The organism is Roseivirga sp. AWQ4_251, assembly GCF_056158225.1.
Window position 1 is genome coordinate 467,604 of sequence record NZ_JBSWSW010000002.1, and the last position, 226,633, is coordinate 694,236.

Annotated in this window: 232 protein-coding genes, 1 tRNA gene, 1 pseudogene and 1 riboswitch (1 of these 235 running past the window's edge); of the genes and pseudogenes, 101 read left to right on the forward strand and 133 right to left on the reverse strand. The window is 40.9% G+C overall.

Going from position 1 to position 226,633, the window contains the following annotated elements:
* Positions 1–35: 35 nt before the first annotated feature.
* A complete protein-coding gene (locus ACXACJ_RS16065) occupies positions 36–1,307 on the reverse strand; it encodes an MFS transporter (RefSeq protein ID WP_475135426.1) in 1,272 nt (423 codons plus the stop codon).
* Positions 1,308–1,846: 539 nt separating this feature from the next.
* On the opposite strand from ACXACJ_RS16065, the gene ACXACJ_RS16070 reads away from it, so the two are divergent.
* From ACXACJ_RS16070 to ACXACJ_RS16080, 3 genes are read left to right on the forward strand one after another with little or no spacing between them, the layout of a single operon-like run.
* Positions 1,847–2,491, forward strand: a complete 645-nt coding sequence (locus ACXACJ_RS16070; RefSeq protein ID WP_475135427.1) for an ABC-three component system protein — start codon at positions 1,847–1,849, stop codon at positions 2,489–2,491.
* A gap of 1 nt (position 2,492) precedes the next feature.
* The gene (locus ACXACJ_RS16075) at positions 2,493–2,999 is read left to right on the forward strand and encodes an ABC-three component system middle component 5 (RefSeq protein WP_475135428.1); all 507 of its coding nucleotides are present in this window, start codon (positions 2,493–2,495) and stop codon (positions 2,997–2,999) included.
* Complete coding sequence (locus ACXACJ_RS16080) at positions 2,980–4,905, forward strand: hypothetical protein (RefSeq protein ID WP_475135429.1); 1,926 nt, start codon at positions 2,980–2,982, stop codon at positions 4,903–4,905. The genes ACXACJ_RS16075 and ACXACJ_RS16080 overlap by 20 nt, the downstream gene beginning before the upstream one ends.
* Positions 4,906–4,958: 53 nt before the next feature.
* On the opposite strand, the gene ACXACJ_RS16085 is transcribed toward ACXACJ_RS16080, so the two are convergent.
* Positions 4,959–6,974: a M13 family metallopeptidase gene (locus ACXACJ_RS16085; RefSeq protein ID WP_475135430.1), complete on the reverse strand. Its 2,016-nt coding sequence runs from the start codon at positions 6,972–6,974 to the stop codon at positions 4,959–4,961.
* 174 nt (positions 6,975–7,148) lie between these two features.
* On the opposite strand from ACXACJ_RS16085, the gene ACXACJ_RS16090 reads away from it, so the two are divergent.
* Positions 7,149–8,363, forward strand: a complete 1,215-nt coding sequence (locus tag ACXACJ_RS16090; RefSeq protein WP_475135431.1) for an alpha/beta hydrolase-fold protein — start codon at positions 7,149–7,151, stop codon at positions 8,361–8,363.
* Positions 8,364–8,377: 14 nt separating this feature from the next.
* On the opposite strand, the gene ACXACJ_RS16095 is transcribed toward ACXACJ_RS16090, so the two are convergent.
* The 13 genes from ACXACJ_RS16095 to ACXACJ_RS16155 all read right to left on the reverse strand — a co-directional run bounded on the left by ACXACJ_RS16095 (position 8,378) and on the right by ACXACJ_RS16155 (position 18,402).
* Positions 8,378–8,974 carry an MCP four helix bundle domain-containing protein gene (locus ACXACJ_RS16095; RefSeq protein WP_475135432.1) on the reverse strand — a complete coding sequence of 199 codons (597 nt, stop codon included), beginning with the start codon at positions 8,972–8,974 and terminating at the stop codon, positions 8,378–8,380.
* Between the two features lie 154 nt (positions 8,975–9,128).
* Positions 9,129–9,911, reverse strand: a complete 783-nt coding sequence (locus ACXACJ_RS16100; RefSeq protein ID WP_475135433.1) for a helix-turn-helix domain-containing protein — start codon at positions 9,909–9,911, stop codon at positions 9,129–9,131.
* Positions 9,912–9,919: 8 nt separating this feature from the next.
* Positions 9,920–10,276, reverse strand: a complete 357-nt coding sequence (locus ACXACJ_RS16105) for a hypothetical protein (protein ID WP_475135434.1) — start codon at positions 10,274–10,276, stop codon at positions 9,920–9,922.
* A 4-nt stretch (positions 10,277–10,280) separates the two neighbouring features.
* A complete protein-coding gene (locus tag ACXACJ_RS16110) occupies positions 10,281–11,321 on the reverse strand; it encodes an SDR family oxidoreductase (RefSeq protein ID WP_475135435.1) in 1,041 nt (346 codons plus the stop codon).
* A 102-nt stretch (positions 11,322–11,423) separates the two neighbouring features.
* Positions 11,424–12,338, reverse strand: coding sequence for a helix-turn-helix domain-containing protein (locus tag ACXACJ_RS16115; RefSeq protein ID WP_475135436.1), 915 nt, complete (start codon positions 12,336–12,338; stop codon positions 11,424–11,426).
* Positions 12,339–12,458: 120 nt separating this feature from the next.
* Positions 12,459–13,178, reverse strand: coding sequence for an SDR family NAD(P)-dependent oxidoreductase (locus tag ACXACJ_RS16120; protein ID WP_475135437.1), 720 nt, complete (start codon positions 13,176–13,178; stop codon positions 12,459–12,461).
* A gap of 9 nt (positions 13,179–13,187) precedes the next feature.
* Positions 13,188–14,090, reverse strand: a complete 903-nt coding sequence (locus ACXACJ_RS16125; RefSeq protein ID WP_475135438.1) for an NmrA family NAD(P)-binding protein — start codon at positions 14,088–14,090, stop codon at positions 13,188–13,190.
* 93 nt (positions 14,091–14,183) lie between these two features.
* Positions 14,184–14,393, reverse strand: a complete 210-nt coding sequence (locus tag ACXACJ_RS16130; RefSeq protein ID WP_475135439.1) for a hypothetical protein — start codon at positions 14,391–14,393, stop codon at positions 14,184–14,186.
* On the reverse strand, positions 14,390–15,784 hold the full coding sequence (locus tag ACXACJ_RS16135) for a radical SAM protein (protein WP_475135440.1): 1,395 nt from the start codon (positions 15,782–15,784) through the stop codon (positions 14,390–14,392). Before ACXACJ_RS16135 ends, ACXACJ_RS16130 begins: the two co-directional genes overlap by 4 nt.
* A complete protein-coding gene (locus ACXACJ_RS16140) occupies positions 15,756–16,520 on the reverse strand; it encodes a prolipoprotein diacylglyceryl transferase (RefSeq protein ID WP_475135441.1) in 765 nt (254 codons plus the stop codon). The genes ACXACJ_RS16135 and ACXACJ_RS16140 overlap by 29 nt, the downstream gene beginning before the upstream one ends.
* A gap of 163 nt (positions 16,521–16,683) precedes the next feature.
* Positions 16,684–17,172, reverse strand: coding sequence for a hypothetical protein (locus ACXACJ_RS16145; RefSeq protein ID WP_475135442.1), 489 nt, complete (start codon positions 17,170–17,172; stop codon positions 16,684–16,686).
* 124 nt (positions 17,173–17,296) lie between these two features.
* Positions 17,297–17,881, reverse strand: coding sequence for a Crp/Fnr family transcriptional regulator (locus tag ACXACJ_RS16150; RefSeq protein ID WP_475135443.1), 585 nt, complete (start codon positions 17,879–17,881; stop codon positions 17,297–17,299).
* A 95-nt stretch (positions 17,882–17,976) separates the two neighbouring features.
* The gene (locus ACXACJ_RS16155) at positions 17,977–18,402 is read right to left on the reverse strand and encodes an OsmC family protein (RefSeq protein ID WP_475135444.1); all 426 of its coding nucleotides are present in this window, start codon (positions 18,400–18,402) and stop codon (positions 17,977–17,979) included.
* A 234-nt stretch (positions 18,403–18,636) separates the two neighbouring features.
* Between ACXACJ_RS16155 and ACXACJ_RS16160 the strand changes: the two genes are divergently transcribed.
* On the forward strand, positions 18,637–20,082 hold the full coding sequence (locus tag ACXACJ_RS16160; RefSeq protein ID WP_475135445.1) for a competence protein CoiA family protein: 1,446 nt from the start codon (positions 18,637–18,639) through the stop codon (positions 20,080–20,082).
* Positions 20,083–20,326: 244 nt separating this feature from the next.
* On the opposite strand, the gene ACXACJ_RS16165 is transcribed toward ACXACJ_RS16160, so the two are convergent.
* Complete coding sequence (locus ACXACJ_RS16165; protein ID WP_475135446.1) at positions 20,327–21,058, reverse strand: SDR family NAD(P)-dependent oxidoreductase; 732 nt, start codon at positions 21,056–21,058, stop codon at positions 20,327–20,329.
* A gap of 89 nt (positions 21,059–21,147) precedes the next feature.
* Complete coding sequence (locus ACXACJ_RS16170; RefSeq protein ID WP_475135447.1) at positions 21,148–21,717, reverse strand: Crp/Fnr family transcriptional regulator; 570 nt, start codon at positions 21,715–21,717, stop codon at positions 21,148–21,150.
* Between the two features lie 165 nt (positions 21,718–21,882).
* On the opposite strand from ACXACJ_RS16170, the gene ACXACJ_RS16175 reads away from it, so the two are divergent.
* Positions 21,883–22,533 carry a TMEM175 family protein gene (locus ACXACJ_RS16175; RefSeq protein WP_475135448.1) on the forward strand — a complete coding sequence of 217 codons (651 nt, stop codon included), beginning with the start codon at positions 21,883–21,885 and terminating at the stop codon, positions 22,531–22,533.
* 3 nt (positions 22,534–22,536) lie between these two features.
* On the opposite strand, the gene ACXACJ_RS16180 is transcribed toward ACXACJ_RS16175, so the two are convergent.
* The 20 genes from ACXACJ_RS16180 to ACXACJ_RS16275 form a co-directional block, all read right to left on the reverse strand.
* Positions 22,537–23,451 carry a helix-turn-helix domain-containing protein gene (locus ACXACJ_RS16180; protein WP_475135449.1) on the reverse strand — a complete coding sequence of 305 codons (915 nt, stop codon included), beginning with the start codon at positions 23,449–23,451 and terminating at the stop codon, positions 22,537–22,539.
* A gap of 11 nt (positions 23,452–23,462) precedes the next feature.
* A complete protein-coding gene (locus ACXACJ_RS16185) occupies positions 23,463–24,344 on the reverse strand; it encodes an NmrA family NAD(P)-binding protein (protein WP_475135450.1) in 882 nt (293 codons plus the stop codon).
* Between the two features lie 94 nt (positions 24,345–24,438).
* Positions 24,439–25,335, reverse strand: coding sequence for a helix-turn-helix domain-containing protein (locus tag ACXACJ_RS16190; protein ID WP_475135451.1), 897 nt, complete (start codon positions 25,333–25,335; stop codon positions 24,439–24,441).
* A gap of 19 nt (positions 25,336–25,354) precedes the next feature.
* Positions 25,355–26,158: an SDR family oxidoreductase gene (locus ACXACJ_RS16195; RefSeq protein ID WP_475135452.1), complete on the reverse strand. Its 804-nt coding sequence runs from the start codon at positions 26,156–26,158 to the stop codon at positions 25,355–25,357.
* 93 nt (positions 26,159–26,251) lie between these two features.
* Complete coding sequence (locus ACXACJ_RS16200) at positions 26,252–27,055, reverse strand: helix-turn-helix domain-containing protein (RefSeq protein ID WP_475135453.1); 804 nt, start codon at positions 27,053–27,055, stop codon at positions 26,252–26,254.
* Between the two features lie 6 nt (positions 27,056–27,061).
* Positions 27,062–27,886, reverse strand: coding sequence for an oxidoreductase (locus ACXACJ_RS16205; protein ID WP_475135454.1), 825 nt, complete (start codon positions 27,884–27,886; stop codon positions 27,062–27,064).
* Between the two features lie 104 nt (positions 27,887–27,990).
* Positions 27,991–28,911 (reverse strand): helix-turn-helix domain-containing protein, encoded by a 921-nt coding sequence (locus ACXACJ_RS16210; protein ID WP_475135455.1) that lies wholly within the window; start codon positions 28,909–28,911, stop codon positions 27,991–27,993.
* 63 nt (positions 28,912–28,974) lie between these two features.
* Positions 28,975–30,015, reverse strand: a complete 1,041-nt coding sequence (locus ACXACJ_RS16215) for an NAD(P)-dependent alcohol dehydrogenase (protein WP_475135456.1) — start codon at positions 30,013–30,015, stop codon at positions 28,975–28,977.
* A 96-nt stretch (positions 30,016–30,111) separates the two neighbouring features.
* The gene (locus ACXACJ_RS16220; RefSeq protein ID WP_475135457.1) at positions 30,112–31,008 is read right to left on the reverse strand and encodes an oxidoreductase; all 897 of its coding nucleotides are present in this window, start codon (positions 31,006–31,008) and stop codon (positions 30,112–30,114) included.
* An 83-nt stretch (positions 31,009–31,091) separates the two neighbouring features.
* Positions 31,092–31,994 (reverse strand): helix-turn-helix domain-containing protein, encoded by a 903-nt coding sequence (locus tag ACXACJ_RS16225; RefSeq protein WP_475135458.1) that lies wholly within the window; start codon positions 31,992–31,994, stop codon positions 31,092–31,094.
* Between the two features lie 35 nt (positions 31,995–32,029).
* Positions 32,030–32,476, reverse strand: coding sequence for a VOC family protein (locus ACXACJ_RS16230; protein ID WP_475135459.1), 447 nt, complete (start codon positions 32,474–32,476; stop codon positions 32,030–32,032).
* A gap of 17 nt (positions 32,477–32,493) precedes the next feature.
* Positions 32,494–32,967, reverse strand: a complete 474-nt coding sequence (locus ACXACJ_RS16235) for a VOC family protein (protein ID WP_475135460.1) — start codon at positions 32,965–32,967, stop codon at positions 32,494–32,496.
* Between the two features lie 139 nt (positions 32,968–33,106).
* Entirely contained in the window at positions 33,107–33,553 is a 447-nt protein-coding gene (locus ACXACJ_RS16240; RefSeq protein ID WP_475135461.1) for a VOC family protein, read from the reverse strand.
* Between the two features lie 88 nt (positions 33,554–33,641).
* Positions 33,642–34,334, reverse strand: coding sequence for a carbohydrate-binding protein (locus tag ACXACJ_RS16245; RefSeq protein ID WP_475135462.1), 693 nt, complete (start codon positions 34,332–34,334; stop codon positions 33,642–33,644).
* 26 nt (positions 34,335–34,360) lie between these two features.
* Positions 34,361–35,302: an aldo/keto reductase gene (locus tag ACXACJ_RS16250; protein WP_475135463.1), complete on the reverse strand. Its 942-nt coding sequence runs from the start codon at positions 35,300–35,302 to the stop codon at positions 34,361–34,363.
* 80 nt (positions 35,303–35,382) lie between these two features.
* The gene (locus tag ACXACJ_RS16255; RefSeq protein ID WP_475135464.1) at positions 35,383–35,964 is read right to left on the reverse strand and encodes a dihydrofolate reductase family protein; all 582 of its coding nucleotides are present in this window, start codon (positions 35,962–35,964) and stop codon (positions 35,383–35,385) included.
* Positions 35,965–36,120: 156 nt separating this feature from the next.
* Positions 36,121–36,483 (reverse strand): VOC family protein, encoded by a 363-nt coding sequence (locus ACXACJ_RS16260; RefSeq protein WP_475135465.1) that lies wholly within the window; start codon positions 36,481–36,483, stop codon positions 36,121–36,123.
* A gap of 104 nt (positions 36,484–36,587) precedes the next feature.
* On the reverse strand, positions 36,588–37,181 hold the full coding sequence (locus tag ACXACJ_RS16265) for a dihydrofolate reductase family protein (RefSeq protein WP_475135466.1): 594 nt from the start codon (positions 37,179–37,181) through the stop codon (positions 36,588–36,590).
* Between the two features lie 188 nt (positions 37,182–37,369).
* The gene (locus tag ACXACJ_RS16270) at positions 37,370–37,801 is read right to left on the reverse strand and encodes a DUF1801 domain-containing protein (RefSeq protein WP_475135467.1); all 432 of its coding nucleotides are present in this window, start codon (positions 37,799–37,801) and stop codon (positions 37,370–37,372) included.
* 52 nt (positions 37,802–37,853) lie between these two features.
* Complete coding sequence (locus ACXACJ_RS16275) at positions 37,854–38,231, reverse strand: TerB family tellurite resistance protein (protein WP_475135468.1); 378 nt, start codon at positions 38,229–38,231, stop codon at positions 37,854–37,856.
* Positions 38,232–38,257: 26 nt separating this feature from the next.
* Here ACXACJ_RS16275 and ACXACJ_RS16280 point away from each other — a divergent pair, with 26 nt between their 5' ends.
* A complete protein-coding gene (locus ACXACJ_RS16280) occupies positions 38,258–38,620 on the forward strand; it encodes a hypothetical protein (RefSeq protein ID WP_475135469.1) in 363 nt (120 codons plus the stop codon).
* A 5-nt stretch (positions 38,621–38,625) separates the two neighbouring features.
* On the opposite strand, the gene ACXACJ_RS16285 is transcribed toward ACXACJ_RS16280, so the two are convergent.
* The 9 genes from ACXACJ_RS16285 to ACXACJ_RS16325 form a co-directional block, all read right to left on the reverse strand.
* Positions 38,626–39,192 carry a dihydrofolate reductase family protein gene (locus ACXACJ_RS16285; RefSeq protein WP_475135470.1) on the reverse strand — a complete coding sequence of 189 codons (567 nt, stop codon included), beginning with the start codon at positions 39,190–39,192 and terminating at the stop codon, positions 38,626–38,628.
* Between the two features lie 85 nt (positions 39,193–39,277).
* On the reverse strand, positions 39,278–39,691 hold the full coding sequence (locus ACXACJ_RS16290; RefSeq protein ID WP_475135471.1) for a VOC family protein: 414 nt from the start codon (positions 39,689–39,691) through the stop codon (positions 39,278–39,280).
* Positions 39,692–39,780: 89 nt separating this feature from the next.
* Positions 39,781–40,941: an FAD-dependent oxidoreductase gene (locus ACXACJ_RS16295; RefSeq protein WP_475135472.1), complete on the reverse strand. Its 1,161-nt coding sequence runs from the start codon at positions 40,939–40,941 to the stop codon at positions 39,781–39,783.
* A gap of 31 nt (positions 40,942–40,972) precedes the next feature.
* A complete protein-coding gene (locus ACXACJ_RS16300) occupies positions 40,973–41,728 on the reverse strand; it encodes a helix-turn-helix domain-containing protein (RefSeq protein ID WP_475135473.1) in 756 nt (251 codons plus the stop codon).
* Positions 41,729–41,830: 102 nt separating this feature from the next.
* Positions 41,831–43,252 (reverse strand): S41 family peptidase, encoded by a 1,422-nt coding sequence (locus tag ACXACJ_RS16305; protein WP_475135474.1) that lies wholly within the window; start codon positions 43,250–43,252, stop codon positions 41,831–41,833.
* Positions 43,253–43,437: 185 nt separating this feature from the next.
* Positions 43,438–44,430 (reverse strand): acyl-CoA dehydrogenase family protein, encoded by a 993-nt coding sequence (locus tag ACXACJ_RS16310; RefSeq protein WP_475135475.1) that lies wholly within the window; start codon positions 44,428–44,430, stop codon positions 43,438–43,440.
* Positions 44,417–45,022, reverse strand: a complete 606-nt coding sequence (gene pnuC, locus ACXACJ_RS16315) for a nicotinamide riboside transporter PnuC (RefSeq protein ID WP_475135476.1) — start codon at positions 45,020–45,022, stop codon at positions 44,417–44,419. Before pnuC (ACXACJ_RS16315) ends, ACXACJ_RS16310 begins: the two co-directional genes overlap by 14 nt.
* Positions 45,023–45,236: 214 nt before the next feature.
* A complete protein-coding gene (locus ACXACJ_RS16320) occupies positions 45,237–45,551 on the reverse strand; it encodes a nuclear transport factor 2 family protein (protein WP_475135477.1) in 315 nt (104 codons plus the stop codon).
* Between the two features lie 12 nt (positions 45,552–45,563).
* The gene (locus ACXACJ_RS16325) at positions 45,564–46,355 is read right to left on the reverse strand and encodes an SDR family oxidoreductase (RefSeq protein WP_475135478.1); all 792 of its coding nucleotides are present in this window, start codon (positions 46,353–46,355) and stop codon (positions 45,564–45,566) included.
* Positions 46,356–46,483: 128 nt separating this feature from the next.
* Between ACXACJ_RS16325 and ACXACJ_RS16330 the strand changes: the two genes are divergently transcribed.
* On the forward strand, positions 46,484–46,852 hold the full coding sequence (locus ACXACJ_RS16330; protein ID WP_475135479.1) for a winged helix-turn-helix transcriptional regulator: 369 nt from the start codon (positions 46,484–46,486) through the stop codon (positions 46,850–46,852).
* A gap of 58 nt (positions 46,853–46,910) precedes the next feature.
* Positions 46,911–47,459, forward strand: coding sequence for a DNA-3-methyladenine glycosylase I (locus ACXACJ_RS16335; protein WP_475135480.1), 549 nt, complete (start codon positions 46,911–46,913; stop codon positions 47,457–47,459).
* Positions 47,460–47,468: 9 nt separating this feature from the next.
* Here the strand turns inward: ACXACJ_RS16335 and ACXACJ_RS16340 are convergent, their stop codons facing one another.
* Positions 47,469–48,338: a LysR family transcriptional regulator gene (locus tag ACXACJ_RS16340; RefSeq protein WP_475135481.1), complete on the reverse strand. Its 870-nt coding sequence runs from the start codon at positions 48,336–48,338 to the stop codon at positions 47,469–47,471.
* A gap of 134 nt (positions 48,339–48,472) precedes the next feature.
* On the opposite strand from ACXACJ_RS16340, the gene ACXACJ_RS16345 reads away from it, so the two are divergent.
* From ACXACJ_RS16345 to ACXACJ_RS16430, 18 genes are all read left to right on the forward strand, one after another.
* The gene (locus ACXACJ_RS16345) at positions 48,473–48,889 is read left to right on the forward strand and encodes an EthD family reductase (protein WP_475135482.1); all 417 of its coding nucleotides are present in this window, start codon (positions 48,473–48,475) and stop codon (positions 48,887–48,889) included.
* Between the two features lie 61 nt (positions 48,890–48,950).
* Entirely contained in the window at positions 48,951–49,298 is a 348-nt protein-coding gene (locus ACXACJ_RS16350; RefSeq protein ID WP_475135483.1) for a hypothetical protein, read from the forward strand.
* A 61-nt stretch (positions 49,299–49,359) separates the two neighbouring features.
* Positions 49,360–49,905: a hypothetical protein gene (locus ACXACJ_RS16355; protein ID WP_475135484.1), complete on the forward strand. Its 546-nt coding sequence runs from the start codon at positions 49,360–49,362 to the stop codon at positions 49,903–49,905.
* A gap of 19 nt (positions 49,906–49,924) precedes the next feature.
* Positions 49,925–50,623 carry an SH3 domain-containing protein gene (locus ACXACJ_RS16360; RefSeq protein WP_475135485.1) on the forward strand — a complete coding sequence of 233 codons (699 nt, stop codon included), beginning with the start codon at positions 49,925–49,927 and terminating at the stop codon, positions 50,621–50,623.
* An 85-nt stretch (positions 50,624–50,708) separates the two neighbouring features.
* Positions 50,709–51,107: a VOC family protein gene (locus ACXACJ_RS16365; RefSeq protein WP_475135486.1), complete on the forward strand. Its 399-nt coding sequence runs from the start codon at positions 50,709–50,711 to the stop codon at positions 51,105–51,107.
* A gap of 112 nt (positions 51,108–51,219) precedes the next feature.
* On the forward strand, positions 51,220–51,984 hold the full coding sequence (gene map / locus ACXACJ_RS16370) for a type I methionyl aminopeptidase (protein WP_475135487.1): 765 nt from the start codon (positions 51,220–51,222) through the stop codon (positions 51,982–51,984).
* A gap of 10 nt (positions 51,985–51,994) precedes the next feature.
* Positions 51,995–52,660, forward strand: coding sequence for a hypothetical protein (locus ACXACJ_RS16375; protein ID WP_475135488.1), 666 nt, complete (start codon positions 51,995–51,997; stop codon positions 52,658–52,660).
* Positions 52,661–52,682: 22 nt separating this feature from the next.
* The gene (arr, locus tag ACXACJ_RS16380) at positions 52,683–53,132 is read left to right on the forward strand and encodes an NAD(+)--rifampin ADP-ribosyltransferase (protein WP_475135489.1); all 450 of its coding nucleotides are present in this window, start codon (positions 52,683–52,685) and stop codon (positions 53,130–53,132) included.
* Between the two features lie 86 nt (positions 53,133–53,218).
* Complete coding sequence (locus ACXACJ_RS16385) at positions 53,219–54,307, forward strand: serine hydrolase domain-containing protein (protein ID WP_475135490.1); 1,089 nt, start codon at positions 53,219–53,221, stop codon at positions 54,305–54,307.
* A gap of 252 nt (positions 54,308–54,559) precedes the next feature.
* Positions 54,560–54,973, forward strand: coding sequence for a VOC family protein (locus ACXACJ_RS16390; RefSeq protein WP_475136790.1), 414 nt, complete (start codon positions 54,560–54,562; stop codon positions 54,971–54,973).
* A 63-nt stretch (positions 54,974–55,036) separates the two neighbouring features.
* Positions 55,037–55,561: a hypothetical protein gene (locus ACXACJ_RS16395; RefSeq protein ID WP_475135491.1), complete on the forward strand. Its 525-nt coding sequence runs from the start codon at positions 55,037–55,039 to the stop codon at positions 55,559–55,561.
* A gap of 92 nt (positions 55,562–55,653) precedes the next feature.
* On the forward strand, positions 55,654–55,923 hold the full coding sequence (locus ACXACJ_RS16400) for a hypothetical protein (RefSeq protein WP_475135492.1): 270 nt from the start codon (positions 55,654–55,656) through the stop codon (positions 55,921–55,923).
* Between the two features lie 194 nt (positions 55,924–56,117).
* Entirely contained in the window at positions 56,118–57,164 is a 1,047-nt protein-coding gene (locus ACXACJ_RS16405) for a serine hydrolase domain-containing protein (RefSeq protein ID WP_475135493.1), read from the forward strand.
* Positions 57,165–57,245: 81 nt separating this feature from the next.
* A complete protein-coding gene (locus tag ACXACJ_RS16410) occupies positions 57,246–58,274 on the forward strand; it encodes a serine hydrolase domain-containing protein (protein ID WP_475135494.1) in 1,029 nt (342 codons plus the stop codon).
* Between the two features lie 90 nt (positions 58,275–58,364).
* Positions 58,365–59,096, forward strand: a complete 732-nt coding sequence (locus tag ACXACJ_RS16415) for a hypothetical protein (protein WP_475135495.1) — start codon at positions 58,365–58,367, stop codon at positions 59,094–59,096.
* Between the two features lie 138 nt (positions 59,097–59,234).
* A complete protein-coding gene (locus ACXACJ_RS16420) occupies positions 59,235–59,570 on the forward strand; it encodes a potassium transporter KefB (RefSeq protein WP_475135496.1) in 336 nt (111 codons plus the stop codon).
* A 71-nt stretch (positions 59,571–59,641) separates the two neighbouring features.
* Positions 59,642–61,279 carry a serine hydrolase domain-containing protein gene (locus ACXACJ_RS16425; RefSeq protein ID WP_475135497.1) on the forward strand — a complete coding sequence of 546 codons (1,638 nt, stop codon included), beginning with the start codon at positions 59,642–59,644 and terminating at the stop codon, positions 61,277–61,279.
* A 44-nt stretch (positions 61,280–61,323) separates the two neighbouring features.
* Positions 61,324–62,127, forward strand: a complete 804-nt coding sequence (locus tag ACXACJ_RS16430) for an oxygenase MpaB family protein (RefSeq protein ID WP_475135498.1) — start codon at positions 61,324–61,326, stop codon at positions 62,125–62,127.
* A gap of 442 nt (positions 62,128–62,569) precedes the next feature.
* Here the strand turns inward: ACXACJ_RS16430 and ACXACJ_RS16435 are convergent, their stop codons facing one another.
* The 4 genes from ACXACJ_RS16435 to ACXACJ_RS16450 form a co-directional block, all read right to left on the reverse strand.
* Positions 62,570–63,223, reverse strand: coding sequence for a response regulator (locus ACXACJ_RS16435; protein WP_475135499.1), 654 nt, complete (start codon positions 63,221–63,223; stop codon positions 62,570–62,572).
* Positions 63,224–63,491: 268 nt separating this feature from the next.
* Positions 63,492–65,384: a tetratricopeptide repeat-containing sensor histidine kinase gene (locus tag ACXACJ_RS16440; protein WP_475135500.1), complete on the reverse strand. Its 1,893-nt coding sequence runs from the start codon at positions 65,382–65,384 to the stop codon at positions 63,492–63,494.
* Positions 65,385–65,484: 100 nt separating this feature from the next.
* Positions 65,485–66,132, reverse strand: coding sequence for a hypothetical protein (locus ACXACJ_RS16445; RefSeq protein ID WP_475135501.1), 648 nt, complete (start codon positions 66,130–66,132; stop codon positions 65,485–65,487).
* Between the two features lie 7 nt (positions 66,133–66,139).
* Positions 66,140–67,141: a hypothetical protein gene (locus tag ACXACJ_RS16450; RefSeq protein ID WP_475135502.1), complete on the reverse strand. Its 1,002-nt coding sequence runs from the start codon at positions 67,139–67,141 to the stop codon at positions 66,140–66,142.
* Between the two features lie 922 nt (positions 67,142–68,063).
* Between ACXACJ_RS16450 and ACXACJ_RS16455 the strand changes: the two genes are divergently transcribed.
* The 7 genes from ACXACJ_RS16455 (at position 68,064) to ACXACJ_RS16485 (ending at position 73,165) form a co-directional block, all read left to right on the forward strand.
* The gene (locus tag ACXACJ_RS16455; RefSeq protein ID WP_475135503.1) at positions 68,064–68,825 is read left to right on the forward strand and encodes a tetratricopeptide repeat protein; all 762 of its coding nucleotides are present in this window, start codon (positions 68,064–68,066) and stop codon (positions 68,823–68,825) included.
* Between the two features lie 155 nt (positions 68,826–68,980).
* Positions 68,981–69,190: a type II toxin-antitoxin system Y4mF family antitoxin gene (locus ACXACJ_RS16460; protein WP_475135504.1), complete on the forward strand. Its 210-nt coding sequence runs from the start codon at positions 68,981–68,983 to the stop codon at positions 69,188–69,190.
* The gene (locus ACXACJ_RS16465) at positions 69,187–69,522 is read left to right on the forward strand and encodes a HipA N-terminal domain-containing protein (RefSeq protein WP_475135505.1); all 336 of its coding nucleotides are present in this window, start codon (positions 69,187–69,189) and stop codon (positions 69,520–69,522) included. Before ACXACJ_RS16460 ends, ACXACJ_RS16465 begins: the two co-directional genes overlap by 4 nt.
* A complete protein-coding gene (locus ACXACJ_RS16470; protein ID WP_475135506.1) occupies positions 69,512–70,459 on the forward strand; it encodes a HipA domain-containing protein in 948 nt (315 codons plus the stop codon). The genes ACXACJ_RS16465 and ACXACJ_RS16470 overlap by 11 nt, the downstream gene beginning before the upstream one ends.
* A 958-nt stretch (positions 70,460–71,417) precedes the next feature.
* Positions 71,418–71,951, forward strand: a complete 534-nt coding sequence (locus ACXACJ_RS16475; RefSeq protein ID WP_475135507.1) for a hypothetical protein — start codon at positions 71,418–71,420, stop codon at positions 71,949–71,951.
* Between the two features lie 426 nt (positions 71,952–72,377).
* The gene (locus ACXACJ_RS16480; protein WP_475135508.1) at positions 72,378–72,989 is read left to right on the forward strand and encodes a hypothetical protein; all 612 of its coding nucleotides are present in this window, start codon (positions 72,378–72,380) and stop codon (positions 72,987–72,989) included.
* A gap of 5 nt (positions 72,990–72,994) precedes the next feature.
* Positions 72,995–73,165, forward strand: coding sequence for a hypothetical protein (locus tag ACXACJ_RS16485; protein ID WP_475135509.1), 171 nt, complete (start codon positions 72,995–72,997; stop codon positions 73,163–73,165).
* 633 nt (positions 73,166–73,798) lie between these two features.
* Here the strand turns inward: ACXACJ_RS16485 and ACXACJ_RS16490 are convergent.
* Positions 73,799–75,400 (reverse strand): TlpA family protein disulfide reductase, encoded by a 1,602-nt coding sequence (locus tag ACXACJ_RS16490; RefSeq protein ID WP_475135510.1) that lies wholly within the window; start codon positions 75,398–75,400, stop codon positions 73,799–73,801.
* Positions 75,401–75,683: 283 nt separating this feature from the next.
* On the opposite strand from ACXACJ_RS16490, the gene ACXACJ_RS16495 reads away from it, so the two are divergent.
* Together ACXACJ_RS16495 and ACXACJ_RS16500 are read left to right on the forward strand one after the other, a co-directional pair.
* Positions 75,684–75,929 carry a hypothetical protein gene (locus ACXACJ_RS16495; protein WP_475135511.1) on the forward strand — a complete coding sequence of 82 codons (246 nt, stop codon included), beginning with the start codon at positions 75,684–75,686 and terminating at the stop codon, positions 75,927–75,929.
* Between the two features lie 109 nt (positions 75,930–76,038).
* Positions 76,039–76,212, forward strand: a pseudogene (locus ACXACJ_RS16500) (type II toxin-antitoxin system RelE/ParE family toxin); the annotation flags it as partial.
* 121 nt (positions 76,213–76,333) lie between these two features.
* Here the strand turns inward: ACXACJ_RS16500 and ACXACJ_RS16505 are convergent.
* Both ACXACJ_RS16505 and ACXACJ_RS16510 read right to left on the reverse strand, forming a co-directional pair.
* Positions 76,334–76,672 carry a hypothetical protein gene (locus ACXACJ_RS16505; RefSeq protein ID WP_475135512.1) on the reverse strand — a complete coding sequence of 113 codons (339 nt, stop codon included), beginning with the start codon at positions 76,670–76,672 and terminating at the stop codon, positions 76,334–76,336.
* Between the two features lie 12 nt (positions 76,673–76,684).
* Positions 76,685–77,455, reverse strand: coding sequence for a tetratricopeptide repeat protein (locus tag ACXACJ_RS16510; RefSeq protein ID WP_475135513.1), 771 nt, complete (start codon positions 77,453–77,455; stop codon positions 76,685–76,687).
* Between the two features lie 488 nt (positions 77,456–77,943).
* Between ACXACJ_RS16510 and ACXACJ_RS16515 the strand changes: the two genes are divergently transcribed.
* The 3 genes from ACXACJ_RS16515 to ACXACJ_RS16525 are packed head-to-tail and all read left to right on the forward strand — an operon-like array spanning position 77,944 to position 79,241.
* The gene (locus ACXACJ_RS16515) at positions 77,944–78,711 is read left to right on the forward strand and encodes a DUF2971 domain-containing protein (protein ID WP_475135514.1); all 768 of its coding nucleotides are present in this window, start codon (positions 77,944–77,946) and stop codon (positions 78,709–78,711) included.
* 21 nt (positions 78,712–78,732) lie between these two features.
* Positions 78,733–79,005: a hypothetical protein gene (locus ACXACJ_RS16520; RefSeq protein WP_475135515.1), complete on the forward strand. Its 273-nt coding sequence runs from the start codon at positions 78,733–78,735 to the stop codon at positions 79,003–79,005.
* Positions 79,002–79,241 carry a hypothetical protein gene (locus tag ACXACJ_RS16525; RefSeq protein ID WP_475135516.1) on the forward strand — a complete coding sequence of 80 codons (240 nt, stop codon included), beginning with the start codon at positions 79,002–79,004 and terminating at the stop codon, positions 79,239–79,241. Before ACXACJ_RS16520 ends, ACXACJ_RS16525 begins: the two co-directional genes overlap by 4 nt.
* 542 nt (positions 79,242–79,783) lie before the next feature.
* Here the strand turns inward: ACXACJ_RS16525 and ACXACJ_RS16530 are convergent.
* The 3 genes from ACXACJ_RS16530 to ACXACJ_RS16540 form a co-directional block, all read right to left on the reverse strand.
* Positions 79,784–80,122: a hypothetical protein gene (locus ACXACJ_RS16530; RefSeq protein WP_475135517.1), complete on the reverse strand. Its 339-nt coding sequence runs from the start codon at positions 80,120–80,122 to the stop codon at positions 79,784–79,786.
* 114 nt (positions 80,123–80,236) lie between these two features.
* Positions 80,237–83,104: a CHAT domain-containing protein gene (locus ACXACJ_RS16535; RefSeq protein ID WP_475135518.1), complete on the reverse strand. Its 2,868-nt coding sequence runs from the start codon at positions 83,102–83,104 to the stop codon at positions 80,237–80,239.
* Between the two features lie 9 nt (positions 83,105–83,113).
* On the reverse strand, positions 83,114–83,845 hold the full coding sequence (locus ACXACJ_RS16540) for a hypothetical protein (protein WP_475135519.1): 732 nt from the start codon (positions 83,843–83,845) through the stop codon (positions 83,114–83,116).
* A 701-nt stretch (positions 83,846–84,546) separates the two neighbouring features.
* Between ACXACJ_RS16540 and ACXACJ_RS16545 the strand changes: the two genes are divergently transcribed.
* Positions 84,547–85,479 (forward strand): hypothetical protein, encoded by a 933-nt coding sequence (locus ACXACJ_RS16545; RefSeq protein WP_475135520.1) that lies wholly within the window; start codon positions 84,547–84,549, stop codon positions 85,477–85,479.
* Positions 85,480–85,715: 236 nt separating this feature from the next.
* On the opposite strand, the gene ACXACJ_RS16550 is transcribed toward ACXACJ_RS16545, so the two are convergent.
* Together ACXACJ_RS16550 and ACXACJ_RS16555 are read right to left on the reverse strand one after the other, a co-directional pair.
* A complete protein-coding gene (locus ACXACJ_RS16550) occupies positions 85,716–86,741 on the reverse strand; it encodes a hypothetical protein (protein ID WP_475135521.1) in 1,026 nt (341 codons plus the stop codon).
* A gap of 13 nt (positions 86,742–86,754) precedes the next feature.
* The gene (locus tag ACXACJ_RS16555; protein ID WP_475135522.1) at positions 86,755–88,692 is read right to left on the reverse strand and encodes a hypothetical protein; all 1,938 of its coding nucleotides are present in this window, start codon (positions 88,690–88,692) and stop codon (positions 86,755–86,757) included.
* 582 nt (positions 88,693–89,274) lie between these two features.
* Between ACXACJ_RS16555 and ACXACJ_RS16560 the strand changes: the two genes are divergently transcribed.
* Entirely contained in the window at positions 89,275–90,861 is a 1,587-nt protein-coding gene (locus ACXACJ_RS16560; RefSeq protein ID WP_475135523.1) for an ABC-F family ATP-binding cassette domain-containing protein, read from the forward strand.
* A gap of 741 nt (positions 90,862–91,602) precedes the next feature.
* On the opposite strand, the gene ACXACJ_RS16565 is transcribed toward ACXACJ_RS16560, so the two are convergent.
* Positions 91,603–92,637, reverse strand: a complete 1,035-nt coding sequence (locus tag ACXACJ_RS16565) for a hypothetical protein (RefSeq protein ID WP_475135524.1) — start codon at positions 92,635–92,637, stop codon at positions 91,603–91,605.
* 2 nt (positions 92,638–92,639) lie between these two features.
* Positions 92,640–94,472, reverse strand: coding sequence for a hypothetical protein (locus ACXACJ_RS16570; RefSeq protein WP_475135525.1), 1,833 nt, complete (start codon positions 94,470–94,472; stop codon positions 92,640–92,642).
* A 502-nt stretch (positions 94,473–94,974) separates the two neighbouring features.
* On the opposite strand from ACXACJ_RS16570, the gene ACXACJ_RS16575 reads away from it, so the two are divergent.
* Positions 94,975–95,787: a DUF4339 domain-containing protein gene (locus ACXACJ_RS16575; RefSeq protein ID WP_475135526.1), complete on the forward strand. Its 813-nt coding sequence runs from the start codon at positions 94,975–94,977 to the stop codon at positions 95,785–95,787.
* Positions 95,788–96,111: 324 nt separating this feature from the next.
* Here ACXACJ_RS16575 and ACXACJ_RS16580 read toward each other — a convergent pair whose 3' ends face one another.
* Positions 96,112–99,402, reverse strand: coding sequence for a VPS10 domain-containing protein (locus tag ACXACJ_RS16580; protein WP_475135527.1), 3,291 nt, complete (start codon positions 99,400–99,402; stop codon positions 96,112–96,114).
* 308 nt (positions 99,403–99,710) lie between these two features.
* Here ACXACJ_RS16580 and ACXACJ_RS16585 point away from each other — a divergent pair, with 308 nt between their 5' ends.
* Positions 99,711–100,301, forward strand: coding sequence for a Crp/Fnr family transcriptional regulator (locus tag ACXACJ_RS16585; protein WP_475135528.1), 591 nt, complete (start codon positions 99,711–99,713; stop codon positions 100,299–100,301).
* A 146-nt stretch (positions 100,302–100,447) separates the two neighbouring features.
* On the forward strand, positions 100,448–101,680 hold the full coding sequence (locus tag ACXACJ_RS16590; RefSeq protein WP_475135529.1) for a M20 metallopeptidase family protein: 1,233 nt from the start codon (positions 100,448–100,450) through the stop codon (positions 101,678–101,680).
* 86 nt (positions 101,681–101,766) lie between these two features.
* On the opposite strand, the gene ACXACJ_RS16595 is transcribed toward ACXACJ_RS16590, so the two are convergent.
* The 4 genes from ACXACJ_RS16595 to ACXACJ_RS16610 form a co-directional block, all read right to left on the reverse strand.
* Positions 101,767–102,807, reverse strand: a complete 1,041-nt coding sequence (locus tag ACXACJ_RS16595) for a sugar porter family MFS transporter (protein WP_475135530.1) — start codon at positions 102,805–102,807, stop codon at positions 101,767–101,769.
* Complete coding sequence (locus ACXACJ_RS16600; RefSeq protein ID WP_475135531.1) at positions 102,716–103,189, reverse strand: MFS transporter; 474 nt, start codon at positions 103,187–103,189, stop codon at positions 102,716–102,718. Before ACXACJ_RS16600 ends, ACXACJ_RS16595 begins: the two co-directional genes overlap by 92 nt.
* Before the next feature lie 86 nt (positions 103,190–103,275).
* Positions 103,276–104,604: a xylose isomerase gene (xylA, locus tag ACXACJ_RS16605; RefSeq protein WP_475135532.1), complete on the reverse strand. Its 1,329-nt coding sequence runs from the start codon at positions 104,602–104,604 to the stop codon at positions 103,276–103,278.
* Positions 104,605–104,620: 16 nt separating this feature from the next.
* Positions 104,621–106,102 (reverse strand): xylulokinase, encoded by a 1,482-nt coding sequence (locus tag ACXACJ_RS16610; protein WP_475135533.1) that lies wholly within the window; start codon positions 106,100–106,102, stop codon positions 104,621–104,623.
* Between the two features lie 219 nt (positions 106,103–106,321).
* Between ACXACJ_RS16610 and ACXACJ_RS16615 the strand changes: the two genes are divergently transcribed.
* Positions 106,322–107,353, forward strand: coding sequence for a LacI family DNA-binding transcriptional regulator (locus tag ACXACJ_RS16615; RefSeq protein WP_475135534.1), 1,032 nt, complete (start codon positions 106,322–106,324; stop codon positions 107,351–107,353).
* A gap of 17 nt (positions 107,354–107,370) precedes the next feature.
* Here ACXACJ_RS16615 and ACXACJ_RS16620 read toward each other — a convergent pair whose 3' ends face one another.
* From ACXACJ_RS16620 to uxaC, 6 genes are read right to left on the reverse strand one after another with little or no spacing between them, the layout of a single operon-like run.
* On the reverse strand, positions 107,371–108,663 hold the full coding sequence (locus ACXACJ_RS16620) for a TRAP transporter large permease (protein WP_475135535.1): 1,293 nt from the start codon (positions 108,661–108,663) through the stop codon (positions 107,371–107,373).
* Entirely contained in the window at positions 108,663–109,136 is a 474-nt protein-coding gene (locus ACXACJ_RS16625) for a TRAP transporter small permease (protein WP_475135536.1), read from the reverse strand. The genes ACXACJ_RS16620 and ACXACJ_RS16625 overlap by 1 nt, the downstream gene beginning before the upstream one ends.
* Positions 109,136–110,113, reverse strand: coding sequence for a TRAP transporter substrate-binding protein (locus ACXACJ_RS16630; protein ID WP_475135537.1), 978 nt, complete (start codon positions 110,111–110,113; stop codon positions 109,136–109,138). The genes ACXACJ_RS16625 and ACXACJ_RS16630 overlap by 1 nt, the downstream gene beginning before the upstream one ends.
* Positions 110,110–110,781, reverse strand: coding sequence for a bifunctional 4-hydroxy-2-oxoglutarate aldolase/2-dehydro-3-deoxy-phosphogluconate aldolase (locus tag ACXACJ_RS16635; RefSeq protein WP_475135538.1), 672 nt, complete (start codon positions 110,779–110,781; stop codon positions 110,110–110,112). The genes ACXACJ_RS16630 and ACXACJ_RS16635 overlap by 4 nt, the downstream gene beginning before the upstream one ends.
* Before the next feature lie 24 nt (positions 110,782–110,805).
* Positions 110,806–111,816, reverse strand: coding sequence for a PfkB family carbohydrate kinase (locus ACXACJ_RS16640; protein ID WP_475135539.1), 1,011 nt, complete (start codon positions 111,814–111,816; stop codon positions 110,806–110,808).
* Positions 111,817–111,822: 6 nt separating this feature from the next.
* Complete coding sequence (gene uxaC, locus ACXACJ_RS16645) at positions 111,823–113,256, reverse strand: glucuronate isomerase (RefSeq protein WP_475135540.1); 1,434 nt, start codon at positions 113,254–113,256, stop codon at positions 111,823–111,825.
* Positions 113,257–113,578: 322 nt separating this feature from the next.
* Here uxaC and ACXACJ_RS16650 point away from each other — a divergent pair, with 322 nt between their 5' ends.
* Positions 113,579–114,319 carry an SDR family NAD(P)-dependent oxidoreductase gene (locus ACXACJ_RS16650; RefSeq protein ID WP_475135541.1) on the forward strand — a complete coding sequence of 247 codons (741 nt, stop codon included), beginning with the start codon at positions 113,579–113,581 and terminating at the stop codon, positions 114,317–114,319.
* A 12-nt stretch (positions 114,320–114,331) separates the two neighbouring features.
* Positions 114,332–115,507, forward strand: a complete 1,176-nt coding sequence (gene uxuA, locus ACXACJ_RS16655; RefSeq protein ID WP_475135542.1) for a mannonate dehydratase — start codon at positions 114,332–114,334, stop codon at positions 115,505–115,507.
* A 109-nt stretch (positions 115,508–115,616) separates the two neighbouring features.
* Here uxuA and ACXACJ_RS16660 read toward each other — a convergent pair whose 3' ends face one another.
* Positions 115,617–115,994: a response regulator gene (locus tag ACXACJ_RS16660; RefSeq protein ID WP_475135543.1), complete on the reverse strand. Its 378-nt coding sequence runs from the start codon at positions 115,992–115,994 to the stop codon at positions 115,617–115,619.
* An 8-nt stretch (positions 115,995–116,002) separates the two neighbouring features.
* A complete protein-coding gene (locus ACXACJ_RS16665; protein WP_475135544.1) occupies positions 116,003–119,536 on the reverse strand; it encodes a PAS domain-containing protein in 3,534 nt (1,177 codons plus the stop codon).
* Positions 119,537–119,807: 271 nt separating this feature from the next.
* Here ACXACJ_RS16665 and ACXACJ_RS16670 point away from each other — a divergent pair, with 271 nt between their 5' ends.
* On the forward strand, positions 119,808–120,608 hold the full coding sequence (locus ACXACJ_RS16670; protein ID WP_475135545.1) for an NIPSNAP family protein: 801 nt from the start codon (positions 119,808–119,810) through the stop codon (positions 120,606–120,608).
* A gap of 177 nt (positions 120,609–120,785) precedes the next feature.
* On the opposite strand, the gene ACXACJ_RS16675 is transcribed toward ACXACJ_RS16670, so the two are convergent.
* The 3 genes from ACXACJ_RS16675 to ACXACJ_RS16685 form a co-directional block, all read right to left on the reverse strand.
* Positions 120,786–121,952, reverse strand: a complete 1,167-nt coding sequence (locus ACXACJ_RS16675; RefSeq protein WP_475135546.1) for an MFS transporter — start codon at positions 121,950–121,952, stop codon at positions 120,786–120,788.
* Between the two features lie 155 nt (positions 121,953–122,107).
* Complete coding sequence (locus ACXACJ_RS16680; protein WP_475135547.1) at positions 122,108–122,764, reverse strand: FKBP-type peptidyl-prolyl cis-trans isomerase; 657 nt, start codon at positions 122,762–122,764, stop codon at positions 122,108–122,110.
* Positions 122,765–122,911: 147 nt separating this feature from the next.
* Positions 122,912–123,103, reverse strand: a complete 192-nt coding sequence (locus tag ACXACJ_RS16685; RefSeq protein WP_475135548.1) for a cold-shock protein — start codon at positions 123,101–123,103, stop codon at positions 122,912–122,914.
* A 60-nt stretch (positions 123,104–123,163) separates the two neighbouring features.
* Here ACXACJ_RS16685 and ACXACJ_RS16690 point away from each other — a divergent pair, with 60 nt between their 5' ends.
* Positions 123,164–123,679, forward strand: a complete 516-nt coding sequence (locus tag ACXACJ_RS16690; protein ID WP_475135549.1) for a SixA phosphatase family protein — start codon at positions 123,164–123,166, stop codon at positions 123,677–123,679.
* A gap of 15 nt (positions 123,680–123,694) precedes the next feature.
* Here ACXACJ_RS16690 and ACXACJ_RS16695 read toward each other — a convergent pair whose 3' ends face one another.
* The 7 genes from ACXACJ_RS16695 to ACXACJ_RS16725 all read right to left on the reverse strand — a co-directional run bounded on the left by ACXACJ_RS16695 (position 123,695) and on the right by ACXACJ_RS16725 (position 130,621).
* Positions 123,695–124,747: a M20 family metallo-hydrolase gene (locus ACXACJ_RS16695; protein ID WP_475135550.1), complete on the reverse strand. Its 1,053-nt coding sequence runs from the start codon at positions 124,745–124,747 to the stop codon at positions 123,695–123,697.
* A 1-nt stretch (position 124,748) separates the two neighbouring features.
* Positions 124,749–125,540 (reverse strand): acetylglutamate kinase, encoded by a 792-nt coding sequence (argB, locus tag ACXACJ_RS16700; RefSeq protein WP_475135551.1) that lies wholly within the window; start codon positions 125,538–125,540, stop codon positions 124,749–124,751.
* A gap of 15 nt (positions 125,541–125,555) precedes the next feature.
* Positions 125,556–126,500 carry an N-acetylornithine carbamoyltransferase gene (locus ACXACJ_RS16705; RefSeq protein ID WP_475136791.1) on the reverse strand — a complete coding sequence of 315 codons (945 nt, stop codon included), beginning with the start codon at positions 126,498–126,500 and terminating at the stop codon, positions 125,556–125,558.
* A gap of 169 nt (positions 126,501–126,669) precedes the next feature.
* A complete protein-coding gene (locus ACXACJ_RS16710; RefSeq protein WP_475135552.1) occupies positions 126,670–127,797 on the reverse strand; it encodes an aspartate aminotransferase family protein in 1,128 nt (375 codons plus the stop codon).
* Between the two features lie 8 nt (positions 127,798–127,805).
* Positions 127,806–128,759, reverse strand: coding sequence for an N-acetyl-gamma-glutamyl-phosphate reductase (gene argC / locus ACXACJ_RS16715; protein WP_475135553.1), 954 nt, complete (start codon positions 128,757–128,759; stop codon positions 127,806–127,808).
* Positions 128,752–129,954 (reverse strand): argininosuccinate synthase, encoded by a 1,203-nt coding sequence (locus ACXACJ_RS16720; RefSeq protein ID WP_475135554.1) that lies wholly within the window; start codon positions 129,952–129,954, stop codon positions 128,752–128,754. Before ACXACJ_RS16720 ends, argC begins: the two co-directional genes overlap by 8 nt.
* Positions 129,944–130,621, reverse strand: coding sequence for a GNAT family N-acetyltransferase (locus ACXACJ_RS16725; protein ID WP_475135555.1), 678 nt, complete (start codon positions 130,619–130,621; stop codon positions 129,944–129,946). Before ACXACJ_RS16725 ends, ACXACJ_RS16720 begins: the two co-directional genes overlap by 11 nt.
* Positions 130,622–131,152: 531 nt before the next feature.
* On the opposite strand from ACXACJ_RS16725, the gene ACXACJ_RS16730 reads away from it, so the two are divergent.
* The 3 genes from ACXACJ_RS16730 (at position 131,153) to ACXACJ_RS16740 (ending at position 133,314) form a co-directional block, all read left to right on the forward strand.
* Positions 131,153–131,668 carry an RNA polymerase sigma factor gene (locus ACXACJ_RS16730; protein WP_475135556.1) on the forward strand — a complete coding sequence of 172 codons (516 nt, stop codon included), beginning with the start codon at positions 131,153–131,155 and terminating at the stop codon, positions 131,666–131,668.
* Between the two features lie 2 nt (positions 131,669–131,670).
* Entirely contained in the window at positions 131,671–132,324 is a 654-nt protein-coding gene (locus ACXACJ_RS16735) for a hypothetical protein (protein ID WP_475135557.1), read from the forward strand.
* Positions 132,325–132,534: 210 nt separating this feature from the next.
* A complete protein-coding gene (locus ACXACJ_RS16740) occupies positions 132,535–133,314 on the forward strand; it encodes a formylglycine-generating enzyme family protein (RefSeq protein ID WP_475135558.1) in 780 nt (259 codons plus the stop codon).
* A gap of 53 nt (positions 133,315–133,367) precedes the next feature.
* Here the strand turns inward: ACXACJ_RS16740 and ACXACJ_RS16745 are convergent, their stop codons facing one another.
* Positions 133,368–134,477 carry a TolB family protein gene (locus tag ACXACJ_RS16745; RefSeq protein WP_475135559.1) on the reverse strand — a complete coding sequence of 370 codons (1,110 nt, stop codon included), beginning with the start codon at positions 134,475–134,477 and terminating at the stop codon, positions 133,368–133,370.
* A 63-nt stretch (positions 134,478–134,540) separates the two neighbouring features.
* Between ACXACJ_RS16745 and ACXACJ_RS16750 the strand changes: the two genes are divergently transcribed.
* From ACXACJ_RS16750 to ACXACJ_RS16770, 5 genes are all read left to right on the forward strand, one after another.
* Positions 134,541–135,779 carry a M20/M25/M40 family metallo-hydrolase gene (locus tag ACXACJ_RS16750; protein ID WP_475135560.1) on the forward strand — a complete coding sequence of 413 codons (1,239 nt, stop codon included), beginning with the start codon at positions 134,541–134,543 and terminating at the stop codon, positions 135,777–135,779.
* Positions 135,780–136,115: a potassium channel family protein gene (locus ACXACJ_RS16755; RefSeq protein ID WP_475135561.1), complete on the forward strand. Its 336-nt coding sequence runs from the start codon at positions 135,780–135,782 to the stop codon at positions 136,113–136,115.
* 84 nt (positions 136,116–136,199) lie between these two features.
* Complete coding sequence (locus tag ACXACJ_RS16760; RefSeq protein WP_475135562.1) at positions 136,200–136,952, forward strand: glucose 1-dehydrogenase; 753 nt, start codon at positions 136,200–136,202, stop codon at positions 136,950–136,952.
* Positions 136,953–137,006: 54 nt separating this feature from the next.
* Positions 137,007–137,588, forward strand: a complete 582-nt coding sequence (locus ACXACJ_RS16765) for a TetR/AcrR family transcriptional regulator (RefSeq protein WP_475135563.1) — start codon at positions 137,007–137,009, stop codon at positions 137,586–137,588.
* A 31-nt stretch (positions 137,589–137,619) separates the two neighbouring features.
* Complete coding sequence (locus ACXACJ_RS16770; protein WP_475135564.1) at positions 137,620–138,600, forward strand: YpdA family putative bacillithiol disulfide reductase; 981 nt, start codon at positions 137,620–137,622, stop codon at positions 138,598–138,600.
* 8 nt (positions 138,601–138,608) lie between these two features.
* Here the strand turns inward: ACXACJ_RS16770 and ACXACJ_RS16775 are convergent, their stop codons facing one another.
* From ACXACJ_RS16775 to ACXACJ_RS16795, 5 genes are all read right to left on the reverse strand, one after another.
* The gene (locus ACXACJ_RS16775; RefSeq protein WP_475135565.1) at positions 138,609–139,322 is read right to left on the reverse strand and encodes a hypothetical protein; all 714 of its coding nucleotides are present in this window, start codon (positions 139,320–139,322) and stop codon (positions 138,609–138,611) included.
* Between the two features lie 27 nt (positions 139,323–139,349).
* Complete coding sequence (locus ACXACJ_RS16780; protein WP_475135566.1) at positions 139,350–139,754, reverse strand: hypothetical protein; 405 nt, start codon at positions 139,752–139,754, stop codon at positions 139,350–139,352.
* 65 nt (positions 139,755–139,819) lie between these two features.
* Positions 139,820–140,281 (reverse strand): hypothetical protein, encoded by a 462-nt coding sequence (locus tag ACXACJ_RS16785; protein ID WP_475135567.1) that lies wholly within the window; start codon positions 140,279–140,281, stop codon positions 139,820–139,822.
* Between the two features lies 1 nt (position 140,282).
* Positions 140,283–141,530 carry an ABC transporter permease gene (locus tag ACXACJ_RS16790; RefSeq protein WP_475135568.1) on the reverse strand — a complete coding sequence of 416 codons (1,248 nt, stop codon included), beginning with the start codon at positions 141,528–141,530 and terminating at the stop codon, positions 140,283–140,285.
* On the reverse strand, positions 141,527–142,162 hold the full coding sequence (locus tag ACXACJ_RS16795; RefSeq protein ID WP_475135569.1) for an ABC transporter ATP-binding protein: 636 nt from the start codon (positions 142,160–142,162) through the stop codon (positions 141,527–141,529). Before ACXACJ_RS16795 ends, ACXACJ_RS16790 begins: the two co-directional genes overlap by 4 nt.
* Positions 142,163–142,346: 184 nt before the next feature.
* On the opposite strand from ACXACJ_RS16795, the gene lepB reads away from it, so the two are divergent.
* The 4 genes from lepB to ACXACJ_RS16815 all read left to right on the forward strand — a co-directional run bounded on the left by lepB (position 142,347) and on the right by ACXACJ_RS16815 (position 146,609).
* Positions 142,347–143,540: a signal peptidase I gene (lepB, locus tag ACXACJ_RS16800; protein ID WP_475135570.1), complete on the forward strand. Its 1,194-nt coding sequence runs from the start codon at positions 142,347–142,349 to the stop codon at positions 143,538–143,540.
* The gene (locus ACXACJ_RS16805; RefSeq protein WP_475135571.1) at positions 143,540–143,977 is read left to right on the forward strand and encodes a hypothetical protein; all 438 of its coding nucleotides are present in this window, start codon (positions 143,540–143,542) and stop codon (positions 143,975–143,977) included. The genes lepB and ACXACJ_RS16805 overlap by 1 nt, the downstream gene beginning before the upstream one ends.
* Before the next feature lie 38 nt (positions 143,978–144,015).
* Positions 144,016–145,377 (forward strand): M20/M25/M40 family metallo-hydrolase, encoded by a 1,362-nt coding sequence (locus ACXACJ_RS16810; protein ID WP_475135572.1) that lies wholly within the window; start codon positions 144,016–144,018, stop codon positions 145,375–145,377.
* 218 nt (positions 145,378–145,595) lie between these two features.
* A complete protein-coding gene (locus ACXACJ_RS16815; protein ID WP_475135573.1) occupies positions 145,596–146,609 on the forward strand; it encodes a DUF4407 domain-containing protein in 1,014 nt (337 codons plus the stop codon).
* A 109-nt stretch (positions 146,610–146,718) separates the two neighbouring features.
* Here the strand turns inward: ACXACJ_RS16815 and ACXACJ_RS16820 are convergent, their stop codons facing one another.
* The 5 genes from ACXACJ_RS16820 to ACXACJ_RS16840 form a co-directional block, all read right to left on the reverse strand.
* A complete protein-coding gene (locus tag ACXACJ_RS16820; RefSeq protein ID WP_475135574.1) occupies positions 146,719–147,207 on the reverse strand; it encodes a hypothetical protein in 489 nt (162 codons plus the stop codon).
* 102 nt (positions 147,208–147,309) lie between these two features.
* On the reverse strand, positions 147,310–147,732 hold the full coding sequence (locus ACXACJ_RS16825) for a PaaI family thioesterase (protein WP_475135575.1): 423 nt from the start codon (positions 147,730–147,732) through the stop codon (positions 147,310–147,312).
* Between the two features lie 102 nt (positions 147,733–147,834).
* On the reverse strand, positions 147,835–149,463 hold the full coding sequence (gene pruA / locus ACXACJ_RS16830) for an L-glutamate gamma-semialdehyde dehydrogenase (protein WP_475135576.1): 1,629 nt from the start codon (positions 149,461–149,463) through the stop codon (positions 147,835–147,837).
* A 105-nt stretch (positions 149,464–149,568) separates the two neighbouring features.
* Positions 149,569–150,294 carry a YjjG family noncanonical pyrimidine nucleotidase gene (locus tag ACXACJ_RS16835; RefSeq protein WP_475135577.1) on the reverse strand — a complete coding sequence of 242 codons (726 nt, stop codon included), beginning with the start codon at positions 150,292–150,294 and terminating at the stop codon, positions 149,569–149,571.
* Complete coding sequence (locus tag ACXACJ_RS16840; protein ID WP_475135578.1) at positions 150,282–150,665, reverse strand: ArsR/SmtB family transcription factor; 384 nt, start codon at positions 150,663–150,665, stop codon at positions 150,282–150,284. The genes ACXACJ_RS16835 and ACXACJ_RS16840 overlap by 13 nt, the downstream gene beginning before the upstream one ends.
* A 219-nt stretch (positions 150,666–150,884) precedes the next feature.
* Between ACXACJ_RS16840 and ACXACJ_RS16845 the strand changes: the two genes are divergently transcribed.
* The gene (locus ACXACJ_RS16845; RefSeq protein WP_475135579.1) at positions 150,885–151,529 is read left to right on the forward strand and encodes a peptidase associated/transthyretin-like domain-containing protein; all 645 of its coding nucleotides are present in this window, start codon (positions 150,885–150,887) and stop codon (positions 151,527–151,529) included.
* Between the two features lie 2 nt (positions 151,530–151,531).
* Here the strand turns inward: ACXACJ_RS16845 and ACXACJ_RS16850 are convergent, their stop codons facing one another.
* A complete protein-coding gene (locus tag ACXACJ_RS16850) occupies positions 151,532–152,284 on the reverse strand; it encodes a DUF6503 family protein (protein WP_475135580.1) in 753 nt (250 codons plus the stop codon).
* Positions 152,285–152,369: 85 nt separating this feature from the next.
* On the opposite strand from ACXACJ_RS16850, the gene ACXACJ_RS16855 reads away from it, so the two are divergent.
* From ACXACJ_RS16855 to ACXACJ_RS16865, 3 genes are read left to right on the forward strand one after another with little or no spacing between them, the layout of a single operon-like run.
* Complete coding sequence (locus tag ACXACJ_RS16855; protein WP_475135581.1) at positions 152,370–153,086, forward strand: lysostaphin resistance A-like protein; 717 nt, start codon at positions 152,370–152,372, stop codon at positions 153,084–153,086.
* Entirely contained in the window at positions 153,086–154,069 is a 984-nt protein-coding gene (locus ACXACJ_RS16860) for an SDR family oxidoreductase (RefSeq protein ID WP_475135582.1), read from the forward strand. Before ACXACJ_RS16855 ends, ACXACJ_RS16860 begins: the two co-directional genes overlap by 1 nt.
* Positions 154,069–154,866, forward strand: a complete 798-nt coding sequence (locus tag ACXACJ_RS16865; protein ID WP_475135583.1) for an SDR family NAD(P)-dependent oxidoreductase — start codon at positions 154,069–154,071, stop codon at positions 154,864–154,866. Before ACXACJ_RS16860 ends, ACXACJ_RS16865 begins: the two co-directional genes overlap by 1 nt.
* 73 nt (positions 154,867–154,939) lie before the next feature.
* Here ACXACJ_RS16865 and ACXACJ_RS16870 read toward each other — a convergent pair whose 3' ends face one another.
* From ACXACJ_RS16870 to ACXACJ_RS16885, 4 genes are all read right to left on the reverse strand, one after another.
* On the reverse strand, positions 154,940–155,668 hold the full coding sequence (locus ACXACJ_RS16870) for a pentapeptide repeat-containing protein (protein WP_475135584.1): 729 nt from the start codon (positions 155,666–155,668) through the stop codon (positions 154,940–154,942).
* 170 nt (positions 155,669–155,838) lie between these two features.
* Positions 155,839–156,342 (reverse strand): DUF4920 domain-containing protein, encoded by a 504-nt coding sequence (locus ACXACJ_RS16875; protein WP_475135585.1) that lies wholly within the window; start codon positions 156,340–156,342, stop codon positions 155,839–155,841.
* Positions 156,343–156,394: 52 nt separating this feature from the next.
* Positions 156,395–156,589 carry a helix-turn-helix domain-containing protein gene (locus tag ACXACJ_RS16880; protein ID WP_475135586.1) on the reverse strand — a complete coding sequence of 65 codons (195 nt, stop codon included), beginning with the start codon at positions 156,587–156,589 and terminating at the stop codon, positions 156,395–156,397.
* Positions 156,586–156,936, reverse strand: coding sequence for a hypothetical protein (locus ACXACJ_RS16885; RefSeq protein WP_475135587.1), 351 nt, complete (start codon positions 156,934–156,936; stop codon positions 156,586–156,588). Before ACXACJ_RS16885 ends, ACXACJ_RS16880 begins: the two co-directional genes overlap by 4 nt.
* 174 nt (positions 156,937–157,110) lie before the next feature.
* Between ACXACJ_RS16885 and ACXACJ_RS16890 the strand changes: the two genes are divergently transcribed.
* The 3 genes from ACXACJ_RS16890 to ACXACJ_RS16900 all read left to right on the forward strand — a co-directional run bounded on the left by ACXACJ_RS16890 (position 157,111) and on the right by ACXACJ_RS16900 (position 162,376).
* On the forward strand, positions 157,111–159,753 hold the full coding sequence (locus tag ACXACJ_RS16890; protein ID WP_475135588.1) for a WG repeat-containing protein: 2,643 nt from the start codon (positions 157,111–157,113) through the stop codon (positions 159,751–159,753).
* Positions 159,754–159,766: 13 nt separating this feature from the next.
* Complete coding sequence (gene pafA, locus ACXACJ_RS16895) at positions 159,767–161,395, forward strand: alkaline phosphatase PafA (RefSeq protein WP_475135589.1); 1,629 nt, start codon at positions 159,767–159,769, stop codon at positions 161,393–161,395.
* Positions 161,396–161,533: 138 nt separating this feature from the next.
* Positions 161,534–162,376 (forward strand): endonuclease/exonuclease/phosphatase family protein, encoded by an 843-nt coding sequence (locus tag ACXACJ_RS16900; protein WP_475135590.1) that lies wholly within the window; start codon positions 161,534–161,536, stop codon positions 162,374–162,376.
* On the opposite strand, the gene ACXACJ_RS16905 is transcribed toward ACXACJ_RS16900, so the two are convergent.
* Positions 162,357–163,253 carry a DMT family transporter gene (locus tag ACXACJ_RS16905; RefSeq protein ID WP_475135591.1) on the reverse strand — a complete coding sequence of 299 codons (897 nt, stop codon included), beginning with the start codon at positions 163,251–163,253 and terminating at the stop codon, positions 162,357–162,359. The two genes, ACXACJ_RS16900 and ACXACJ_RS16905, sit on opposite strands and share 20 nt — an antisense overlap.
* Positions 163,253–164,248, reverse strand: coding sequence for a tRNA dihydrouridine synthase DusB (gene dusB, locus ACXACJ_RS16910; RefSeq protein ID WP_475135592.1), 996 nt, complete (start codon positions 164,246–164,248; stop codon positions 163,253–163,255). The genes ACXACJ_RS16905 and dusB overlap by 1 nt, the downstream gene beginning before the upstream one ends.
* Positions 164,249–164,283: 35 nt before the next feature.
* On the opposite strand from dusB, the gene ACXACJ_RS16915 reads away from it, so the two are divergent.
* From ACXACJ_RS16915 to ACXACJ_RS16935, 5 genes are all read left to right on the forward strand, one after another.
* On the forward strand, positions 164,284–165,297 hold the full coding sequence (locus tag ACXACJ_RS16915) for a lysostaphin resistance A-like protein (protein ID WP_475135593.1): 1,014 nt from the start codon (positions 164,284–164,286) through the stop codon (positions 165,295–165,297).
* Positions 165,294–165,497 carry a putative signal transducing protein gene (locus tag ACXACJ_RS16920; RefSeq protein ID WP_475135594.1) on the forward strand — a complete coding sequence of 68 codons (204 nt, stop codon included), beginning with the start codon at positions 165,294–165,296 and terminating at the stop codon, positions 165,495–165,497. The genes ACXACJ_RS16915 and ACXACJ_RS16920 overlap by 4 nt, the downstream gene beginning before the upstream one ends.
* A gap of 1 nt (position 165,498) precedes the next feature.
* The gene (locus tag ACXACJ_RS16925; RefSeq protein WP_475135595.1) at positions 165,499–166,311 is read left to right on the forward strand and encodes a phosphatidate cytidylyltransferase; all 813 of its coding nucleotides are present in this window, start codon (positions 165,499–165,501) and stop codon (positions 166,309–166,311) included.
* A gap of 88 nt (positions 166,312–166,399) precedes the next feature.
* Positions 166,400–167,677, forward strand: a complete 1,278-nt coding sequence (locus tag ACXACJ_RS16930; protein WP_475135596.1) for a Glu/Leu/Phe/Val family dehydrogenase — start codon at positions 166,400–166,402, stop codon at positions 167,675–167,677.
* Between the two features lie 18 nt (positions 167,678–167,695).
* Positions 167,696–168,358: a phosphatidylserine decarboxylase family protein gene (locus ACXACJ_RS16935; protein ID WP_475135597.1), complete on the forward strand. Its 663-nt coding sequence runs from the start codon at positions 167,696–167,698 to the stop codon at positions 168,356–168,358.
* Here the strand turns inward: ACXACJ_RS16935 and ACXACJ_RS16940 are convergent.
* Positions 168,355–168,837, reverse strand: a complete 483-nt coding sequence (locus tag ACXACJ_RS16940) for a GAF domain-containing protein (protein WP_475135598.1) — start codon at positions 168,835–168,837, stop codon at positions 168,355–168,357. The genes ACXACJ_RS16935 and ACXACJ_RS16940 overlap by 4 nt on opposite strands.
* 48 nt (positions 168,838–168,885) lie before the next feature.
* Entirely contained in the window at positions 168,886–169,908 is a 1,023-nt protein-coding gene (ribD, locus tag ACXACJ_RS16945) for a bifunctional diaminohydroxyphosphoribosylaminopyrimidine deaminase/5-amino-6-(5-phosphoribosylamino)uracil reductase RibD (protein ID WP_475135599.1), read from the reverse strand.
* Between the two features lie 109 nt (positions 169,909–170,017).
* Here ribD and prmC point away from each other — a divergent pair, with 109 nt between their 5' ends.
* The 5 genes from prmC (at position 170,018) to ACXACJ_RS16970 (ending at position 175,113) form a co-directional block, all read left to right on the forward strand.
* Positions 170,018–170,872: a peptide chain release factor N(5)-glutamine methyltransferase gene (gene prmC / locus ACXACJ_RS16950; RefSeq protein WP_475135600.1), complete on the forward strand. Its 855-nt coding sequence runs from the start codon at positions 170,018–170,020 to the stop codon at positions 170,870–170,872.
* Complete coding sequence (locus tag ACXACJ_RS16955) at positions 170,869–171,543, forward strand: alpha/beta fold hydrolase (RefSeq protein ID WP_475135601.1); 675 nt, start codon at positions 170,869–170,871, stop codon at positions 171,541–171,543. Before prmC ends, ACXACJ_RS16955 begins: the two co-directional genes overlap by 4 nt.
* 53 nt (positions 171,544–171,596) lie before the next feature.
* A complete protein-coding gene (locus ACXACJ_RS16960) occupies positions 171,597–172,838 on the forward strand; it encodes a 6-bladed beta-propeller (protein WP_475135602.1) in 1,242 nt (413 codons plus the stop codon).
* A 104-nt stretch (positions 172,839–172,942) separates the two neighbouring features.
* Positions 172,943–173,311: a BlaI/MecI/CopY family transcriptional regulator gene (locus ACXACJ_RS16965; RefSeq protein WP_475135603.1), complete on the forward strand. Its 369-nt coding sequence runs from the start codon at positions 172,943–172,945 to the stop codon at positions 173,309–173,311.
* Positions 173,311–175,113: a M56 family metallopeptidase gene (locus ACXACJ_RS16970; protein WP_475135604.1), complete on the forward strand. Its 1,803-nt coding sequence runs from the start codon at positions 173,311–173,313 to the stop codon at positions 175,111–175,113. The genes ACXACJ_RS16965 and ACXACJ_RS16970 overlap by 1 nt, the downstream gene beginning before the upstream one ends.
* A gap of 162 nt (positions 175,114–175,275) precedes the next feature.
* On the opposite strand, the gene ACXACJ_RS16975 is transcribed toward ACXACJ_RS16970, so the two are convergent.
* Positions 175,276–175,470: a hypothetical protein gene (locus tag ACXACJ_RS16975; protein ID WP_475135605.1), complete on the reverse strand. Its 195-nt coding sequence runs from the start codon at positions 175,468–175,470 to the stop codon at positions 175,276–175,278.
* A gap of 206 nt (positions 175,471–175,676) precedes the next feature.
* Between ACXACJ_RS16975 and ACXACJ_RS16980 the strand changes: the two genes are divergently transcribed.
* On the forward strand, positions 175,677–176,798 hold the full coding sequence (locus ACXACJ_RS16980) for a 6-bladed beta-propeller (RefSeq protein WP_475135606.1): 1,122 nt from the start codon (positions 175,677–175,679) through the stop codon (positions 176,796–176,798).
* Position 176,799: 1 nt separating this feature from the next.
* Here ACXACJ_RS16980 and ACXACJ_RS16985 read toward each other — a convergent pair whose 3' ends face one another.
* The 5 genes from ACXACJ_RS16985 to pnuC (ACXACJ_RS17005) all read right to left on the reverse strand — a co-directional run bounded on the left by ACXACJ_RS16985 (position 176,800) and on the right by pnuC (ACXACJ_RS17005) (position 182,713).
* Positions 176,800–177,447, reverse strand: coding sequence for a hypothetical protein (locus ACXACJ_RS16985; RefSeq protein ID WP_475135607.1), 648 nt, complete (start codon positions 177,445–177,447; stop codon positions 176,800–176,802).
* 117 nt (positions 177,448–177,564) lie between these two features.
* Entirely contained in the window at positions 177,565–178,563 is a 999-nt protein-coding gene (locus ACXACJ_RS16990) for an ROK family protein (RefSeq protein ID WP_475135608.1), read from the reverse strand.
* Positions 178,564–178,930: 367 nt separating this feature from the next.
* On the reverse strand, positions 178,931–181,387 hold the full coding sequence (locus ACXACJ_RS16995; protein WP_475135609.1) for a TonB-dependent receptor: 2,457 nt from the start codon (positions 181,385–181,387) through the stop codon (positions 178,931–178,933).
* A gap of 52 nt (positions 181,388–181,439) precedes the next feature.
* Positions 181,440–181,538: riboswitch (TPP riboswitch) on the reverse strand.
* A 21-nt stretch (positions 181,539–181,559) separates the two neighbouring features.
* Positions 181,560–182,069, reverse strand: coding sequence for an AAA family ATPase (locus tag ACXACJ_RS17000; protein WP_475135610.1), 510 nt, complete (start codon positions 182,067–182,069; stop codon positions 181,560–181,562).
* Positions 182,066–182,713, reverse strand: a complete 648-nt coding sequence (pnuC, locus tag ACXACJ_RS17005) for a nicotinamide riboside transporter PnuC (RefSeq protein WP_475135611.1) — start codon at positions 182,711–182,713, stop codon at positions 182,066–182,068. The genes ACXACJ_RS17000 and pnuC (ACXACJ_RS17005) overlap by 4 nt, the downstream gene beginning before the upstream one ends.
* Before the next feature lie 75 nt (positions 182,714–182,788).
* Between pnuC (ACXACJ_RS17005) and ACXACJ_RS17010 the strand changes: the two genes are divergently transcribed.
* From ACXACJ_RS17010 to ACXACJ_RS17060, 11 genes are all read left to right on the forward strand, one after another.
* Positions 182,789–183,292, forward strand: coding sequence for a thioredoxin family protein (locus ACXACJ_RS17010; protein ID WP_475135612.1), 504 nt, complete (start codon positions 182,789–182,791; stop codon positions 183,290–183,292).
* Positions 183,293–183,377: 85 nt separating this feature from the next.
* The gene (locus tag ACXACJ_RS17015; RefSeq protein ID WP_475135613.1) at positions 183,378–184,526 is read left to right on the forward strand and encodes an aminotransferase class V-fold PLP-dependent enzyme; all 1,149 of its coding nucleotides are present in this window, start codon (positions 183,378–183,380) and stop codon (positions 184,524–184,526) included.
* 147 nt (positions 184,527–184,673) lie between these two features.
* Complete coding sequence (gene guaB, locus ACXACJ_RS17020) at positions 184,674–186,146, forward strand: IMP dehydrogenase (RefSeq protein WP_475135614.1); 1,473 nt, start codon at positions 184,674–184,676, stop codon at positions 186,144–186,146.
* Between the two features lie 162 nt (positions 186,147–186,308).
* Entirely contained in the window at positions 186,309–187,187 is an 879-nt protein-coding gene (locus tag ACXACJ_RS17025) for an alpha/beta fold hydrolase (RefSeq protein ID WP_475135615.1), read from the forward strand.
* Positions 187,188–187,284: 97 nt separating this feature from the next.
* Positions 187,285–188,325 (forward strand): sensor histidine kinase, encoded by a 1,041-nt coding sequence (locus ACXACJ_RS17030; protein ID WP_475135616.1) that lies wholly within the window; start codon positions 187,285–187,287, stop codon positions 188,323–188,325.
* Positions 188,322–189,041: a LytR/AlgR family response regulator transcription factor gene (locus ACXACJ_RS17035; RefSeq protein ID WP_475135617.1), complete on the forward strand. Its 720-nt coding sequence runs from the start codon at positions 188,322–188,324 to the stop codon at positions 189,039–189,041. Before ACXACJ_RS17030 ends, ACXACJ_RS17035 begins: the two co-directional genes overlap by 4 nt.
* Positions 189,042–189,485: 444 nt before the next feature.
* On the forward strand, positions 189,486–190,139 hold the full coding sequence (locus ACXACJ_RS17040; protein ID WP_475135618.1) for a DUF4331 family protein: 654 nt from the start codon (positions 189,486–189,488) through the stop codon (positions 190,137–190,139).
* Positions 190,140–190,165: 26 nt separating this feature from the next.
* Positions 190,166–190,714 (forward strand): DUF4331 family protein, encoded by a 549-nt coding sequence (locus ACXACJ_RS17045; RefSeq protein ID WP_475135619.1) that lies wholly within the window; start codon positions 190,166–190,168, stop codon positions 190,712–190,714.
* 72 nt (positions 190,715–190,786) lie between these two features.
* Positions 190,787–192,076, forward strand: a complete 1,290-nt coding sequence (locus ACXACJ_RS17050) for a tetratricopeptide repeat protein (RefSeq protein WP_475135620.1) — start codon at positions 190,787–190,789, stop codon at positions 192,074–192,076.
* Positions 192,077–192,085: 9 nt separating this feature from the next.
* The gene (locus ACXACJ_RS17055) at positions 192,086–192,619 is read left to right on the forward strand and encodes a hypothetical protein (protein WP_475135621.1); all 534 of its coding nucleotides are present in this window, start codon (positions 192,086–192,088) and stop codon (positions 192,617–192,619) included.
* A 199-nt stretch (positions 192,620–192,818) separates the two neighbouring features.
* Positions 192,819–195,077, forward strand: a complete 2,259-nt coding sequence (locus ACXACJ_RS17060) for a TonB-dependent receptor (RefSeq protein WP_475135622.1) — start codon at positions 192,819–192,821, stop codon at positions 195,075–195,077.
* 67 nt (positions 195,078–195,144) lie between these two features.
* On the opposite strand, the gene ACXACJ_RS17065 is transcribed toward ACXACJ_RS17060, so the two are convergent.
* The 5 genes from ACXACJ_RS17065 to lpdA form a co-directional block, all read right to left on the reverse strand.
* Entirely contained in the window at positions 195,145–195,678 is a 534-nt protein-coding gene (locus ACXACJ_RS17065; protein ID WP_475135623.1) for a DUF4142 domain-containing protein, read from the reverse strand.
* A gap of 11 nt (positions 195,679–195,689) precedes the next feature.
* Positions 195,690–195,902, reverse strand: a complete 213-nt coding sequence (locus ACXACJ_RS17070; protein ID WP_475135624.1) for a hypothetical protein — start codon at positions 195,900–195,902, stop codon at positions 195,690–195,692.
* Between the two features lie 169 nt (positions 195,903–196,071).
* Entirely contained in the window at positions 196,072–196,878 is an 807-nt protein-coding gene (locus tag ACXACJ_RS17075; RefSeq protein ID WP_475136792.1) for an anti-sigma factor, read from the reverse strand.
* Positions 196,879–196,894: 16 nt separating this feature from the next.
* Positions 196,895–197,446 carry an RNA polymerase sigma factor gene (locus ACXACJ_RS17080; RefSeq protein WP_475136793.1) on the reverse strand — a complete coding sequence of 184 codons (552 nt, stop codon included), beginning with the start codon at positions 197,444–197,446 and terminating at the stop codon, positions 196,895–196,897.
* 78 nt (positions 197,447–197,524) lie between these two features.
* Positions 197,525–198,919, reverse strand: coding sequence for a dihydrolipoyl dehydrogenase (lpdA, locus tag ACXACJ_RS17085; RefSeq protein WP_475135625.1), 1,395 nt, complete (start codon positions 198,917–198,919; stop codon positions 197,525–197,527).
* A 167-nt stretch (positions 198,920–199,086) separates the two neighbouring features.
* On the opposite strand from lpdA, the gene fabG reads away from it, so the two are divergent.
* From fabG to ACXACJ_RS17105, 4 genes are all read left to right on the forward strand, one after another.
* Positions 199,087–199,833, forward strand: coding sequence for a 3-oxoacyl-[acyl-carrier-protein] reductase (fabG, locus tag ACXACJ_RS17090; protein WP_475135626.1), 747 nt, complete (start codon positions 199,087–199,089; stop codon positions 199,831–199,833).
* Positions 199,834–200,006: 173 nt separating this feature from the next.
* Positions 200,007–202,079, forward strand: a complete 2,073-nt coding sequence (locus tag ACXACJ_RS17095) for a hypothetical protein (protein ID WP_475135627.1) — start codon at positions 200,007–200,009, stop codon at positions 202,077–202,079.
* Between the two features lie 141 nt (positions 202,080–202,220).
* The gene (locus ACXACJ_RS17100; protein ID WP_475135628.1) at positions 202,221–203,033 is read left to right on the forward strand and encodes a tetratricopeptide repeat protein; all 813 of its coding nucleotides are present in this window, start codon (positions 202,221–202,223) and stop codon (positions 203,031–203,033) included.
* A gap of 40 nt (positions 203,034–203,073) precedes the next feature.
* Positions 203,074–203,484, forward strand: a complete 411-nt coding sequence (locus ACXACJ_RS17105; protein ID WP_475135629.1) for a DoxX family protein — start codon at positions 203,074–203,076, stop codon at positions 203,482–203,484.
* 120 nt (positions 203,485–203,604) lie between these two features.
* Here ACXACJ_RS17105 and ACXACJ_RS17110 read toward each other — a convergent pair whose 3' ends face one another.
* Positions 203,605–204,078 (reverse strand): Lrp/AsnC family transcriptional regulator, encoded by a 474-nt coding sequence (locus ACXACJ_RS17110; RefSeq protein ID WP_475135630.1) that lies wholly within the window; start codon positions 204,076–204,078, stop codon positions 203,605–203,607.
* A 149-nt stretch (positions 204,079–204,227) separates the two neighbouring features.
* On the opposite strand from ACXACJ_RS17110, the gene ACXACJ_RS17115 reads away from it, so the two are divergent.
* On the forward strand, positions 204,228–205,484 hold the full coding sequence (locus ACXACJ_RS17115; RefSeq protein WP_475135631.1) for a cystathionine gamma-synthase family protein: 1,257 nt from the start codon (positions 204,228–204,230) through the stop codon (positions 205,482–205,484).
* A gap of 44 nt (positions 205,485–205,528) precedes the next feature.
* On the opposite strand, the gene ACXACJ_RS17120 is transcribed toward ACXACJ_RS17115, so the two are convergent.
* Positions 205,529–206,458 (reverse strand): alpha/beta hydrolase, encoded by a 930-nt coding sequence (locus ACXACJ_RS17120; protein WP_475135632.1) that lies wholly within the window; start codon positions 206,456–206,458, stop codon positions 205,529–205,531.
* Between the two features lie 214 nt (positions 206,459–206,672).
* Here ACXACJ_RS17120 and ACXACJ_RS17125 point away from each other — a divergent pair, with 214 nt between their 5' ends.
* Complete coding sequence (locus ACXACJ_RS17125) at positions 206,673–207,038, forward strand: hypothetical protein (RefSeq protein ID WP_475135633.1); 366 nt, start codon at positions 206,673–206,675, stop codon at positions 207,036–207,038.
* A gap of 62 nt (positions 207,039–207,100) precedes the next feature.
* Positions 207,101–207,394: a hypothetical protein gene (locus ACXACJ_RS17130; RefSeq protein ID WP_475135634.1), complete on the forward strand. Its 294-nt coding sequence runs from the start codon at positions 207,101–207,103 to the stop codon at positions 207,392–207,394.
* Here the strand turns inward: ACXACJ_RS17130 and ACXACJ_RS17135 are convergent.
* Positions 207,391–208,311 carry an aminotransferase class IV gene (locus ACXACJ_RS17135; RefSeq protein WP_475135635.1) on the reverse strand — a complete coding sequence of 307 codons (921 nt, stop codon included), beginning with the start codon at positions 208,309–208,311 and terminating at the stop codon, positions 207,391–207,393. The genes ACXACJ_RS17130 and ACXACJ_RS17135 overlap by 4 nt on opposite strands.
* Positions 208,312–208,367: 56 nt before the next feature.
* Between ACXACJ_RS17135 and ACXACJ_RS17140 the strand changes: the two genes are divergently transcribed.
* A complete protein-coding gene (locus tag ACXACJ_RS17140) occupies positions 208,368–209,135 on the forward strand; it encodes a J domain-containing protein (protein ID WP_475135636.1) in 768 nt (255 codons plus the stop codon).
* On the opposite strand, the gene thiL is transcribed toward ACXACJ_RS17140, so the two are convergent.
* From thiL to mce, 3 genes are all read right to left on the reverse strand, one after another.
* Positions 209,132–210,166 carry a thiamine-phosphate kinase gene (gene thiL / locus ACXACJ_RS17145; protein ID WP_475135637.1) on the reverse strand — a complete coding sequence of 345 codons (1,035 nt, stop codon included), beginning with the start codon at positions 210,164–210,166 and terminating at the stop codon, positions 209,132–209,134. The two genes, ACXACJ_RS17140 and thiL, sit on opposite strands and share 4 nt — an antisense overlap.
* Before the next feature lie 80 nt (positions 210,167–210,246).
* On the reverse strand, positions 210,247–210,687 hold the full coding sequence (locus ACXACJ_RS17150) for a putative signal transducing protein (RefSeq protein ID WP_475135638.1): 441 nt from the start codon (positions 210,685–210,687) through the stop codon (positions 210,247–210,249).
* A gap of 48 nt (positions 210,688–210,735) precedes the next feature.
* Positions 210,736–211,137: a methylmalonyl-CoA epimerase gene (mce, locus tag ACXACJ_RS17155; protein ID WP_475135639.1), complete on the reverse strand. Its 402-nt coding sequence runs from the start codon at positions 211,135–211,137 to the stop codon at positions 210,736–210,738.
* A gap of 116 nt (positions 211,138–211,253) precedes the next feature.
* Between mce and ACXACJ_RS17160 the strand changes: the two genes are divergently transcribed.
* Together ACXACJ_RS17160 and ACXACJ_RS17165 are read left to right on the forward strand one after the other, a co-directional pair.
* Positions 211,254–211,664, forward strand: coding sequence for a hypothetical protein (locus tag ACXACJ_RS17160; protein WP_475135640.1), 411 nt, complete (start codon positions 211,254–211,256; stop codon positions 211,662–211,664).
* Positions 211,664–211,990, forward strand: a complete 327-nt coding sequence (locus ACXACJ_RS17165) for a HesB/IscA family protein (protein ID WP_475135641.1) — start codon at positions 211,664–211,666, stop codon at positions 211,988–211,990. The genes ACXACJ_RS17160 and ACXACJ_RS17165 overlap by 1 nt, the downstream gene beginning before the upstream one ends.
* A 105-nt stretch (positions 211,991–212,095) precedes the next feature.
* Here ACXACJ_RS17165 and ACXACJ_RS17170 read toward each other — a convergent pair whose 3' ends face one another.
* The 11 genes from ACXACJ_RS17170 to ACXACJ_RS17220 all read right to left on the reverse strand — a co-directional run bounded on the left by ACXACJ_RS17170 (position 212,096) and on the right by ACXACJ_RS17220 (position 224,806).
* Entirely contained in the window at positions 212,096–212,989 is an 894-nt protein-coding gene (locus ACXACJ_RS17170; protein ID WP_475135642.1) for a phytanoyl-CoA dioxygenase family protein, read from the reverse strand.
* Positions 212,990–213,170: 181 nt separating this feature from the next.
* Positions 213,171–215,063 carry an amidophosphoribosyltransferase gene (locus ACXACJ_RS17175; protein ID WP_475135643.1) on the reverse strand — a complete coding sequence of 631 codons (1,893 nt, stop codon included), beginning with the start codon at positions 215,061–215,063 and terminating at the stop codon, positions 213,171–213,173.
* A 9-nt stretch (positions 215,064–215,072) separates the two neighbouring features.
* Positions 215,073–216,575 carry an NADH-quinone oxidoreductase subunit N gene (locus ACXACJ_RS17180; RefSeq protein WP_475135644.1) on the reverse strand — a complete coding sequence of 501 codons (1,503 nt, stop codon included), beginning with the start codon at positions 216,573–216,575 and terminating at the stop codon, positions 215,073–215,075.
* Positions 216,576–216,583: 8 nt separating this feature from the next.
* The gene (locus tag ACXACJ_RS17185; RefSeq protein ID WP_475135645.1) at positions 216,584–218,299 is read right to left on the reverse strand and encodes a complex I subunit 4 family protein; all 1,716 of its coding nucleotides are present in this window, start codon (positions 218,297–218,299) and stop codon (positions 216,584–216,586) included.
* A gap of 4 nt (positions 218,300–218,303) precedes the next feature.
* Positions 218,304–220,442: an NADH-quinone oxidoreductase subunit L gene (gene nuoL / locus ACXACJ_RS17190; protein WP_475135646.1), complete on the reverse strand. Its 2,139-nt coding sequence runs from the start codon at positions 220,440–220,442 to the stop codon at positions 218,304–218,306.
* Positions 220,439–220,741: an NADH-quinone oxidoreductase subunit NuoK gene (nuoK, locus tag ACXACJ_RS17195; protein WP_475135647.1), complete on the reverse strand. Its 303-nt coding sequence runs from the start codon at positions 220,739–220,741 to the stop codon at positions 220,439–220,441. The genes nuoL and nuoK overlap by 4 nt, the downstream gene beginning before the upstream one ends.
* The gene (locus ACXACJ_RS17200) at positions 220,731–221,261 is read right to left on the reverse strand and encodes an NADH-quinone oxidoreductase subunit J family protein (protein WP_475135648.1); all 531 of its coding nucleotides are present in this window, start codon (positions 221,259–221,261) and stop codon (positions 220,731–220,733) included. The genes nuoK and ACXACJ_RS17200 overlap by 11 nt, the downstream gene beginning before the upstream one ends.
* 2 nt (positions 221,262–221,263) lie before the next feature.
* Complete coding sequence (locus ACXACJ_RS17205; protein WP_475135649.1) at positions 221,264–222,457, reverse strand: 4Fe-4S dicluster domain-containing protein; 1,194 nt, start codon at positions 222,455–222,457, stop codon at positions 221,264–221,266.
* Positions 222,454–223,551, reverse strand: a complete 1,098-nt coding sequence (locus ACXACJ_RS17210; protein ID WP_475135650.1) for a complex I subunit 1/NuoH family protein — start codon at positions 223,549–223,551, stop codon at positions 222,454–222,456. The genes ACXACJ_RS17205 and ACXACJ_RS17210 overlap by 4 nt, the downstream gene beginning before the upstream one ends.
* Positions 223,552–223,672: 121 nt before the next feature.
* Entirely contained in the window at positions 223,673–224,479 is an 807-nt protein-coding gene (gene murI / locus ACXACJ_RS17215) for a glutamate racemase (protein WP_475135651.1), read from the reverse strand.
* Positions 224,480–224,733: 254 nt separating this feature from the next.
* Positions 224,734–224,806 (reverse strand) — tRNA-Lys (locus tag ACXACJ_RS17220).
* A gap of 234 nt (positions 224,807–225,040) precedes the next feature.
* On the opposite strand from ACXACJ_RS17220, the gene ACXACJ_RS17225 reads away from it, so the two are divergent.
* Positions 225,041–225,616: a hypothetical protein gene (locus tag ACXACJ_RS17225; RefSeq protein ID WP_475135652.1), complete on the forward strand. Its 576-nt coding sequence runs from the start codon at positions 225,041–225,043 to the stop codon at positions 225,614–225,616.
* A 57-nt stretch (positions 225,617–225,673) separates the two neighbouring features.
* On the opposite strand, the gene ACXACJ_RS17230 is transcribed toward ACXACJ_RS17225, so the two are convergent.
* A protein-coding gene (locus ACXACJ_RS17230) for an NADH-quinone oxidoreductase subunit D (protein ID WP_475135653.1) crosses the window boundary here: on the reverse strand, positions 225,674–226,633 show its 3' portion. 258 nt of this gene lie beyond the right edge of the window; 960 of the gene's 1,218 nt are visible here — the last part of the coding sequence; its start codon lies beyond the right edge, outside the window; its stop codon occupies positions 225,674–225,676.

Here is a 226,633-nt window from a genome sequence, read left to right on the forward strand (position 1 = left end):
TCCTTTATGCAATGAGATTGATACGATTATAAATTCTATTCTTCAGACGCCTCATGCTCTTCCATATCTTTCTGAAGGTCGAGTTTTCTGAATGAAGGCAGTACCAATCCGGTGGTAATTACGGTAATCAAAGTCATACTGCCACCAAAAACCACTGCGGTTACCGTGCCCATCAATCGGGCGGTAAAGCCACTTTCAAAGGCACCCAACTCATTGGAAGAACCGATAAAGATGGAGTTTACAGAAGCTACCCGTCCGCGCATATTATCTGGGGTTTTGAGCTGCATAATGGTTTGGCGGATGATCATTGAAATGCCATCCGTAACTCCGCTAAAGAACAGGGCTACCACAGAAATCCAGAAGATTTTCGACAGGCCGAAAACAATGATACAAACTCCGAAACCAAAGACTACAGCGAGCAGTTTCATCCCGGCCTTCTTATGCAATGGAAAATAAGCCGCCACGAACATAATGATGGCGGAACCGACTGCCGGTGCAGCCCGAAGAATGCCAAAACCTTCTGAGCCCACCTGCAAAATATCCTGAGCGAAAACTGGCAAAAGGGCCACAGCACCTCCGAAAAGCACGGCTATCATATCGAGTGTAATGGCTCCGAAAATGGCCTTTTCCTTAAAAACAAAGGAAAGTCCTTCACCCAGGCTACTCCAGATTTTTTGCTCGGTGTTCTTGTTCATGATTGGTTTCTTTCCAATCTGAAACAGGCTTACAAAGGCTAGTAAAGAGAATCCGAAGATGATACACATAGACCAGTGCACTCCAATGAGCGAAATGGTAACACCGCCCAAAGCAGGCCCAAGCATCCTACCCAATTGACCTGTGGTACTGCTCCAGGTAGCAGCATTGGGATAAAGCCTTTTCGGTACAATAAGGGCCAGTAAAGAAAAGATGGTCGGGAAGATAAAGGCGCGGACAAATCCGCCAAGGAAAACCAAGGTATAAATGCCGGTCAGAATCAGGCCGGTTGACCAATTGCCCACCACTTTAGGCCAGGTGAGCAGAAACAAACCAAAGCTGATAACCGAAAAGCCAATCACACACTTGATCAGCAAACTTCTCTTCTCGCTTCTATCGGTGATATGACCTGCAAAAAGGGCCATCAACACCGCAGGAATAACCTCAGCCAGACCAATATAGCCCAGCGAAAGCGGATCTTTAGTGAGACTATAAACCTCCCACTCTATCACCACAAATTGCATGGACCAAGCGAAGACCATGGCAAATCGAACCAAAAGGAAAACATTGAATTCCCGATAACGCAGAGCTGCGTACGGATCTTTTTTAGACATAATCAAACAGGCTTAGCTTGTGCTAACAACAGCGCAATTTGCATTTAAATTCAGAAAAAAAGGAGTGAATAACTCCACTCCCCTATAGTTTCTACCGAACCGTGATTCTCTCTTCTTTTGGTAAATACATTTTGTCGCCTGATTGAATATCGAAAGCGGAATAAAATGCCCCTTACTCTAGGCTTAGAATCTCGCTGAAACCTATACTCACCGAGCTGTCTTTATTCAAGTTTATATATTTATATAATTAAAGTACGGCATCCATACCTGCTAATTTGCTCGTTTGATTGTCTTTTTTTGTCAAAATCAATCCTTTATCATACTTTGTAAACTATTACATACACAAAAATGGATCACATCTACGGAATTGCTTCGATTTTATCCCTTCTAATTAGCTTGTATACCCTAAAGGAAGTCGTTTCAATCAAGGTTCAAATCAATTCAAAAACCAAGATAAGCGATAACTCAAACAAGCCTAAGATCAAAAAAAACAAGGTCAAAGGCGATCTAGTAGGTAGAGATAAATTAGGTTAGATAAAATGGCCGAGGAAAAAAGAAATCTTCCCGACAGAAAGGAACAGAACTCTCCTAATATTTCTAAGAATAAGGTTAAAGGAGATATTGTTGGGAGCGACAAATTAGTAGCCGAAAAAATTTATCGAGCTGAAAACATCAATATTGAAGAACACCATCATCTTCCAATAAAGGCTTCAACTGGACTCCAAGCTCTCTACGAGAAATATAGAGAGGAACAGAAAAATGGTACAACAGAATTCAAAGGCTTCATTGAAAAGATTCAGCATTATGATACCGACATTGAACAAAGCGAGGTAAGAGGGTTAGTTCCAAAATTGGAGGATGCAGGATTCGATGAAGATTGTGACTGGGCATTAATGGAAAAAGAGAGGTACTGGAAAAGTTTAATGGGAAAAGAACTCTCTAACATTACTCAGGAAATACATGCTTTCCTGTTAGCAAAAGTTGCTAGTCTATTTAGACATCACATTCTTCCAACCATCCGAAAAGGAGGGAAAACAAATCAAGAAATTCATGACCTCATTAAAGAGAAAGTACTTGATGAAATAGAGGTTTCTCTCGGAGAAAACATACTACGATTGTATGATGATGATATAAATGGTATGCTCTACTTTCTGACTGGTAATTGTCATCTAATTTGGAAATAGTATGTTAATATATAACCCTGCTTTTGATGTTTACCATGGCATATTTCGAATGCTCCTTCTATTGCACAGGTTAAAACCATATTCATTCGACATAGATAGGCTAAGAATATTTGATTTTTATCTGCTATTTCCTTATGAAATGACCAAAATCAAACTACCTAAGGAACTTATAGGAATGAGAAAAGAATTTGAATACACGGGATACAACGATGTACCTAATTCCAAAAGAGTTTTTGCACAGTTGGAACCGTTTCATCAAAAGTCAATTCAATATTTGGCCTCTACTGGACTCATCGAATTAAAAGAATTAAAGAGAGGCAAAGTAAAGAGAACAGGAAAGCCAATCCCTAAAGAGCTACAGGGCCTTATTGAGAATGAGAACACTTCGAACCACCCACATTGGGTTCTAATACTAGAAAATTTTCAAGAATTTGAATTGTTTGGGGAAAATGGATTAAAACACCGTACAGGTTTAATGGAATATCGTTATGACAGCTATAGCGCATGAACCGTTTCTAAAACTCAATAGGTTTGTCATAACAAAAGCTGGCAAACATATCTATGATCAAAACTTTCACGAGGGAGTCAATATCATTAGAGGAGACAACGGCACAGGCAAGTCAACAATTGCGAATGCAATATTTTATGTTTTGGGTGGTGAGTTCACTCAATGGCTGCCTGAAGTATTAAAGTGCGATTATGCAATTGCAGAAATCAGTATTAATGACCATTTAATAACATTTAAAAGAGAGATTTCCAACTCTCCACAAAGGCCATTAGATATTTACTATGGCCCCATAGACAAGGCATTAAAGTCGAATATTGAAGGCTGGACAAGCTACGCTTATCGAAAATCTAGTAAAAAATCATTTTCACAAATCGTATTTGAGTATTTAGGCTTGCCAAATATTACTTCCGATGAAGATGATACAATTACGCTTAATCAACTTCTAAGGCTTATCTATGTTGACCAAATGAGTTCCTTTGACTTGATATATAAGCATGAAGAATTCGATAAATCAATTGTCAGAGAAACAATAGCTAACCTTCTATTAGGCACATATGACGATAACATATATAAACTTGAGATCAAGCTAAAAGAGGAGCGAAAAAAACTATCGGAAGCTAAATCTGAAATTGCTGCCATAAAAACCGTGTTTTCCTACTCAAATGAAAAATTAGACAGGAAACGAATTGACAAAGAAATCAATGATATTGAGTTACAACTGGATAAAATAGAAGCTACTCTTTCTTCAGAAAAAGAAGATCAAATAAAGCCTAGTGAAGTCACAAAGAAACAGATCCAATTAAGACGTGCATTGGTCGAGGCTAAGGAATCTTACGATTCAATGCTCGCTAAATCAATTAGGCTTGAGGAGGAAATCACGGATTCTCTATACTTCATTGCTACTTTAGAAAGCAGGAAGAAATCGTTGAAGGAATCAATACAAACTAGAGATGTGTTAGGTCAAATTGCATTAACGCATTGCCCAAAATGTCTTCAACCATTAGAAAACAAAGCCGATGACAGCAAGTGTAACCTTTGTAAGCAAGATATCAGTGAAGAGAAGAAGAATTCGCAAATACTGAGAATGCGACAAGAGTTAGACAACCAAATCAATGAATCAATTTACCTAAAGGAATTAAGGGAGAAGGAAAAAAATCAACTCGATAATCGACTACCTCTTTTTAGAAGTGAACTGAATAAACGACAAAGAAATCTTAATCAATTCCTAACTGAATCAGGAAGTTCTTCGAATCAAATACTCAATCAACTTCGTGAAAAAAGGGGGATTCTACTTGGCAGGCTTGACAAAACAAAATCTCAGCTACAATCGGTAATGATGTATGAGAAACTTATTGATAAAAGGATTGAGATTGAAAAAAACATTCTTGGACTTGACGAATCTTTAAGGCTAAAAAAAGAAGAGCAACGTGAAAAAGGAGAAAAAGCCTACGAGTTAATTGAAGAAATTGGATTGTACTTCTTACACAGAGATGCCGTAGAAGATGATGGAGTGCCTTACGAGCAATCTTTTAAAAATGCTAAAGAACTGGATATCAACTTTTCCAGAGACACTTTCTCTATTGATCGGAGATATCATTTTTCTGCCAGTTCAATGGTATTATTCAAGAATGCAGTTAGGTTTGCTATATTCTTTTCCTCTCTTAAACTATCATTTATGAGATATCCGAGGTTTATACTTTGTGATAATATGGAAGATAAAGGAATGAAGCCTAAAAGATCACATAAGTTTCAGACGCTCGTAACTCGTTTCTCCGATCAAAAATTAGGTGAGTCAAGACATCAAATTATTTTTACAACTTCAATGATAGCCCCGGAGCTGGATAAGGAAAATTACTGCGTTGGCCCGGACTATAGTCCTTCTTTCAAAACTCTAAATTTAAAGTAGCCATCCTACACCCTTTAAAAAAGGGAGTGAATAACTCCACTCCCCTATAGTTTCTACCAAACGGTAATTCTCTCCTCTTTTGGCAAATACATTTTCTCGCCAGGCTGAATATCGAAAGCGGAATAAAATGCATCTGTATTCATTAGAGGCCCATTTACACGCCAAACTGGTGGTGCGTGAGAGTTACTGTTGATCCACAAGCGCAGGTATTCGTCCTTCATTTTCACTCTCCAGATTCTGGCTACTGAAAGGAAAAAACGCTGATCAGGTGTAAAGCCATCGATTTTTGTAGTGTCTTGGCCTTGCTTAGTCAGTTTGAAGGCATCGTAAGCAACTGCTACTCCACTGATATCCGCTGTGTTTTCACCCACGGTCATCGCTCCTTTTACATGTACGCTATCCAGAACGGTAAAAGTGCTATACAGATCGATCACCTGCTGAGTTCTGGCTCTGAACTTCTCGTAATCTGAGTTTGTCCACCAGTTTTTCACGTTGCCATCCTTATCGAATTGAGCACCTTGATCATCAAAGGTATGCGTGATTTCGTGACCAATTACCATCCCAATTCCACCATAATTCAAGGCATCATCAGCTTCATTGTCGAAGTAAGGAGCTTGCAGAATACCGGCAGGAAACACAATTTGATTACCCGATGGATTGTTGTAAGCCGTAACGGTTGAAGGAGTTGTAAACCACTCCGATTTATCGACCGGATTGCCCAGTTTGCTCACCTGATACTGATATTGTGCCTTGGTGGCAGACACCACATTTTCGAAAAACTTACCTTTTTCAATTTTTACATTGCTGTAATCTTTCCAAGAATCAGGGTAACCAATTTTTTTATTCATGGCCGCCAGCTTCTCCTTGGCCTTTTCCTTCGTGCTGTCGCTCATCCACTCCAGTTTATCAATTCTCACATCATATGCCTTTTGGAAGTTGTTCACCAATTCCTGCATTCGCTTCTTGGCCGATTCAGGGAAATATTTCTTCACATACAACTGTCCCAAAGCTTCACCCAAAAGATTATCTACCATACTGGCCATCACTTCTCCTCGCTCCCTTTGAACGGCCTGACCAGAAAGCACTTTTGAAAGTTCGAATTGCGCATCGATAAAGGGCTTGCTCAAGATGTCAGCGTAATTGCCGATGGAATTCGCCTTTAGGTAAACTTTCCAATCGTCAATAGAAATCACTTTTAGCAGTTGATTCAGCTTTTCGTAATAAGCAGGCTGACCAATATCGATTGAATCGGTTTTCGCTCCTAGGTTTGTCAGCAAAGTAGACCAAGCAATATTCGGCTGTTTCTTGTCCAAATCGGCCACAGCCATTTTATTGTAATTGGCCTTTACATCGCGAAGCTCAATTCTAGTTCTGTGTGAACCCGCCAGCTGCTTTTCCATATTGTAAACCAAAGCCGCATTTTCCTGAGCTTCGGAAGCAGAAGAACCGGTCAATTCGAATAATTTGGCCAAATAGGTTTTATACGCCTTTTGAATCTCTGTAGTGGAAGGATCGGTATCAAAGTAATAGTCTCTGGTAGGCAAGCCAATACCCGTCTGCCGCGCATGAGCGATATTCATGCTACTATTTTTATCATCTGGGCCAATATTTACACCAATGATGGAGCTGTTATAAGCTTTCGACTGCTCGGCCACGAACTTCATCAGAGAAGGAACATCCTGAATGCTTTCAATGCTCGAAAGTATCGGCTTAATAGGGTCGTAACCGCGCTGATTGATGGTTTCCATATCCATTCCCGAAGCATAAAAATCGCCTACTTTCTGACCAATGCTGCCCTCTGGGTTATCGGCCTGAGCTACACTGTCGAGAATGCCTTGCAAGCGAATTCGCTGGGGATAATTCATAAACATATAAGCGCCAACCCCTGCCTGGCTAGGCGGAATTTGAGCAGTGTCGTACCAAATGCTATTGGCGTAACGGAAGAAATCATCGCCAGGATCGAGAGAAAGGTTCACCCCTTCTATGGCGACATGTCTTTCCTCAGGTTGTTGGGTTGAACAGGCCTGCATGGCAAGCACAGCAACCAAAAGGATTATGTATTTTTTCATAAAGGAACTCTATTTGGTAATGGGTTGATAAGTCTATCAAGGTAAGGATTTTGGAAGGATAAATAAGATCGAAAAATCTACTCAGGCACTTAGTTAATTAACTACTTAATTAGTTTAATGGTTGATTTTCACTAAACTTGCGATTCAAAAACAGTCAAAGCACAACACCATTCTATGCGAAAGCTTATACTCATCTTTTCAGCATTAGCTTTAATTTGTTTTCATCCTTTTGCTCAGTCAGTGGGCGTTCAAAATGGCCAAGTTACTATTGGTGCTATTGATAGTCTCTACTCAGAAATTCTTGGGGAACAGAGACAAATTTGGGTTTCGGTGCCCGAAAGTGCTAATAACACCCAACAGAACTATCCCGTTTTGTATGTCCTTGATGGCAATGCGCATTTCTATTCCGTGGTAGGCATGTTGCGGCAACTAAGTGCATCGAATGGCAATATGATTCTGCCAGAAATGATTGTGGTCGGCATTCCCAACACCGATAGAACACGAGACCTTACTCCTAGCCATTTTCGTTTTTTGGCTACATCTGGTGGTGCTGAAAACTTCACTTCCTTTATAGAAAAGGAGCTCATTCCCTATATCGATTCAAAATACCCAACCACTTCTTACCGAACACTGGTTGGCCATTCTTGGGGAGGTTTATTTGTTCTGAACACGCTAACGAAACACTCAGAACTGTTCGAAAATTACCTTGCTATCGACCCGACCATCCGATGGAATAACCTCAGCTTTTTTAAAGAGGCTAGTGAGGTTTTGAAAGCCAAAAACTTTGAAGGGAAGTCGCTCTTTTTGGGTGTCGCGAATAGACTGCCGAAAGGCTTGGATTTAACCACGGTTAAAGCAGATTCTACCCCAGCTTCGGAACATATTCGAACCATACTGAAACTCACAGAATTAGCCAAAAACGCTCAAGGAATAAATTTCACATGGAAGTTTTACCCTGAAGACAACCACAATGGAGTTCCTTTAATTGCGACTTATGATGGGTTTCGGTTTCTATTTGAATGGTTCAATTTCAACGAAGAATTCATTTTTGAAGAAGGTGCAACTCTCAGTGCTCCAGAGCTGATCGAATTTATCGAGAATCACTTCGGAAATATCTCAAAGCATTTCGGCTACACGTTTCTTCCTCCTCAAAATCTGATTAATCGATTTGCGAATATTGCGGCTTCTGAAGGACAAACCAAGAAGGTAGAAGCATTGTATGAGCTCAACATTCGGAACTACCCTAAAAGCTCTTTGACCCATGAAGCCTTGGGAGATTTCTATCGAACCAACGGCAATAATAAAAAGGCCATTGAACTTTATGAGCAGTCACTGCAGATTGAAGCCAATGATCGTGTTCGACAGAAATTGGAGCGTTTGAAAGGTTAAAGAAATTTGTGTTTCTAATCCTTTTTAGGCTTGTACAACACAATGATTTGAACCAAAACAGCCATCACAATCAAAAATATAATTTCCACTTGAGTGAAAAGATCGATGGATTTCATGGTTCTATTGCTTAACTCCATTTGGCGTTTGCCTTCTTCTAGTTGCACTTTAGACAAATCGTGCAGATTTCTTACGATATCGTTGATGCTTCTCAATACACTATCGTTACTGACAAAATCAGAAGCCACATAATCCCTTTCTCTACCTTCTAAGGTTTTTAGTTCTTGCTTCAAATCGTTGAAAATATCCTGCTCTTTCGGGGTAAGCTTGGTTTGTTCATAACGCTCGATCAGCGTTTGTAGTCGCTGATTCGTGCTATCGTTTTGGGCCTTAAAAAATGTAGAATCGGCCTTGGCAATGGCCATTTCCTTCTCTTGAATCAAAAGCGACATCTCAAAAATCAAGTCGTTGGCGATAATTCTGTCTTCATAAATGGTTGAAATTGAACTCTTCAACCGATTGAAGTTGTCCTTATCGATCAGATTGGTGGTGAGAACAATTACAAAAACCAACAACACACCCGAAACCCACTTGATTTTGTTGATCATATTCATAAGCTAGCTATTAACGTTGGTTGAAAGCGACAAAGCAGGCTTTAAATAACCCGTTTCCCTAATACCGCCTGATTCAACTACCGATACGATTAAGCCTATGTGGGGTTACATATGGAATAGAGACATGACACATAACCACTCCGGGAATGAACTTTTAGCCAGCGTTCACTACTTCACTTGGAGTAATTCCATATTGCTTTTTGAATGCCACAGAGAAATGGGACAAACTCTCAAAGCCCAGGTTTAGATAGAAATCGGACGGTTTTTTGTTCTCCTTCTCTATGAGAAACCTAGCTTCCTGCAAACGTCTTTGGGTCAGCCAGTGACTAGGTGTATCATTAAAGATCTCTTTGAAGTCCCGCTTAAAGGCCGATATACTTCTTCCTGTTAAGAAGGCAAATCGCTCGGTACTGACATTGAACTTGTAGTTACGGGTCATAAACTCTTCCAGGTCGATTTTACCCGGCTTTCGGAAGTCAAAAAACACAGAAGCTAGTTCCGGTTGCTGCTGCAATAGTATAATCAGGAGTTCCTGGTACTTCAACTCTTGAAATGCTTCATCTAGTTGCATTACTCCCGTGTAATAAGGCTGAATGGACTGAATGAAGTTCTTCATCAATTCAGAAGGCTGAACCTGGATCAAAGTATCCTTCACAACAGCAGATGATTCTTTAGGCGCATGCTTCTGATGAAACGTTCTGAGAAATGGCTCATCAAAGCAAATGAGTATGGGTTCGAATGCCTCTTTTCCTTCCAGCAATTCATACTTAGCCAGACGATTTTTTCTAGCAATACAGGCATCACCTGCTTTGAAAGTCTGGCTTTTATTTCCATCAAAAACACGGATCGCACCCTTCGCCACATAGATGAATACATTGTCAGGTATAAATTGCTCCTGCAAGATGTTGGTCCGTGTTTCTTCTGCTATGTTTTTCATCTCAACCCTTAATTTAAGAATCCATTTTTAAATGGATGACCCAAATAGATCAATATCAATGGCAACATCAAAAATGGTATTTCAATCAAAGCGAATTTGTAATTGCCCACCTTGAGCACCAAAGCAATCATCACCACCAACTGAACTGCTCTGAGCAGATTGCCAATAAAGAAGGTCTTTGGAAACAAAATCAACACGCCTGTGATCATAGACCAGGCACCAAAAGCCATCCCGAAGGTATTTGACAGCCCTAACTCCGCCATCATCTTAGAAGCTGATTCGGACAAGGGTCTGAAGGCACGAAAGCCATTTGAAACCCCGATATAAGTAGATAGAAGGATGAGTATTCCGCTAACTATTCTCATGACATTATTGATTTATAAGGTTGTAGTTGATCAAAGAGTTGACCCCTGACTGGATGATTTCTTCTTGAGTAGCCATAGGCTTCCATCCCAGGATATTACGAGCCTTATCATTGCTCACCTTTCGGTTGACTTTCAACAAAAGTGCTCCCTCTTTCACCTGATGATTAAAATTGGCAGCCAACTTCAGCACCCAATCAGGCACTTTCTTAGTCGAAACCTTCTGTGATACATTCGGAAATTTGTCTTTCAGCAGATTAGCTATTTCCATCAAAGTGATCTGACCATCAGCAGTAGCGATAAACCTCTGACCATTGGCCTCTGGAGTGATCATCGCTCGAATGTGCAGGTCAGCTACATCTCTTACATCCACCACATTCAAAGGGATATTGGGCACCGCTTTCATGGAGCCATTCAGTAAATTTTGCAACAGATGAAAACTACCGGAAACGTGCCCGTCAAGTGATGGTCCATAAATCGCCACTGGGTTGACAGTTGCAAACTCTAGCCCCTCTCCTTCCTTATTGATAAACTCCCAAGCAGCTTTCTCTGCAAGGGTCTTTGATTTTTCATAGATAGAAAGCCCCTTTTCATTAGGATTAGTCCAATCTGCCTCTGTGGTGTTTCTAGAAGCATCAAACTGACTGAAGCCAACAGCTCCAAAATTGGAAGTCATCACTACGCGTTTCACACCTGCTTGTTTAGCGAACTTGAGCACTCGCTTGATTCCTTCTACTGCCGGACGAATGGCTTCATTCTCATCCTTGGGTATGTCAAAAAATACCGGAGAAGCCACACTCAATACATATTGACAATCCTGCATCGCTTCCGCCCAATTCTCATCTTTGGTTAACTCTGCTACTACGAATGATAACTTTTCAAAGGAAGAAATACCATTTGCTGCAAGAGTATCCAGGAGTTGATCCTTCTTATCCAAACTGCGCATGGTCGTGCGCACTTCATAGCCTTTTTGTAAAAGTTGTAAGATGATGTGCTTGCCCACGAAACCTGTTCCGCCAGTGACCAGCACCTTTTCTGATTTGTTCATTGCTTCAATTTTTAATGTTAATGATGAAGCAAAATTCGCTAGAAACTGACCTTGACAGGTTTACTCAGAAGTCCACACTTACTTTATTCAGAAGTCCAATTTTCAATTAAAACTGGCTCTGAATTCTACTGGAGAAAAGTTCGTTTTGGACTTGAAAAGCTTGCTGAAGGATTGCGGATAATCAAACCCAAGTGCATAGGCGATCTCACTCACACTCAGGTTGGTCGTGGAGAGTTTTTCTTTCGCCACTTCAATGAGTTTTTCATGAATATGCTGCTGCGTACTCTGCCCGGTGTGAACCTTGAGCACGCTGCTGAGGTAGCTGGCCGATAGATTCAGCTCATCGGAGACAAACTGAACCGTGGGCAAGCCTTTCTCTATCAGTCCATCCTGTCGGTAATAGTCATTCAACAGTTTTTCCAGACGCGTGACAATCTCATGATTGCTGACCTTTCTGGTAATGAACTGGCGGTTATAAAATCGCTGCGAGTAGTTGAGTAAAGTCTCAATCTGCGAGATGATGATCTCCTGACTGAAAGCATCGATGTTCACCATCAGCTCCTGCTCGATGTTCTGGATCAGGCCATTGATAGTAGCTTCCTCTTTCTCCGACACAAAAAGCGCTTCATTGGTGGAATAGTCGAAAAACTCATAATTCTTCATGCGGGAAGCCAGAGCAGTGTGCTGCAAAAAGTCAGGATGGATCAGCAGCATCCAACCCGAGCGATCTTCACTCATGGAAGCGCTTCCAGCTACTTTAAACACCTGATTTGGCGCGATATAAAACATCACTCCATTGTCGAAATCATACTCCTGCTGGCCGTATTTCATCTTGCCATTGATGCCGCGTTTGATCGCGATATTGTAGAAATCATAGACATAATTGACCGGCTCGGACTCTTGTATACACGTCATTTTTCCGTAATCAATCACGCTAATCAACGGATGATGCGGAGCGGCAACACCCTTCAACTGGTGAAATTCACTGATGGACTTTACTTTTAACACCTTTGCCATAATCAATCATTTAAACGCTTTAGAACTACTGATGACGTGTTTTGTAAAGTGTTGTTTTTTAAAGCATTTACACAAGACCGTCATCCTGATACTGTCGCCCTATTTACAAGAGCTTGGCCCTCACCAGGGCACTTCGCCATCTGCACTGAAAAACTTACCATTTGGCCCATCCGCACCGATTGTTGCCAGTTTCACAATCGGTTCAGCTCCCTGAGCTGCAGTTTTGAATCCCGCGAAGTTATTCAGATCGGTAGCTGTGTAGCCGGGCGTCACGCTGTTTACTTTGAATTTGCCGCCAAGCTCTTCGGCCAGTTGGATGGTGAACGTATTTAAAGCCGTTTTGGTGGCGGCATAGACGTGATAAATGCTCCAGTTGGCTCGCTTTCCCTCTGCAGTTTGCATGGCCAGCGAACCCAACTCACTCGATACATTCACGATCACGGGCACTTCTGCTTGTTTGAGCAAAGGCAAAAAGGCCTGAGTCGTTTGAATGGCTCCAAAATAGTTGGTGTCGAACAGTGACTTCATCGCGGATAGATCGCATTGCGATATGTTCTGCGGTTGTGCTCCCGCTATTCCCGCATTGTTGATCAACACATCCAACACATCAGTTTTAGCAGCCAGATTTGCTTTCGCTTGTGCTACAGAAGTGGCATCACTGACATCTATTTGAATCAATTCCACATGTGTATATCCGGCATTCTTCAGCGAAACAACCGCCTCTTCTCCTCTTTTCTGATCTCTGCTGCCGAGATAAACGAAATATCCCAAAGCGGCCAACTGCTTAGCCGCTTCGAAACCAATGCCCTTATTTGCTCCGGTAATCAGTACTTTCTTCATGCTTTCTGTTTATGCGTTTTGATAGACTTTGGCAAATTCCAGAGCGAAATCCTTCAATTTCACCTTGCCCAGTTCTGGCTCATGCGCATAGTAATGTTCGTAAAGCGAGCCATCGCGCTGAGCAGCCTGCATCTCTACAAAACCTTTTGCGGCTTGTTGGTTCATTCCGAAAGCCAACATTCCCTTTAATTGCTCTTCATCAGAGATTTGCAGCCATTTCAACTCAGGATTACCGATCGCTTCTCCAAAAGCCTGAGCGATTTCATTGGGCGAAACTTTATCACTGGCGATGTACTGAAAAGATCGATTTTCGAATGGATTTTCCAGATCATGAGCCACGGCCAGCGCAATATCTAAAGGCGCCACCCACGGTTCCTTTTTGTCACCTCCCATGTTGGAAATGATCATTCCCTGCGCCTTGATCGTATGCATGGATCGGTACAAATTACTGAAAAAGCCAACCGGACGCAGGAACTTCACCGCTACATTTTCTGGTAATTCATTCAGCACCTTTTCTGTCCAATAGTGCATGGAAAGCACTCCATTTCCCTCGGTGGTATGTGCGCCAAGGCTACTTAAATGCACAGCCTTTGTTACACCTGCATTGATCACCGCCTGTTTGTATCCTTCAGCGATTCCCTTGTACGCCTCGATAATGTCAAAATCAGGAATCATCATTTTGCTGCGATCTACCGCTTCCATCAAATACACGGCATCCGCTCCTTTGAAAGTTTCGGAAAGAAAATCCACGTCCAGCATGCTGCCAATGGCGGCCTTGGCTCCCAGAGATTCTATCGCTGCTCTCCTGTCTTCCGTGCTGCTGATCACAGTCACATCATGACCTCTCTGCACCAACTCAGTGACCAAAGGCCTGCTCACATTACCCAAAGAACCTGTTACTACTATCTTCATTTTGCTTCGATTATTGTTCGATACAAAATTGAAAAGTCACTGCCCCGGCCACTTAACCAAATCTGTGGTTGTTGTATTCAAATCTTGGGTAAGTCATGAACTACCCAATAGAATCCCACAAGTCCCTGCAGCAATAATGAAGTATACGATACCCAGAATGATCAGCACTTTTCCTGTTTTAGGTTTATTTTTCTTGATACCTGCCCCAACAAGCATTAATATCAACGGCAAACCAACGATAATAAAACCGAAGAAAGCAAAAAAATAATCCAAGCCTTCGCCATTATATTCTAACAGTATCATACTTCCTGATTTTGTAGTTTAGTTAGATATTCCTTTTTATCATCTCTATAAAACAAGTTCATTGTCTCGAATGGAATGATCTTATTGTCTTTATTGACAATGTGCACGCAAGATTTCTTGATCGATCGTACATCAAAGTTATAAGCATCTACAAACTGCATGATGATCACACGAAACAGGTTATCATAACCTAATGCCGGCGCTTCAATCTGTGGCAAACAGCAGAGCAAAGACTGAAGTTTATTAGTAGCGGCATCTACAGAATTGCCAGTACTGAATAGTTCTATCATCTTACCGTGTAAGTGCTCGTCCTGCTCATAGACAATGGTATTCTTGCTATTATCCAACAAATCGACAGGGTTGATGAATCTGGTTAGCGGAAACACCTCTCCTCCCAACTTCAAGGCATATCCCATGACCAGCGCATCTGGATTACAGGGAACTGGAATAAGATCATCTTCATTGAAAACTGGTGATTGTTCCAATATCTTCCTCCTTACTTCTGTTAATGTCATTCGGTCTTTGGCAGGATCAAAATTCTCTAACCGCCCAGCGATCTGAGTTGGCTGAAAGGTGACTCCACGCACACATCGCTGCTTCAACGCATACTCAATGGTTTGGCCAATTTCATCATCATTCAAACCATTCTGAAGGGTGACCACCAGTGTCGTTGACAGGTTCAACTCATTGAGATGATCCAAAGCCTGCTGTCTTATTTTTAATAGTTCGGCTCCTCGCATTGATCGCAACACCTCTTCACGGAACGAATCAAACTGCAAATACACTTCAAAATCAGGTGCATAAGCGGCTAGCTTTCTGGCAAACTCCTTATCCTTGGCTATGGCAATGCCATTGGTATTTAGCATCAAATGTTTGATGGGTAGCGATTTGGCATAATCCAGAATCTCAAAAATCTGAGGATGAATCGTTGGTTCGCCACCACTGATCTGCACTACATCTGGCTCCTTCTCATTAGCCACGATGGTGTCCAGCATTTGCTTGACCTCCTCTAGCGACCTATGTCTCCCATATGTTGGAGAAGAACCTGCGTAGCATGTTGGACACGTCAGATTGCACCGATCGGTCACTTCTACTACAGTTAAGCAAGAGTGCTGCTCATGATCCGGACAAAGCCCACAGTCATATGGACAGCCATAATGGGTCTCTGTATTAAACTTATAAGGTGTTTCCGAAGGCTTGTTGTAGTTACGAATGTTTTTGTAATACGCCACATCATCGGCAATGAGCACTTTGGATGCACCATGTTCTGGACACCTTTTCAGCATATATACTTTATCATCCTGAAACACAATCTTTGCATCTATTCTTTTGAGACACTGAGGACAGAGACTCAATGTGAAATCATAATAGGTATATTTTCTGGTAGGCATGTGTGAGCAATTTAGAAATCGTTTTGTAATAGTACAGCCAGCACAAAACGCACAACCATTGAATACTGCTGAAACCGAGAATGAAGAAAATGTTTGGCTTTAGAAATTCCATACAAAATCTAAAACCAAAATAGCTAATCATAAAGTACTGGAAGGTCAGACCTGGCCTCAGGCTTGCTTTTGCCGACTGCCTCCTGAAAATCAAAAACAGACCCATCAGAAAAACCATTTCGTAGAGCGCCAATGGGTGGCGAATGACTCCATCTCCCAAATCCATCCCTGTAAAAAAAGTGGTGGCTTTGCCATAGGTAAATTCGTTAGTACCTGACAGGAAACACCCTATACGTCCGATGAAAATGCCGAGAATAATGGGCAGGGTGAAAAGGTCACCTGAAGAGGAAGATTCACCTATGAGCTTTTTCATCAACTCCACGCCTATAAGACCACCAAAGAGGCCTCCCATAATCGTTTTGACATTAAGCAATACCGGCAGGCTTTCGAAAGAGATGGCCACAGGATTTTCGAAATACCCAAATATTCTCGAACCAATCAGTGCACCCAGAGCCGCTCCCAAAATAATCGATAACCTATTGGATGAGGAGATCGGATCAGAAGTGTTTTTCCTGAGATACGCATAATACCGATACCCAACAAAAAACGCCATATACTCCAGAATTAAATGGATATTGATGGGAATACCCCAAAGTCTTGGCTCAAAAGGCAGGCTCAACATCATTGGATGATTATTCAGCTCATAGCATGCAATCACAGAAGCTACGATACTACTTTATTCTATGATTTGTGAAAATACAATGAAGATAACTGATATATTAATGCACGTAGACTTTATTTCATGTAACCTCATCTAACATGCCAAAAGTATCAACCTCTTCCCCTACTCACCCTACCCTATTTGCCTTCCGCTGTTGGATGAACTGGTAGACAGAACCAGCAATAAACAGCAGGAGAAACACCAATAGCGTGTTCGCAATCACGGGATCCGAAATATCCTTCGCTAGCGGGTGTCCAACGGGGATTCTGGTAAAAGTTTCGTTGATGGTTGGCACCCACGAAAAGAAGAAAGTGAAAGAGATCAGAAAGTTCTCCACGTACCTCAGTCTTTTACTTTCCTTCCTTTTGTAATGAAGAAAAGCAGCTATTAGTAAAAAGATCACGATGATCAGAGAAGCGGCATGTCCTGGATTGAATCCACCCAGTTTTGAGATGCCCAGGGAAGACAGTGAGGTGATAATGGTGCCGTAAAAATAGATTTTGCCCGGCAGGTTGGAGAGGATGATTTTGCCAAATCGAACATAAGAAATGATGGCGGCCACAAGTGCCCCAATGCCTACGATGGTATGAAATATACCGAGTGCTGAAAGTCCCATAAGTTTGTTTTTGAAGCAAACTTCCCTCGAAAAATCAGCATCCATTTTCACTTAAGTGAATAATGAAACCGTATTTTTTGCGCTTCGAATAAAAAAGCAAAAATTTCGGTGGGGATTGTAAAAGCTAAAACCCCAATCGCTTTCTGATTCTGCTTAGCGAAGGGTTTTTGATGCCAAGATAAGACGAAATGTGATACAGGGGAATGCGGTTGGCAATGTCGGGGTGTTCATTGATGAGGCTGATGTATCGCTGCTCGTGGCTGAGAAAAAGCAGCGATTCCATGCGCAGCTGAGACACTTCAAAGCTCTTCTCTGCCAACTTTCGCCCGAGCGTATTCCAACCCGCAGACTGCTGGTAAAGCTCCTGCAAATGATCATAGCGAATGGCAAGGTAATGCGCATCTTCCAACGCTTCGAAATAGTACGCACACGGATACTGACGGATAAAGCTGTGAAACGACACCAAAAACTGGTTTTCTGAAAAGAAGTAAACGTTCTTTTGCTCTTCCGTTTCGGTATCGTATCTGTAAACACGAAACATCCCTTTGGTAATGAACCCCAGCTCCTTGCAAACGACTCCCTGGGTATTAAAGAAGTCCCCTTTGCTGGTTTTTCGAGGATACCAATACGATTCTGCCAAGCGAAAATCCTCTTCGGAAAGCCCTGAAAACTCGTGCAGAAAATGTTGCAACCCGGTCTTGTCTACCATACGCTTAGAAATATAAAGTCCCGATCAAATGTCGGGACTCTTGGTTAAAATTCCACTGTGTTGCGCCACAAGCTCAACCTTGCGCCAGCCTTTATTTAATCGCCATAACTCACCGCGAGGGTAATCTCTACGTCACCCAGTACTTTAGAGATCAGGCAATTCTTCTTCGCCTCTTCGGCCACTTGCACAAACTCACTTTCAGAAAGTCCGGAGATCGTTTCTGCTTTCAGTGCTAGCTCGATCAGTGTGATGCTGCCGACAGACATATCCAGGTGCACGGAAGCTTTGGTGGCCAAGCCGGCCAGCACATAACCCTGCCCAGAAAGCGCATGCGAGATGGCCATGGTAAAACAGCCCGCATGGGCCGCTCCCAGCAGCTCTTCAGGGTTGGTGCCTCTCACATCCCCGAAACGTGTGTTGAAAGAATAGGGCGTTTCGCTTAAAATGCCACTTTGTGTGCTTAATGTTCCTTTGCCCGATTTGAGGTCGCCATTCCACTGGGCGTTTGCTGTTCTTTTCATTGCTTTTGAATTTTGTTGCTACAAAGCTCCGCAGAGAAATCACGCCATTTTTTCACTTAAGTGAAAATGGGAGGAAGATTTATGAACTTCTTAAAAATTGACCAGTACAAACGTTCTGACAGAATCGATGATTGATATAAAAAAACTTTAAATTGTTACGTTGTTAGTGAATATGTGGCGTGGTGTTATATATTCGGGCATGGCCTCCTTCAATTATCTTCAAACCGTAAAATTTTGTTAATCGCAGTTGATCAGAATAGAAATCGAATTTCTCCAAGCAAAGGACTAACCGCATATTGCCAACTCTGCGGAAACCCTGTAAGAGCTCATTGTGGTGATATCTACATTCACCATTGGAAACACATAGTCGAACAGAACTGCGACCCATGGAAAGAACACGAAACAGAATGGCACAAGTCATGGAAAAACGAATTTCCTAAAGATTGGCAAGAAATTGCCATAATAAGAGATAATGAAAAACATGTTGCCGACATCCAAACTCCCAACGGACTAGTATTGGAACTTCAGAATTCATCCATATCCAGTTCAACTATTGAGGAAAGAGAAGCATTTTATCAGAGCATCATTTGGCTAGTCAACGCTGAAACATTCAAGACAAATTTTAGAATTTCCAGTGCCGTTAACAGAAGATTACGCGAAGTAGAAAATCAGTATCATGGCTATTCTTCATACAGAGAAGAGGACAGCCCAGAAATTCGAGACTTCAAGAAACAAATTGAAGAGCACGAATCAGAAATAACCAATCTGAATTATGAAATTTCAAAGCTAGAAGGTAGGCAGTCTAAAATTATTGAACACAGAGCTAATCTAGATAATGCCCTTTCACAGTGCTTCCGAACATCCTACATTTTTAGCAACATTCTGGATAAATTCAATTGCGAAGAAAAGGAGGTAATATCTTCCGTCAGATCCAAAAAAGAAGTGGTGAATGAAGATTTGGAAGGCTTAAAAGGAACTCTAAAGACAATTGATAATCTTCCCAACTCACAGGTGTTCAACTATGAACATTACAAACTTGTTACTCCTACAGAGATATCATCGTCTTCTTATCCCAAGTGTATATTAATTGAAAAGGCCTCTAAAGATTCTCTATTTCCTACAATCCTGAAATTCCGATCGGAGCAAGAGTTTGAACAGATTGCAAAAAATCAGAAATACATACTCATTGTTGACCCTACGGATGCAATTGCAAATCTGACTACGAAAATAAACCTGCTTGAATCCGAAATTTCTGAGTTGGATAAAACAGAAACAAATTGTCTAGAATCCATGAAAACTCAACTCTCAGATTTTTTGGCAGAACAACGTGATTTGTGTGTCTCAGAACTCGGAATCGCTAACAAGAAAGTTAAGAAGGCTCATGAACGAATCGAAATTTTGGAAACCAAAATCGGAAAACGTGAACAATATGAGTTTGAACAAAGAGAAATTGAATTAAGGGAAATGGAGGAATTACGTGAAGCTGAGCGATCCAATATCATGAAGAGATTTAAGGGACAATATTACTACAGTTGGAGTCATAGACGTCCTAGTTGGGACTATGCATATGAACGAATTTTCTTAGATTTTGGAACACACATCTTCGAACTCATTAGCGACACTAAATTGAGAAAAATCAGTAAGCCCCAATTTGTTGAACTGATAAAAAACTGGAGGTAACAAGCAATTATCTACCTGGTGTCATAACAATTGCTAGCTATCTCGGAAGCCAACCATATCTCCATTACCCCCCTCAATTAAAACTCGCTCGAAACTCCAAAGGAGTCAGGCTCACCTTCTTCTTAAATAGCTTATTGAAGACTTTGAGTGTTGGAAAATAACCCAACCAGATGACGCGTTTAGTTCACCCAAGTGACAAGGTCGGTCTGGCAGCCCGCCTCTCACCTGCTCCAACTCGCCAAACTCACCACGGGCTTTCTTCGCTTTCGTTTTCTATGTCCTTGCTAAAGAACTTTCCGGTAGGGCCATTTTCATCGATCAGCGTGTGTTTCACCACAAAGGCAGCGGCATCTTCTACTGTGCCTGTGCCTCGGTGATGGTTAAAATCTGTGGCCGTAAATCCCGGATCAATGGCGTTCACCCTGAAGTCTTTCAGTTCGTGAGCCAGCGTCACGGTAAAGGCGTTCAAAGCCGCTTTGGAAGGCACATAGCAGACACCTTTGATATCGTAATACTTCCAGCTGGGATCGCTGTGCATAGTGAGTGAACCAAGCCCCGAAGTGATGTTGCTGATCACCGGATGGTCGGACTTTCTCAGGAGATCTACAAAAGCCTGTGTCACACGAATAGGTCCGTAAAAGTTGACATCAAAAGTGGATTGAATCACCCCTTCTGGAGTGGTGCTGGGCGCCTGTTCGTATCCACCCATGATTCCGGCATTGTTGATCAGAATGTCGAGCTTACCCTTTTCCCTTTCGATGATTTCACGAGCCGTTTGGATCGTTTCCGGCTGAGTGACATCTATGGCTATCGCCTGCATGTTGGCATATCCTTCGCTAGCCAATTGTGCCACTATGGCATTTCCCTTTTCGATATCCCGGCTTCCCACATACACGAAAAGTCCCTTTTGGGAAAGTTGTTTTGCGGTTTCTAACCCGATACTTCTATTGGCTCCCGTGATTAATGCTGATTTCATTTTTAGTGCTTTTTCTGTTTGAAATTCAATTACCCTACAAAGCTGGCCGGACGAAAAATGAAATCATTTGCCATATGGCAAAAAGCAAACTATCGGATGTTTTTTCTGATTCGGCTCAGTGACGACTGGGTGATGCCGAGGTAAGAAGCCAGCTGAGAAAGCGGCACGCGATTGACCAAATTGGGGAATTTTTCGATAAAGCTGAGGTAGCGTGTGGTAGCATCCTGCTCCACCAGCGGACTTCTTCTGTCTAGCTTTTGCATCAAGGCCTTTTGGACTATTTTATGGACGATGGCATCCCACCCCACTATGGTGCCGGAGAGTTCCTCCCAGGCGTCTCGCGAAAAAACCAGTAACTCACAATCCGTCACGGCTTGCACATACTCCGATGCAGCAATCCGTGCTTCGAAATGCTGATAGTCCGATACCAGATGATTTTCATCGATGAAGTACTTGGTGATCTCCTCCCCTTTATTGTTATAATAGCACACGCGCAGAATGCCGTCCAGAAGATATCCAGCCTGCTTTGGCACTTTTCCCGCTTCAGAGAAGTAATCACCTTTGTTCAGATGAACAGGTTTCACCTTAGCAGAAATGAAGTCAATCTGTTGCTGGTTTAGCTGCCCAAACTGAAGCAAATAATCAATCAGTTTATCCATGTCAGCAAGTTAACAATTGAAAGCTGGGAGCCTTTTACCAAATGGCAAAAAGGAGGTCGATGCTACCCGGACAAGCATAAAACATATTGAAGATTTCGTTTCCACAGCATGGATAAAACCGCAGGTTTCAGAAACTTTCACATATTTGCTCAACTGTATTTTACTATGACGATCACAAAAAACAGACTGGAGGCTTTTATCGATGCGGTTATTGCCATTGTCATCACCATCATGGTTTTGGAAATCCCGCTACCAGAGTTGTTCGAAACCAAAGATTTGTTCAAATTTGGTACGTCATTATTGATTTACTTGCTCAGTTTTCTCGTTGTTGGCGCATTTTGGAACCAGCATCACCAGCTTTTTCAGTACCTCGAAAGAGTGAATCAAAGGATCATCATTTCCAACATTTTCTTTCTGTTTTTCCTGTCGCTCATTCCCCTATTTACCAAATGGGTGATTGAAAATCAGGGTGTGCTCACTCCGGTAATCGGCTTTGACATTATCTACTTCCTGGCCAGTCTGTTTTACATGGTGACGTTCCGCGCTGTGGTTCAGAATAGTGATCATGACGAGCTCAAGCAACTTTCGGAACACGTAAAAAGAAAGCCTCGGCTAAAACCGAAATCCTCCTGGCTGCCGCTGCTGATGTTACTGGGCATTATCGGAGTGGTGATTTTCGTTTCCATTTACTTCCCCAAAGTGGCTACTTATGTTTTGATGGGTATTCCCATTACATCTTCCATTGTGAACCTCTTCATTCCCCAACTCGAAAGAGGCCATCGCAAGAATCAGGCACGATCAAACCAACCCCACTAACTCTCAATTAAAACTCGCCCTAAACTCCAGCGGACTTTGGCTGGTTTTGGATTTGAAGAGTTTACTGAACGACTGTGAATGTTCGAATCCTAACGCGTAAGCAATCTCGCTGACGGATAAATTGGTGGTAGACAGCTTTTCCTTGGCTTTCGAAATCAGTTTTTCATGAATGTGCTGCTGGGTATTCAATCCCGTCAGTGATTTGAGGAGACTGCTCAAATAAGTTGGAGAAATATTCAATGAGTCAGCCACATGCTGCACACTGGGAATGCCTTGATCGATCAACTCATTTCCCTCAAAATATTGGTTAAGCAATGATTCGAGTTGATCAAGTATTTGGTGATTGCTCTTCTTACGTGTGATAAACTGTCGCTTGTAAAATCGCTCTGAGTAACTAAGCAATAGTTCTATCTGCGAAACAATGATGTTCTGACTAAAGTCATCAAGATTGGATGAAATCTCATCTTTTATGTTTTGAACGATCGAGTTGCTTACAGCTTTTTCCTTTTCGGATAGAAATAAAGCTTCGTTCACCGAATAATCCCAAAAATCATACTGATTGATCTTGCTCGCCAATCCAGTATTCCACAAAAAATCAGGATGAATGAGAAGTACCCAACCTTGCTGCTGGCAAGGCCGGTCCTTGTTTCTCTCGATCTTAAAGATCTGATTAGGCGCAATAAAAAACATAACACCGGCATTAAAATCATATTCCTGCTGGCCGTATTTAAACCTTCCGACCAATCCGGTTTTTATCGAAATGGAATAATAATTCAGAATCAGGCTGAGATCTTCTCCATGCTTAGCTTCATCCTCCATATTCACCACACTAATCAGCGGATGCTCCGGTTCTGGCAAACCTCTCAGCTCATGGAATTGGCGAATAGATGCTATTCTCAGTAGTTTTTCAGCGCTCATATCAACACAGTTTATGAATTATACGCTTTCGCGAAATCTTTGGCAAATTCCTCGATTTTCACCTTGCCAAAGGTCGGTTTATTTAGCGCAAACTCCTCTCTTAATGCACCTGTGTGAGTTGCTTCTGCCAGCTCGACCAAATTCAACGCAAAATTTTCGGGAACACCGTTTTCGATAAACGATTGCAACACTTGTTTTCCCGGCAAAGCTCGCCATTCTAATTCAGGCACGCCAATGGCTTTGCCTAAGACAGCAGCTATTTCATTGCAAGTAAGCTCATCGCTACATACATAGCGAACAGGATTCGGTTTGGTTGTAGTCTGCAACTCTTCCGCTACGGCTGAAGCAATATCCAAAGGAGAAACCATCGCTAAAATGTCGTCATCTCCGTAAACAGCACCCATAAACCCGGCTTGCTTTATCATCGGAATAAAAGCAAGCAAATTGTAATAGAAATAAGTAGGTCTTACATGCGTCAACTGAAGAGCAGGAATCGAATTCAGCTCCTGCTCTATTCTGTAAGAACCGGAGATAAAACCTGTTCCTGATGGCAAATGCGCTCCATAGCTGCTCAGATGAACCACTCTTTTCACTCCTGAATTGACGATAGCTTGCTTGTAGGTTTTACCGATATTGTGGTAATACGCTATTTGATCAGGATGCGTAAAATTGGGTGGCGCCATGCAGTAAGCAGCGTCTGCACCGGTAAATGTTTGTGTGAGAAACGCTACATCTTCTACCGAGCCAATAGCAGCTTTTGCACCCAAAGCTTCAATCTCTGCCTTTTTCTCAGGATTGGTGCTGATTACAGTAACCGAATGTCCTTGTTGCACCAACTCCTGCGTAAGAGGTTTCCCGATGTTCCCTAAAGAACCTGTGATGATTATATCCATTTTCATTGATTTTATATGGATACAAAGCACTCGAATAAGGGAAACTTCGGTGTAGCCAAATTCACTTTTGATGTAGTGGAAATAACTTTCTTACTCAATTAAAACTCGCCCGAAACTCCAAAGGCGTCAGGTTCACTTTCTTTTTAAATAGCTTGTTGAAGGACTGAGGTCGTTCGAAACCAAGCTGGTAGGCAATCTGAGCTACGGAGAGATTGCTGATGGAAAGGTATTCTTTGGCTTTCTCGATCAGCTTGTCGTGGATGTGCTGCTGGGCACTTTGTCCTGTGAGTGAACGCAGCATATCGCTTAAATAGCGCGGAGACACATGGACCTGATCAGCTAGAAACTCAACAGTTGGCAAGCCTTCAATCAATGATTCGGACTGATCGAAGTAGTCGCTTAGCAACTGCTCTATTTGTGTTAAAAGATCAGAGTGAACCACCTTTCTAGTGATGAACTGTCGCTTGTAAAATCGTTGGCTGTAGTTGAGCAATACTTCCAGATAAGACACCAACAGATCCTGACTGGATTCATCGATGGCCGTATTGAGCTCAGTTTCGATACTCTGAAATAATCCGAGAATTACCTCCTTTTCACTTTCCGACAAGTGAAGCGCTTCATTGGTATCATAGGTAAAGAAACTGTATTTACGGATGCTTTTTGCCAGAGGGTAATTGCGGATAAAATCCGGGTGGACAATCAACATATAACCTGAATACTCCTGATCCTCATGTCGGCCAATGACTTGATTGGGGGCAGTAAACATGATACCGCCCTCATCAAAATCATAATGTCCCTGACCATAGCCCATGCGACCATTTTTAGCGGTCTTATAGGAAATGCTATAAAACTCCATCGCGATAGTTTTCTGCCCAAACGACTCATCTACAACCAACTGATTGTTATCTACCAAACTGATCAAGGGATGCTTGGGCTTTGGCAAATGCAGCAATTGATGGAGCTGAGAAATGGACACTATTTTAAAAGGCATTTGGTCTTTCATTTCGGAATCAATCTATAAAATTCTGCTTCATAAACTGCATAAATGCCTGATCACCTATCTCCTGTCTTTGCTTATACAGACCTTGTGCATCTACACCTGCCACGTATCTCAGCTGATCTTTTCCGTCTGTAGCCGCCTCATAAACAATCTCGGCAATTTGCTCAGGAGTAGATGCGTTTTCCATCATTTGCATGGAACCATCCATCATCGTTTTTAGCATGCTGTCGTAAGCAGGTGTTGAGGAAAAATCCAACGATCTGCCCATAAAATCGGTTTTGATGCCGCCAGGAGAAACCGTCTTGATCTGTACACCCAATTTACCAAGCTCAAACCAAAGCGATTCGCTCCAACCTTCCAGTGCCCATTTGGTAGCATGGTAAGTTGACCCAAACGGGAAAGTCACCAAACCACCGATTGAAGTAGTGGAAATAAATACACCATTGCCCTTTTCTCTGAAATAAGGGATAAAAGCTTTCGTCACCCGAATCACACCCAGAAGGTTGGTATCGAGCTGACGTGTAATCTGTTCGTCATTTAGCGCTTCCAATGGGCCTATTAGTCCATAACCTGCATTGTTGAACACCACATCTACTTCATGTGATTCCAAAACGGTGTTTACGGTTTTCGTCACTTGCTCGGCATTGGTTACGTCCAATGGAAGCACGGTAACATTTTCCAAGTTGGTAAGTTCGGTTTCGTTTTCAGGAGTTCGCATGGTCGCGATCACCTTCCAGCCTTTGGATTGAAACAGTATGGCCGTGGCTTTTCCCAAACCTGTAGAGGCTCCTGTAATGAATATTGTCTTTTGCATTTCTAACGTTTTTTAATTCATCACAAAGCTCTGACTAACACACCTCAATGCTGTTTCCAGATTGAGTTTGGTTGTATCCAAATTGTCAAAACGCTAAATAGCCGAGGCATTGATGCCGTATCGCTTTTTGAAGGAATCGGAGAAATGAGAGAAGTTGACAAAGCCCACGGAGTAATAGACGTCCACTGGTTTTTGATGCTTTTCCTTGATCAAATAATTGGCTTCTTCCAGACGCTTGTTGAGCAGCCACCTTTCCGGAGTGTCTGCAAATACCTTTTTGAAATCGCGCTTGAACGTAGACAAGCTCCTCCCCGACAGTCTCGCAAATTCTGAAATAGGAATATTGAAGGAATAGTTAGTTTGCATGAACTTCTCCAGGTCTATTTTGTGCGGCTCGCTGAGGTCAAAAAGCACTTTTTCGAAACCCTGATTACTTGATAACAGCAGCTCCAGAGCCTCAAGCGTTTTGAGTTGGGCCATTTTGGAAGTGAACTTCTCCGGCTCATCAAAGTATGGAGCCAGAGAATCCCAATAGGTTTTGATGAAACGATTTTTACTCAGGTCAATAACCGGAGGGCCAACATACTTCTGCTGCTGTGAAACCTGATTTTGGAGCGCGTATTCTCGTAAAATATCCTGCGTAAGGAAAATATTGATGGCTTTGAAAGGCAATCCATTCTCATCAGGGATTTTCAAGGTTTTCACCAATTCATTTCTCCGAATCAAAGCAATACTTCCTGCCTTTGCCTCCACATGATGATTGGCAAAAGTCATCTCAAGACTTCCGGAAACAATCAGTCCTAAAGCGTGATCCCTTACTACCTGCTCGTCAGAAAACTTCTTTTTGGTATCGCAACTAAAGAGGATGTTGTCTACGGATAAATGCGCTGCAATCATGTTGATTTACTTAAAGAATGTTCTCAAAATAACCCAATCGAATAAGGAATCACTAAGGTAGCGTTTCATAAACAACATCGGCTTGGCCATCGCCCCTTTCACATATCTCGCTTTAGGTTTATTGGTTTCGATGGCCTGCTTCACCAGCCTGGCAATCACAATCGGACCCGGAGCTTTGTTGTTCTCCTCCATTCCCTTGATAAAATTAAACATCTTTTGAGCGTAAGGTTCATAGGGAGAATTGGCGGAAGCTTCCAGCATTTTACCAAAAGCAATAGCACCCCATTCGCTCTCTACGCCACCCGGCTCTATCACAACTACCTTGATGCCAAACTGCTTCACCTCCAGCCGCAAACTATCACTCAGCGCCTCCAGGGCAAACTTACTGGCGTGATACCATCCTCCTAGCGGATTAGCAATTTTACCTCCAACAGAGGACACGTTGATGATATGTCCACTCTTTTGCTTTCGCATGTACGGTAAAACCTTTTGGGTCACACGCACCACTCCAAACACATTCACATCCATTTGATATTGTGCTTTTTCAAGCGACACATCTTCCAAAGCACCATATTCGCCATAGCCCGCATTGTTTAACAATACGTCTATACGCCCTTCCTTATTGATGATCTCGCTGATGGCATGCTCCACAGAATACTCATCCGTAACGTCCATGGGCAAAGTAGCCACTCCGTATTGATGAAGTTCGTTGAGCTTCTCAATTCGCCTGGCCACTCCGTAAACCTTGTAGCCATGTTTTGCGAGAAAAATAGCCGTCTCCCGACCAATACCGGAAGATGCACCTGTGATCAAAATAACTTTCTTGTTCATTTTTTAACCGTGTTAATTAATGATGCAAAGCTATTTTGAGGATCAGGCTTTTATTTTGGCCACAAGCTCAACTTACTTTGGCCAGAGGGTCATTCGTTGGATACTTATTGAAAGGACTTTCTAAAAGCTAATGGCGTAGCATTCACCTTTTTCTTAAATAGCTTATTGAAAGATTGTGGGTATTCGAACCCCAGGCTGTAGGCTATTTCTCCAACTGACATATTGGTTGTGGTTAGCAATACTTTTGCTTTTTCCATCACGGCATTCTGAATATGCTGCAGCGTGGTTTGTCCGGTAGTGCTTCGGAGCATATCACTTAGGTAATTGGCAGAAACGCCTAACTCCTTCGATACATGCTGCACCGTAGGAATGCCCTTTTCCAATACATCATTGCTATTGTAATACGAGGTGAGCACTCGCTCCAGACGCATAAGCAGATCATCATTTGCCGGCTTTCTGGTAAGAAACTGCCGATTATAAAAGCGATTACTATACTGAAGCAGAACTTCCAGCAATGAGATCATCACGTTCTGACTAAACTGATCAATACCCGATTGATATTCTCGTTCGATGTTTCTCAGAACACCTTGCATCACCAATTCTTCTTCCTCAGATAAATGTAGGGCTTCATTGAGTTCATAGGAAAAGAAGCCATACTCATGCAAGCGTTGGGACAATGGATGCCCCTTCAAAAAGTCTGAATGGAAAAGTAAACTGATCCCCTGTGTCGGGGAATCATCAGCCTGTATATGTGCAAGAAGCTGCCGCGGAGAAACGAAAGACATCACCCCTTCATCATAGTCATAATATTGCTGACCATACTGCAGCTTCCCTTTGAAGTTTTTCTTGATGCTGACACAATAGAAATCAAGAAAGAAATGCTGAAGATCCATCAATTCGTCATTGCAGATTTCTTCAAATTCAAACACACTAATCATCGGGTGCTTGGGCTTAGGAAGCCTGAGAACCTGATGAAGTTCAGAAATCGACTTGATGATATGCGGTCCCTTTTTCACACTATTCATTTTGTAATTGCTTTAAACGTACTCCTGACCTGATTTGTAAACCAGATCAGGAGCACTTCATATCTATAAAGTAGACATATCTATGACAAACCGATATTTCACATCTCCGCGTTCCATTCGCTCATACGCATTGTTTATATCTTTGATATCGATGAGCTCAATATCCGCAACAATGTTGTGCTCAGCACAAAAATCAAGCATTTCCTGAGTTTCCAAAACACCACCAGCGCCAGAACCTGCGACTACCTTATTACCCACAGCAAGGGAAAATGATGGAATTTCCCAGGGTTTAGCCGGCATTCCCACATTGATGTAAATCCCATTGGTTCGCAAAGTATCGAGGTATGGGTTCACATCGTGATCCTGAGCTACAGCATCTAGTATAAAGTCGAACTTGTGAGCCATTGCCTTCATTTGTTCCTCATCTTTTGAAACTACAAAGTGGTGAGCGCCCAAAGCTTTGGCAGCTTCTTCTTTATGAGGAGAAGTACTCAACACCGTAACTTCGGCACCAAAAGCTAGTCCAAACTTAACGGCCATATGACCTAGTCCACCCAGACCTACAACGGCCAGTTTATGTCCCTGACCAACTCCCCATCTGCGCAACGGAGAATACGTGGTAATCCCAGCACACAAAAGAGGTGCTACAGCTGCCAAATCTAGTTGATCACTTACGTGGTAAACGAAATGCTGATCTACCACAATTTCTCCTGAGTAGCCACCATAAACTGGATTACCCTCCTTGTCAAGGTTGTTGTAAGTCACCACAGGGCTAACCCTGCAAAACTGTTCCTGATGGTTTTTACATTCATCGCATTCCTTACAGGAGTCCACCATCACGCCTACACCCGTGCGCTCTCCTACTTTAAAATTTGTGACTTCACTGCCTATGGCTTCTACCACTCCCACGATCTCATGACCGGGAACCATGGGGAAAATACCCGGATACCACTCATCCCTTGTTAGGTGGATGTCTGTGTGACACACACCACAATACATGATTTTGATATGAATATCCTGAGGCCCCAGTGTTCTACGTTCTAACGTCCATGGAGCTAGCGCCTCGCTTGCGCTCTGCGCAGCATATGCCTTTGTTTGTATCATTTCTCAATTCTTTTGATGATACAAAGCTCACTGGACAACTGCTCAAAAAAGTATTCGAATCTCTGAAAGTAGTATCCATTTTACAGGAGGAACAGATCAGGGAAACTTCACTCCCGTTACCTCCGCTCCCAGTTCCCAAAGCTTCTTAGAGACAGCCTCATCCAATGCATGTGCTGCAATCTCCGCTTTGATAGGATAACCAGAATATCCACGATCATGCGGGCCATAGAAATCGCCTCCCTTTACACCTGCTTCAGTCGCGGCATAAAGAGAAGGCAAAGCACCCTGCCAGGAATCCATCATCACCCCGATACGCTCAACAGCCGCATTGTACTCCTTCTGATCCATATGGCGAGCAAGCTCAGTCTTATTGGCTCCTGGCTGAGCGGCTATGGAAATTACCAGATCACCTTTCTCTTCAATCCTTCGTTGTAGCTCCAAGGCCAGAAACATATCAGCCAGTTTACTCTGCGCATATTCACGCATAGGCTCATAGTCTTTCTCTGTTTTCAGATTATCAAAATCGATACTACCACGCAGATAAGCCATGCTACTCAAGGTAACGATTCGTGAATTCTTCGTCTCATTCAATAAAGGATAAAGCAAACCAGTCAAAGCGAAATGTCCCAGATAGTTCACGCCAAACTGCAATTCATATCCATTAGCATCCTTAGATGCTGGAGGCATCATCACACCGGCATTATTGATCAGAACGTCCAACTGAGTGTATTTCTCTAGAAAAGCTTTCGCGAATGATCTTACCGAATCTAAGTTCTCCAGATCAAGCAACATCACATCCAATGAGCCATGTCCTCCATTCGCTTTGATGCGCGCTGTGGCTTCTTCCCCCTTCCCTAGATTGCGGCAAGCCATCACGACTTGAGCACCTTTTTCATACAAGGCCAGTGCTGTTTCGTAACCGATTCCCGTGTTGGCTCCAGTCACCAAAAACACCTTTCCTGATTGATCTTTGATTTCATCTTTTGTCCACATATCTCTTTTGTTTTTTGTGGTTACAAAATTGAAATGCGAACGGCAGCTAGTGCATACAAGATCTTGAGAATAAACTACAAAATTCAATCAATCGAAACCTGACGATATTCCTTTGGAGTGTTGCCTACGGATTTCTTGAAGTAAGCCGTAAAGTGGTGCAACTCCTCAAAGCCCAAACTCCACCCGATCCGATTGATTGGCCAGTCGGTAGCCTTGAGTAGAATCTTCGCTTCTTCGATCAGTCGCTCTTTGATGAGTTGAGAAGTGGTCTTTCCGGTAATTTCCTTAAGCGCTTTGTTGAGGTGATTGACATGAACATTGAGCTGATCTGCAAAAGCCGCAGGTGTGCCGAGCTGAATGGATTGCGCATCTAATTCGATCGGAAACTGACGCTCCAAAAGCTCCATAAATAGAGCTGCAATCTTCTCGCTTGCAGAAGATCCAGTGTAAACCGCTGTAGTAGGCTGCATCTTCTGAGCGCTGTGAATCACCTCCATTAATAATGTTCGCAACAAGTCATATTTAAAGGTGTAATCGCCTTTCAACTCTTCACTCATCCGATCAAAAATGGCTTTCTGAGCTTTAAAACCCTCAGCATCCAAAGGAATAATGGCTTTGTCTGTAGACTGAAAAATGGGATATTCTTTGATATTTCCGAAGCGGCTAAAGAAGTCCTCAGTGAAGATGCAGACATAACCAGCGTGCTGCTCACTGAGTCGCTCCCAGAGGTAGGGAATCATGGGATTGGTAAAAACCAGAACGCCTTCATCCACCGCTACACTCTGATCCGCATAGTGGATAATGCTCTTACCAAGTACCAGACTTACCTTATAGAAATTGCGTCTGCTATAAGTAGGTTCGTTACTCGAAGGGAGTGTCAGGTCTTCAACTTTGAAAATATTGAAATGACCAAACTCACTAATATCCTGCTCCAGTGCTTGATTGAGCGTACGGTAAAATTGCTTTACTTCTACAAACTTGGTCATGTCACAAAACTACAAAAATCAAGTGACACCTGTAGTCAACCTATTTCCTCAGCCAAGCCGACCAATAATCCCTCTACTCCACGTATGTAGCAGAGACGATATACATTTTCGTAATTGACAATCTCACCTACTAACTCCGCTCCTTTACTGGTTAACCTGGAAACCAATTCATCTATGTTGCTGACGGTGAACATTACCCGCAAGTAGCCATATGAATTGACGGGAGCTGCTCGATGATCAGCAACTGGTGCTGGCTTTATAAATCTAGAGAGCTCAATGCGGCTATGACCATCTGGAGTTGCCATCATGGCTATTTCTACTTCCTGCGAATCCACACCTGTAACCCTTCCAGACCAATCACCTTCGATCACGGCCCGCCCTTGCAACTCCAATCCTATCTCGGAGAAAAATGAGATGGCATCATCAAGCGACTCCACTACGATACCCACATTGTCCATTCTGAGTAATTGACTCTTGTTCATTTTCTACAATTGACAATTTATTTGAGCTCTGACAAAATGAGTTTCTTTTGGGTAAAAGTATTCTTAAGTGCCTTTTCCCTTACCACAGGATCTGTACTTTTGATAAGCTCAAAGTATTCGACAGGCACCACTTGCCACGATAAACCATACTTGTCTTTACACCAACCACAAACTCCTTCTGCTCCTCCGTTTGAAGTGAGTGCTTCCCAATAATAGTCAACTTCGACCTGATCTTTACAGTTGATAACAAGCGAAATGGCTTCGTTGAACTTGAACATTGGACCCGCAGCAAGAATGGAAAACTCTACACCTGCAAGCTCCATAACGGCAGTGTCAAAGCTACCAGGATCATCGGTATATTCATTTGGCGGGTTTTCATACCTTCTGTAATCTTTAAGTTTTCCATCTTTAAAAATGGACAGATAATATTCGGCAACAGCCTTGGCATCCTTTTCAACCCAAAGGCAGGGAGTGATTTTTTGATTGTTCATCTTATGTTCCTTTTATTTTTTTATTCATTTTCTCTTTTAATCCGTCAAAAGAAAAGTCATTCTTAAACGGAAAAATCAAAATAACTCACTGATTTAAAATCGATTACAACTCTTTACCATTAAGAAGAAATAACTGGACTTAGCCAATTTCTTCTGCCAAACCAATCAAAAGCCCTTCAACTCCGCGGATGTAGCAAAGGCGATAAGTATTTTCGTAGTTAACAATCTCTCCAACCAACTCAGCTCCCTTTTCAGTCAACCTTGCTACCAGTTCATCAATGTTGCTCACCGCGAACATTACACGCAAATAGCCGAGTGAATTCACAGGCGCAGTTCTATGATCAGCGACTGGAGTTGGTGTCAAAAATCTAGAAAGTTCGATTCGGTTATGACCATCGGGAGTCGCCATCATCGCGATTTCGACTTGCTGTGACTGCAATCCTGTGACCCGGCCAGACCATTCTCCTTCAATCAGTCCGCGGCCTTGAAGCTCCAGTCCGATTTCGGAGAAAAAGTCGATAGCATCGTCAAGAGATTCAACAACGATACCAACATTGTCCATTCGTAATAATTGACTCTTCTCCATAGCAATTTCTCAGTTAGTTTCTCAATACATTCAGTTAATCGAAAGGGCTGGTTATCTATGCTGAAATAGTTAGCCAGCCCTTAACTCATTATTTAATCAATTGAAAATCAATGTAATTATAATTCATGTTACCAATTTCCACTGTATGAATCGTGAAAGTTTGAAGTCCTTTTTCCAAGGTTACCGTAGCCATATTTTCGAGGTAATTCCAATGATGCCATTGACGCCAATCCACCGTATCTGCTTCAACATAAGTGGAAGGAATTAAAATAGAATCCGCAACAATTTGATCGTTTACAGCGAGCGCGATCTTACCATTTTGGTTTGCAGTGTACATAAAGCCCAAAGCATATTCTCCACTTTGTTGAACATCGATTGTGTATTTTATCCATTCACCAGGCTCCGTCCAACCTACATACAAATCCTCCTTTTCAGGATCGACAAGATTATAAGGACTGTTATCTACAGGCGGATCGAGAAATTTGGTATAGGAAATATCCACTGATTCGCTTTTTCTAAATTCATGCAAGTAAGAGCCGTCCGCAGGATTCAATCCTCCACTTCCCGAATTAACGGCATCACTATCATGATAGGCAACACCCTCACCTCCAAAATCGTAGTATTCGCATTGCAGCCTTCCCGGAATTTTCTGTGCTCCTCCTTTATAGATTTCATCTTGAAAAACAGTTCCTTGATAATCCGACAAAGGTTTCTTTTGATCACAAGCCACTAAAAACCCAAGAATAGCCATGAATGCTAAAGGGTGAAAAAGTCTGTTCATTGAATGATGATTCTGAGATTTCATACTTATCCCCATTCAGGAAATTGAGTTCTATCTAAGTCCAAAGAAGCAATTTTGTTCATATCTGCTTCACTCAATTCAAAATCGAAAATATTCAGATTTTCAACCATATGAGCTTTTTGCGAAGACCTTGGAATGGCTACAACACCTCGTTGAAAATGCCATCTTAAAGCAACCTGAGCAGCACTTTTCTTATATCTCTTTCCTATTTCGACCAAAGTATCATTGGTGAAAATGTTATTTCTGCCACCAGCAAAAGGAGACCACGCTTCGATCTGTGTTTTGCTGCCTTTTAAATAAGGATAAAGCTCTTTTTCTTGGAAGAAAACGTGTGTTTCAACCTGATTAATAACAGGCTCTACTTTGGCATAACTTTTCAATTCCTTTAGCTGTTCTGGCAGAAAGTTACTCACCCCGATTGCCTTGATTTTACCAGCTTTGTAAAGTTCTTCCATGGCCTTCCAAGAACCTTTCACATCTCCTCTTGGGCGGTGGATTAAGTACAAATCCAGATAGTCGGTGCCTAACTTATCGAGTGTAGTTTGAAATGCTTTTTTCGTCTGCTCATACCCAGAATCATCAACCCACAGCTTGGAGGTAACGAAGAGCTTTTTTCGATCGATACCGCTCTTTTTGATACCCTTACCAACCGCTTCTTCATTGCCATAAATGGTGGCTGTATCGATAAGACGATAGCCCACAGAAATGGCATCTGAAACAGATCTAACACCCAAGTCACCATCCAAAGTGAGTGTGCCAAAGCCCAATCTCGGCATTTGAACACCATTGTTTAATGTCACTGTTGGAATAGCAACCTCCGCAGCGGAACCGTCCATAGCTGCCCATAATTTCGATCCGCCAGCGCCTAAAAAGAACATGGCAGCGCTTGCCTTTACTGTTCCTTTCAAAAATGCTCTGCGTTTTAATGCATCATTTTGATCTCTCATGATTTAATTCTGAAATCCTTTATTTTTTTAAGTTGAAATTCATGATTTGGCTAGTAGAAATAAAGCCTTGAAAGGCGTTATTAGTCTCTTTTGACTATATAATTCAGTTCCGTTACACCAGAAGCAAATTGCCAGGTAATAGGCACTAGCTCCAGTTTTATTTTGTCCTTAACATCCGCAAATAGCGAAATGCCTTCACCAAGCACGATGGGGTTCACAAACAACCAATAACCATCAATCAGCCCTTGTTCCATAAGAGCGTGAGTGGCTGTAGGGCTACCAAAAAGCAAGATTTCCTCACTATCACCTTCGCGGGATTTAACTTCCTTTATACTATCTGAAAGATTGTCGCTAATGATGGTAGTATTCGGTAAATCCGAGCCTTTCATGGTTTTGGATAGCACAACTTTGTGAACATTTTTATACCATTCTGAATGTTCAATATCATGTTTCGATGCACCGGGCTTATCACCTGCTGTTGGCCAATAACTCTCCATCATTTCGTAAGTAGTTCGACCATACATTGCAGTATCCCCTTTACTTATTCGCTGGCCCACATGGTCGAAAATTTCTTGATCAACTTTAATCCAGTTCATCTCTCCTTTCGGGCCTGCTACAAAACCGTCAAGCGACATATGCATAAATGATATGATCTTTTTCATTGCGCTAATTTGAGTTTAAACACCACTTTCCCTTTCAATATATTTAAAAAATTTACTGCTAAAGTGACATCTCCCAACGAAGGGAAGAGATTTTACTTTTACGGTAAAAGAAGAACCTAACCTCCATTTCATAGAAGTATCAATGATTCAAGTCAGTTACCACTGCTGAATAACTATTCCCAATTGATTGTCCTTCATAGCGAACTCCTTGGCGCCCCAAGGCCGAAGAGTAACCTCTTTCAAATTAGGATGTAAGAATTCAGGGAAATTGCTCGAGACATGCTCGAAAACCTCATCTATATTTTGAGTTACAAGGCGAAATTCTGGACTGTGTTCTTTTGCCAAAGCCTCATTTTCAAATAGATTGATTCGCAAACCATTTTTCTCCAAAACACAAAACGGCTGATGGGAATTGCGCTCATCATGGCCAATGGTAAAGCCTAAACAATCAACAAACATTCTTAAACCCTCATTTATATCGAGGTAGAAAATATTGGGTACTAATTTTTCGAAAATCATTTTTTAGAATGCTTTTAAGTGTAAAAAACCAAGAAACAACAGTTCGCTTACTTTTAAAAACGTATTGTTCCGAATGAAAATCCACGGCTAAATAACCCTTAAAATCACTCTCCAGCTTGGCCAGTTATTACTTCGCCATCTCTTTTGTAGCGCACAATGATTACTCCTGTTGATGTGATCGTGCTTTCTATGAGTTTGAATGCAGCGGGTAAAATTCCATCTTCGAACAGTTTTTTGCCTCCGCCTAAAATGACCGGGTGAATTTTCAGCCGAAGTTCGTCCACAAGATCATTTTGTAATAGCAGATGAATCAGCTCGCTACTTCCCCAAACTTGAAGGTCGGAACCATCCAACTCCTTCAGCTTTTTGATATCGGCCAAACTTTTGAGAAAAGCTGTGTTTTGCCAATGGGTTTCGGTTCGGGTTGTGGAAAGTACATATTTGGTACCTTCGTTAATTCCGGGCCAAAAATCATTGTGGTGTGGCCAGTATTCCTCCCATATTTCGAAAGTTTTTCGCCCTAACAGATATTCGGAGGGCCGTAATTCAGACTGAACAGCTTTGTTATAAACTTCATCGCCAAAAGGTGCTGTCCAACCGCCAAATTGGAAACCACCCGAAGTATCTTCTTCTGGCCCTCCTGGGGCTTGCATTACCCCGTCCAAGCTTATCATCGATAACACTGTGATTTTTCTCATTTGCCAATACTTTGTGCCTTACCTCTTATTTCGAAGGAAAGCAGGTTTTAGACTGATTTAACTGAAAGCAATCTCGAAAGTAAAAATGGCATTAGTGAGGTGCAAATCCGACAAACAAGGTTGCCGGAACTGCCAACTGAGATTTCGTAAGGTAGATGCAGATTGTTTAGTAGAAGACAAACAAAAAGCTATTTCTGCTCCTGCGCATTGAAGCCATATCCAATGGCTGATGCTAGTATATCAGTATGGATATCCGCTAATGTTTTAAACTTGATGCAATAGCCTGTTACTTTTGCCCTACCCAAGGTTTTGCCATAAGTTTCGGCCAAGTAGGTTTTGTCATCAAGGCCCATAATATAGACTGAAATTCCCGTTGAATTGGCGCTTAAGCCTATTTGGTAAAACGCTTTGGTTTTGCCATCTGCATATTGAATGGTGTAGTTTCCGTAACCAATACTCGGGTTGGATACTACTTTATTTTCGCTATTTCTTCCATCCAGAAACCACAATTCACAATCTGGTTTGATGCCCAAAACCAGATTGTGCAACGTTTGTAGGTCGTTACGTTTTTGCTGTGGCTGACTGGCAATATATTCGGTGATTTGCTCTTCTTTTGACATGAAATTTTTCAATAGTGAAGTCGCATATTCATAGAGTAAAACGATTCAAAAGTCACCCATTTGATTTATCCAAATCGCGCTGAAACCTTTCTATTAGATCTTTAGAAAACGAATCAATAATTCTAGATTCCTTTTTATCAATTCCATCGGAAGCATTGGCAATAATTTTCATAGCATCGATAAACTCAGCATATTCAGGTGCAGGGCCATACGCATGACAAAAATTGATCACTTTATTATATGTCTCTTCTAATGAAGATTCTTTGGACTCCTCATAGTTAAACGACCATTTGACTTCTGAAGCCCAAGAATGGTTTTTCAATAGATCATTCAGTGAATCTCTTTCTTCAGCTTGAATCACTCCATCCGCTTTTGCTACAACAAACAGAAGCTCTCCTAACGTCTCGTACAGTTTTTCTTTATCAGTCATTTTTTTAGTTTTAATCAAGTCATAATGTGCTTCACAAACATTCTAAAACACTTACTCTCCTTTACAAATTGGTTTTCAGAAAAATCATAAAGAAGACACTTCTGCCTTCTTATCCTGAGCCCAGCGAAGGAACTATCCACAACAACGTTTTAGACCCTTCGCATACTCAGGGAAAGAATCATAACTTAAGCCATAACACGCTTCACAAACATTCTAAAACACTTACTCTCCTTTACAAATTGGTTTTCAGAAAAACCATAAAGAAAACACTTCTACCTTCTTATCCTGAGCCCAGCGAAGGAACTATCCACAACAACGTTTTAGACCCTTCGCATACTCAGGGAAAGAATCATAACTTAAGCCGTAACTCGGCTCCACAAACATTCTAAAACACTTACTCTCCTTTACTGATTGGTTTGTAATAAAGCGTTATTGCTCCGCCACTCAAGGTCTTGGTTTTATTAAGTTGAAAAATTATTCTTTCGTTTAAATCTTCAAAAAAAGGTAAGCCTCCGCCAGCTACCATTGGATAAACACAAAGCTGAAGTTCATCTACCAAATTCATCTTTAAAAGTTGAATGATAATGCTTCTGCTTCCCACTAGAATATCTTTGCTATTCGCATCACCCGATTGCTTGAGAGTCAGAACCATTTCCTTAATACTTCGATCCGAAACCTTAGCACTTTCCCAACCTGTATCTTTCATCGTATTAGAAAAGACGATTTTCGGAACCTTGTCGATAGAAAGCGCGAAATCATCCATAGACTTTTCACCAGAAGGTTTTTCCACCAAAGGTTGCCAGTACTTCATCAGTTCGAAGGTAATTCTTCCATACAGGAGAAAGTCAGAATTATTGATAAGCGTTGCGTAATGCCAGTGAATTTCTTCATCGGGTAGCCCAACGGTATGGTCGCAAACACCATCCAGGGTCATATTAAGTGCCGCAATTACTTTTCTCATATGGTTTCAGAAGGAGATTTTGATCTCTAACTCGTTCAATATATTCAAAAAAATTGAAGCAAAAGTAATATCCAAAAACAGTGCTTTATCCAGCCAAGCCTTTATTACTTGAGCTTGGTTCTAGCAAATCCCATAAGTTGCCATACAGGTCTTCAAAAACGGCTACTTGCCCGTAATCATATTGAGCGGGAGGCCTCACAAAATTCACTCCCTTCGATATCATTTTATTATAATCTCTATTGAAATCGTCCGTAAACAAGAAGAGAAACACCCTGCCACCCGACTGATTTCCAATGCTTTTAGCTTGCTCTTCGTCCGATGCTTTGGCAAGCAATAGACTACATTCCGTTGCTCCGGGAGGCGACACAACCACCCATCTTTTGTGCTCATCAAGTTGAGTATCTTCAAGCAGAGTAAAATCGAGTTTGTTGGTGTAAAAGTCGATGGCTTCGTCATAATCTCTAACCACCAAGGCAATATGGGCTATTCGTTGTTTCATTTAGAGCTTCTTTTCACAATGAGCGGGCATAATACAAAAAAGCCATAGATAAAGATTACCCATGGCTTACCAAAACAGAGACGGTTGTTTTAATGCTGACTGAAAAACTCTAACATTGTTGAAAGGGCATTTTTGCTGTGCATTATTTCACCATTATCAAGCGATTCTTTGGCCGCTGCTGATGCACGCTCTCGCATGTTCTGCTCATAAGCCGCGATGGCACTGTGCAACGAATCGTATGTATCGGAAGTAAGACAGTCGCTCAGTTCCAAAGCATCGCGCATGGCCATGTTCACGCCCTCACCAGCAAAAGGAGGCATTACGTGAGCAGCATCGCCCAACATGGTAAGGTTTGGCAAAGCTTCCCAAGTTTGATCCAAAGGCATGCAGTAAATCGGCCGCGGAATAAACGGTGTAGCAGTGTGCTCAAACAGTTCATGCCAAACAGAGCTCCATTCAGCATAGGCAGTTTTGAACCAATCGAGCAGTTGTTCTCTATTGTTGAAATCCAATCCGCTTGTTTTCGCCCAATTCTCTTCGGTTTTGAAACTGGCATAAAAGCCAATTTCTCCATTTCCTTTTTGCCCCATAAGCAAATCCTTTTTATTCCCGAAAGCCATGATTTTGCCTCCGTTCAACAAAGTTGCCACATTAGGAGCCGTATTTTTAGCATCATAAATGTTGCCTTCGAGCATCGTAATACCCGAATAAAAAGGTTTGATATCGGTGATGTATGGACGGATTTTTGAATTGGCACCATCGGCCGCAATTACAAGGTCTGCTTCAACAGAAACTCCATTTTTGAAGTACAAAATCCATCCCTGATTCTGCTTTTCCATGGTCAGAAAATGACTGTCCCAAACCACCGTTTCAGGCTCCAAAGACTCCAACAAAATCTTCCTTAATGCTCCTCTATCTATTTCAGGACGGAAATGTGGATTCCCAAAATTCTCTTCCACTTTGGTGTCATGGTCGCTGAAAAAAACTTCAGCGTTTTCATTCATAATTTTCTTTCTATCAGCTTTGGGAAGAAAATTATTTTTGAATTCATCGAGTAAATCGGCCTTAATTATGGCGGCCAAACCCGAGTCATCGTGCAAATCAAGCGGTGAACCTTGCACTCTGGCATTCTTATTTACATCGCGCTCATATACTTTCACTTCTGCCCCGTTAAGCTGTAAAAGTCTGGCCAAAGTAAGTCCACCTGGGCCACCACCTACAATGGCGATTTTTTTGTTTTGTAATTTCATGCTGAACATCATTCTATGTTACAGCACAAAATTATTTAGGGGGCAAGGTGGAAAATTGTATAAATCGGTCGTCTTGATTTTGCTTCAATTCTTTTGGCGAAACTCCAGCAAGTTTCTTCACTTCTTTAATAAAATGCGACTGATCGGCAAAGTTCTGTTGAGGAAATAATTTACCTTCTTTAATATGATTGAAAGAAGCCCGAAAACGAAGAATGCTACAATAAGCCTTGAGTGAAATGCCGAACTGTTGGTTGAAATAGCGGTTGATTTGACGGCTGCTCCAAAATACTTTTTCTGAAAGTTCCTTTACTGTTAAAGCTCCATTTGATGCATAAACTAAATCGAACAAGTTCTGTTTTCTGGAATCAACTTCGCTTGGCAAAAGTGATTGAATTTTTTGAGTGGCCTTCTCGCAAAAAAGATCGAAATCTTCTAAGTCGCTTTCGTTAAATCCCCAAAAGTCAATGGGTAAATGCTTAGCGAAATCCAAAACATCGGAAACTGTATTTTGAAGAATATATTCAGCAGCCAGCAATTTGAAACTTACCACAAACATCACCGTTTTAGCGGCTAATATGGCCTTATCGGGATGCGTTTCGAGCCCAGAAAGTGTAACATGAAAAGACTCCTTTGCTGAGATCGAAAAGAATAAATCGATTCGCCCATCTGGTAAAATGACTACCTCCTTGTCATCGTCTGTGTCATTTTTTAACAGCCAAAAACTCTCTACAAAACCGTCAATCGATTTATCAGGCTTGATCAGTTTATATTGAAAGTCGTTATCCATTTCGGGTATTTATGGCCTAAAGCTAAACTGACCAAAGGCCTAATCAAGATATTCCTGACCCATTTTAACATTAGCCATTCTTTCCACATTGTTAAAGACAATCTACTGCATTATCATTTTAATTGCGAATTGCTTTTTGGTATTCACGCCTCTTAGGTAATCTTCCCAAGTTTGGGGAACATGATAATCAGGAATAACACCTCGGCCTTTGATTTCGGGAGCAACATCGATCTGGAAATGTACTGTTGGGATTTTCACTTCTATTTTTGAGTTGGGCAACTCAACATATTCCGAATATCCGCTTACGTTGCCTTCGTAAGTTCCGCCAGTTTCTTCTCCAACAAACATTCCTCTATTCGTCATTTTTACCAAGCTGGAAAATTCGGCTCCCCCAGAAAATGTTTTTCCGCTGGTTAAAACATATACTTCCCCACTATAAACCAGCTCCTTCTGAGGTTTCTTATAGCCCAAATCTGAATAGTAATCGCTGTATAGGGTAAAATCTCCGCGTGTGGCAATGCCATCGTGGAATGACCATTTATCTTCTATATAGCCCTGTTTATGCTTGTTTTTTTGATAAGGTTTGGGCAGCATGGTGACACGCTTGTACTTTTTCACCACATCATTTGAAAGGTAACTGAAAAGCAGGTTTTCATTTCCTTCAGAACCACCACCGTTCGCTTGAACATCGATAATCAAATGTTGAATATGAAGCGAATCGATCTTCTTAAAGCTGGATTGGTAGAATTTTTCATAATCGAGATCGTCATCACCAAAGCTTGGAACACTCAAATAAGCAATCGAATCATTGATCTGCTCAAATGTAAATTCGCTGAAATCAAAATCAATAGACTTCATTTTGGCATTCTTCCCTTTGAATTTGGTAAACCGAACCGCCTTTACATTGAGGGTTTTGAGGTCGCTATCCTCAAAGTTTTGCACCTGAAGTTTTATCCTTTTCTCTTTGCCATACACCAGTCGGTACAGTAATGAGAAGTTCAGCCCACCGATCCATTCATGCCGAGAAGTTTCATTAAAACCATCCGTAGGGATCAGCGGATATAGCTTTTCAAGTATGCTTTCGATCTTTTCTTCATTTACAGCAATGATTTTGGCGCCCTTTTCAAGCCCTTCAATCTGCTTTCCATAGTTCTGAGTAACAATCATGTCTTCTCCACAGAGTTTAATTGTCAGCGGTAAAAAGGACTTAGAAAGCCCAAGCTTTATCATGGTCCATTTCGGAAGCTCAATGGAAGTGTGCCCTTCATTGGTTAACCCGATGAGATATCTTAATTTCTCATAGAATTCCAGCTTGGTTTGAGACTTATTTAAGGTATTTCTTACACTATCGATTTTTGCGTCCGTTTGCTCCTCGCTTAAGTATTCATAAAGACCTTGGTGCTGAGATTTCAACTCTGAAATCAGATAGTCGTAATCTTCATTCAATTTTTTGGGACTTATTTTATTTTGTGCATTTGCGAAGGATAGAAAAAGTAAAAAAAGCAGCAATAAAGAAATTCTCATCGGTTATTTAGGTTTGATTTGAGGCCAATGGTGTAACTCAAAAGACCAGTTGGAAAGTTCTAGTTTAGTTGAAAGAAATACGCGGAAAATTCAAAAAATCACAAGCATTTTATGGCTCAATCAAGAAGAACTTTCCAGCGCTAAACCACAACCATATATACATTTTAAACCAGGTCAAACCACAGCTATTTTCTTGTAAAAATATGATGCTGCGTGCCTGTAAAATAGTCCCTGAAAATCTGATTGAGCACATGATCTTCTCGAGCGGCTTTCACGCCCAAGTGTGGATGAAGTCCAATGATCGAAGCTGTCAATTGCCTCACCAACTCAGAAGCTGATTGATGCACTTGTCTGATCAAATCTTCCGTAATATCACCTTCACTTTCGGTGAGTTTTTCTATTTGCGATGCAAAGTCTGCAATAGCAGTATTCGCTGAATTGATAACGGATTTTAACTCAACTAGAAATGATTCTTCAACAATCAAAGCGGCTTCATTCAAAAAATGCTTCGCCATTCCCAGGTAGTTCACCCAAAGGGTTAGATCTGCAAAAACTGAGAAGTGAATTTTGAAAATGGACTGAGGCTGATAGAACCGATTGTAAACAAAGCTGTATCGTTCATCCACTACCACATCCTTTACTTCAAATGAATGCGTGGCTGAAGCTTTCAGCCCCATGGTATTCCAGTCTTCGATAATAGTCACCTCATCCGCAGGAATTACAAAAGACAAAAACTTCGGGGTGCCATCTTCATTCTTCTGTTCTTCTCCATCCTCCACAATTTTGGCATTCATAGTGAAATGTGTGAGGTATGGAGCTCCTGTGGCATAACGCCATATTCCGTTGAGTTGATAAGTATTTCCTTCTTTAGTAGCAGTACCGAACATACCTCCGCTTCCTCCAAAGATGGCTGGTTGGGCAAAGATTTCCTGAGCTATCTCCGGCTGCAGATTGCCAATAAAGTAATTCGCACCAGAGCAAAGAGTCACTGTCCAACCAAGGCTTCCATCCATTCGTGCTAGCGACTGAAGTTGTTTCAGGCCATCGGAAAAAGACATTTCTAAACCACCAAAAGCCTTCGGCACCCAAATATTCCAGAGGTTTTCTTTTGCAATCCAATCAAGCACTTCTTGACTGAAAACTGGTGCATCTTTCAATTGATTTTTAAGCTGTTGCATAAACGCCTCCTTTCTCACTTTTCATAATATTTCTCCATTTCAGGTAACCCGAAGTGCCCATAATGAACAAGAAAACGCTCATTCCGGCATAAATATAGAGTTCCTTGTAAACCAGCAGTGGAATGGAAATAATATTGCTGATATTCAAATAAACCCAGTTTTCGATTTTGCGCTTGGCCATGAGCCACATGCCTGCCCACGCAAAGGCACTCACCACAGCATCCCAAATAGGCACATCCGAATCGGTGTGAGCACTGAGCCAATAGCTCATCAATGCAAAGCAACCCAAGACGATTCCGAGGGCTTTCAAATGCTCAATTCCGCTCGATTTGGTTATGGGAGCTTCGGCTTTCTGCTTGCCATATTTCCAGTAAAACCAGCCATAAATGCTCATAACCAAATAATACAAGTGCAGCAGAATATCGGCATACAATGCGCTTTGATAGAGCACCCACATACTCGTGAGGATGGCTACAATTCCGAAAAGATAGTTGTGAATGTTGTTTTGTCGGGCCAGTACCACCTGAACGATCCCGAAAAGTGTTCCCAGCCCTTGAAGCCAGGTGAGTTGTGTTAAGAATTCCTCGATCATTGTTTTTAGTTTTCAATGAAATGAGGAGATGAACCAGACTTCCATAGAAGAATAGAAGCCTTCAAAATCCCTACGCCAGCATTATCTGGATCAGGTGCGGAGCTGTACTCCTGGGTATCATCTCAGCCTGCCAACACAGCAAGCACCCCATTTGATTGCAAATGTAAAGTTCAGGTTTTGGGTTGAAAAGCCATTCGCATTAAATATTTGATTTTTAACCAATCTTCAGCTCCTGAATCAGCCCATCTTTCAGTCTAAAATGGTATCCCAATGGTAATGGACTACCTGGGAATGTACCCGACACTTCAAGCGTGACATGAATTATATCATCCCTTTCTTCGTAGTTAATTAACTTGTATTTAGGTTGATACTTTTGGGTTGTTGCTGCTTTCCATTGCTCAATTTCAGCTCGACCGCGGTAAGTTGAACCCTCATCGTGTACAATCGCATTTTCTGCAAAACATTCAACATAAGCTTTATCGTCTGCATTGGACAATGCATCAAGCCATTTTTCTATTGTAACTATCATAATCACTATTATTTAAATGGTAGGAATTACTCCACCATCAATGACATATTCGGTACCTGTGATATAACTAGCTCTGTCTGAGACCAGAAAACCAACCAATTCTGCTACTTCTTCCGGTTGTGCTGGCCTGCCAATTGGAATACCTCCAAGCTCATCCATTACGTTCTGCTTGGCTTGCTCAGGAGTAATCCCCGAGGTTTCGGCTATCAGGTCAATCCATTTAGTAGCCGCATCAGTGAGCATCCATCCCGGAGAAACCGTCACCACACGAACTCCCTTGGATGAGACTTCTTTTGATAATCCCTTACTGTAATTCACCAATCCCGCCTTTGCAGCAGCATATGGAAGTGAAGAATCATGTAGTGGTTGACGTGCCTGCACTGAAGCAATGTGAATGATAACTCCTTTCCCATTTTGAATCATCAAAGGCAACAATCCCTTATCCAGGCGCACTGGGGCCAAGAGGTTTGTCTGAATGGTTCGCTCCCAATCCTCGTTGGTCAGCACTTCAAAACCACCGCTTGGCGTATCTGATCCACCCACATTATTCACCAAAATATCTATGGAACTATGACTTTTCACTACTTCACTTACCAGATGCACTACATCTTTCGGTTCGCTTATATCGGCTGGGATGAAGTAAAAACCTCCTAAATCTTCAGGTCTGTTTCTAGCGGTAATAATTACTTTAGCTCCAGCTGCAGCCAATCGCCTGGCAATGGCATTTCCGAGACCTTTAGTACCACCAGTCACTAAAACTGTCCTACCCGTTAGTTCTTGATTAAAATCGAAATTCTGCTCCATTCTTCTTTGTTTTGTTCGGTACAAAAAGAGGGAGTATAAGCAGTATAATCAAGTACGGTAAATCGAATGGCATAGGGATAAATTTGTCCCATATTGCGCTCCGAAAACCATAGTCTTAAATTTGTATCATGTACGAACGAAAGATACCTCTAAACCTGAACTGCGGACTGGACCTTATTGGAGAAGTGCTGTATGGCAAATGGAAAATCCGTATTCTCTGGTTCATCAATGAAGGCTTTCATCGGCCCAGCGAAATACAAAGGCAAATCCCAGACGCATCCAGACGTGTGCTCAATGTACAGCTGAATGAACTGATGGATCATGAATTGATCACCAAAACGATCTATGCGGAAGTTCCTCCCAGAGTGGAATACCAACTGACTGAATTTGGGAAGACACTTATCCCGCTGATTACTGCCCTAGGCGAATGGGGAGATCAAAACGAAGAGCGTCTGAGAAAAGTGATTCTAAAACGAATAGCAAATCCTGAAACATAAGCATCCTTATTACTTCACCTCCGTAAACTCATTTCTTTAATCAACAAAACCAACCTTCATGTCATACTGCAAAGCCATCCCTAACATTCCTGAGCCTCGTCAAGCTCTTCACAAAAAGTATCACGACCATTTCTATGGCTTCCCCATTCATGACGACAATGAGCTTTTTGGAAGGTTAATTATGGAAATCAATCAGGCGGGACTCAGCTGGGAAACGATTCTGAAAAAAGAAGAAGGTTTCCGCATGGCTTACGACAATTTCAACATTGATAAAGTGGCCGCTTACCAAGAAAGCGATCGTGAGCGACTACTCTCTGATCCACAAATCATTCGTAACAGACTAAAGGTCAATGCTGCCATTGTGAACGCTCAGAAGATTCAAGAGCTTCAAAAGGAATTTGGTTCGTTTGAAAATTGGCTCGATCATCATCATCCCTTGACGCTACAGGAATGGATGAAGCTCTTCAAAAAGAACTTTAAATTTACGGGTGGAGAAATTGTGAATGAGTTTCTAATGAGCACGGGATACTTGTCTGGAGCGCATGACCCAAGCTGCCCAGTTTATAAAGAGGTAGAGGAATCGAAACCAAAGTGGATGGAAGTGTAAATAGCTTCCTTACACCATTCCTTTTAACAGCTCATAAAATTTTATCACTGCCTTTTTTTCATAGGCTTCTTGGAGGGAAATGATCATGATTTTTCGCTTCATGTTTTGTCCTTCAATAGGAATGCCAACAACATTAGAATCGTTTACGCTGGTATCACTCAAAATGGTGTACCAATGGCCCGTTTTCACGATTTCGAACAAAGTGGGAATGTCGTTGATTTCCATGCAAATATTGGGCTGCAGCTTCTTCTCGTTAAAAGCATCAATGAAAAACTGAATCGTGCTGTAGCCGCTAAAAGGAAGTGCCAAGGGAAGCTCTGAAACCTCTTTTAGCGATATACTAGTTTTGGTTGCCAGCTCTGAAGTTTTTGCTGCAACCAGAACCATATTTGAGTTCAAAAGAGTTTGGTATTTCAAGTGAGGTTCTTGAGTACCCTCATGAAAATTCAGTATAAAGTCAAAATGATGTGTATTGAGTTTCTCCAACAAATCGCGGGTAGTACCAAATACCGCCTGTACTTTGATATTTGGATACTGATTGGCGAACTGGATCAAAGCTTTCGCAAAAATAATCCGCATGGAATAGATAACACCAATGGTGATTTTACCAGCATGAAGGTTATTCAAATCCTTTAGCAACAGTAAGCCTTCATCTGCCTTATTTATGCTTTGCAAAGCATATTCACTGAACATTTCGCCTGCTTCTGTCAGAATAATCCGCTTACCAATGCGATTGAACAAGGGTACATTCAGTTCATTTTCAAGCTGCTTAATTTGCTGAGACAGGGTACTCTGGCTGATATGTAAAATCTTAGCGGCTTCAGTAAAATTGAGCAGTTCCTTCGCTTTCAAAAAATATTTAAGCTGTCTTAATTCCATATTCCTAAATCGGTTCTATCGATTGATTTGATCGAAAAATAGCGTTTTGCAAATATAGAATTTGTAATGACCTTTAGTGTAAACATTGAAAATCAAAGATTTACCATCTAAAAAGCAATCAAAAACAACCAGCCATGAAATTTAAAATCCTTCTTTCGTTCATATTTTTAGCCTTTTATTTTGCCTCCTTTGGACAAGGAAAACAGTCCAAAGACATTAAACCAACCGATGAAAAAGGGCTGATAAAAGTATCCATTATGTATCCATTTGCTGAAGGAAAGACTTTCGATATGGAGTATTATGAAAGTAAACACATGCCAATGGTGGCAAAATTATTAGGTTCTAACCTTGTGAAATACACCATAGAAAAAGGCATCGCTAGTGGGATTCCGAACACTCCATTACCATATGCTGCAATCGGAATTTTTTATGTAAAAAGCCTGAGCGAATATCAGGCTGCCATAACACCAAACAGAGAAGCCATCAGAGCCGATTTCCCTAATTACACCAATATTACACCCGTTATTTTGGTCAGCGAAGTTGTTAAATAAGGTTACCAATAGAGGGGAGTCATATTTTTTAAGTTATTTTTATCCTATATAATTCTGAAATATGAAAACTGACAAAGTATTAAAGCCACTCTTAATATGGCTCCCTTCCGTTGTTCTCATGCTATTTTTTATTCCTAACGCGCTGGATAAAATTCTTCACTCGGACCAAACCGGAAAAATTGTAGCCAATAGTGCTGCACTTATCGGCACAGGTATTTTTCTACTGATTTCCTCTGCACTTTTTCTCTATAACAAAACTCTGTTGATTGGGGCTACACTACTCGCTTTGTACATGACTTTCATTGTGTTTGTACACATGTATAGAGGAAAACCTTATGAAGTAACCCTTATGATTGTAATTGCTACGGTGTTTGCCGCCTACCTTCGTAAGCCAAAGTTATTTGAGTAGTTTTTTAAACTGATTAATCCGAAATTTCTATCCTGACAAACCTTATTGCTTAAAGATTAGCATGAAATCCATTTTGATTTTTTTGGTCTCAACGCTTTCTCTGTTGCAAACCGACCGAATAGTATATATTCAACAACGTTTTCAGGAAATCAATAATAATATTGAGAAATACCAGAAGGTTGAATCTTCAGACATTAATGTCCTTAAAGACATCAACCCAAATAACTACTCTTATGAGTCAACCCAAATTCATAATATAGCCACCGCAAAACTTGTGAGATATTACAAAGGAAGTGCATTAGTGAAGGCTGAAGTATTTTTTGACGGAGATAGACAAAATCTTAAAAGTGAATACTACTTCGATTCAACGGGGCTTCTGTTTGTCTTTCGACAACGAACTGATTTTGATGAACCGAAATGGTCTGAATTATTTGATGAGAATGACCGAAATGTTACAGAAAACAGATTCTATTTCGATTCAGGCAAGTTAATTCGATGGATTAACGAACAAGGAAACATCAAAGAAGAACTTACCCCTGAACTTTCTAAGCGATCGAAAGAAGTACTTTTAGACGCTGAACTTTACAAACAGTTCAAAGACATTTAAAATCTTAAAATTCGATCAAGTGAGATATTCTTGTCTGTACATTCTCTTTATTCTTTCTCGTTCAATGTTCAGTCAAGAAATGAATAGCGGCCTGATTATGCCCATATCTGACGAAGAATTCAAAGCTTGTTGCATTTTCATCCCGCCTTCAGGACTAATGGCTTATGATCACCCCAATGGAAAGCAAATTGCAGAAATTGTAGCTGACGATACAGACCAAAATAATGAATTCTACAAGGCTTTTATTAAAGAAGGTAAAGACTTAAAGGAATTTGAATCCACTGATTTATATATGGTGGGTTATGAAGTAATGGCCATTGTATATGTCGATAGACGAGATGGATTTGTAAAAACCAACAATGGATACTGGCTAAAAAAAGAAGAATTGCAGTCCAAAGGCTTGATGCCCATGACATGGATGAAGTTCTTAATTCATAAGAAAGATGTTATGGGGTGGTATGCTTCGGAATCGGGTCTGAATTTAAGGATAGATCCCTCAACAAATTCAAAAATACTTGCGGTACTCAAGGGTGATCTATGGGAAATCACACCAACTGAAGAAACCAATGGGCCTTGGTGCAAGGTTACAGTAAAGCAATATAAAGAGCATCCTTGTGTAAACGGAGAAAGTATCCTAATTCAGACATTAACGGGCTGGGTTAAACTCGTTGATGACAATGGAAACCCCAATGTATGGAACTACTCTAAAGGCTGTTAACAGCATGTAATTTCCACGATGAGAATCAAATGATATTCAAATTTTCTGCCAACTTACTATATTGATCTAAATACCTTCTGATAGTATGAGCGATCCACAAACAAACACTCATTTTGCCCCCGAGCTTCATATTCCAAATGGTACTTTCAATATCGATTTCTATTTGAAATGGGGAGCAAACCTACATTTCTGTTTTCGCAATGACGATGAGAGCATACACGTAGCGGAATTGGATATTGATGGCGCTATTTTCCATGTTCACGAAACCATGAGCAATGCGCTTGAACCTACCAGCGCTAAGGGAGTCACCGCGGTTATCGGCCTATTTGTTCCTGATGTAGATGAGGTAATGAAAAGAGCCATTGAGGCTGGCGCTACAGAAATCAATCCGCCAACAGACCATGATTACGGTTACAGACAAGGCATGTTCAAAGATCCTTTTGGGCATTTATGGCAGATCCAGAAAAAGATCGATGTTCAATAACTTTTCATTCAACGAACATTTCACTCCCTAATCATAGATTTCAATCCCTTCAACGCCTTGCCCTAACAAGCGAGTTTTGTTACTTTGTTTTGGATTATAAAACCCCATACACATGTCCATAAGCAAAGAATCGGAACTTGAAGGAATGAAAAAGATCAGCGAAGTAGTGGCCACCACACTCAAGCTGATGAGAGAATATGCACAAGTGGGCATGTCAACCAAAGAATTGGATGAATATGGCGGTGAAATCCTAAAAAGTTATGGGGCAAAATCCGCTCCTTTCGAAACTTACGGTTTCCCTGGTTATTCTTGCATCAGTGTGAATCAGGAAGCGGCTCATGGTATTCCTACTCACAAGAAAATTTTGAAAGAAGGCGACTTAATCAACATCGATGTATCGGCTGAATTAAATGGCTTTTGGTCAGACAATGGTGGTTCTTTTGTTCTAGGAAACGACTTGCATCGCCACCAACCTTTGGTGGATGCGTCAAAAGAGATTCTTCGCAAAGCCATTTACAGCATCAAAGGCGGGGTTAGAATCTCGGATATTGGCTACCTGATTGAAACCGAAGCTAAAAAGTCGGGCTTTAAGGTGATTAAAAATTTGGCTGGGCATGGTGTAGGTCGTAGCCTTCACGAAGCCCCTGACGACATTCTAAATTACAGGGTGAAAACGAACAGAGAACGTTTTAAAAAGAACACCACGGTAGCCGTTGAAACTTTTATTTCTACCCATTCCACTTTGGCTGTTGAACAAAACGATGGCTGGACATTGGTGGGGAATCGCGGTGGCTTTGTAACCCAACACGAACACACTATTTTAATCACAGATAACGAACCTGTCATTTTAACCCAAGCCAACGGTATTTGGGACTAGGCTCACCAACATGACAGATGTTATTCAGATTTGGAAATCGCTAAGGCGAATCGAGAAGCCCGATTATTCTCCAGAGGAACGGCAACATGAAGTCTGGGAAGATACCTCTGTATCGAAAACGGGATATTTGGACGGGAAAATACTTTTACTGCCTGTGGATTCCAGTCCCGAACCCAATCTAAAAACCGATGATTTAGTCATTATTCAAGATATTCACGGCTTTGATACCTTTACGATTAAAAAGGATTGTAACCATCAAAATCTGCCTGAGCACTATTACAGCCACATTTTGGCTTCGAACCCACAATTGGCAAGTTTTAGCCGACCGTCTAAACCTCGTTCTTTCGAGATTTTCAAATTTGAAAAAAACGAATCAGGAGGCTTTGATATCCACTTAAACTACACTGCCAATCATTTTTACATTGGCCTCCCCGAAAGAGAAGATCATAAAATTGCAGAGTTGTACGCGGGCAAACCCATAAGGTATAAAGTCAATGGAAAGGCGGATTTTACGCTGAGCAGCCGCAAACAAAGAACCTTTTACGAATACGATTATATTTTTGAATTCCTAGGCGAAGCTAAGTCAATCACTTTCAAGGAAATGAGCCAAATTGAAAAAGTGAAATCCATTCCCCTCCACTGCAAATTGGTGGATGAAAGAAGGATTTTGAGGTAATATTTAAAAACATAAGGTCACCATGGAAAACACAACAGAAAAAACGCTGCAACAGAACACTGGCGCCACACCTTTCGCTCAAACTTATTTTCATGGTACAAAAGCCGATTTAAGGATTGGAGACTTAATTCAGCCAGGCTATAATTCTAATTACGGACAAAGAAAAAGCGCCAAATATATTTTTCTGAGTGCCACCTTAGACGCTGCCATTTGGGGAGCCGAACTGGCTTTTGGCGAAGCTCGCGAAAGAATTTATTTGGTAGAACCGATGGGAGTAATTGAAAACGATCCCGACTTAACCGACAGAAAATTCCCTGGAAATCCGACCATGTCGTATCGTTCTACAGAACCTTTCAAAGTTGTTGGAGAAGTAACTATGTGGCAAAGCCATCCTCAAGCACAAGTAAAAGCCATGAAAGATGCTCTGCAAAAGCTCAATGAACAAGGAATAAACTCTTTAAACGATGAGTAGGAGATGGCTTAATGCAACTTCATATGCTTTATGCAACCCCTCTTTTATTTTGCAGTCTCTAGAAAAGCTTGAAAAAACTGCAAAACATGAAAACCTCAATCACTTTTCTTCTTCTTCTTTCACTCCTATTTTTCCATAAAGCATATGCACAACCAGATCAATTGAGACAACCCATCCCTGAACTTCCTTTCGCTACTTTGAAGGATTCAGGGATAAATAAAGATTCAATTGAAAGCCTCCTAAAAACCATTAATGAAACTCCACCTAATGATTTCCGTGGGCTAGTTGTTATAAAAAACAATCACATAGTTATTGAAGAATATTTCAACACGTTTTGGAGAAGTTCTCTTCATGATATCCGATCGGCAGGTAAAAGCGTAACCTCCATGCTTTTGGGTATCGCTATAAAGGATGGCCTTGTGAAAGATTTAGATCAAGATGTTTATTCCTTCTTTTCGAAAAACAAATACCCTTCGCTTAATGAAGATTATAAGCAGATCAAAATCAAACATTTGCTGAATATGGCTTCAGGATTAGATGCTGATACTGACAATTCTAAAACGGTTGGTCATGCGGTAAAGTGGATTGCAAAAGATGATTGGAAGGACTATATATTGAGTGTTCCGCTGGTTCGTAAACCAGGCGAAAAATGGGTTTATGCGGATATAAACCCGCTGCTGATTTCTGCTATAATTGAAGAAAGGTCTGGTATAAGTCTTAGGGATTACGCCAAGACAAAACTGTTCGATCCTTTAGGAATAATGCAATTCTATTGGTTTACCAATGCTACCGACCAAACAGGTGCGGCAGGCAATCTTTATCTCTCTACGCTTGATTTTGCCAAACTAGGTGTTCTAGTGCTCAATCAAGGAAAGTGGCAAAACACGCCAATCATTAATCCGGACTATATCAATCTATTGTCTCATGAAGTCTTTGACCTTACAGCCGACAATCCCTATTCAGACGCCTATGGCATGCTTTGGTATAAATCGCACCGTACCTTCGGAAAGAATAAGATAAGCTATCTATTTGCGTCTGGAAATGGGGGCAATCACCTAATAGTCATTCCTGAAAAACAAATGGTTATTGCTTTAACTTCCAGCGCGTATGGTCAAGGTTATGGTCACCGAAGATCTTATAATATCATGAGTAAAATCCTTTCCTCATTGGACTAAACAGACATTAAATTCTCAGGCCTGTTTCAAGAATAAATCAGGGTTTGCTTCTTATATTTCTTACCAGCAAAGGGCTGATCCATTTTTCAGTATCGTTTTGCTACTTTAGTAAACTAGGAAAAGTGCTTACACATTGTACCAAGCATGAAGCCAGCAACCTTAAAGTAAAGTAAGATGAACAAATCAATATTCTTAATTTCAATTTCGGCAATATTGCTGGGTTGCAACCCCATTAACAAAAACACGCAAGACATGGAAGCACAAAAAAATGAGCAAGACAACACACCCAAAGTAACAGGAATTGGAGGGGTTTTCTTTTCTTCTGACGACCCTCAAGCTACCAGAGATTGGTATGCAAAGAACCTTGGGCTCGAAATTAACGATTGGGGCAGTTCTAGTTTTGAATCCAGAAACATCAATAATCCTGAGGAAGTAAACTCTCTTCAATGGACACCTTTTAAAAGGGAGAGTGACTATTTTTCTCCATCTAAAAAGGAGTTTATGATCAACTACAGAGTTCAAAACATCGAAGCACTAGTCGCTAAATTGAAAGAAAATGGGGTTACGGTTCTCGATAGCATTGTTAGTTATGACTTCGGGAAGTTCGTTCATATTATGGATATGGAAGGCAATAAGCTTGAACTATGGGAGCCCATAAACGAATAATTTGGTATAACCTGCGTTTGCTAAATGATAGTTTCATGCAAATGCTAGGAATCTCCTTCTAAAATGAAAAACCGAATATGCTTCCTTCTGTTCATTGGGTTTATGCTCGGTTGTACGGCATCAAAAACTTCTTCGATTGTAGCCGACAGTTATGATGCCTCAAACAATATTACAACGCTCACGCTATTCCCTTATGGCAATATTGACATTCCTGGCCAATGGAAAAGAACTCATTACTACGAAATAAGTAAGCAGTATTTCTTTGAGGATGTTGATTCTACTTCTATTGCGGTTACTTTAAACCCATTGGACATGTATCCCTTTTACGATAAATCACTTACTGACAGAGACTTTACTAGAAAGTTTTACGAATGGGAAAGAGTTTATTACGAAGAACAGGGGTTTAAAATAACCGAAAAACATGCTGAAGACAACTTCATAATCTGGGCAGTCAGTGGTCAAAACACCAACACTACTTTGCTTTATGGCACCAAGAACAAGTTGGCTTATAATTTTGCGGTTTTCGGCAATAATTGGGCAGAAGAAAAAAAGATAGATTTTCTGAAAAAACTATTTGCAGAAAATTAGGAAACCTATCTAGTAAAGCAACAGATTGAAAATATCTCACTGGAATCTACACACCTTTCATTTTTGACCAGAGACAAATACCCAAAAAGTTTATGGGAATTGAGGTAAGAGGAGGAACACCTAAGCTAGAAATGCCCAATGAATTTAAGAACATCGATAGAGACACGGAATATATTTGGGCATATCAGAGGTTCGAACAATTTGTTGACCACAACGCTGATGTAATTCGGAAAAAGCTTCTTAAACCATCTATGACCCGAGAGGACATGCTGGACGCCCTCTGCTTTGGGAATTTCGAAGCACACAAACAAAATTGCATTGAAAGAGAAAATGCAGGTGAAATACCAAAATGGCAAAAGTAATTTCTTCATATCAGCCTGAATACAAACCCTCTTTAATCAAACCTACCTATCAAAATCAGATATATCTCTTCAAAAACCCTATATTCGATCTGATTTTTCAAGAATCTATTTTTAGAAAAGGACAACCTGGTCATTTTGGTTTCCCATAGTTAAATCACATTTCGTTTAAAATCGTCCTAAAACCGAACCATCTTATGACGAAGAAAAAATCTACGTTAATCATCAGAATAGTGCTGGCTGTTGGCACCATTGCATCCTTATTTTTAGTGCCTTGGATTCTTCTAAAAGCATTTTTACTTCCGCTTCCCGATACCATTCAAGGACAAGTCGATCAGGCTATCGACTTAGGCTTTGAAGGCATAATCGTCTATGTAGATGTAAAGGGAGAACCTCCTGCTTTTTATGCTGCTGGCTGGCACGATCCCAAAAAAGAGATACCGGCTTACCCAGAAGCTCTTTTCAAACTGGCTAGCGTTAGTAAACTTTACCACGCGGTTGCCATCACCAAATTGGTGAATGAAGGCCGTTTATCTCTGGATAAAACGGTCGCGGACTACTTCCCTGAATACAAGGATAGAATTGAAAATGCCGACAAAATCACATTGCGAATGATGGTTCAACATCGCAGCGGAATCCCAAACTTCACCAACCTTCACAACTACTGGGCAGCACCAAAAACAACCAATAAAGAGCGTATTGAGCTTATGTTGGATAAGCCCGCAAGCTTTGAACCCGATGAAGATTATGAATACAGCAACACCAATTATGCGCTAATTGCTGAACTGATGGATAAAACTCTTGGATACAACCGATATGAATATTTTCAAAAGGAAATTTTTGATCCTTTGAACTTAAAACACACGTATGCCTCCGTTGCAGAAGTCAATATGGACAGTGTAATGAGCGGTTATCATGTTGGCTATCCGCTAGACTTGAAAGGTGAAAAACAAGGGATGTTGGCCACAGCCCAGGATGTTGGCACCTTCTTAAGAGCATTGAATGACGGTTCGCTTTTAAATGGCCGTGAGCAAGAAATATATTCTTCGATTTACACCTATGAGCATACAGGCTTAATCCCTGGCTATCAAACCATTGCTAAATATCATCAAGACATCGATGCAGTAGTCATTGAATTTACCACACCAACTTATTTTGAAGGATATAATTGGAATTTGGCAGAGATTAATTACAAGCGAATTGTCAAAATCCTTAAAAAGAAGTTGAAGAAGAAGGGCAAATAGTTAAGGGAATTTTCGGTACAAAGCCTCTGAATTTTCTAGCAACATTCACGAAAAGCAATCGTCCTAAAATCAAATCACCCAATGGCGAAGAAGAAATCGAAATTGATCCTCAAAATAGTGTTGGCGGTAGGCACTATCGCTTCATTGTATTTTGTGCCATGGACATTTTTGATGATTTGGCTCACTCCGCTTCCCGACACTGTTCAAGAACAAGTTACCGATGCTACAGACCTTGGCTTTGAAGGCATAATTGTATATGTAGACCAAGCAGGAAAAGAGCCGGGTTTTTATGCTGCAGGTTGGAAAAACCGGGAAAATAAAATCCCTGCCGATCCACATTCGCTTTTCAAAATCGCGAGCATAGGCAAGCTTTACGATGCTCTTGCTATTACCAAATTGGTGGGAGAAAAGCGCTTATCTCTCGATAAAACCTTAGCCGAATATTTCCCTGAGCTGGTGGGAAGAATTGAAAATGCGGATAAAATCACTTTGCGGATGATGGTGCAACATCGCAGTGGAATCCCCAACTTAACGGACACACCCAATTTCTGGATTGACCCTCCCAAAACCAATCAAGAAGCACTTGAACGCGTTCTGGATTTACCTGCCAACTTCGCTCCCGACACAGGTTACCAATACTCCAACACCAATTACCTTCTACTTTCAATGCTGATTGAAAAAGTAGCGGGAAGTAAGTTCGGGTATATCAAAGAGGCTATTCTAGAACCGCTTGGGCTAAAAAACACCTTCGCTTCAATTCATGAAATTAATATGGACGACCTTATGAGCGGCTATTATGTGGGTGTGGAAGAAGATATTAAAACAACCGATTACGGCTCTATGGTGGCGACTGCCGAAGATGTAGGCACTTTTTTACGAGCACTAAATGACGGCTCTATTTTCAAAGAAGATGAGCAAGAAATTTATTCTTCCATCTATGTTTATGAACATACAGGCTTGGCAGCAGGCTACCAAAGCATTGCCAAATACCACAAAGATATTGATGCCGTAGTGATTCAATTTACAAACACAACCGACTTTGAAGGTGACACCTGGGCCTTATCCGAAGTGGTTTATAATCGAATTGTCAAAATACTTAGAAAGGGTTAATTCAACCAAAGGGAAAAACCTGAAGCGGTTAATTCAATCTAAATTGGTAGATGAGAGAAGGATATTGATATAAACACTGAACAAAACACCATGAGAGTTTACCTGACGATCTTATTATTCATCTCCTCCAATCTTTTTGCCCAGCAAACTAAAGAATGGATGAATATGCTCGAAAATCCGGAGTTTCCTATGTTTGAAGAACTGAAGCCAGAAAATAAGCTATCAGAATACTCACATTTCAATTTAGAACAGGCCTTAGCACCAAAGTCAGAAATTTTGGGATACATCGGTTCTGATTATCGGAGGATTAAAGTAGACATCAAATCCATTAACAAAAGTGATAGAACTTCTAATCTTTATTTCATCGAGGGAAACACTACTGTATCCAACAATACCTGTGATTTTGAGGGTACTATCATTATTGAGCAATTCCGAGAATTCATAAATATGGATTATGGTGTGGATAGCATGTATGCAGACGCAGGATTCAAGGCTCAGGGAATTGCTATTGGTAAATACCTATTCGCTGAAAATCCAAAACAAAAACATGTAGGAACATTTCAAGGAATCATTACCCTTTGGTGGTATGTAGATAAAGATGGAAATCTGCACTACTCTGACCTCGGCAAACACTACTCCGATCGCTTCAAGAATAACCAGTACGTTGGAACTTGGACAGAATATGGTAAATCAGAGTCCAAGGTGTGTAATTGGGGTGAGTACAGAATACCATTTTCAGGCGATCTGGATTGGGGTGCTGCTGAGTTTTCTGTTAAACCCAAATATTACAACATGGGGTGGCAAGACTTTGATAGAAAGTGAAACAACAACTTATTCTCCACTAGTCGTAATACCCCGATCGCGACTATAAGTATTCAAAACTTATTGGACCTCTCCTCTTGCATTGAATCTGATTTTATTATTTACTTTGTAATTCAAAGTACTTTTAAGTAATTCAAAATGACAAACGAAAATACTTCAGTAGCACCTCCTTCCTTAGACACTATGGAGAAACGTGCGCTTATTGGTGCAGCCGTAGGTCTGGTGCTCACCTCCCTTTTCATTTTCTCAGCAGACAGTGCAAACCCTGCCTGGTCGAAATTCTGGTTTATCAAGCCCTTAACCCTTACACCAATCGCCACAGCCATGGGCGGAATATTCTTCTATTACATTGAACAGCTGTTCTTCTTTAATGGATGGAAAAAGCCTCTGGCCATTATCATAGGTCTAATCGGTTTTGTAGTAAGTCTTTGGCTGGGAATGGTTCTCGGTTTCAATGGTACTTACTGGAACTAAAAAAATTTAGATACTCACTTTGAAATTCAAAGTGGATTTAAGCCCAAATGTCAAAAATCAAATCAACAACAATGAAGTCAAGTCTAATTCAAAAACTCATCATCATTATCATCATTAGTCTTAGTCCTGCACCGAGCAAGGCACAGAACTACACTGAGCAAATAGATCAGGTATTCCAGTGGATTAAAGCCGATTCTCCAGGTTGCACCTGTGCTCTTTCTCAAAATGGCGAAGTCATATTTAACAAAGCTTATGGCATGGCCAACATGGAGACCCAAAGCCCTTTAACTATCAATTCGGTGCTGGATGCCGGCTCCATGGTGAAGCAATTCGTTGCGGCTGCCACTCTTCTTTTGGTAGATGATGGGAAGCTCTCTTTGACTGCCGACATTCACCAATATATTCCAGAATTGCCGGATTATGGACACAAAATCACCATCGATCACCTCATGACTCATACTTCCGGTGTCAGAGATTGGACAGGGATTAGAATGTTCTCCAGTCAGGATGATGACGCACTGACCATGGTTTTGCGTCAATCTGCTCTCAATTTTCCTCCGGGTGAACAATGGTCATACTCCAATAGTGGTTTCGTACTGTTGAAGGAAATTGTATCCCGCGTAAGCGGTAAAACCTTTGGCGAATTCGTTCAGGAAAGGCTATTCGATAAGTTGGGAATGAAACAAACCAGCTACACTGAACACCCTGAAGATATCCAAAATCGTGCTCTAGCCTATGAAAAGCGTGGAGATGATTGGCAACTGGCCATCTTGGAAGATAATGACCGTGGTGGCGGAGGCGCCCTCATGAGTACCGCCAGCGACCTGCTGATCTGGAACCAGGCATTAACTGAAGGAAATCTCGGTAAATTCGTTACTCAGAAGATTCAGGAACCCGCTAGACTTAACAACGGAAGAGTTTTATCATACGCCAGAGGTCTTTTTGTAGAGGAGGTTGAAGTCGGCAAACTGGTTTGGCATGGAGGCAGCGCCAACGGATACAAATCGGTGATGGGCCGACTACCAAAACATGGTCTTTCCATTGCCATTATGTGTAATGCAGGTGAGGCTGCCGATGCAAGAGCAACCTATGCCGGTCGAATTTTCAGACTTTTTATACCAAAAGAAGAAATCTCTCAACCCGAACATCTCATTACGCCTTCCGCAGAACTTAGCAAAGAGCAATTAGATAGTAAAATGGGGCTCTTTGTGAACGAAGCCAATGGTGACCTAATTCAGCTTGTGTCAGGCAATGGTCGCCTGGCTATTGCCGGTGGCTCACTGCTGACCACCATCGATGCCACCCATTTTAGTAACCCTCAAGGGGATATTGAATACATGTCTTCAGATGAATTCAGCCTGCACTTTAACTCCAATGACCAATTCGTCCTGAACTCCATGGAGGGGACAAGAACTACTTATGTCCGGACCAAGACTGATCCAATATCGGCCGATGATCTGAAGCTCCTGGAGGGTCGTTATCGAAGCGAGGACATCAAATCGACCTTCAAAGTAAGCGCTACTGATTCTGGAATCATCATGAATCTGGAGCATGCACCAATGCAGAGAATTCCTTTTCAGCAGGTACACAAAGACATTTTCCAATTCCGAAGAATGACTGTTCGCTTTTTAAGGAATGAGTTGGGAAAAGTGATTGCCATGGAATACAGCAATCCGGTATTAAGCAAAGTGAAATTCACTGGAATATAATAAGTCAGAGGTACGGTTAATTTGGATGATGTAAATTTGAAAGAATGGATGTTGCAGTCTCTGAAATGGAAGAAAAAGTAGATAAATACTTCGTACAGGAAGGCTCTATCGTTCGCCAAATCTGGGGACATAGCGACACCATTCTTATGATTTTTGCCGGTGGAGCAGCGGAATTTGCCCTTAGCAAATCGGTGGACTGGCTTTTCTTTACCGGCAAGCTTCCGGCCGATCCTATTGGCCGTTTGTTTTCCACTGTCAATTATGCCAAACGCATTGTTTTTTCGAAGGAAAATGATGCTTACAAGGCTATTCAAGACATCAATTCTATTCATCAGAGCCTGGAAAAACGAAGAGGTTACAGAATTCCTGAATGGGCCTATCGCGATGTGCTTTTTATGCTCATCGATTATTCTATCCGTGCCTTTGAGGTGTTGGAACGTCCGCTAACTCAAGTCGAAAAAGAGGAAGTCCTAAGCGTATTCAACAAACTTGGAAATGGCATGCAGATTCCTGACTTACCCCAAAACTTTGCTCACTGGGAAATTGCCAGAGAAGAGCATCTGATGGCAAATCTGAAATACAGTGGTTATACCAGAGATTTATTCGAACAGTACAGGAAGCAGCTTGGGAAAATCCGGTACGACATGCTATTGGGGTTGCAGGGCATGATCGTCCCGAAAAGAGTGCATGAACTAATAGGCTTCAAAAAGGTATCTATCTACCCCACACTCATCTCAGGCTATAAACTGACTAAAACAATGCACCTGGATAATTTCTTTAAGGATTTGATTCTGCCTTCGAAGTATAAGGAAGAGATCAAGGGGCTGGATGAAAAGTTAGGAAATTAGATGATTGGGGAATTGGTCATTAGTAAATTAGTCATTTGTCATTTGTCATTGGTTCATTAGTAATTAGGTATAAACTAATTGATGCTTAAAAGAGACCGAAAACAGTCTGTTCTTGCCGTCATTGCGAGGAAAAAGTTTGACCTAAGTCAAACTTGTGATGAAGTAATCTCACTGACCAATGCCATCTGTTTTTCAAGGGGATTGCTTCGGCACGAAATCTGTCCCTGCTTCATCCCTAAGTTTCAAGACTCAAGTTTACAGGTTTCATTTCTCGCAATGACGGTGGCCGCAACTTTTGTAGTGAACCCTATCCCCCTCAGAGTCTCCTGAAAGGGACTCTGAGGAAGGCCTTGTTCAATCATCAGAGTCCTCTGCGAGAGACTCTGATAGGGACGTCAGAAACTCTGATGGGGATTTGAGATACTCCGATGGAGAAAAGCCATCAAATCAAACTCTGTCTTCTGGCCTTTTGAACGGCTTCCAGTTTGTTATGTACCTGTAGTTTTTTGTAGATGTTTTCTATGTGTTTGCGGACAGTGCTTGGTGACAGAAACAGGTTATTGGCAATGATGGTGTAGCTCAGCCCTTCCGCTAATTGTTCCAAAACTTCTTGCTCTCGGGTACTTAATTCCGTAATGTCTTCTTCGATTTTGAAAAACTCTTGTTTCTCAGGGAAGCGAAGCAATTTCAATGTTTTCACTGCGATGGACGGGCTCATGGCTGCTCCCCCTTCTATGGTTTCCTGAATTGCTTTGTAGAGCTTCTCTCCTTCTATCTCCTTTAATAAATAGCCGTCAGCTCCGGCACGAATAGCGTTGAAGATGTTTTCGTCATTATCGAAAACGGTGAGCATCAACACTTTGATATGCGGGTATTTTTGCTTGACGATGTTGACGGTTTCGATACCATCAAGCACAGGCATTTCAATGTCCATCAGGACGATATCGAGGTTATGGTTCTTCTCCAGTTTGGCTAGAAACTCACTGCCATTATGGACGGTGTATTTGATGTCCAAATCCTCAAAACCAGACAATTTCTCATTGATAGCCCTCGCTAAGAATGTATTGTCATCTACTATCGCCAACCTTGTTTTCATTTCTCGCTCTTATGTCTTTTAGTCACCCTGTCCCGATGCTTCGGGATTAGAGTTTTTAAGTCTTTACTTTCTCTTTCCTTGATCCTGAAACAAGTTCAGGATGACGGTACTGATACACTTTTAACGTCCTCTGAATCTCTCTCTATTCTACCTCAACCCTTCCCGAGACCCAGAAGTGTCGGGGCGAGGGACAACCAAACCCTATGCAGCAACAGAGGATGCAAGTTCTCTGCAAACCAACATTGAACCTTGAACCTTGAACTTCAAACTAACCTACCCTCAACTCCACCTTTGTGCCTTCACCTACTGCACTGGTCAGCTTAAAGTTTATTCCGGCCTTTTCAGCCCTATTCTTCATAATATAAAGTCCGTTTCCGGAACCTTGAAGATTGGTATCGAAGCCCTTGCCGAAGTCTTGCACCACAATTTCTATCTTATCATCAATATCTTTGAAGGACACCATCACCTCTTTCGTTTCAGAGTGTTTCACTGCATTATTGATACACTCCTGAATGATTCTGAAGAGATTCATTCCTACAAAAGCATTCAGCACTTTATCGCTTGGCTCACTTTTGGTGCGAACCCTGATGCTATCATCAGTTGCATCGTGAATGGTAGCTGCGAGTTGTTGCGTTCTCTCCTGAATATCTTCCAGGCTGATTTCATCCTTGTTCATCGCCCAGATGGTGTCACGGAGTTCTGAGATAGTGACCAAAGTGAACTGCTTCATCTGCATAAGCTTTTCAGCCAAGAACACTTCCCCTTTGTTAATTCCTTTTCTGGTAGTATCTGTAATCGAAGTGATGTAAGTCAGTTGTGAACCGATATTATCGTGCAGATCTCTGGCAATTCTGATGCGTTGCTCTTTCAGGTTTTCCTGTGCTTTGGCTTCAGCCAGCGCTCGTTCCAAAGCTGCTTCATTCTTGATTCTTTCGGCTTTCAATCGCTGAACTCTAATCAGGGAGATTCCGACAACCAACAGCACAATCACCAAACCTCCACCGGCTATCAGCAGATTATTTCTTCTTTTCAAGGTCAGCTCACTTTCGATCAGCTCATTTCGTTGACGTAAGATTTCGTTCTCTTTCTGCTCCGTTTCATATTGCTCTTTCAACTTCAGTACCTCCTTAGCTTTTTCAGTTAAAAACAGACTATCCTGAGCGGCAGTACTCTTTTGCATATAAGTTAGCGCGTCCTTATAGTTGCGTTGATTTTCGTAAATCTTGGACAGTGTCAAAGCTGTTTTCTGCTGAAAAGTAAGCAGATCATCGTCTACAGCTCCCTGATAAGCTTCCATTCCCAAGTTGGCGGCTTCAGCATAATTCCCTCTTCGGTTCAGTACATCCGCCAAGTGCATTTTGAGAAAGATCACCTCATACTTATCTCCCCTTTCTTGTTGAAGTGCCAGAGCATTCTTGAGTGATGTTTCAGCCTCATTTAACTGACCTAGTCCCTTTTGCGCAATTCCTAAATTGGTGTAGCTGTATGCCACCACCAACCTTTGGTTGATCGATTGCCAAAGCCTTAGTGACTCTTGAGCATGTGTTAGCGCCTTTTCAAATCGCTCCTGATCGTTATTTAGCAGGGCCAAATTGTTTTCTATGGCCGCCTGGAAGAACACATTGTTCAAAGCACGGTACATTTCCAGCAACTCCATATTCACCTTTTCCGACAGCTCATACTCCTTAATACTTCTGTATTGGCTGGCAATATTCAGCTTCACCGAAGCGATTCTCTGAGAGTCATTGGCAATTTCATATCTCCTGAGTGCTCGGAGTGAATAATAGATAGCTGAATCAATCTCTCCAGTTCGCTCATAAGCATTGGCCATGTTGTGATATACAAAGCTCAGCGTTTGTGAACCATTGGTAGAGTCTACCAAATTCATAGATAGCTTATAGGATTTGATGGCATCTTCGTAGTCTCCAGCTTCGGTTTTCAGAATAGCAAGATTCATTGAAATTCTACCCTGAAGATCTTTGTCACCATAGGCCTCTGCTTCCTTGTATGCTTGGCGAACGTAATGCCAGGCACTATCAGTATTAATAGTTCGGTACTTAAAACCTATATCTCCTAAAAACTCAATTCGCTCTTTACCTCTTTTTAAAGCCAGAGAATCTTTGAGCGCATCGATATCTGACTGCGTAATATTCTGCGCCATTGAGCGGAAACCAGAGCATAGCAGAAAAATGACCGCGATTAAAAAACGGAGGCGTTGGGTTGAAGACATTATCTAAAAATAGGCAACAAATTGAATTTGACTAATCTTTGAATTTCAAACTATTCCAAATAATTGAGGAACAGCCCTTTTTGCCAATATCTTCGAAAGAGCTGATGGTAGAATTTTCATTCGACTGGAAAATAAAAACCACACCTGCTTCAGATTCTGGCTTGGGACGAATAAGCATAGCCTGAACATGATAGGAACCAACAAATTCAGCTTCGGGTCTATCTATTTTCCCTATGGTCTGAAACATCGAATACTCCTTGCCATCGAACTCCTTTTTACCCAGAAACTCACTGCTCAGCTCAAAGTTATCGACATACATTTGACGAAATTGACCAAGCAAATTTTCATTCAGCGCATCCATTGTCTCTTCATCACTACCATCCATAGTATAGTAACCAATGGAGATCATTTCCTTTCGGTTACCAGCTTCATCATGTGAAACAAAAGTGGCGTAGTTATAATTCTTTTGCCCTTCTACGGCCGGAGTAAACTCCATTTCAGCAGGATATTCCAATTCGAAGTTAATTTCTGGCAGCCCTGCCTTCTGCGCATATTCAGAGTCTATGACAAGTGTTTTTATTTCGCCACAAGCTTCTAAAGCCTGCTGCCCTTTGCTTTCGCAAGCAAGGAACAGCAGCACAATAGAAACAACTAGATATTTTGGTTGAAGAATTTTCATGACGGAACTAGTTCGATTTATCTACCATGGCCTGCATGGTCGCTTTCAGAAAGGCCTCGGCTCCTAATAGTGTTCCTTTAGCATATAATTCTGGATCACACTTTACAATAGCTGCATTGATATCTGCTCTATTTTCAACCTCCCAAACTCTTAGAATTCCGATTTCGGTACCGTTTCTATCTCTGTCTGCAGCTTGTGAAGCATCGAACTTTTGCTTTTCCAAAACATCGGCCACTTCTATGCCCTTGTTCACTACCATAGTGCCTAGGTTGAACCTGTTAAAGCTCTTTTCACCAATCTTGAAATTGGTTTCTGCTTTTACTTGAGCATATCCAGTATGTCTATTTAAGGCTCTTGCTGTCTCACTTAAAGCATTATCGAAAGCTGAAACCACAATAACCACCTTGTTATAGATGAAGTCGTTCTTTTTTAGTCCGAGCTTGCGTTCAGTGCTCGCTTCATAATCACTTAACTGTGTTATTGGAGAGCCCTTTTCTTTATTCACCTGTCTTTGGGCCACAACAAATTGTTGAGAAGATGGACGTGTTAAGATCATTCCATACTCATTTCCTTGCTCTGGCCCATTACCTGATTTTAGTTCCCACCGCTTTTCACGATTTTTCGCATAAACATCATGATTCCAAAGCTCTTCAATTGGGGCTATTTCAAACCCTTGAGCTTTTAAGTCGGCCACATATTGCTCATAAAGCTGATCTGTAACTGCTTGAAGTTTATCGGCATCTAGACCATTGAGTACAAGGGTAAGCTCAGCTTTAGCATCGCCTTTAATTCCCTTGCGCCACATTTTGCCTCCCTTTTTCTCGTCTTCTAAGTTCAGGGCGGTCTGAAACTGTACTTGAAAATCGGCTATCAATACTCTTTTGGGGCTTTTCCTATAATTATTATTGGCTGCACCAAGGGTCTTTACCTTAAAGTCTTCTACCGTTTGTGCAAAACCAAATACCGAAGTAAAAAGCAGCACCGCTATTAAGCTTATTTGTCGTCTCATGATTTTTCTATTAGTCTATAATCAATGATTCAAACTTAGCTGCCTGCCCTACGGCATTCAATACGGCAATTGACGTAAAGTGACTGGTTGATTTGTCATTGGACAATGGTCATTAGGGAAAATAGTTGATTAGGGAATTGGGAGATTGGTAACTGGTGAATTAGTGTATTAGTTATCAGTATATCAGTAATCGGAAAACAGTATAAGAGCCTTAGCCACTCACCTTTTCACCCTGAGCTTGCCGAAGGGTCGACCAGGGGAATTGGAAAAAACGGTTTTTCAGTTCATGGTTCGTAGTTCAACGCTAAGGCCACCACAAAAGCCCACTATAGCACGTCATGCTGAACTTGTTTCAGCATCTCCCACGGCCTGGCATCTACTAAGAAGCCCCCATCCAAACATTCCCCCGAATGGGAAGGCTTTTGGCCTGTGCTAAACCTAGCCAGCCACCTTTTCACCCTGAGCTTGCCGAAGGGTCGGCCAAGGGAATTGGGAAAAACGGTTTTTCAGTTCATGGTTCGTAGTTCAACGCTAAATCCACCACAAAAGCCAATCATCCCCCAGTCATGCTGAACTTGTTTCAGCATCCTCTAAAGTAAGCGACCAAACAACCAAGTCGTCAGACCAATGACTGGTAAGGACAGCTGAGGCCGAAACGCTGGGCTGTGTTGGGAACAATTGGTCGGACGACTAATGCTAGCGCCAAAACCAACCTACACTTGTAATTATTCTTTTAAATTCTTTTCTTCCAAAAAGAAAAACACACACGTACTTTTTAAACTCCTGTGCTTTGCTAGGAACTCAAATAATGCGCGTTACACAGTACCCATTGGCTAATGCGCACTTTTAATAAACTACTGGAAATAAAAAGCGCATAAAAGTGTGCTTTAGATAACATTGTAGCCAATGAAAAAAGACACGAATGAGCAAAGAAGATTGGTATAGAAATACAGACTGGAACGACCAAATTGAGACTGATTTTGAAACTCGACTGAAACGTTCACGTGGAAACTATCATAAAGCTCAATATTTAAGAATTCAGGCCAGTTACCTTCTCGACTCTCCAAAGACTGAAAATCAGAAAAAAGGAATTCAGTTAATGCAACAAGTTATAAATGATTTTCCCGAAGAAACTTTTAGCACCATACATGGAAACGAACAATTGGGAGACTATTACTTGAAAAATGGAAATTATGAGCAAGCTGAAAAGCACTTCAGAATTGTAACTGACCATTATCACTCGAAAACACGGAGCGGCACAACTGGACTGGCAGATTTGAAATTGAGCGAGACGATTTTGCTTTCTGACCAAGAAGAAAAACTTCAAGAAGCTTATAAACTGTCGACTTCAAAATTTGACGAGACTGGTGGCGATTTGGGACTTAACGACCAAAAATTCTACTATGCAACGTTAATGGCTAACTTGTGCTTAAGAATGGGAGAAATTGAAGAAGCTTCTGAATACGCAAATTCAGCTTTACAACTTTCCACAATAACAGAACCTCAATTCAGCAGACATAAGACCGTTGGAATTATTAACGCAGACAAGAACACAATCGACAGACTGAAAAAAATAAAAAATAAATCACTGGCTACAACAACACCTATAAGCAAGCGGGCGGACAGTGGTACACGAAACGATAATACATTTAACAAACTTTGGTCTCGGCTGACAGGCAAGTAGCTTTAAAAGCCCGCCTGCTCATAGCCAGAACCCTTGTGTGCTTTTTCCCAACACATCTATACGCAAAAGCATATAGATAAATTCCAATTCACATAACTATATCTAATTACATATAATTTACATAATTTGCTTAATATTATATTTAAATACATATAATGAAGCAACTATCAGAGTTTGTTAAAGAACGAAGAAAGGAAGTGAATCTCACGCAGGAAGAATTTGCTGAGCGTACGGGAGTTGCACTAACTGTTATACGTAAAATCGAACAGGGCAAAACGAACCTGAATATGGATAAGGTAAATTTAGTTCTTCAGATGTTTGGGCACGAACTAGCACCTGTCAAAAGTAAAGACCTAAATGAATGAGACAAGGTAAAGTATTTTACAAGAATCATTTAGCCGGCCTTATTACTGAAACGGATGACGGTGAGTACGTATTTCAGTATGATGAGCAATACTTAAAAGATCATTCAAATGACTTTATCACATTTACAATGCCTGTTAGGCCCGAGCCATTTATTGAAAAACGACTTTTCCCATTTTTCGAGGGATTGATTCCAGAAGGTTGGTTGCTTGACATAGCTTCAGAAAACTGGAAAATAAATAAAAATGATCGTATGGGCTTACTACTGGCTTGTTGTCAAAATTGCATTGGGGCAGTGAGTGTAGAACCAATCATAGAAGAAGATGGGAAATAGATGCTTATACTGCTACAAGCCAGTAGATGGTGAAAATGATTTTCACGAGAAATGTTCGATGGAATTCTTTGGAACACAAACTCCTCCAGAAATTGAATATTCCCTTGATCAAATGGATGAGCTCGCGAAAAATGTGGTTGAGCGAAGTATCGCAGTCCCTGGTGTTCAGGCAAAGCTATCCATGTCATTAGTTAAAAAAAACCAAGAAGAATCAAGCACAAGACTGACAGTGGTTGGGGCATTAGGAGGTAATTACATTTTCAAACCTCCTTCGGATAAATTTCCTGAAATGCCAGAAAACGAGCATGTCACAATGCGAATTGCCGAATCCTTCGGAATCCAAGTCGTGCCATCATCATTGATTCGATTGGCATCGGGCGAACTCTCTTACATCACAAAACGAATTGATCGAACGCCAAATGGATCAAAGATTCACATGATCGATATGTTTCAAATTACAGAAGCATTCGACAAATACAGAAGCTCTATGGAAAAAGTTGGCAGCGCATTGGGCAGCTACTCGAGCAACCCTCTGCTCGACAAAATCTTCTATTTTGACCTAGCCATATTTTCCTTTTTAACTGGGAATAATGACATGCACCTGAAGAACTTCTCAATGATAGAAGGCCCTTCGGGCTGGGTGCTGTCTCGCGCTTACGACTTACTGAATGTTGCAATAATATTTCCAGAAGATCCGGAAGAACTTGCGCTGACATTGGTTGGGAAGAAAAAAAGGTTGAGAAGAGAACATTTTGAACAATTGGGAAACAGCCTAGGCTTGAATCCTAAACAGATCAAAGGAAGTTTTAACAGAATGATTAAAAATAAATCAAAAGCAATTGATTGGATTGATCGATCATTCTTATCAGAAAAAATAAAAATAGCGTACAAAGATTTACTTGAAGAAAAATACAACCAGCTAGGGCTAGAACAATAAAAGCACACAACACTCTGTATACTTTTTTCAGGGCGACAAAAGTGAATGATACCTAGAGACTCCGAAACTTTGTGAAAGCTTTCAGTTTATAATTCATGGTTCATAGTCTCCGCTACAGCAAAATCAACCAAACCCGTCATGCTGAACTTGTTTCAGCATCCCCCATTGCCTTGCTCCTGACTAGGTTATTGGAATATGAGTTATCAGTATATCAGTTAATCTGAAAACAGTATAAGAGCCTTAGCCACTCACCTTTTCACCCTGAGCGCAGTCGAAGGGTCGGCCAAGTGAATTGAGAAACTGGGAAATTGGCTAATCAGGAAATCGGAAAAAGGTTTTTCAGTTCATGGTTTATAGTTCAAAGTTGGGGCTACAGCAAAAGCCAACCATACCGCGTCATTCAAAGTGGAGGCACGACCGAAGAATCTGCATCGCCTTGCAGTAAGGCCCCCATCCAAACCTTCCCCCGAGTGGGAAGGCTTTTGGCCTGTGCTAAACCTAGCCACTCTCCTTTTCACCCTGAGCGCAGCCGAAGGGTCGGCCAAGGGAATTGGGAAAAACGGTTTTTCAGTTCATGGTTCGTAGTTCAACGCTAAATCCACCGCAAAAGCCAACCATCCCCGTCATGCTGAACTTGTTTCAGCATCCCCTAAAGTAAGCACCCAAACAACCAAGTCGTCAGACCAATGACTGGTAAGGGCAGCTGAGGTTAAAGCTCTAGGCTGTGTTGGGGACAATTGGTCGGGCGGCCAATTGCTAGCGCCAAACCAACCTACACTTGTAATTATTCTTTTAAATTGTTTTCTTCCAAAAAGAAAAACACACACCTACTTTTTAAACTCCTGTGCTTTTCTGGAAAGGTCAATTATAGTATTACAAATAGTACAGAGAACACAGAACCTGAAGGTTGTAAACTTTAGGGATCTAAACCTTAGGACTAGAGTCGAATAATGGATATATGATGAATAAATCAATAAATACAGAAATTCAGAATGAGTATAATACCCAGATTAAAGATTTAGAGGAAAGCCTAAAGACTGTTGGAGAGTTTGAGGCTATAATTTCAAAGAATTCGAATGGCAGAATTCTTTCTATTTTTGTCAATTTTGTCTTTTCTAATGTAATCCTATTTATTTCAATCGCTGCTCTCGTTTTAGCTACTTTCTTTTCAAATGATTTCTTGCATTTCCTTAATCAACATTTAGAGCTTAGCTTTAGATTCTTTGTTGAAAAAGAGAATCCTAATATTGTATACCCGGAAGATTTCATTCAATATTTTCTATATATTTTTGGCATCCTTCTATTATTCATTAGCCTTTTATTGAGGTCTCTTCGTGTTAAAAACAATTATATTTTTGAGCTAAATGATATAGTTTCTGATGTTAAAAACAAAGTTCTAAGTATGCTCAACTTGGTAAAGAATCGTCAGAAAACTCATCTAGAACATATGGCTAGGGAAAAGCAATCATATACAAATAGAGATATTAGCTAGAATTAACCGAAATTGCTTAGTAACAGACGAAGAAAGGTTTTAGTCCGAAATCATTACAATTATAACCCTGACACTACACTTTCATTGAGTGAGAGGTACGGCCGAAGAATCCCTACAGCCTTGCACCTACTCTCTCTTCTCGAAGCAACCAAGTCGTCTGACCAATGATTGGTAAGGGCAGCTGAGGCCGAAACTCCGTGCTGTGTTGGAGACAATTGCTCGGACGACCAATTGCAAGCTCCAAAACCAACCTACCCTTGTAATTATTCTTTTAAATTCTTTTCTTCCAACAAGAAAAACACACACATACTTTTTAAACTCCTGTGCTTTTCTGGAAACTCAAATAGTGCACTTTTATAAATTACCTGAAATATTAAACGCATAAAAGTGCGCGATAAACAACGTTGTGTGGCATAAAAACAAACGATGAAACAGACAGTTAAACCAAGATGGATTCTGATTCTTTTTATTGGATTCTCAAGTAATCTAAGAGCATCCGATTATCCCTCAACTGATTCGATTAAAGTTGCTCAGATTATAAACGGATTTTATGATTGGTACTTGACTTCGATTGAGGAAAAGAAATATTCTGATTTTAAGCCAAAATTTGTAGAATCCAAAAACGGAATGACTACTCTTGATAACACAAAATATCTTGACAACTTAAAAGAACATAGATTTTCAAACTCATTGATTAATAAAGAAAGACAAAGCTATTCTGATTGTATTGAAAATTTAGAAAAAGTCAAATACTCGGATTTTCAAAAAACAACTTTTACGGACTTAGATGAATATGAGCAGGCAGATTGTGATTTCGGAAACTATTATCGGTGGACTGGTGGACAAGAACAAATTGACGGGATTAGAATAATTGACGTCAAATTTATTTCGACTAATAAGGTTTATGTTACAATTGACTATTTTGAGTTCAATTCAGACGAGAATAAAAAATATTATTGGGGTAAAAACGGCTTGACTTTAGTAAAAATTGACAGTGATTGGTTCATTGATAAAATTGACTCTTGGGAAAATGATTGAGGATTGTGGCACATAAGAAAAAGGGACAATTAACGACATCAGGTGAATGGGCAAGACATCTTAGAGGATTTTTAAAACGTCAATTTTGGAAAGGAGAAAGAAAAGCTGGTAAAAAATTGATTGATAAAGAGACAAGAAATAAATCAAGCCACACAACACACGGTATAAAACATTGATTTCTAGGCGGTTTATCAAGCATTTCAGTTTATATCAAATGTAGTTGTAACTTGATAGGGAATCGTTTCGAAATGCTAAACGTTTCTTACACGTAACCGCTAACAAAAAAAGCAGCACCGTATGTGCTGCTTTCTCAACTAAACGGGTGTAAACCTGAGAACTCAACTAAAGACTACTATTTATCTTTATCTAGCATTCAAACTTAGCCGCTTGTCCTACGGCATTCAATACGGCAAATGACTTAAATACTTCGGGGAAGCTGGGAATTAGACATTGGTCAATGGTCATTAGTGATTGGAGAATTAGTTAATTGGACCCCGGAGTGTCGGGGCGGAAAACAGGAGAAGTCTCTCCAAACCGTCATTGCGAGGCGCAAAATAAACGAAGTGGAATTTTGTAACGCGGCAATCTGTTTGTTCTGGGCAGTAGATCTCCTAACAGACAGATTGCTTCGTCATGAAACCTTGTTGGCACAGGTTTCATTTCTCGCAATGACGGTAACCGAGACTGCACAGTCAACCGTCATCCTATCCTAAATATCGAAATACACGAAGCTCAATGCACCCAAGAAGAAAGCTGACAGAATAAGAATAGAATTGATACGGACTAGCTTAGTTTTAAGACTAAAAACACTAATTAATGTATCTATCAATAGTCTCTCTTATTTCGGGTGTGCTTGGGCCAAATGCTCTGTATTGAATCAAGTCTCCTGCTTGATCGAATAGAAGATATCTTGGTATTTCGTTAATCCTCAACGCTTCAATTAGCGACCCTTCTCTATCGTTTTCTGCTACCATATACGAACTATGATAATCAGAAATACCAGCCTTAGCCTTCCCTTTTGACCATTTCGCAAAATCCTTATCAATAGAAATATAAACAAAGGCAATTGGCAGCCCTTTATAGTTTTCAATCATCTTTTTGGAATGCGGCATGGCCACATAGCAGGGCACACAATGACTAGCCCAAAAATCTACATAAACCAACTTTCCCTTATTCTCGTCCAATAATTCACGAAAGTCAGATACTCCTCCATCTTTGTCTATTAATGTCAGACGCTTAAAAGGTTTGCTTGTCTTATCGCTAACATAATTAGATAAAGCCATAGATTCAGCACTTAAAACCTGCTCATATTTAGCAACCACACTTTCAATCAAGTCTGAGTTTTCAATATCGCCAACAAACTTTGCAAAATAGCGGTCAATATCGGCTACAGAGAAATGCTCTATAATCAGCTGGATATTTTTGGATAGCAGTAAGTCTTTGTCTCCCTTAGTTAAAAATTGATTGGCTCTGACAGAATCGTAAACAATTCTATAGTCTGGATAACGTCTGTTTACCTCTTCAATCCAATTGACATTTGAATAGAAAGCCTCCCGCTCGATATATTTGAGAATTCGACTGTAATAGCCGTAAGTGGTGTACTTGCCATCTGAGGTATTATTAATCTCCCATTTAGCCAAGTTCATTTCAGATTCACCAAATTTTTCTGTTAAAAATGCATTGAAGCGGTATTCATTAAACTGATATTGGGCATTCGCCTTTTGGAGGTAATATTCTTTTGTATTGTTAGAAATTAACCGATTTGTAAAAAGTGAATCTAGTAATATTTGTTCCTTTTCTAACTCTACTTTCGACTGTTTCAGACCATCAGCCATCATACCCTTTCTTATTTCTGAACTCCTTTGTGGATCCCTAATTGCAAGATATCCTTTGACTGAACTTACAGGATGAATATTGAATTTACTCACTCCGTCAAACTCCTCACCATCATTAAGTAAATAGTCATTTCTGATAGCCTCGTAGTTAACTTCTTCTTCATTCACCTTACGATTAAGTATTTCGGCACGTGGAAAATCATCTTCATATGTAAAGAGTACAGTATCTCCCTTTTGAAAAAGGTAACTGACATATCTATGAAATTTGTAGATGTGATCGACCTCTAAAAAATCATCTTTGGACTTGAAAACAATGGTGTCTCGAGTTGGAATGCTGTTGGTCTTATACGTCTGTTTAACCAAGTCACTATTAACGGAGGTTATTTCAAAGTCATCTTCAGTAGAGCTATAAACATCTGTTTGCTCATTTCTATAAATGCTATAATCCGGGCATTTGTCTATGATAAGAACTACCTGATCGAGAAGAGATTCTTGATGCTCTTCATTTTTTGGAGGGGTACAACAAGTGCATACACTTGCCAGAACCAAAAACAACAAACTCACTCTTTTATTCATATTCAATTGCAGTACCTATCTCAAGTAATAATACATCAGTACATGAGATTAATAAAGACTCATTATAGCTAATTATGTTCATTATATTTAGCGAATAAGACAATAACACCTCTCAGGCCTGAACGGAAATTAAAGCACCTAAACTTGCTGTTGGTAAAGACAGGAATTTCCGATGGTTATGTACCTACTCAGATATGTTTATCGAAATTCGCTTGCCCGAATGACACTACTGTGAGCACGCCTCTTCAGATTTACCCTAACATTCTGGTAAGTTTGACTGCACATGATTAAATTGAAAATTATGAATGCTAAGGAAAGGATTAAAGAACATGTCAACGGTATCAATGATCCGCAACTATTGAATGAACTGCTGAGGGTTGTGGAGCTTGAATATGATATTGAACATGCTTCGGAGCTCTCTGAACCAGAAAAAAAAGCCATAGACGAGGGCATTGCAGACGCTGATGCAGGGAATTTGTATTCAAATTCAGAAGCAAGTCAGTTGGTTAAGCAATGGCTAAAGAAATAAAGTGGACAACCCGATCCATTCTCGACCGTGCCGATATTTATAAGTACTTGTTGAATCGCAACAAATCTGACACATACTCAGAAAAGCTTGAGAACTTTTCGAGAAATCAGCTCGACTCATCTCCAATTACCCTCACATTGGCATACCAACCAACTACCAAAAGGTTTTCTCAAAAGTGGTCAGAGATTATAAAATTTTCTACCGTGTAGAACCACATGAAATCCAAATCTTAAGAGTTTGGGACACCAGACAGAGACCAGAATCCATGAAGTTATCTCGATGATTTGTTGTTGTAGTTTTTTCTCGAAAAAGTCTTTTGATATGGTTTTGGATTACCAGAATGTCTTCTTCTGGCGAAACCTGCCGTAACGGTAATGAACCTCAAAGACCTTGATGGACGAACCTTAAATATCAAAATACACAAAGCTCAATGCACCGAGGACAAAGGCAGCGAGTATCAGGATTGAATTGATTCGAACAAGCCTGGGATTCAAGGTTTTATGAGTGGAATAAACATTCAGCAAGACGGCTAAAACCAGTGCTGGCAAACTGAGATAAAGATTGAAAAGGTAAAACCAGAACCAACTGGTGCAGAGCCCCCAAATGGCTAAAACGGTGGTGAAGGCTGGAATCGCTTTGAGCATTTTCATCTTTCCGTTTTCCGAAAACTGTACATATAGAAAAAGTAAAAGCAGGGCAAAGAACCCTTCAATTACAATCAACCTAGAGAATGAACCCGACATCCTTACTGTGGTTTATTGACCACCACCTTTATTTAGTTCGAGAAATGCTTTCATGGCGTCCTCATCTCCTTGCCTACCAGCCATTCCAAACCAATATTGTGCTTTTGCCAGATCTACCTCTACACCCATTCCTAGTTTATAGATTACACCTAAGTTTTTCTGCGACTGCAAATGCCCTTGTTGTGCAGCCTGGGTAAAGAATTCAACAGCCTTTGGCATACTCTTTTCTACACCGTTTCCTTCCATATACAAGGCACCCAAGTTGAACTGAGCCATTGGCATCCCTTGGTTTGCTGCCAGTTCATAATACCTCTTTGCTTCTTTATAATCCTGCTTAACATCAACTCCATCCAGATATATATTTCCCATGTTATTCTGAGAGTCAGCATACCCTTTATCGGCTGCCTTTTTAAATAGTTTTATGGCTTCTTCCATCGAGGGTTCAACTCCCCATCCGTTCATATAGAAAGCTCCTAAATCATGAATAGCAGGCAGATAATCCTGTTCCGCTGATGCTCTTAAGAATTTGAGCGCTGCGGCAGAGTTTCCCTGTTGCTGACTTACCACTCCCATAGTGTGTTGCGATGGCGCATGATTACTGGCAGCAGCAGCCTGTAGATACTCAAATGCCTTGGCGCGATTGTTTTGCCCCATATAATAATCGAGTAAACTCAACTGCGCTTGCACATTCCCTTGACTAGCCAAAGTGGTTAAACTATCCACGTTTTGTGCCTGAAGGCTCAGACCGAGAATTAGTAGCGAACTGAACAAAAGAGTTTTCATGTTTCTGTGAATTTGAATGTTCAAATATCCCTCGACATTCAGTGCTATTCCATAGGGCAATTGACGTAAAGTGTTTGGTAATTAGTCATTGGTCAAAAGTGGGGAATTGGGTGATTGGAGAATTAGGTGATTAGGAAAACGGTTTTTCAGTTCATAGTTCGTAGTTCAAAGCTAAGGCTACCGCAAAAGCCAACTATAGCACGTCATGCTGAACTTGTTTCAGCATCTCCCAAAGTAAGCGACCAAACAACCAAGTTGTCAGACCAATGAATGGTAAGGGCAGCTGAGTCCAAAACTTAAGGCTGTGTTGGAGGTCATTGATCGAACGACTAATGCTACCTCTCAACCCTACACCTCTTGTAATTATTCTTTTAAATTCTTTTCTTCCAACAAGAAAAACACACACGTACTTTTTAAACTCCTGTGCTTTTCTAGAAATTCTAATAGTGCGCGTTATACAACGAAGGGGTGTTGGCTAATTAGAGAAAATGCAAAACGAAAACCTCATATTTCTTTCTGAAGAAGATCTCGACAAGAGTATTTATCGAATATTCAGCTTTGCCAGACTTAGAGAAATTTTCGAAACAAGCCAGGTAACACTTGTCAAACCCAAGCTTTGGGATGATCCCTTTGAAAACTTCATTTTAAATTCTACGGGTGTCCTCCCTGACGGACGAGAGTTTCAGAATGGTTTTCGAGATAGCTTTTATGGTCAGTGTTGGTCTTTGACAAAAGAAAGTGATGCAATGTGGAGAATCTACTCACCAGATAAAAATGGTGTTAAGATTAAATCCACCGTTAGAAGACTATTTACCCCACTTTTTCAAACAGAGGGAGTACATAGAAATATCAACGGCAACCAATATAATCTATCTTCATTTGTAGGACGTGTGAAATACCAAGGAACTAAGAAATTGTTGAATATGCTCAACGACAAGGAAAGAATGAGCAATAAAATATTTGACCAATCAGGTTGGGGACAGGCCTCTTCGTTTTATTTCAAAAGGTGGGCATTCCGACATGAGAATGAAGTTCGAATAATGTACAACAAACATCAAAGGCATTGCGACAACCTATTCAAATTCGATATCGACCCAATCGAATTAATCGATGAAATAGTTTTCGACCCAAGAATGAGATTAGATGAATACCAACATTGTAAATCTGAAATTCGGTCTTGGGGATACAACAAAAACATTATTCAATCAGGCCTATATAAAATCAAAGAATTCAGAATACAATTAAGACAGATATGACCTTAACTAAAATGGAATCGGATGGAATTTCAGCTTAAAGATGTACTCTACATAGTTGGAATAGTAGCTTCAGCATTATTCTCATTTTTTGCAACTCGCCATGGACTTAAAGAGTATGTGAGAGATAGGCATGACGATTTGAAAGATGAAATTTCAGATTTAAAGCTTCAACTCCAAAACCAAAAGGCAAAAGACGATTTGCAACAACAGGTCATCGACCAAATCGGTCAACAAATGAAAGATCTGATACCAACACTTATTGATAGGTTAGAATATAAAAAAGCAAGAAAATGAATAACGTAGATTATAATCGCTTGCTTGAACTAAAAAGACTTATTGATAATAAGCAAGCGGACTCAAATCATAAAAAGGAATATATCGAATTGCTGTATCGCAATGGCAACATTACTGAGCACCAATATCAAGCTTATATCAAGAATCAAAATACAGACGACATTATTAATGCGGCATTGACTATTGGTGGAGTTCTTTTAGCAACCTGGCTGATAACTAAACTATTCGAAGAATAAAAAACTAGCCGCAACTATTGGTATAAAACATAGGGAGAATCGCGATCTCGCAAGTTTCGATCTCTTAGGAAGCTTCGTTTTGGCGAAAAGATATTCACTTCAAATCCCCACGTTTCTTAGCCAATCCGTTAAAAAAAGCAGCACCGTATGTGCTGCTTTCTCAACTAAACGGGTGTAAACCCGAGACTCAACTAAAGACTACTATTTATCTTTATCTAGCATTCAAACTTAGCCGCTTGTCCTACGGCATTCAATACGGCAAATGACTTAAATACTTCGGGGAAGAAAGGAATTAGACATTGGTCAATGGTCATTAGTGACTGGGGAATTGGGAAATAGTTGATAGGACCCCGAAGTCTCGGGGCTGAAAACGGGAGAAGTCTCTACAAACCGTCATTGCGAGGCACAAAATGAACGCAGTGAAATTTTGTGACGCGGCAATCTGTCTTTTCAAGGCGGTATACCTCCTAACAGACAGATTGCCTCGTCATGAAACCTTGTTAACACAGGTTTTATTTCTCGCAATGACGGTAAAAAGCTACCTAAACATCAAAATACACGAAGCTCAATGCGCCAAGGACAAAGGCAGATAGAATAAGAATAGAATTGATGCGGACAAACTTGGGATTCAAGGCTTTATAAGTGGAATAAACATTCAGCAAGATGGCTAATACCAAAGCCGGCATACTGAGATACAGATTGAAAAGGTAAAGCCAGAACCAACTGGTACAGAGCCCCCAAATGGCTAAAACAGTGGCAAAGGCTGGAATGGCTTTAAGCATTTTCATCTTTCCGTTTTCCGAAAACTGTACATATAGAATAAGTAAAAGCAGGGCAAAGAACCCTGCAATTACAATCAACCTAGAGAATGAACCCGACATCGACTAAAGACTTTTTAAGACTGATTTAACTTCATCGAGATTCCGGATATTTTCCTTTGAGTTGATAAAATTTTCAAAGGAAAATTCCGGTTTGACATTCTAACTCAACTTCCCTTAATACCCCGTATAAATAAATGGTGCCCAGAAATACGGATGTGTATGCCCTTCGAACTCACCTTTGATAAAGCTTCTTTTTACATCGGTAATAGCCGCTGCAGTGCTCATATTTCCATTGAAAACACGGTTGTAAAGGTGAATAGTCAATAACATGGTTCCGCTGTCACTTACACTCCATAAGGAAGTGAGGGTACTGTTAGCTCCTGCATTCAATAGTGCCTGATTCAAGCCTTTGATGCCATCGCCAGGAGATTCTACTCCCAAAGCAGTTTGGCAGGCACTGAGCATTACAAAGTCGACCGGAAGATTCAGCTTCTCTAACTCTCCTACTACCAGCATACCGTCTTCGCCATTCACTGGACTTGACTTCACTGTCATGGCAATGCTACTCAGGTCGAATACATAAGGATGCACACTCGCGTGGCTTGAAAGGTGTACCGCACGGTACTTCGCCAACTCGCCTGCAGCACTCATTCGCTTCAGCTCATTTTCTGTCATCATAGCATCCATACGTGTATCGGTTTTTGGAACAATTTTCTGAATCCTAGCAACCTCTTCTCGTCCACCTTCCAGGTAAGACATTGGCTTATCGGTTTGGAATGTCGCAAAGGCATAATCTAATGGTTTGCCTTTTTGAAGATCTTCGCGCACTCTGTAACGTAGCTTTTCAAGGTCTCCTAGTGAACTAAGCGGAGCCTTTTGTGCCGAATGCAAATCATAAGTTGCACCTCCAAAACCCAGCACATTCATTTCATAAGCCTTTTTCGGTTGCTTTCTCAGTGTGTAAAGCATGGCCGCACTCGGAATGTAGCCAATCTCAAAACGCTCGGCCAGGTATTGACCATTGGTATCTACCAAAGCATCGAATGGAATGGTGCCGATCAACCCTTCAGGACTGATTGTCAACTTACTAACGGTGAATAAGTCCACATCCAACCCAGCGATAAAGGTTTCATAGAAACGTTTAAGAAGATCGTTTACATTTTCCTTTTGGTAGAAAACATATTTACCGTCTACCACTTTGGCTTCCATATGCTTGCGCAAATACTGGGTGATTAACTTGAATTCGCCCTTAGCAAAGGTGTTAGCCACCCTTGTTTTGGCTCCGTTTAGGTAGTCGAGATTCTCCTTTCTAAACTCCATTTGGGCCTGTTCTTTTTCGAGTTCGATCAACTGAGTTTTTTGACTGGTGAGCAAATCAGTAAAAGCACCTGCCGAACGATTATACTTCACCATCACATTATTTTTGGTGACCAAACACATCAGGTAGGTTCCTTCATAAGTGGTGCCCTTAGACACATCTATAAAAGACAAATAGGCTTCTCCTTCGCCCAAAACGGACTGTAATTCTTTCAGCGATAGCTGCTTCTTATCGCTTCGTTTGTCATTCAGCAAAGCATAAGCTCGGTTCGATTCGATGACATCATAGATCTTGTCGAACTGCTTGGTTTCGTAATATGCTCCTGCCAGAAATCCGTTGATACGTTGGAATTTATCCAAGTAGCCACGCTGCTCTAGCGGATCCATTTTATCTAACAATTCAATCTCTTCTGCCCTCGCCTTTTCAAACTGAACAGCCGATTCAGCATACTTCTTTTGCTCCATCAGTTGAACGCCATCGTTATAGGCATTTCCAGTTGAAGCTACTGTTTCATTATCCACTAAATTGGCTATGCTAGAAAGACCATTCTTCACATAAGACGCATAGCTCATTTGTTCGATCCCCGGAGTTTTAAGGAAGTTTTCAGCTCTTTGGGCCATGGCGCGAGCTTTGTCTATTTCCTTGTTGAAAGCATAGGCCCGCAAGATCACATAATAGGCTTCGGCTATGTATTCTGGTGATTTCAACTTAGGTAATTGAGCCGCATATGAATCGGCTAAAGCAGCAGCATCTTTGTAATTTCTGCTTTCAGTTTTGGCCATCACCAAGTAGAAGTAGGCTTTGGCAAGTGTTGCAGTCGATGGTAACTTCCCACTCAAATCGGAAAGAATAAGGTTCGAAGAAGCTTCCACCTTATCCCATCGTTTCATAGCCGATTGCACCCTAGCCAATCGCTCATAAGCCCTGTATCTGGAAGCAATATTGTAGTTGGTTTGGTCGAATACGATTTTCTCCAAATGCGGCTCCAACTTCTGACCGAACTCAAAATTGACCGTCTCAGATATCTTGGCGATGTTTACCAGCGCCTCCACATACATCATTCGAGAAATGAGGCCTTGTTTAACGGCCTCTTCGGCCTTTACCCAATCGGCTAAAGTTTGGGCAGCCGTTTCGTTGTTGGCAATCCCATCATAAGAAGCGCCAAGTGTTGAAGCCAAGTTCTCATAAGCCGCTTTCGCTCGCTTCACTCCTTCTTCATTATAATTCGCTAAATACCCTTTCGACTTTTGAACCGTGGCAGATAAATCAGGATAGTTGGCTAATGAGTTGAGGTAGCCACTCATGCTCTGGTAATCACGCTGCATATCTGCTGCTGCTTTACCCACATTCTGCATGGTGTGCACATATTGCTGAACCTCCTGAGCACGTTTAGCGAAAACCGAGAAGATGAAACCATAGAAGCTCGAAACATTATCGTAGCTATTGTATGCTACCGACCATTGCACAAAATCTGCGGCATCTTGCGGCTTATTGATGTCATAAAAAGATGCTGCGGCCAATTGAAATGCCACCGAATTGCCCGGATAGGTCTCAATCAAGTTGGCTGCGGCACGCAATGCGGCATTATAATCTTTGCCCTGTTTTGCTCGCTGATAAGCTGCATAATCAGGGTGAGCTTCCATTTTGGCAGGTGGAATGCTGACCTGAGCTTTGCTCAGAAAGCAAACGAAAGCCAGGGCGAGAATTAGGGATAGACGCTTCATATTCATGTTTTAAAATGAAGTAGTTAGTACACCTGCTTTATAAATTGCTGCTTCGTGTGTGTTGTCAGTTTTTCTTTTCAGGAATTCACCTTCTTTTTGGCCATCCTTCATCTGCATAATCTCTGCTGACTTGTCGAAATGCCAGATCATATGCAGTCCGTTAATTGTACCTTCTGTGTATTCTGAAAAGATGATTTTGCTCTGAGAAGGTAGAAACTGCATGGTCATGCCGTTAATTTCACCGCCCTTCCATGAGCTGTAAACCGCATCGTTTCCGTCAATCTTTACTCCTCTTCCGTCATTACAATTGCCCAATACACAAGGAGCTGTTGCTGTGCTTGGCAGTGGACTGTTGCTCACATGCACATCATTCTTGTAGTCTTTGTAATCGTAGCCTTGCTGTGTACGAATAATATGCAAGCCTTCTTTCTTTCCGTCAACAAATTGACCGAAGGCATAGAGGTTGCCATCGCTTTCATAACTGAAGAATCCGTGTCTTTTTCCGTCTTTGAACGTTCCCCAGAACTTACCGAAAGTACCGGTTTGGTTGGCTACACCGTTTAGTTTTCCATCTTTATAGAAGCCAACTTGGTAACCATATTCCTGTCCGCTGGCATCGTGCATCGTAGCGAAGCCGTAACCATTCTCACAGTCGCCTTTAGCGCATTTGATGCTTTCCTGAGCTAAAGCCGAAAAGCTGAAGAAACTTATTAAAACGAGTAATAATTGAAGCTTTCTCATGATTTGATTTTCACTAGTTGATACTTACAAACCTAGCTTCTGACATGGTGCAGCTCAATACGGCAATTGACGTAAAGTGAATAGTTAGTTAGTCATTGGACAATGGTCATTAGTGACTAGGGAATTGGGGAATTAGTGGATTGGGTGATTAGTCAATGGTCATTGGACATTGGGGGAATAGTGGGAATTTATTGATCCGGGAACAGATAAAATCTGTTCTTGCCGTCATTGCGAGGAACAAAGCTTTTATCCCAAGTCATTGGTTTAAAAGCTGTGACGCAGCAATCTGTCTGTTTAAACTTAGGTGCACAGAACAGGAGATTGCCACGTTGCAAAATTCCACTGCGTTCATTTTGCACCTCGCAATGAAGGTAATCGACAAACCCTCGGTACGCGTCATTATGAAGGAGTAGATAAGCCCTTAGGCGAATAAACGACCGAAAGAATCTCCATCGGTTTTGCACGATACATGCAAACATCGACACTCCCAAACCTCACCTCTTGTAAATATTCTCTTAAATTCTTTTCTTCCAAGAAGAAAACCACATGCATATTTTTTAGACTTCTGTGATTTTCTGGAAACCTTGAAGTGCACATTATGTCACTCCCTTTGATAGGCTAATGCGCTCTTCTAGAAATTTATTAGAAATATATCGCGCTTAGATAAGCTTGTTATAAAGTGTTATGAAAAATGGAAAGCAATGAACATAAAAGAACAAATTGATTTGTTTACGAAACTCTTAGTGAAACTTCAAAAGGTCAACTATTATTCAAAGGAAAATTTTGATACGCTTGAAGGAAAGGCAAAAATGTATGTAAGGAAATTTTTTGGAGACAACAGTCATTATTTAGATGAAATAGAAAACATCCATTATTCTCCAATGATTTTTTTCGGAGATTCAGATGACAGTTACTACGCAGGATCATTCAATAGGGGGGTAAAAAGTCTATGTAATTTAATAATTATAATCATCGAAGATTTGAAGCTAAGCACAAACTATGAATCTACTACAGAAAATAAAAAACCAAAACCAGTAGTTGCTAAACCGTCAAAAGTTGGGACAAGAAATTCCATAAATGATAAAGAAATACATGTGCTCATTGCAACCCCTGGCGATCTAGCAGAGGAAAGAGAATTACTATTAAATTCTCTTGAATCTAAATTTAGAAGAGCGGGTTATGAAGCTAGATGCGGACATAGAATCATTGTGCGTGGTTGGGAAGAATTGGCAACTCAATCTGGCTATGGGCAAGACATAATCAGTGAACAAATTCTAAAACAAGTAGATATTGTCCTTGCAGTTTTTAAACATAAACTTGGAACCCCAACAAAAGATGTAAATACTGGTGAAAAGCGCTCAAAATCAGGGACAGCAGAAGAACTTTTGTTTGCAATTAGAAATCAAGAAATAGAAAATTCACCACTTGGTATGGCCTACTTTTATCTCGAAGCCCCAAAAATGTCATTTGACTCACCTAACTTAAAAACTGCTATGAATAATTGGGAGCAGCTAAAAGAATTTAAGGAAGAAATTAAAGATGATATTTTATATAAAAGCTTTAAATCTGGAGAAGATTTGCTAGAAATTAGTTGCGAAGACCTAGTAAAGAATATTGAAACATACTTTGCATAACCAACCTTAATCTACAAAAAAACATCTCCGTCCGAGCTGCCTTACTCAACTAAAGAAAGTCTTTGCTTAAATTCCAAAAGGGCAAAGAACAGACAGATTGCCATGGTGCAAAATTCCACTTCGTTTATTTTGAGCTTCGCAATGACGGTCTGAAATGGCTTTTTCATTCCATAATTCTGCATACCATTACCTAATGACCATTGACAAATGACTAATATTCTAATTCACCAATCACATTAGTACAAATAATACTCCTGCTGGTCCATAGTCATAATACTGAGAGGTTGTTTGCCAAATTTCGGTTTGAAAACCACTAGCCTGTCTCCTACTTGTAGCTGATCGAAAGTGACAAACTCAACTGTAATTACCCCAATAGTCGTTTTCAGTCTTTGTGCACTTTTAGATCGATTTGAGGTAAAAGTGGTCTTGTCTTCAATAATGGCAGGCACTCCATGCTTATAGCCATAACGCTTACTGTTTTGGTAGTTGCTATATGACCGAATGATCTTATAAAACTGATAGGCAGGAATAAGCACTACAGGGAAAAAGAAGACCAATAATCCGTATAGGCCATTCGATATAAAGGCGATGAGCATTACCAAAGTTGGCACCAACCAGATGTACCTCGCCTTCTGCTGACTTTTGAAAATATTCTTGAGTACCTCTTCATCTTTTGGCGTCAGTTTTACATCAGGAAAAGCAGTTCGCAAAAACTTGCTACTGGTTTCGGTTTCAACCTTGTGCGCTTCTTGGTCTACCACCTCCTTGCCTGTGATCTCCAAAGCCAAAGTCGTCTTCGATTTTGGGGCTTTATCCAGCACAATGTGCATACCTACCTTCGCCTTGTTGTAGTGTTTAAACTCTACAGAATGCTCCTCATCATCGATGTACAAATAATAATGCCTGGTTGTTTTGCTAGTGTTGCCTCTACCTGTTTGATGATGATGCGTTTGGGTTTGATGAACGTTCAGCCGCTTATTGGTGACTATACCGCTAACACGATGCTTCACTCCTGCTTTTATGTCGGCAAAAACAGCCCAAATCATGTAACCCACTACACTGAAGAAGATAACACCAAAGCCGATGAAGATATAAAGCGCCATATCATCGAAAGCCATTGGATCTTTGAATTTACCTAAAATGGCAATGCCAATAACAGCGAAAATCAGTCCTGAAAACACAGCAAAACCGAAAAAGGGCAGCAGTTTTCGCTTCAGTTTTTTGATGTCGGCTGGTTCCAGAGGTAACTGTTGCGTACTCATATTCTAGATTGTTTTATTTGTCAAAAGCCACCTGCTTGTACTGATCGGTGGTATAGCCCACGTAGTAATATCCTTGCCCCTTACACTTGGGACAAGCCACCATTTCATAATTATTTACCACCATCTTTTTGGTGCTATACCTAATAGGATCGTATACCTGAGAAGTGTAGTAAGTGGTAATGTATTCGCCTTTCACCACTCGTGTGGATGTGGTATAGTGTGGAATTTCATGATTGACGGTTACTTCCTTGTAATTCGCCCTTTCTACCGTAGTCGGGCACAGGTATTTGGTTGATGTTGTGCTTAAGTACTTTTGGAAAATCCTGCCAGAATTTTCGTTGAGTGAGACTTCATGACCATGATCGTCCATCACTATCAGCGCTTTCAAATTGGTGTCGAATCGCACTACCTTTAGATTCCTGTTTAAGGCTTCTACATACACTTCGGAATTAGGCATAAGCGTATAGGAATAGGGAATGGTTTCATATTCAGTAAGCGTATCTACCGGCACTGTTTTTCTGCCTACCCAATCAAAACCCTCAATAGCCGGGTCAGACCAATAGTTATAAAATTGATCCAAGATGTCGTTGGGAATATCAATCACCCTTCCCTCCTTCAATATTCCGTTTTCAAATATTCCTGCTTCCCCATATACCCTTTTGGCATAGGCTTGATACTGATAATCACCTGAATCGTGAGGAAACTCCGGGTGATAGATATGCACCATATTCACTCTGTATCCTAAACCATCGAGCTTTCCATTTTTAAAAATGCCCATTTCCAGATAGCCATGATCGCCCTTAAACAGGGAATCGGTTGAATGATACTTAACTCCATACCCTGAATGATTTTCGATATCTCTGGTCTGGAGCTCACCGAAGATCGTTCCATAGCGCAAACTGACCTGTTTTTTCTCCGGTGCATTCATCGGATAATTGGGGAATGATGCTTTGGATAATCGATTGTCCAAACTGCTCATCAACTCATTCAACAGAGGTTTATCTGCCTCATTGGCCGGCACCGTCATTTCAATGGCACCATCTACCACCAAGGCCCATTCATATTTGCCATTGAACTCCCTGAATAGTACTGATCCATTACCAATTTTGTCTACCAATGGCAGCATATAGCCAGTGAAGGTGCCATAGGACTTGGAGTAATAAATACCCGTGGTTGAATAACCAACATATCTATCTTCATTCATCAGCGTAATCACCGAGGTTTCATAGGCATCTGAGGCAATTCTCCGCTCATTAAATATGGAGGTTTGAGGATAGAAATCGCCTGGCACATAATAGCCAACTTTAGGGTCGGTGATACCTGGTTTAGACGAAGCAATAGTCTGCATTTTAAACAGGTATTCACCGGAGTGAGTAACTGCCTGTTTGTTCAAAAATCTTCCAGTAGAATCTGGCCGCTCAGAATAAATGTAGGGTGGAACATTCTCTCTGAAATACTCTACCGACCCATCTTCAAACGGTATTCCACCTTCATATGTGACTACCTCTTTGGCTATCTGCTTTTTTTCAGCAAATACTTTTCCGCTTTCCAAAAAGCGAATATCCTTTTCAGGCCATATTTTAAAGTACCGCATGGCATATTGATATGCCCTTGTTTGTTGATTGTATTCCTTGGTTGACCATAGGATGATCACGCCAGAGGTAACCAGCTTTCTCCCTCCTATTTCAAAGATAATCTTCTTGTATTTTTTGCCGTTTTGGAGATCCGATTGCGCAGTTACCTTTACGCCATCCACTTCAATTTTATCGAGCTCCAGCATTCCTCCATCCTTTACCAATTCGAGCGAGAATTTCTTCCGCATCTTATCCATCAGCAGCGGACTCATTTCATAATAGGTGCCAAAGATTTCAACATCTGCTACCTGATGCTGCGCGAAGGAAGAGGAATAAACGACTGAAATAAGAAGTGCTATAATTGAGAATCTACGCATGGCCAAAACGGTTTAATACTTCTACAAACCTAGCTTCTGGCATGGTGCAGCTCAATAAGGCAATTGACGTAAAGTGACTAGTTAATTAGTCATTGGGGAATTAGTGGATGGGTCAAAGGACGTTTCTTTTATATCCTGAGCTTGCCGAAGGATCTGCCAGATTGAATTGTCATTAGCCAGTAGTCATTGGTAGAGAATTAGATTCAGTTTCTACCCCAGCCCTAAAGCCTGCCGGCAGACAGGGAAGAAGTTTGACCTGGGTCAAACTTGTGACACGGCAATCTGTCTGTTTAGATGTAGGTGCAAAGAACAGAGGAACCTGCCTGCCGCAGGCAAGTTGCCACGTTGAAAATTCCACTATGATCGTTTTGCGCCTCGCAATGAGGGTTACCGACAATATCCCAGTAAACTCATGACTTTACCAAAGAATTGTAAATAGTCCCCTAAACAAAACCAGGAACCCTTATATTTGCACCTCAATTCAGACAAATAGCGTATGTGAAAAATAATTTCTTTCAGACCATTTAAAGACAGCAAGCTGTAAGAGGCTTGTCTATTTATAACCATCTAAAGAAAGAAATTATGCTAGCGTTACAGCAACTTTCATATATACTTCCCAACAAAGATTTACTATTCAACAACCTTAGCCTAACGGCTAATAAGCAGGACAAAATCGCTTTAATCGGCAACAATGGAGCAGGAAAATCCACATTGCTCAGAATTATTGCAAATGAATTACAGAGCCCATACGGCCGAATAAAGATTGATTCTGAGCCATATTATATACCACAAATTTTCGGTCAGTACAATCATCTTTCGGTTGCTGAGGCATTGAGAATTGATAAACAACTCCATGCACTTCGAGAGATTTTGCAAGGAAATACTACTCAGGAAAACTTCAATGTATTAAATGATGACTGGACCATTGAAGAGCGTTGCAACGAGGCATTAAGTGACTGGCAACTAATCGATTTAGATCTAAATCAAAAAATGGAAGCACTTAGTGGCGGTCAGAAAACAAAGGTCTTTCTTGCAGGCATTTCAATTCACCAACCCCAGCTTATTCTCTTAGATGAGCCAAGTAATCATCTGGATGTTTTAGGCAGACAACTGTTGTACAATTTCATAACTACAACAAAAAGCACTTTGCTCGTTGTTAGCCACGACAGAAAATTACTTAACCTTCTGGACACAGTTTGCGAGCTCAGCAAAAATGGGATCAAAACTTATGGTGGCAACTACGATTTTTATGTCGAACAGAAACGGATAGAAAGCAATGCTTTGAGTCAGGACATTCACAGCAAAGAAAAAGCATTGAGAAAAGCTCGGGAAAAAGAGCGGGAAACCTTGGAGCGCCAGCAAAAATTGGATGCAAGAGGAAAGAAAAAGCAAACTAAAGCCGGCATGGGCAAAGCCATAATGGACAAAATGAAGAACGATGCTGAAAACAGTGGTTCCAAACTTAAAAACACTCATCAAGAGAAAATTGGAGGTATTTCTCAGGAACTAAGAGAATTGCGTTCTGCATTGCCCGATATAGATCAAATGAAGTTCGGCTTCGACAATTCACCATTACATAAGGGGAAAATACTGTATAAAGCCAGCGGCATCAACTTTATCTACCATACCCAACCCTTATGGAAAGAGAATCTCAGTTTTCAAATTACAAGTAGCCAACGTATCGCTTTGAAGGGACAAAATGGTTCCGGCAAAACCACCTTAATCAAGCTGATTTTAGGCAGTTTGGAACCAGAAACTGGAACCTTGTACCGAGCGGCCAACAAAACAGTTTACATTGACCAGGACTATTCTCTACTCAATGATGAGCTCAAGGTTTATGAACAAGCACAGCTATTCAATTCCTCCGCTCTTCAAGAACACGAAGTCAAAATCAAACTCAATCGCTTTTTGTTTGGTAAAGAAGATTGGGAAAAGCCTTGTCGTACTTTGAGTGGTGGAGAAAGAATGCGATTGATGCTTTGCTGTTTAAGCATAGGTAATGTATCGCCTGATATGATTGTGCTGGACGAACCAACCAACAATTTGGACATTCAAAACATAGAAATATTGACTGTCGCTATCAATGAGTATCATGGGACTTTGATTGTTATTTCTCACGATGAGACTTTTTTGGAGCAAGTGAACATAGAAGAAACAATTACTCTATAAATCAAAGTATTGATAGCGGCCTGTTCAAACTGTCACTCCGAGCGAAGTGTAACGCTCCGCAGCGGAGGACAATCGTGCAAGCCGCAACTGCCTCGGATTTAACTAGTGCTTGCATGCCTCAGGCATGGGGGTTGGGGGTGGACATTGCCATTACCCAACACCCCAGCACCAGTCGTCTGACCACTCAGATTGTGGGTTTTAGTGTAGACTCCAACAGCTCATAAGCCGCGAGATAAAGCCATAAGTAGCCAAACTAGTGGTCTGACGACTAAACCTCAGGAGCAATACAAAAAAAGCAGCACCGTCCGTGCTGCCTTTCTCAATTAAACAGGACTAACCTGTGACTCAACTAAAGACTACTATTGATTAAACTCCAAAAGGGCAACCCCGAGGCCCCGATACTTCGGGGCGGGGCGAGGCGGGGCAAAGCTCAAATTCCAACTTGATTCGATTCCAGGGTAAACTCCGCGCTCTTGGCGATCTCTGCGGTTTAATTTCACTACCACAGCAGATTCCAAAACCCTGGAGGGATTCTTCCCCCGATAAATCGGGGTCTGAATGACGGTTTGAATTGACTGTTTCTGTTCTCAGACCCTTGACTACCAATCCCCTAGTCCACCAATTGACAATTGACCAATGACAATTCAATCTGGTCGATCCTTCGGCTAAGCTCAGGATGAAAAAACCAAGTTTCCTAATTACCTAATTCCCCAATTTCCCAGTTCCCCAGTTCCCCAATCACTAAAACAGATAAAACTCTTCCTTACTCAGCTTCATAATACTCAGCGGTTGCTTGCCGTATTTGGGAAAGAAAATGATCACCTTCTCTCCTACACTCAGCTGATCATATAGCACAGTGCTTACCGGTAATATGCCTTTAGTGGTGATGACTTTGTTTACTCCTCTTCTGCGGTTGCCTGTAACGGTGAGTTTGTCTTCAACCAAAGCCGTGACTCCCCGCTTGTGGGCATAGCCCTTATTTCTGATGTATTCGCCCCATCTGCGCATGGCGCTTACCCCCTGCCACAAGGGAACGATAAACAGGGGAAACATAATGATGAGGAAGCCCAGAAGTCCGTTGGTAATCATTCCAAAAACGATGACCACAAAGGGCAGCATAAACAGTAGTTTCTTTCTGGCTTGTTTCCAGAAAATCTGCTTCAGTGCTTCAAAATCCTTTTCGTTAAAACGTTCTTCCTGCATCTGGCTCTCCAAAAACCTGATGTTCTCCGTGCGCATATTATTCGCAGCCTGTGGATCTTCCTCTTCCTTAGACAAGACCGTTAAAGAGAGTGTGAGTCTTGATTTTGGCGCTCTGTCTAACACCACATTAGAGCCCACTTTTACCCGGGTATAGTTCTTATAGTCTACCGAGAATTCCTCATCGTTGATGTAGAGGTAATAGTGTTTGGTAGTACTGGAACTGGTGCCGGAGCTTCCTGATCTTCCACCGGCAGAACCAGGTGAAGTTGAGGTCTGTATATTCAGTCGCTTGTCGGTTACCACACCGGTAACCCGGTATTTGAACCCTCTTTTGATGTCGATGACAGAAGACCAGACCATGTAGCCAAGAATGCTCAGGAACAGCACCCCAAAACCCATGAAAATCTTCTCGCTGATGCCGTCCTGAAAAAAGCTCTCGTCCATATTGCCGAAAGCCAGCTTGTAAAACACGGCAAACATGGCTACTACGGCAAATGGAAAAATCAGCATAGGAATAAGCTGCTTTCTGAGCTTATTAATATCTTCTGGTGAAAGTGGAAGTTGCTCTTTCATGGTTATTTCAAGCTGCTGGAAATGTAAATACCACCTAAAGTGTTGAACACAAATTCGTCATTGGCCGTGATGGTGATCTCATCATCGTGCTGATACATATCAGAGGCATCAAAACTTACTTCGAGCATTTGATCAGTGCATCCACCAGTTGAGCTATCGCAGACCGAAATCCCCATTTGCCCATTGAATTCAAATACAATGGACATAAATTTCCCTGAGCTCAACTCAAACTGACTGACTTTAAATCCATCAGGTAGCGGCTCATTTTTGGTCAGGTTCTTACCCTGCAGAATCCCTTGCCAGGTCACCCCGAAGTCTTCACTCAACTTTGCTGATCCGATACTTCCTGCATTGGTATCTGTGGTATAAACCACACCATCAGAACTGATGAGGCGTGGACCATAGCCCGGGTGATTTGATGATGAGCCAGACACCTCGGTCCAGTCGATACCGTTGCCTGAGGTATAAGCTTTTAAATCTGTTGAATAGGTTCTTGCCTGAGTACTAGGAGACACATAGACCTTTAATTCCATCGTGAGGGCATGGTAAACGCCATCGGTTCCTTTGGTTACGAGTTCGGGAGCGGGAGGATTGGTGCTAGCCAAGTTCCAATCTCTTCCATTGGCTGTGGTGTAAGTACCGGTTTCGGTGTAAGCGATAGTTCTTCCACCATCGTACAAGATGCTGGTGATCTCACCTGTTGGAGAAGTAGCATATTTACCACTTTTGGTATCGAACACCTTATCTTCAGCATAGGCATAATCGCCAACCATATAAGTTTTTCCGAACATATAGCCAGATGGATACCGATAGCCCATATCCAATGGCAGATATTCCTGACGGCCGTTCACAGTTTTAATGATCCCGCCTCTGAATCTGTCGCCATTCTCAATAAAGCCTTGAGTATAGACTGTTTCGCCCACATGGCAAACTGCAAAATTATGATCGACAGGCTCTACGGAATTGCCCGTTACCATATGCATTCGGCTATTTCCCCATCGATCGAAAATATTCACATAGGCATGATCCTTATAGAGCTTCATACCGCCCTCGGTATTCTGCCAAATGCGGTAGTCATCCGGATAGTCATAGTATCGAATTTCCTTTTCCGGAGTAACGATGATTACGCCACCTTCTTTGGCATAAGCGAAATAACCGTAGCTGTAGGCTGTTTTAATTTTATTCCGGCTGTTTCCAGGCCCATATAGTCTGGAATAGTTCATGTCGGCCAAAGTAGTCTGAGTATAGGTTTTTGTGCTTGCATCGAACTCAGCAATGGTTCTGGTTCTCCAATCGAAGAAACCCATTTTTTCTCCCCATGTACCGAGATAGTAATCCTGATCTATTTCCAGGCGAACGCCAGTGCTCACATAGCTTCCGTTTTCTTCCATGAAGAACGTTTTGCCATTGGCTCCATCATTCTGAATGTAGACCAACTTGCCCGAATCGGTTACTCCTGTGGCATAGTCAATAGCCGCAGAACCGGAGCGGATGTTATCGAGATCGTAAACACCTCCACCATACACAAAAAGGCCCTCGTTGCTGATGTTGATGGGAATGTTATCTGCATTGCCATATACATATAGCTGCTGAACAGTTTGCCCTCCATCCTTTGAGTAGAATGGTTGATGGGCACCGAAGAAGATCATATACTTCTCATTCGGGCTGACCATAATGGATGTAGCAGTGGCATATGCCGTAGGGGGCATCAACTCACGGAACTGAATGTTATTCGCGGCCTCAACGGTTGGATCAATATCTTCTTTTTTAGGATCGCAGGCCAAAGCGGCCAGTAGGACAAACAGAAGTAAGAAAGCTAGGTTTTCGAAACGCATAGGTGCAAGGGAGTTTGTACACTACAAACTTATCTTCAGGCAGGAAGTGGTTCAATACGGCAATTGACGTAAATGCTTCGGAGAAGCATTTCAAGGTTTAATGTTCAAAGTTGTGCTGCGAGAAAGCAGGAGGTTATTCAACGCGAATAGCACCAGCCATGGAGATTCCTTACACTGAATTAAGCGGTAGCCAGAGCCACATGGGTAAGTTGTCCCTCCCCTTTATCCATCTCCTCCCGAAGCCTCGGGAGAGAGGGAAAGCACATTCTGCTGAAATTAAACGACACTGCTCTTAGTTGCATTCTGTATCATCTTCTTCCTACGGAGGAAGAGACGAGATGGGGGGCTCTATTGCATATCTCTCCCAAAATCCCTTTCTTCATTTTGGAAAACACACAATACCTTTCACTCTCTGTGCTTTTCGGGGAAACATCTTCCTTAACCATAGACCACTGAATCTAGATGTTAGTTACATCTAGCCAAGGCAAAAACTTAATAATTAATGGATAAAAAATGGTATTACGCAGAAAATGGTGCTAAAGCAGGACCATTTTCAATAAAGGAATTAGCCGGAAAAGTTAAGCCGGAAACTTTAGTTTGGAAAGAAGGGATGACCGATTGGACAAAAGCAGAAAACCTTAAAGAGTTTGAACATCTTTTTAGCAAAAATCCTCCTCCAATACCTGATGTAGAATCCTTCTCTGATAAAAAAACAAAACACTTAAATCGAATCGTGGATAGCGTCTTCTACGGTTGGTTTTTACTTGCATTAACAATAGTGATCGGATTTCTTGATTACACAGAAAACAATGAAGGAAAAATATACGGCATACTAGTATTCATGACTATGACAGCGTCAATTAGAGTCTTACTAGGTTTAAAAAGCTATTTATCCAATATTCTAAATTTTAAACAAGCAACCATTAATATCAATTGGTTAATAGCGACATCCATTCCTATCTATCTATTCTGGGCATTAGAAAGTAGACTTAATTTAGAATCGCGATTCTCTGAAGATGAATTGATGATTTTAAATCTAATTATCTTTGCTATTCTTTTGCTATTAGTCTTTCATAGCCTCAGTTTGGCTGTAAAGTTATTCAAAGTAGAAGATTCATCAATTGGTGCTTTAAAAGCCTTTGCCTTCCTTCAAATCGTTTCATTGGGTTTTACTCTGGGTTATTTATTCTTTGGAGATGAAGAAAACAATTACCTATTACCGGAAACATTCTTAGAATTGATTTCTTTGGTATTTTTAGTAATTGCGCTGAAAAAAATAAGAGACAAGTATGTGCCCCTAAAATTATATAAGTAATAGTTCAAACAAGCTAGTATCGTCAATTCGAATACTTCTATTTCTCAATTCTATACACTGCTAGAATTAAATGACAGTGCTCTTAGTTGCACACTGTACCGTCTTCCTCCCATGGGGGAAGAGACGAGATGGGGGCTAAAACTAGTTCCTCAAAGTTCTCTCTTAACCTTTCTGATCGGTTACCTCAACTTACAAGCTGATTGTTTCTTATCCTGTCCGCATAATAAATCCTAATGGTGTCAACTTATTTCAGGTCGGGACACACCAAACAAAAAAGGAGCACCTTTAGGCACTCCCTTTTTCTATCATCAACAATTGTCTTAATTACTCATTTCCGATTGGTGAGAAGCTCACCGCTTTAACCGCATTGAGGTACGCATCCCAATTTGCAGCATACCAATCATTTACTTTCTTCTCTACTTCTTCCTTTTTCTCCGCTAGTCTTTTAACTGAAACTTTTTGAGCTTCAGTAGGCGCATCAAAAGAACCGCTGATACCTCTCAATACAGAGAATACTTCGGTTTGTAATGGCGTTGGACCATCACCGCTTCCACCACCAAAGAAGCCTCTACCTCCACGACCGATTAGGCCTTGAAGTTCTTCCAGTTGCTTCTTGATGTCAGTGCTCTTGGTTTTTAACTCTGCATATTCTGGACCTTTTTTACCCTGAAGCGCAGTGAGCACCTTATCCACAGTCTCAATATCTCCATTAACCTTACCAGACAAGGTGGTTACTTGGCTTGAAATGATTCCGATTTCCTTCAACACATCTCTTCTGGCAATAAGCGCCTCCATGTTGAAAGTTTCTCTTGGATCCATTTTGTATTCCAAAGTAGTCTCATCAGTGGCACCATCAACAGTGATTTTCACAGTGTATTTACCAGGCAATGCAGGAGTACCAGCACGGAAAAATCGAGAGAATCCGCCTCCGCCCTGCTGTTCTTCAGTTCCCTCAGGAGGGTTCTCATCAAACCTCCACTGAGCTACGTTCAAACCATCTTCTACCGGAGTATCGAAATTTCTGATCAGCTCACCAGCAGCATTGAAGATTTCTACTTTGGCTTGAGGACCTCTAGCGACACCTCTGCCACCAGGACCACCCAGACCGCCTCTTCCTGCGAAAGCACCTCCCTGTCCACCAGGGAATTGACCTCTACCAGCAGGAACTCCTTCAGCAGCAGCTTCTCGGTTTGGTCTTTCAGGCATAGCAGGTTTTTTGGCAAAGAACTTAATTCTGGCTGTTCCCATATCTCTGTTCTCACCTTCAAAAGTTGAGCTTCCAGGGTTAGCAGGGCCATTAGCCGAACGGGTGCTTACCTGATAGGCAGTTACCGCAGGAACAGCAGTGACCTTAGCAGCCATTACATTTCCTTGACCTTTAGATGCCAATACTCTCAAAGGATTGATGTCATCCAATACCCAGATTGATCTTCCGAATGTTCCGATTACCAAATCGCTTTCTCTTTCCTGAATTACCAGGTCCATGGTAGAAACGTTAGGATAACCGTTATTGAACTTAGACCATGTTTTAGCACCATCGATTGAGATATATAAACCATGCTCAGTTCCGTAGAACATCAAGTTGGGTTGAACAGGATCTTGAATGAATGACAATGAATAACCGAATACATCGGACTCTTTCACCAAAGGTTCCCATGTTTTACCATAGTTTTTGGTGCGCATCAAATAAGGTTTGAAGTCGAATCTTCGATAGTTATTGATTACCGCTACAGCCTCACCATCGTTATAGGTTGAAGCTTTGATTTGGTTAACCCAGCTACCAGCAGGCACACCCTTCATGTTTCCGATCACGTTGGTCCATGTAGCACCACCATCACGGGTAATCTGAATGTTTCCATCATCAGTTCCGGCCCAGATTACACCTTTTTCGCGTGGGCTCGGCTCTATCACCAAAATTGTCGTGTGGTTCTCTGCACCTGTGGCATCAATTGTCAAACCACCACTCTTATCTTGTCTCTGCTTGGTAAAGTCGTTGGTAGTAAGGTCTGGAGAAATTACTGTCCAGTTATTTCCTTTATCTGTACTCTTATGCACAAACTGGCTACCGAAGTAAACGGTGCTGTTATCGAATGGGTCTTGACCAATGGCAGCATTCCAATTGAAACGAAGCTTTACTTTTGGATCTTCATGAGTAGGTCTTACAAACTTAGATCTACCAGTAAGTCTGTCGTAGCGAGATACGTTACCTTGCTGAGACATAGAGTAACCATAACGGCTATCATCTCTGTCTGGCACCACATCGAAACCATCACCACCACCAATTGGCATAAAGTAATCGTTTCTGATTCCTTCATTAGTCAAAACATAGGCTGGACCAACGTAAGAACCATTGTCTTGAAGACCTCCATAAACGTTGTAAGGGAATTCATTATCTACCGCAACGTGATAGAACTGACCGACAGGAAGTGTCTCTACAAACTGCCAGGTTTTACCCATGTCGCGGGTAATGGCCAAACCACCATCGTTACCTAGCAACATGAATTTCGGATTGTCTGGGTTGATGTAATAAGCGTGATTATCAACGTGAATCAATTCTCTTCTCATTACCTCTGAGAAAGACTTACCTCCATCTTCACTCATGCTCACATAAGTGTAAATGCTGTAAAGTCTGTTTTCATTTTTCGGATCAACATATAGGTCGAAGTAGTAGAATGGCCTGTTACCAATCTCACTCTTGTTGTTGATCATTTCCCAATGGAAACCGCCATCATCCGATCTGTAAAGTGCATTTTCTTTCGCTTCGATCAGGGCATAAACTCTGTTAGGATTGCTTGCAGAAATGGCAAAACCCATTCTACCAAGGTCTCCGGCAGGGATGCCGTTTTTCTCAGCAGACTGTTTTGTCCAGGTTTTCCCACCGTCCAATGTCAAATAAAGTCCTGAACTAGGTCCGCCAGAAGTAAAAAACCAAGGTTCTCTTCTGTGCTGCCACATGTTCACGAAAATCTTATCAGGATTAGAAGGATCCATCACCATGTCTCCCACACCTGTCATCTTGTCTACATAAAGAATCTTGCTCCAGGTAGCACCGCCATCGGTAGTTTTGAAAACCCCTCTTTCTTCATGATCACCCCAAGGAGAACCAATTGCACCAATGTAAACCGTGTTTGGATCGTCTGGGTGAATGATAATTCTGTGTACGTTTCTGGTTTTCTCCAAACCCATCAATTGCCAAGTTCTTCCGGCATCAAGGCTTCGGTAAACACCATAACCACCGGTTAAACTGTTTCTTGGGTTACCCTCTCCAGTTCCCACCCAAACTACATCCGGGTTTTTCTGGCTAACGGCTACCGCACCAATTGAAAGAGGAAGCTCGGAATCGAAGATCGGTTTCCATGCAATTCCACCACTTTCAGACTTCCAAAGTCCACCAGAGGCAGATCCGGCATAAATAACTTCCGGCTGACTGCGAACTACATCGATTGTTGTAATTCGACCACTCATATTGGCTGGACCAATGTTTCGTGGCTTTAAAGATTCCATTTTGCTGAAATCGATTTGCTGTCCGTAGAGCATCGATGATGTCAACAAAACAGCCATGCCTAGGATCATTCGGCCGATCCCGGGCAGAGATAAAAATTTCTGTCGTTTCATAGTAATGTGGTTGATATTCGATTGGACATCCAAGTAATTCAAAAGTTTATGGATATAATAAAAAATGGTATGAGTGGTAAAAATATGGTCAATTAATCTGAACCAACGCAATAAGTCTTAGGCAATTAAATGCTCTTCATGAAGTCTTTTAATCCCCTCGTACAGTTACCCAATGTCAGTGTAACTTTGCTTAAGCTCAGCCATTCATCTAATACATAAAAGATTAACTCCTTAAGAAAACAGCCCCACCCTTCTGGGCATTTTTTCTTATTATTAACTCTGTAAATCATCTAAACGCACTTCATAAAATGAGCGCCAATCGCGACAGCTATTTCGACATGTATTTGGATCAGTTCAACTATTCAAACCTTGAAGAACTGGCGTTTATCCGTCAGAATTTAAACTTAACCGAGCTTAAGAAAGGCGATTTCTTTTTAGAAAGCGGAGCAACTCAGACTCAAATGGGTTTTGTCTGTTCTGGCTTAATCAGGCGGTTTTATCTAAGCGACAAAGGCCGCGAAATTACCACAGGCTTTACCAAAGAGAAAGAATTCGCTACGGATTACCCTGCCTTTATTCGGCAGCGCCCAACCAAATATTTTATGCAGTGCCTCGAACCTTGTAGTATTGTAAACCTACCTTATGAGGCCATTCAAGACTGTTACAAGAAGTTTCAAAACAGCGAAATGCAAGGTCGGCTGATCGCAGAAAAAGTGCTTACGATTTTAAGCGATCGCGTTGAAGGCTTTCTGTTCAATACGGCCGAAGAGCGTTATCTCAATTTTCTAAAAGAAAATGAAGACTTGATGAACAGGGTTAGCCTTACGCATTTAGCTTCTTTTTTGGGCATTGAAAGGCAATCACTCAGTAGAATTAGAAAAAGACTGGCAGAAAAATGATTTTGTCACATATGTGTCAGCACTAAAAGTTCGAGTTGGCTCATCTTTGTTTCATGATCACCGAAAAAACTCAAAACCCAATGCGTCTATTCAAATCAGCTTTCGTTATTTTTTTCATTTTCAGCGGGTTTATCAACCACGCACAAATGGCTGATATCCATCAAAACATTCAACAACATACCGACCAAATTTTCGAGAGTTTGGTTAGTGTCAGAAGGAATTTGCACAAATTTCCAGAAGTTGGCGGCCATGAAAAGCGGACTTCTGAATTTATTGCTTCGTATTTAAAAGCGCTGAATATGGAAGTGAAAACCGGCATTGGCGGTTATGGCGTAGTTGGCATTTTACACGGAGCCAAACCAGGCAAGAAAATCGCTTGGCGCGCTGATATCGATGCCCTACCAACCCGTACTTCGGAAACAGGTGAGTTTGCTTCGGTAAACGAAGGTGTTCAACACATTTGCGGTCACGATATTCATACCACAGTTGCCTTGGGCATTGCCAATGCGCTTTCGCAGCATCAAGATCAGCTGAGCGGAACGGTCTATTTTATTTTTCAACCTTCGGAAGAAACTTATACAGGCGCCAAAGCCATGCTGAATGACGGCCTGTTTGAAATGATTTCGCCAGAAGAGATTTATGCCATGCACATTTCTCCCATGCCTGCTGGTTTGGTTGCTTCCAAGCCCAATTACCTCTATGCTGACTATAAACAGGTAAATATCTCTTTCAAAAATTCGGGCAACGCAAAAGCCTTAACTGACTTTGCCAAGCAAATCATGGCAGAACTTCAAACCGTAGCCCCCGACAGCAAATTTTGGGATGTTCAAAACTTGATGAGCCCTGAAATCGGCATCGGTAATCCGAACACGATTTTCAAAAATTATATTACCACGCAAAAGAATTTCAAGCTGAGTGAGAAACCTAATGAATTAACTGTAACGGGTTTTGTGAGTGCGAGCAGTGAAGCCCTAATGAGTTCAATTCCAAAACTATTGAAGCAGAAAATTGCCGATTCTCCTTATGCCGATCAGCTGAAAGATATCAACTTCGATTCTGAACAAATTGCCTATTCTGTGGAGCGCGGGAACATCGATAATGATGAAAAAATGACTATGGAAAGCATTCAGACCATAGCGAATTTATACGGGGCAGAAAGCGCATTTCCGCTGTATGGCGAAATACCTGATGGCCGTGGTGATGACTTCGCTTACTTTCAAGAATCAGTGCCTGGAACGTACTTTTTAATGGGTGGCTCAAACTACCAAAAAGGTATAATTTCCATGCCTCACGCACCAAATTTCGCGGTAGATAAGTCGTGTATCAAAACGGGTGTTAAGTACTTTTCTTCCATGATTTTTGAAAGAGCTAAAAAATAGTTTTTGATTTCTATACACTTTAAACAAACAGAGGCAGGTCGTTATGATCTGCCTCTGTGCTTCTAGCATATATTTTTTGAAAGGATTTACCCTTCCATTTCTTCCAATTCCTTCCCTTTGGTTTCGTACACATATTTGGCCACAAAGAAGATGGAAATGATAGCGCCAATGGTGTACAAACTGTAAGCGAAAGCCAAGCCAGCCGAACCCAATAGAATTGGGAAAGTAAGGGTTACAAGGAAATTCGCTAACCACTGAGCCAAACCTGCTACAGCCAAACCAACTCCACGAATCTGATTTGGGAACATTTCGCCCAACATTACCCACATCACAGGGCCCCATGAAGCGTTGAAGAATACCACATAAGCATTCGCGGCAATCAAGGCTAACATTCCCATAGCATCGCTCAATTGTAATGTCTCTTCGCCAGTTACAGGATCAGCCACTAAAGAACCTGTGGTAAATGAGTAAACTACCAAAGCCAAAGCCACACTCATTCCGATAGAACCGATCAGCAACAATGGCTTACGACCAATTTTATCTACCAAAAGAAGCGCAGCAATTACAGCTAAAATGCTCAATCCGCCAGAAAGCACGTTGATCAATAAGGCATCGCTTTCGCCAAACCCAACGGCTTGCCAAAGCACCGCACCGTAGTAAAACACTACATTGATACCCACAAACTGCTGGAACACAGCCAAACCAATTCCAATCCAAACGATAGGTCTGATTCTACCTTTTACTTTATCGTAAAGGTCAGAGAAGGTTGGTTGGCGGTTCTCTTTAGAAAGAGAGGCATCAATTTCATTCACTTTTCTTTGACCAACCACACTGCCATACAATTTGCTCAATACCTTTTCAGCATTGGCATGTTTGCGCTTAGCCACCAAATAGCGGGGACTTTCAGGAATAAACAAAAGACTGATGAAGAAGATGGCAGCAGGAATAATTTCCATCCAGAACATCCATCTCCAAGTTTGGAAATCCCACCATAAAACGTTTTCTGCTGAACCAGAAACGTCTGCCAATTGGTAATTACTCAAGAATGAAAAGAAAAGCCCAAGCACAATGGCTATTTGTTGTACGGTAGCCAGTGCACCACGGTATCTCTGCAGGTGCAATTTCACTGATATAAGCCGGAGCCATTACGGAAGCAGCACCTACTGCTAAACCTCCAATAATTCTGTAGATAATGAATTCTCCTGATGAAGTCGCAATACCCGATCCCCAAGCAGAGATAATGAAAAACACAGCTGAAATAATCAGCATTGATTTACGGCCATACAAATCGGCAAGCCTACCTGCGAAAAATGCACCAGCAGCACAGCCCAAAAGCATAGACGCCACATTGAAACCACTGCCAATATCTTCGGCATTAAAAGCATTTTGAAGCCCTTTAACGGTTCCGTTGATTACGCCACTATCGAACCCAAAAAGGAAACCACCCAATGTGGCTACTAGGGTAATCCCAATGACGTAGAGATTATTAATTTTTTCTTCTGTTTTCAAGATGTTAGAGTTTTGTTCGAAAAAAATGATTTTCAGCAAAGCACAAAATAGGCAGATACAAGCAAATACCCGCCATAATTTAAGACTTAGCTTATATATTGGTTGATAATATTTTCATACAATTCCTGACGGCCACTGGTAGGCGCAATATTTTGGTTGGCGGCTGCGTGAGAAACCAAATCTTCTAAGGAGAAACCTCCTTCTTCAAAAGTTTTTCCTGCTCCAGAATCGAAAGAAGCATATCGCTCTTTTCTCATGGCCAAATACGGTGACTTCTCTAAAATTTGATCAGCGGCTACCAACGCGCGTGCGAAAGCGTCCATTCCACCTATATGAGCGTAAAAAATATCTTCCAAATCGGTAGAGTTTCTTCTGATCTTAGCATCGAAGTTTACTCCGCCTCCTTGAAAACCTCCTGCTTGCAAAATTACCAGCATGGCTTGCGTAAGCTCATAAACATCCACAGGGAATTGGTCAGTATCCCAACCATTTTGGTAATCGCCACGATTGGCATCAATGCTACCCAAAAGGCCATTGTCAGAAGCCACTTGTAGTTCGTGCTCAAATGTATGCTGAGCCAAAGTAGCGTGATTCACCTCAATATTCAGTTTGAAATCATCGATTAAATCGTATTTGGTTAAGAAGCCCAAAACGGTTGCTGAATCGAAATCATACTGATGTTTGGTTGGTTCCATGGGTTTTGGCTCTATAAAAAATGTACCTGTAAAGCCTTGCTTTCTGGCATAGTCTTTCGCCATATGTAGAAAACGAGCCATATGTTCTTGCTCGCGCTTCATGTCTGTGTTCAGTAAAGACATGTAACCTTCTCTTCCACCCCAGAAAACATAATTTTCGCCACCTAATTTAATGGTTGCGTCCAGGGCATTTTTAACCTGAGCACCCGCAAAAGCCACCACATTAAAATCTGGATTGGTGGCTGCTCCATTCATAAAACGGGGATTGCTAAAGCAATTTGAAGTTCCCCAAAGCAATTTTACGCCAGACGCCTTTTGCTTTTCAAGGGCATAATCGGTGATGGTTTGTAAACGTTTTGTCGACTCATCAAATGTGGCACCCTCGGCAATCAAATCGAAGTCGTGAAAGCAATAATAAGGAGCGCCAATTTTAGTGATAAACTCGAAAGCAGCGTCCATTTTATCTTTTGCTTGCTGAATAGGATCAGAAGATGTAAGCCAAGGAAAGCTCTGAGTTGGAGCACCAAACGGATCGCCTCCAACGCCTGTAAAAGTATGCCAGTAGGCGATGGCAAACCTGAAATGCTCTTTCATGGTTTTTCCGGCCACTACTTTGTTTTCATCGTAATGTTTGAAGGCCAAGGGATTGTCCGAATCCCTGCCTTCAAAAGAGATTTTACCAATCCCTTTGAAATATTCCTTTTCACCGATAAGTGTCATGCGCGTTATGTTTTAATCAGTTTATATATTCTTTCAAATTGTCTTTCCAAGTTTCGTAAGCTTCTTCATACGGAGCTTTATTTTGCAACGGCTCGTTGATAGAATTTACCTTATCGGTAGCGGTGGCTTCTTCAAAAGAAGAGAATTCGCCTGCGGCAAAAGCTGCAGCTCGTGCAGCGCCCACTGCTCCAGTGGTTTCCACAATTTTTATGGCCGAACCCGTAAGCGTGGAGATGGTGTTTGAGAAAATTTGAGCTTGAAAAAGATTGTCATTTCCTGCCTTAATGGAAGTCAAATCCACGCCATCTTCTTTCAAAATATGAATGCCATACACAAAGGCAAATGCGATTCCTTCCAAAGCAGCCCTGAGCAAATGCTCTTTGCTATGATTATTGAAGTTTAAATTCAGAATTCTGGCCCCTTTATTTTGGTTGTAAAGCATTCTTTCCGCTCCATTTCCAAAAGGAAGAATGCTCAAGCCATTAGCGCCAACTTCTACCTTTTCTGCCAAAGCATTCATTTCTGCATAGCTCATTTGATGCGAAATTTGACTGCGCAGCCAACTGTATTGTATCCCCGTTCCGTTGATACAGAGCATTTTGCCAATTCTGGTTTCGGAAGAAGAATGATTGACATGGGCGAAACAATTGATTCGCTGCCCTTCTTTGGTTTGTGCTACATCGGAAATGGCATAAACCACTCCCGAAGTACCACCTGTTGCAGCAATTTCTCCAGGATTTAACACATTGAGTGAAATGGCATTATTCGGTTGGTCGCCAGCCCGATACATTACCGGTATTCCTTCTGGCAAACCTGTTTCTGCAGAGGCATCTGGAGTTACTTTACCCTGATCGGAAAAAGTAGGCAGCACATCTGGAATCAAACTTCGATCGATCCCGGCTTCTTCCAAAAGCCAATACGCGGGTTCATTTTCTTTAAAGTCCCACATTATTCCTTCGGACAAACCCGAAATGGTAGTGGAACAAACCCCAGTCAGTTTTAGCGCTATAAAATCACCTGGCAATAAAAACTTATGCACCTTTTCATAAACCTCTGGCTGGTTTTCCTTTACCCATTTAAGTTTGGAAAGAGTAAAATTGCCGGGGGAATTCAATACTCTTTCAATATTCTTCGCAGGTCCCGACTTCTGGTAAAGGTATTCCCCAATCTGTACTGCACGGCTATCGCACCAAATGATGGAAGACCGAAGTACCTCGTAATCCTTGTCTACCAAAACCAATCCGTGCATTTGATAAGAAATACCAATGCCCTTCACTTTAGATCCATCCACACCAGATTCCATCAACAGTTTGTGCGTGGCTTGACAAACATTTGCCCACCAAAGCTGTGGTTGTTGTTCGGCCCAACCCACCTTAGGCGAATCTATTACCATTTCGTGGTCGGGGTAATGCACAGATTTTTTTACACTTCCATCGTTTGCATGAATGAGCGAAGCTTTAATCGAAGAACTTCCAATATCGTAGCCAATCCAATACATTATTTTTTCAAATTGAGGGTGATATGATCAAATATAAAGACCACAATCGGTTGCATAATTATATTATCTTTTAAATATATTAGATTCAACGCGTAATAAAAGAAGAATAATTTGAGTGCAGTGAATGAATCAATAATTGGAGGAAATCTTTCTGTCGTTCTTTATCTTCGTAACCGTTCCGAAAGCAACACGAATTAGAACCTTCGTAACCCAAAGCATATGATCCCTAAGAAAAAGGTCACCATTTACGATCTGGCTGAAAAGATAAACTACTCTCCTTCAACAATTTCCAGGGCTCTAAACAACCACAAAAGCATTAGCAAAAAAACCATTAAGGCCATTAAAGAAGCGGCCAAGGAAATGGGATATCGGCCAAGTTCGTTGGCGGCAAGTTTGCGAAGCAACCAGCGAAACACCATCGGCATTATGATTTCGCGAATCAATAGGCCATACAACTCATCGCTGATTAGTGGCATTGAAGAAAGTGCCAGGCAATCAGGTTATAACGTGATCATAAGCCAAAGCAACGATAAATATGAGAATGAGGTAAATAACGCCAAAGTACTTTTCGATAGTCAAATTGGTGGCTTGGTGGTTTCGCTTGCCATGGAAACCACGGATTATGAGCATTTTCAGCAGTTCGTAGACATTGGAATTCCTATCGTATTTGTGGATCGTGTGCCTGAGAACTTCAACTCGTACTATGTAATTATTGATAATTATTCGGCTGGTTACGAAGCTACTAAACACCTGATTGAACAAGGCTGCAAACGCATTGCTCATTTTGCCGGGGCTCAGCATCGCAATGTTTATGCTGAAAGAAAGAAGGGATACATTCACGCTTTGCGGGATTCCAATATGGAAGTTGATGAGAGTTTGATCATTAACTGTGAAACGCTCAGTTTCGAAGAAGGTGAAAAGTCCACCCAAGAACTGCTGAGCATGGACAATCCGCCAGATGGCATTTTTTCTGCCAACGATACGGCTGCGGTAAGCGCCATTATGTATGCAAAAAAACAGGGCGTAAAAATCCCCGAAGAACTGGCCATTATTGGCTTCAATGACGATCCTTTGGCTTCAATCGTAGATCCTGCGCTTTCTACCATTACTCATCCCGCCATAAAAATGGGAGAAATTTCGGCCAGAAGAATATTAGAACATTCTCAAGCCAACTTCGATCATAGCGTTTCAGAAATCACCATTCTGAAAACCGAATTGGTTGTGAGAGATTCTAGCAGAAGGAAAAAGTAAGTTTTGACTATTCAATTCTAATCCAAAAAGCCAAACACCCTTGGCAACCAAAGGCTGAGTTCAGGGAAAATACTCACCAACGCCAAAGCCATTAGCATAGCAGCAAATAGTGGCAAAAGTGGCCTCACTACTTTTTGAATAGAAGTTTTGGCAACACTCACCCCAATAAACAAAACCGAACCCACTGGTGGCGTACACAAGCCAATGCAAAGATTGAGCACCATGATAATTCCAAAATGAACTGGATGAATACCGATAGCCGTTGCCACAGGCAGAAAAATAGGAGTGAAAATGAGTACGGCAGGTGTCATATCCATAAAAATACCGACAAATAGCAGCACCAAATTCATGATTAGCAAAGTCACCAAGGCCGAATAACCGCTTTCCATTAAAAAGCTGGTTAGCATTTGAGGAATGTTCTCATAAGACATCACCCAAGACATGGCAATGGACATGGCAATCAACATCATCACTACGGAAATTGTGGTTGACGATTCCACCAAAATGGACTTCAATTCTTTAAGGCTTACTTCCTTATAAACCATGGTGAGAATAAGGCAATAAACCACTGCTACTGAAGAGGCCTCGGTGGCGGTAAAAATCCCAGCAACAATACCTCCCATTACCACAATCAATAGTGAAAGGCTCGGCAAAGCTTGAAGAAAGGTTTTCGCCAAAAGCTTAAATGAAGCACGATTCCCTGTAGGGTATTTCTTTCTTTTCGCCCAAATGTAAGCCACCAACATCAGCAGCAATCCCGTAAGAATTCCAGGAATATAGCCAGCCAAGAAGAGTGCACCAATACTGACACCTCCACTAGCCAAGGAATAAATGATGAAGATATTACTCGGAGGAATCACTAAGCCAGTTGTAGCTGAAGTTACGTTTACCGCTACTCCGTAGCCTTTGCTGTAGCCCTCTTCTTCCATTTCTTCCGACATAAAACTACCAATAGCGGCAGCGGCAGCCCCAGCTGAACCGGCAATGGCACCAAAAAGCATGGCAGAAACAATATTTACATGAGCCAAACCACCTGGCAAAGAACCTACCAAAGCCTTGGCAAAAGCCACTAATCGCTTGGCAATCCCCCCTTTGTTCATGATATGGCCCGCCAGAATAAAAAACGGAATGGCCATTAAAGATGTACTGTCAATACCCGTAACTACGCGCTGCGAAATGGTGGTAATCGCTGGCAGTCCATCCACCGTTACCAACAAGGTCAGCAAAGTTGCTATACCGATACTCCACACGATAGGCACCCTTAAACCGATAAGGATTATAAAACTCAGGATCAGAATCGCTAACTCCATCAGTTATAATTTTGGGGTTGAAAAGCCGCTTTCAAATCCTGCAGCTTATAATAAAAAATAAGAAGGCCAGAAATTGGGAGAATAGAATAAACATAGCCTACAGGTACTTTTAGCGCTGGCGAAACCTGACCCAATTTGAAGGAAATGTAAGTGTAATGAATTCCACCCACGACAAAAACGGCCAGCACAAAAAGAATTACCGTAATGGAAATGCCAATTCGAAGCCAGCGTTTGCCGTGTTGTGATAAATATTGAGGTAAAATATCGATAGAAATATGAAGGTTTTTGCCCGAAGCGTAAGCCGCCCCAAGTATACTCACCCAAATCATTAAATAGCGAGCCAGTTCGTCTGTCCAATCACTTTGGTTGTTGAGAATATACCTTGTGGCTACACCATAAAGTACATCCAAAGTCATCAAAACGAGCAAAATCGTGATGACCGTTTCCAGCGATTTGTCCAGCAACTTCCTCATTACTTCAGTTCTTTGATTTGTTTCACTATTTCGTACATCTCAGGATTCTCTTCTGCTAAATCCTGAAACATGCCTGCAGCCTTTTCTTCAAAAAGCGATTTGTCAGGATAATAAATTTCAACTCCTTCTGCCTTTAAAGCTTCAAGCGATTCTTTTTCAGATTTGGCCCAGAGCTCTCGTTGATATTGCGTAGCCGTTTCCACTGCCTTGGTAAGCCACCCTCTTTCTTCTTCGGAAAGCTTATCCCAAACCAAAGTGCTGATGATCAAAACATCGGGCACCGCGGAGTGCTCGTTTACCGAGAAGAACTTGCAGACCTCGTAATGTCGAGAGCTGTAAAAACTTGGAATGTTATTTTCTGCGCCATCTACCACGCCCTGCTGAAGAGCCGTGTAGAGTTCTCCCCAAGAAATAGGCGTTGGGGAACCACCAAGTCGTTTCACCAAATCAATGGCCGTTGGGCTTTGCATCACCCTGATCTTCAAGCCTTTTAAGTCCTCTGGCTTCTTAATTAATCTATCCTTGGTGTAAAAAGATCTGGCACCAGCATCGAAATAAGTCAGCCCGCGGAGCCAATATTTCTGACTTCCCAAAAGCAAACGATTGCCGACTTCACTATCAAAAACTTTAAATCTATGCTCTGCGCTTTCAAACAGATAAGGATAACTCAAGACTTTAAGGTCTGGGGAGAAGTTTTCGAGCACTGCTGCCGAAACTTTTGTCATTCCCAAGCTTCCAATTTGAAGCAATTCTAAACATTGTTGTTCAGAACCCAATTGACTGCTGGGGTAAATTTCAATGCGCAGTTTTCCTTCGGAATTCTTTTCAAGCTCCTTAGCCATAAACACCATAGCCTCGTGAACAGGGTGTTCTACGCCAAGGCCATGCGCTAATTTTATGGTTTTAACCAACTCTTTTTGAGCACAGCCGGCCACTAAAAATATGGCAGCAAAAACAGTCGCTATGAGTTTCCTCATAATTGCTTCAGCTTTTTAATATTCGCAATGGTTTCGGCTGTTTTCGATGTGAGCCCCGCAAAATCATTTTCTGCTATCATCTGTTTGCTGATCAGCTGTGAGCCCATTCCTACACAAACAGCACCCGCTTTAAACCATTTTTCCAGATCGTCAAAATCAGTGGTAATTCCACCTGTAGGCATAATTTTGGTCCATGGTTGAGGCCCCATAACCGCTTTAATGAAATCTGGCCCATAAGTGTTAGCCGGAAAAAGCTTCACTATTTCGCAGCCCAACTCTTCGGCTTCGGCAATTTCCTTAAGAGAACCACAACCAGGCGACCAAAGCACTTTTCTTCTGTTGCAAACAATGGCAATATCTTGTCGAAAGACTGGCGTCACTACGAATTTTGCTCCTAAGTTTAAATAGTAAGAAGCGGTTCCTCCATCGGGCACAGAGCCAATTCCCAAGATCATTTCGGGTAATTCAGCCTCGCAATAGTTAATCAGTCCTTTAAAAACATCCATGGCCTGAGCACCTCTGTGGGTAAATTCAAAAAGTCTGGCTCCGCCTTCATATAAAGCTTTCACTACTGACTTTACCACTTCCAAGTCGGCATGATAGAAAAGGGGCATCATACCCGTTTCTTCCATCGCCTTTACCACATCAATTCTCGATATATTTTTCATTTAAAGCTTAGTCTTAATCAAATTCTATCTTACCACTCCGCCCACATACTCTTGGCTGAGCAATCGCTCTACTTCCTTCACTGAAACCAAATTAGCATCGCCAAAAACTGTATGCTTTAAGCATGAAGCTGCTGTTGCAAAATCAATGGTTTTTTGCAGGTCGTTGAGTTCAGTAAGTCCATAAATGAGACCCGCAACAAAGCTGTCTCCCGTTCCAATTCTGTCCACCACATGGGTGATATCATATTGAGCCGATTGATATTGTTCGCCTCCCTGAAAAAGCACCGCAGACCACTTATTGTGAGAAGCTCCAAGCACCTCGCGATTGGTAATGGCCACAGTCTTCAACTTGGGAAACCTTTCCTGAAGCTGTTTTGCAAGCGAAAGATTGGCGTCTCCTCCAGCTATTGCCTCTATGCCGAAGTATTGTTTGCTGGCATAATCGCCAGCCACAGCGATATCACAAAGCTCGACAAGCGGCTCCATTATTTCTTGTGGTGTTTTTCCGTACCCCCACAAATTGCCTCGGTAGTTGAAATCCGTGGAAGTTGTAATGCCCAAGCGTGAAGCGGCTGCCAAAGCTTCGGCACAAACCTCAGCTGCTCCCAACGAAATGCCGGGTGTAATTCCTGACCAATGAAACCATGTCGCTTTATGGAATACTTTTTCCCAATCGATCATGCCCTTCTCAAGCGTAGCCATTGAAGAAAACTTTCTGTCATAAATTACCTGGCTTGCTCTATGGCCTGCTCCCATTTCAATGTAGTACAACCCCACTCTATCGCCTCCACTTTGAACATGATGGGTGCCAATATTATGTTGCCGCATGATTTGTAAAAAGCGATCGGCAATCGCATTTTCTGGCAAGCGGGTAACGAAATCGGTGTTTAGACCAAAATGAGCTAGTGAAGTAGCTACATTAAGTTCACTACCGCCATAAACCACATTGAATCGGTCGGCCTGTTGAAATCTGAGATGATCAGGAGGAGAAAGGCGAAGAAGAGCCTCTCCGAAAAGCACTATCTTATTTTCCATGAAACGCTATATCAGGTTTACAGAAGCCTTTTTTACAGGTTCAGGAAATTTGAAATAGGCCTTTGCATTATAATAGCAAATGTCTTGAACTATTTTCCCAATCCATTTTAGGTCCTTAGGCAAATTACCCTGTTTCACATCATTACCCATGATGTTGCACAAAATTCTTCGGTAATATTCATGCCTTGGAAAAGACAAAAAGCTTCGACTATCTGTCAACATCCCGATTGAAGTACTCAAAAGCCCCATATTGGAAAGCGAGTCAATCTGTTTAGTTATGCCATCTTTCTGGTCTAAAAACCACCAGGCAGCGCCAAATTGGACTTTTCCTTTTACGCCAGATTCACTGAAATTACCGGCCATGGTAGCAAAAACATCATTGTCGGCCGGGTTCGAATTATAAATTACCGTTTTCGGTAATTCTGCTCTTTCATTTAACCTATTGAGAAAGTTGGCTAAATTTTCTGCATGCTGAAAATCACCGATACTATCCACGCCAGCATCAACGCCAATGGTTTCTAGCAATCTTTTATTCGTATTTCTGATTGGTCCTAAATGCAGCTGCATCGTCCAGCCTTTTTGGGCATAACAACCGCCTAAAAAATTCATGACAGCCGACTTATAAACAGCTTCTTCAGAAGCCGTCACCGAATTACCAGCCAATTTCGACTTCAGAATGCTATTGACTTGGTCTTCTGTAAAGTCTTCGGCAAAAGCATATGAAAGTCCATGATCGCTGAGTTTTCCTCCGACTTCATGGAAATAATCGATTCTGGATAGAATGGTTGCTTTTAAACTTTCCCAATCATGAATTTGGAAGTCGGTCAAATCTGAAAGTGTCTTCAGATAGTCTACAAATTCATCCTTTTCTATATTCAGAAGGCCATCAGGTCTAAAGGTCGGGAGCATCATAAAACCATCATCTGATCTATTGAACGCTTGATGCGCCTGTAAATCATCCAGCGGATCGTCCGTAGTGCAAACCAGCTCCACGTTCATTCCCTTCACCAAACCTCTGGTTGAAAAATCCGCAGTAGTCAGCTGCTCATTTACCTGATCGTATATTTGATCAGCATTTTCTGGTGTCAAAATCTCATCTATTCCGAAGTACCTTTTCAACTCAAGATGAGTCCAATGAAAGAGCGGATTCCGAAGCGTATAAGGAACAGTTTTGGCCCAAGCCCGAAATTTATCACGATCACTCGCATTACCAGTGATCAACTTTTCATCTATTCCAAGTTGCCTCATGGCGCGCCACTTATAGTGATCTCCATCGATCCAAACTTGGGTTAGATTTTCGAATTGTCTATTGTTTGCTATTTCCGTAGGCGGCAAATGACAATGATAGTCCAGGATTGGCAAATCCTGTGCATAGTCAAAATACAACTCCTTGGCGTAGTCAGTTTCTAACAAAAAGTCTTTGGTAATAAACTGTTCCATTTATTCCTATTCCGTATAATTAATATGCCTTTCGGCCATTCTAAGAACTTTGAGCCAAAGCTTTCTGAATTTTGGAAAGCTTCTAAAGCCCGGGATTATTTCGGTAATATAGCAAATTACACAATCGATTTCGTATTTATTTTATGAAAGAAGGAATTCTGTGATTTTTGTGCCATATTCAGCAAAAATTAAGCGATTCGTTAGCCCAAAACATCACAATCGATTCCCTATAAAAGTTAGTTTTTGAAGGAGTCAAATAAGATTGAGGCTTTCGATCGGATTCAAAAAAGTTAGTTTCTGCAATTAGAGAACACATTTAGAAATGGAAAATAAAGTAGCAATTGTAACCGGAGGCAATTCAGGATTGGGATTGGCAACTGCCAAAAAATTCTGTGCTGAAGGCATCATTACTTACATCATTGGTAGATCGACCGAAAAACTGGAGAAAGCCAAAGAAGAACTGGGAGAGAACGGACGAATTAAGGCTTATGACCTATCGAATTTGGAGGGCATTCCCGCTTTGATTCAAGAAATAGCCCAGGAAGCCGGCCAAATAGACATTCTGGTGAATAATGCTGGAATCAACATGAAAAAATCGTTGATTGAAGTGACTGACGAAGAGTTCTCTCGAATTCTACACACCAATGTGAATTCTGTTTTTGCCATGAGCCGCGAAACCGTGAAAGTAATGAAGGAAAACGGAGGCGGAAGCATTATCAACATCAGCTCTATGGCAGCGCAATATGGTTTGCCCTATGTGATTGCTTACGGAACCAGCAAAACTGCCATTGAAGGCATGACCAGAATTATGGCCGTAGAATTGGCCGAACTCAATATTCGTGTGAACTGTGTAGCTCCGGGCTTTATTGAAACGCCTATGACGGCCAAAGCACTTAATTCAGATGCAGACAGAATGAACCGCGTAATGGCCAGAACACCAATGCGCAAAATGGGAGAACCGGCCGATATTGCAGAGGGCGTGTATTACTTCGCAACAGACGCAGCCAAATTTACCACAGGCACTGTTCTGCCGATTGACGGAGGAAACAGCATTGGTTTTTAAAGCAAACAGCCTATGAAAATGTTAAAAACCATGCGCTGGTATGGCCCTCACGACAAAGTGAGTTTGGACGACCTAAAACAAGCTGGGCTTGATGGTATTGTAACGGCCTTGCACCAAATTCCCGTTGGTGAAGTTTGGCCTGTGGAAGCGATAGAAGAACGAAAGCAAATACTCGCTGAAAAAGGATTGGCTTGGTCCGTAGTGGAAAGTTTGCCAGTTCATGAAAACATAAAACAGGGCAAAGGCGATTTTGAAACTTATATAGAAAACTATAAGCAGAGCATTCGAAACCTGGCCCAATGCGGCATCCATGTGATTACTTATAATTTCATGCCCATTCTGGATTGGATCCGAACCCATCATAAATTCGAAAATCCAGACGGCACGTTCACGCTGGCCTACAATCATCTTGCCTTCGCCTTCTTTGATTTGCAATTATTGAAGCGCCCAAATGCCAAAAAGGATTACTCCGCTGAAGTAATTGAAGAAGCCTTGGCTTATGGCCAAAACCTTTCAGAGGAAGAAAAGAAAGCCCTTTTTAACCAAATCATGTTGGGGTTACCAGGTAGCCAAGACGATTTTACGCCTGAACAGGTGCTTCAATTGCTAGACCAATACAAAGGCATAGATGCCAATGTAATGAGAAACAATCTGGTTCACTTTTTATCAGAAGTAGTGCCTGTGGCCGAACAAGTCGGAGCTAAATTGGCGATTCATCCCGATGATCCTCCGTTTCCGCTTATGGGGCTTCCGAGAATCATGAGTACCCAAGAAGACGCTCGCAAAATATTCGATGCAGTTCCTTCTACAGCCAATGGCCTTTGCTATTGCACTGGCTCTTTTGGCGCTCAGCCGAGCAATGATTTACTCAGTATTATCGATGAGTTTGGTATCAGAATTCACTTTCTTCATTTGAGAAATGTGAGTAAATCACCAAATGGAAACTTCAGGGAATCGGAACATTTGGATGGCGACAATCCTATGGAAGCCATTGTTGAGAAGCTGCTTCTTTTAATGGAAAAGAGAGGCGTGAATCTACCGATGCGCCCCGACCATGGCTTTTTACATGCTATGGAAAGCCACGTTCAACATTATGCTGGCTATTCTTTCATTGGGCGACTAAAAGGTCTTGCCGAATTGAGAGGTTTGGAATTAGGCTTGCAACATAAGCTTAACCAAAATAGCTAAAGCTCATTTTCTTAACAGAAAATAAATCAAGAAGCATCCTTTGTAATTGAGTATTATAAGGGATGTTTTTTTATTTGGCAGAGGTTATAGAAAAGAGAAGAAATTATAGTTACTGAAAAAGTGCTAAAAACTCATCGTTCTGCTCGAAATCAAGTGGCTTAGAAAGAAACTTGGAGACTTTCTTGTAAGTACCGGCTTTTACACGATCTCGATTGTCGATAGAAGAGGTAAGGATTACGATTCGAACATTATCAAACTCATCTCTATCTCCGATGGCGTCTAAAAATTGCCAGCCATTCATTACGGGCATATTGATATCAAGAAAGAGCAAAAACTCATCTTCTTGGTGCTTCTCAAGAAACTCCAAGGCCAACTTACCATTCTGGAAAGTCTGTTCAGGCTTTACCCCGAAAACCTGATTTAATACAATTGAGTTTATGTAGTTCATGGTTGAGTCATCATCAACCAATATCACCTTTCTTCTCATCAATAAACTTAATTTAATGAGGCAGTAATGTCAGAAACATCGTGAATTACTTTATCTAATTCATTGGCCGATGACTGAATCATTTCTATAATCTCCCCTACTGGTGCGCTAATTTCTTTATTATTATACAAAATACCAACCAAGCCCATAATTCTGGCCAATGGAGCCCGAACCAGATGGGACTGCATCCAGGCAATGTCAGTTAAATATTCGTTTTGTTTCGTGATTTTCTCCAATTGTCTTCTTGAATCCGTCACATTCAAAGCCGCTCCAACCGAACGAATTGCCTCTCCGTTTTCGTTTCGTATAATATAGCACCTATCTTCGAAAAAAGCAGTTTCTCCGCAAGAAGTATTAATTCTATATTCATTATTCCATTGAAAAACCGTAGGATCTTCCAGCGCTTCCATCAAAGTTTCCCAAACTGAATCTCTATCTTCTGGGTGAATGCTGGCAAACCAAGAGTTTTTCTTATTGAAGCATTCGATTTTGTCATATTCCAAAACCTCTTCATGAGCTTTGCCTCTCAGCACTTTGCCGTTTTTATGATCACAGTCCCAAATAATTTCATTTGTAGCGCGCATGGCCAGCTCAAAACGTTCCCTACTTAAGGTAAGTTCTTCTTCATATTCTTTTTGCTCGGTAATGTCTCTCACCGTGCCTTCCACGTAAGAAGGAACTCCAGCATCGTCCAAAACCAAGCTAATATGCAAGTTGACCCAACGCACTTCACCGGTAGCTGTTATAATTCTGTGATCAACACTCAACTCTCCTTTCTCTACTAAATCGTTATTAGCACTGGAAGAAAACATGTGTCTATCATCAGGATGAAAGGTTTTTGCAATGTTTTCAACGGTTGGGATGAAATTCTCTGGAGTATAGCCGTAAATTTTATACAGCTCTTCTGTCCATTCTGCTAAATCGGCATCCAGCTTTCTTCGCCAATAACCAAGTTTAGCTACCGATTGAGCTCTCTTCAATCTGTTGTAAGCCAAGGTTAATTCAACTTCAGCAGCCTTTTGTTCGGAAATATCCTTCCCCACAATAAACACCAACTTCTGATCCTTCTGAGCACTTCCCGTTAAGAAGAACCATCGATCGGTTTGCTCTTTGGTTACAAATCGAACTTGAAGAGACAAATCCTTTTGATTCAGGCGTAGTAAATCGAACTGCCCAAGCAGCTTGCGTCTGTCATTACCATGCAAGAATTTAAAAGCAGGCTGACCAAGAAGTTCTTCTTCTTTAAAGCCTGTAAGCTGGAAGAAGGCCTTGTTTACTTTTTTGAAAAGGCCATCAAAACCAACAATACAAAGTAAATCAGGTGAAACCTGGAAGAAATTATTGAGTTCGTCTTCTGTGATTTTCTGCTTTAAAACCGCTCCTATTTCTATACCAATGTCTTTCAGAACTTCCATTAAAGACTGTAGTGCTGTGCCTGCTGATTTAGAATGTAACACAAAACAGCCTAAAAATTCTTCGTTATAAATTATCGGAATGCCCATGGAAGAATTCAGTCCGTAATCGACCAAGCGTTGCGCCCAAGTAAGCGGACTAATTTCTTTTAGATCATATAAAATTTCAGGCTCTTTATTCTCCCATAAGTGGCCTGTAAATCCAGTACCGAAATCGGAAGAAGTAACCAATTCACTGCCATCGTAATAATCAAGATATTCGGAAGAAGAATCGCTTACTACCAAATCGAGCTGATTTCCATCTACAGATTTGAGCCAAACTTCTGCCGCTTCAAGTCCAGAGAAAACCAAAAGTTCATTCAATGCATTTTGCAAACAACCTTTTAGAGCTCCTGGCTGGCCAATGGCCTGAGAAAGTGAAAGCTTCAATTTTTCTTCCTGTTGCTTTTGAATAGATGAAGTAATATCTCTAACCGTACCAACCAAGTGTATTGGTTTTCCACGCTCATCGCGCATGATATGGCCAGAATCCAGAATGGTTCTGTACTTCCCGTGAATGTCCCTAAACCTATATTCTTGAAAACTTGTGGCTTGAGAAGGATCTTTCAAAACATCTTCTAAGGCTTTGTAAACAATATCTCTATCTTCAGGATGAACATTGTTGTACCAAAAATCACTTTGAGCTGACCCCTGTAATTCCTTACAGCCACAGAATAATTCCAAAGATTGACCAAAACGAGAAACTTCGCCCGAAATCAAATTCCAGTCATAAACGAAGTCGTATGAAGCGATGGCTGCCAATTTATATCGCTCATTCGCTAATTGTAGCTGCTCATTTTGGCTAATTTCTTGCGTTATATCCCTCGAATTGATTACTACGCCTTGAACAGCTGAGTCATCGAGTAAATTGGTCAAAACAGATTCGAGCCAACGCCATTCACCTTTACTATTTCTAAACCTAAAAGGTGAAAGTTTTACCTTCTTCTGTTGAAGAACTTTTAAAGAAGCTTCTTTTACTCTGGAAGCATCTTCAGGATGAATAAAATCATAAGCAAACTTGCCTACAAATTGGCTGCTATCCATACCTAAAGCCTTAGCCGCAGGCGGACTCATATAGAGATATTTACCTGTGATGTCGGTTATGGCCGTTAAATCGCTTCCTTCCTGAACCAAAGATTTAAACTTCCGCTCACTCAGGTTGAGCATTTTTTCAGCTTGTTCCTTATAAATTATATGAGCCAAGTTGGCCGTAATGGTAGCCAAAAACTGACGTTCATTCTCAGACCATTCGCGTTCGGTTCTGCATTCATCAAAGCCAATAAAACCGTAAAATTTATTGTCGATGAAAATCGGAGCGATAATGATGCTGAGAATATTCTGTTCTTCTAGGGCCGATTTGAGAATACTTTCTGGCAACGGAGCTACCAAAGTTTCATAAATCTGGTTTTGACCCAAAACTTCCATCAGTTCAGGAACCACTTCATGAGGAAAGTCCTGAAACATAGGGTCTTCAATTTGCGGTTCAGCAAAATGACTAGTCCATTCTAAAATTTGGGAAGAAGTAAAATAGCCATCTCCTGCCTGATCATGATTTTCGAAATAGTAAACCCTATCAACATCAACTGCATGCCCAATGACATCAAAAGCTTTTTTCAAGCCTTCCGTCCAATCATATGCTTTAAGAAAAATATCGTTGACACGTGCAATAGCGTTCAACAGCCTCTGTTCATGCTGAATGTGTGTTTTCCATAAATATTCTTCGGAAAGATCAATAAGCGCGACAAGCTCGGCAAAAACGCCATTCCATTCTATAGTGGAGCTTTTGGTTTTGACGTATGCAATTTCTCCACTCTTCTTTCTAAAACGAACAAGCGTATCATCTCCTAAAACAGATTTCTCCATTTTATTCGGTTCATCTTTTTCATCGCAAGTGCAAGCCGGATTACTATAGCATATATCAAATAAATTCATATTCAGATATTCTACTTCAGAATACCCCAAGAATTCTATGGCCGCTGCATTGACCTTAAGAAATGTATGTTCTGTTTGATCCAAAATCCACATTGGCATGGGAGATAGACCAAACATACATTTGTCTTCACCCGTGGATTCAACTACCTCCCCCCTCATGATACATAACGCCCTCTGTTTTAGTTGCAAGGCTCCTAAAAACCTTAGTCAATTATACCAAAAAAAGTTCAGTTCGTAAACCCTTACGCAAAGATTAGGCAAAACACCTACTTACAAAATTCGGCTTTCTACAATACAATTATTGGTGTTCACGCAATATTTCAGAATAATCACCAATACCCGTTCTATATCACACCTAGCCCTTCATGAGCATTCATTTTGATTTTATTGAAAAAATGAAGCTATCTTGAAAGCACCTTAAACGTTTTCAATGCAAAAGCTCAGTTCCCTTCTATCGCTAAGTATTTTTATTGCCCTTTTCGCCTTTTCATGTTCTCCACAAAAACCGAAAAGCGAATCGGAATTTTATCAGATCAAGATTTATCATGTAAGCTCTACAGAACAAGAAGCCAAACTAGATACTTACTTAGAAAAGGCCTATTTGCCAGCCGTTCACAAAGCTGGAGTTTCGGATGTAGGTGTGTTTAAAACTATTGAAGAAGAAGGCACCGATTCAACTTATCAAAACGACATTTATGTCTTCACCCCTTTTGAGAACCTTGAAGACCTCTACGTTTTAAATGAAAAGTTGGCTAAGGATTCTGAATATCAAAAAGCAGGTTCAGCTTATATCAATACCAGCTTTGATCAGCCTGCTTTTGACCGACAGGAAAGCATAATATTGAGTGCCTTCAGTAAACATCCAAAACATGAAACACCCAACTTATCATCACCCAGAAAAGATAGAATTTACGAATTGAGAAGTTATGAGAGTGCTTCAGAAAAACTTCATCAAAACAAGGTAGATATGTTCAATGATGGAGATGAAGTTGGCATTTTCAAAAAGTTGGGCTTCAATGCGGTTTTCTACGGGCAAGTTATTTCTGGCAGCCATATGCCTAACTTGATGTATATGACTACCCATGATGATAAGGCTGCTCAAGATGCTCACTGGCAGGCGTTCGGCAACGATCCTCAATGGAAAGAACTTATTGCTGACCAGCAATACGCCAACAATGTATCACATATCGACATATTCTTGTTGCGCCCAACTGAATATTCTGATTTTTAGAATTGGATTATCCTTCTAAATCCGAAGTGTCTGCAACTAAAGCAGGAGCTGCCAAAACGTTCTATTTTAAGTTCCGCGAAAGAACTAGTTCAGAGTTAGCCTCTTCGCGTACTCAGTGACAGAAGTTATTGATACTTTGGTTCTGTTTTCCTTGTGGCCTTCACCTTAATTTGAAGACTAAGCTTTTGCGGTAATAATTCTTTTCCGCCTAACCATTACGATTGCCAAAGCAATAAAAATACCCACGAATGCCATGGCTGCTCCCACCAAATCGGCTGAAGTAAACCCATATCCCATCGCAATTGGAAGCCCTGCCAGATATGCTCCTGAAGCATTCCCCATATTAAAAGCACTCTGATTTAAAGAAGAACCCAACATTTCTGAGCCTTTGGCCGAATTGATCATCGCCATTTGAATAGGGGCCGCTAAACAGAAAGCCAAGCCTCCAATTAAGAAAGTCATAATCAAAATAGCCGCCTTGGATTCTGCCACAAAAGTATTTACTACCAACGCCACTACCATAAGGCATAAAAAAGCTATTACGGCATTGATAGGGCTAAATCGATCCGCCATTTTCGCCCCCACAATATTACCGATTGACATACCAACGCCTGCCAATACCATAATATAACCCACGTGATTTTCTTTGAAACCAGCCACTTCTGTAATGAGTGGAGCGATATAACTGTACCACGCAAAGAAACCGCCCGTACCGATCGTGGTCAAAAGAATCACTAACCAAGGCTCAATGCGTCTCAACAATTTTAAGTCTTTAACAATGCCATTTTTTGAAGCGCGAGGCAAAACTGGCATCCAAAAGTATATCGCCAGCATGGCCAAAACACCAATCACCCCCACAATCATAAAGGCGATATTCCAACTGAAATGATGGCCAAAATAAGTTCCTAGAGGCACTCCAATCATATTGGCTAGCGTTAAGCCCGTGAACATCACCGCAAGAGCTTGAGCTTCTTTTCCCTTTTTAGCCAACTTACCGGCTACAACTGCTCCAATTCCAAAGAATGCACCATGAGGTAGCCCAGACATAAATCTGGCGATCAGTAAAGTCCAATAATCATTTGCAAAAGCGGAAAGGGTGTTGAAAATGGTAAACCAGAGCATAAGCAACAACAAAACCCTGTGAGAAGCCCATTTACCGCCAATTCCTGTAAGAAGTGGAGCGCCAACCACCACACCTAAAGCATAAGCAGAAATAAAATGACCAGCTTGAGGAATGGTTATATCCAGAGCGGCCGCTACATCGGGTAAAATACCCATGATGACAAATTCGGTCATGCCAATACCAAAGCCGCCAATGGCCAAGGCGATAAGTGATTTTTTCATAGTTGAGATAGCGCTGATGAACCTAAATCGTATCAGGTTCAATTCGAAAGTTGATAAAGGCTCACCTTCGATTTAAAGTTCCGAAAGAACAGCAAAAATCTATAGAAAAATGGAGTCGCTCGGATATTTCAAGAAACATCGATTGCAGTAAGCCGCTAACTTACTTTGATGATAAGCACCTGAAAAACTAAAGTTGCATCTGGTGGAACGCCAGTGGTTCCTTCTTCATCATAAGCCAACTTTGCTGGCACTCGGATATACCCATTGTCTCCCTCTTCAAAATATTGAAGCCCCTTGATTAAGCCATCGATTAAATCGAACTTTTTCAAATCAACATTGATTGGCTGCCTCGCCCGAAAAGAATTATCCACCTCTTTTCCATCGGTTAGAAAAGTAGCGTAGTGAATCACCATATGGCTTCGTCCTTCGATTGGATTTGAAATACCATTATCACCCTTCACCTTAAAAAACTCAATGTTAGACCTGGTATCGTGCCAATCAAAATCTTCAAACTGCTTGGCCCTTATTCTTTCAAAACCTTCTTCTGGATTTTCTTCTTTGGTAAGATTCCCTTGCTCGTCCCATTCGCGAATCAGGATGAGAATTCCTCTTTCGTTATAACGCTCTTCTCTTTTCTTTTCTCCGTTTTCGTACCAAAAAGTATGCTTACCTAGTTTCACGCCATCCGTGGTTCTTCCCTGATACTTTTTGTTTCCATTTTCATAGCGCTCAACAGTTCTCTGAGCTTGTAATTCAAAGGAACTAGAGAGCGTAAGAAAGGCGATCAATGTGGTGAAAAGAAAGATTCTCATAGCGTTTAATTGCTTTTCGATTTTAAAGAAGGGCAAAAGGTATAAATTTTCTGGCCCGATTGACAGTCGATTTCCAGAAAGGGCAAACAAAGAAAAAGCCCCGAATTGCTTCGGGGCTCGATAATCAAAAATCTATAATTTTTTTAACTATATTTTCTTGACGTTGACAGCGTTCAAACCTTTACGGCCTTCTGCTTTCTCGAATTCAACTTTGTCATTTTTGTCAATGGCATCAATAGTACCAGAAACGTGGACAAAGATTTCTTCTCCTGACTGATCATCGACAATAAAGCCGAAGCCTTTGTCATTGTTGAAGAATTTCACTACTCCTGTGTTCATTGTAATAAGTAATAAGTAATAAATTATATTAGTAATAAAAGCAAATGTAGGTATTAGTTTATGACTTCCAACGATTTAGGGTTTAAAATAGTGTATATCGTAAGGCATGCGAAATCTAGCTGGGACTACCCTCACCTTCCAGACTTCGATCGTCCACTGAATAAAAGAGGCAAAAGAGATGTTCCTGAAATGGGCGCTAGGTTAAAGGCACTTAAGGTTTTACCAGATTATATTATTTCCTCACCAGCGAAAAGAGCCATTGCAACCGCCAAGGGAATTGCTAAGGCCATTGGTTTTTCAAAAGAAATTGAAGAAGATTCCAATTTATACCATGCTTCGGTTTCTGAATTAATCTTCAAACTTCAATCGTTGGACAATAAACACAACAGTGTGATGCTGTTTGGCCACAACCCAGGATTGACGTATTTGATTAATGAAATCAGCGTTTTCAATTTGGACAATCTTCCTACTTGTGCGGTATGCGCGCTAAGATTCGAAGCCTATCAATGGTCGGACATAGGCCAAAAAAAGGGAATCAAGGTGATTTACGATTATCCGAAGTCGAGAAAGTTCTGAGTTTGCAATTAACTGCTAAAGAATTCTCTTCAATAGTTCGATATACAAATTGATGCCTTCTTCAATCTCATGTTGAAACACAAACTCATCGGCAGTATGCGAACGAGCAGAGTCTCCAACACCCATTTTCAGAGTAGGGAAAGGCATTAAAGCCTGATCAGAAAGCGTTGGTGAGCCGTAGGTTTTTCTCCCTAAATCAAGGCCTGCCAACACTATGGGGTGATCGGTTGGAATGGATGAAGGATTGAGTTGGGTAGAGCGAGCAGTAACCTCTGATTGTACCCTAGACTGAATGATTTCCAAAATCTCCTGATTTGAATAGGCATCGGTACTACGAACGTCAACTACGAACTTGCATTCATCGGGCACCACATTGTGCTGCTTACCGGCTTCAATTACCGTAACCGACATTTTCACAGGCCCCAAACTCTCAGAAACTTTAGCAAACTGATACGTTCTAAACCAATTGATATCGTCAATAGCTTTATATAAAGCATTTTCGCCTTCATTTCGAGCGGCATGTCCTGCTTTGCCTTTGGCTAAACAGTCCAAAACCATCAGCCCTTTTTCGGCTACAGCCATTTCCATAAGCGTGGGTTCTCCAACAATGGCAAAATCTATCTCGCCTAAACTCGGCAAAACGGATTCTACTCCGCCTTTCCCTGAAATTTCTTCTTCGGCTGAAGCCAGAAACAACAAATTGTATTTAAGATTTTCTTGTGGAAAGAAGTGAAGAAAAGTAACGAGAAGAGAAACCAAACTAGCACCAGCGTCATTGCTGCCCAACCCAAATAGTTTACCTTCTTCTATTATGGAAGAAAATGGATCTTTGGTGTAGCCCACATTTGGCTTAACCGTGTCGTGATGTGAATTGAGAAGAATGGTTGGTTTGTCAAAGTTGAAATGCTTATTTCTAGCCCAAACATTATTGCCTTGTCTTTCTACTTCAACTCCGTTTTTGGATAGAAAATTAGCCAATAAAGTAGCCGTTTGATCTTCTTCTCTACTTAAAGAAGGTGTAGCAATAAGTTCTTTCAACAGCCCAACGGCCTCTTCATACAAATTCATATTAAAGTTTTATCAAGGTTCCTGAAGAGCCGGAAGCAAGTTTTTCTAACAACTCAAAAGATCCGATTCTCACATATTTAGCACCGTTTTCTAGCGCCAATAAAGCACAATCTATTTTGGGCAACATGCCTTCATTAATAACTCCTGAAGTTTTTAAAGCCTCCACTTCGGCTTGTGCAACTTCATCGATAACTACTTTGTTTTCGAAATCAGAAAGCACGCCTGGCTGTTCGAAACAATAAACCAGATTGACATCAAAATCAGTAGCCAAAGCTGCTGCTACCGAAGCGGCAATGGTATCGGCATTTGTGTTTAGCATATGCCCTTGGCTATCGTGAGTAAGGGGAGCCAAAATAGGCGTCAAACCCGATGAAATCAGTTGGTTCAGTAATTTCCCGTTGATCTGTGCAGGCGTTACATCTCCCACAAAACCAAAATCGACAGCCTTCACTGGCCTTTTCTGAGCTGGAATTACATTGCCATCGGCACCGGTTAACCCAATGGCATTCACTTGTATTGCCTGCAGCTTACTGACAATGCGTTTGTTAATCAAACCTCCATAAACCATGGTTACCAGCTCAATGGTATCCTTATCGGTAATCCTTCGGCCATCAACCATTTTAGGTTCTATACCTAACTTCTTACCAAAGTCGGAAGCAATTTTTCCTCCTCCATGAATGAGAATCTTTGCTCCTGCCAAAGCAGCAAATGACTTCAGGAAAGTACCTAACGAAGCTTCATCGTCAATTACTTTGCCTCCTATTTTTACTATGGTAAGTTGCTCTGATTTCATCTTCAATAAAACCTTTTAGCTAAACAACAACTCATGAATAACCGCTTGTGCAGAGAAAACGCGGTTTTCAGCTTGATCCAAATGGATAGCATTTGGTCCATCCAAAATTTCATCGTGAATTACCAAACCTCTTCTTACAGGAAGGCAATGCATAATTTTGGCATTATTGGTTTGCTTTAATTGTGAAGCACCAAAAGTCCAGCTTTCATCTTGAGAAAGGATTTTCCCATATTCTTTGTATGAAGACCAGTTCTTTACATAAACAAAGTCCGCCCCTTCTAAAGCCTCGTTTTGATTGTTGAATACATCAACGCCTTCAGTAAACTCAGGTGCCAAATCATAACCCTCAGGATGTGTAATACTGAAATCCACATCCGCAACACGCATCCATTCTGCAAATGAATTAGGCACGGCTTGTGGCAAAGCCTTTACATGAGGTGCCCAAGTAAGCACCACTTTCGGGTTTCGGTTTTCTTTCCACTGTTCCTTTATGGTGATTAAATCGGCCAAGCTTTGAAGTGGATGCCTTGTAGCACTTTCTAAACTCACAATTGGCACTCCCGCATATTTCAAAAATGCATTGAGAAGTGCTTCCGAATAATCCAAATCACGGTTTTTCAATTCGGGGAAAGTCCTTACGCCCAATACATCGAAGTAACGCCCCATGACACCGGCCGCCTCACGAATATGCTCGGCTTTGTCTCCATTCATCACAACTCCATCTTGAAATTCAAGGGCCCAACCATCTTTGCCAATATCTAACACTATGGCTTCTGCACCCAGATTTTGTGCGGCAACTTGTGAGCTGAGCCTGGTTCTCAAACTTGGATTCAAAAAAATAAAACCTACTTTTTTTCCCCTTGCCAAATTTGGTTGATAAGGATTTGCTTTGAATTGAAGTGCCTTTTCTACCAATTGGTAAGGATTGGCCACATCGTGTACTGAGGTAAAATGCTTCATTGTTTTACTACCTAAATCAGCTGTTTGTGGAGTTTCTCCCTTCATCCTGAATTTACTTTAGAATCTCTTTGTGGGAATTACCATTTTGAGAGATTCCGAAACGAGTTCGGAATGACTGACTTTGAATCTTCACAAACAGCCTTGCCGTTTCAATTCGGGCTGCTTCAGGTTATTTATTTAATTCTTTTGTTAATGCTTCTAAAAATTGATCGAGTTCTGCTTTGGTAATATTCAATGGAGGCAGAAGACGAATTGTGTTTTTATTTCCGGCAGAGCCTGTGAAAATATTATGCTCGAAAATCAGGGCTTTGCGAAGGCTAGCCACTTCAAAATCGAACTCGGCTCCAATCATTAGCCCTTTGCCTCTCACTTGTTTCACTCCTTTAATCCCTGAAAGTTCCTTTTCAAGGTAAGTGCCCAAATCAGCAGCATTGTGAATCAGGTTTTCTTCTTCCAGAACATCTAAAACAGCCAAAGAAGCTGCACAAGCCAAATGATTTCCGCCAAATGTAGTTCCCAGCATGCCATGCCAAGGTTCAATTTCTGGTGCAATCAACACGCAGCCCACTGGAAAACCATTCCCCATACCTTTCGCCAAGGTGATGATATCAGGCTTTACGACAGAATGCTGATGAGCGAAAAACTTACCGGTTCGGCCAGCGCCTGACTGAACTTCATCCAAAATCAGCACAGCTTCATGCTTATCGCAAAGCTCGCGAGCTTTGGCCAAAAAGGCATCGGTAGGCGTGTAAAGCCCGGCTACCCCTTGAATTCCTTCGATAATGAAGCCTGCCACTTCATCATCAAATGCTTGTTCTAAGCTGGCTAAGTCATTCAGAGGAACAAAAACCACTTCGTGGCCTTCATTAAAAGGAGCTAAAATTTTAGGGTTATCGGTAGCTGCCACTGCACCTGAAGTACGGCCATGGAAAGCCTTTTCAACTGCTATAATTTTTCTCTTTCCTGTATGAAAAGAAGCCAGCTTCAATGCATTTTCATTGGCTTCGGCACCCGAATTACACATGAAGAATTGATAATCGTAGTAACCCGACATCAACCCCATTTTTTCAGCTAATTCTACTTGTAGAGAATTAAGCACCGCGTTGCTATAAAATCCAATGTTGGATAATTGCTCACTGATTTTCTTCACATAGTGAGGATGAGTGTGACCTATGGAAATGACCGCATGCCCTCCATATAGATCTAAATATTCTTTACCGTCTTTATCCCAAATTTTCGAACCCAATGCTTTTACAGGTTCAATAGGGTATAGCGGATATACGTCAAATAATTTCATAACTGGGTTTAAAAAGCGCTTGCTTTAAGGCTAAGGCCTGTTTTTTCATTCCAACCAAACATGAGATTCATGTTTTGAACTGCCTGACCGCTCGCTCCTTTCAGAAGGTTATCGATGGCCGAATGCACCACTAAATAACTGCCGTGCTTTTCTAAAAACAGCACACATTTATTCGTATTCACCACTTGCTTAACATCAATTGGCGAATCGCTTACCCATGTAAATGGGTGGTCTTCATAATATTCTTTGTAAACCTGAATGGCTTCTTCCAAAGGCCACTCACAATGCTGATAAGCTGTGACTAAAATACCTCTTGTGAAATTTCCGCGGTATGGAATAAAATTCAGCGGCTTATCAAACCAAGGCTGCAATTGCTGCAAACTTTTACCAATTTCGTCCAAATGCTGATGGGTAAAAACTTTATAGGTAGAAACGTTGCTATCGCGCCAGCTGAAATGCGTGCTTGGTGAAGGCTGAACTCCAGCTCCGGTTGATCCGGTAATTCCTGAAAGATGAACTTCGCGAAGCATTCCATTGTAAGCCAAAGGCAAAAGCGCCAATTGAATAGCAGTGGCAAAACAGCCCGGATTAGCCAAGAAGTTTGTGTGCTGAATTTCTTCTCTATTCAATTCAGGAAGACCATAAACCGCTTCATGACCAAGTCGGAAATCTTGACTTAAGTCGATGATTTTAGTGCTTTTGGGTTGTGGATTTTCTTCAAGAAATTTTGAAGAAGCACCATGTCCCATACACAAAAAAAGCACATCAACCTTGTGATCGAAGCTATCGGTAAAGGTTAAATCGGTTTCTCCCAAAAGGTCGGGATGCGTAACATAAACAGGCTCGCCTGCTTGGCTACGGCTATGCACAAATTCAATTTCTACCTCAGGATGATGGATAAGAAGACGCAAAAGTTCGCCTCCTGTGTATCCTGCCGCCCCAATGATGCCCGCTTTAATCATGGCCTTCGTTTACCTTATGATAAATAGCATTCTGATTCCCGAAAATCTTGGCAAATCCTTTTACATCATCGCCTGTCCAAGCTTTATTCATTTCGCCATAGTGACCAAATTTTGCAGACATTAAATCGTGTTCTGATTCAATTCCTAAAAGCTGGAAACGATAAGGCATAAGATTGAAGAACACTTTTCCGGTCACAAATTTCTGAGAGCTATCGAGCATGGCTTCTAAATCACGCATCACAGGATCCATAAATTGACCTTCGTGAAGCCAGTTGCCATAGAAAGAAGAAACTTGATCTTTCCAGTAAATCTGCCACTTGGTTAACACATGCTTTTCTAAAGCTTGGTGGCCTTTTATGGTTAAAATAGCTGCGGCAGCTTCGAAACCCACGCGGCCTTTGATTCCAATAATGGTATCTCCCACGTGAATGTCTCGGCCAATCCCGAAAGGCGCTGCAATTTTTTCTAAGGTCTGAATCGCTTCAAATGCATTTTCAAATTCCCTTCCGTTGATTGATTTCAACTCGCCTTTTTCAAAACCAAGTTCAAGCGCCTCAGACTCGGTTTTGGTAACCTGAGTTGGCCATGCTTCTTCTGGAATGTAGCCTTTTGAAGTAAGAGTTTCCTTGCCTCCAATTGAAGTTCCCCAAAGGCCTTTGTTAATTGAATAGGCTGCTTTTGAAAAGTCCATTTCAACTCCCTTCGACTTTAAGTATTCGATTTCCTCTTCTCGAGAAAGTCTCAAATCGCGAATAGGTGTGATGATTTCGGCTTCAGGTAAATAGGTTTGGAAAATCATGTCGAAACGAACCTGATCATTTCCAGCACCAGTACTTCCGTGTGCGATGTAATCAGCATCTAAACCCTTGGCATATTTGGCAATAGCCATGGCTTGGCTAACTCTTTCGGCACTTACAGAAAGCGGGTAAGTTGCGTTTTTAAGAATATTTCCGAAGATCAAATACTTAATTACGCTATTGTAATAATTGCCAGTCTCTTCAATGGTTTTGTGGCTGGCAACTCCCAATTTATAGGCTCTGGCTTCAACGCCTTCCAATTCTTCTTTTGAAAAACCACCCGTATTCACCAATACAGAATGAACTTCCAATCCTTTTTCTTCAGTTAAATATTTTACACAGTAAGAAGTATCGAGGCCTCCACTGTAAGCTAATACTACCTTCTTTTTATTGCTCATTGTTCTTTTTGTTCTGGTTTTTCAACAAAACGTTTTTCTTAAATTTTACCCAACGCTGGAAAAGTTTTAAATCCTTATCCAGTTCGCGTTCTACCCATTGAGTGCGTTTTGGCTTCACATTCTTTTCCCATTCTGGATTATATAACATGGCTGTACAAATACAGTTTTGCCTATTTTTCGCCATCAGGATGTCATAGTTCACGCAGCTTTGGCAGCCTTTCCAGAAATCTTCGTCCTGGGTAAGCTCTGCATAAACTACAGGTTTGTAGCCCAACTCTGAATTGATTTTTAAAACGGCAGCCCCGGTAGTGAGTCCAAAGATTTTGGCATCAGGGAATTTTTGGCGCGACAGTTTGAAAACAGCCGCTTTAATTCTTTTAGAAAGTCCTTGACCGCGAAATTTATGAGAAACGATAAGCCCTGAATTCGCTACGAATTTAGCGTGACTCCATACCTCGATGTAACAGAAACCTGCCCATTCACCTTTATCGGTAACGGCAACCACAGCCTTTCCTTCCCTCATTTTAAGGGCCACGTACTCTGGCGTTCTGCGGGCAATACCTGTGCCGCGGATTTTGGCCGAGTTGGCTATTTCTTCTATAATTTCATCGGTATAACGGACGTCCTCTTCAGTGGCTACCCGAACAATGAATTTGATTGATTCCATTTTTTATTTGCTCTAGCCTAAAGAAACAAGATTAAGTTTCTGAGCATACAGAGCTTTGATTATTAGATTATTAAAGTTTACGAAAAATTATGAATTGGGGAAATGATCGCCACGTAGGCAATCCAAAATAATATAGGCGACTAGCGCCTAAAAAACTTAGGTGTATACACAACTACCTCAGCTACTGCTGCAGCCGAAAAGGAGATAGACGATATGTGAGTTATTGTATTCACTTCTTATTAGAAGCAACAAAGGAAGTAAAAAGTTTAGATTCAACAACGTTGCTAGCAAAAAAATATACCATGCTTAATAAATATGGCATTTGAAGGTATTCCAACGGCAATTTTACGGTTACAGGAGAAAAGGAAAACTAGCTTAATTAGATGTTAACTTCACATTTAATTTAAAATGAAAATGTTTGATCTCGATTCTCCATTTTCGAGCTGAAGGAAACCTTTTAATTTTTTTTCAATCTTCACTGTGATTTTTTTGACCACTGCGCGAATCATAGAGTAAAACCATCCAGAAAAAGTGAAACAGCGTGAAGAACAATTTTTAGAAGTAGTTAAAACTCATGAAAGATTGATTTATAAAATCAGCTTTAACTACTGCCAAAACGCTAAAGACAGAGAGGATTTGGTTCAGGAAATTATTTTCCAGTTGTGGAAAGCTTACCCTAACTATAGTCCTGAATTTAAACTGAGCACCTGGCTTTATAGGGTTGCGTTGAACACGGCCGTGAGCTTTTATAGAAAGTTTGGCAAGTTAAAACAGCAAGAAGTTGCCCTGGAAAATTCTGATACATCGCAGCTGACTTCTGGAAGTATTGACGACAAGGAAGAGCAATTGAATATTCTCGAAGGCTTTATTCAAGAACTTAAGCCTGTAGACAAAGCCTTGATTATTCTTCAACTAGAAGGAGAATCCATTGCCAACATTGCTCAAATCATGGGACTATCGGAAACCAATGTGGCAACCAAGCTCAGCAGAATTAAAAAATCATTAGCTCAAAAATTTAAAACTGGTCATAAAACTCAAAACATCTAATCATGGAAAACAACGAATTACTTCAGCTTTGGAAAAATTACGATCAAAAGTTAGATCGCATCCTTGCAACGCAAAAGGCAAGCGACTATCAAGCTGCCATCCAAAAAGCTAAAAAACGCTTTGATAAACTCACGTATCAACCTATAGTGGAGATTGCTTTGGCCATCGTGTTGATGTTCTTCACTGGCAATTTCACTGTCTCGGTGTGGGGCATATGGCCGTTAACTGTAGGTGCCATAGCTTTTCACCTGCTTCTAGCTTCAGCTTTAGTGGTTGATGTTAATTTGATTTATCGCGTAAAATCACTGAACTACGACTCGTCTTTGGCCGAAATTCAAAAGCAAATCCACGAAATCAAAAAAGCCAAGGTTCTTGAAATCAAACTGATACTTTGGGGATTCATGGTATTATCGGGGCCATTTGTGGTTGCCTTTCTTTACTTATTATTAGGCAAAGAAGGTTTTGCTCAAATACCAACTCATTTCTGGATTACGAATGGAAGTATTTGTTTGGCTCTTGCTTTTGTAGCTGCTCACCTTTCTGCGGGGCTTTCAAAACCTAAATACAAGCTACAAAAGTGGTTCAATGCCAAACTGAAATACAACGGACTCGATGAATCTGCAGCTATTTTGACAGAACTGAAACAAGAAGCCTAAACGCATATTAATTTCTATTTCACAGTAAACGTCAAGCTATTCTAGATTACCAGACTAGCTTGACGCATTATTTAATCTTGTTTTCACATAGATTTATTATATTGAAACATAAACTTCAATGTGATGGCAAAAATCAGCATTCTTATTTTATTGTTTTCAACAATCTTCTTTCCAAGTTCTACAAAAACAAAATACCCAAAAATACCTGATATGTTATCGGAGAAGCATTGGGCATATATTCCTGCGCAAGGAGAACTTAAGGGTTTCTATATGGCCAAATTTGAAACGCGTGTAAATGATTATCGTGATTTTTACTCTGGCTCAGATCTGAAAAACTCTGAACACGCACCAAAGACCAATGTCTGGAGCACAAGAAAAGAATTAGACCCTTCTAAATTAGACAACTACTATAAAAATCCAGCATTAGACAATTATCCAGTGGTAGGCATTTCACAAGAAGATGCTTTAGCTTTTGCTGAGTGGTTGACAAAAAAGTACAATACCCAACCTAAAAGAGAATTCAATAAAGTAGCTTTCCGCTTACCTACAGAAGCAGAGTGGGAATTAGCCGCAAGAGGGGGCAGTGATATTACTGACTTCCCTTGGGGAGGACCATATTTAACCAATTCAAAAGGTGAAAATTTGGCCAACGTGCTTCGCGTAAGCGACAAGTATGTGGTAAGTCAAATGAATGAAGACGGTTCTGTAAACCTAGAATTGTTAAACGAAAAAATTAAAGATATTGAACCGACCAGCTACACGGTTCCTGTAAATCGCTTTATTCCAAACCCTTACGGACTTTATAATTTAAGCGGCAATGTGAGTGAAATGACCTCTTCTCGCTTTGGCGAAAATGAACCATCTATAGTGGCTAAAGGAGGCAGTTACTTGCAAACGCCATATTGGGCCATTATCAGTTCACGACAAGAGTTCAAGAATCCAACGGCTTATACAGGTTTCAGATTGGTAATGGATGTTATTGAAAAGTAAGATAAAGTTCAAGGTTGACCTTAACCTTGAACTTTAAAATTTTAACGCAGAAATCATTCTCCAATCCACTCTGCCACGAATAGATTGGTATCTCTTGTGCCTCCATTGTTTCTGTTCGAGGAGAACACTAAATACTTGCCATCATTGGAAAAAACAGGGAAAGCATCGAAAGTTTCGTCATGGGTAATTCGAGTCAAACCTGTTCCATCAATGTTGATCATGTACAAATTGAAAGGAAAACCTCTTTCGGCTGTATGATTGCTCGCAAAAATGATTTTTTCGCCTGAAGGATGAAAAAACGGAGCCCAGTTGGCTTGTCCTAAATCCGTCAGTTTTCTAAGATCGCTGCCGTCAGCATTACAAATGTAGAGCTCCATATCGGTAGGCATTACCAAACCTTCGGCCAACAGATCTTTGTAAACCTTAATTTCTTCTTCCGTTTTTGGTCTTGATGAACGGAAAATAAGTTTAGAACCATCCGGAGAGAAGAATGCGCCACCATCGTAGCCCAATTCATGCGTGATTTGTTTTACTTCCGAACCATCAATGTTCATGGTAAAAAGCTCCAAATCTCCTGTTCTCATAGAAGTGAAAACAATCTTATCTCCCTTCGGAGAAACTGTAGCTTCTGCATCGTAGCCAGGCTCATCCGTCAATTGATTGAGGATATTCCCATCTTTATCCGCAGTGAAAATATCGAAGCTTGGATAAATGGGCCAAACGTACTTTCCATCGGCTCTATGTTCAGGAACTGGCGGACAGTTTTCATCTCCCAAATGTGTTGAGCCATAAACAAAAGTCTCATTACCAGGCAGAAAGTACGAACAGGTTGTTCGGCCTTTTCCTGTACTCACCATAAGTGGTTTGTTATTTTTCAGATCGTCATTTTGCCAATCTGTGATAAAAATCTGGTCACAGTTTACACCCCATTCGCTATAATCACTCTGAAAAATCAGGTGCTTATCGTCAAAACTCCAGTAGGCTTCAGCGTTATTTCCTCCGAAAGTCAACTGCTTGATGTTCTTCATAAACTTCATTTCCTCTGGCGCGAGAAGAAGTGAATCGAGGTTAGGTTCTGTATTTTCTGTTTGCTCTTGCTGCTTTTTCGAACTACAACTAAAAATCAAAGCAAAGCCTAAAAGTATCCAATACTTATTCTTCATTATCATGGAGTTAGTTAGCTGCCCGAAGATAATGATTATTATCTTTGAGCTTAAACTAACGTTATGAGAAGCTTTGTAATTACCACATTTTTTGTTGGCATTCTATTTTTGACAGGTTGCACGAATTATGCAACAGACAAAAGCATTCGTACCGCGCTGGAAAAAGACGTGGCTTATTTGGCCGATGATAAGTTAGAAGGAAGAGCCATTGGTACTGAAGGAGAAAAGCTTGCTTCGGAATACATCGCCAATGCTTTCGAAAAACTTAAGCTAAAACCCAAAGGCACAGAAGGCTTCTTTCAGCCTTTTACTGTAAAAAAACCAACAAACCCTCATGAACAAGCGGTTGTGGGCACAGATGGCGAAGGCGTTACAGGTAGAAACGTAGTTGCTTTAGTAGATAATCAAGCTGAAGAAACTGTGATTATTGGCGCTCATTTTGACCATTTGGGTTATGGCTCAGAAGGTTCATTATACCGAGGCGAGCCGGCCATTCATAACGGAGCAGATGACAATGCAAGTGGAACAGCTTCGATCATTCAATTGGCAAGAATTCTAAAAAATAAAAGCAAGGACAAAAACTACCTATTCATCGCCTTTTCAGGCGAAGAAAACGGTCTTTGGGGCTCTAACTATTTCGCAAAGAACCCAACAGTTGACTTAACAAAAGTCGATTATATGATCAACTTGGATATGGTTGGTAAATTGAAAGAAGACAAAACTTTGGCTGTAAATGGCGTGGGCACAAGCCCTATTTGGTCTAAAGTGATTGAAGAAGCAAATGCCGACACTCTCCATCTCGTTACGTCCGAATCTGGAGTTGGGCCATCAGATCACACTTCGTTTTACCTTCAAGATATTCCAGTGCTTCACTTTTTCACAGGCCAACACGAAGATTACCACAAACCTTCGGACGATGCTGAAAAACTCAATTACAAAGGCATGGTTCAAGTGGTTCGTTTTATTGAAAGAATAGCATTAGCCTTAGACAAAGAACCAAAATTGGCTTTCACTAAAACAAAAGACGATTCTGGCAATAGTCCTAGATTCACCGTTTCCCTAGGTGTGGTTCCTGATTATTTATTTGATGGAAAAGGCATGAGAATAGATGGTGTAACCGAGGGCAAACCGGCCAATCTAGCAGGTCTGGAAAAAGGAGATGTAGTCACCAAACTAGGTGACTCTACTATAGTGGATATGATGAGCTATATGAGGGCACTAAGTTCCTTTAAAGAAGGCGATCAAACTATTGTGGAGTATAAGCGTGACGACAAAATTCACGCTGCAGAAATACGATTCTAAGTGTTACTACTCAGAACATTTATCACATTTTTAAGAGATAAGCAGTATCGTGACCTGCTTATCTCTTCTGTTTTTATTCTGGGTATCGGCACCATAGTTTATCATTATGTAGAAGGCTGGCGCTGGCTCGATTCTCTCTACTTTTCAGTAATTACCCTTACCACCATTGGCTATGGAGATTTTGCTCCGCAAACGGATTTCGGAAAAATCTTCACCATTCTGTATATCGTAATTGGCATTGGCCTGATCTTATCCTTCATCAATACCGTCTACAGCCACTTTGCCAAAGAAGGACATAAGTTCAAAAGACCAAGAATTCCCTTCTCCAAAAAATAAATCTCACGACAGGAACTCTTTTCTAGAATGATCGTTCTGTATTCATGAATTTAATTCTGGAACAATCATTCTAATATAATTTTCATGTCAAGACTAAACAACAAAGTAGCCGTAATCACCGGTGGTAGTACAGGTATTGGATTAGCAACCGCTAAAACATTTATTCAAGAAGGTGCTAAAGTAATTATAACAGGAAGAACCCAAGCCACCCTCGATGCTGCGGTAACAGAAATCAACAATGCTAATTTGAGAGCTTTTCAATCAGACACTTCTAAATTGAGCGATATTGATGCATTGGCAGAATTTGCAAAAGCAGAATTTGGAACCATCGATATTCTTTTTGCTAATGCAGGAATCGCTTGGTTTAACTCTGTAGAAAGTTCAGACGAAGCTTTCTTCGATGCTCAATTCAACACCAACGTGAAAGGTTTATTCTTCACTATTCAGAAGCTCTTGCCTTTGATTAACTCAAATGGATCGATCATTCTAAATGCTTCAGTTGTTCACCTAAAAGGCTTTACGGGTAGCAGCGTATACACCGCAACAAAAGGTGCTGTTAGAAGCTTAGCCCGTTCGGTTGCCGCAGAGCTCATCCCTAGAAATATCAGAGTAAACGTAGTGAGCCCAGGCCCAATCCAAACTCCAATTTTCGGAAAAATGGGATTAGATAAAGAACAGACTGATCAATTAACTCAAAACTTTGCCGAGACTGTTCCAATGAAACGTTTGGGCCAACCTGAAGAAATTGCCAAAACAGTTCTTTTCTTAGCTTCTGACGATGCATCTTTCATTACAGGAGAAGAGATTTTAGTAGGCGGAGGTGTTGGCAGCATCTAGATAGTTTGCCAATTACAGAACGATCGGTTAAATTAGTTTCAACCGGTTAAGTTTATGGCGAGGAAGAAGAGTTTTGACGAAGCAGAAGCATTAGATAAAGCCCTGAATGTTTTTTGGGAGAAGGGCTATAATGGCACTTCCATCCAAGATTTAGTATCGGCTATGGGTGTAAACCGCGCCAGTATTTATGATACTTGGGGAGATAAACATCAGCTGTATATTGAATCGCTGAAACGCTACCGTCAAAAGTCTTCTTCTTGGTTTCTCAATATTATTCGTTCCGAAGAATCGGTAACGGAAATCATCAGACAATTTCTTCAGAAAACCATTCAACAAGGGCTGTATGATCAGCAGCGCAAAGGTTGCTTTGTGGTAAATTCAGCCACTGAATTAAGTAACTGTGACCCAACCGTGAACAGCATTATTTCCGAGAATCAAAAAACGATGGAAGATGTGCTTCGAGAGTTGATTGAAGAAGGACAACAAAAAGGCGAAATCGCCAAAAAGCACAGCAGCCAAGCCCTTGCGCGCTACATTTACAATACCGTAAGTGGCCTTCGCGTATTGACACAGGGAACGATTTCCGAAAAAGAATTGAATGAAGTTGTGGATGTCACACTTTCGGCCTTAGATTGAACCATCTCAATTTGAAGTCGGTTTGAAAACTATGCAAAACCTTTTCGATGTCGTTATCATAGGCGGTGGCCCCATTGGCCTAAACTGCGCCATAGAAGCCAAAAAAGCTGGCCTTAACTATATCATTCTGGAAAAAGGAGTTTTGGTAAATTCTCTTTATCATTTTCCCACCAATATGACCTTCTTCTCTACTTCCAACTTATTGGAAATTGGAGGCGTGCCGTTTATTGCGCATAGCGATAAACCCACCAGAAAGGAAGCGTTAGAATATTTTAGGCGAGTTCAAGAAAGCTGGGATTTGCAGATAAAGCTCTACACCAAGGTTGAAAGGATGGATCAGCTTGGTGATTTGTATTCCATCAAAACTAACAAAGGTGATTTTCAGGCCAAAAGTGTAGTTGTTGCCACTGGATTTTATGATACGCCAAGAATGTTAGGCATTCCGGGAGAAAATCTTCCAAAAGTAAAGCACTTCTATGATGACCCACATCCCTATGTCGATCAGAAAGTACTGGTGATAGGTGCCGCTAATTCCGCTTGCGATGTGGCCTTAGAAACATTCTATAAAGGAGCGGAAGTTACCATGGCCGTTCGCGAAGCTGAAATTTACCCTAAAGTCAAATATTGGATTAGGCCAAACATTGAGAATCGGATTAAAGAAGGTTCTATAAAAGCTTATTTCAATACTTCAGTGAAGGAAATCAGAGAACATGAAGTAGTTATCCAAACTCCTGAAGGCGAACTCACTTTAGAAAACGATTTTGTGTTGGCCATGACCGGTTATATGCCCAACTACAAATTATTTGAAGATCTTGGCATTGCCGTTTCGCAAGATGAGTTCAAAATTCCTGTTCATAATTCGGAAACCTTGGAAACCAATCTTCCAAACGTTTATGTGGCTGGCGTGATTAACTCTGGATTACAAACCAGCAAACTGTTTATAGAAAACACACGAATTCATGCTGGTATGATTATGAAGCATATTACGGAGAAAGAACTTACGGAAAGTTAGTCGCTAAGCTATTTCTCTTCCTTTGGAAAACGAATATCCAAAAGCTTTAAAAAGGTGTATTCCAAAATCCTATTTATATTTTCCAGATTTCTAATATCTCCCTGAAAAGTAAGGTAATCGGCATAAGTCACTCTGGAAGTATTATTATCGATCAAGAACAAGTAGAGCCGATTAGTTTGATTACCGATGGCTTCGTATCCAACGGGGCCATTGAGGTAAAGAAAAAGGTTGTAACCTCCGTTAGCATTGGTCAACAATTCGGGAGCTTTCCATTGCGAAAAGTCCACTTTATTCTTGGCCTTAATTTGCGACTTGAAATTGTCTAAGATTGTGGAATCTCGTTTATAGGTGTAATCATTTTGAAAAAGCTTACTGGGCAATAAATCCATAATCCATTCATCTTGAATGAACTTATTTTTGACATAAGCCTCGATTTCGAACTCGGTTTGAATAATGTAGAGAGAATCTTCTCTGTTTCTTAAATGGCTAGACAACAGCTCAACATGAGGTTCTAAAAGCCAGATTCCTCTTTTAGGATTGATTTCTTGATCAACCACCACGATTGGACCCTGATCTAAAACCCCTAGTTTCGATTTAGCCCTTTTTACAGGAAATTTCTTCTCCAAGCCACCATGTGCCGGAACTCGTGATGGAAAACAGCCACAAAGTAAAATGCTGACCGAAATGCCAATGATCAATTGTAATGAAACGCCTTGTTTCATATTGTTATGGATTAAGGAGAAGACTTCTCAGTTATCTTGAAGCGCCTTATTGGCTTTGGCTATTGATGAATTGATATCATCTCTCACCTTTGTTACTTTTTCCTTCTGGCTTTTGAAGAACTTTGCGGCTTCCTCTTTTGAAGCTTCTTCGTTTACATAAGGGCCAAACTCAGCAGACCACTCATGCATCCAGTTCATCATGTTTTGTTGGGCATTCTCCAGTTCCGTGGCCAGTTGATTCAATTCCTCGGCATTTTCGCTTTCTTCTGCCTTAGCCTCCACCCTCTTCTTTAGAGACATTACTTCGCCAATTTTAGGCATGGCTTCGTCATGAACTTCAAAGATTTTATTGACCTTTTCTTGTGTAGATTCTCCACTAGAACAAGCTACAACAAAGAAGAGAAATGGCAGTAGAGCAAGAATCCTTTTCATAGCACTAAATTTTATTCCCTAAGCTACAATAGGCTTTTACCTAGCCAAAGAAATTTCGATTTTACTTAGTAACTCTCGTCAGCCAAACCAGCATAAACTCCGTCTTCCAATTGATACATCAACTGGTCTGGGTCTTTTCTGTTCAGCTTCAACTTACCTCTGATTTGAATGCGTTTAGTGGTGTATTTAACCTTTTCTTTCAAGTTGATTTCCATAACGCTTTCAGGCCCACCGGATCCACAAAAGAAACATTCACTAACGGGCAAAGAAGAAAGGATCAATTGATTAGGCTTGAACATGCCATCTAAAGGGACGATAAAACCATCGATAACAACTTCTTTTCCTTCATAGGCTTTCACATCATCGTTAAACACTGGCAAATAGACATCTCCATATTCATCCTTATCTATTTCGTATTTAACATCGGCCAATGTTTTCCAAAGCTTGGCAGGGGAAATCTTAACATCTTGAGCTTTTACCATTGAAAAGGAGCACAAAAGGACCAAAGCTGCTATAATTTTTTTCATTTTATTCTTGAGCTAAAACTTTCGAAATATCTGTTCTGTAGGCATTAAAGGCTGGCAATAATGAAGCCAACACACCAATGCCGACACTTAAAATCAATACATAAATTTCATTAGGAACAACCACTAGCCCTGAAATGCCAATGGCATCGGACTTTTCATAGGCATTGGCCAAAATTTGCACCAATCCATGCCCTAAAACAAAACCGAAGATTCCGCCAATGGTGGTAATGATGATACCTTCCAAAATGACGTGCACAAAGAGTTTTCCTTTTGAAGCTCCTAAAGAACGCATAATTGCCAAATCGTATTTTCGGTCTTTTAAGGCATTGTAGAGCGAAATAAAGATGCTCAGGCCAGCAATTACAATGATAATATACGCAAAACTACGAAGCATATTAACACCTATACCCAGCAATGAAAACAAACGTTGGGTCTCAAATGCAGGTGAAGCCGCTTGCATATTGGTATTGCTGTTGATCATTCTTGGCATTTGAACTGCACCCATCGGGGAACGGTACTGAACCAAAAGAGAGGTTATTTCATCATCGCCTCCACCATCGGGCAAGCCTGTTTCATAAGCAGAACCTAATTGTGGTTCTTCATGATGCTCTTCATGTTCTACCTCCTCCTCTTCATGATTGTGTACCATCCATACACTTTCAATATTGGTGAGAATTAAATTATCCAATACGGAATGACTCGGCTTGAAAATGCCAACCACTTTATACAAAGCGCCTTCATGTTCCATATCGGCCACACTTAAGCCATGGGAGCCCAAAAAAGTATCGCCTACTTTTAAACCTAATTGTTGAGCAACGCTAGCGCCAATTGTACATTCTAAGTTATACTTCCAAAGGCCCCCCTCTTCAATTTCTCCTTGATAGAGCTTGGCATAATCGTGATTAGTGCCTACTATTCTAAAGCCTTGGTAATTATCGCCCAAAGCCAGCGGAATAGCAGATTTCACCAAGCGATTTCGGCTCAAATTTCTTGCTTCATCCAACTTGATATTCCCGGTTGGGAAGTCGATATGATAAACATTTGCCAAAATAAGTTGAAGCGGACTGCCCTTTGCTCCTACCACCAAATCGATGCCTCTTTTGTTTTTCGATAGATTTTCTTCCAACTGAGAATTCAATATGAGCAACACCAAAATAATGGCAATACCCAACGACATTAACAGCACATTTAAAACCGTATTGAGAGGCTTGGCCTTAATATATTTCCAGCTTAGTACGAATAAATTCATTGGGCATTGAGGTTAAGCTGTAAATCAAAAACTTCTTTCACGCGCTGATCGTGAGTGGCAATAATTAGCGAAGCGTTATAATTATCGGCTTGTTTTTTTAGCATAGAGATTACGCCAATGGCATTATCGTCATCTAAACTTGCCGTTGGTTCATCGGCCAAAATCACCCTTGGCCTATTCAAAAGAGCTCGGGCGATAGTAACCCGCTGTTGTTCTCCAACGCTCAACTCTCTAGCCTTGGAAGTAGCCTTATCTCCTAAATTCAGCGCCTCTAAAACTTCTTTGATTCTACCTTTATCCTGGGTAGTTCCCGAAAGGTATTGCGCCAAAAGCAAGTTGTCCGTAACTGACAATGCAGAAATCAAATGCGCCTTCTGAAAAACGAGCCCAATATTCTGACCTCGATATTTATCCCTTTGGGTTTCCGAAAGCATATACATGTCGGTTTCTCCAATGGTTACTTTGCCTTGCTTAGGCTTCAGTAAACCTCCTAAAATGTGAAGTAGAGTGGTTTTTCCGCTACCCGATTTCCCCAAAATCATCAGGTGTTCCGATTCTTTAATTTCCATATGTGGAATGGAGAGAATCTTCTTTTCAGAGTAGCCAAAACTGAGATTATCTATGGTAATCATACCTTTGAAATTACTACGGCTAAGTAATATATATGCCCTCAGGATTAAAACCTGTTATATATAAGTGGTGAGATAACCCGAATGACACTCTTCCGTTTAACCAAAGGCCATTCTGATTTTTAATGGCTCGAATTTTTAATAATAAATAATACCTTTACGCCTTACTCAAAATTAGAGAATACATATGTTGGATTTCTTTAAAAAGAAGAAAGACAAAGAACCTAAAAAGAAAAAAGGATTCTTTAGAGAGCTTTTTAACGATGTGCTTTTTGCATTAATCGCAGTGACCATAATTCGTGGTTTATTTATTGAAGCATATGCCATACCGACAGGCTCCATGGAAAATTCCATGCTGATTGGAGACCACCTTTTTGTGAGTAAACTGCACTATGGAGCCAGAACTCCACAAACCCCAATTAAATTTCCTTTAGCACACCAAACTTTTTGGGGAACCGACATCCCTTCTTACTCCGATTTAATTCAATTACCTATCTATAGATTACCTGGATTCAGAAAAGTAAGAAGAGGCGAACCTGTAGTTTTCAATTACCCGCCCGACCTTAAATATCCTACGGATATAAAAACCTTCTACGTTAAGCGTTGCGTTGCCATTCCTGGCGACACATTAGAGGTAAGAAATCAGCAGGTTTACATCAACGGTGTAGCCATGGAAAATCCACCAGAAATGCAGACCAGCTATTTTGTGGAAACCGACCGAGGAGTTCACCCAAGATACATGAGGGAAATTGGCATTACTGACTATACAGATCAGAATCCTAGCGACACCTACGCAACCACTGCCGAACCTGTTTATCAGTACAATGGCAAAATGGGCTTCTACATTAACACTACCCAAGTAAAAGCCGATAAGCTTGCACAATACAACTTTGTGAAAAGTGTAGAGAAAGTAATTTATGAAAAGGGAACAGGCCATCAGGCTTTTCCTGAATCGCAAGGTTATTTGTCGGCTGAATACACCGCTTATAATCCGGTGACGGACTTTGGTTGGACCATTGACTTCTTTGGGCCTTTAGCCATGCCGCAGAAGGGCCAAACGATTGAGCTGACCCAGAGAAACATCGACATGTACCGCACACTGATTGAGCATTACGAAAGAAATGACAACGTTGAAATCAAACCAGGAGAAGTTTGGATTGATGGCGAGCAAGTCACACAATATACCTTTAAACAAGGATACTACTTTATGATGGGTGATAACCGCCACAATTCAGAAGATTCGCGCTCATGGGGATTTGTTCCTGCCGATCATATTGTAGGGAAACCTTTATTCATTTTCTGGTCTATCGACAAAACGAATCCTGAGGCTTCTACTTTTGAAAGCATCCGATGGAACAGAATTTTTGACCTTATCAAGTAATGAAAAAATTAAGCATATTCTTCTTTATACTGGCTTTGGGCTCTTTTCAGCTCAAAGCTCAGGAAAAGAATCAATGGAAAACATTATCGAAAGTTCAAATAGAAACTAAGTATGATGAAGTGCTAAACTTTGATGTGGAGCATCCTGTATTTAGTGATGAAGTAAAAGCACTCAACGGTAAAAAAATCACTTTAGAAGGCTGGATGATTCCGCTGGACGAGCTTAGAGGCGAAAACTATTTTGTACTTTCTTCCTTACCTTATAACAATTGCTTTTTCTGTGGTGGAGCGGGCCCTGAAACCGTAGCAGAAATTTTCTGCAAAAAGAAAATTGACTACACCGAAAAGCGTGTCAAAGTAAGCGGAACCTTGCAAATCAACGATGACGATCCGCTTCGACTGATGTACATTCTTAACGATTCTGAAATAGAAGACTAGATTACTCTAGTCTTCTATTTTTTTATAAACCATCCTCTATGAAAACCATTTACTCACTTTTATTCCTTTTGGCCTCTACGGTCGCCTTTTCTCAATCTCAGGACGAAAAAATGATTCGAAAACTCTTCGATGAAGCTCTTGAAAATGGAGAAAGCTACCAAATGCTGCATTACCTCACTAAAAACATTGGCGGCCGATTAAGTGGATCTCCGCAAGCTGCTGCTGCCGTTGAATGGAGCCGTCAGCAAATGATGGAATATGGATTCGATAACGTTTTTCTTCAAGAAGTAATGGTTCCGCATTGGGTGCGTGGAGAAAAAGAAATTGGCCGAATTGTAAACTCTAAAAAATTTGGAAGCCTAGATATGAATGTGGTGGCTTTAGGCAATTCTGTGGGAACAGGACCAAAAGGCACTGTAGGACAAGTAATAGAAGTAAAGAGTTTTGAAGAACTAGAAAAACTTGGCAGAGAAAACATTGAAGGTAAAATCGTATTCTTCAACCGCCCAATGGACTCTAAATTGATCGATACTTTTTCCGCTTATAGTGAAAGAGGTGGTGGCCCGTCAGAAGCTGCGAAGTATGGCGCAATTGGCGTAATCGTTAGGTCATTGGGTTCTTTCAAAGATGATGCTCCTCACACTGGCAGCACTCGCTATGCCCTAAACATTCCAAAGATACCGGCTGTAGCCATTAGCACAAACCACGCAGACTTATTAAGCGAACTACTTGAAGACGACAAAACGCTGGAGTTCTATTTCGAAACGCATAGCGAAATGTTGGAAGATGTGCTTTCGTACAATGTAGTGGGAGAATTAAAAGGAACAGAATTTCCTGACGAAATCATTGTAGTGGGTGGCCACTTGGATTCTTGGGATTTAGCAGAAGGCGCTCATGATGACGGTGCAGGTTGCGTTCAGGCCATCGAGGTTTTAAGAATGATGAAAGCTTTGGGGTACAAACCCAAAAGAACCATCAGAGCTGTAATGTTTATGAATGAAGAAAACGGCTTAAGAGGAGGAATGAAATACGCTGAACTTGCCGAAAAGAACAAAGAGAAACACATCGCAGCGCTAGAATCTGACCGAGGAGGATTTACTCCTGTAGGTTTTACGGTAGCCGGAACAGACAAGGAACAAAATACACTTTTAAGCTGGAAAAAATTCTTTGAACCTTATGGGCTATACCAATTTACAATTGGTGGTGGCGGAGCAGATATCGGTCCTCTGCAGAACCAAAAAGTGCCAATTATCGAGTTTTTGCCAGACAGCCAACGCTATTTCCAATACCACCATACGGCTATCGATACTTTTGAGCAAGTAAATCAAAGAGAGCTAGAAATGGGTGCAGCGTCAATGGCCGCTCTCGTTTACCTCATTGATCAATACGGGCTGAAGTAAAAATCTGAATTAAATTCAGCTCAGCTCTAAGTTAGCTGAGAGCTTATTTGAAACAGCTTTTAGGTATTATTCTGAAAGCTGTTTTATTTTAAATCACTACCTTGCATAAAAAGGTACTAGCCAACACAACATATCTAAAATAGTTGCGTTAGCTCTTCAACAACAATAGCTCTTGGTCTTTCTTTCGATCGTCCATGGGTCTCCAACTCAAAAACAACATGCAAAAGATTAAAGAATTTTTCTGGTTTTGTGCCGGAGTAAATCGCTCACTTCTCAAACGTTGCCCCACCGATAGCGCTAAATATTCCGGCATTGGAGCTGCCGTTTTCTTCACAGGGTTACTTGCTTCTCTATCTGGCGGATATGCCTTTTATACTGTATTCGAAAATGTTTGGTGGGCACTCGCTTTTGGTCTTCTTTGGGGAACCATCATCTTCAATTTGGATCGATTTATTGTGAGCACTATGCGCAAACAAAAACATGGATTTGCTAGAGAATTACTGACAGCTTCTCCAAGAATACTTTTGGCGGTTATGTTGGCTATCGTAATCTCTAAACCTCTTGAATTACGAATTTTCTCTAAGGAAATCGATCGGAAACTCGTAACACTAGAAGAAAGTATCTATCAAAGTGAGATTGCTGATTTAGATGCACGATATGCTGATCAATTGCAGGTTATCCAGTCGCAGATTGATGGACTGAAGAATGAGATCAGCATTAAAACCCAGAAAAGAAATGAACTTTCTACTTTGGCTCAGCAAGAAGCAGATGGCACAGGTGGTTCTGGTAAAAGAAATCCAGGACCAATTTATCAAATCAAAAAAGCTGATGCCGATAATGCTCAAAAAGAGCTTGAACTCACCACAAAAACCAACCTTCCATTTATCGCAGAAAAGCAGCAGGAATGGGATAAGCTTTTCGCTGAAAAACAAACTGAAATTGCAGGTTTAAAACGGAATCCGTGGGATGGAATGGCTGCTCAACTTCAAGCACTACACATTTTAGGAGAAGAAAACACAGCTATCTACTGGGCGAATATCTTCATTATGATTCTTTTTATTCTTTTAGAATGTACTCCAATCATTTCCAAATTAATTGCTGGTCGCAGCCCATATGATGAAATGCTTGAGATTAGAGAGCATTTTTATAAAAATCATAACACAGAAAAAATTGCCGAAATGGATTATGATTTACATGAAAAGCTAAAACATCTTCAACCTAGTTTGGAGTAAATCATCTTATAAAAAAGCTGTCTCAATAATAGTAATCAAAGACCCTGAAACAAGTTCAGGGTGACTCTAAACTCACTATTGAGACAGCTTCTTTTAAACTTTGCTATGGTTATTTCTTACGCAGATAAACATCCGCATTCTCTGAAAGCCTACCTCGGTTCGATTTTTTGAATGACACCAAACGCTTGCTGTCTTTGTCGAACAGCCAAACATCCGAATCAGAAATGGTGAAATGGTCTCGCTCTCTTTTGTCAAAGTCTTTTATAATCAACTCGCCTTCAGCGTTTATACGCCAAGTAGCCCACTCTACCTCATTTTCTCCAAAAACATTGACCTTGATTTTAACATCTCCCCCTTCTCTAAAATCCATTTGAATGTCGATGCTCTCTACAATATCTAAGGCGAAATTGCTTACGCTTCTGGCAAAACTACGTGCCAGCCAATTACTCTCTTCATCAATTTCCTCTTCAATTTCTCTTCTGTCAATATCGATGACCAACTGCCACTCGCCTACAACATCTCTTTCTTTGACCTTAGATTGAGCAAGCATTCCGTTACCCATGCTTACCAATAGCATTAATGTGATTAGTTTTTTCATTTTTGACCTGGTTTGATTTGTATACTTTGAGGACTCCCCAGATTCAAAAAAGTTACAGCCTGAGACTGAACGGAATATAAAAATGATAAGCGCGGTGGGAGCCTAGCCTAACTCTCCGATTTTTGTACGGCTTTTGGCAAACTCACCCCTACCTTGAGCTACAATTTTCCCTTCCTCATTCTTAATTAAGGAGCTTGCGATGTAGCCATTTTCGCTAGTTTCTTCCAAAACACCTTCAGCAAAAAGCTTTCCTCCAAAAACTGGGCGTTTGAATTGGATTTGATAATCCTTTGTAAGCAGAAAGAACTCCTTTTCTACAGAAGATGCTGCAAAGTATGCGGCATCATCCAACAGTTTGAAATAAACAGCGCCATGTAAACTCTTGCCTGCGTGAAAAAAATCCTGCGTAATAGGCAAGCTGATTTGGGCTTTTTTCTCCGAGACCTTCAATTCGGTGGCTTCAAAGAATTTTTGATTGATGGGCGCAGCTTTGTACAGTTTTTCTAAAAACTCGAAATGGCTCATAATTTATAAGGAGAATTAAGGTTCGGGATAAAATATCGTTTCGCTTAGAGAGGCTAGAATGCAGCGTATAAAAAAGGCCTCTTTCGAGGGCCTTTTAAATCTTTATTCTCCTAGGAACGGATATCTGTAATCGGTTGGTGAAACGAATGTCTCTTTAATTAATCGCGGAGACACCCAACGCAATAAGTTGATCATAGAACCTGCTTTATCGTTCGTACCTGAACCTCTAGCTCCACCAAAAGGCTGTTGTCCAACGACCGCGCCAGTTGGCTTATCATTAATGTAGAAATTACCAGCCGATTGCTCCAAAGCTTTAACTCCTACTTCCAAAGCATAACGATCGTTTGAGAAAATAGCACCAGTTAATGCGTATGGCGAAGTTTCGTCAACCAATTTCAAAGTAGCTTCGTAAGCATCTTGCTCGTAAACGTAAATGGTAATTACCGGACCGAAGATTTCTTCGCACATGGTTGTGTAATTCGGATCGGTAGTTAATAAAACGGTTGGCTCTACAAAGTAACCTTTCGATTTATCGTGATTTCCACCAGCAATCACTTCAACTTTATTGCTTGCTTTAGCATCGTCAATGTACTTGGCGATTCTATCGAAAGCCTTCTCATCGATTACAGCATTCACAAAGTTTGAGAAATCTTCTGTACCTCCCATTTTGAAGGTCTTCAAATCTTCAACCACATAGTTTTTCACATCTTCCCAAAGGTTAGATGGAATATAAGCACGAGAAGCTGCAGAACATTTCTGACCTTGGAATTCAAATGCTCCTCTAGAAATGGCGGTAGCAACCGCTTTAGCATTGGCAGATTTATGAACCATGATAAAGTCCTTTCCACCAGTTTCACCTACAATTCTTGGGTATGACTTATACTTGAAAATATTTTCTCCGATGGTTTTCCAAATATGCTGGAACACAGCAGTACTTCCTGTGAAGTGAATACCACCGAAATCTTCATGTTTGAAAATAATGTCGCCAGCTACAGGACCATCTACAAAGAAGAGGTTGATAACGCCATCAGGAACACCCGCTTCGCGGAAAACTTCCATCAAAACATTAGCAGAATAAATTTGAGTATAAGCTGGTTTCCATACCACGGTGTTTCCCATCATAGCTGGGGCAGCAGGCAGATTACCTGCAATTGCTGTAAAGTTGAAAGGAGTAAGTGCAAACACAAAGCCTTCCAAAGGGCGTTGTTCTACTCTGTTCCAAATTCCAGGAGAAGATTCTGGCTGTTGCTTGTAGATTTCAGTCATGTACTGAACGTTAAAACGCAAGAAATCCACGATTTCGCAAGCTGAATCAATTTCTGCCTGAAAGGCATTTTTTGATTGACCCAACATGGTAGCAGCATTGATTTTATCTCTGTATGGCCCAGCAATTAACTCAGCAGCTTTTAGGAAAATGCTAGCGCGATTTTCCCAGCTCATGTTAGCCCAATCTTTTTTCGCAGCCATAGCCGCATTAATGGCATCAGTTACGTGAGAAGCATCTCCTTCAGAAAAATGCCCTAAAATGTGTTGGTGATCGTGCGGAGGAGAAAGCGAAACCTTTTTATCTGTTCTCACTTCTTTTCCACCTATATACATAGGAATGTCTATTTGCTTAGAACGTGCCTCAGCAAGTGCCGCTTGAAGACTTTCACGCTCTTTGCTACCTGGTGCGTAGCTGTTGATAGGTTCATTCTTTGCGATAGGTACATTAAAGAATCCTGTTGCCATAGTTTACTTTTTTTGATGTGTCTTAATAGTTGTGCATGCGATACTCCATTTTGCATGACGCGAGCAAATATAAGCTTTCAACCATGGATAAAAAACCGAAGGCGGCTAGAGCAAGTTCCGCAATTCTGCCAAAGCAGCAATTTCATAAGTAGGCGGTATGTCGGCTTTGAGTTTTGAAGGGTTGAACCAAACGTGATCCATCCCGAAATTACGAGCTCCGAGAATGTCTGACTCCAAATTATCCCCAATCATTAAGCTTTCTTTTACAGACGCACCCGAACGGTCTAAAGCCAGCTGAAAAATATCGGATGAGGGTTTTCGAGAACGGGAATTTTCAGATGTCACAATAATGTCGAAATACGAGCTAAGTCCAGCGCTCTCTAATTTTGTGTATTGCACATCGTCAAAACCATTGGTAATAATATGGAGCTTATATTTCGATTGCAGGTAATCTAGAGTTTCGTGGGCACCTTCAAAAACAGCACTCTTTGTTGGGCATAACGCCACATATTCAACATCGAGCTGCTGAGGAACAATTTCATGTTCAATTTGTAAGCGCTGAAAAATAGTAGCAAACCTTCTTTCCCTGATGTCAGCCCTATGAATTTCGTGTCGATTATAAAGGCTCCAAAGTTCATCGTTCACTTTAAAAAAATGATCTACAAAATCTTCCTTTATTACACCACAGGTTTCAAACTGATACTGATCGAACAGTTCGCCCAATGAATTCATGGCGTTGGTGTCATAGTCCCAGAGGGTATGATCTAAGTCGAAGAAAATATGTTGGTAAGTTTTCAAGGTGAAAAGATTGAAGGCAATTAAACGCTCCAAGATTGTTTGGTAATTCGGTTTTCAGCCAGCTCGCGGTTCGATTTCAAAATTTCATAAACTTCCTGATCCTTCTGTAAAACCGTATCCTTATTGAGAAAATTAAAAATTTGCCCCATTACCAATTCAACCTCTTCTCGAATGCTGTAAAACACCCACTGGTCGTGTTTTCTGGCATTTACAATGTTCGAATTTTTGAGGTAAGTAATATGACGCGAAGTTTTAGTTTGTGTAAAATCCAGAATATGTTCCAAATCTGAAATGGTCATTTCTCCATTTCTATGCAACAAATGAAGAATTCTGATTCTAGCTTCATCCGAAAGCGATTTGAAAATTTGAGTCCCGAAGGGTAAACTGAAGTTTTTGAGTTTCATGGTTTTGATCAACCCTTTTTACATTGTCATCAAGCTTAAAAAGCCATCAATGCGATTGAAATTCGCGGTTAATTAATGTTAAATTGGGAAGAATAATTGATTTCGCCCAACAGAAATACCCTTTTTGATTGTTAAGTTTGTGCAGTCACAAAAAAATGTTCTGGAGTTTTTATCTTTAATGCGAATAACTCGTAGACATTCATCAGAAACAACATTGGATTGAAACCTTCATTTACCATATCCCTACTTCGTTTTAGCCTTGTTCTGGCACTTATTGTTTTAAGTGCGAAGCAATCTTTTGCTCAAAAAGATCAAGCCAATATTGTTGAAGTGTCAGGTTTGGTAATGAATGCGGACAGTACCGAAACCGTTTTTGGTGTTCACATTTACGATGTAAGACGAGGCCGAGGAACCGTTTCAGATTATAGAGGCTGGTTTAGCCATGCTTTTTATGCGGGTGACACGGTGATTTTTAGTGCCATCGGTTTTACCAATCGAACCATTGTAATTCCAGACGATGTTGGGGACAAGTACACCATCATTATGGCTCTGAATGAAGAAATAACTCAATTGGCGGATGTAGAAATTAATCCTTTCCCTTCGGAAGAAATGTTTAAGGAAGCCATTTTAGCCATGAGCTTGACGGATGAGCAACAATCCGTTCTAGATAACTTCCAACCCGATGTAGTTCAACGTTTAATGCTCACCATGCCGATTGAAGGCAGCCCCGACATGAACTATCGCTATTTGATGGATCAGCAATATAACCAGTTGCGATACAGTTCTGGACCTAGAACGAACCCACTTTTGAACCCATTTGCTTGGGCGCAGTTTATCAATTCACTTAAAAGAAAGAAGAAGTAATTTTACTGCCTAAGTAGTTTAATACTTATCAGTCTATCCGTTCCCAACCATTTATTTTCTTGATTGGTAAACCAAGTTCTATGCTTAGGAATTCGCATGCCTTGCTGAATTTCTAGCCCCTCAAAAACTATATACTCACCATCATTCAATGCCTGATTGTGGTAAAAACGGCAACCAACCAATTCATATGTTTCAGGTTGAAAATAGAAGTACCAAGTATCAGAGCCCACATTTTCAGCATAGGTGACCTTAACAGAAAGTACTTCCTGATTATTAAAAAAAGTTCGTTCAGTTTGTTCACCCACGATGGTTCCTTCATCGCGAAGTTTCATTGGCAAACCGTATAAATAAGTATAGTAATTTCTCCATCGAACCGCCCGCTCGGAGTTGAGTTGTAAAGAATCAACCAAAACGGAATCGCTAACCATTCTAAAGTCCATCAAAATTTCAGCTGAATCTCGTGCATTAACAGCCCAATTAAAAAGGTGGTTGTCTCTTACATATGACAGCTCAAATGAATTTCTCAGGTTATTGATCTCAATTTTAGAAGGGCGAACAGCCCCATTCGGTAACTCTTGATCAATCAGCATATTAATTTTCATGCGGTTCCATTGGCCGCTTGGGTCGTGAAAAGCAATGCTTCGAGAGATAAGTTCTTCACCAGAAATTTGCTCGGGCGCTTCTTCTTCTTGAGCCGAGAGGTTAAAAGAGGTTAAAACAAAGGTAATTAGAAGGAAAACTGGAAAACGGTTCATCGAATACGCTGTCAAATTAGCTGGTTTGGGACGTAAATGTAATAGATGTTCTTATTTTTGCAACCTAACTCAAGCACTGCGCAATATGCAAATTCCTCCATGGGATGCTTCATTTTTAGAACCGGTTTTGGCCATTAGCCTTTTGACTGTTGGATTTAGCATCTACCATTTCGTTTCAATTTCTCCGAAAATCAAAGCTCAATATGCTCAAAAGTATGGAGCAGTTCGGGGCAATTCAAAAGCTCAATGGTTTTACCGCTATTTGGGCTGCATGACTATTGGCGTTATTCCGGCCATTATTATGATGCTCGTTTTAGGTAAAAATCCTGCAGAATACGGAGTTGCCTTTAAAAACCACGCTATTTCGCTCTACTGGATTTTTGGCTTGGCGGCCATTATAATTCCAATGAATTTTTTCAACTCCAAAAAAGAAAAGAACCTTGCCTTTTACCCCAATGTAAGGGAAAAAGAATGGACAAAAGGCATGGTGGCAAAGAATGCTTTTACTTGGGTTTCATACCTTTTTGGCTACGAGCTTATGTTTCGCGGATTGTTGTTATTCGCCACAGTTCCTCTTTTGGGAGAATGGCCAGCCATTATTCTTAATGCTGCCCTTTACGCCTTAGTTCATGTACCAAAAAATTTAGAAGAAACCATCGGAGCAGTGCCATTAGGTATTGTCCTCTGTTTAATTACCCTTACTACGGGAACCATTTGGGTGGCTTTCTTCGTCCATATTACGTTAGCGCTATCTAACTTTTTCTTCTCTCTGAAGCATCACCCTGAAATGAAAGTGATTTAATGAGCAAAAAAATATTCATCACCGGAAGCACCGGTTTTATAGGTCAAAAGTTAATCAAAGCCTTGGTAGATCAAGGTCATGAAGTGAAAGCTTTGGTACGTTCAGCTGCTAAAGCAAAAGATGTGGAACATCCTCAAATCACTCCAATTCAAGGGGACCTTTTCGACATAGAGGCCTTAGAAAAAGGAATGGAAGGCTGCGATGAGGTCTATCATTTAGCAGCATTCGCCAGTGTTTGGGCTAAAGACGATACTTTCAGAAAAGTAAATATTGAAGGCACTGAAAACGTGCTTAACGCGGCTAAAAGCCAAGGCGTTAAGAAAACTTTGGTTACTTCAACCGCTGGTGTCATTGGCCCTGCCATTGATGGCCCGGTAAATGAAAATACACCTAGGCAGGTGGATTTTTTTACTGAATACGAAAGTACGAAACACGAATCCGAAGAGAAAATTAGAGCAAGAGCTGCTTCTGGGCAACATGTGGTAATTGTAAACCCTACTCGTGTATATGGGCCTGGGCCTTTAAACGTGAGCAACTCTGTTACTAAAATCATAAAGCAATACATTGACGGAAAGTGGAAATTTATGCCAGGAGATGGCATGAGCACTGGCAACTATGTATATGTGGATGATGTAATCAATGGCCATATGCTCGCCATGGAAAAAGGGAGATCTGGGGAAAGGTATTTGCTGGGTGGAGAAGATGCTACTTATCACGAGCTATTCAATACCATTGCAGATATTGGTGGCAAGAAGTTAAAACTCTACACCATGCCACTTGGCGTGATGCTCACTTTCGGAAAGTTTCAACTCTTTTTAGCCGATACTTTTGGCAAACAGCCTATGATTACACCAGGTTGGGTAAGAAAATACCTTTACAAGTGGAGTGTAAGTAGTCAAAAAGCACAAGAAGAATTGGGTTATCAGATTACGCCACTTAAAAATGGCGTTGAAAACACGGTAAACTGGTTGAGAAACAACTAATGGCAGAAGAAAAAAAATATACGCTGGTAACAGGTGCCAGTAACGGAATAGGCAGAGCTTTTGCCGAAGAGTGCGCTGCCAGAGGTCAGAATGTTTTGCTGGTAGCTTTGCCTGAACCCAAATTGGAAGAAGCAACCAATAGCTTAAAAGAAAAGTATCCTGATCAGGATTTTAAGCATTTAGGCATTAACCTGATGGATAAAGATGCTCCACAGCAGATTTTGGAATGGTGCCAAAATCAAGACTTTGTGGTTAATCTCTTAATTAACAATGCAGGACTCGGCAATTCTGGCCCTTTCACAAGTTTACCTTCCAACTTTTACCAAGGCCAAATGCAGCTGAACATGCTTTCAGTGGTTGGGTTAACGCATTTATTCTTACCCTCACTTTTAGCTCAACCCAAAGCCAACATCATCAATGTAGCGAGCATGGCGGCTTTTTATGACATTCCTTTCAAAGGGATTTATTCGGCCAGTAAAAAATTCGTTTACTCGTTTTCCAGATCTCTCAACAAAGAGCTAGAAGGAACATCCGTGAGCATTACCGTCCTATGCCCAGCCTCTGTGCCCACCAACCCAGACGTAATGCTTAGAGAGAAAGAGTTAGGGTTAATGGCGCGTTTGACAAGTCAAACTCCAGAGCAAGTAGCCAAGTATACATTGGACAAAATGTACGAAGGAAAACAAGTAGTGATCCCTGGCTTCTTCCCTCGTTTGTATAAAAGAATTGGTTCGATTGTTCCCTATAACGCTAGGTTGAATATTCTAGCTAAGCAGTTCATAAAAAACAGCAAATAGAGATTCCATTTCGAAGAGAAAAAGAAAGGGCTTTATTTAAAATGAAGCCCTTTCTTTTGATAAAAATCTGACCTTAATTATCGAGCATGTGCTTTGAAAAGCCTCGACCATTGATGTCAGTATATTTGGTATCGATATCCCATCTCACGTACATTTCTTTCACATCGAAATCACCTCTTACTTTGGTGTATTTCATATCTAATGAACGCTCAAAACGCGCTGAAGCAAAACTTACACCTCTTCTGAACTGCGTGTATTTGAAAATTGCATCCTCATCGAATTGAGTGTTGCCAAAATTCGCTTGCTCTGCAAATTCAGCATATTTGAAGGTAGTTTCTTCTTCAAAAGTAGAACCTTCAAAACTGGCATCTCTCTCGAATTCAGAATATTTGAACATTGCATCTCTCTCAAATTTGCAGTTTTTAAAAACCACATCATCTTCGAAATCAGCAGTGAAAGTATATCCCGATCTCTCATGGTGAAAGTAAGCGATTACATCATCTTCAAAAGTTACGTTTTCGAATGAGACTCTGCTTTCTATAAGTTCATTTACAGTATTGTCTCCGCCATTTTTCCACCATCTTCTCTTGGTTGGCAAATCAGGCATTTTTTCATCCATAAAGGTAAAATCAAGTTTCCCTGAAACGGTGACGTTAGCATATTCTACCTTGTCTCCCTTTTTTAGGGCATCCATAATATCTGAAGCTTTTACTTTAGACTGAGCGTACAGTTGAGGTGATAAAAAAGATAAAGCCAGCGCGAATGCCAGCATGATTCTTAGAGGTGATTGTTGTTTCATCATGATATTGTTTTGTTTTTGACGTCTTTATAAAGACTGATTTTTTGAAAATTCGTTACAGACCTTTCAACCAAGATGCAGCTTTTCTCACTGAGGTTGCATTGGCCGCAAAATTCATCAACCACAAAAAAAGGCCGCAATTGCGGCCTTCCAATACTTTAAGCGTTGGTGTTTTACTCTGCAGACTCTTCCTCTTCGGTATAAATAATTACACCAGTTGCTTCAAAAGCCAGTTCACTTTTTGCTTCAGTGATGGCCTCGATTTCTTCTACACTCTTGCCTGCATCTTCAGCATAGTGCTTTAAAGTTGCTACATCGGTAACGGTTCTTTTCACCACTCCTTCGATAATGGCTCTGTTCCCTTCCATTCCTTCCTTCGGAACAAAGAAAGCGTAATCTTTAAAAGTTACTCTCATCTCGTCTCCAGAAGGCAATACAAGATTCATCCAGCAGCCTTTCATGGCGCAGGTCGCTGTAATTTCCCCTTCAACTTTGACCGAAATCGAATCGGAACTGCTCAGTTTATTAAGCATTTCCTCAACGGGAATTACATTTTCATGATCTATTTTTTCACCATAGTAGCCCACAACCTCAAACTCATTCCAGTCGGATTGTTCCTTTTTACCAGCACATGAAAAAATTACAAGTACAACAATTAAAAAACTAAGCTTTTTCATTTGAACGTTTAATTTGTCCAAAAATACGGGGAACTAGCTTAGAATCAAAGGGTCAGTCTTTCGAAGGTTCCAAAAGTTCTCTAACATCCACATCTAAAACGGTGGCTATTTTGTAGAGAATCGGAAGACTGGGTTGGGTTTTGTTGTTTACGTAGTTGGTCGTGACGACATAGCTCTTCTTTATTTGTTCGGCAAGCCATGCCTGTGTCCGGCCCTGTTGTTTCAGAACGGTCTTGATCTTATTCATTTGATTGAGGTTTTTTTGAATTCTGCGAATTCTACTTGCAATTTGCGAACAACCGAGGTCAATTCCACTATACTTTTATATAAATCTGGCTCATTCTTCTCTGAACCGTCATTATTGGGTAAAAATATGTCTCCTCTTCCACGCATCAACCACTCGGCCGAAACCTGACCACCGTCATTTTCGATAGCCAGTATCTTTTCCAACACCGGGCCACTCGGGTAACTCTTTCTACCTTTGGGGTTTACAATGTTGAAAACTACAGAGGAAGACACCCCAATTCTTTTCGCAAAAGAATGTTCGGTATCATTCAAAAATTCAATTAATTCTTGAATTCTATTATTGATCATCAAGCTCCCTCCTTTGAATCATTAGTATAAAACCATATAAAGTTTTATACCGCCATATAGTCAATATACATATTTTCTATAAAAAGGGTTGCTTCAGAAATGTTAGTGGACGTATAATATTTTGTTTACAATGTTTTGCGCATAGGTTTATTATTTTTGCGTTTCTAATAAGCTATGGCAAAAGTTACTCAACTCATAATCGGGATTTTCCTTTTTTCAGTTTTCAATATTGAAATACCAAAACGGGCTTTTAAGCTTTATGAAAAAGGAGACATTGAAAAAACCATTGAGGCGTTAGATAAATCGCTGGAAAAAGACACCCTTAATCCTGCGGGCAATTATTTGTACTCCATCATTTTTATCGACACTGCTTTTGTCGGCTACCATGTAGATTCAGCCTATAACAAAATCAACAAGGCCATTTCGAATTTTGGCTTGATTACCGACACTAAAGATCTGGGTGATTTGAAAGATATAGGCGTTACGAAAGAAAGTTTAGAGTTACAGAAAGACAAGGTAGACGCACTTCAATTCTCATTAATTCGAAAAAAGCACACCATTGAAGCATACAATTGGTTTTTAAATCACCACACCGATGCAGCGCAAATTCCTGAAGCTATAAAATTGCGAAATCATATTGCTTTTGAGAAAGCGGCCGGCACCAATACTTGGGAAAGTTATTTCCAGTTTATGCAGACTTATCCCAAAGCTGAAGACCTTGAAGAAGCGACCAACCGATATGAAAAACTTCTTTTTGAAGAAAAAACAGCCGATGGTAAACTCAGTAGCTTAACTGATTTTTTAGAAGAGCATCCTGAAACTTTCTATCGAAATGAAGTTGAAGAAAGTATTTTCAACATAGCAACAGCCTCTAATCAAATTGAAGATTACACTGATTTTCTGAAGAAATACCCTAATCAGAAATTAGCGCAAAAAGCAATAGACCGAATTTACCATCTGTACAAAACTGAATATCCGCCAGAGCAGTTCTTCGCAAGTTTTAAGGTTGAAATCAACAAAGATTCATTGGAAAAAGTGATTTCTGCTGAAAAGGGAATTTGGATTCCCAAACTTGAAGAAGGTAAAATCAACTACGTAAACCGCCAGGGTGAACTGGCTTTAAAATCCGATTTTTCTTCACTCACCCCTGAATGCCGATGCACAGCCTCCACCTCCGATTTTGTTTGGGGCGAAAAGAATGGTTCAACCCAAATTCTAGGCAGAAATGGACAATTGATTTATGAGGGAGAGTTTAGAACGGTAAGGGATTTAGGCCTGGGCTTTTTGATGCTCGAAAAAGAAAATGGATTACAATTGATTCATAAATCTGGCGAGGTTATTCTCAATGACTTGCAAGAATCTATTCACCTGTTGACTCAAGGACTTATCAGAACCCAGAAAAACGGTTTTTATGGTATTTCAAGCCTAAATCACCAAGTGATTCTAGAAAATGAATTTACCGAAATTGATACGTTAGGCAATTACATTTGGCTTGAAAAAGAAGAAGGAATTAGCCTCATTTCTCCTGCAACTTTATACGAAATCGCAGAAGGCAAATCAGTCAATTTTTCTTTCGAATATCAAGATGTTCTTCCCTTGGAAAATGGTGATTTTCTGGTAATTAAAAATGACCAAGAAAGTGTTTTGGATGCCAATCTTCAAACCAAAATTCCATTCGGAAATTATGAAATCCGATGGAAGCCCTATGGCTGGCAATTAAAATCTAACCGAGGCATTCAGGTTATACACGATAGATACCCCGCCTTGCGTGACTCTATTTATTCTCAAGTTTTGGAAAGCTCACACTGGCTGGCTTTGAAAAAGGGAAGTAAATGGCAGTTATACGATCAAACTGCGGAATTATCGCCTAGCTTCGGCTACGATTCTCTTGGTTTATGGGGCGAAAATATGGCCCTTCTAAAATCAGGTGCAAAGACTTTGGCCAAGTTTCCTAATGGAAAAACCACAGCTGTTGAAAAAGGATGGGAACCCAAACTATTGGTGCCACAAAATTACATTAGCACAGGTGCCAAAGCCGAGTACGACTTCTTCATGCTTTCCAACTTCAAAAAATTCAGGAAGATTTATAACAACACTGGCCATGAAATTTTATCGGCCACTTTTGATGATGTAGTTCCGCTTACGCCAAACCTGATTCGCTTGCAAAAGAAAAATGCGGCACTAACCGACAGCACGGGAAATTTCGTACTCAACTTTATTTACGATGGCATTGGCTCTAACAACAATGGCTATGTGAGCATTTTGGATAAAGGCAAGGTTGGCGTGATTAACGTAGCCAAAGGCATTAAAATCAAACCGACTTACGACAAACTGCTAGAGCCCTACAGCGACACGCTTATGGTGGCTACCAAGGGCAATTTAAAAGGCTTTGTGCATGTAAATGGTAAAGAACTGAGCGCCTTTGATTATGACGAAATCAAATTTTTCACCCCAAATCTAGCTTTGGCGCGAATTGAAAACGAATGGTTCTTGCATCGCATTTCAGATGAAGCGCTTTTGATAGAGGGAATGCTTGATTTCGAGTTCATGAAAAATACACCTCAAGAAAAAGTGTTGATGATTACTAAGGCTTCAGGAAAAGGAATTTTCAGCAGTTCTAAACAAGAAATCATCGACCCAACGTACGATGATATAAAAGTGCTTGGAACCCCAGAAGAGCCTATTTACTTTGCCGTCAAAATCGTGAGAGAAGCCAATATTTATGTGGTGATCTATTACGATGAAAATGGTAACAAACTTTTTACACAATCCTTTAAACAGGACGAGTATTTTAAAATAGCTTGCCCTCAAAATTGATAATCCTCACAAAATGAAGAAGCTTTTCGCACTACTAGTAATGGCCTTGGGAGCCGTTCCCGTGGTAAACGCCCAACAAGTGACCGAAAAACCCAAGTTGGTTGTCGGCATTGTGGTTGACCAAATGAAACACGAGTACCTAACTCGCTTTTATGACAACTTTGGAGAAGGCGGTTTTAAAAGATTTGTTGAAGAAGGCTTTATGGCGCGCAACGGACATTACAATTACGCCCACACCAGCACAGGCCCAGGTCACGCTTCGGTTTATACAGGCACCACACCTTCTGTTCACGGTATTGTAGAAAACAATTGGTATAGCAGAGCCCTTAAAAGAAGTGTTTATTGTGCAGAAGACACTACTGTTCAGGCAGTAGGCGGAGCAGCCAGAAACGGACTTATTTCTCCAAAAAACCTTTACTCTTCTACCATTACAGACGAGCTTAAACTATATACCCAAGGTCAGGGAAAAGTGATTGCCATGTCAATTAAAGACAGAGGCTCTGCCCTTCCTGGTGGTCACCTTTCTGATGGTTCTTTCTGGTTCGATACACGCACTGGAAACTTCATGACTTCAACTTATTACATGAAGGAACTGCCAAACTGGGTGAAAACCTTCAACGAGCAAAAAAATGCCGACAAGTACTTAGACATGACTTGGAACACTTTATTGCCGATTGAAAAATACACAGCCAGCGGAGAAGATAACTCACCATACGAAGGTGGTTTCACAGGTAAAGACACTCCTACTTTTCCATATAACCTTAAAGAATTGAGAAAGTCGAATGGCAACTTCTCAATGCTTCCAAGCACACCTTACGGAAATTCTATCCTAGCCGATCTTGCCATTGCTTCTATCGATGCTGAAGGCCTAGGAAAAGATGCAACTCCTGATTTCTTGGCAGTAAGTTTTTCAAGCACTGATTATGTAGGCCACAATTTCGGCCCTCAATCTAAAGAAGTTCAAGACATTTACTTGAGATTAGACAAAGAGCTAGCTCGCCTTTTCTCGGTTTTAGACCAAAAAGTAGGTAAAGGCCAATATGTAGTTTTCCTTTCAGCAGATCATGCGGTTTCAGAAAACTCAATTCGCATGAAAGACTTGGGCTTTAGAGCCGACAACATTAATCGCAGAATGATTGGCGAGAATGTTATAAATGCAGTAAAAGCTAAGTTTGGCGATAAAGAATGGTTCGAAAACTTTTCGACTAGCGTGCATTTAAACCATGAATTGATTAATGCTGAAGGCGTTGATTTATACGAAATGCAAATTTTCATTGCTGAAAAATTGATGGAGCAAGAAGGTGTTTATATGGCATTAACTGCCCGCGACTTGGTAAGAAACAACTTTGAAACTGGCGCAAAGCATTTGATGCAAAACGCGTTTCATACCAAAGAATCTGGAGATGTTGAGTGGATTATGGATCCGGCTTGGCAAGCAGGCAGTAGCAAAGGAACGGGCCATGGCAACCCTTGGAATACCGACACCCATGTGCCTATTTTATTCTATGGCTGGAATATTCCTCACACCAACACGGTTGAAGAAATTCACATCACTGATATTGCTCCAACCATCAGCATGCTTTTAAACATGAGAATTCCGAGCGGAGCCACAGGAGAACCTATCAAGGCGATCTTTAAATAAACTCTAGCTTAGCAATATTTCAGAATGCCTTAAGGAACAAGCCTGTTCTTTAAGGCATTTTTTTATAAAAAGGAATCCATTGCATATTCTTTTAAGCGATCTCTTTTAGAATTCATTTGATTCTTTCATTTTTACAGAATGAAAGCCATCATCACTTTTTTGCTTTTATTCAGCTTATTTTTGAATGCAAACGCCTTTCAGAAAGATTCGGACAACGAATTTGTTATCGCATCCTTAAACCTGCTTTACGGAACTCCTGCCGATTTAGAGAACACTTGGAAGGAAAGAAAGAACAGAGCCATCGCTAATCTTCAGGAATATAAAAATGGAATCATCTGCCTTCAGGAAGTAAACGAAACCCAGATTAAGGATGTAACCAAAGGCGTTTCAGGTTTGGACGTGGTTTACAGAACCAATGGAAAAACCAACGACAACGGCAAAGCCAACGCCATTTTTTACAACAAAAGGCAATGGAAACTGATAGAAGAAGAAACCTTTTGGCTTTCTGACACGCCAGATGTTCCTGCTTCTAAAGGCTGGGGTAACACTTTACCAAGAATAGCAACCATGGCTGTATTGGAAAGCAAAGGCAATGGCGAGCGTATTCGGATCATGAATGCGCTATTAGATCATCGATCTGAAGAATCGCGTATGAAGAGCGTATCGCTTATTCTTGAAAAGGTCAACTCTTATCCTGATCAATATTCAACCGTGCTTGTGGGGGATTTCAATGCTATTCCGCAAGATCCCGTAATCGCAAAAGTGCTGAACGACTACACCGATACTTATTCTGGACCTAAGCTGGAAGGCTGTACTTACCACGACTTCCATGGCGGAAAAAACTGCCCCCGAATTGATTATGTGTTTTCCAGAACAAAAGATGGCCTGAAACTCAACAATTCAGGCATCGATAGATTTGAGCGCAACAAAATGTTCTCTTCAGACCACTATTTGGTTTACGCTAAATTTTCTTGGCAATAGCCTTCTTTCGATTGGTTACATACACTCCGGCAAAAATGGCAACCATACCAAGCACTTGGCCTAAAACGATGGTTTCATCATCCAGAAAGCCCCATATTAAAGCTACAATTGGAATAAAATAAGTTACCGTACTGGTGAAAAGTGGATTTGTAATTTGAACTAGCTTATTGAAAAGAATAAGCGCTATTGCCGTTCCCATTACCCCCAACAAAGCCACAAAACCAAAAGCTTTTATTGCGCCAGGTTCGTTAGCAAGAGTAACCGTAAAATCTGTAAAATAAAGAAGGTATAGGCCTGCTAAAGGCCCCATAAACAAAAGGCTCACAGCCGTAATGATTAGCGGTTTCAAGTCTGCCAGATAGAACTTAATAACATTCAGATTAATGCCATAGCAAATTGTGGCTAACACAATAAAAGAAGCATAGAAATTAATTCCTCTCAGACCTCCTTCGCTACCAGCCGTCAATAGAATGATGGTTCCCAAAAAGGCCATAATCAAACCAATGGTTTTCTGACGGGTAATTTGTTGCTTGAAGAAGATCACCCCCATAATCAGAACGAAAATTGGGGTCAAGGCATTAAGCACTCCTGTTACCCCACTCGGAAGTTGAGTTTGACCCAAAGCGAACAAAAATGCCGGAATAAAACTACCTACCAAGCCAATGATAAAAAGCAGCTTCAAATGCCTAAAACTTAGCTTAGAAACTTTGGTAATAGAAAAAGGTACCAAGAACATACAGGCGGCCAAAATACGTATGGCGCCAACTTCTCCGGCTGAGAAAACAGCCAAACCTTTCTTGATTAAAATAAAAGAACTCCCCCAAATCAAGGAGAGTACCACCATTAGCGTTAACGCTAAAACATTCGTGTTTTTCATTAAGTCAGTGCGTATGCATCTTCAAACTCGTGGGCGATTTCATCTAAAAGATCGAATAATTCTTTAGGATCTTGCGATTCAACCAACTGAGCTCTATAGGGCTTGAAGTTAGGTATTCCCCTGAAATAATTTGTGTAATGCCTTCTCATTTCAAAAATGCCCTGCAATTCGTTTTTCCATTCTAGTGAAAACTCCAGGTGCTTTTTCGCGGTAGCAACTCTTTCTTTCATGGTTGGAGGTGCCAAATGCTCTCCTGTTTCCATAAAATGTTTGATTTCATTAAAAATCCATGGGTAGCCAATGCTCGCGCGCCCAATCATAATTCCATCGACCCCGTATCGGTTTTTATATTCTAAGGCCTTTTCAGGAGAATCAATATCGCCATTGCCAAAAATCGGAATGTGAATGTCAGGGTGGTTTTTCACTTCAGCAATTTTGGTCCAGTCTGCCACGCCTTTATACATCTGCTGTCGGGTTCGTCCGTGAATCGTAAGCGCCTGAATTCCTACATCTTGTAATCTTTTGGCTACTTCTACAATTTTTATGGTAGAATCATCCCATCCTAAGCGTGTTTTAACGGTCACGGGCAACTTTACTTGCTTCACAATTTCCGCAGTCATTTCCTGCATTTTGGGAATATCAAGCAAAATACCAGCGCCAGCTCCTTTACAAGCCACCTTTTTTACCGGACATCCATAATTAATATCGATGATCTCGGGTTGTGCACCCTCCGCAATGGTCGCGGCTTCGCGCATCGATTCTATTTTATCTCCGAAAATCTGAATGCCAATCGGACGTTCGTAGTCATAGATATCCAATTTCTGAACACTTTTTTCCGCATTACGGATTAAGCCTTCAGAAGAAATGAACTCTGTATACATCAAATCAGCTCCATTTTCTTTGCATACGGCCCTGAATGGCGGATCGCTAACATCCTCCATTGGCGCTAAAAGCAATGGAAATTCCCCTATCTCTATGTTCCCTATTTTCACCATGCCTGTTTGGAAAAATCGCGTAAATTTACGCCATTATGGCGAGAATTGATAATGGCATTTGCGTAGCTCCTCTTGAAAAAGAGCGTGTTATCCTTAAAGATGACGAACTAGGAACAGAAGAAAGCACTGTGGTAACCAAAACCATGGCGCCTTCCAAAACATTTTTTATTGTTCTAGGGCTTTTACTAGCGGGATTTTTCATTGGCCAATTTGTCGCTTCTATCTTCATGATCATTTTCGTCTTTGCGAAAGGCGCTGGCGCGGAAGTTCTTACAGACCCGAATTCACTTTATGGTTTAATAGACCAATGGCAGCTTTTGGTGGCGCAGTCTACTTATACCTTGGTATTTACTTTTCTGGTGCCATGGTTTTACATGAAGGTAATTGCCAAACGTTCTTTAAGAGAACTTTTTGACGAAGTCAAAATCAACCCACTTGTACTTTTCCTTACCATAGCGGCTACCATAGCTTTTATGTTTGTGAATAGTTTTTTGGTTGAATGGAACATGAACATCCATTTGCCAGAATTTATGTCGGGCTTTGAAAACTGGGCGAGAGAACTCGAAGATTCCATGGCCGAAACCACCAAGTACTTTACCACTTTCGACAATTTTGGTTCATTTATTTTAGCCTTTATCGTAGTGGCTGTTTTGCCTGGCATTGGGGAAGAACTTATGTTCCGTGGTGTTTTGCAAAACGCAGTTCATGACTGGTCTAAAAATGCCCATGTCGCCATATGGGTTTCTGCTTTTCTTTTCTCTGCCATTCACCTTCAATTTTATGGATTATTCCCAAGAATGGCCTTAGGTGCATTATTCGGCTATTTATACGTTTGGTCCGGAAATCTTTGGTACCCAATTATCGCTCACATGACCAACAATGGCCTGTCATTAATTATGGCTTATGCCTATCAGCTAGAAGCTACAGATATAAACCCTGATGAAGCTGAAGCGCTCAATCCTTTTGAAACCATTGGAGCTTTTGCCATTTGTGGTATTCTGCTATTCGTGTTCAGAAATTACTATCTTAAGCGAAAATCTACACTGTGAGCAACTGGCAACCTATTTTTAAAACGGAATCGCTGCACAAAGCAGAAATTATAAAAGCCGTACTGCTAAACTCTGAAATTGAAGCTGTGGTAATCAATAAGAAAGATTCGTCATATCACTTTGGCGATATCGAAATCACAGTAGAAAAGGACAATGTAATAAGAGCATTGAAAATTATAGGAGACATCAACTTTGCCTAACATGAGCAACCTGCTTCAAAGAATTATTACCGCACTTATAGGTGTGGCCCTAGTATTAACAGGCATCGTTTATAGTTCATGGACCTTCGCCTTAGTATTTTTAATTATCATGGTACTTACGCTCCGCGAATTCTACGGGCTTATCAGTGCTTCAGGCAATACGCCATTTAAAATTTGGGGGTCGTTCTTTAGTTTCTGCTTATTTATTGCAGTGCATTTAGCCATTTCTGGCTGGCTTGAGTTAAAGTATCTGTGGGTTTTACCCCCACTATTAATCATGTGCTTTTTCTTCAGCCTTTTCAGGCAACAAACCTACCACCCCATTATTTCTTTAGGCCTTACTTTACTGGGTGTTGTATACATCGCTTTTCCATTGAGTTTAGCAAATGTGATCGCCTTTAAGGATGGTACTTATCAATTCTCTCTAATTATAGGCGTACTACTTTGCCAATGGGCAAGCGATACGGGCGCTTACATATTTGGGAGAATGTTGGGACGAACCAAGCTTTTCGAAAGTGTTTCACCAAATAAAACTTGGGAAGGCGCCATTGGTGGTGGCCTTTTGGCGATAGGTGTAATTTACATTTGGAGCTTATATTTTACTGAGCTGTCGGGTTTAGAATGGATCGGCCTAGCAGTGATTATCAGTATTTTTGGTAGTTATGGGGATTTAATTGAATCACTTTTCAAAAGAAAGCTGGCAATCAAGGATTCAGGGAGTTCAATTCCAGGCCATGGAGGATTTCTTGACAGATTTGATGGCCTTTTATTTGCTCTTCCGTTCGTGACATTATACCTTATAGTTATCATTTAATCAGGCAAATAACATCAAGAGCGTAGGACATATTCCCTTAAAATTTCTTTAATTTTGCGCGAGTTTCTAAAACAACATAATTCTCTCTATGGGTTACATTGAACCGGCTCCGATTAAGGACAAGGCTAATCCTTTCGAGTCAATGATGTCTAGGTTCAACATTGCTGCTGAAGCATTGGGTCTAGACGAGCAAGTTTATAACGTGCTCAAATCCCCTTCAAAACAAGTTTCTGTTTCACTGCCCATAACCATGGATGATGGATCGATTAGAGTTTTCGAGGGGCACAGGGTAGTTCACTCCAACATTCTTGGGCCTTCTAAAGGAGGTGTGAGATATGCTATGGACGTTCACTTAGATGAGGTTAAAGCCCTTGCTGCTTGGATGACATGGAAATGTGCGGTGGTGGATATTCCCTACGGAGGTGCCAAAGGGGGCATTAAGTGTAACCCCAGAGAAATGTCAGCTGGAGAAATCGAAAGATTGACCAGAGCATATACCAATGCAATGCTAGATGTTTTCGGTCCCGACCGCGACATTCCAGCACCTGACATGGGTACAGGACCAAGAGAAATGGCTTGGTTAATGGATGAATATTCACGCGCTCATGGTATGACGGTAAATGCCGTTGTAACCGGAAAACCATTGGTTTTGGGTGGTTCCTTGGGAAGACAAGAAGCAACCGGACGTGGTGTAATGGTTTCTGCCCTTGCAGCTATGGAAAAACTGAACATTAACCCTTACCACGCAACTGTAGCAGTTCAAGGTTTTGGTAATGTAGGTTCTTTCGCTGCTCTTCTTTTGGAAGAAAGAGGTGCTACCATTGTGGCGATCAGTGATATTTCTGGTGCTTATTACAACGAGAAGGGCATCAACATTAAGGAGGCCATAGAATACAGAAACAATAACAATGGTACATTGGAAGGTTTCTTAGGCGCAGACCTTATGGAAGATGCGGCTGAATTGCTTCTATTGCCAGTTGATGTATTAGTTCCTGCTGCGGTAGAAGATGTGATTCACCTTGGCAACGTAGACCAAATTAAGGCAAAGCTGATTGTGGAAGGTGCAAACGGACCAACATCGGCCGAAGCTGATAAAGTGATTAATGACAAAGGAATTATGGTAGCTCCAGATATTTTGGCGAATGCCGGTGGGGTAACCGTTTCATACTTTGAGTGGGTTCAGAACCGTCTCGGTTATAAGTGGACCAGAGAGAGAGTAAACCGTAGATCGGACAGGATCATGAAAGATGCTTTCGAAAAGGTTTACGAAACTTCTCAAAAGTATAATGTTCCTATGCGAATTGCCGCTTATATTGTGGCCATCGAAAAAGTAGCTTCTACCTACCAATACAGGGGAGGCTTTTAGAAGAAGAAAAAGTTTTTAATGAATATTCATAAAGAAGGAAGAGCACTGTTAACAGTGCTCTTTTCCATACTGCTCGCTATTAACGCATTATTGATTTTTGTTGTCCATCTTGCGTTTCCATGGAATATGATTGTTGGCATTGTCAGCCTTTTCTTATTCCTTTTCTTCCTACAATTTTTCCGAAATCCTGAAAGAAAAATTGAAATAAGCGACAAGCAAATTCTTGCTCCTGCTGATGGCAAAGTGGTGGTAATCGAAAAAACTACCGAAGACGAATACTTTAAAGGGAAAGAGAAAATCCAAGTATCAATCTTCATGTCGCCTGTAAATGTTCACGTAAACAGAAACCCAGTTACGGGTTTAATCAAGTATTTCCGTTACCATGAAGGAAAATATTTGGTGGCTTGGCACCCTAAGTCGAGCACTGAAAACGAAAGAACAACCTTGGTATACGAAGTTCACAAAGGCACTGAAATCCTAATTCGTCAGATTGCCGGAGCTGCTGCCCGAAGAATCAAATGCTATATTGGCGAGAACCAATCAGTAATTCAGGGTAAAGAATTCGGTTTTATCAAATTCGGCTCTCGTGTTGATCTTTTCCTTCCTCTTGATGCCAACATCAAAGTGAATATTGGAGAAAAAACCAAAGGCGGTCACACAGTAATTGCGGAGTTGGCTTAAACCAACTCCTCTATAATTTTCATAAGCTTGCCAAGTTCCTCGGCATCCACTTCGTCAAAATCATTGAGCTGATCTGAATCCACATCGAGGATTAAGACTACTTCTCCGTTTTTGATTGCTGGCAAAACAATCTCTGATTTTGAATCAGAGCTGCACGCAATATGGCCGGGGAATTCATCTACATTATGCACAAGTATGGTTTCGGCCTTTTCCCAAGCTGTTCCACAAACGCCTTTTCCTTTTCTAATTCTGGTGCAGGCAATTGGCCCTTGAAACGGACCTAAAACCAGTTGATCTTCTTTCACCAAATAAAAGCCTACCCAGAAAAAGTCCATCCCGAACTTTAAAGCCGCTGCAATATTGGCCAGGTTTGCCGTCAAATCAGGTTCACCTGTAACCAAAGCCTCTATTTGAGGAATAAGCGACTGATACTTTTCTTTTTTAGTTAAGTCTTTCGAAATGATTAATTCTTCTGCCATGTTATGCTTAATTGTGGGGTAAACTCAAGAAAAACCGTATTAGGTTCCTTATTTATAAAATATTTTGAGCGTATCAGGTTTTAGGTTGATGACTTCAGTATGAGAATTGGGAAGCTTAGGAGCTGCAATGCCTTCGCCAAAAGAAGCATTACTTTCAAACACACGAGCTTCGTCCCAAAGCTGCTTTTCAATGATCGAATTCAACAAAAAGCTACCGCCTTCAACAAATACAGATTGAACTTTACGTTGATATAAATCACTCAATAGAGCCTCTAGAAAATTCTCTTCCACAAGTTTAACCCAAGTCGTACTTCCTTTTTCTTCGTCCTTTTTTAGGTTGTACACCAAGGTTGGGATTGACCCATCGAAGAGATTTAGGTCAGGGTTCAACCTTAAGGATTTGTCCACCACAATTCGGAGCGGAGAATTACCAACCCAATCGCGAACATTCAACTTTGGATTGTCATAATGAGCGGTATTAGCACCAACCATAATCGCATCTTCCTCAGCTCTCCATTTATGCACCAGCATTCTAGATTGCTCAGAGCTGATCCACTTACTATCGAAATTGGTTCTAGCTACAAAGCCATCAGCAGTTTGCGCCCATTTCAGAAGAACATAAGGACGCTTCTGTTCAATCATGGTGAAAAATCTGCGATTCAGGAAACGAGCTTCCTGTTCCAAAACGCCTGTCACAACTTCGATTCCAGCATCCTTCAACTTCTGAATTCCCTTGCCCCCAACCAATGGATTAGAATCCATGGAAGCGATCACTACTTTTTTCACCTGCTTTTCTACTAGCAAATCCGCACATGGAGGCGTTTTTCCATAATGCGAACAAGGCTCCAAAGTAACATAGCAAGTGCTTTCCCTTAGTAAAGCTGGATTTTGCACCGAATTCACGGCATTCACTTCAGCATGAGGCCCGCCATATTTTCTATGAAAACCCTCGCCAATGATTTTTCCGTCATAAACTATCACGCAGCCCACCATAGGATTTGGGCTAACATTTCCCCTTCCTAATTCGGCCAATTCCAAGGCCCGCTGCATGTAGCAAATGTCTTCTGTCATATCCATCGCAATTTAAGCACTTATTGGGGCAAACGTAATTTCTGATGTGCAAAACACAAGTGCATTTTTGTGAATGCGGAATGGAAGATTTTCTAATTACTTTTGCACAATGGCGAGCGCAAAAGCATTATATCAATCTATTTTTCAGCAATTAGAACCCTTGCTTGGCGAGCGAGAAGCCATGGCCGTGAGCAACGAGTTATTACATGCTAGTTTAGGCATCAACCGCATGGACATCAGTTTGAATAAGCATGTGGCCATATCTGCTGAGCAAAATAACTTTCTTGAAAACGCAATTTGGGAATTGAAAGCAGACAGACCGCTTCAGCATATTCTGGGCAAAGTAGAGTTTTACGGTTGCGAAATTAAAACTGATAAAAGAGCGCTGATTCCACGACCAGAAACAGAAGAACTAGTCGACTGGATTTTAAAGGAAAATATTGTCGACACACCTCAAATCTTAGACATAGGAACAGGCACAGGCTGCATTCCAATTGCTTTGAAGAAAAATCTTCTGAAAGCGGATGTCAAAGCAATTGACATTTCGGATGAAGCTCTTGCCCTTGCCAAAGCGAATGCCTCCCTAAATCACACAGAGGTAGCATTTCACAAAATTGATATTCTCAATAACCATTTCCCTTTCTCGGAATTGGACATTATTGTCAGTAACCCCCCTTATATTCCCGAAAGGGAAAAAGAAGAAATGGGAAAAAACGTGGTTGATTTCGAGCCTGGAATGGCCCTTTTTGTACCCGATAACGACCCTTTGATTTTCTACCGAAAAATTAGCGAGTTGGCCATTCAGCATTTAAAGATTGGAGGAATTCTCTATTTCGAAATTCATGAGAACTTCGGTCAAGAACTGGTTACTTTAATCGAGGACATTGGCTTTACCAACGTTCTACTGAAACAAGATTTGCAAGGAAAAGACCGCATGATTCAAGCGCAAAAATATTACAGATGAGAAAAATGATTTTACTTCATGGTGCGCTAGGCTGCGCCAGCTTATTTGAACCTTTGGAAGAGGTATTAAAAGGTCAATATAATACCCATACTTTCAATTTCTCCGGTCATGGCAAGCGCCCGTTCAACGCTGAGGGCTTTGGTATTGAGTTTTTTGCTGAAGAATTAAAATCCTTTATCAAATCGAACAAATTAAAAGGAGCCGACATTTTCGGTTATAGCATGGGCGGCTATGTGGCTCTTTACTTGGCAAGCCAAGAACCCGAACTAATCGGCAAAATTTTCACTTTAGGCACAAAATTCGGCTGGAACAGCGAAAGTGCTGAGCATGAAGTAAGTCGATTAAATCCTGAATTGATCGAAGAAAAAGTCCCTGCTTTTGCTAAAGTTCTAGCAGAAAGACATGGAAAAAAGGAATGGAAAAAGCTGGTTTGGCAAACGGCCGGAATGATGCTGGAGCTGGGTGATGAACCGTTGCTTACACAGGAAACACTTGCTTCAATCCAAAATCCAACTGTGCTTCTTTTAGGTGATGAGGATGAAATGGTTTCTAAAGAAGAATCCGAAAAAACAGCGAATGCCCTTCCTCATGGAAAATTCATTACCATTGAAAACAGCCCTCATCCACTTGAAAAAGTAAATCCTAAAACATTAGCCAAACACCTTCAATAATAGACTGAAGGCAAGAAAATTGCTCGTCATTGGCAAACCAAAACCACATTTTTATGAAAGCCACTTTTAAAACTTCTTCCTTTCAAACTTTTTTGATTGCCTCACTCATAACATGCTTGTTACTAAACTCATGCTCCAAAAGCGAAACGGAGACAAGCAAAGAAAAAGGTCTTGTCACCATTGATTTAGTGAAAGCCTATGATGACAGAGGCGAAATAAAAATGAGTGATTTTGCTTCTTCGGTGGAATATATTCCTCTTGAAACCAGCGAAGAGACTTTTTACAAGACCCTCAATGTGATTGATTTTTTAGGTGACTCTGCCCTAATTATAATGTCTACAGATAGAATTTCTCTGTTTGATCAAAATAGTGGCCGTTACATTCGAGACATAGCTCATCAAGGAGAAGATCCGGAAGGTTTTTCTAGAACGATGCGAGATTTACGTACTAACCGAAAACACAATACCATTTATGCAGGGGGCAAGCAACAAGATATTTACGAGTATGACCTGAACAGTGGAAAGCTGGCTAACAAAATACCGCAACCCACTAGTTTGGCTAAAGACCCCAATTCAGAGTCCATTTTTGATATAAGTCTTATAGGTAACTATGCCACACTAAACGATGAGTACATTGTGGGTTCCTTTCTCAACTTAAGAGGCAATGAACCTCTAAAACTGATGATCTACGATTTTGATGGCAACGTGGTCAAGACCTATCCCAACCGCCAGTCGTTTGAAAAAAAGAGTAATTCAATCTTCATTACCAAATCCTCTTTTCATCACTTCAACAATGAGCTGTTTTTTAAGGAACGATTTAACGATACCATTTATAATGTGGGTTTAGACACACTAGAAGCTGCTTATTACTTTTCATCAGGCAGCTATAGCCCTCCCTATGAAGAACAGGAAAACCTTGGGCCTGATGGCTACAAAAAATACATGTTCATTAACAATGCCTTTGAAAATAAAGACCATTTGTTCTTTAACATGAGTTATAATGAATTTACACAATGGGGGATTTTCAATAAAAAGACAGGAGAAACCTTTGTGGCCAAAGCTTCCACAAGCCATCCCACAATTGGCTATACTAACGATATTGACAATTTCGTCCCGTTCTATCCCACTTTTATCAACCACAAAGGAGAACTAGTGGGGCTAATAAAAGCAGAAGAAGTTGCTGAATGGTTTCTGGAAAACCCCGACAAAATATCTTCACTGCCGCCTCATTTACAAAAGCTAAAAGATGTAGACCCTGAAGCGAACCCCATTGTGATGATTGCCAAACCCAAATAACCCATCCAATTCCTTGTTTTAGAGATTCTAAAAGCCCCAAATCCATTTCTACTATTTTTATAGAATTATTACTATATATTTAGTTTTAATTCTATATTTATAGTATGAAGGAATTAACAAAGGCTGAAGAACGCATAATGCAGCTTCTTTGGCAGCTCGAAAAAGCTTTTACTAAAGAAATTCTTGAGGAGTTTAAAGGTGAGAAACCCAGCTACACAACTGTGGCTACCGTGCTCACCGTTCTCGAACAGAAAGGTTTTGTAGCCCATGAAAAACTGGGAAATAGCAAGCAATACTACCCGTTGGTAAGTAAGGAAGCCTACAGCGAATTTGCCTTAACCAAAATAGTGGGTAAGTACTTCGAAGGTTCATTAAGCAAGCTCGTTTCATTCTTTACAGAGAAAAAGAACATAGACCTGAAAGAACTGGACGAAATCATTGAGGTAATTGAAAAATCAAAAGAGCAGAAATAATGTGGCATCCTCTTTTGCTTTGGAGCCTTAAATCTGGCTTAATCCTCTCCTTTTTGTACGCAGGCTTCTATATCCTATTTCGGAACAACAGCCAACTTGCCTTAAAGCGCGTTCTGCTGATCACCATGCTATGCATAGCCGCATTTTGGCCCTTGGTGAAATTTACTCAGGGTGAAACAATACAATCACCGCTTCTAAATGAAGTAACGCAATCCCTTCAAAAGGAATTTTCAAATCTCACTATTGAAGAACCATCCGAAATAACAGATTTCACATTCAATGAAGATGTAAAAAGCTCAAAAAGCCTTAGTGAATCAGACATTGCATGGCGCATCTATTTGGCGGGAATAGTCATCAGTTTTCTGGTATTTTTAATCGAGATTATCAGGCTTAGCCTTTGGGTACGCAAAGGGCAGAAGCTTTTGGCATATGGAAAAAATGTAATTGCCCATAAACACATTAAATATCCCTTTTCTTTTTTGAAATGGGTGTTTGTGCCTGAAAACCCTGAATTTGAATCACACGAATGGCAAATCATTCTCAGCCATGAAAACGCTCATTTACAAAAACGCCATACATTAGATCTGCTCTTTACCTCGCTGATCCAATGTTTTCTCTGGTATCAACCCGCCATCTACTTGATACAACGCTCCATAAAACACAATCATGAAACGCAAGCAGATCAGGCAGTTCTTCAACACACCAACTTTTCAGCCTATTCACAAACATTATTGGCGTTGAGCATGCGCACCAATACCTTTTTGCTTAGCCATTCCTTCGCACTTATTTCTTCACTTTCTAAACGAATCAAAGCCATGAAAATGAAACCCACTAAAAAATCGACAACCTGGGCGGCCATATGCTGTTTTACTTTATTAGTAGCAATTGCTTTAATACAAACTGCTTCTTACGCCCAAACGGGTGGCAATGAGCAATCTTTAGCCAATGACCAATTCTTGGCTCATGACGGCCCTAATGTCTACATATCCTTAGGACTGATTAAGTACACAAAAGAATCTCCCGATGTAACCATGATCAACAAACGTTTGGGATTTGTATTCAAACTGAACTTCCCTTTCAAATATTCAGAGGTAGTTGATAAAATAAAAGACACCTACTATAAAGATTATAAAGAAGATGAAATCACTTTTACGATTGAGCTTAGTAACGACAAGAGCAGTTATTATAAAGAGCTTTTGAATGCGAATTACCTAGGTAAAGGATCAAAAACGGAATTTATTACAGAACTGAGCGATGAGGAACTCGAAGATGTTTACAAAAAATGCGTGGAAAGTGTAAAAGAGATGTTTGACAAATATAACTTTCATCAGAAGATAATTTCCTTCGAAGAGTTTCGCGATCAAAAATTCCTGACAATCAAGTCCTACATTCGCCCAAAACCCGGTGAAAATAAAGAAGAGACCAAAGGTTTACCTTCTTTCAAAAAAATTTATAAAGCCAAACAAGTGGATACCCAAGCCCAGCCAGTGAGTGGATTAAGCACATTTATTAATACCGTAGCACTTTCTACCACTAAGAACAGCAACCTAAAGACAGAAGATATCCCTGACAAAATAGAATTCGAATTTGTGGTTAACCACAACAGCATGGTTAATCAACTCAATCTAAAAACGAAGATTAAAGGAAATGATGAAGTTCAGAACATGCTCTACGAATTGATGGGGCAACTCAATAAAAGCATTTTGGAAGTATCATTGAAATACGGTTGGCAACCTGCTGAAATACAAGGTTACCCAGTTTCATCATTTATAAGCGTGGAGATCCCAAAATCCCTGCTCTAAGAAATTTTCAGCAATACCGAAAATTAAAGAAGGGCAGTTTTTCAACTGCCCTTCTGTTTTAACCACTAGTAACCAGCGTTTGTAAATCAATCTTCCAATGGGTTGAGGGTATTGGGCGATACTGATTTTATTTTGGCTCTTGCGCCAATAGTTTAGTTTTAATCAAATTTTTGCCACCAAGGCTTGATACCATTCGTCAAATGGTAAATCAATATTAGGGATATCGAAATTGTAATAAATCTTGATCTCGAAAGTCACAACGATTATGGCGATGAAAGCCGCAAAGAAGAAAAGCATAATAAATGCATCTTTGGTGAAGTCGAAAATCGGTGAGATTGTGTTGATAGCCCTTTCCATGATTGTTAGTGTTATTGTGTATACAATTTTACCACTACCCTAGCTCAATCTTCACAGAACATTACCAGTTGGGCAAATTTGGGACTTTTACTTAATAGGCTAGGTTTTTTACCTAGAACCCCAAAACCAACTCAAGATCAACACCTTAAGAATTATTAATTTAACTCTGGCCGCCATTTTTGTTATTATGCCTTACAATCTCAGGCATGAAGACTTACTTGTTTCTTTTCTCTCTTCTTCTTTCAATCCACTCTTTGGGGCAAACCCCAGCATTCAATCATTATCACCTAAAACTGGATGCACCTCAAAAAAAGCTTATTGATCTGATTGAACATGTGGAAATTATCAGGTTAGAAGAAACTGATAATTCGCTTATGTCGAATGTAGAGTGGTATTTAAAAACCCCTACGGGTTTTGCCTTGCCCGAACCTAAAACAAATACCGTGGCACTTTTCGATCATAACGGGAATTACACGGGAGTAATCAATCGGTACGGATCGGGGCCAGAAGAATACTTAAACATTACTTCAATTTGGATGAAGAACAATCATATTGAATTGCTAAGTAGCAACTCACGAGTTCTTCAGAAATATGATTTGAAAGGAAATTACCTAGAAACCGTGCATGGTGAATATAGCAAAACGCTAAGGCTTGGCAGCACGATTCCCTATCAAGAAGGTTACCTTTCTCAACTGATAGACCCTTCCATGAATGAGAAAGCCCCTTACTCACTCCTGTTTTTGGATGAAAAGCTGAAGAAAGTTGATGAAGCCCTTCCTGTAGCCATAGCTCATCCCATGCCTATCAACCTAGGAAAGCGATTTTCTAAAACTCGAAATCATCTTTTCTACAAGAAAATCTTAAATGACACTGTATTCGAAATTGTGAACAAACAAGCATTGCCACGGTTCAAGTTCGACTTCGGAAAACAATGGGCTTGGATCGAACCCATTAATTCAGCCAGTATTCAAAATGCATCACGAGTAATTGGCGAGGGTAATAGCGTTTTTGAAATACTCCCCGACATTGGTGAAAAGTACATAACGCTTACTTACTTTATCAATATCAAAAGTCAGCAAAAAGGCATCGTCAACAGAACTACAGGTGAATTCGCAAGGCTTGATTTGCGAAAGAAAAATAAAGAAGATTATAAGCTATTCTTTATCCAATGGGAAGCCGATCGATTGATCAGCTCAATGGCTGCTTATGACTTTGAAGAATTTGTTCAGAACATTAAACCCAACCAATGGACGATTAAGGGAGGTTATGAACTAGATGATATTCTCGCCTCAGAAAACCCGGTATTGCTTAAAATCAAGTTCAAGTGAGTTATTTATAAACGTCAGTAGAAACACCCTCCACCAGCCATAACGGCTTGTCATTTGTTTTGAAGGTGATTTTGCCATTGACTTCTGCGGTAAGCTCAATAGGTTCCAACAGCATTTCGTTATCCCAATCTCCAAAAAAACCCTCTGACCTGAAAAAAGTATTGGGGGCCACAGGATGAATTCCAAAATGGTGGCCAATACTCACCCACTTTTCATATTTACCAGAAGTCACATAAGTCCATTTCTGCTGGTTGGCGAACAAAACGCCATCAATCTCACGCGAAAAATCACGCACAATATCCAAAGCAGCTGTTTGATAGATATCGGCCAAAAGATTCACCGCTGGATAGTGATGATCGAGCAAATAAATAAAAGCGCAAGCCAACAAATCCTTCTCTTCAAAGCCTAAAAGCTGAACAGGAGATTGATCGACCAATTTGGGTTTTAGCTCTTTTAAAGAACTCAAATGAGCAACAACTACATCTATCTTTATCCCCCATTTTAGTACTTCATCCAAAGCATTTTCAGTAATAATTACCGTTGGGCTCCACTCCAGCAATTGATCAACTTCATCTAAAGAAAGGGCGCTGGCATTATCAATCAGCAAAGCGGGTTCTTGTTCGTCTCTAACAATGTGATGAGAAGACATAGTTAATGTTTGGATTTGAAGTAGAAATGTACTGATAAACCTTCTGGTTCCATCGGCAATAAAAAACCCTCCAAAAGAATTTCCTTCGGAGGGTCATAAAATTCTGTTTCGAAAAACTTATACCACTTTGGCTTGCTGAGGAACCATAATGCCTTCGGCTTTCACAATTTCGCTCCAAACCAAAGCGCTTGAACCTAAAATTGCAGCGTTCTTATCCATTAAAGAAGATAAACGGATATCGATTTTACCTTTCAATCCTGGATATAAGTATTCGTTAAAATATTTTCTTGTGGCTTCGATTAAAATATCGCCAGCTTTTGCCAATCCACCGAATAAGAAGATTGCTTTAGGACTGGTAATAGCTGCAGCATCGGCCAACTTCAAGCCTAAAATATCTGAAGTATAATCGTAAGCTTCTAATGCAATCGGATCGCCTTCAAGCGCCATTTGCGTAATGGTTTTTGAAGTAAGATGACGATAATCGAAGTCTCTTAAAGGTGTTTCTACTTTGTTAGTAGCCATCAACTTAAATACAGTTCTTACAATGCCTGAAGCAGAAGCGTAAGTTTCCAAACAACCTCTTTTACCACAGTTACATTCTCTACCATCAGGATATACGTTGGCGTGGCCTAATTCGCCCGCCAAACCATCGTGACCGTAAATCAATTTTCCTCTGGTAACAAAACCGCTGCCTAAACCTGTACCTAAAGTGATTACAATAAAATCGTTCAAGTCTTTAGCGCCTCCAAAAACCTTTTCACCAATTGCAGCGGCATTGGCATCGTTGGTAAGTACCATCGGTAAATCGAAGTATTCCTGAAACATATCCACAAAAGGGATGATGCCTTTCCAGCTTAAATTAGGAGCGTGCTCAATAGTACCTTTATAGTAGTTACCGTTTGGCGCACCAATTCCTACTCCTTTAATTTCGAATGGCTCTTTAACTGTGTCGAGCTTAGCGTAAATAGCCTTGCTGAGCGCATCCATAAAGGATTTGATTTCGTCATGTCCTGATGTGGGCATGGTACCCTCCATCAAAATATTGCCTTGAACATCAGTTAAACCATATTTGGTATTTGTTCCTCCAATGTCAATTCCAAGCGCAGTTTCCTTCATAGTATATTAAGCCATGGTGGCTGTTCTTTTAAGTAAATCAAAGATAGGCACTTAAGGTTTTATTCCTTGCACCTTTGCCGCTTCTTGATTGCAAAAAACCAGAAAAGCGGACATAATATGGACATATTAAATAGTAGAAACTTAATAGTAAGGAAATAATTCGGCAACCGTTTGCACAGCAAAACTCGAATACAATAACCGTATTTTTTACGCCAAAAAACCTATTTCAGAATCCAATCCATTCACATTGTTTTTCGGCCACTGACATATTTCAGAGGAGCTTAGCTTGCGGCTGACGAAGGGTAAAACAACAAAAAAATCACCCGCTTACACAGGTGATTTTCAAAAACTTGATAAATGGTTTTCTCTAGAATTTCAAGCCCAATGAGAGCAAGAAATTAGTACCGGCCTGTGGGTATAGATAATTCTCCCTTACCTCGTAATCTTGGCCACCAAAATAACCAAAAGTATATCCGTTCAACTCGTACATTGTATTGAATACATTGTTCACCAAAAGGTTGATGTTGAGCTCTTTTATGAATTTGGGTTTGAGAATGTAATTAATTCTGAAGTCGTTCACAAAGAAGGCATCGATTTTTCTATTCTCGTTAGACGTGTTGTCCAAAAACTGATCGCCCACGTATTTCGAAAGCCATGTAAACGAAAGTGATTGAATTGGCGAGTAACTCAACTGACCACCGGCAACTACATTCGGTGAGAATGAAATATCGGTATCTGAAAAATCATTTCTTACTTCGTTGTATTCGTCAAAATTGGTTCCATAGTCGTACAGAACTTCTTCGAAGTTTTTGATTTTATTTTTGCTCACCGTTAGGTTGGCGCTCAAGTCCAATCCCTTTGCCAAGGGCATTCCTGCCTGAATTTCGATACCTGCTCTGTAACTCTTATCAGCATTGGTTCTGATGTTCGAACCTACATCATTCACTTCACCAGTAAGTACCAATTGGTTTTTGTAGTTCATGAAATATCCGTTCACTTCAAAAGCAAAATCGGAAGAAGCCATTCTATAACCGACTTCAAAATCATCCATTCTTTCTGACTTTGGCTCAACTCCATCAATGGCGTCCACAATATCGGCACGGTTTGGCTCTTTGTTTCCTCTTGCAAACGAAGCATAAACATTCGCATTTGGGTTTAAAGTTAAAGTCGCTCCAAATTTCGGGTTGAAGAAATTGTAAGTTTGGCTAAAGTCGATTGCTCTTAAATCGTTATCGGTTCCAAGGCCTGCGTAGTCTACAGTTCTATACTGCAAGTCCCCGAAAAGATTGATGTTATCGGCCACTTGGTAATTAACCTTTCCATATACATTGAAATCATTTTTTTGAGAATGGCTTTCATACCATCTGTAGCGGATGTCGCTGTTGCTGGCATATTGTGCCCAAATGATTTCGCCATAATGCTCACCTTTGTATTCATTGTAAGCACCTCCCAAATTGGCTTGCACTTTTGCCGCTTCGTAGTTTAAACCATAGGTAATTCCGTAGAAATCATTATCCAACCACCTTCTGCGGATCAAATCCGTGGAAGAAATGGTTTCGCTTCCAATCTGAACATCGTTCAAACCATAATCGGCTAAATCTTCACCTTCTTTATATTCTTCATAATAGCCAGCTCCTTTGGTGTAGTGCAAAGAAGTATTGAAACTCCAAGCCTCATCAATTTGGTGTGAAAGATGCGCTTGATAGTGATCTTGACCATAATTATCCACTTGATTGTCGTGCTGATAGTAATTGAAAGTTCTACCAGAATTCAGCAGGTTGGCGGCCTGTTCTGCGGTATAACCATTATTGGCGATTACCTCATTCATGCCATCCACATCATTATTCAATCTTGCTTCTGGCGTTCCCCACCAGCTTTGGTAGGTTTTTTCATGACCCGCAAAAGTGATCAGTTTCAAAATGGTTTTCTTACCATAGTAACCACCTGATAAATAGTAAGATTGCAAGTCTGAAGAGGCTCTATCGATATAGCCATCTGAGGTGATTTTTGAGAGTCTTCCTTCAAAAGCAAAATTGCTATCTAAAAGTCCCGTGGTATAAACCGCGTTATACTTTTGGGTGTTGAAAGAACCATAAGAAGTGTTTACTCTAGCGCCTGCTTCTTGATTCAAGCTATTGGTTAAAATATTGATTGAACCACCAAAAGCTCCTGCACCATTGGTTGAAGTTCCTACACCACGCTGAATCTGAATGTTGTCTGTGCTGGTTGAAATATCGGGCATATTCACCCAAAAAGTACCTTGTGATTCGGAATCGTTAATGGGCACACCGTTGATGGTTACGTTGATTCGGGCAGGATCACTGCCTCTGATTCTGATTCCGGTGTAACCTACGCCTGCTCCAGCATCGGAAGTTACCACAACAGAAGGTGTCCAGTTCAAAAGAAAAGGCAAATCCTGACCTAGATTCTGCTTTTCGATGTCTTCTTTCGAAACCTCATTGTAGGTGGTCGGTGTTTTTTCATCGGCTCGAGTTCCAGTTACTACAACTTCTTCCAAGCTCACTAAATCGCTTTTCAGCTTTAAAATCACTTCGGTATCGCGATTTACGCTTACGGATTGAGATAGCGTTTTGTAACCCACCATGGTTACATTCAAAGTATAACTTCCTGAAGTCACATTTCGCAAAACGAAATTTCCTTGTTCATCGGTTGATGTTCCTTTTCCCGATGAACCAATCATAACATTGGCTCCGTAAATGGCCGCTCCGTTGGCGTTATCCACTACTTTACCATTGATGGTGTATTGCGCGAACACACCAGTTGCTGTTAGCCACATAGCCAACATCAAAACTACTCTTTGCATTTTTAATAATTAAAATGGTTCACAAATGGGAAACCAAGGGGCAGTTTCCCTTTTCCATGTTTACCATACCTTCCCTGCGCCAGCATTATCTGTATCAGGTTCAATGGGTATAATCTCAGCCCGTTATTATAAGGCACCCCTTTATTTTCGGCAAAGGTAGAAGAGAAATCAGTTATAGCAAAGTTCCTATAACTTTCTTGGCTTGGTTCAGCCGCTCTTCCTCTGCTCCTTTCACTATTAAAAATGGCTGGTTATCCCTGATTAACAACTCTTTATAGATATTGAAAAAATAAGCTCTATCGTCTGGATTTTCCCTTAAAGGATCTTCCTCATAAGGAATATCATAGTCGGTAAGAATAAATAAATCGAAGTATTGGGTAGCTAGCCTGCTGAGAATCCAAGGATCACATTCTCCGTATTTGTGTTCGCTCCACACCTTCATTACGTACATGTCCGTATCGCAGAAGAAGATGTTTTTCGCCTGCGCCTTCCTTTCGTTTTTTAAGGCAATTTGCCCTTTGGCGATTTGAAGGAGGTCGGCCTGATTATAAGGCCTGTCTAATTTTGAAAGATACTCGCGGGCGTATTCTTCGGCCCAAACGGTATTATAATATGCTGCTAATGACTTAGTGAGTGTAGTTTTCCCTGAGCTTTCAGGGCCAATAACCGCTATTTTAATCATAGCGATACCTCCTTTTGCTTCAACATGGTTTTTCTCCAGGCCAAATATCCGGCAATGGCCATTCCGATATAGATGAAATATAAAAATGAGTAAAAGTATAACTCCTTATAAAAGTAAATTCCAGCGGCAAGCACGTCTACGGCAAACCAATAGTACCAGTTATCGATTTGCTTTCTGGCTGTGAGCCACATGCCGGTAACACTCAAAATTGAAGTAGTGCTGTCCCAATAAGGCAGTGAAGCAGGTTCTACTCCTGGAAACCAACTGGGCAATTGAATTAAAAAGCGGGCAAAAACAAACACGCCTGCTGCTGTAAGCAGAAATACGATCAGATTACTTTTTAGTGAAAGCTCCGTAACGGGCACAGCCTCTTCCTCGGTGTCCTTCCCTTTAACCCAGTAATACCAACCGTAAACATTGAGCACGAAGTAAAAAATGTGCAAAAGGAAATCTCCGTATAGTCGAGCTTCCCAAAAAACCACAAACGACACTATTACATAGGCAATCCCAAACGGCCAGGTCCAGATGTTCTCCTTTATCAAAAAAGCAACGGAAAGAATTCCAAAAATCAGCGCTAAAAGCCCTAAAAGGTCGAATTGCTGAACAGTAGAAACAATGTCCTGCCAGATGTCGTTGAGGTGCATGACTCCAAAGATATAATTTTGTGGTATATTTCGTTGATTCAATTTAGGCGAATGGAAATGTTGAAAGCAATACTCATGTTACTCGTAGTTTTAGTGGTTTTTCCTCTGGCTTTAAAAGGTCAGGAGAACGAATTCAATAAAGAAACGGAGAGTGTTTCGCCTTATGTAGAAAAAATTCTGAATGGCCCAATCAACAAAGAAGGCCTTAAGAAAATGCCTTACAAACTCTGGTACAACACCAATTACAAAACCTATAGAATTGACTTCGAAACACTTAAAGACATTAAGCGAAGAAAACTCAAAGACCTAAAAGTTTTGGCCTTTATGGGCACTTGGTGTCACGATAGCAACCGCGAAATACCAAGACTAATGCGAGTTATGGACGAACTTGATGCCGGGACACAGTTGGAGCTTTACGCTGTTGACGTTGACAAAACCAGCATCAATGGAAAAGAAAAGCCCTACGACATACAAAAAACGCCTACGATCATTTTCTATTTGAATGGTGAAGAAGTGGCTCGTATTCTTGAAGAGCCAGAAGGTTCGTTCGAAGAAGAATTAGCGAAAATCTTACACTAAAGTCTGCTTTCTTTTCTTTTACAGTTACCATTGGCCAAGCTTCAAACTGACAGCCTGACTTTGACCTATTCTATGTGAATTCTATATGCTAAAAAACCAAAGCCACCTCTTCAACCTACCCAACGACATTACCTACTTAAACTGTAGCTACATGTCGCCTATGCTGAAAACTGTAGCCGAAGTAGGCGTGAGAGCCATTTACGGTAAAGAAGACCCAACCGTAATTAAGCCAACCGATTTTTTTGATAGCACAAAAAAGCTAAGAGAAGAATTCGCCAAACTGCTGAACATCAAGCAAGAAAACCACTGCGTAATTGTTCCTTCGGTTTCTTACGGAATGGCAACCGTAGCTAAAAACCTAAAAGCCGGCAAAGGCGACAACATCGTACTAGCCGATGAACAATTTCCCAGTAACATGTATGCTTGGCGCGAACTTCAGAAAGAAAAAGGCATTGAACTGAAGTTGGTTGCGGCCCCTCAAGTAAAAGTAAACCGAGGAAAAACCTGGAATGAACGCTTATTAGAAACCATCGATAACCAAACCAAAATGGTAGCGATTGGCCATGTTCACTGGGCTGACGGCACCAAATTCGATTTGGCTAGGATACGAAAAAGAACCCGCGAAGTGGGTGCAATATTGGTAATCGATGGCACACAATCCATTGGAGCGCTCCCTTTCGATGTTCAAGAGTATCAGCCAGATGCCGTTGTGGTTTCTGGCTACAAATGGCTTATGGGGCCTTATGCTTTAGGTATGGCCTATTTTGGAGAATATTTTCAACAAGGCAGCCCCATCGAAAACAATTGGATGAACCGCCTGAACAGCGAAGATTTTACCAACCTTATCAATTATCAAGATGAATACCAGCCTGGCGCTATTCGCTTTGAAATGGGTGAAAGTGCAAACTTTGTATTGACCCCAATGTTGACGCAAGCCATTGCCCAAGTGAATGAATGGAAGCCTGAGAATATTCAAGCCTACTGCAAATCTATTTCGGCTGATGCTCAGCGAACTTTAGTGAATGCGGGCTTCAGCATTGAAGACAGCGAATACAGAGGTGAGCATCTTTTTGGCGTTAGACTTCCAGAACAAATGGACATGGAAGAAGTTAAAAAGCGATTTGCTGAAAGAAGAATTTATGTTTCCATTCGCGGTAATTCGATTCGCGTGGCACCTCATTTATACAACACTACCGAAGATTTAAATCGATTTTTAGAAGCTGTGGGTTTATAAGCACCCACAGTTTTCTTCAACAAAATGGATTAGGAGCTTCAAAAACTCGGTTTTCTGTTCAAAAGAAAATAATATTCAATTCAAGCTTTTTTGAATGCTACGATATCCGTAATTTTGTCCGGCAAATAAAACCAGTATTTATTTGCTATGCCCCTCGATACAGACAAATTCCTTTTTGAAGCACTAACCTACGATGACGTTCTGTTGCTTCCTGCCTATTCAGATGTTTTACCTCGCGATACCAGCACAAAAACGCAGTTAACGCGAAACATCACCTTAAATATTCCTTTGGTTTCTGCGGCTATGGATACCGTAACAGAAGCTGATTTAGCAATTGCAATGGCGCTTGAAGGTGGCCTTGGCTTTATTCATAAAAACATGAAGGCCGAAGACCAAGCCCAGCAAGTGCGTAAAGTAAAGCGTTCGCAAAGCGGAATGATCCTCGATCCGATTACTTTGAACGTTGAAAGCACAGCAAGAGACGCTGAGAAAATCATGCGCGAAAACAAAATTGGCGGTATCCCTGTAGTGGATAACGACCAAAATTTTGTGGGTATCGTTACCAACCGCGACATGCGCTTTATCAAAAACATGAGCAAACCTGTTCGCGAAATCATGACCAAAGAAAACTTGGTTACTGCGAAAATGGGGATTGGGCTTGATGAAGCTGAAGACATTCTTCAAGAACACAAAATCGAAAAACTCCCTATTGTTGACGAAAACGGAAAACTGAGCGGGCTAATCACTTATAAGGATATTCTAAAAAACAGAGACAGACCTAATGCATGTAAAGATTCTTACGGAAGACTAAGAGTTGGGGCAGCTGTGGGTGTTACACCAGATATTCTTGATAGAATTGAGCTTTTGAAAAATGCTGGGGTCGATGTAATCAGCATCGATACTGCCCATGGTCACTCAAAAGGGGTTATCGATATGGCCAGAAAAGTAAAAGCGGCTTATCCTGAATTGGACCTAATCGTAGGAAATGTGGCTACTGGTGCTGCTGCCAAAGCTTTGGTTGATGCAGGAGCAGACGCCATAAAAGTTGGAGTAGGCCCAGGTTCTATTTGTACCACCAGAATCATCGCTGGTGTAGGAATGCCTCAGCTTTCAGCGGTTTACGAATCGGCAAAAGCCATTCAAGGATCAGGCGTTCCAGTAATTGCCGATGGCGGAATTCGTTATTCTGGTGATGTTGTGAAGGCTATTGCAGCGGGTGCAAACACCATTATGATTGGTTCTCTTTTGGCAGGAACAGAAGAAGCTCCGGGCGAAGTGATTCTTTACGAAGGAAGAAAATTCAAGTCTTACCGAGGCATGGGTTCTGTAGAAGCTATGGAAGACGGTTCTAAAGATCGTTACTTCCAAGATGCTGAAGACGACATCAAAAAGCTTGTTCCAGAAGGTATTGTAGGCCGAGTGCCTTACAAAGGTTTGGTGCAAGAAGTGCTTTACCAGATTACTGGTGGGCTTAAAGCTGGAATGGGTTATTGCGGAGCGGCTACCATCGAAGATTTAAAACAAGCTCAGTTTGTTAAAATCACGGGAGCCGGAGTAAGCGAAAGCCACCCTCACGATATCTTCATTACCCGTGAAGCCCCTAACTATAGCAGAAGATAATTTCAGAAAACATATCAGTATTAAGAAAACCACCTCTTTGGGTGGTTTTTTTATTACCCTAAAACCAAGCTTCCACTGCCGAGGGATTTCTTCCGCTCCCTTAAAACCTTTCCTTTTGGCCACTTCAGCCTCGTAATTTTGATTCAGTTAAAAGAAAAGGAAATGAAAAAATTCAAAACAACACTCTTGCTCTTGGTCATGAGCATAACCACCTTTCAACTTCAAGCGCAAAAGCCAGGCTTAGCGGTTCGCGTTGAAGGCAAAGGCCAACCCATTGTATTAATTCCTGGCCTTACTTGTTCGGGCGAAGTATGGGATTCTTCTATTTCAGCAATGGAAAAAGGATATGAGTATCATATCATAACGCTTCCTGGTTTTGCCGGCAATGCTCCAATTGCCAATCATGAAGGTAAGTTTCTCGAAAAAATGGGCGATGAAGTAATTGATTACATCAAAGCGAAAAAGCTGAAAAAACCAGTAATTATTGGCCACAGTTTGGGAGGGTTTTTAGCGTTGAACATTGCCATTAAAGAACCTGATTTGGCTTCTAAATTGGTTATTGTAGATGCACTCCCGTTTATGGCTGGTGTTCAAATGCTTGGTATGTCGGCCGAAGCTATTGAAGGCATGGCCAGCAATATTAAGCAGCAAATGATAGCCGCGGAAAGCCAACCTATTGAAAACAGAAAGGCCTTTCAAAGAATGAATTTGAAAAGCTTGATCCTTGATTCTGCACAAATTGAAATCGCCACCCAATGGAGCATTGACAGCGATCAGGAAACGGTCGGTCAGGCCATGTATGAATTGTTTACGCTCGACATTCGTTCAGAACTCAATCAAATAAAAATCCCAGTTCTGGTTTTAGGCGCTTATGTTGCTTACAAACCTTATGGCTCTACCCGCGAAAGCGTTTTGAAAGCGTACTCCGATCAGTATGCAAACCTTAAAGGTGCGATTGTAGACCTTACGGACAAAGGGCAACATTTTATCATGTGGGATGATCCTGACTTTTTTCAAGCATGGCTTAAAAAGTTCTTATAATATTGGGCTGAGAAGCAACAGGAAATAAAAGACACAAAACTTAACAGGGAATTGAGCGGCATTTAGTCTCTTCAATTCCCTCCAATGCTACTGTTTTATGAAGAAGTCGGTGATTTACTGGATTTGCCAAATTGGAGGCTGGATGCTCTACATTCTTTTTAGTTTTGCCATGCTCTACATTTTCAGTGGCAACACATCCATTACCCTTGGACTTATCATTCTTCAATTCACCATTGGTATTACCATGGGCGTTTTCTCTCATGTGTTCCGCTGGTACATTAAAAGAAAGCAATGGAATGCTCTATCACTAAAGGAACTTCTGCCCAAGGTTTTGATTGGCATTATCGTCCTCTCCTTTCTTTCTCAAGCTGTTATTCACATTTTAATTTATTGGGTGCTTCCTTTAAAAGGCCTCAATCCGTTTAGCTGGAGTGCATTTTTAGGTTACACGGCCAATATTTCCATCGCTTTTGTTGTCTGGTCTGCCGTCTATTTCTCTTATCACTTTGTTCAGAAAAACAGAAGGTCTGAGATTGAAAAACTGGAACTCAAAGCAGCTTTGCAGGAAGCAGAACTTTCAATTCTGAAAAACCAAGTGAACCCTCATTTTTTGTTCAATACACTAAACAATATCCGTTCGCTGATACTTTCAGACCCCGACAAAGCAAGAAATATGGTGACGCATATTTCGGACTTATTGCGCTATTCCATCAGCTTCAATGCTTCTGAAAAAGTGACTTTAAAGGAAGAGTTGGAAATTGTAAAAGACTATTTACAGCTAGAATCCATTCAGTTTAACGAGCGTTTACGCTACAGTTTCCATATCGACCCGAAAAGTTTGGCGGTACAAATTCCACCTATGGCTATTCAATTGCTAGTGGAAAATGCAATCAAACATGGGATTGCACATTTAAGTCAAGGTGGTAAAATTGAGATTTCTTCAAAAGCAGAAACAAACCACATTTTGGTTGAAGTTTGCAACGATGGACAATTGAAAGCAAGCGCGAAACAATCGGGGATTGGCCTTAAAAACTTGGTAGATAGAATGAAAATTTTGTTTGGTCAATTTGCCGAGCTTATGATTGAGAACAGTTCTGAAAATACAGTTACCGCTTCACTTAAAATTCCTAGAGCATGAAAGCCCTTATTATTGATGATTCAGATTTAGCCCGACAAGAGCTAAAGCATTTATTGAAAAACCGCGATGATGTGCAGGTGATTGGTGAAGCACACAATGCCGATATCGCCATAGAAAAAGTGTTGGACTTAAAGCCCGACCTGCTTTTTCTTGACATTCAGATGCCGGGGAAAGATGGTTTTGAGTTGCTTCAAGAATTAGAAGATGCTCCAGAAGTGATTTTCACAACGGCTTACGATCATTACGCCATGAAAGCCTTTGATCATAATGCGCTTGATTACCTGCAAAAACCGATAAAAGAAGATCGTTTGGCTTTGGCTTTAGAAAAAGCGGCTGAGAAAATCAGGAAAAGAAATCTTCAAGAAAAGGACAAAAACATACTCGGGCTCAATCATCAAGTTTTTGTTAAAGATGGAGAAGCATGTTGGTTCGTGAGCTTGTCCGACATCCGTTTGCTGGAAATTATGGGGAGTTACACACGAATCTATTTCAAAGATCAACAGCCCATGATTCCACGGTCGCTCAATTATATGGAAAGCCGACTAGATCCAGAAGTTTTCTTCAGAGCAAACCGTCAACAGATTATCAACTTGAAATATGTAGAAAGAATAGAACCGTGGTTTAGTGGAACCTTAAAAGTTTATTTAAAGGACCGCTCCGAAATAGAAGTCTCAAGAAGGCAGAGCATTAAATTTAGAGAAGTGATGAGCTTTTGATGATAATAAAAGACTTTTTCAATCATACCCAATTACGAAAATCTCCCTATTTACCTTATTATTTAAACAAAAACCGACCTTTTCAGTTGAGCCAAATCATCAAAAAAACAGGCGATTTTATTCAAAAAAGCTTTAAAAAATAAACCACGCAAGTCACTGAAAATCAAAAAGTAATACATTCTTTACTTATAAATTTCTTTCTTTTTTAAGAAAAAGATGGTCATGCTAAATCTCTTTTACCGAATGCCTTCGTAGGTATGGGGGAAATCAAGAAAAAGAGGAGAGCGCTCAATTCCATATCAACCCTTGATACCAAGTCGACCAAAAGAGTTCTAGCCACACACGGCCATTAGTATTCTTTTCTAGCACTATTGGATTTAACACAATTACACCTGTCGGCCCAAGGCTGACCCTAAACTTTATTGTCAAAAAAATTAGACCATTATGAAACGGAAAATTCTATTTACTCTCTGTAGTGTAGCGTTGATTGCATCAATCTATCTATTCGCTGCAGACCATATCGATGCTCCCGGAGTAGCGAGTACATCTTCGGATATTACAGATTATTATGCTTTTCAAAGCCCTGAAACCAGCTCTAACATTGTTTTTGTGGCTAACCTTCAAGGTTTACTTTCCCCAAATGCGACCGCTTCTGCCAGTTTCGATAGCGATGTAATGGTAGAATTCAACATTGACACCAATGGCGATGCAGTGGAAGACTTGGTAATTCAATGCGTTTTCGAAGACGGAAAAGTTATGGCTTACGGCCCTGTGGCGCCTACTCAAACTGGTGCGATGAGTACTTTGGTTTCTTCTGCCAGCATGATTTCAGCTGATATTTCAAGCTATGGTTCGTCAGCCTCTATCGGTTCTCAAAACGGAATGAAACTGTTTGCTGGCCCAAGAGACGATCCATTCTTCATGGATTTTGCCCAATACGGTGAAATCATTGGTGGAAATGCTTCCAGCTTCAACGATCCAGGTTCAGATACTTTTGCGGGTACTAATGTAATGTCGGTGGTAGTTGAAGTGCCAAAATCAATGATTGGAGGTTCAGGAACCATCAACACTTGGGTAACCAGCAATAGAAAGCAGTAAGATCGTAAACCTTAAAATTGAAAAAGATGAAAAAGACATATTTAAATAAATTCTGGGCTATTGCAGCCATATGCACACTTTCTATTTTCTCTTTTGCTTGTAGCAATGACGATGATGGAGACATGGAACCAGACGAACCTGTAATGTATAGCCAAGAGGACCAAATGGGCCGACCAGCCATTAACACGGTTTTTGTTGATGCTTCTATGAAAGACCAATTCAACGTGACGCCACCTTCAATGCAAAGCAGCAGTTTTCAATCGTCATTCCAGACTAAATTGATGGCCTTGAATCCAAATTATTCTACCAACCTATTGGGCTTAGATGCCGCAACATTTACTGGCGTTTTAGCAACAGATGTACTTTCGGTTTCTCTTGATGGAACAACAACTTTCTATGATGGAACGAATGTACTTACAGGTAGAGCTTTGGCGGATGATGTAATCGATGTTGAGCTTATTTTGATCTTTGGCGGATCTGACGCAACGGCAAATCCGGGCTTAACTAGCGACAATGTAAGTGCTAATGACAAAACATTCTTGAGCACTTTCCCATACTTAGCCACTCCTTGGTAAGTCAAATAAATCTCAGGTTCGGGGAAATTCTCCGAACCTAAATTCTTCCCTCGAACCATAAAACCCAAAGCCATGAAATACTTACTTCTAAGTTTTCTAGTCTGCATTTTGGCTTCTTGCCAAAACCAATCGGAAAAGACAGCCATTGCCACGGCCATAGATTACGATCAATATTTACAGTCCAGTTCTACCCAAAAATCTATTGAAACCGTTGATCAAGACATTCAATTCTGGACCAAAAAATTAACCAGCAACCCAAGAAATTTCACCTACATCAGTAAGCTCGCAGGCTTATATAGCAAGAAATTCAGGCTAGACAGCGATGTAAACCACATTTATACTTCCGACAGCCTGTTCCAAACAGCCGCAGAAATTAACCCTTTCAGTAATGCGGGACTTTATCAGGCTTTAAGTGCCAATTTAATTACCAAACATGAATTTGCAGACGCTAAAAACTACGCTGAACTAGCTCTAAAAGAAGGCGATAAAAAAACTGCTTCATACTATTTGCTTTTTGACGCTTTAATGGAATTGGGCGAATACGATAGGGCAGAATCTATCCTTAAGATTCAAAAACATAAAAACGCCTTCGATTATAAAATCCGAGCCTCAAAAATGGCTGATAGAAAAGGAGACTTGGATCAGGCCATTGTTCTTATGGAAGAAGCCAAGGAAATGGTGAAATCCAACCCTACGCTTTTGGCCTGGAGCGAGTCAAATTTGGCTGATATGTACGGTCATGCAGGTAGAGTTCAAGACAGTTATAATGCTTATTTGGATGTTTTAGCCAAAAACCCTGAGCATTATCATTCACTTCAAGGTATAGCTTGGATTGCCTTTGCACATGATCATAACACTACGGAAGCCAAGCGAATTCTTCAATACATTCAACAGCAAAACAACGATCCGCAAGCGACCTTGATGTTGGCAGAAATTGCTGATTTTGAAAACAATACGATTGAAGCAGAAGACTTAAAGAACGCTTATTACGCCAAAGTTTCTTCTCCAGAATACTTAGGCATGTACAACAAGTACATTATTTTACTAGAAGCAGAAGATTTGGAAAAAGCTGCTTTGGCTGTAAACCATGCCGATGCGGAACAAAAGAAGCGCCCAACGCCAGAAATGTATGATCTTTTAGCATGGTCTTATTTACAAAATGGAGAACATAAAAAAGCTTTGGAAGTAGCAGAACAGCACGTTGTCCATAAAACTTCTGAACCAGATGTACTTTATCACTTGGGTGTGATTTACAAAATGAACAATTTTGAAGCGGAAGGAAATAAGTACCTAAAAGAAGCTCTTGAAAGCTCGTTTGAATTGGGTCCTTTAACAACTGCCAAAATTCAGGCATCACTTTAATTTAAGAATTTGAAAAAGCCCATAGCCATAACACTTCTTATTACCTACTCGGTAATTCTGTTTGGCTATGGTTTTGCTTTTTTGGGCCACAGAATTCTCCATGCGCTGAACAATCCTTTTCATCATCATGGAGAAACTGTTGAGGAGCACGAACATTCTTCTCATGAACACGAACACCCTTACGACACGAAGGAATCGAACCATCACAATTTTGATGACCTTATTTACAAACAGTCAGAACACTCTGCACACTTAAGCACTCACCACGAAGAAGAAGAGCATGAGCATGAACACTCTATTAGAAAATCACTTTCTCACGATATCGATGACCACTCCATTGCCTTAGGTAATTTAAAAGAAAATCAAAACGATTTATCCGGTTCCGAAGAAAGTCAATTTCTATTCACTTTCGTTTATTATTTGCCTTTTCCCCAGCAGCAAGAAGCTTTAATAGAGCCCTTTATTCAAAGGCATAATTCCTTTTATCAGGATCTATATCAAAGTCAGAACTTTCCTCCTCACACTCCCCCACCATTGGTTTAGTTACCCATTCAAACAGAGGCACAAAGTGTATACTAAGCACCCAATCTGCCTCACTCAAAAGACCAAAAATCAAAGGACGCCATGTTGTTTATCATTATTGGCCTTAGTCCTCTATGTATTATTCGGGCATAAAGCCTTCACAGCATTAAAATCTGCTGAACAGGTAAACTATGTCCAATCGAAAAACTAAACCTATAAAATGAAATATACTTTTATGGCAGCACTGCTATGCCTTTTGGTTCATGGCAAGTTGCTGGCGCAAACAGGAGAAATATACGGCACTGTGATTGACAAGGAAACCAGCCAACCTTTGGCAGGAACCAACATTCTTGTGGAAAAAACAGGTGACGGGGTAGCCGCGAATGCTTTCGGAAAGTTCACGATCAAAGACTTACCCGCAGGCAAATACGAACTCAAAATCAGTTTCGTAGGCTTTGAAAAGCTGAACCAGATTGTAGAAGTAAAAGCTGGAGAAAAAACGAGTATCGATGTTCAATTAGCTCCCGATGCTTTATCACTGGGCGATGTGGAAATTACCCAAAGTTTGGCTCAGAATGCCTCAACCATTTCGGCACTAGACATACAATTGCGACCTATTACAACCTCTCAGGATGTATTGAGAATTGTACCAGGTTTATTTATTGCCCAACATGCTGGAGGCGGAAAGGCAGAACAAATCTTTTTACGTGGTTTTGATATCGACCACGGAACAGACATCGCACTCACAGTTGATGGAATGCCCGTGAATATGGTTTCGCATGCTCACGGCCAGGGCTATTCCGATTTACACTTTGTGATTCCTGAAACGATTGAACGAGTAGCCTTCGATAAAGGCCCATACTACGCTTCAAAAGGCAATTTGAATACGGCAGGCTTTGCTGATTTTCAAACCAAAAAAACCTTGGGAAGCAATATGTTTAAGTTAGAAGGTGGGCAATTCGGTACCATGCGAACCGTAGGCATGTTCAACTTACTGAAATCGGAAAAAGTAAATGACCCGAGCCTTTATTTAGCAACAGAATATTTTAGAACTGAAGGCTTTTTCGACAGCCCTCAGCATTTTAACCGATTCAATGCCTTGCTAAAATTTCATCAACGCATTTCCGATGATCAAACCCTGGAAATATCAGCTTCAAACTTTACCAGCAGCTGGAATGCTTCAGGGCAAATTCCTGAAAGAGCGGTAGAAAGCGGTCAAATTTCTAGATTTGGATCCATTGACAATACCGAAGGAGGCGAAACCGGCAGAAGCAATTTAAACATGAACCTAACTTCTGATTTGCCTGATGGCGGGGTGGTTCAGAATCAAGTATACTATTCGAAATACGATTTCAAATTGATTTCAAATTTCACCTTTTTCTTGAATGACCCTGTAAACGGTGACCAGATTACCCAATCAGAAAACCGTAAAATATACGGAACCAATAACCGCTATTGGAACAACTGGAATTTGTTCGGCTTAAATGCTAACACTGAATTTGGAGCTGGTTTCCGATTCGATAAAGTGGACGACATTCGTCTTTCCAGAACCTATCAGCGAGAAACTGTTCTTTCAGACATGGCAAGAGGAAATATTCAAGAAACCAACATGTTTGTGTATGGTGAAGAAGAGGTGAATTTCACTTCGAAAATATCACTCACAGGAGGTTTACGTTACGATTATTTCACCTTCGATTACGAAAATCTGCTCTCTGCTCAATACGATAGAAAAGTTGAAAACAAAGGGATTTTAACACCTAAGTTTAAGCTGAGCTACCAAGCAGCCAATCGCCTTAATTTTTATGTGAAATCGGGAATTGGTTACCATTCGAACGACACACGCGTTGTTGTGGCTCAAAATGGAAAACAAATTTTGCCAAAAGCCTATGGCGTAGATTTGGGAACGCTTTGGAAACCCACTGAGCAATTCTTGGTAAATCTAGCATTTTGGAGACTCGATCTCGATCAGGAATTTGTTTATGTTGGTGATGAAGGTATCGTAGAAGCTGGCGGCAAAACGCAACGCGAAGGTGTTGACTTGACCATGAGATACCAACTAACTCCATGGCTCTACGCCAATGTTGATTTGAATTATACGCATCCGCGTTCAATCGAAGAAGCTGAAGGCCAAAATTACATTCCTTTAGCCCCTACTTTTACAAGCGTTGGTGGTTTAAGCTTCGATAACAACAAAGGCTTTAGAGGTAGTTTGCGATACAGATATTTGGACGACAGACCTGCAAATGAAGATAATAGCGTTGTAGCTGAAGGTTATTTCATTATGGATGCGCTGGTAAACTACGCAGTTGGTGCTTTCGACTTCGGAATTTCTGTGCAGAATGTACTGGACACCGATTGGAAAGAAGCTCAGTTCGATACTGAATCACGATTGAAAAACGAAGCCCAACCTGTAAGTGAAATTCATTTCACACCAGGTACCCCTTTTCAAGCCAAAGTTTCTGTAGCCGTTAAATTCTAACTTTAAAAAGCCGTTTCAATTGCTCATTTAGGCATTGAAACGGCTTTCATTATCTATAATCATCCGCTTAGTTTTCGGTAATCTGGTCTTTCAGTTCTTCAGCTTTTCTTAAATGGTTTTCCACCATAGCTAAATTTCTTTGGGCATAAGCCTTTAAATCGGGATTCGAAAATTCAGTTGCTTTGGTAAATGCACGCACATCGCGCTTATGATCGATGATCATCATTTTGATAAATCTTTGATCGAACTCCCCTACACTTTCTTCCTTTAGTTTCTGAAGAGCGTCAAGTTTATCTTCTGAAATTGCTGTTGGCAATTGAATATCATGTGCCGAAGCCAATTCTTGAAGTCCATCTAAAAGAAACTTCTGATCCATTACCATAAACTCCGCATACTCCCGAACTTCAGCGTTTTCGGAACGCTCCAAAGCCGTTACAGCTTCGGCCATGTCCATCATTCTTGCATCGGCTGCTTCTCTCAAAAAGCGAACCTCATCATTCGTCAAAGTAGAAGTGCTTTGAGACACCGCTACAAAACTCAGCAGAAGGGTAAATAGACCCGCCAAACTCGGTGCAAGCCATTTAGTTTTGAAATTTTTCATGGCTCATGGATTTAGGATTTCTTTTTGCCAGCTACAAGCACCACAGCTCCCAATACTGCCAAAACACCACCAGTGATAGGCGACCAATAAATAGGGTTATTCTCCTTTTTGTTCACCTCTACCACGCCAAGATCAACCACTTCTTCTTTGGTAACCAAGTTGATACCTGTGAAAATGGTCATTAAAATTCCGACTACGAGTAATATTGTTCCTAAGATTTTCATTGCTTTCCAATTTTGTGATAAAAGCAAAAGAACAATTAATGAACCAAGGACTTAAAAGCCATTTAACCGCGTTTTAAGACGATAATCGTGTGGAGATTTTTACTCACTTGGGGCTATAAATCAAAAAAGGCACTTAAAGCGGCCTGTAATTTCTTCCTTAAAATAAGGCTTAAACTCCTCCTGCAACCTGCATTTGATCCAAGGTTGGATCAACACTACCTCCACGAGGTTCAATGGTTACAGCAAACATAGATGCATTGGCTACATCTTTCATTTTCAGCAGGCCATCTTCTATGCCATCGAACACACCCATATCCACAGGTTTTCCGTCTACAATGGCCCACAATTGATATTGCTGCTCTTCACTAAGCGATCTTAGATCTTGAATGTTCAGATAAGCTTCTTGGGTTTGGGCATTCCAATAAACGCTGGCCGATTGATCGTCACCATCTTGAACTGGCGCCATATTTACGCGCTTAAAGTCTGCGTTGGTAATCACATCAACATCTGCTGTCAATTGATCTAAGCGTTGATTCACTTGATTATACTGTTGCGCCATCTGCTGATTTTGCGCCTGCAGTTGAGCAAATGCTTGGCTAGAATCTACCCATCTGCTACGATAATCATAAGCTAAATAGGAAGCTACAAGCGCAATTGTAACAGATGCTGCTACTAAGAATTTCCAAACGCCTTCACTACGTGGTTTCATTTGAACCACAGGAGTTTCTTTAGGATCAGGCTTAGCTGCTATGGGTTCAAGCCTGTCTTCAACCTCAATGCTGGCCATAATGCTAGCTTTCAAATCGGTGGGAGGTTGAACACTGGTAGACATAGCGATTCCCTCGAGGCTTCTCTCAATCGCGTCAAGTTCTTCACGCAATTCAGGATGTTTAGCCACGAGCGCCTCAACCTCTGCAATCTCTTGCGGAGAGAAGTCCCGAAGATGTATTCTTCGAGTATTCCGGACGCTATGTATTCTCTAATATCCAATTTTACAATTGCACTTTATTCCTCAAGTGCTTTAAAGCCGACCGTAGTCGAGACTTTACAGTACCCAAGGGTATATCATACTCCTCTGCAATTTCAGAGTGAGTAAATCCTTCAAAATAAATTTTCAGTAGTATAAACCGCTGCTCCTCAACGAGGTCGTTCATCAATTCCTTGACCCCAATTCCGTCTACGCTAGATTCAGTGTTTTTCTGTCGGTCGATGCTATATACGTAGTCATCAATCGAATCGGTTTTAGCACTTCGCTTAATTTCTTTCGACCTCATTTTATCGATCGAAGCATTGCGGGTTAGGTTGAGCATCCAGGTAAAAAGTCGCCCTTTTTGGGCACTGTACATCTCAATCTTATTCCAGATTTTTAAAAAAACATCTTGAATAACTTCGCGGGTAATGTCTTCATCTTGAACAATCCGCTGTGCAGCCCCATATAAAGCACCGCTATACTTATCATATAAGTAAGAAAGGGCATCTCTATCCTTGCTTCTTAAGCGAAGGATTAGCTCTTCTTCATTTATATGTGGTGGTACCGGTGCTATTGGTTAATTAGGTTAAACTACAGTTATATGCTAAAATATAAATAAAAACGGGCTTCACTAGTGAAGCCCGTTAATTTTTTAAAGGTGAATTACTTCATCGTATGCTGCGGCTGTCGCTTCCATGACGGCCTCAGACATGGTTGGGTGAGGGTGAACTGTTTTAATGATTTCATGCCCAGTAGTTTCTAGTTTTCTAGCAGCAACTACTTCTGCAATCATTTCAGTTACGTTGGCTCCAATCATGTGAGCGCCTAACCATTCGCCATATTTGGCATCGAATATTACTTTGATAAAGCCATCGCTAGCTCCAGCAGCTTTTGCTTTTCCTGAAGCAGAGAATGGGAATTTACCTACTTTAATTTCGTAACCAGCTTCTTTAGCAGCCTTTTCAGTATAACCTACAGAAGCGATTTCTGGCTGGCAGTAAGTACAGCCAGGAATGTTGTTATAATCTAAAGCCTCTGGATTGTGGCCTGTGATTTTCTCAACACAAATAATTCCCTCGGCAGAAGCTACGTGAGCCAAAGCAGGACCGTGAACGATATCGCCAATGGCATAAACACCATCTACATTAGTTTTGTAGAAATCGTCTACAACCACTTTGCCCTTCTCGGTTTTCACTTTAAGGTCTTCCAAACCGATGCCTTCTAAGTTGGTAGAAACACCTACTGCTGAAAGCACAACTTCAGCATCTAGTTGCTCTTCGCCCTTCTTAGTTTTAACGTTTACTTTACAGGTTTTTCCTTTTGTATCAACAGAAGTTACTTCAGCGTTAGTCATGATTTTCATGCCTGCTTTTTTGTAAGATCTTTCAAGTTGTTTTGAAACCTCTTCGTCTTCTACAGGAACAATTCTGTCCATGTATTCCACGATGGTTACTTCGGTTCCAATTGAATTGTAGAAGTAAGCAAACTCAACTCCAATGGCTCCAGAACCTACAATCACCATAGATTTAGGTTGTTTTTCAAGCGACATAGCTTGTCTGTAACCAATGATTTTTTTGCCGTCAATTGGTAGGTTAGGCAATTCTCTTGAACGGCCTCCTGTAGCTAAAATAATATGATCGGCAGAGTAGTCAGTTTTTTTACCGTCTTCAGCAGTAACTTCTACTTTTTTACCTGCTTTGAGTTTACCAAAACCGGCAATATGATCGATTTTATTCTTCTTGAATAAGAATTGAATGCCTTTGCTCATTCCGTTTGCAACGTCACGGCTTCTTTTCACCATTCCGTCAAAATCGGCAGAAGCGCCTTCAATCTTAATTCCGTAATCCTGCGCATGCTGAACATACTCATATACCTGAGCACTTTTAAGAAGGGCTTTGGTTGGGATACATCCCCAGTTTAAGCAAATTCCTCCCAATTCTGAGCGCTCTACAACGCCAACCCTAAGTCCTAATTGAGAAGCTCTGATTGCCGCCACATATCCACCGGGTCCACTTCCTACTACTATTAAATCATATTTGGTAGCCATATTTTATGAGGTTTTTCTGTTCAATGCGGCAAAGTTAAGCCAATTAGTGGCAAAAAAAATAGCTGAATTGGAGGTATTAATCCTTTTCGTTTTCTTTGAATCAAGATTGAAAATTTACTCTGTACGTTGAGCTTTACATCGTACCGATTTAATTGTTAAAAAGAAATATGGGTTTATTAGATGGAAAAACCGCACTGGTTACCGGTGCATCAAAAGGAATCGGCAAGGCCATTGCTACCCGATTTGCTCAAGAAGGCGCTAATGTGGCCTTTACCTACTTATCGAGTGTAGAAAAAGGACAAGCTTTAGAAAGCGAATTGGCAGCATTTGGTATTAAAGCCAAGGGTTTCCGTTCAAATGCAGCTGACTTTGCGGCAGCCGAAGAACTAGTGAACAACGTGGTGGCCGAATTTGGCAGCCTTGATATATTGGTAAACAATGCCGGCATTACCCGCGACAACCTTATTATGAGAATGAATGAGGAAATGTGGGACGAGGTAATGAATGTAAACCTAAAATCTTGTTTCAATACCGTTAAAGCCGCTACCCGTACTTTAATGAAGCAGCGCTCTGGCTCTATCATCAACATTACTTCAGTAGTAGGTGTAAAAGGAAATGCCGGACAAGCCAACTATGCAGCTTCTAAGGCAGGTATTATTGGATTCACCAAATCCATTGCTCTAGAATTAGGCTCAAGAGGAATTCGCTCAAACGCTGTAGCTCCTGGCTTTATTGAAACTGAAATGACCGATGCTCTTGACGAAAAAACTGTTCAAGGCTGGCGAGATGCAATTCCATTGAAAAGAGGTGGTGCCCCTGAAGATGTTGCCAATGTTTGTGTATTCTTAGGAAGCGACATGTCGGCTTACGTTACTGGCCAAACACTACAGGTAGATGGCGGAATGCTAACCTGATGATTTTTTTGGTTAGCGTCTTTTCATTTTTTTGCCTCGAGAATTACTTTACATCATTATTCTCGCGTTGAAATAAAGACGCTAACCATTTAAAGGACTCCACGTTAGCAATGGAGTTTAAAAAGCAGACTTTGCTCTTTAAATGGCGAAGCAAACCCTAAACTACAGCCCTTTTGATAATTTCGAGCTTACTTCTTAAAACAGATGCGCCAAGTTGGTTCATTTTGTTCTGCTTGATAGCGGGCGGAGTTTATGCTTATTTATTGTACTCAAAAAAAACACCTTGGAGTAAGAACACTAATCGGCTTTTGGCTGTGCTCAGGTTCATTCTGGTTTCTGTGCTTTGTTTTTTGCTTTTAGGCCCTCTTTTAAACCAGGTTACCTTTTTTGATGAAAAGCCTGTTGTGGTATTGGCTGTCGATAATTCCGCTTCGATTCCCGCCACTTACGACTCCAGCAATTTTGAGCAAATCAAATTGCAGTTTGCACAAACTTCAAGAAGCCTAGAAAATGAAGGCTATGAAGTGAGGCTTCGAAACTTAGAAGGCTATTTGGACAACACTGACGAATTGAATTTCAACCTAAAGGCCACAAATCTGGAATCTATGTTGAAAGACATAAGTCGAGATTATGAGCAGCAAAACTTGGCAGGAGTTCTATTAGCCAGCGATGGCATTCATAATTATGGCCTTTCTCCGCAATTTGCCCAATTCAATTTCCCGATTGTTACCGTTGGCATGGGCGATACAATTCCAGCTCAGGATTTGAGCTTAAAAAGCATCAACTACAACAAGATTGTTTACGAAAGCAATCGCTTTCCACTTGTGGCAGAAGTTTTCAACAATGGCTATGTAGGCGAAAAAATAACCGTTCAGGTTCTGAAAAATGGAAATGTACTTCAAGAGCAGAGCTTCACCCTAAAAGGTGATGAGCAAATTAATTCGGTTGAATTTATTCTTGATGCGAATGAAGTCGGAATCGAAACCTATCAGGTTAGAGTTGTGGGAATGGAAGGCGAAAATTCGATTCAGAACAATACGCGCCAAGCTTTTCTGGAAGTGGTTGACAGCAAGCAAAGAATTTTGATCGCTGCAAGAGCTCCTCATCCCGATATCAAAGCATTAAAAAGTGTGATTGATAAAAATGAAGGCACGGAAACCGTGGTTTACATCGATGGCGTTGCAAAAGAAATTCCCGAAGGCCCATTCGATCTTATTGTATTGCACCAATTGCCAACATTCGATGATTTACCGGACTGGCTGGATAGTTGGACAAAAAACACCAATACATTTTTCATTACAGGAAGCAGCAGCTTAAGCATGATAAACGAAGCTAACCCTGTTATCATCTATAATAATGCTGGCCAATCGGACAATGTAGGGCCGAATTTCAATCCAAATTTCGAGCTCTTCGAAATGGATGAAAGCTTAATAAGGCGGATGGTAGATTACCCACCTATTGCAGCTCCTTACGGTCAGTTCGAATTCAAAACACAAGCCACCGTTTTACTTTATCAACGTATCGGTTCTGCCACTACGAACCGTCCGTTGCTGAGCATTTATAATGGTGACGATCAAAAATCTGCTGTTTTCTCAGGTGCTGGATTTTGGAAATGGGGACTTCAAGAATTTGGGCTTTACAACGACAGAAAAATGTTTGAAGGCCTATTTGGAAAGCTAATTCAATATTTGGCCACCAAAGATGATAAAAGAAACTTTCGTGTAAACACAAGTCAAAATCGCTATTTCGACAATGAGCAGATAGAGTTTGAAACCGAGATTTACAATGAGCTTTTCGAAAAAGTTTACGATTACAATGTAGACTTGAGCATTACAAATGCCGAAGGCCAAACACAAAATTTCAACTATGTAAATGGTGCAGGCAACACCTTTAAGGTTTCTGGCTTAGAAGCTGGAATATACACTTTTGAGGCTTCGGCTACTGTCAACGGGAAAAGAGAAAAAGCTGAAGGCACATTTTCAGTAGAAAAACTGGATTTGGAAAATATTAACCTCACAGCCAATCATCAGCTATTAAGAAACATTTCTAAAAATTCAGGAGGTGAATTTTTCCTTTGGGAAAACCTGAACAATGCAGAAGCCTACTTCGCAAATATGAACGCCAAACCCATCACCCGTTCTGACGAAAAGCTTCAGTCCATCATTAATAACCCATGGTTGTTGTTATTCCTACTTGCCCTAGTTTCAACCGAATGGTTTATTAGAAAATACAACGGTAGCTATTAATTCAGGAAAAGAAGGCCGTTCTCTTCTTCGGAAAAGCCACTCCTTTCTTTTTACTTATTTTTTGAAGAATTAATCTTATTGAAAACTAAAAATTTGGTTAAAAACCGTGCATTAAACTAATGGATTAGTTTAATTGTAGCTATGAAAGCTCAAACCCTAATTTTTTCACTCCTTGCCTTAGCATTTATTTCTGCTTGTTCCATGGAAGCTACTCAAGAAGAGGCGGATATGTTCTATCAGGCTGGTGACTTTAAAGCCGCTGCTGCTAGTTATGATCGCGTAATAAAACTTGAACCAGACAATGCCATTGCACTTTACAATAGAGGAAGGGCAAAGCAGGAAATGGAAGATTATCAAGGTGCGTATGATGATTTCACAAAAATGATTCGCCTTCATAAAAATGACAATCTGGCAAGACTCGCTCGTGCTAAGTGTTCTTTTGAGCTTCAGGATTATAAGGGGGTTGTTATTGACATGAATGCCTTGATTTATGCAGAGCCCAATAACTTTGAGGCTTTGGACATTAGAGGAAGGGCTTATGTAAAGTTAGGTGAAAACGCGAAGGCTATTGATGACCTCACTCTGGTTTTAAGAAAAGAACCCGATAACGTACAGGCTTTAATCAGCAGAGGAGCAGCTTTTGCAAGAGGCGGTGCTCTTTATAGTTCGATGGATGATTTTGATAAAGCAATTTCTTTAGCACCCCAATTGGCCGTTCCATATTTCAACAAGGGTGCGATATACTTCAATTATGAACATTGGGATGCCGCAATGGAATGTTTCGATAAAGCCGTTAAACTGGATCCCGATTATGCTGAAGCCATTACTAGAAGAGGCATCACCAAATTGAACTCCCCAAAATACACATTAGGAGATGCTTGTGAGGATTTTAAAACTGCGAAAAAATTAGACGATGAAATGGCTGCCGAATACATAAAAGAGTTTTGTAAATAATAGCTTATTCTGTTGCTTAAGGTGATTAACCAGAAGCGCTATGTTTAAAAAATTACTTAAAGTTGGCAGTGCCAATGCCTCCACAAGCTTTGGCCTTTTAGTACTACGAGTTGGAATCGGCCTTACCATGTTAATGCATGGCTACCCTAAGTTTCAAAAGCTTATGGCGGGTAACTTAGAATTCGGGGACCCAATCGGTTTAGGGCCTGAAATCTCTTTCATTCTTGTTGTTTTGGCCGAATTTCTCTGCTCAGTGCTACTCATTTTGGGCCTAATAAGCCGTTATGCTCTGATTACTCTGATTATTAATATGGCGGTGATCGTATTTGTAGCTCATGGAGCCGATCCTGTAAGCAAAAAAGAAGTGGCTGTAATGTACCTGATTGCTTATGTAGCGCTATTGATTACCGGTCCAGGCAAATATTCAATCGATAAAAAACTATTCGGTTAAGTAAGCTTTTGCTTAGCCCGAGTTGACTCGACATCAATTCAAATTTATTCTCTCTTTGAGCTTTGCGAAGGAATTAGTTTTTCGGAATTAAATCCTTCGCACACTCAGGGAAAAGCCTCGCTACTTGGCAAAAAATTGATCGGGAATATGGCCTGAGTTTTTTACTTCTCCCATCACAAACATGCTTTGTACATTGCCAATGTTATCCAAACCGGCCAGCTTAATCGAAATAAAAGCTCGGTATTCAGGCATATCACGCACCAAAACTTTCAATAAATAATCGAAAGTGCCCCCAACGTGGTAGCATTCCAAAACCTCATCTAATTCTTGAACCTCCTTCTCGAATTGTTCTATATAAGCCTGCTCATGATTCTTTAAAGAGACACAACAAAAAGCCTCCATATTGGCGCCAATCTTTTCCTTATTTACTTCGATCAAATAGCGCTTGATAAAACCATTTTTCTCCAATTTTTTAATCCGCTCATGAACAGGAGTTATTGTTAAATCAAGTTCCGAAGCAATCTCTTTGGTTGTTCGCTTTGCATCCTTCTGAAGCAATTTTAGTATGGTAGCGTCTATTTGATCAATTTCCATGGCAGTATTTTTTTCCTCTAAAACCCTTACGGCAAAAGAAGATCAGAAGTTTTTTCTATAAAATTTCTTTAATCAGGTTTGTTTTCCACAGACGGTTATTTCAAAAGAATAGAGAGAAATCTCAACTAACTTATGAAGAAAAAAACACCATGGATTTAGCACATTTTCGACCCGAAAGCCTGATGATGTCACACGGCTATAAACCCGAACTTTCCGAAGGCGCCATCAAATGCCCCATTTTTCAGACCAGCACTTTTGTGTTTAAAACTGCCGAAGACGGTAAAGCATTTTTCGAGGTGGCTTATGGCTTGCGCGAAAAACAAGAATCGGAAGAATTAGGTCTTATCTACAGCAGACTGAACAACCCTGATCTGGAAATTCTTGAAAATAGACTCACCCTTTGGGATGGAGCCGAAGACTGCGCTGTTTTTGAAAGCGGCATGTCTGCTATAACAACCGTGCTTTTAGAATTTCTAAATCCTAGCGACACCTTATTATACAGCCAACCCGTTTATGGCGGAACTAGCCATTTTATTGAACAGATTATTACTCGCTTTGGCATTAATATTATTGCTTTCGATGCTCATGATAGCGAAGAAGACATTCTGGATAGAATTAAGGAGAAAGGCGATGTAAAGCTCTCTATGATCTATGTAGAAACCCCTGCCAACCCAACCAATGCGCTTATCGATTTACAGATGTGTAAACGATTAGCTAATCAATTTTCTACCCAAGAAAAGCAGACATTAGTAGCTGTGGACAATACTTATATGGGGCCGCTCTGGCAACATCCGCTTAAACATGGTGCTGATTTAGTATTGTATTCGGCCACTAAATACATTGGAGGCCATAGTGATGTTATTGCTGGGGCTTGCTTAGGTTCCAAAAGCTTAATGACTCGCGTAAAAGGAATGCGCACCTTCCTTGGCAATATGGCTGGCCCGTGGACAGGCTGGCTTTTGATGAGAAGCTTGGAAACTCTGAAAGCCAGAATGAACGTTCAGGAACAGAATGCTAAAAAGGTAGCTGAATTTCTGAGAAACCACGAAAAAGTTGAGCAGGTTTACTACTTGGGAATGTTAGAAGATGCTGAGCAGCAACGCATTTTTGACCAACAATGCGAAGGAACCGGAGCGATGGTGTCTTTCGATATTAAAGGAGGCGAAGCAGAAGCTTTCCAATTCTTAAATCGCCTCAAACTTATGAAACTAGCCGTAAGCTTAGGCAGCACTGAATCTTTGGCAGAACATCCGGCAAGCATGACGCACGCTGGTGTTCCATTAGAAGACAGGTTGAAATACAATATTAAACCTAGTCTGATTCGCCTTTCCATTGGTGTGGAACACGAAAAGGATATCATTTGGGACGTTTCCCAAGCTTTAGATCAGGTTTCTTCCGGAAAATAAAATCAAAATCACTCATCCTTATTACCGCAAAAGGGTGAGTGATTTCAATGATTCTCCAAGCCTTTAATCCATTGAAGAAGCAAATCAGGCCATTGCTCTAAAGAAGAATTGCCCGTACCCAAACCAAAACCATGTCCTCCATGAGGAAAAATATGCATTTCTACTTCTACACCATTTTTTCGGCAAGCCTCATAAAAAGCCAAACTGTTTTCTACTTTCACCACATCATCGTCAGTGGCGTGCAATAAAAACGTAGGAGGGGTTTCTCTATTTACCTGAAGCTCATTTGAGAATAAATCGGTGAGTTCTTTACTAGGCGATTTCCCAATCAAATTATCGTGAGAGCCCATATGGGTGAGTTTCGTTTGCATAGAAATTACCGGATACATTAACATCAGAAAATCAGGCTTGGCACTCTCCTTTTCAACTTCATCCTTCATAAATGGGATTTTATGATCATAATGTGTCCCCAGCGTAGAAGCCAAATGGCCACCAGCCGAAAATCCCATCACACCAATGCTGCTTTTATTCACCTTCCATTCTTCAGCACGAGACCGAATTATGCGCAAAGCTCGCTGAGCATCTTGCAAAGGAACCCATTCCTTATTTTTTACGGATTCGGAAAGTGGAACTCGATACTTCAAAACAAAGGCCGCAATTCCCTGCGAATTGAGCCATTTGGCCAAATCGGTTCCTTCCCAATCGTAAGCAACGCCCGCGTAACCACCTCCAGGAAAAATCAGCACTGCCGCTCCAGTTCGTTTTCTTATCGGAGGAAGAAAAACCTCCAATTCAGGAGTTTGAATTCGTTCAATCCAAATGATATCATTATTTGTGACCTTTTCCCTTTCATCCAACTCCACTCGGTTGGGAATTTGATCAGGCCAAATCGGGATTTTGGTTTGGGCTTTTGCAGTCATTGCACAGAAAAGCAGGACTAGCGAAAGAAGCGTAAGTAATCTTTTGTTTTCCATAGGAAGCGTAAAAAATGTTCATTTCAAGTTAAAGCTTTTGGCCTTAGTTCAGCATTAAGCGGCAAGAAGATTTCCATCCACTGATAAATTCATATAGGGTAAATTATTTATGAAATGTTACTAAAATAGAAATAAGAAGAAACGCCTTTGGCAATCATTTTTCAAACCTTCTTATTCTTTTGAATCCACAACTGTTAAAGTTTAAATTTGCACCATGCAGAACGATCCGGAGTTGAATGGTAAATATTTGGGTACAATTACCCAAGATTTTGTAGCGGTATCAGAAACCTTAAAAGAAGCCGCCTATCAGGTGAAAAAACGTGGGTTTTCTGAGTATCCAATTTTCCCAATCTCTAAAGTAGAAATCTCTATCGGCCAACTTTTGATTGAAAGAAAAGAGCTGAATACCAACTGGAACTACTACATCACTTACCTCGATGAATTTTTGCAGCGCAAATTAATCGATAGCGAAGAGGCCTTTAAAGCTGCATTCAAAGACCCTGATGAGTTCTGCTGTTTGTTTGTGGTAGATCACGATTTCACAAATTTCCTGTTTATACCCTACCCGGAAGAACAATAACCAATCGTAAAATTCTTCGTTTTCTCTTCTAAATATTAAATCAAGTAGGCTTATATTCACTTATGGGAGAAATTGCGGAAGAGAACATTGCTATAGTAAGGGGCTTACTGATGAAGCTGGCCGACATGAAAGAAGGCCTGCATTGGCGAATCAACAACACCTATAGCAATGGTATCGATAACACCGTTCTCGAAATCCTGATTTTTGAAAGTAAGGCACAAACAGGGCGCATTGCCTTTCAGCTTGAAGATGGCCACGTAATCAATTACCGTTATAAAGAATTTGAAAAGCAGCTTCCTGCTCAAATCATGGACATTCTTTTAGATGTAATTGGTTTTGAAATGACTGAAGCCTAAAGCTCAGTTTCTTTACTTAAAAGCGCATCAAAAGCGGCCATAAGCAATTTTGTTTTCTCCCCTACTTTTCCATTTCCAATTATATGCTCATCTAGCTTTACCAGAGGCATCACCTTTTTATTAGTGCTGGTAATAAAAGCCTCATCGGCATGCAATAGCTCTTGCAATTTCATAGGTCTCACTTCGGTTTCCAGCCCCATTTCACCAGCCAGTTGAAGCACTTTCTTTCGTGATATGCCTGGCAAAACTCCATCGTGATTGGTGATAAGCTTATCTGATGAAATTAAGAAAATGTTGCTTCGAGAAACTTCACTGATGAATTCGCCATCGTGATAGAGCACATCTGTATGGCCATTTTTTTGCCATTGAGGCTGTAAACGAACAGCAGTGGCATATCCAAGCGTTTTGGCCTCGGGCATTTCTCTGGTGAACTGATAGGTCATCAAACTAATACCGTCAGAATAACATTGTGCTGGAGCCTCAGATGTTGACGTGTTGATGATGGCAAAATTCGGTTTTCCGGGGGTAAAACCATCCTCAGAATCTCCTCCCGTTAAAAGCAATTTTACACCTGATAGCGCAAAGTTATTATGCTTTAAAATCTGCAGAATAGCCGATTCAATTTCAGTCCGGGAAAAAGGAATTTCAATCCCTACTGTTCGAGCTGAATTCTCAAATCTGTCGAGGTGATCTTTTAAAAAAGCAGGAACCCCGTGATATGCTTTAAAGTAATCGAAAATGCCGTAGCCTCTCAACAAACCGACATCTTTCACTGAAAAACTAATGGCTTCAGTAGCTACAAATTGGCCATTGAAAAATTGTATGGGCTCCATTCTGAATTGATATGCTGTAAAGATGCTAATAAATCGCTGATGCTGTTTAAAGAAAAGTTGAAAGCCACTATTTTCTGTTTTCAAAAACAGATAGATTAGATTTTCTTTCGAAGAAGATTACCGCTGATTGAGATTCTACAATGCCAAAAGAGTACTATCAAATATTAGGGATTGATGAAAGCGCCAGCCAAGAGCAGATAAAAAAAGCTTACAGGCAAAAAGCGCTTTTGCTACATCCAGATGTGAATCCTAGCGAAGATGCACTTTTGGAGTTTCAATTGCTTTCCGAAGCTTACGAAGTGTTGAGCGATCCTATCGCAAGAATGAATTATGACAGTGATGAAGTTTTTGTTCCTCTTCCTGATGAAACCGTTTACGAAACGCCTCAACAGCATTACAGTCAAGAATACTCTGATTATGAATATCAGGAGCCACTTGATTACAATCAATTTAGAACAGGCACAACTTTCTTTGGGGCTCTCATTTTGATATTCACCCTAAGTTTTCTTCTCGATTTCTTTTCTCACAATATTTATGAACACGAAAAAATCGAAGGAATACGGTGGCAAAAAGCCAACAAAGAGACTCCCCAAAATGCTAAAATGTTGGTAAAAACTACGCATTTAAACTTCACTATTACCAACAACTCCGATTGGATAACAAGCCATCAGTTTATTGATGTTAAGCAGAGCTGGATTTACAAAAACACTTATATCAAATCGGCTAAAGCGAAGACATTCATTCGCGTAAGCGGAATTACGCCACTTATGTATGGCCTTGCTTTTGTTACTGCACTTTTGGCTTTAGGCGCCATTTTTTTGAAAGAGCGCCCAGAAAGAAAGTTCAATTGCGCCTTAATTGGTGCATTTTTAAGTATTCTATTAATCTTAATTGTGAAATTTGCCTAACCTTTCATGTGGTTCCAACCTTGAGCTTTAAGCTCGACCACATTGTTTTGTTTGGTGACAAACGTATTACCCTTGCTCAATGCCTGAGTATGGCCAATAAAATGAATATCCTCGTGCTTTTCTAACTTCTCGAAGTCTTCTTGTTTTATGGTGAAAAGCAATTCATAATCTTCACCCCCATTCAAAACACAGGTAATTGGGTCTAAATTGAATTCAACAGCAGTTTCGTAAGTCTGTCTGTCGATAGGTAATTTGTCTTCATAAATTTGAATACCAACCCCCGAGTTCTTGCTCAGGTGCAAGCATTCTGAGGCCAACCCATCCGAAATATCGATCATGGAAGTTGGCACCACTCCAAACTCGGCCAATTCGTGAATAATATCCATTCGAGCGATAGGTTTCAGCTGGCGCTGAACCAAATACTGATAATCGTCCAATTTGGGTTGGGCATTTGGGTTTGCCAGAAAAACCTGCTTTTCTCTTTCTAAAACCTGAAGTCCTACAAAAGCAGCTCCTAAATCACCCGTAACGCAAAGAATATCTCCTTCTTTTGCTCCTTTTCTATGGCTTACATTTTCTTTCGCCACTGTTCCATAAATAGAAACAGAAATAACCAAGCCACTATGAGATGTGGTGGTATCACCACCTACAATATCCACCTGAAAAGCCTTGGCAGCGGCTTTCATTCCCGCATAAAGTGCTTCCACAGCTTCTACAGAAAAACGATTACTCAAGCCTAAAGAAACCGTAACCTGTTCAGGACGGCCATTCATGGCTGCAATATCGCTTACGTTTACAGAAATGGCTTTATAGCCCAAATGCTGAAGAGGCACGTATGACAAATCGAAATGCACTCCTTCCATCAACATATCAGCAGCCAAAAGGCCATAATTCTCGCCATTTTTCATCACGGCAGCATCATCGCCAATACCAGTTATGGTAGATTCATTTTGATGTTCTATGCCTTCAGCAAGCTTTTCGATCAAGCCAAATTCTCCCAATTCCGATAATTCTGTTCTCTTTTCTGACATATGCTTTTGCTCAATAAGCTGCAAAGATAAGCTTTCGGTTTTGAAGTTCTAAGCCGAATAGGTTCGGATGAATTTGGCTTTTATTTCTTTAAATTGGAATCAGTATAACAGTCGAAACAATGAATCTTCTTGCTGTAAATGGGCAAAGGAATGCCTACCAACAAAAGAATCCCAACAAACCACGAACCTGCCCTCTTTTCAATCGAAATATTATCTGAACCACAGTTTGGGCAAACTTGTGCCCCTTCTTCATTCGTTTCTGCCTTATAATGCGCTCTTGTATTTTCAGCCACTTCGGCCGAAACCAATCCAAATTCCTCTAAAATAGGCAATGACTGTTCAATAAAGGATTCTGGGATCTGAAGTTGAACACCGCCAATGGCATTGGAAAGAAAGTTATCGGACTGAATAGTCAGTTCATTTTTTAGGAAACAGGGTATTTCCTCGGCCTCCAACCGACTTTTAACCACATACGCCTCTTGGGGATAAGTGAAAACAGCCACAGTTATGAACTTTGGCATTGATTTAATTTAGAAAGGAAATCTAGGCTTTATTGAAATCATTTTGAGCTACTTCACTTCCTGACAAAGCTCAACCAATACTCCATTGGTAGTTTTAGGATGAAGGAAACAAACGAGTTTGTTATCGGCTCCTTTTTTGGGTACTTCATTCAAAACGGTAAATCCTTCTGCCTTTAATCTTTTAATTTCCGCTTCAATATCTTCCACATCAAAAGCAATGTGGTGAATGCCTTCTCCCTTTTTCTCAATAAATTTTGCAATGGGGCTATCTGGATTGGTAGCTTCCAACAGTTCAATTTTATTTGGGCCTACCTGAAAAAAAGAGGTTTTCACGCCTTCAGACAAAACCTCTTCTATCTTATAATGAGCTTCGCCAAAAAGCTTCTCAAAAAGGTCATTTGAATTATTTAAATCCTTAACAGCGATGCCGATGTGTTCAATCTTGCGCATAGATTAATGAATGATTAACTATCTTTGTAAATTAAGCGGAAACTTTATGGGCAAAGGCCCTGTTTCCTAACCAATCCCAAATTATCGTATTTGGGTAGTATAAAAAAATTATGAGTATGACCGGTACCGGAACCGACATCCATGTTGAAAGTGTAAAGCTTCAAAGAAAAATAGAAAGCTACTTGAGCATTAAGGGCAGTGAGTTGAGTTTTGAATTTCAACAAAACGAAGGCAAAACCAAGCTCGACCTAATCACCATTAACCCAAGGCACAATCAGTCGTTTCTTTTTCATTCTGAAATAGGAATAGACAAGTTGGATGCGCTAAGGAAAATGATGGAATATGTAAGATCGTACAAAGACAAGTACCAATCTTACACCATTCAGTGGATTGCCAAGGGCGAAAATGAACTTCACACTTCGTATTTCCGGGCTGGTAATATGTATGATGCCCTCGATAAGCTTTATTATGGTAGGGACATCAACACCATTACTGTATTTAGTGTAGTACTTAATCCTGTGGCATAATGATAACTGTAACAGATTCAGCAAAAGAAAAAATATATGAGCTTCGTGCCAAAGAAGGCAAAACTAACGACCACAACATTAGAGTGGCCGTTCAAGGTGGAGGCTGTTCTGGCTTGATGTACGATCTTGATTTTGATTCTGAAATCAAGGAAAAAGACGAAATCTTTGAAGATAAAGGCATTAAAATTTTAGTAGACAGAAAAAGCTTGCTTTATCTATTGGGCACCACTCTTGATTTTTCGGACGGGCTTAATGGAAAAGGCTTTCAGTTTATTAACCCGAATGCTTCGCGAACCTGCGGATGCGGAGAAAGCTTCTCTGTTTAAGAAGAAATATTAGAAACAAACAGGGACTGTCCTGAAGTTTAGCATTCATTGAGAAGTAAATTCAAAATGATGGAATCTAAATTTTGGGACAGTCCTTTTTTGTGCTTATAGTAAATCGGCAGGAACTGGATAATCCGGACCCTGCACATCTTGCCAATTGTACACGGCAGGAATTGGCGAACAATGATGATCCGTTATTTCTTGCATCAAAGTTTCTATGCTTTGTTCTTCTTCAGCCTTAAAAAACGCCTTCTCCTCTTCTGAGAAAATATCATTCTCATCATATTCCAGGATTTTGCCCATCCAAAGTCTACGTAACTCAATCCAGCGCTCATCTTGCTTGGCATCTTCTTTTACGGCTTCGTAAGGCCTTACTTCAATATATATAGTTCTCCTAGCCCCTGGCGAACGCTTAGGTTCTGAACTGTGCAGCACCATCATTTCTTGAACCATTACATTGCCCGCCTTTGCAGGAACCTGTACCACATTTGGAGGATTCCAACCGAACTTTCGCTCAACTTCATCAATATTTTGCAACTCATGCTGAGTGCCTGGCACGTAACGTAGGCAGCCATCGTTGAGGTCGGCATTATCTAAATAAACACCTATGTTTAAATAATTGTGAGCAGGATCGTTTGGCGCCCCTTGATGCCATTTAATTACAGGATGTGGATGTTGATGCTTGAAGAGCAAATCCGCTTGCAAAATGATTGCAGTGGGTCCACAAAGTGTTCTGATCAACTTTAGCACTGAAGGAGAAGCCAGAAGTCGATTTAAATCTTCCGTATACTTAAAATGAAGATCATCGTAGCGCATCAATCTTGGCCCTACGGCATCTTCCACCACACAAGCTCCATGTAACTGTACATCTTTATGATAGGCAGACATGGCATCTTCTTCTATTTCTTCGGCAATCTGCTGCAATCTTGACAGCATTTCAGGCGCCAATGATTCTGGCCATAACAGGTAGCCATTCTTGTCAAAAAATTCTTTACTCATCTAAAAAAACTTGGAAAAAGTGAATGCCTCAAGCTACAAATTCAAAACAAATTACGCTTGAAAAAAATAGATAAAAGGCTCTATAAGATTTCTACAAATAAGGAGCGGAATTTATAATTCCATAAAAAAGGACAGTTCTGCTGAACTGTCCTTTCAATATTATTTTAACCAAAAACTTATATCAATAAGCTCTGATCTCTTTTCCTTCCATAAAGTTCATAAAGGCCTTATTCACTACTCTATTTCCACCAGGAGTTGGGTAATCGCCAGTGAAGTACCAATCACCTAAGTTTCCAGGACATGCTTTGTGAAGATTATCTACTGTTTGGTAAACTACCTCCAACTCCGCTTTCATTTCCTTAGGACGAACAATCTCAGCGATTTTGGCTGAAATTTCATCATCTGTAAACTGGTCGTAAACTTCTTTTAAGTAGTTCTGTTGGTCTTTAGAACCAAAGTTGGCCAAAGCCTTGTGATAGGCAGTTTCCAGCTCTTCATTGTCTTCACCATACTTTTCTTTAAGCAATGCGAGCATAGCTCTAAAGGCCACAAACTCCTTCACTTTAGACATATCGATACCGTAGCAATCGGGGTAACGAATCTGAGGTGCAGAAGAAACAATTACAATTTTCTTAGGCTCCAAAGTGTCGAGCATCTTCAAAATACTCTTCTCTAAAGTTGTTCCTCTTACAATAGAATCATCGATAACGACAAGCGTGTCTACACCTTTTCGAATTACTTCATAAGTAGTGTCGTAAACGCTGGCCACAAGTTCATCGCGACTTTGATCATCGGCAATAAAGGTTCTAAGTTTAGCATCCTTTATTACCAATTTTTCTACCCGAGGTTGAAAACTCAAAAGCTCCTCAACATCATCGATATGAGGTTTTCCATCGATAATGATATCCTTTCTCTTCTGCAAAAGGTAATCATCCAAGCCCTGCATCATTCCTAAGAATGAAATTTCAGCGGTGTTTGGAATGTATGAGAAAACCGTGTTTTTAAGATCGAAATTAACTGCTTTCAGAATTTGAGGAATAAGCAGTTTTCCGAGTTCCTTTCTTTCCTGATAAATCTCTGGATCTGTACCTTTTGAGAAATAAATACGCTCGAAAGAACATGCTTTCAACTCACGTTTTTTCATAATTGGAACTTCGTCCCACTCTGCATTTTTATGCACAATCAGGGCGTGACCTGGCTCAATTTCGGTAATATCAGAATAATTAACATTGAAAGCCGCTTTGATAGCTTGTTTTTCCGAAGCTACAACAATGAATTCCTCATCAATGTACTTAAAGGCTGGTCGGATTCCATTTGGGTCGCGAACCACAAAGGAAGCTCCATGGCCCAACATACCCACCATAGCATACCCACCGTCAAAATCTTTGAAAGAACGCTTCAGTACGCGCTGAAGATTCATTTCATTTTCAATGATATCGGTGATTTCTGCGTTTGATTTTTTCTTTTTGTATTTATCGAAAACGCGTTGGTTTTCTTCATCAATAAAGTGGCCGATCTTTTCCATCACGGTCACCGTATCTGTTTTTTCTTTCGGATGCTGGCCTAGACCTAACAGAAGATCAAAAAGCTGATCGACATTGGTCATGTTAAAGTTTCCGGCCATTACAAGGTTTCGGCTTCTCCAGTTATTTTGCCTTAAGAAGGGATGGCAACTTTCAATACTGTTTTTGCCGTGAGTACCATAACGCAAGTGCCCCATCCACACTTCGCCAGTAAAACCCATATTATCCTTCAGCCATTGGGCATCTTTTGGATTATATCCCGGTTTCTTTTTAGCCTTTTCAAACTTCTTCCCGATTTTATCGAAAATGTCGTTTATAGGTTGGGGTTTTATGGTTCTGTAGCGGCTGATGTACCTGATACCCGGATCGACCCCGATTTTGATGTTTGCCACTCCAACCCCGTCTTGACCGCGGTTAGCCTGTTTTTGCATCATCACGTAGAGCCTATTTACCGCGTAAGTAGCCGAACCATACTTATCGATATAGTACTGTAGTGGTTTTCGAAGGCGGATCATTGCAATCCCGCACTCGTGTTTAATCTGCTCGCTCATTTATTCGCCTCAAAAGACAAAGTTAATACTATTCAAAATGTTCAACAACCAATCTGATTTAAAGAACCAGAGTAACACGGGAATAGTAATAATAGTGCCATATATTTTATCTATACGATATCCCTTTGGAGTTCCGATTTCATTAATCGGATTTTTAAAGAACATATAAAAAGGCACTTTCAAATAATAGAAAAGCGCCACAACAGTATTGAGAAGGCCAATAATGAATACCCACAACAGAATTGAAGATCCATTGAACTGGTAAGTTTCCCACAAAGCGGAAAACACAAACAGCTTGGCATTGAAACCCGCAGTAGGTGGAAGTCCAGTAAGGGAAATCATCACAATAATGGCCAATACTCCGAAATAGGGCAGTTTCTGTCCCATTCCTCTGAAATTATCTAGAGAAGCATCTCCTTCTTTTCCTTCAAAAATTTGAACAAGAAGAAAAGCAAGGAAATTCATGAACAGGTAAACCGCAGCATAAAACATGGCCGCTTTTTCGCCACTTTCCGAATATGCCAAAACACCAGCCAATAGAAATCCGGCATGTGCAATGGAAGAATAGGCCAGCATTCTTTTAACATCTTTTTGCCAAAGGGCAGAAAAATTACCTACCGTCATGCTCGCAATAGCGGTCACACCTAGCCAAAGCTGCCAATCGAGCAGATTTACATCCAACTGACCGACAAAACGAAAGATAAGTGTAAGCGCAGCCAATTTGGGTATAGTAGAGAAAACGGCAACAACAGGAGTTGGAGAAGCTTGATAAACATCGGGCGACCAAATATGAAAAGGAAATGCGCCCAATTTGAAAAGAAACCCTCCAAGCGTCATAATCAAAGCCAATGACAAAGGTAGAATCGCCACCTGCGAAATACCATTGATAAAGGTTTCTGAGCTATAATCCAGCGTTCCGGTAAAACCATAAAGCCAGCTCATGCCATAAAGCATAACGGCCGAAGCCACCGCCCCGAACAGCAAATATTTAATAGCAGCTTCTGAATTTCGTTTGGTTTTGAAAATACCCGTAAGCAAATAAGAAGAAATAGAAACCACTTCCACAGCCACATAAACCATAAGAAGATTGCTGGCCATAGTCATTAAAAAAGCTCCTAACATTAGGCCAAGAAGCATCAAAAGTGGTTCGCTACTTTTAAAGAACTTATGTCGGTTAGGCGACCGTTGCATGAGCAACAAGGACAACAAACCTCCTGAAGCAATCAATATTTTGAAGAACGATGAACCTCTATCGGACTGCACGAGGCCATTCATCAGTTTTTGAGGAAACAAAACAGATTCCCATCCTGCAAGCAATACAACCAAAGTAAAAGCCAGGCCAACAAAAGCAATGGCAGCAATACCGACACTTTTCTTTTCCTTAAAAAGTAAATCGAAAAGCAGGAGTAAAATGGCCGTAATCACCAAAATGAACTCTGGTGCTAAACCCACCAAATCAGCAGATAGTTGAGCAATTTTATCCTTGAGCTCCAAAACCATATTTGACTGCATCAATGGAATCATTCAACCGCCTGACTTAAAAGTTGAGTAAAACCTTCGACAGAATTATTGATCAGGTCGAGAATGGTAGCTGGATAAATTCCGAACCAAAGAATCAAAATAATGAGCGGAATGAACATCAAATATTCTCTGGCATTCAAGTCTGAAAGACTTTCTTTCCAAGCTCTTTCTTTTACCCAAAACTTGCCAAAGAACATTCTTTGCAAAGTCCAGAGGTAATAACCAGCTCCTAAAACCAAACCTAAAGTGGAAACAACTGCCATCCAGTATGGAATGGCTCCAATTACGCTTGAAGACTTGAAGGCACCTATAAACACCATCAGTTCAGCTATAAAGCCCGAGAACCCCGGCAAGCCTAAAGACGCAAAAAATGCGATGGTCACAATCACCGTGTATTTTGGCATCTGCTTAGCCAAGCCACCATAATTTTCAATCATTCTATCGTGAGTTCTATCGTAAATCACACCAGCCACTAAAAAGAGCATGCTTGAAATCAAACCGTGAGAGAACATCTGGTAAATCGCTCCGGTTACGCCTTCCACCGTCATGGCGGCCAAACCAAGCAGCACAAAACCCATGTGCGAAACTGAGCTATAGGCAATCAATTTCTTCAAATCCTTTTGAGCAAGCGCATTCATAGCTCCGTAAATGATAGACAGCATTCCGAAGAAACCAATGAGCCACGAATAATGATAGGCACTATCGGGGAAGAAACTGAATGCGGTTCTAATCATTCCATAACCACCAATTTTCAGAAGAATACCTGCCAAAACCACAGAAATTGGAGTGGGCGCTTCTACGTGAGCATCGGGTAACCATGTATGAAATGGAAAAGCAGGAAGTTTTATAGCAAAACCAACCAACAAAGCCAGAAAAGCCATCCATCGGGCGGACTGACCAAAGATTTCCCCGAAACTATTTCTTCCCAAAAATGAATCTGGCAAATAATTCTGCTGATCGGCCATGCCAATCATATTAAAGGATTTTACGATTTGATCTTCAGGAATATCTCCTCTTTGCACTTGAGCCTGAATTTGCTCGATTACGCCAGTGCTAGCTTCCGAAGCATTTTCAATAATTCCAGCTTCAAGCCCAACCTTCACCGGATCATAAACCGAATTGTAAAGCCCAATCATCACGATGAGGATTAAAATGGAGCCTACAAGCGTGTAAAGGAAGAATTTGATAGCGGCATATTCTCTTCTCGGCCCTCCCCAAATTCCAATAAGGAAATACATAGGCAGAAGCATAAACTCGAAAAAGAGATAAAAAAGGAAGAAATCTAGCGCCACAAAACAGCCAAAAATTGAAGTGGTAAGCAGCAAATACAAACTGAAATAGCCCTTGCGCTTCCTTTCTACATTCCATGAAGATATGGCTCCAATGAACATTACGATAGCCGCCAAAAGCAGCATGGTAATATTAAGCCCATCGGCCCCAACAAAATAGTCGACTGAAAATTTACCCAGAGAACCTAATTCAACACTGAACCATTCGGCTTTTTGAACCCATTGCAATTGTGCTTCGCTATTGGTTAGTCCTTCTACATTGGAATCGAAGTGGACAACCGCCATAAGCGAAAAAAGCAAAGTAGCTGCAGTTGCCGCCAACGTAACCCAGCGGTAAATATGCGCTTTGGTTTGCGGTAAAAGCAGAATAATTAACACCCCAATCAGAGGCGTAAAAATGATGTATGTTAAAAGGTTCTCTCCCATTACTTCAGAATATGAGCCATAGAAGCATTAGCACCAAAAAAGCCAATGCAGCCATTATATATACCTGAACATTGCCCGACTGCACCGAACGGGTAAGTTGCCCTACCCGACCACTTGTATAGGCGGTCAAATGTACGAATCCATCGATTATATTTCTGTCGAACCAAGCGATGATGTGTGCAAACACCACTTGAAAACGAGCCATAAAATTCACAAAACCATCCACCACGGTTCTATCGAACCAAGCCATATATTTTGCCTTAACTAAAATCGCTTTCAGAATCACCTTTTCATAAAGTTCATTCTGATACCAATGGTAAAATGACAGCTGCCTCAAGCCACTTACAGGCTCTCTTTTCTCGGCAAATGTAGCTGAAAACTTTGCTCCTGGCTTATAAAACACATAAGCCGTAATGAGGCCAGCTAAAGCCAAACCAATCGAAATCAAAGTGACAGGCAGATGCAAATGCTCGAAATAAATGTGAGGCAAATCGGCCAAATTAAAAGCGGCATACGATTGAGGCACTAAGAAAATGGGCGACTGAATGGCTTTGTTAAACCATGTTTCTTCGGCTACCATGGTAAAACCGAAAACCAAACTCAAAGCCCCAATTCCCAAAATGATTACAGGAATTTTCAGATAGAAATTTCCATCCTTCAAAGTTCTTAGCGAAGCTGGTTTTTCAACCAATTTTGGCAAACGGAAATCGCCCGTAAACACTAAGAAAATCATTCTGAAAGTGTAAAAAGCCGTAAGCAGAACCGTAGCAAAAGCTAAAAGTTCTATAAAGTAGAATCCTCCGCCTTTTTCATCGATCCAAACCGCTGTATTCAACAGAATAGCATCTTTTGAGAGGAAACCTGAAAAGCCAGGAAGACCAGCCAAAGCCAATGCGCAAAGTAAAAAACAAGTGAAAGTTACGGGCATAAACCTTCTCAAGCCGCCCATCACACGCATGTCCTGAGGATCGAACTTCACATTTTCATTTTCTAAATGATGAAGCTGATGAATAATCACTCCTGCACTCAAGAAAAGCCCTGCTTTAAATAGCGCATGCGTTACCAAATGGAATAAGCCGGCAGAATAAGCTCCAACGCCCATGGCCAAAACCATATAGCCCAACTGCGAAATAGTACTATATGCCAAAACCTTTTTGATATCGAATTGAGATAGCGCAGCAACGGCAGCCATAAACGCAGTAACTGCTCCCACAACGGCCACAACCTCTAAAGCTTGAGCATCTAAAATCACGAAGATTCTAGAAATCATAAAAACACCCGCAGCCACCATAGTTGCCGCGTGAATTAAGGCTGAAACTGGAGTTGGGCCTTCCATGGCATCGGGAAGCCAAACTTGCAATGGAAACTGAGCAGACTTACCTACAGCACCACAGAAAAGAGCGATGCCTGCTGCGCTAAGCCACCTCCCATCAAGGCTGTTTCTTACCAATTCGCCATTTCGCATAAACTCTACAATCCAGTTACCGTCTTCAATTTCGCTAAGCATGGTAAGCGATTTGATGCCTTCCAAATCGAAAGTTTGAAACTGAGCGTAAAGAATCATCAAGCCCGTTAAAAAGCCCAAATCCCCGATTCTGTTCATGATAAAGGCCTTGTTTGCCGCCAACGAAGCGGATTTCTTTTCGAACCAAAAACCAATGAGAAGGAAGGATGACAGCCCAACCAATTCCCAGAAAATGAAAATGAAGAGCAAGTCGTAGAAAAGAACGATGCCCAACATGGAGAATGTAAATAGGCCTAGCAGCCCAAAATATCGAGCCTTCTGCTTATCGTGACGCATGTATTCAATAGAGAAGAAATGCACCAAAAGCGAAATAAAATTCACAATCACCAGCATAATCAACGCCATATGATCGAGCATAAAAGCGTATGTGAGCTGTGTACTTCCTATTGAAAACCATGCTCCGCGCAGCGTAGAGACAGGTTCATTCCATTGTTGAATAGCCAGAAAAACTGCCAAAACAGTGTTTATGGCTAACAAAGTCGTAGCCCAAAACGGAGCTCTATTTTTAAGAAAGGTAGAAGTAAAAAACGAAAAAATTGGAAGCGCCAATAGCATGACAATCCAATAAATGGAGGCATTGAAATCCGTAACGGCAACGATATCGTTAAACTCCATCATCCTTTTAAATCGTTGATTTTGTTCAAGTCGGCAGTTTGATAATGCTGATAAACTTTAACCACAATGGCCAAACCTACCGCTGCCTCTGCCGCAGCTACAGTGATGACAAAAAGAGAGAATATTTGACCTTGAAGCTGAAACACATCAAAACTGCTGAAAGCAATTAAATTGAGGTTCGCTGCATTCAACATCAGCTCTACGCCAATAAGAACCGCTATGGCGTTTTTGCGTGTAATCACTACGGTAACACCAATGCAGAACAAAGCCGCCCCCAAAAGCAACAGCGTATTAAGCGGCATCCTCAACCTCCTCTCTTGTATTTCCTGCAATACGAACCGCTCCAATCAGCGCTATCAATAGCAAAATACCGATAACCTCAAAAGCCAGCACATAGTCCGTCATTACTTTTAAACCTAAATTCTTTACGCTAGAAGGAGCCGTTTCGGAAGCTTGTTGAATCCAGTTCATGCCTTCAAAATCGGTCATAGAAATTGCCTTCGCCAAAATATAGAAAAGCCCAACAGCCACTAAAATCCCAAAAAACTTATTGTAAACTTCGGTTTCTACTTTGGTAGATTTCAGCCTATTGGTCAACATTATTCCGAAGACGATAAGAATCAAAATTCCCCCAACATACACCAGCACTTGAGTAATGGCTACAAACTCAGCTCCTAGAAAAACAAAAATGCCTGCCAAGCCTAGAAATGTAACGATTAGCGCAAATGCCGAATACAAAATATTTTTCGACAAGAGTATAAACAAGGCCGAAAGCCCTGTTAAAGCCAAGAAAACATAGAAAACAATCGTGGTGATCTCCATGCTTATTCCTCCCTACCTTCTTGATTTTCCTCATCCGATTTTCTAGGCTGGACTTTTGGCCTCATAGGTATTTTAGGTCGAGCTGGCTTTGGCGTTTCCTGCTCTTCCTCGCTTTTCTTCACTTGAATTTTAGGCCGAATAACTGGCCTCGGTTTAGCCTTGGGCTCATTATCCACAAACTCAGCTTTTTGTTCTGTTGGAATTTTGGGCTTCATCGGGATTTTAGGCCTTGCAGGTTTTGGAGTATCCGAGCTTTCTTCAGCTTTTGGCTCATCCGCTTTTTTAACCTGAATCTTAGGTCTCATCACAGGCCTTGGTTTAGGCTTAGCTTCTTCACTAGGTTGTTCCGATTTTGGCGCAGAAGGAATCCGTGGTTTCATCGGAACCTTTGGACGAGCAGGTTTAGCTGCTTCAGGCTTTTGTTCTGTGCTTTCTTCTGATTTAGGTTGAATTTTAGGCTTCATCGCCATTTTAGGCCGAACAGGCTTTGCTCCTTCTTCTGAAGTTTCGGAAGAAGTTTTTGGTTTCGCCATAGGTCGAGGCCTAAAGGCAGGTTTTGCAGAAGGCCTTTTCGGCTCTTCACTGGGGCTAGAAGTTTGCTCAGCTTGCCTTTCTTTCAAAGCTGCCGCAATAGCTTTTTCTTCCTCTTTCTTTTTATTGAATTCTTCCAGTTCTTGCTTCTTCTCCAAAATCTCCAAGGGAGTCATTTCAGCAAAAGCAAAATTATGCTCTTCAAAATCGAAAGCGCTAAAATCGAATTCCTTGGTCATGGTAAGGCATTCCGTAGGGCAAACCGTAGTACATAAACCGCAGAAGCAGCATTTAGCCATATCGATGTTGAACTTGGCCGCGTAGATTCGTTTTGACGTTCCATCGGAAGTTTTTCCAATTTCTTCCACAGCTCTAACCGGCTCAATGTCTATACAATTTACCGGGCAAACCTTGGCGCATTTGTCGCACACAATGCAATCATCAATTTCATTGTGGAGCTTATAACGGCCGTTATCAGGCACCGGAATAGATTCTTTCGGATACTGAGTGGTGAAAATCGCATTTTGCTTCTCAAAGTAATTTTCTTCATCCACATACAAAGGATCGCGCTGAGTAGTCGCGTCCTTCATGTGCTCAAAAGTCACTTTAAGGCCTTCTTTTAAGGTTTTAGTAGCTGTGGCGATATTTTTCCAGTAGTTACTCATATCATCAGCAATCTCCACAATGCGCTTAGCAATACCAAAATTATAGCAGCAGGAGTAAGGTACTTCCAGCTTAGATTCATCAGTTGGTCAAGGCGTAAACGTGGGTATGTCCAACGAATCCACATTTGGACTGCCACCGTAAACAAGGCTTTGGATATTAACCAGAAACCTCCCCATAAATGCCCCGACCAAGCTCCTGGCGTTCCACTAGTCCAATCTGCCAAGGCTACCGGCCCAATGTTGGGAAGAGGAGTGTTCCATCCGCCTAAGAAAAGAATAGCACCGAGGAAAGAAACCAGAAGCATGATTCCGTATTCTGAAAGCATGATCATGGCCCAACGAAAACCAGAATATTCTGTATGAAAGCCTGCCACAAGTTCCGATTCGGCAATAGGAATATCGAAAGGAGCGCGATTCGCTTCCGCCAAAGACGCGATAAAGAATATCAAGTAAGCAATGAAGAAAATTGGCACTCTGAAAATATTCCAGGTCAAAAAGCCTCCAACTTCAGTAATATTGATTCCCAAGGCCTTAATACCGAAAAGGTAGTTTTGAGCTTCCGGATCTACTTCATTGATGAATATGCCTTGTTGAAAAACAATTTCTTGAAGGTTTAAAGATTGTGAAACCATAATCACGCAAACCACGGTGAGCCCCAAAGGAATTTCATAAGAAATGATTTGGGCTACCGAACGCATAGCTCCCAGAATGGCGTATTTACTATTTGACCCCCAACCAGCCATGAGAATCCCAACCACATCCAAAGAAACGATGGCTAGCAAATAGAAAATCCCGGTTTCAATGGCAGAACCTCCAAAGCCAGGTGTAACAGGCAACACAGCAAAACCCGCTAAAACCGCAGTAAAAATAATAAGAGGCGCAGGTTTGAATAATTTTTTGTCGGCCGCTAAAGGAACAATGTCTTCCTTTTGCAACAGCTTCATTAAATCGGCTATGGTTTGCAGCAAGCCATAAGGCCCCGTTTCCATTGGCCCATATCTATCCTGAATAAAAGCAGAGATTTTTCTTTCGGCATAAACTGCGAAAATAGTGTAGATGAGTACGAAATTTAAAAAGAATAGAAATGCGTACACGCTGCGTTAAGCCGTTGTTTGATGCAAAGAAAGCATATAATTTGTTAACAAATACCTTAAAGTCTACAAGATTTGTAGGATAATAATCTTTAGCACCCCGTTAGGTGTTTTAAGGCACAACTTATTCCCACAAAATATGTTTCTGAAGCTTGATTTCTTCTTGAAAGAAAAGTTCGGCAGCAGCCTGAAATGAAGGGGTAAAATCTGAAACCAAGAACTTGTTTTTCGCTTCTCTTTTTTCAGAAAGCAATTCATTTTCAAGAAGCAATTCCTTTAAAGCCGCAGCCACTATAGAAGAAGAGTTGATTACTTCAATCTGGTTTTTGAAAAAAGCGGCAACCTGCTTTTTGATCAAAGGATAATGCGTGCAGCCTAAAATCAACGCCTCAATTCCTTCAAGTTCTTCTCGCACTAAATACTGCTCAATGATTTGCTCAGAGATTTCGTTTTTATAAAATCCTTCTTCTATCATAGGCACAAGCAGCGGTGTAGCCAACGCGCCAAGTTCAATTGTTGGATTTTTGGCCTTTATTTTTTCAGAATAAACCCCAGAACCCACAGTTTGCTTTGTCCCGATCAGTCCGATTGTAGTGTCGTTATACTTTTCGCCTACATATTCCACCACAGGATCGATTACATTCAAGACTTTGGCCTTGCTGCCCACATAGGCTTTTACAAGCTCATAAGCGGCCGCAGAAGCCGAATTGCAAGCAATAAGAATGACTTTGCAGCCCTGCTGAAGTAAAACATCACAAATCTTTACCGAATAAGCCTGAATGGTGGCCGCAGACTTATCGCCATAAGGCAAGTGCGCGCTATCGCCAAAATAAACGAGCTGCTCTTCTGGCAAAAGGTTTTTAACGGCATGAGCAACGGTAAGGCCTCCCATTCCACTATCGAAAATCCCGATGGGCTGTGTGTTCATCATAGAAAGATTGCGAAGGTATTTTAAAGCTGCAAATTGTAAACGATGCAAACCCAGAAAATTTCACGGCATTCTAAAGAACTGGTGATTCAAATTATTTTTTGGCCTGCCGTTAAATAATGTGAAAGGTGCGGTTGCTCAAACATTGAACTCTATCTTGCAGCTATGCCAAACCCAAAAATTGTAAATGTTTTGAAAAAAAGTTTTAGAGGGAACGGCAATAAAAAAGCCCCGGAAAGTCCGAGGCTTCAAGGAAGTGATCTGGCTGGGGTTCGAACCCAGGACCCTAACATTAAAAGTGTTATGCTCTACCAGCTGAGCTACCAGATCAATAAGTTTTTCTTGGTTGATTAAGGTCGTTTTCCTTAATTGCGAGTGCAAAGGTAAGAGGTAATTAATTAAATGCAAAGCTCTAGATTCAAATTTCTCACATTCATTTTAATTTGTTTATTCGTTTCTTTTCAAAACGTTAATGCACAGGAAGTTACGAAAGAACTAAAAAAAGCTGATTCTTTATTTCAGCAAAAGAAATACACACAGTCGTTGCCGATTTATGAAAAAATCATGCGTCAACATGAGGAGGCTTCGCCTGCTATGCTGCTAAAAATGGCATTTGTTTATGAAAGCACGGGCGATTTAGGCAACGCGCTTTTCACATTAAACAACTATTACAAGCTCACTTCAGACAAAAGAGTGCTTACCAAAATGAACGAAATGGCCGAAGCCAATAGGCTTGAAGGCTACTCCACCAATGACTATGATCTTTTTCTAAAGTTCTTTGATGAGAACCGTAACTATTTTGTGCTTGTCACTTTAGCGCTTGGCATTTTGATTTTGGCCATGATTTTAAAACGCAAAAAGAAATTGAATGAAAGATCTGCAGGCTTGAGCCTTGGCTTGGTAGCTGTTCTTCTTTTGGCGGTTTATCTTATCAACTTTTCTGGATTGCCTCAAAAAGCGATCATTTCTTCAGCGAATGCCTATTTGATGAAAGGCCCATCGGCTGGCGCAGATCTACTTGAAGTTACTGGCGAGGGCCACAAAGTGGAAGTAGTTGGACACAAGGATATTTGGGTAGAAATCAAATGGAAGTCTGAAAGAGCATACATCAGAGAAAACAACTTGAAGATTCTTCCTTAAGAAAATCAACCTTGAGCAGGTTTTACAATGCTGAAACCTGCTTCATTCTTCTACAGACTACCGATCGACTTCACCCAAAACGATATCGATAGAGCCTATTACAGCAATCAAATCGGCAATGAGGCCACCTCGGGCTAATTCATTGATGATGGAAAGGTTCACAAAGCTGGCACCTCTTGCTTTACAGCGAAAAGGAATATCGGAACGACCATCCGCACGGAAAAAGAATCCGGTTTCGCCTTTAGGGTTTTCTGCCCGCACATATAAATCCTGAGCTTTAGGTCTTATCTTTTTGGGAGCCAACGCCCTAGGATCAAAGTCACGCGTTCTTTTGTGTTCACCCGTGAGCTTCTCCAAACACTGGTCAATTATTTTGACAAACTCGTAGCATTCCTTCATCCGAACCCAAGTTCTGTCCCAGCAATCGCCCAAAGTGCCCATCTCTCCTTTCCCTACTGGAATCTCGAAATCTATTTCAGGATAAACGGAATAGCCATCCACTCTTCTGAGGTCATACTTCAAGCCCGAACCACGAAGCATTGGGCCTGTTATACCGTAGTTTATCGCCAAATCGGCAGGCAAAACCCCAACATTTGCGGTTCTGTCTACAAAGATTTTATTCTCGATTACTACGCGCTCCATCTCGTCCAATTTAGGCTTTAGATACGCAGTAAATTCTTTACAGCGTCCTTCAAAACCCACGGGCAAGTCGTAGAACAAGCCTCCAATCCAAATGTAATTGTAAAGCATGCGAGCGCCAGAAGCCCATTCCAACAAGCGAACAATGTGCTCTCTATCACGGGTCATCCAGAAAAATGCGGTTACGGCACCAATGTCCATTCCGTAAGAACCAATGGCAATAAAATGTGACGCCAAACGGTTTAATTCCGCAACTAAAACCCTAATGTATTCTACCCTTTTGGGAATAACTTCTTCCATACCCAACATTCGCTCTACGCCCATAGCATAAGCATGTTCGGTATTCATTGCCGCCAAATAATCCATACGATCCACAAA

Excerpts from the sequence above, each read along its gene's own strand:
- ACXACJ_RS16065 (WP_475135426.1), bottom strand. The coding sequence starts at position 1,307 with ATGTCTAAAAAAGATCCGTACGCAGCTCTGCGTTATCGGGAATTCAAT.
- ACXACJ_RS16070 (WP_475135427.1), top strand. The coding sequence starts at position 1,847 with ATGGCCGAGGAAAAAAGAAATCTTCCCGACAGAAAGGAACAGAACTCT.
- ACXACJ_RS16075 (WP_475135428.1), top strand. The coding sequence starts at position 2,493 with ATGTTAATATATAACCCTGCTTTTGATGTTTACCATGGCATATTTCGA.
- ACXACJ_RS16080 (WP_475135429.1), top strand. The coding sequence starts at position 2,980 with ATGACAGCTATAGCGCATGAACCGTTTCTAAAACTCAATAGGTTTGTC.
- ACXACJ_RS16085 (WP_475135430.1), bottom strand. The coding sequence starts at position 6,974 with ATGAAAAAATACATAATCCTTTTGGTTGCTGTGCTTGCCATGCAGGCC.
- ACXACJ_RS16090 (WP_475135431.1), top strand. The coding sequence starts at position 7,149 with ATGCGAAAGCTTATACTCATCTTTTCAGCATTAGCTTTAATTTGTTTT.
- ACXACJ_RS16095 (WP_475135432.1), bottom strand. The coding sequence starts at position 8,974 with ATGAATATGATCAACAAAATCAAGTGGGTTTCGGGTGTGTTGTTGGTT.
- ACXACJ_RS16100 (WP_475135433.1), bottom strand. The coding sequence starts at position 9,911 with ATGAAAAACATAGCAGAAGAAACACGGACCAACATCTTGCAGGAGCAA.
- ACXACJ_RS16105 (WP_475135434.1), bottom strand. The coding sequence starts at position 10,276 with ATGAGAATAGTTAGCGGAATACTCATCCTTCTATCTACTTATATCGGG.
- ACXACJ_RS16110 (WP_475135435.1), bottom strand. The coding sequence starts at position 11,321 with ATGAACAAATCAGAAAAGGTGCTGGTCACTGGCGGAACAGGTTTCGTG.
- ACXACJ_RS16115 (WP_475135436.1), bottom strand. The coding sequence starts at position 12,338 with ATGGCAAAGGTGTTAAAAGTAAAGTCCATCAGTGAATTTCACCAGTTG.
- ACXACJ_RS16120 (WP_475135437.1), bottom strand. The coding sequence starts at position 13,178 with ATGAAGAAAGTACTGATTACCGGAGCAAATAAGGGCATTGGTTTCGAA.
- ACXACJ_RS16125 (WP_475135438.1), bottom strand. The coding sequence starts at position 14,090 with ATGAAGATAGTAGTAACAGGTTCTTTGGGTAATGTGAGCAGGCCTTTG.
- ACXACJ_RS16130 (WP_475135439.1), bottom strand. The coding sequence starts at position 14,393 with ATGATACTGTTAGAATATAATGGCGAAGGCTTGGATTATTTTTTTGCT.
- ACXACJ_RS16135 (WP_475135440.1), bottom strand. The coding sequence starts at position 15,784 with ATGCCTACCAGAAAATATACCTATTATGATTTCACATTGAGTCTCTGT.
- ACXACJ_RS16140 (WP_475135441.1), bottom strand. The coding sequence starts at position 16,520 with ATGATGTTGAGCCTGCCTTTTGAGCCAAGACTTTGGGGTATTCCCATC.
- ACXACJ_RS16145 (WP_475135442.1), bottom strand. The coding sequence starts at position 17,172 with ATGGGACTTTCAGCACTCGGTATATTTCATACCATCGTAGGCATTGGG.
- ACXACJ_RS16150 (WP_475135443.1), bottom strand. The coding sequence starts at position 17,881 with ATGGTAGACAAGACCGGGTTGCAACATTTTCTGCACGAGTTTTCAGGG.
- ACXACJ_RS16155 (WP_475135444.1), bottom strand. The coding sequence starts at position 18,402 with ATGAAAAGAACAGCAAACGCCCAGTGGAATGGCGACCTCAAATCGGGC.
- ACXACJ_RS16165 (WP_475135446.1), bottom strand. The coding sequence starts at position 21,058 with ATGAAATCAGCATTAATCACGGGAGCCAATAGAAGTATCGGGTTAGAA.
- ACXACJ_RS16170 (WP_475135447.1), bottom strand. The coding sequence starts at position 21,717 with ATGGATAAACTGATTGATTATTTGCTTCAGTTTGGGCAGCTAAACCAG.
- ACXACJ_RS16175 (WP_475135448.1), top strand. The coding sequence starts at position 21,883 with ATGACGATCACAAAAAACAGACTGGAGGCTTTTATCGATGCGGTTATT.
- ACXACJ_RS16180 (WP_475135449.1), bottom strand. The coding sequence starts at position 23,451 with ATGAGCGCTGAAAAACTACTGAGAATAGCATCTATTCGCCAATTCCAT.
- ACXACJ_RS16185 (WP_475135450.1), bottom strand. The coding sequence starts at position 24,344 with ATGGATATAATCATCACAGGTTCTTTAGGGAACATCGGGAAACCTCTT.
- ACXACJ_RS16190 (WP_475135451.1), bottom strand. The coding sequence starts at position 25,335 with ATGCCTTTTAAAATAGTGTCCATTTCTCAGCTCCATCAATTGCTGCAT.
- ACXACJ_RS16195 (WP_475135452.1), bottom strand. The coding sequence starts at position 26,158 with ATGCAAAAGACAATATTCATTACAGGAGCCTCTACAGGTTTGGGAAAA.
- ACXACJ_RS16200 (WP_475135453.1), bottom strand. The coding sequence starts at position 27,055 with ATGATTGCAGCGCATTTATCCGTAGACAACATCCTCTTTAGTTGCGAT.
- ACXACJ_RS16205 (WP_475135454.1), bottom strand. The coding sequence starts at position 27,886 with ATGAACAAGAAAGTTATTTTGATCACAGGTGCATCTTCCGGTATTGGT.
- ACXACJ_RS16210 (WP_475135455.1), bottom strand. The coding sequence starts at position 28,911 with ATGAATAGTGTGAAAAAGGGACCGCATATCATCAAGTCGATTTCTGAA.
- ACXACJ_RS16215 (WP_475135456.1), bottom strand. The coding sequence starts at position 30,015 with ATGATACAAACAAAGGCATATGCTGCGCAGAGCGCAAGCGAGGCGCTA.
- ACXACJ_RS16220 (WP_475135457.1), bottom strand. The coding sequence starts at position 31,008 with ATGTGGACAAAAGATGAAATCAAAGATCAATCAGGAAAGGTGTTTTTG.
- ACXACJ_RS16225 (WP_475135458.1), bottom strand. The coding sequence starts at position 31,994 with ATGACCAAGTTTGTAGAAGTAAAGCAATTTTACCGTACGCTCAATCAA.
- ACXACJ_RS16230 (WP_475135459.1), bottom strand. The coding sequence starts at position 32,476 with ATGAACAAGAGTCAATTACTCAGAATGGACAATGTGGGTATCGTAGTG.
- ACXACJ_RS16235 (WP_475135460.1), bottom strand. The coding sequence starts at position 32,967 with ATGAACAATCAAAAAATCACTCCCTGCCTTTGGGTTGAAAAGGATGCC.
- ACXACJ_RS16240 (WP_475135461.1), bottom strand. The coding sequence starts at position 33,553 with ATGGAGAAGAGTCAATTATTACGAATGGACAATGTTGGTATCGTTGTT.
- ACXACJ_RS16245 (WP_475135462.1), bottom strand. The coding sequence starts at position 34,334 with ATGAACAGACTTTTTCACCCTTTAGCATTCATGGCTATTCTTGGGTTT.
- ACXACJ_RS16250 (WP_475135463.1), bottom strand. The coding sequence starts at position 35,302 with ATGAGAGATCAAAATGATGCATTAAAACGCAGAGCATTTTTGAAAGGA.
- ACXACJ_RS16255 (WP_475135464.1), bottom strand. The coding sequence starts at position 35,964 with ATGAAAAAGATCATATCATTTATGCATATGTCGCTTGACGGTTTTGTA.
- ACXACJ_RS16260 (WP_475135465.1), bottom strand. The coding sequence starts at position 36,483 with ATGATTTTCGAAAAATTAGTACCCAATATTTTCTACCTCGATATAAAT.
- ACXACJ_RS16265 (WP_475135466.1), bottom strand. The coding sequence starts at position 37,181 with ATGAGAAAAATCACAGTGTTATCGATGATAAGCTTGGACGGGGTAATG.
- ACXACJ_RS16270 (WP_475135467.1), bottom strand. The coding sequence starts at position 37,801 with ATGTCAAAAGAAGAGCAAATCACCGAATATATTGCCAGTCAGCCACAG.
- ACXACJ_RS16275 (WP_475135468.1), bottom strand. The coding sequence starts at position 38,231 with ATGACTGATAAAGAAAAACTGTACGAGACGTTAGGAGAGCTTCTGTTT.
- ACXACJ_RS16285 (WP_475135470.1), bottom strand. The coding sequence starts at position 39,192 with ATGAGAAAAGTAATTGCGGCACTTAATATGACCCTGGATGGTGTTTGC.
- ACXACJ_RS16290 (WP_475135471.1), bottom strand. The coding sequence starts at position 39,691 with ATGAAACAACGAATAGCCCATATTGCCTTGGTGGTTAGAGATTATGAC.
- ACXACJ_RS16295 (WP_475135472.1), bottom strand. The coding sequence starts at position 40,941 with ATGAAATTACAAAACAAAAAAATCGCCATTGTAGGTGGTGGCCCAGGT.
- ACXACJ_RS16300 (WP_475135473.1), bottom strand. The coding sequence starts at position 41,728 with ATGGATAACGACTTTCAATATAAACTGATCAAGCCTGATAAATCGATT.
- ACXACJ_RS16305 (WP_475135474.1), bottom strand. The coding sequence starts at position 43,252 with ATGAGAATTTCTTTATTGCTGCTTTTTTTACTTTTTCTATCCTTCGCA.
- ACXACJ_RS16310 (WP_475135475.1), bottom strand. The coding sequence starts at position 44,430 with ATGCAACAGCTTAAAAATCAATTGAAAGATGCACCAGTTTTCAGTCAA.
- pnuC (WP_475135476.1), bottom strand. The coding sequence starts at position 45,022 with ATGATCGAGGAATTCTTAACACAACTCACCTGGCTTCAAGGGCTGGGA.
- ACXACJ_RS16320 (WP_475135477.1), bottom strand. The coding sequence starts at position 45,551 with ATGATAGTTACAATAGAAAAATGGCTTGATGCATTGTCCAATGCAGAC.
- ACXACJ_RS16325 (WP_475135478.1), bottom strand. The coding sequence starts at position 46,355 with ATGGAGCAGAATTTCGATTTTAATCAAGAACTAACGGGTAGGACAGTT.
- ACXACJ_RS16330 (WP_475135479.1), top strand. The coding sequence starts at position 46,484 with ATGTACGAACGAAAGATACCTCTAAACCTGAACTGCGGACTGGACCTT.
- ACXACJ_RS16335 (WP_475135480.1), top strand. The coding sequence starts at position 46,911 with ATGTCATACTGCAAAGCCATCCCTAACATTCCTGAGCCTCGTCAAGCT.
- ACXACJ_RS16340 (WP_475135481.1), bottom strand. The coding sequence starts at position 48,338 with ATGGAATTAAGACAGCTTAAATATTTTTTGAAAGCGAAGGAACTGCTC.
- ACXACJ_RS16345 (WP_475135482.1), top strand. The coding sequence starts at position 48,473 with ATGAAATTTAAAATCCTTCTTTCGTTCATATTTTTAGCCTTTTATTTT.
- ACXACJ_RS16350 (WP_475135483.1), top strand. The coding sequence starts at position 48,951 with ATGAAAACTGACAAAGTATTAAAGCCACTCTTAATATGGCTCCCTTCC.
- ACXACJ_RS16355 (WP_475135484.1), top strand. The coding sequence starts at position 49,360 with ATGAAATCCATTTTGATTTTTTTGGTCTCAACGCTTTCTCTGTTGCAA.
- ACXACJ_RS16365 (WP_475135486.1), top strand. The coding sequence starts at position 50,709 with ATGAGCGATCCACAAACAAACACTCATTTTGCCCCCGAGCTTCATATT.
- map (WP_475135487.1), top strand. The coding sequence starts at position 51,220 with ATGTCCATAAGCAAAGAATCGGAACTTGAAGGAATGAAAAAGATCAGC.
- ACXACJ_RS16375 (WP_475135488.1), top strand. The coding sequence starts at position 51,995 with ATGACAGATGTTATTCAGATTTGGAAATCGCTAAGGCGAATCGAGAAG.
- arr (WP_475135489.1), top strand. The coding sequence starts at position 52,683 with ATGGAAAACACAACAGAAAAAACGCTGCAACAGAACACTGGCGCCACA.
- ACXACJ_RS16385 (WP_475135490.1), top strand. The coding sequence starts at position 53,219 with ATGAAAACCTCAATCACTTTTCTTCTTCTTCTTTCACTCCTATTTTTC.
- ACXACJ_RS16390 (WP_475136790.1), top strand. The coding sequence starts at position 54,560 with ATGGAAGCACAAAAAAATGAGCAAGACAACACACCCAAAGTAACAGGA.
- ACXACJ_RS16395 (WP_475135491.1), top strand. The coding sequence starts at position 55,037 with ATGAAAAACCGAATATGCTTCCTTCTGTTCATTGGGTTTATGCTCGGT.
- ACXACJ_RS16400 (WP_475135492.1), top strand. The coding sequence starts at position 55,654 with ATGGGAATTGAGGTAAGAGGAGGAACACCTAAGCTAGAAATGCCCAAT.
- ACXACJ_RS16405 (WP_475135493.1), top strand. The coding sequence starts at position 56,118 with ATGACGAAGAAAAAATCTACGTTAATCATCAGAATAGTGCTGGCTGTT.
- ACXACJ_RS16410 (WP_475135494.1), top strand. The coding sequence starts at position 57,246 with ATGGCGAAGAAGAAATCGAAATTGATCCTCAAAATAGTGTTGGCGGTA.
- ACXACJ_RS16415 (WP_475135495.1), top strand. The coding sequence starts at position 58,365 with ATGAGAGTTTACCTGACGATCTTATTATTCATCTCCTCCAATCTTTTT.
- ACXACJ_RS16420 (WP_475135496.1), top strand. The coding sequence starts at position 59,235 with ATGACAAACGAAAATACTTCAGTAGCACCTCCTTCCTTAGACACTATG.
- ACXACJ_RS16425 (WP_475135497.1), top strand. The coding sequence starts at position 59,642 with ATGAAGTCAAGTCTAATTCAAAAACTCATCATCATTATCATCATTAGT.
- ACXACJ_RS16430 (WP_475135498.1), top strand. The coding sequence starts at position 61,324 with ATGGATGTTGCAGTCTCTGAAATGGAAGAAAAAGTAGATAAATACTTC.
- ACXACJ_RS16435 (WP_475135499.1), bottom strand. The coding sequence starts at position 63,223 with ATGAAAACAAGGTTGGCGATAGTAGATGACAATACATTCTTAGCGAGG.
- ACXACJ_RS16440 (WP_475135500.1), bottom strand. The coding sequence starts at position 65,384 with ATGGCGCAGAATATTACGCAGTCAGATATCGATGCGCTCAAAGATTCT.
- ACXACJ_RS16445 (WP_475135501.1), bottom strand. The coding sequence starts at position 66,132 with ATGAAAATTCTTCAACCAAAATATCTAGTTGTTTCTATTGTGCTGCTG.
- ACXACJ_RS16450 (WP_475135502.1), bottom strand. The coding sequence starts at position 67,141 with ATGAGACGACAAATAAGCTTAATAGCGGTGCTGCTTTTTACTTCGGTA.
- ACXACJ_RS16455 (WP_475135503.1), top strand. The coding sequence starts at position 68,064 with ATGAGCAAAGAAGATTGGTATAGAAATACAGACTGGAACGACCAAATT.
- ACXACJ_RS16460 (WP_475135504.1), top strand. The coding sequence starts at position 68,981 with ATGAAGCAACTATCAGAGTTTGTTAAAGAACGAAGAAAGGAAGTGAAT.
- ACXACJ_RS16465 (WP_475135505.1), top strand. The coding sequence starts at position 69,187 with ATGAGACAAGGTAAAGTATTTTACAAGAATCATTTAGCCGGCCTTATT.
- ACXACJ_RS16470 (WP_475135506.1), top strand. The coding sequence starts at position 69,512 with ATGGGAAATAGATGCTTATACTGCTACAAGCCAGTAGATGGTGAAAAT.
- ACXACJ_RS16475 (WP_475135507.1), top strand. The coding sequence starts at position 71,418 with ATGATGAATAAATCAATAAATACAGAAATTCAGAATGAGTATAATACC.
- ACXACJ_RS16480 (WP_475135508.1), top strand. The coding sequence starts at position 72,378 with ATGAAACAGACAGTTAAACCAAGATGGATTCTGATTCTTTTTATTGGA.
- ACXACJ_RS16490 (WP_475135510.1), bottom strand. The coding sequence starts at position 75,400 with ATGAATAAAAGAGTGAGTTTGTTGTTTTTGGTTCTGGCAAGTGTATGC.
- ACXACJ_RS16495 (WP_475135511.1), top strand. The coding sequence starts at position 75,684 with ATGATTAAATTGAAAATTATGAATGCTAAGGAAAGGATTAAAGAACAT.
- ACXACJ_RS16505 (WP_475135512.1), bottom strand. The coding sequence starts at position 76,672 with ATGTCGGGTTCATTCTCTAGGTTGATTGTAATTGAAGGGTTCTTTGCC.
- ACXACJ_RS16510 (WP_475135513.1), bottom strand. The coding sequence starts at position 77,455 with ATGAAAACTCTTTTGTTCAGTTCGCTACTAATTCTCGGTCTGAGCCTT.
- ACXACJ_RS16515 (WP_475135514.1), top strand. The coding sequence starts at position 77,944 with ATGCAAAACGAAAACCTCATATTTCTTTCTGAAGAAGATCTCGACAAG.
- ACXACJ_RS16520 (WP_475135515.1), top strand. The coding sequence starts at position 78,733 with ATGGAATTTCAGCTTAAAGATGTACTCTACATAGTTGGAATAGTAGCT.
- ACXACJ_RS16525 (WP_475135516.1), top strand. The coding sequence starts at position 79,002 with ATGAATAACGTAGATTATAATCGCTTGCTTGAACTAAAAAGACTTATT.
- ACXACJ_RS16530 (WP_475135517.1), bottom strand. The coding sequence starts at position 80,122 with ATGTCGGGTTCATTCTCTAGGTTGATTGTAATTGCAGGGTTCTTTGCC.
- ACXACJ_RS16535 (WP_475135518.1), bottom strand. The coding sequence starts at position 83,104 with ATGAAGCGTCTATCCCTAATTCTCGCCCTGGCTTTCGTTTGCTTTCTG.
- ACXACJ_RS16540 (WP_475135519.1), bottom strand. The coding sequence starts at position 83,845 with ATGAGAAAGCTTCAATTATTACTCGTTTTAATAAGTTTCTTCAGCTTT.
- ACXACJ_RS16545 (WP_475135520.1), top strand. The coding sequence starts at position 84,547 with ATGAACATAAAAGAACAAATTGATTTGTTTACGAAACTCTTAGTGAAA.
- ACXACJ_RS16550 (WP_475135521.1), bottom strand. The coding sequence starts at position 86,741 with ATGAGTACGCAACAGTTACCTCTGGAACCAGCCGACATCAAAAAACTG.
- ACXACJ_RS16555 (WP_475135522.1), bottom strand. The coding sequence starts at position 88,692 with ATGCGTAGATTCTCAATTATAGCACTTCTTATTTCAGTCGTTTATTCC.
- ACXACJ_RS16560 (WP_475135523.1), top strand. The coding sequence starts at position 89,275 with ATGCTAGCGTTACAGCAACTTTCATATATACTTCCCAACAAAGATTTA.
- ACXACJ_RS16565 (WP_475135524.1), bottom strand. The coding sequence starts at position 92,637 with ATGAAAGAGCAACTTCCACTTTCACCAGAAGATATTAATAAGCTCAGA.
- ACXACJ_RS16570 (WP_475135525.1), bottom strand. The coding sequence starts at position 94,472 with ATGCGTTTCGAAAACCTAGCTTTCTTACTTCTGTTTGTCCTACTGGCC.
- ACXACJ_RS16575 (WP_475135526.1), top strand. The coding sequence starts at position 94,975 with ATGGATAAAAAATGGTATTACGCAGAAAATGGTGCTAAAGCAGGACCA.
- ACXACJ_RS16580 (WP_475135527.1), bottom strand. The coding sequence starts at position 99,402 with ATGAAACGACAGAAATTTTTATCTCTGCCCGGGATCGGCCGAATGATC.
- ACXACJ_RS16585 (WP_475135528.1), top strand. The coding sequence starts at position 99,711 with ATGAGCGCCAATCGCGACAGCTATTTCGACATGTATTTGGATCAGTTC.
- ACXACJ_RS16590 (WP_475135529.1), top strand. The coding sequence starts at position 100,448 with ATGGCTGATATCCATCAAAACATTCAACAACATACCGACCAAATTTTC.
- xylA (WP_475135532.1), bottom strand. The coding sequence starts at position 104,604 with ATGACACTTATCGGTGAAAAGGAATATTTCAAAGGGATTGGTAAAATC.
- ACXACJ_RS16610 (WP_475135533.1), bottom strand. The coding sequence starts at position 106,102 with ATGTATTGGATTGGCTACGATATTGGAAGTTCTTCGATTAAAGCTTCG.
- ACXACJ_RS16615 (WP_475135534.1), top strand. The coding sequence starts at position 106,322 with ATGATCCCTAAGAAAAAGGTCACCATTTACGATCTGGCTGAAAAGATA.
- ACXACJ_RS16620 (WP_475135535.1), bottom strand. The coding sequence starts at position 108,663 with ATGGAGTTAGCGATTCTGATCCTGAGTTTTATAATCCTTATCGGTTTA.
- ACXACJ_RS16625 (WP_475135536.1), bottom strand. The coding sequence starts at position 109,136 with ATGAGGAAGTTGCTGGACAAATCGCTGGAAACGGTCATCACGATTTTG.
- ACXACJ_RS16630 (WP_475135537.1), bottom strand. The coding sequence starts at position 110,113 with ATGAGGAAACTCATAGCGACTGTTTTTGCTGCCATATTTTTAGTGGCC.
- ACXACJ_RS16635 (WP_475135538.1), bottom strand. The coding sequence starts at position 110,781 with ATGAAAAATATATCGAGAATTGATGTGGTAAAGGCGATGGAAGAAACG.
- ACXACJ_RS16640 (WP_475135539.1), bottom strand. The coding sequence starts at position 111,816 with ATGGAAAATAAGATAGTGCTTTTCGGAGAGGCTCTTCTTCGCCTTTCT.
- uxaC (WP_475135540.1), bottom strand. The coding sequence starts at position 113,256 with ATGGAACAGTTTATTACCAAAGACTTTTTGTTAGAAACTGACTACGCC.
- ACXACJ_RS16650 (WP_475135541.1), top strand. The coding sequence starts at position 113,579 with ATGGAAAATAAAGTAGCAATTGTAACCGGAGGCAATTCAGGATTGGGA.
- uxuA (WP_475135542.1), top strand. The coding sequence starts at position 114,332 with ATGAAAATGTTAAAAACCATGCGCTGGTATGGCCCTCACGACAAAGTG.
- ACXACJ_RS16660 (WP_475135543.1), bottom strand. The coding sequence starts at position 115,994 with ATGAGAAGAAAGGTGATATTGGTTGATGATGACTCAACCATGAACTAC.
- ACXACJ_RS16665 (WP_475135544.1), bottom strand. The coding sequence starts at position 119,536 with ATGAGGGGGGAGGTAGTTGAATCCACGGGTGAAGACAAATGTATGTTT.
- ACXACJ_RS16670 (WP_475135545.1), top strand. The coding sequence starts at position 119,808 with ATGCAAAAGCTCAGTTCCCTTCTATCGCTAAGTATTTTTATTGCCCTT.
- ACXACJ_RS16675 (WP_475135546.1), bottom strand. The coding sequence starts at position 121,952 with ATGAAAAAATCACTTATCGCCTTGGCCATTGGCGGCTTTGGTATTGGC.
- ACXACJ_RS16680 (WP_475135547.1), bottom strand. The coding sequence starts at position 122,764 with ATGAGAATCTTTCTTTTCACCACATTGATCGCCTTTCTTACGCTCTCT.
- ACXACJ_RS16685 (WP_475135548.1), bottom strand. The coding sequence starts at position 123,103 with ATGAACACAGGAGTAGTGAAATTCTTCAACAATGACAAAGGCTTCGGC.
- ACXACJ_RS16690 (WP_475135549.1), top strand. The coding sequence starts at position 123,164 with ATGACTTCCAACGATTTAGGGTTTAAAATAGTGTATATCGTAAGGCAT.
- ACXACJ_RS16695 (WP_475135550.1), bottom strand. The coding sequence starts at position 124,747 with ATGAATTTGTATGAAGAGGCCGTTGGGCTGTTGAAAGAACTTATTGCT.
- argB (WP_475135551.1), bottom strand. The coding sequence starts at position 125,540 with ATGAAATCAGAGCAACTTACCATAGTAAAAATAGGAGGCAAAGTAATT.
- ACXACJ_RS16705 (WP_475136791.1), bottom strand. The coding sequence starts at position 126,500 with ATGAAGCATTTTACCTCAGTACACGATGTGGCCAATCCTTACCAATTG.
- ACXACJ_RS16710 (WP_475135552.1), bottom strand. The coding sequence starts at position 127,797 with ATGAAATTATTTGACGTATATCCGCTATACCCTATTGAACCTGTAAAA.
- argC (WP_475135553.1), bottom strand. The coding sequence starts at position 128,759 with ATGATTAAAGCGGGCATCATTGGGGCGGCAGGATACACAGGAGGCGAA.
- ACXACJ_RS16720 (WP_475135554.1), bottom strand. The coding sequence starts at position 129,954 with ATGAGCAATAAAAAGAAGGTAGTATTAGCTTACAGTGGAGGCCTCGAT.
- ACXACJ_RS16725 (WP_475135555.1), bottom strand. The coding sequence starts at position 130,621 with ATGGAATCAATCAAATTCATTGTTCGGGTAGCCACTGAAGAGGACGTC.
- ACXACJ_RS16735 (WP_475135557.1), top strand. The coding sequence starts at position 131,671 with ATGGAAAACAACGAATTACTTCAGCTTTGGAAAAATTACGATCAAAAG.
- ACXACJ_RS16740 (WP_475135558.1), top strand. The coding sequence starts at position 132,535 with ATGTTATCGGAGAAGCATTGGGCATATATTCCTGCGCAAGGAGAACTT.
- ACXACJ_RS16745 (WP_475135559.1), bottom strand. The coding sequence starts at position 134,477 with ATGAAGAATAAGTATTGGATACTTTTAGGCTTTGCTTTGATTTTTAGT.
- ACXACJ_RS16750 (WP_475135560.1), top strand. The coding sequence starts at position 134,541 with ATGAGAAGCTTTGTAATTACCACATTTTTTGTTGGCATTCTATTTTTG.
- ACXACJ_RS16760 (WP_475135562.1), top strand. The coding sequence starts at position 136,200 with ATGTCAAGACTAAACAACAAAGTAGCCGTAATCACCGGTGGTAGTACA.
- ACXACJ_RS16765 (WP_475135563.1), top strand. The coding sequence starts at position 137,007 with ATGGCGAGGAAGAAGAGTTTTGACGAAGCAGAAGCATTAGATAAAGCC.
- ACXACJ_RS16770 (WP_475135564.1), top strand. The coding sequence starts at position 137,620 with ATGCAAAACCTTTTCGATGTCGTTATCATAGGCGGTGGCCCCATTGGC.
- ACXACJ_RS16775 (WP_475135565.1), bottom strand. The coding sequence starts at position 139,322 with ATGAAACAAGGCGTTTCATTACAATTGATCATTGGCATTTCGGTCAGC.
- ACXACJ_RS16780 (WP_475135566.1), bottom strand. The coding sequence starts at position 139,754 with ATGAAAAGGATTCTTGCTCTACTGCCATTTCTCTTCTTTGTTGTAGCT.
- ACXACJ_RS16785 (WP_475135567.1), bottom strand. The coding sequence starts at position 140,281 with ATGAAAAAAATTATAGCAGCTTTGGTCCTTTTGTGCTCCTTTTCAATG.
- ACXACJ_RS16790 (WP_475135568.1), bottom strand. The coding sequence starts at position 141,530 with ATGAATTTATTCGTACTAAGCTGGAAATATATTAAGGCCAAGCCTCTC.
- ACXACJ_RS16795 (WP_475135569.1), bottom strand. The coding sequence starts at position 142,162 with ATGATTACCATAGATAATCTCAGTTTTGGCTACTCTGAAAAGAAGATT.
- lepB (WP_475135570.1), top strand. The coding sequence starts at position 142,347 with ATGTTGGATTTCTTTAAAAAGAAGAAAGACAAAGAACCTAAAAAGAAA.
- ACXACJ_RS16805 (WP_475135571.1), top strand. The coding sequence starts at position 143,540 with ATGAAAAAATTAAGCATATTCTTCTTTATACTGGCTTTGGGCTCTTTT.
- ACXACJ_RS16810 (WP_475135572.1), top strand. The coding sequence starts at position 144,016 with ATGAAAACCATTTACTCACTTTTATTCCTTTTGGCCTCTACGGTCGCC.
- ACXACJ_RS16815 (WP_475135573.1), top strand. The coding sequence starts at position 145,596 with ATGCAAAAGATTAAAGAATTTTTCTGGTTTTGTGCCGGAGTAAATCGC.
- ACXACJ_RS16820 (WP_475135574.1), bottom strand. The coding sequence starts at position 147,207 with ATGAAAAAACTAATCACATTAATGCTATTGGTAAGCATGGGTAACGGA.
- ACXACJ_RS16825 (WP_475135575.1), bottom strand. The coding sequence starts at position 147,732 with ATGAGCCATTTCGAGTTTTTAGAAAAACTGTACAAAGCTGCGCCCATC.
- pruA (WP_475135576.1), bottom strand. The coding sequence starts at position 149,463 with ATGGCAACAGGATTCTTTAATGTACCTATCGCAAAGAATGAACCTATC.
- ACXACJ_RS16840 (WP_475135578.1), bottom strand. The coding sequence starts at position 150,665 with ATGAAACTCAAAAACTTCAGTTTACCCTTCGGGACTCAAATTTTCAAA.
- ACXACJ_RS16850 (WP_475135580.1), bottom strand. The coding sequence starts at position 152,284 with ATGAACCGTTTTCCAGTTTTCCTTCTAATTACCTTTGTTTTAACCTCT.
- ACXACJ_RS16855 (WP_475135581.1), top strand. The coding sequence starts at position 152,370 with ATGCAAATTCCTCCATGGGATGCTTCATTTTTAGAACCGGTTTTGGCC.
- ACXACJ_RS16860 (WP_475135582.1), top strand. The coding sequence starts at position 153,086 with ATGAGCAAAAAAATATTCATCACCGGAAGCACCGGTTTTATAGGTCAA.
- ACXACJ_RS16865 (WP_475135583.1), top strand. The coding sequence starts at position 154,069 with ATGGCAGAAGAAAAAAAATATACGCTGGTAACAGGTGCCAGTAACGGA.
- ACXACJ_RS16870 (WP_475135584.1), bottom strand. The coding sequence starts at position 155,668 with ATGATGAAACAACAATCACCTCTAAGAATCATGCTGGCATTCGCGCTG.
- ACXACJ_RS16875 (WP_475135585.1), bottom strand. The coding sequence starts at position 156,342 with ATGAAAAAGCTTAGTTTTTTAATTGTTGTACTTGTAATTTTTTCATGT.
- ACXACJ_RS16880 (WP_475135586.1), bottom strand. The coding sequence starts at position 156,589 with ATGAATAAGATCAAGACCGTTCTGAAACAACAGGGCCGGACACAGGCA.
- ACXACJ_RS16885 (WP_475135587.1), bottom strand. The coding sequence starts at position 156,936 with ATGATCAATAATAGAATTCAAGAATTAATTGAATTTTTGAATGATACC.
- ACXACJ_RS16890 (WP_475135588.1), top strand. The coding sequence starts at position 157,111 with ATGGCAAAAGTTACTCAACTCATAATCGGGATTTTCCTTTTTTCAGTT.
- pafA (WP_475135589.1), top strand. The coding sequence starts at position 159,767 with ATGAAGAAGCTTTTCGCACTACTAGTAATGGCCTTGGGAGCCGTTCCC.
- ACXACJ_RS16900 (WP_475135590.1), top strand. The coding sequence starts at position 161,534 with ATGAAAGCCATCATCACTTTTTTGCTTTTATTCAGCTTATTTTTGAAT.
- ACXACJ_RS16905 (WP_475135591.1), bottom strand. The coding sequence starts at position 163,253 with ATGAAAAACACGAATGTTTTAGCGTTAACGCTAATGGTGGTACTCTCC.
- dusB (WP_475135592.1), bottom strand. The coding sequence starts at position 164,248 with ATGGTGAAAATAGGGAACATAGAGATAGGGGAATTTCCATTGCTTTTA.
- ACXACJ_RS16915 (WP_475135593.1), top strand. The coding sequence starts at position 164,284 with ATGGCGAGAATTGATAATGGCATTTGCGTAGCTCCTCTTGAAAAAGAG.
- ACXACJ_RS16925 (WP_475135595.1), top strand. The coding sequence starts at position 165,499 with ATGAGCAACCTGCTTCAAAGAATTATTACCGCACTTATAGGTGTGGCC.
- ACXACJ_RS16930 (WP_475135596.1), top strand. The coding sequence starts at position 166,400 with ATGGGTTACATTGAACCGGCTCCGATTAAGGACAAGGCTAATCCTTTC.
- ACXACJ_RS16935 (WP_475135597.1), top strand. The coding sequence starts at position 167,696 with ATGAATATTCATAAAGAAGGAAGAGCACTGTTAACAGTGCTCTTTTCC.
- ACXACJ_RS16940 (WP_475135598.1), bottom strand. The coding sequence starts at position 168,837 with ATGGCAGAAGAATTAATCATTTCGAAAGACTTAACTAAAAAAGAAAAG.
- ribD (WP_475135599.1), bottom strand. The coding sequence starts at position 169,908 with ATGACAGAAGACATTTGCTACATGCAGCGGGCCTTGGAATTGGCCGAA.
- prmC (WP_475135600.1), top strand. The coding sequence starts at position 170,018 with ATGGCGAGCGCAAAAGCATTATATCAATCTATTTTTCAGCAATTAGAA.
- ACXACJ_RS16955 (WP_475135601.1), top strand. The coding sequence starts at position 170,869 with ATGAGAAAAATGATTTTACTTCATGGTGCGCTAGGCTGCGCCAGCTTA.
- ACXACJ_RS16960 (WP_475135602.1), top strand. The coding sequence starts at position 171,597 with ATGAAAGCCACTTTTAAAACTTCTTCCTTTCAAACTTTTTTGATTGCC.
- ACXACJ_RS16965 (WP_475135603.1), top strand. The coding sequence starts at position 172,943 with ATGAAGGAATTAACAAAGGCTGAAGAACGCATAATGCAGCTTCTTTGG.
- ACXACJ_RS16970 (WP_475135604.1), top strand. The coding sequence starts at position 173,311 with ATGTGGCATCCTCTTTTGCTTTGGAGCCTTAAATCTGGCTTAATCCTC.
- ACXACJ_RS16975 (WP_475135605.1), bottom strand. The coding sequence starts at position 175,470 with ATGGAAAGGGCTATCAACACAATCTCACCGATTTTCGACTTCACCAAA.
- ACXACJ_RS16980 (WP_475135606.1), top strand. The coding sequence starts at position 175,677 with ATGAAGACTTACTTGTTTCTTTTCTCTCTTCTTCTTTCAATCCACTCT.
- ACXACJ_RS16985 (WP_475135607.1), bottom strand. The coding sequence starts at position 177,447 with ATGTCTTCTCATCACATTGTTAGAGACGAACAAGAACCCGCTTTGCTG.
- ACXACJ_RS16990 (WP_475135608.1), bottom strand. The coding sequence starts at position 178,563 with ATGAAGGAAACTGCGCTTGGAATTGACATTGGAGGAACAAATACCAAA.
- ACXACJ_RS16995 (WP_475135609.1), bottom strand. The coding sequence starts at position 181,387 with ATGCAAAGAGTAGTTTTGATGTTGGCTATGTGGCTAACAGCAACTGGT.
- ACXACJ_RS17000 (WP_475135610.1), bottom strand. The coding sequence starts at position 182,069 with ATGATTAAAATAGCGGTTATTGGCCCTGAAAGCTCAGGGAAAACTACA.
- pnuC (WP_475135611.1), bottom strand. The coding sequence starts at position 182,713 with ATGCACCTCAACGACATCTGGCAGGACATTGTTTCTACTGTTCAGCAA.
- ACXACJ_RS17010 (WP_475135612.1), top strand. The coding sequence starts at position 182,789 with ATGTTACTCGTAGTTTTAGTGGTTTTTCCTCTGGCTTTAAAAGGTCAG.
- ACXACJ_RS17015 (WP_475135613.1), top strand. The coding sequence starts at position 183,378 with ATGCTAAAAAACCAAAGCCACCTCTTCAACCTACCCAACGACATTACC.
- guaB (WP_475135614.1), top strand. The coding sequence starts at position 184,674 with ATGCCCCTCGATACAGACAAATTCCTTTTTGAAGCACTAACCTACGAT.
- ACXACJ_RS17025 (WP_475135615.1), top strand. The coding sequence starts at position 186,309 with ATGAAAAAATTCAAAACAACACTCTTGCTCTTGGTCATGAGCATAACC.
- ACXACJ_RS17030 (WP_475135616.1), top strand. The coding sequence starts at position 187,285 with ATGAAGAAGTCGGTGATTTACTGGATTTGCCAAATTGGAGGCTGGATG.
- ACXACJ_RS17035 (WP_475135617.1), top strand. The coding sequence starts at position 188,322 with ATGAAAGCCCTTATTATTGATGATTCAGATTTAGCCCGACAAGAGCTA.
- ACXACJ_RS17040 (WP_475135618.1), top strand. The coding sequence starts at position 189,486 with ATGAAACGGAAAATTCTATTTACTCTCTGTAGTGTAGCGTTGATTGCA.
- ACXACJ_RS17045 (WP_475135619.1), top strand. The coding sequence starts at position 190,166 with ATGAAAAAGACATATTTAAATAAATTCTGGGCTATTGCAGCCATATGC.
- ACXACJ_RS17050 (WP_475135620.1), top strand. The coding sequence starts at position 190,787 with ATGAAATACTTACTTCTAAGTTTTCTAGTCTGCATTTTGGCTTCTTGC.
- ACXACJ_RS17060 (WP_475135622.1), top strand. The coding sequence starts at position 192,819 with ATGAAATATACTTTTATGGCAGCACTGCTATGCCTTTTGGTTCATGGC.
- ACXACJ_RS17065 (WP_475135623.1), bottom strand. The coding sequence starts at position 195,678 with ATGAAAAATTTCAAAACTAAATGGCTTGCACCGAGTTTGGCGGGTCTA.
- ACXACJ_RS17070 (WP_475135624.1), bottom strand. The coding sequence starts at position 195,902 with ATGAAAATCTTAGGAACAATATTACTCGTAGTCGGAATTTTAATGACC.
- lpdA (WP_475135625.1), bottom strand. The coding sequence starts at position 198,919 with ATGGCTACCAAATATGATTTAATAGTAGTAGGAAGTGGACCCGGTGGA.
- fabG (WP_475135626.1), top strand. The coding sequence starts at position 199,087 with ATGGGTTTATTAGATGGAAAAACCGCACTGGTTACCGGTGCATCAAAA.
- ACXACJ_RS17100 (WP_475135628.1), top strand. The coding sequence starts at position 202,221 with ATGAAAGCTCAAACCCTAATTTTTTCACTCCTTGCCTTAGCATTTATT.
- ACXACJ_RS17105 (WP_475135629.1), top strand. The coding sequence starts at position 203,074 with ATGTTTAAAAAATTACTTAAAGTTGGCAGTGCCAATGCCTCCACAAGC.
- ACXACJ_RS17110 (WP_475135630.1), bottom strand. The coding sequence starts at position 204,078 with ATGGAAATTGATCAAATAGACGCTACCATACTAAAATTGCTTCAGAAG.
- ACXACJ_RS17115 (WP_475135631.1), top strand. The coding sequence starts at position 204,228 with ATGGATTTAGCACATTTTCGACCCGAAAGCCTGATGATGTCACACGGC.
- ACXACJ_RS17120 (WP_475135632.1), bottom strand. The coding sequence starts at position 206,458 with ATGGAAAACAAAAGATTACTTACGCTTCTTTCGCTAGTCCTGCTTTTC.
- ACXACJ_RS17125 (WP_475135633.1), top strand. The coding sequence starts at position 206,673 with ATGCAGAACGATCCGGAGTTGAATGGTAAATATTTGGGTACAATTACC.
- ACXACJ_RS17130 (WP_475135634.1), top strand. The coding sequence starts at position 207,101 with ATGGGAGAAATTGCGGAAGAGAACATTGCTATAGTAAGGGGCTTACTG.
- ACXACJ_RS17140 (WP_475135636.1), top strand. The coding sequence starts at position 208,368 with ATGCCAAAAGAGTACTATCAAATATTAGGGATTGATGAAAGCGCCAGC.
- thiL (WP_475135637.1), bottom strand. The coding sequence starts at position 210,166 with ATGTCAGAAAAGAGAACAGAATTATCGGAATTGGGAGAATTTGGCTTG.
- ACXACJ_RS17150 (WP_475135638.1), bottom strand. The coding sequence starts at position 210,687 with ATGCCAAAGTTCATAACTGTGGCTGTTTTCACTTATCCCCAAGAGGCG.
- mce (WP_475135639.1), bottom strand. The coding sequence starts at position 211,137 with ATGCGCAAGATTGAACACATCGGCATCGCTGTTAAGGATTTAAATAAT.
- ACXACJ_RS17160 (WP_475135640.1), top strand. The coding sequence starts at position 211,254 with ATGACCGGTACCGGAACCGACATCCATGTTGAAAGTGTAAAGCTTCAA.
- ACXACJ_RS17165 (WP_475135641.1), top strand. The coding sequence starts at position 211,664 with ATGATAACTGTAACAGATTCAGCAAAAGAAAAAATATATGAGCTTCGT.
- ACXACJ_RS17170 (WP_475135642.1), bottom strand. The coding sequence starts at position 212,989 with ATGAGTAAAGAATTTTTTGACAAGAATGGCTACCTGTTATGGCCAGAA.
- ACXACJ_RS17175 (WP_475135643.1), bottom strand. The coding sequence starts at position 215,063 with ATGAGCGAGCAGATTAAACACGAGTGCGGGATTGCAATGATCCGCCTT.
- ACXACJ_RS17180 (WP_475135644.1), bottom strand. The coding sequence starts at position 216,575 with ATGCAGTCAAATATGGTTTTGGAGCTCAAGGATAAAATTGCTCAACTA.
- ACXACJ_RS17185 (WP_475135645.1), bottom strand. The coding sequence starts at position 218,299 with ATGGGAGAGAACCTTTTAACATACATCATTTTTACGCCTCTGATTGGG.
- nuoL (WP_475135646.1), bottom strand. The coding sequence starts at position 220,442 with ATGATGGAGTTTAACGATATCGTTGCCGTTACGGATTTCAATGCCTCC.
- nuoK (WP_475135647.1), bottom strand. The coding sequence starts at position 220,741 with ATGCCGCTTAATACGCTGTTGCTTTTGGGGGCGGCTTTGTTCTGCATT.
- ACXACJ_RS17200 (WP_475135648.1), bottom strand. The coding sequence starts at position 221,261 with ATGGAGATCACCACGATTGTTTTCTATGTTTTCTTGGCTTTAACAGGG.
- ACXACJ_RS17205 (WP_475135649.1), bottom strand. The coding sequence starts at position 222,457 with ATGAGTAACTACTGGAAAAATATCGCCACAGCTACTAAAACCTTAAAA.
- murI (WP_475135651.1), bottom strand. The coding sequence starts at position 224,479 with ATGATGAACACACAGCCCATCGGGATTTTCGATAGTGGAATGGGAGGC.
- ACXACJ_RS17225 (WP_475135652.1), top strand. The coding sequence starts at position 225,041 with ATGCGTCAACATGAGGAGGCTTCGCCTGCTATGCTGCTAAAAATGGCA.